Below are 172,904 nucleotides of genomic sequence, written 5' to 3'. Positions count from 1 at the left end.
AGACGCCTTCGCGAGCAAGCCCGCTCCCACAGGGGGCCTGCGTAGCACCGGGATTTCGTGAACACCCGAGAAACCTGTGGGAGTGGGCTTGCTCACGAAGAGGCCGGTACATTCAACATGGATACCACCTGACTGGACGCTTTCGCGAGCAAGCCCGCTCCCACAGGGGGCCTGCGCAGTACCGGGATTTCGTGAACACCCGAGAAACCTGTGGGAGCTGGCTTGCCAGCGATGAGGCCGAATCAGCGCCGCTTCAACGCCTGCTTGTGCGCATACATGGCCTCGTCGGCATCGGCCAGCAGCCGATCCACCGTGTCATGCCGTCGGGAATCGTATTCGATCTGGCCGACGCTGAAGCGAATGTCGTAGCCGCGCTGCAACATTGCATTGCGCTCGTCGAGGATTTCCTTGAGCCGCGCCATGATCGCCGTGGTTTCAACGTGACTGGAGCCGGTCAGCAGCGCCACGAACTCATCACCGCCCAATCGCCCGATCACATCGCTTTCGCGAAAAGCGATGCGCAGCACGTCGGCGAAGGTCTTCAGCGCACTGTCGCCCTCGGCATGGCCGTAGCGATCGTTGATCTGCTTGAAATCATTGAGATCGAAAAACAGCAGCGTCGCCGGTTTGTCCCGGTGTTTGCAGGCGTCCAGCGCATGCTGGGCCAGGGTCTTGAAGCCACGGCGGTTGGACAGCAGCGTCAGCTCATCCATGCTCGCCATCTGCACCGCCATCAATTCCTGCTCGGCCATGCCGGCGAGATCGCGCAACAGGCCGCGCTCTTCGTCGTCGAGTTCGCGCGGCCGGGTGTCGATCAGGCACAGCGTGCCCATTTTGTTGCCATTGGGCACCGTCAGCGGGTAGCCGGCATAGAAACGAATCTTCGGCTCGCCGGTGACCAGCGGATTGTCGTAAAAGCGCTCGTCCTCCTTGGCATCAGCCACCAACAGCAGTTCGTTCTGAAGGATCGCATGACCGCAGAATGACACATCCCTCGGCGTTTCACTGACGCCCAGCCCGACGCAAGACTTGAACCACTGACGATCGCTATCCACCAACGTCACCAAGGCAATCGGCACGTTGAACAGGCGCTTGGCCAGCCGCGTAAGCCGGTCGAAACGCTCCTCCGGCGCCGAATCAAGGACATTCAAGCCGTGCAGCGCTTGAATTCGGGTTGCTTCATTGGCGGGTTTGATCGGGGCCAGCATCACGCACTCCATCAGGGTCAACGACTGCTAGAGTAGCTTGATTCGCCGACGACTCACATACTCAACCGCCCGCCACCGGACATGGGCCACCCGCGTCGGCCCAAAGCTTGAACTGAGCCACAAAAATGTCATGCGGCACCGGCACCGGCGTGCGCCCTGCTCCGGGGTTCCAGCCCCACAGCACCAGTTTGTCGTCGCTGACATGTTTGATCAGCGCGGCGAAATCCCGGTCGCCGTTGCTCGAACGATCCTTGATCATTGCGCACAACTTGTCCGGTGGCAGGCCGATCCACGCCATCTTGTGCGCCGCCGGCGGCAGACTCCAGTGCGGCGCCCCCGGTGGCGCATGCGGGCCATAACTGTCGGGCGGGTTGCTCTCGGCGTGACAGGTGGCGCAGGGCAAACCGGCGGCGCCCTTGCCGTCCATGCCGCGCACCACGTTCATCGCGTGCGGTTTGCCCGCATCGAACTGCAGCGGCGAGTCGCCGGGGATGTGACAGTTCTGGCAGCGCGGGCTCTGGAACACCTTCTGCACCGTACCGAACGCCTTGAGCGCCTCCTGATCATCGGCAAACAGGTCCGAAGCGTAGCCGCCCAGCCCCAGCAACATCATCGTGCCCAACAACAGATGTCGTTTCATCTCACACCCCCGCCAGTTGCAGCGGCAGTTCACGCAACCGTTGCCCGGTCAGCGCATACACGGCGTTGGCCACCGCCGGCGCGGTGGGCGGCACCCCGGCCTCGCCGATACCTCCGGGTTTGTCGCTGCTGGGCACGATATGCACCTCGACCAGCGGCATCTCGTTGAGCCGCAGCACCTGATAGTCGTGATAATTGGATTGCACCACCGCGCCGTCCTTGACCGTCAGTTTGCTGTGCAGCGCCATGCCCAGGCCAAAGGTGATGCACGATTCCATCTGCGCGGCGATGCTCTGCGGGTTGACCGCGATCCCGCAGTCCACCGCACAGACCACGCGGTGCACGCGAATCGCCAGATTGTCCTGCGAGACCTCGGCCACCTGCGCCACATAACTGCCGAACGACTCATGCACCGCCACGCCCAACGCATGGCCCTCCGGCAATGGCGCTGTCCAATTGGCCTTCTCCACCGCCAGATTCAGCACCCCGAGATGCCGCGCATGATCCTTGAGCAAAGTGCGTCGGTATTCGACCGGATCCTTGCTCGCTGCGGCGGCCATTTCATCGATCAGCGACTCCATGACGAACGCGGTGTGGCTGTGCCCCACCGAACGCAGCCACAGCACATTGATCCCGGTCTGCGGTGAATGCAGCTCGACCTGTTGATGGGCCAAGCCTTTGATATACGGGCTGTCGGCCACGCCTTCGACCGACGTCGGGTCGATGCCGTTCTTGACCATGGTCGCTTCCAGCAGAGTGCCGGTCATGATCGATTGACCGACCAGCACATGCTGCCAGCTCAGCGGCAGGCCCTGCCCGTCCAGGCCGATGCGCGCCTGATGCAGGAACATCGAGCGGTAATACCCGCCACGAATGTCATCCTCGCGCGACCACACGGTTTTCACCGGCATCCCGGCAGCCTTCGCCACTTGCACCGCTTCGGCGACAAAGTCCGAGGTCGGATTGGCCCGGCGCCCGAAACCGCCGCCAAGAAACTCGGTGTGAATCTCCACCTGCTCGGGTTTGAGTCCGGTGATCTTGCCGGCGACCATCTGGTCGAGGGTCTGGAATTGCGTGCCGGTCCAGATCTCGCATTTCTCGGCGCTGATTTTCACTGTGCAGTTCAGAGGTTCCATCGGTGCATGCGCCAGATACGGCACGCTGTACTCGACGTCGATTTTCTTCGCCGCCTTGTCGAAGTTGCCTTTCGGATCCCCAGCCTGGCTGGCGGAAGTGCCCGGTGTCGCCGCCAGTTTGCGGAAGCTGTCGAGCAGGCCCTGGCTGCTCAGGTCAGTGTGCGGGCCCATGTCCCAATCGACTTTCAATGCATCACGACCGAGTTTCGCCGCCCAGTAATGATCAGCAATCACCGCCACGCCGGTCGGCACCTGCACCACTTTGTGCACGCCCGGCACCGCCAGCGCCTCGGCGCCTTCGAAGGATTTGACCGTCGCGCCGAACACCGGTGCACGGGCGACCATCGCGGTCATCAAACCGTCGAACTGCACGTCCATGCCGAATTTGGCGCGACCGGTGATTTTCTCCGGAGTATCGAGGCGTTTGGTCGGCTTGCCGATGACCTTCCAGTCTTTGGCCTCCTTGAAGATGATCGACTTGGGATCCGGCACCGGCAGTTGCCCGGCGGCGTCCGCCAGTTCGCCGTAAGTCGCGCGTTTATCGCCGGCGATCACCATGCCCGATTCAGTACGAATAGCTGAAGGCGCCACGTCGAAACGCTTGGCCGCCGCCTCCACCAGCATCTGTCGCGCCGTGGCCCCGGCGAGCCGGTAACGGTCGAACTCCATCCAGGTCGAGGTCGAGCCGCCGGTAATCTGCATCCCGCCAAACGCCGGCATGCCGTAATCGGCTGCCGAGGCCGGCGAGTGTTCGACGCGGATCGTCGACCAGTCGGCGTCCAGCTCTTCGGCGATCAGCATGGTCAGGCCGGTCCAGATGCCCTGGCCCATTTCCGAATGCCCGAGCAACACCGTCACGCTGTTGTCGGCGGCGATGCGCAAAAACGCATTCGGCGCAAAGACCTTGCCTTCATTCTCCGCCGCCATGGCAAACCGATGGGCACCGGGAACCACGAACGCCACCACCAGACCGCCACCCAGCACGGCACTGCCCTTGAGAAATCCGCGACGCGATACAGGACTGTTCATTACCCTTCTCCCAACATGCATCAGCCGATTTCGGACGCGCGCTTAACCGCCGCACGGATCCGTGGATAGGTGCCGCAGCGGCAAATGTTGCCGGAGAGCGCCTGATCGATATCGCTGTCGCTGGGTTTGGGGATTTTCGCCAGCAGCGCGGCGGCAGACATGATCTGCCCCGACTGGCAGTAACCACACTGCACCACATCGAGTTCGGCCCAGGCCTGCTGCACCGGGTGCGAGCCATCGGTCGAAAGGCCTTCGATGGTGAGAATTTTCTGGCCGTGGGCCACGGCGGTGGCGGGCGTGATACAGGCACGCAACGGAGCGCCATCGACGTGTACGGTGCAGGCGCCGCACTGGGCCATGCCACAGCCGAATTTGGTACCGGTCAGGTGCGCAACGTCACGCAGGACCCAGAGCAACGGCATGTCGGCCGGCACATCGAGTTCCTGATCCTTGCCATTGATATTCAAGGTCAGCATCGGGGATTTTCCTCAGACTCACGGTGTTCTGAAGGGGCGTCGCTACGGCCATCGAAGCCTGTGCGCGCCTCGGCTTATCCCTTTCAGCAAAGCCTAATTTGCGCGTGAAGCCAGACGTTGCGACCACCGGTCATGCCTGCCCCCGAAAATGTCGACTTTAATCCTACGGCTGATAACGGCGCTCATCCGAACCATCACGACCGGTCTGCGGCGAGCGCGGTAACCCATCACAATGGTCAGGAGTCGCGAACATGGGATTTGTCACCACCCAAGACGGCGTCGATATTTTCTACAAGGACTGGGGGCCGAAAGACGCCCCGGTGATCCACTTCCACCACGGCTGGCCGCTCAGCTCGGATGACTGGGACGCGCAGATGCTGTTCTTTCTGGCCCAGGGCTTTCGGGTGATTGCCCATGACCGTCGCGGGCACGGACGTTCGAGCCAGGTCTGGGACGGCCACGACATGGACCATTACGCCGACGATGCGCTGGCGGTGGTTCAGCATCTGGGGGTGAAGAACGTGGTGCATGTCGGCCACTCGACCGGCGGCGGCGAGGTCATCCACTACATTGCCCGGCATGGTCAGGACAACGTCGCCAAAGGCGTGCTGATCAGCGCGGTACCGCCGCTGATGGTCAAGACCGAAAGCAATCCCGGTGGCTTGCCGAAATCGGTGTTCGATGACTTGCAAGCGCAGCTGGCGGCCAATCGCGCGCAGTTCTATCGCGATGTTCCCAGCGGGCCGTTCTACGGCTACAACCGCCCCGGGGCCAAGCCTTCCGAGGGGATCATCGGCAACTGGTGGCGTCAGGGCATGATCGGCGGCGCCAAGGCGCATTACGACGGGATCGTCGCGTTCTCGCAGACCGATTTCACCGAAGATTTGAAGAAGGTCACCGTGCCGGTGCTGGTGATGCATGGCGAGGATGATCAGATTGTGCCGTATGCGAACTCGGGGCCTTTGTCGGCGAAATTGCTGCCAAATGGCACGCTGAAGTCGTATCCGGGGTTTCCGCACGGGATGCCGACGACTGAGGCAGCGACGATCAATGCCAATTTGCTGGCCTTTATTCGCGGCTGAGGAGAGTGCCGCCTATCTCCTGTAGGAGCGAGCCTGCTCGCGATGGCGATGTATCAGGCAACAAATGTTCAAGCTTTGCTGACGCTATCGCGAGCAGGCTCACTCCTACAAGGGGACTTGATTGGCCTGAAGTGCACTACTCCTCGGAACGACTCGTACGCTCTCGATCACGTTCGTAGTGGTGAGCCAACGGCAGCGCCGGCAACCATGACTCACGCCGCACAGTCCACAGTTCATAGGTCGGCGTGAACTGGTTCGGCGCGTCCAACGAGCCGACATTCACTTCAATTTCATCCCCCGAACGCGCAAGTACCGGTGAACCACAGCGCGGGCAGAACACTCGCCCTTGATACTCGCCGGTTTTGCCGCTGACGGTCACCGCATTCTCGGGGAATATCGCCGAGGCATGGAACAAAGCGCCGTGGTGTTTGCGGCAATCGAGACAGTGGCAGATGCCGACGCGGTAAGGTTGGCCCGATGCTTCGAAACGCACATCGCCGCACAGGCAACCGCCAGTTAATGGGCTCATGGTGTCTATCCTCTGCCAGACTCTGTTCAGCCTTTGAACATAGCAGGCGCACCAGCGAACGCTCACAATCTGCCTTTTACCGGAGACAGCGCCATGCCTTCACCCGAATCCACCCTTCTGCAGAGCTGGCACGACAACGCCGATGCCTGGATCGAAGTGATCCGCAGCGGTGCCATCGAAAGCCGTCAGCAGGTCACCGATCAGGCGATCCTGCTGGCGATCATGAGCCGTCAACCCGAGCGAGTGCTGGATCTGGGATGCGGTGAAGGCTGGTTGTTGCGGGCGCTGGCGGACCGGGGCATCGATGCGGCGGGTGTCGATGGCGATGCAACGCTGATCGAGGCAGCACGTGAGGCTGGTTCGGCCAAGCTGCATGTTGCCAGTTACGAGGCGCTGGTCGACGCCCGGGTCGATGTCGGCAGTGATTACGATTTGGTCTGCGCCAATTTCTCGCTGCTGCATCAGGACATCATTGCGCTGCTCGCCGCGATGAATGCGTTGCTGGTTCCCGGCGGCTCCTTGATCATCCAGACCCTGCATCCTTGGGCCGTGGCGGCCGGCGATTATCAGGATGGCTGGCGTGAAGAATCCTTCGCCGGGTTCAAGGGCCAGTGGCAGCCGATGCCGTGGTATTTCCGCACGCTGTCGAGTTGGCTGAATGCCTTGGACATGGCGGGGTTCAGACTGGTCGGCCTGCACGAACCGCAGCATCCGCAAAGTGCGGTGCCGCAGTCCCTGTTGATGATTGCCGAGCGGCGCCCCTTGTAGGAGTGAGCCTGCTCGCGATGGCGTAGGCTCAGGCAACACCAACGCCTGTACCGACGCCATCGCGAGCAGGCTCACTCCTACAGGGGTTTGTGTTTGATCGCGAAGACTTGTCGATCTACGGCACCGCCACTCGACCAAGGACTGACTACGCTGATTATCCTGCGTGTCTAACCTGCCGAGGATGACTGCCATGCAACGTTTTCAAAAACTCACACCGTGCCTGTGGTTCGATGATCAGGCCGAAGCCGCTGCGAAGTTCTACTGCTCGGTCTTCGATCATTCGAAAATCACCGGCCTGACCCACTACAGCAAGGTCGGCCAGGAATTTCACGGCAAGCCGGAAGGTGCGGTGATGACCGTCAGTTTCGAACTCGACGGCCAGACCTTCACCGGCCTCAACGGCGGGCCGATGTTCAAGTTCAGTGAAGCCATATCGTTTCAGGTCAATTGCCAGAATCAGGAAGAAGTCGACCACTTCTGGGGCAACCTGTCGGCCGGGGGCCCGGTTGAGGCCCAGCAATGCGGTTGGCTCAAGGACAAGTTCGGGGTGTCGTGGCAGATTGTACCGGTGGCCTTCATGCACATGATGCAAGACCCCGACACCACTAAGTCGCAAAGGGCGATGCAGGCCATGTTCAAGATGAAAAAACTCGACATCGCCGAACTTGAGCGGGCCTTTGCCGGCCAGAGCTAATACACTCCGGTTCTGGCCTGCCGGGAACAATAACGATGAAACACGCCGCCGCCAAAAGCCCTGAAAAAGCGCCACACTTCTGGCGTGACGACGCCCTGCCCTTCATCGAAGCGCGGGCTATCGCCGATGGCCGTGAGGTCTGCTACTCGCGCCATTCCCATGCGCATTTTTCCATCGGTGCGATAACCGCCGGGTGCAGCATTTATGTGCATGAGCAATCGCGCTTCGACGTCGCCGCCGGCACCGTGGTAATGATGAACCCGGGCGATGTGCACGCCTGCAATCCGATCGATGATCAGCCGTGGTCGTATCTGATGTTGTACGTGGAAACGCCGTGGCTGACGGACTTGCAGCATCAGCTGGGGTTCAGTACCGAGCTTGAGTTCCGCCGATTTTCCACCACGCATTTGAATGACGCTCGGCTGTTCCGGGCGCTGCAAGGGTTGTACGCCACACTGGTCGATGAGCAGCAGGATGTACTGCGTAAACAGAGCGCAGCGGTGGAGTTTTTCAGCGACCTGCAGCTGCGCCTGAACCCGGCGGAACAACCGTTGCGCGAGCCGAATTTCAAGCTCGAACGCGCCGCCGATTTCATCCGTGAACACTGCACCGATCTGCTCAGCCTGGAGGACATCTGCACGGCGGCGCAGCTGTCGCCCTCGTACCTGATCCGCGCCTTCAAGCAGCATTACGGCATGACCCCGCACGCGTTCGTGGTCAACCAGCGCATCCAGTTCGCCCGCGAACGCCTGCGCAGCGGCCAGTTGATTGCCGATGTCGCCCTTGAAGCAGGGTTTGCCGATCAAGCGCACTTCCAGCGCGCGTTCAAACAGCATCTGGCCGCGACACCCGGCCAATATCGCGGCTGACAATCAAAATCGACTACGCTCCAGATCAGCGGCCAATCCCGGCCCGGGAGTTTGCTCTGGATGATTCTGATTCTGTTGCCGTCCGCCGATTACGACCCGACTGAAAGCAGCGTGCCGTGGCAGGCGCTGCACAACGCGGGCATCGAAGCCCGTTTTGCCACGCCGCAAGGCCTGCCTGCCTACGCCGATTCACGGTTGGTGAGCGTTGGGTTCGGGCCGCTGAACCCGATGCTGATGACGCGCAAGGCCGACCTGGACAGTTACGCCCAGATGATCGACAGCGCGGCATTTCTTCAACCGCTGGCGTATGCCGATGTCGACCCGTCTCAATTCGACGGTCTGCTGATTCCCGGCGGTCATGCCAAAGGCATGCGCAGCCTGCTGGAGTCCGGACAGGCACGGCAAATCGCCCTGCAGTTTTTCAAGGCACAAAAACCCGTGGCGGCGGTGTGTCATGGCGTGCTGTTACTGGCCCGCACCCTTGACCCTGACACCGGACGTTCGGTGTTGTTCGGGCGCAAGGTCACAGCGTTGCTGGCGACCACCATGGAGTTACCGGCCTGGCTGATGACCTGCGCCTGGCTGGGGCGTTACTTCCGCACTTACCCGCAGACCGTCGAGGCAGAAGTGACTGCCGCACTGTCGCGCCAATCCGACTTTGTACGCGGTCCCCTCATCGCCAGGCGTGATAGCGCAAAAGCGCCGCAAACAGGGTTTGTGGTGCGCGACGGCAATCTGCTGACGGCGCGCTGGCCCGGTGATTGCCATCGCTTCGCCAAAGAATGGGTCGCCATGCTGCAAGCACGATCGGCTGGGTGAATGACACAAGACTTATGGCAACAACAGATAAATCGCACTCGCCGCCAGCAACAAAGCCATGAACCGATTGAACAGGCGCATCCCCGCCGGATTGCCCAGATACCCACGTAAAAACGTCCCGGCATACACCCAGCAACCCACTGACAAATAGCAGATCACCAGATACACCGCCGCAAACTGCCAGACCAGCCGCGCCTCGCCATCGGCGACAAACGCGCCCATCCCTGCCACGCAAGCCAGCCAGGCTTTCGGGTTGAGCCATTGCATCACCGCGCCGTACAACATCGACGGCGCACGCGCTGCCTCGCCGGCATTCAACTGACCGTCATCAGCCGCCAGTTTCCAGGCCATGAACAACAGAAACGCCACCCCGGCCAGTTGCACCACCCGGGTCAGGGACGGCCACAACGTCAGCACTTCATGCAGCCCCAGGCCCATCAGCACCAGCAGCAAAACAAACCCCAACGTCGCCCCCGCCACATGCCGCTGACTGGCCCGGAAGCCGAATTGCGCGCCGGAACTCAACGCCACGATATTCACCGGTCCCGGGGTAATGGACGCCACCAATGCAAACGCCGCCATCGACACAATCAGACTCATCGCACACCTGTTTCAATTCAAGGAACAAGATCGCAACACTAACCAGCGCCACCCTTGGGTGTATTGAACAAAATTACCCCGATTAATCTACAGCATCCTGGAACGGAATATCACCTGCCCATCCCCAACCAACTCTTAACGTTAATCCAACTAACAAATATCCAGATACTTTTGAAAACAGCCTGAAACTCAAAACAGATAAATCACGACGGACAATGTTTTATATTCCCCGGCAACTTCACAAACAGCCACCCCACCGGTGACTGATCGCTGTATTACATCAACCTGGAAACAGAAGAGTTCGATATGGATATTACCCGCAACCTGTTCAGCGCCGCCCCCGCTTCCGCCGATGAGCAAGAGCGCCTGAACATTGCCAAAGCCCTGGAAAACAGACACTTCCTTCTGCAAAACTCCAGCACCAGCGATGATGCCCTGCAACTCGTCACCGAGGTGATTGCAGGTAGCGATTTCGACCATGCACATCACGCCGGCAAACTATTGCTACGCACGGTAATACACCATCCGGAATTCGTCAGCTTCACTGACAAACTGAGCATCGACAAGAACCATTGGTTCATGGTGTTGAGCAATGGCGAAGTTTATGTCGCCCATGAAGAAACAGGTTCTACCGGTACTTACATTCATTACAGCATCATTACCGATCAACTTTATGAAGTCGAAGCGCTGCGCGCCGATGTTGAACTTCTGGCTAATGGCGCCCGGCGTACTGGCGGCATCATTTCTTCCAGCAACAAAATCCCCTTGCGCAACTGGTTGATCTTTCAGGATATCGACCGACCCGAAGACGAAGCCGCCATCGCCAACCTGATCGACTGCCTGAAATTCACCCTGCCGCCCGCGCCGAAGTTCGGCAACTACTGGGGCATCAGCGAAGAAGCCGACGACGCTGCGCTGATTGTCGAACCCGAGCAATACCCGCTGATCCTGCAGCAGGTGCGCAAGCGGATGGCCCATGCTGGCCGGCATGCCGAACCGTTGATCAACTATCTGACAGATGCGCTGCTGGTGAAGAAAAGTGGCGCGCTGGTGATGGAGGATCCGCGCCTGGCGTGGGAACACCTGCTGGAAACGCGTGAAGCCCGGGAGTTTGCGCAAACCTGTCTCGAAGCCCTGCATGGCCCGGACCCGGCACCGGCAATGACCGAAATCACGCGCAGTCGGTTGCTGCTCGCCGCTGTCGTGCTGGATCTGGACATGGGTTCGGAAGAACGGGTCGCGACGCATCGTGGCTTGCGTTACGCGCCGTTGCACGTGCACGAAACCTCGGCCCAGGCCCGTGCTCGGCTGAAACAGCAGTTCGAGCAGATCAACCGTGCCGATCCGTTCGCCGCGCACCTGGCGGTGGAATTGGTGCTGGCGGGCCAGTCCCCGGAGTTCCTGGTGCTGACCCCGCAGACGCTGTTGATCGGTTCGCCCGGTTGGGTATTGTTGCGCAAAGCGGTATTGCTGACGGAACGTATCGCGCCCGGGCTGTCCCTGACACTGTCCTACGCCAAACTGATCAAATTCGCCGCGCTTGCACCGCTCAGCGATGCTCAAAGAACCGTGCATCAGCTCCTCAATCTGCAATGCGTGATGGACTGGGCAGCCATCAACGAAATGCTTCCCGATGAAAACGCGGCACTGACGCCAGAAGGCGTTGCAACAGCAGCGATGAATCACTACAGCGCTTATGCCAAGGAACTGGAAGACGCACTGCACGCCATTACGGCGGCCCCGGTCAGCCGCCGCAAACTGGCAAGACAAACGCTGCTGGACGCCGGCATTGCTAATCAGGGAGAAATGTTCGCTTCACCGCACAACAAGGGTGGTTTGATCCGCGACACGGTGATCAATCTTTACCTCGCCAACCAGCTGCATCGGAAAAACCTCACCAGCAAATCGAGCAAGCGCAATCTGCACGATGTGCATCCCGGCCTGGCGGATCTTGCGCCCGTCAACGGGTTGTACGCCGAGCAGCTCAAACCGCAGCACGAACGCTTCAAGGCGGGTATCAGCACGATGATCCGGCTGGCGTTTTCCAACCTGAGCCTGAGTGAACGGCAAGCGCTGACCCAGGGCGCGTCAACCGTGTATCTGGTGCGCGGCAACCGCAACATTCCCGGTCACAGCGCCGACCACTTCTCCCCGCACGGCGTGGTCATCCTGTGTCGTCACAAATCGAAGCACCATTGCTTCGAGCTGTTCCCGCTACAGGGGCTGTGCCGTACCAGCGAACGTCTGGCCGAGGCTTACTTCAAGGCGTCAGCGTTCAACGAAGACACCGGCAGCTTCGACGAAGCGACCAATGAGGAAACAGGAGTTTTCCCGCGCCTCACCTACCTCGAAAACATCGTGAGCGAGCACAAGGCCTACTTCGAGGGCGCAACGCCTCGGCCAACCGAACAGGCGGACATCAACCGGTTACTGCCGCGCCACCATTGGCAACTTGAAGAATATGCGCAGATTCGCGAGTTCGGCATGCTGCTTGATCGGCTGGGGGAATTTACCGAGCACAACGAGCCTTCCGCCTGGCATGTCTCGCCGATGGACAGTTTTCGCTCCGCCAGGCTCAAGGACATGGCCGACTTCATTGCACAAAAGAACCCGGCCATCACCTATGACGAGTATTACCGGATGGGCTATGACCAGACTGAATACGAAGAGCAGCAGGAGGAGTACGAACGCGTTGCCAACATCATTCTGAATATCTTCATTCCGTTCCGGGGCTGTATCCAGCAACTGACCTCGGATGATCCGGATCAACGCAGCGGGGCGGCTTTCAGCTGTGTCATCGACGCCCTCGCCGTGGCCTTTGTCTTTATCGGGGCGGCCGGGGCCCTGGCCAAAGCCGCGGCCAGCAGCACGCGGCTGTTAAGCCTCAGCCGCGTGGCCGGCAATGTTCTGGTATCGCTGTTCAACCCGCTGGACGGCGTTCCACAACTGCTGGTCGGCACCGGCAAACTGCTGGGTAAAAGTGCGCTGAAGCTCACTCATTACGGCAACACCGTCAGCCGTATCAGTGCTCGTCAACTCCGGCGGCTGACCAGCACCAGCAGCGGCTCTTATGACCTGGTCAAAGCGCTGGGCAAGTCCGGAGCGGCGGCGGAGATTCGCATGACATTACCAACGGTGGCGCACGGGCGAGCGCTGTTTCAGGATGACAGCATTGAAACCGCCAGCCAGGTCCTCAAGCGCCTGCTGGACCAGAACACTGCGCTACCCAAAGGTGCCAGCTACGCGGAGTTGGACCAGCTGTACAAAAATGCACTGGTGAGTACCACACGCAAGCTGCAAAAGACTCAGGAGCTGGAGGCCCTGATCGGCCAGACGGCACTCGATGATCTGTTGACAACGTTCATGACAAAGAACGGCCACGAATACAGCGCCGCGCGCTCAGCCGGCAGCGAATATTCTGATTTGCTGGAGTCGTTCAGCGAGTTGGAGGCGCGTAAGGTTATCTACATGAAAAACCATCAGCAGAATGTGCTGAAACAGGATCTGGGCGCAGCGCCTTACAACGGCGTGGTGCCCGAGTCACGTTACAACCCTAAAGGCTTTACCGATAACGCCCAGCGAGCCGGAGCGTGGATCGTTCATGCTTCGAACTCACCGGGCAACGACCTCGACAGTATCGTAGCCATACTGAGAGAGTACGCCGACAGCAACAAGCCCCTCACTGACCCCGATCTGATCCGCCAGTTACACGTCAGTATCGCGCCGGCGACCGCTGACATCATTCGTGTAGGCACGCACCCTACAAAATATGGCAGCAACATCAGTGGCTTTTCCTTGATGCAGGATCACCTGAAGCTTCTCGACCCCGCCCATGAATACTTCGGCAAGCAAATGTTCGCTACGGTGGCGGGCTTTCATGTGTTCGGTGACGGCAACGGCCGCACGGGTCGCGCCCTGTATGCGATCCACGAGCTGCGACACAACCGTTTCAGTCCGCTGTCAAAAGAATCGATCAGCGCGCTCCATGGCCTCGACGGCGATTTGTAATCCCGACTAGACCTGTGGCCCGGCCGGTATCAACCGACCGGGCTATTTCATCATTCGCCCGCAAGCATCACCGGCACCGTAAACCGAAACTCCGTGCCCTGCCCCGGCTCACTGCTGGCCTCGATCCGCCCGCCATGGGCTTCAACAATTCCTTGGGTGATGTACAAGCCCAGGCCGGTTCCGGTCGGATTGCCTTCCTTCACCGTCCAGTAACGATCAAACACCCGCGCCAGGTTTTCCTTGGGAATGCCTTCGCCAGTGTCACGCACAGTAAACACGATCTCTTTACCGTCAGACTTGGCCAGCACGCCCACCGAGCCTTTGCGCGGGGTGAACTTGATCGCGTTGCCGATCAGGTTCGACAACACCTGAAACAGGCGTTCCGGGTCGGCATGGATTTTCAGGTCGGGATCGGCTTCGAACGAGATGCTGATGTCCTTGTCCAGCGCCAGTGGCCCGAGCAGTGACTGGGTTTCCTCGAACATCTGCCCGACATCCAGGGTCTGCGGCGCAATGGTATAGCGCCCGGCATCGATCTTCGAGGTATCGAGCAAGTCTTCCAGCAGCGTGTTCATCCGCCCGGCTGCCTGCTGCATGGTGTCGATGGCCGTGGAGATGCGCCGCGAAGTGTGCGGCCCATCGGAGCTGAAGGCCTTGTGCAGCATGCCGCAGAGCATCGAAATCACCGTCATCGGATTGCGCAGATCATGCGAAACCACCGCCACCAGCTCATCACGGGCGCGCACCGCTTCCTGCTCGCGGCACACTTGGCGGGCCAGGTCATTTTCCAGTGCCGAACGGCGCAGATCGTTGGCGGCAAACAGATCGCCATGGCTCCATTTGGTGGAGATCCCGGCCATCTCGACTTTCCAGATTTCGAACGAAGTGCGCGGACGCAGACGCAGGCCGGCGTCGGAGTTTTCCAGATCCAGCGGCTTGCGCGGGTCACCGCTCCAGTTGATGTTCTCCTTGACCTCGGGGCGGAACCACAACACGCCGTTGTCCACCGGTTTGGGCAGGCTCATGGCGAGCACGCCGCTGGCCACTGGCTGAAACTGCGCGGCCGGCGGATAGACGCTCGCCAAGTGATGACTGGCGAACACCGGTTCGCCGGTTTCCTGCAACCATTTGTGCAGCGCGCGAATCTCTTCCGGCTCCGGGCAGTTGCCGTAACGGTGCAGCTGTTTGTCTTCGATGATCGCAATACCGCCGGCCCCCGTCAGCGCCATCAGCACCTCGGGTTGCCCGGCCAGTCCGTCAAAGACGTTTTGCGGCGAGTCGACCATTGCCTGATTGAGCAGCGCCAACGCCTCGACTTTCTCCTCGCGCTGGCGGCTGATTTCCAGCGACTCCATCGCACTGATCTGCAGCGACAGCACCTGGCCGATGGTCTGACACGCGCTGCGCAGTTCGTGCGGCACATGCAGCGGCTGACGGTTGCCGCAACTGATCAGGCCCCAGAGCTTGTCGCCCTTGAGCAGGGAAATACTCATCGACGACAGCACGCCCATGTTCTTCATGTACTGGCAGTGAATCGGCGAAACACTGCGCAGGGTGGCGAAACTCAGGTCCAGCGGGGTCTGGGTGTCCGGGCGCAGCTTGGGCACCAGCGGCACTGGCTGGTAATCGGCATTCGGAATGATCCGCAGCCAATTGGTGCGGTACAGCTCGCGCGCCTGCTCGGGGATGTCCGAGGCCGGGAAGAACAGGCCATTGAACACTTCCATCGACGGATCGGACGCCTCGGCGATCACCTGACCGTGACCCTCCTCCTCGAAGCGGTAGATCAGCACCCGGTCGTAACCGGTCATCGCCTGGATTTCCTTGACGCTGATTTCATACAGCGCCTGCAACGTGGTGGCCGCTTGCAGACGCTGGAGCATACGTCCCAGATTGGTTGGATTGCTGGCGACGTTACGCGGCTGGAAATTCTCGACGTGGATTTCCAGTTCCAGAATCAATACGCCCTGATGACGGTGCAGCAGCCCTTCGAACGCAGTGCCGTTGAGGCGAAAATGCAGCGGGCCGGCATCGGCGAACACCGGATGCAGCAACGCTTCGCTAACGGCCGCCGCATGTACCTCACCCAGCAACTTGTGCAGCGGCTGGCCGATCAGTTCCTGCGCCGGACGTGCCAGCAGGGTCTCGACGTTGGCGCTGATCTGAATGATCTCCAGCGCCGGCTCGCTCAGAGTCAGCAGCAAACCGTGGGGCTGGATCGCCCCGGGAAAGCGGATCGGCTCGTCGGCACAGTTGGCCAACAGTTCTTCAAAGGCTTCTTTGTCTTGCGGAGTCATGCCAGTACCTCCCGGCTTTCGAGCCAACGCTCGAAACAGCTGAATGTGGTTTGGGCTGCCGCAACCACGGCCTCACGTTCGCCCGCATCCAGCGACCGACTGCCCAGGTATTCAATGAAATCGCGCCAGCGGCGACCGGTGGCGGCGCCATAAATGTCGAGGAATGCCGCGCCATTGTCGGCATCCAGGCGCAACCTCGAGGCGATCTCGCGGCGCAGGATCTGCCCGCCAAGGGTTGCCCCTTCCAGCACATACAACACCCCCAGGCAGGTCGCGCTGGAGTCGATCACTGGCAACGAATGACACAGCGGCAGACGCGCGATGGTCTCGGCCGTCAGGCCCAGAGCCTGCAAATCATTGAGCAGGGTTTGCGCCTTGAGACGTGGCGCCAGATCGAAATCGACCGGGATCGAGCCGCTGTCGAGTAATGCGCTTTCCAGCGGCAGATAAAAGCCGTAGTAAGCCTGCATCAGACGTTCAAAGGCGTTTGCATCGAGGGAATCGGAGAAAAAAGGAAGACGCTTTTCCAGTGCGACATGCAGCTCGGCAGTACCGGCTCGCAGATCTTGCAGCACCAGTGGCACATAAACTTCACGGGCCTTTGCTTGCATGTAAATCGCTCTTGGTGGGGCCGCTTCGGGGCCATGCGGGGTGCTTGCAACGTTGGACGGATACTACACGGCAAATACCTTTTCTGACCTGGCGCACAGTTTTTTTTCGGACGAAACCATCGCCTTCTGACCTTTCAGAGTTCCGCAAAATCGGAAAAGTTCGACTCGACTAAGGGAGTTATCGAGGCTGTACCGCGACAGCACCGCGTGACTGTACGGGTCAGCGCGCCCGCAGCCTGTGATAAAAAAGCGTATCGCCTCTGGAGCCCAAGCCCATGGACCTCGCCACGCTGTCGCTGTTTCTCCCGGCCTGTTTCGCCCTCAACATGGCCCCCGGCCCGAACAACCTGCTGTCGGTCAGCAATGCCACCCGCTATGGCTATCGCCGGGCCTGCGCGGCCGGCGTCGGGCGGATTATCGCGTTCGCCGGGATGATCGCCCTCGCCGGCGCCGGGTTGTCGGTGGTGCTGCAAACCTCGGAATGGCTGTTCCATGCGATCAAGATCATTGGCGCGGCGTACCTGCTGTACCTCGCCTGGCAACTGTGGCGCGCCAACCCCGAGGCCGAGCAGCAGGTGGCGGGAGCGTCGGTGGGGTTCTGGCGGTTGGCGCGTCAGGAGTTTCTGGTGGCGGCGGGCAATCCGAAAGCAATCCTGCTGTTCACGGCATTCCTGCCGCAATTCGTTGACCCGAGCCGCCCAGTGCCAGCGCAATTCGCCGTGCTCGGCACGCTGTTCCTGCTGCTGGAATGGATCGCCATCGGCGCCTACGCCTGGATGGGCCTGCACATGCGCCGCTGGTTCGCCGAGCCGCGCGGCAAGCGGATCTTCAACCGTTGCTGCGCGGGGCTGTTGTCAGCGGCGGCTTCGGTGCTGTTGATGGCCAAACGAGCGTGAGGCCTAGGCCTCGGACGGCCCCTTGAGTTCGACTTGATTGCCGTCCGGGTCGAAACAATACAGCGACAGACCGTAGCCCTCGGCGCCGAAGCGTCTGGCGGCTTTTTCCACGGTCAGGCCGTGTGCCTGCAAGTGTTGGGTCAGCGCCGGTTCGTCGAAGGGCTCGATACGCAGGCAGAAGTGATCGACGTTGCGTCGTTCGGTACCCGCCGCCGCACCGCCCTTCTTGCCCAGCTCGCCCTGCAGGTCGACAAGATCGATCATCGAGGTCCCGGCGCGCAAATGCACCAGGCCCATTTTCTCGTTGTGCTTGACCACCTCGGCACCGAATACCTGACCGTAGAAATCGATACTGCGTTGCAGATCGGCGACCCGCAGGACGATGTGATCGAGGTGTTGAATGATGAACGGCTGCATGGGTTGGCTCCATCGAATCGGCGACCCGCTGATTGTGGTGCAGAATCGAAAAAATTCACTGTCGATTTTTCGGTGGAGCCATCGAAATCCTGGATTTAAGCTCAGGCCATGAACATACAAACCGCACTGCTGCCGCCCCACGCCGAGATGGTTCGCGCCATGCTCGAACGCGACACCGCCTACGAAGGGGTGTTCTTCACGGCCGTGAAAACCACCGGGATCTTCTGCCGCCCCAGTTGCACGGCGCGCAAGCCGAAACCGGAGAACGTCGAGTTCTTCGCCCATGCCGATGAGTGCCTGTCGGCCGGTTATCGCGCCTGTCTGCGCTGTAAACCGCTGGACGCCGCCGCCATCGCCCCCGACTGGGTGCAGCGCCTGCTGAAAGCCGTCGATGCCGACCCGGAGGTGCGCTGGAGTGATGCACAGTTGCTGGCCGAAGGTATTGAACCGCTGAAACTGCGGCGCTGGTTCAAGCAGCATTTCGGCATGACTTTTCATGCGTGGCTGCGTACCCGCCGACTCGGCATGGCGCTGGGCGGGATTCGCCAAGGCACCTCGATTGACCATGCGGCGTTCGACTCAGGCTACGAATCGCTCAGCGGTTTTCGCGATGCGTTCCAAAAGTCGTTCCACATCACCCCGGGGCGCGCGGCCAACAGTGAGCCGCTGCTGTTCACCCGCCTGACCACGCCGCTGGGGCCGATGATCGCCATGGCCGAACGTCGCGGACTGGTGTTGCTGGAGTTTCTCGATCGCCCGGCGCTGACCCGCGAAGTCGAAGCGTTACAGATCCGCCATGGCTACGTGGTCGCGCCTGGGCACAACGCGCATTTGCAGCTGATCGAAGAGCAGCTCAACGAATATTTTGCCGGGACGCGCACTCTGTTCAGCGTGCCGCTGCACCTGCCCGGCAGCGCGTTCGACCGGCAAGTCTGGGAGCAACTGCTGCACATTCCTTATGGACACACCAGCACCTACGGCACCCTCGCCGCACGTTTGGGCAAACCCGGCGCCAGTCGCGCGGTGGGGCTGGCCAACGGGCACAATCGGCTGGCGATCGTGGTGCCGTGCCATCGAGTGATCGGTGCGGACGGCTCGCTGACCGGCTATGGTGGTGGGCAGCCGCGCAAGGCGTTTCTGTTGCGACTGGAAAACGCTGCGGTGCAGCTCACGCAACCACTGGCTTTCTGAAGATTTGCACCACTCACGAGAAGGGATTTCGATGAACGCGCTCGACACTCGGTTTCACCAGTTACACCAGGATGGCCTGCTGATCCTGACCAACGTCGCCGACGCCACCGGTGCGCGGCTGGTCGAGCAAGCGGGCGGCAAGGCTGTCGCTACCAGCAGCGCGGCGGTCGCGTGGGCGCACGGCTATGCGGATGGCAATACCCTGCCCCTCGAACGGCTGATTTCAACCGTGGAATCCATCGCCCGGGTGATCAAGGTGCCGTTGAGCGTGGACATCGAGGCGGGTTATTCCGATGACCTCGGGCGCGTGGCCGAAGTCATCGACGCGGTGCTCGCTGCCGGTGCGGTCGGGATCAATATCGAGGACGGCAGCGGCGCCCCGGAACTGTTGGTGCGCAAGATCGAAGTGGCACGCGAAGTCGCCCGCAAGCGCGATGTGAAGCTGTTCATCAATGCGCGCACCGACGTCTACCTCAAGAGTCTGGTACCGGCCGAGGATCGCGTCGCCGAAACCCTGCGCCGTTCGGCGTTGTACCAGGCGGCCGGGGCCGATGGCTTGTTTGCTGCCGGCGTGACTGCCGCGTATGAAATCGAGGCAATCTGCAAGGGCACGTCACTGCCGGTGAACGTGCTCGGCTTCGCCTGTCTGCCCTCGCCGACTGAGCTGCAAGCCCTGGGCGTGCGCCGCTTGAGTGCCGGTTCCGGCATCGCCGAATTCCTTTATGGCGCGATGGGTTCGCTGGTGAAGAGCTTCCTCGCCAGTGGCAAGCTCGACACCCACGACCTGAAGGCGCTGACCTACGGCGAAGTCAACGGACTGCTGAAATAGCATGCTGGATCGTTATCAGGCGGCCAGCGAGTTTCTGGCCGCGCTCGACGCGGGCTGGCAGCGACACGTTGCAGCGGTCGGCCCCTGTCTGCATCAACCGCATCCGACGCGTGAGCCTTACGAATCGCTGGTGCGGGCGATTGCCTATCAGCAGCTGCACGCCAAGGCTGGGGATGCGATTGTCGGGCGCCTGGTGGCGTTGTTTCCTGGGCAGACGTTTCCCCGGCCTGAGCAGATTCTCGCGACCAACTTTGATCAGTTGCGCGGCTGCGGCTTTTCGGCGGGCAAGATTGCGACTATTCAGGGCATCGCCCAGGCGACGCTGGACGGCGTGGTGCCGGATTACCCCACCGCGCTGGCGATGGACGACGAGGCGTTGATCGAACGCCTCGTCAACCTGCGCGGGGTTGGCCGCTGGACGGTGGAGATGTTGTTGATCTACAGCCTCGAACGCATGGATATTTTGCCGGCGGATGACTTTGGCGTGCGCGAGGGCTATCGGCGCTTGAAGGGGCTGGAGGTGCAGCCGACGCGCAAGCAGATGATCGAAATCGGCTTGGCGTGGAGTCCGTATCGAACAGTGGCGGCGTGGTATTTGTGGCGTGTGGCCAAGGGATAGACCGCGTTATCGTTCTTCGCGAGCAAGCCCGCTCCCACATTTTGAAATGCGTTCCCCCTGTGGGAGCGGGCTTGCTCGCGAAGGCGTCAGTCGATTCAACCTCAAATCAGAGACCAGACTTCAACCGGCTGAACGCCCGAATCAAAGCCCGATTGAACGCCTTGCCATTGTCATTCTTGCTGTACAGCGAAGCCCGCACCGACTCCGACGGATACGTCCCCGGATCATTTCGGATCGAGGCATCGACCAAAGCATCCGCCGCCGTGATCGCATTGGCGTAATGGATGGTGTCAGTGATCGGCGCGATCACTTCGGGAGTCATCAGGTAATCCATCAACGCCAGCCCGGCCTGCGGATGCGGCGCATCCTTGGGAATGACCATGGCGTCGAACCAGATCAGCGTGCCCTCCTTCGGGATGCGGTAACTGAGCTGGAACGGCTTGCTCGCCGCTTGCGCCTGCCCCGCCGCAATCGCCACGTTGCCGTTCCACGACATCGCCACGCAGGTGTTGCCGTTGGCCAGGTCGCTGATGTTCAGGTCGTTGTCGAAGTAGCGAATGTACGGACGGATCTTCGCCAGTTGCTGCTCGGCGAGCTTCAGGTCATCAAGGTTCTGCCGGTTGATGTCCAGGCCCAGGTACTTCATGACCGCGGCGAACACTTCGTTTGGATCGTTGAGCAGACTCACCCCGCAATCGGCAAATTTAGAGACCACTGCCGGATCGAACAGCATCGCCCAACTGTCCGTCGGCGCCTCCGGCAGACGCTGCTTGATCGCCTGCTCCTGATAACCGACGCCGGTCGTGCCCCAAGCGTAGATTCCAGCAAAGCGGTTGCCCGGATCGAACACCGCCATGTGCTGACGGAACTCTTCACCGACGCCGGAAAAATGCGGCACCCGCGCCTTGTCCAGCGGCTGGATCGCACCGCTCTCGATGGCCCGCGACAGGTGCTGGCCGGCGGTCAGCACCAGGTCATAACCGCTGCGCCCGGTGAGCAGTTTGGTCTCCACGGTTTCCAGCGAATCGAAGTGATCGGCGACCACATGAATACCGGTCTGCGCCTCGAAATTCTTCAGCGTATCCGGGGCCAGATACTCGCCCCAGATGTACAGGTTGACCACCGGTCTGGCGGTATCGGCGGCCTGCACACACAGGGGTGCAAGCACCAGAAGTAACGCTTGAGTCAGTTTGTGCAGGCCCATCATCACACCCCCTTCTTCTGAGGCGCGCCGGCGTATTGCGGCATGGTGATGCACGCGACGTTGCCGCCACCGAGGAGGATTTCCCGGGAGTTTTCGATGCCGACGATCTTGTGCTGCGGGAACAGTTCGGCGAGGGTCGCCAGGGCCACTTGGTCGTTGCGATCACCGAACAGCGGCACCACGATCGAGCTGTTGCCGGCGTAGTAATTGATGTACGACGCGCAGATTTGGGTGCCGGCCTGACGGGTGTGCGTGCTGTCCTGCTGATCGAGGCCTTCGGCTTCTTCGGCAGTCCACTCCAGCACGTCCGGTTGCGGCAGTTTATGCACGATCAACTCGCGACCACGGCTGTCGCGGGTGCTGCGCAGGATGTCGTAGGCCTCCTGATAGATTTCCCACTGCGGATCATCGCGGTTGTCGGTCCATTGCAGCACCACTTCGCCCGGGCGTACGAAGCACGCCAGATCATCGACATGGCCATCGGTCTCGTCGAACTTGCAGCCCCGTGGCAGCCAGATCACCTGCTCGGCGCCGAGGTAATCGGTCAGGCGTCTAGTGACCTCGTCTTTGCCCAGATGCTGGTTGCGATTGCGGTTGAGCAGGCACTGTTCGGTGGTGAGGATGCTGCCCTGGCCGTCACTCTGGATGCCGCCGAGTTCGGCAATCAGCGGTGCGCGGTAACGGTCGAAACGTTCGATTTCGAGGATCTTGCTGGCGATCTGGTCGTCCTTGTCCCACGGGTAATACAGGCCGCCGTCGAGGCCGCCATAAGCATTGAATTCGAAGTCGACGCCACGCACTTCGCCGCTCTGGTCGTTGACCACGAAACACGGACCGCTGTCGCGGAACCAGGTGTCGTTGCAGGTCATCTCGACCACGCGCACCTGCGGTGGCAACTGGCGGCGCGCAGTGGCGAATTGTGCAGCGGAGGCGCACACGGTGACCGGTTCGCTCTGCGCGATGGCGCTGACAATCTGTACCCAGACTTTCTGCGCCGGTTTCGCACCGTTGCGCCACACGTCGGTGCGCTCCGGCCAGCCGAGCCAGCAACCGGATTTGGCTTCGAATTCGCCGGGCAGACGAAAGCCGTCGTGTTTGGGGGTGGAGTCGAGCAAACGTGCCATGGTCAAACCTCGTCTTGGGGTTGGGAATGACCACAGGCTACGGTCGCTGACGGCTGGCCCGCCAACGATGATTATTGCGGAACAGTTGAATTCAACTCATCAATCGGCCAGTTGATCGTTGAACCATTCGAGCATCTGCGCCACCGCCGGACGTTCCAGTCGCACTCGCTCGCAGACCAGCGCGTATTGGCCCAGCGCGGTCATGCTTGACGCGAACGGCCGCACCAGGCGTCCGCTCAGCAAGTCCTCCTGCGCGGTAAGGTTGTCGCCCATCGCCACGCCCTGCCCCTGCGCCGCCGCTTCCAGCGCCAGACCGGCGTGAGCGAAATACAACTGGCGCTGCGGGCGCAGATCTCCGGCATGACTGGTGAGCCAGGCGGTCCAGGTCTTGCCGTCCTGATCGTCGTGCAGCAAGCAATGACGGGCCAGGTCCTTCGGGGATTTCAACGTGCCCTGGTTGAACAGCCCGGGGCTGCACACCGGGAAGAATTGCAGCGCCGGCAACGGCCGCACGAAATAGGCGCTGCTGTCCACCGGGCCGGTGCCGTAGGTGATCGCCAGATCGATGTCTTCGCCGGGGGCACTGGCGTCAATCGGCTGCTCGTAGAGATGCAGGGTGATGTGCGGATAGCGTGCGTAAAAATCGGTGAGGCGGTTCATCAGCCACTTCTGCGCCAGTTCGGCGGTGACTGCCAGGCGCAACACCGCCAGCGAGGACGGATCGCGGAGCTCATCGCAGGCCTCGCCGATCAGTTCGAAGGCCTGTTGCAGGCTCTGCATCAGGCGTCCGGCGGCGATGGTCGGGCGGATCTGCCGGCCTTCGCGGATGAACAGCGAGACGCCGAGTTGTTCTTCGAGCTGACGGATCTGGTGACTGACCGCGCTGTCGGTGACGCACAACTCGGCGGCGGCCCGACCGAAATGCGCGTGGCGGGCGGCGCATTCGAAGGTTCGCAGGGCGGCCAGTGAGGGGAGTCTTCGCATGGGTTGGGGTGCCTTTTTTGGGGACATGCTGACCGGGCCTTGAGCAGGCGTCCAGTGCGACCGAGTTATCGTTCATCGCGAGCAGGCTCACTCCTACATTTGAAATGCATTCCAATTGTAGGAGTGAGCCTGCTCGCGATGGCACCAGAACAAACACTGCAAAATCTTCTAGGCTCAACCGCACCCCCTTCAACCAACCGGAGGCCCATCATGCACCTCGAAGGCTCCTGCCATTGCGGCGCCGTCACCTTCAGTCTGACCAGCGCCCACCCCTACCCTTATCAACGCTGCTACTGCTCGATCTGCCGCAAGACCCAGGGCGGTGGCGGTTACGCGATCAACCTCGGCGGCGATGCGGCCAGTCTGAAAGTCCAGGGTCGCAAGCACATCTCGATCTACCACGCGAAGATGAAGGAAGAAGGCGAAAAACGTGCCCATCGCAGCACAGCCGAGCGGCATTTCTGTTCGCAGTGCGGCAGTGGTTTGTGGCTGTTCAGCCCGGAATGGCCGGAACTGATTCACCCGTTCGCTTCGGCCATCGATACGCCGCTGCCGGTGCCGCCGGAGCACACGCATTTGATGCTCGGGTCGAAGGCGTCCTGGGTCGAGGTGGATGCGAAACCCAAGGACAAGCAGTTTGCGGTGTATCCCGAGGAGTCGATTGCGCAGTGGCATGAGCGGTTGGGGTTGGTCAAATGAGCATAGTTTCGCGCTGTGATTGATGGCCCTATCGCGAGCAGGCTCACTCCTACATTTGCAATGCATTCCCTTGTAGGAGTGAGCCTGCTCGCGATGGGGCCCAACCTGCCAACCCAAATCAGTCCAGATGCGCCCAGGTCATCCGAAACGACGCCCCACCCCAAGCCGATTCCCCGACCTCGACTTGCCCGCCATGGGACTGCGACACCCGCCGCACCAGCGCCAGCCCCAGGCCAAAACCACCGGTTCGCCGATCGCGACTGGCATCCAGCCGCGAGAACGGTTCGAAGATCTTCTCCCGACCTTCCACCGGCACACCCGGACCATCGTCGTTGACCCGCACTTCGTAGTAATCGCCGCTGCGCACCAGCGTCACTTCGACTCGCTGCTCGGCATAACGAATGGCGTTGCGCAGCAGATTGATCACCGCCCGCGCCATGAACCGCGGCTCGATGCGCACGGTGTCGAGTCGGCAGTCACCGATCAGCAACTGCACCCCCGCCGCTTCCGCCTCCAGCGCGACGCTGCCGACCACGCTGTCGAGCCAGTTGGCGGCCTGGATGTTTTCACGCTTGATCACCGTCGCGCCACGTTCGAGGCTGGCGTAGGTCAGCAGCTCGGAGACCATTTCTTCCAGCTCGCCAAGGTCGGCGTACATGTCGGCAATGAGTTCGCGGTTCTGACTGGCGTCCGGCTGTTGCTTGAGTTGGTCGAGTTCGAACGACAATCGCGCAATCGGCGTACGCAGTTCGTGGGACACCGCGTTGGTCAGTTCGCGCTGATTGGCGATCAGGCTCTCGATGCGTGCCGCCATCAGGTTGAAGTGCTCGGCCAGATCGCGAATGTTCGAGCGTTTCGACAGTTGAATGCGCACCGACAGGTCGTTGTCGCCAAAGCGTTCGGCGGCCAGACGCAGTTTTTCCAGATCACGCCAGTGCGGACGCACCCAGAAGAACAGGACGATGCCGATCAGCACTGCGAGCATCGCGTAAGCCACCGCGATGTAGAACGGCATCAGGCTCGGCTCGGGCGGCAGCTTGATGCTGAGCAGTTGCGAGCCACCGTCGATGTTGCTGATGAACTGGGTGTAGTTGTCGCGAATCACCAGCAGGTTCTGCGCCAGTTCGGCCTTTTCCTCAGCGCTGAGCGCCAGTTGATCGGCCTCGACCAGTTTCAGCGACAGACCGTAGTGCGGACGCAACGCTTCCAGTTGTTGCTCACGCGCCGCTCCCTGCTGATCGCGCATGTGTTCGACCAGTGACCACGCCTGACCGCGCACTGCTTCACGGTTGTAGGCCTGCATCTGATTGTCGAGCAACGCGTTAAAGGTGTGCTCGACGGTTTGCAGGGCCAGAACCAGCCCCACCGTCATCACCAGAAACAGCCCGAGGAATAACCGCAGCATTTACAGCTCCCACGCGAACGGATTGAACAGGTAACCCTTGCCCCACACGGTCTTGATGCACACCGGTTCGCGGGGATTGTCTTTGAGTTTGTTGCGCAATTTGCTGATGTACACGTCGACGCTGCGGTTGAGCCCGTCAAAAGCGATACCGCGCATGCGATTGAGGATGTCATCGCGGGACAGGGTCTTGCCGGCAGCGCTGGCCAGCAGCCACAGCAGCTCGAATTCCATGGTGGTCATTTCGATGATCTCGCCGGCCAGACGCACTTCGCGGCAGCTGCGATCGATGCTCAACCGTCCGAATTCCAGCGAGCTGACCACGCCGCTGTCCGGCACCTGGCGCCGCTGCAAGGCGCGCAGCCGAGCAAGCAATACCGGCGGTTTGATCGGTTTGATCACGTAGTCATCGGCGCCGGATTCCAGACCGAGAATGTGGTCGAGATCGTCTTCCTTGGCGGTGAGGATGACAATCGGCGTGTCCGCCACACTGCGAATCTCCCGGCACACGTGCAGCCCGCTCTGCCCCGGCAGCATCAGGTCGAGCACCACCACTTTGGGCTGGAACTCAAGAAACGCGGCCACCGCCAGATCGCCGCGATGCACCGCGCGCACCTCGTAGCCATGCTGCTCGAGAAAGTGCGCAATCAGCGTGGCCAGACGCTCATCGTCTTCGACCAGCAGGACTTTGCCAAAACCCAGGTTATCCATAACAACCGTCTGCCAACCCATGTGTGAAGTGGGCGACAGTATGGCGGCAATCGCCGCCGAGGCGTTGTTTCGGGCAGCAAAAACCGGCCACAGGGGCCGGTTTTCGGTGATATTTCATACTCTTAAGAGTTTTTAACAGTTTGTGTCTCAGGCCGCAGCCGGCACACCACTGTGAAAGCGGAACTCTTCATCCGGCGACTCGATCAGCGCCTGCTCGGCAGCACGGACCTTGTCGATCACCTGAGCGATGTCCTTCGCGTCGCCGTACTGGTAAGCCAGTTTCAGATAACCCTGAAAATGCCGCGCCTCGCTTTTCAACAGGCCGAAATAGAACTTGCCGAGTTCTTCGTCGAGATGCGGCACCAGCGCTTCGAAACGCTCGCAACTGCGCGCTTCGATAAATGCGCCGACCACCAGCGTATCCACCAGTTTCACCGGTTCGTGGCTGCGCACCACTTTGCGCAGACTCGACGCGTAACGCCCGGCGTGCAGTTGGCGCAGCTCGATCTTGCGGCGCTTCATGATGCGCATGACTTGTTCGTGGTGCACCAGTTCTTCCCGGGCCAGACGCGACATCATGTTGATCAGGTCGACGTGGGAATGGTACTTGGCAATCAGGCTCAGCGCGGTACTGGCGGCCTTGAACTCGCAGTTCTTGTGGTCGATCAGCAGGGTTTCCTGATCGGCCAGTGCCGCCTGGACCCAGGCGTCGGGCGTGCGGCAGCCAAGGAATTCGTGGATTTCGGGAAGGATCATGGGGCTCACGGTAAAAGGTGTACGAGCAAAGGCCGCCGATTATACCGGCCTGCCCGCAGACCACCAGTCGCAGGCGTTGATATGCATCAAGTCGCAGGCATATGAGCAGCAACTATAGTTGTGCTACGCCGTGCCTTTTCTTTGCTGGAGACTCCGCTCATGCAAGCCATTCGCAGCATTCTGGTGGTCATCGACCCCGAACATTCGGAAAGCCTGGCGCTCAAGCGCGCCAAGTTGATCGCCGGCGTGACGCAGGCCCATCTGCACCTGCTGGTGTGCGACCGCAAGCACGACCACGCTGCCATGCTCGGTGTACTCAAAGCCGCGCTGATCGCCGATGGCTACAGCGTGACCACCGAACAGGCGTGGAACGAGAGCCTGCACGAAACCATCATCGATGTGCAGCAGGCCGAAGGCTGCGGGCTGGTGGTCAAACAGCACTTCCCCGACAGCGCCCTGAAAAAAGCCCTGCTGACCCCGGCCGACTGGAAACTGCTGCGGCACTGCCCGACCCCGGTACTGCTGGTGAAAACCAGCACACCGTGGAAAGACCGGGTGATTCTGGCGGCCGTCGATGTCGGCAATGCCGATGGCGAGCACCGGCATTTGCACACCACGATCATCGATCACGGCTACGACATCGCGAGCCTCGCCAAGGGGCATCTGCATGTCATCACGGCCCATCCGTCGCCGATGCTGTCCTCGGCGGATCCGGTGTTCCAGCTCAAGTCGACGATCGAGGCGAAATATCGCGAGCAGTGCAAGGCGTTTCAGGCTGAATTCGATGTGGATGACGAGCATCTGCACATCGAGGAAGGCCCGGCGGACGTGCTGATTCCGTTCATGGCGCACAAGCTGCAGGCGGCGGTGACGGTGATCGGCACCGTGGCGCGAACCGGGTTGTCAGGCGCATTGATCGGCAATACCGCCGAAGTGGTGCTGGATGCGCTGGAAAGCGATGTGCTGGTGCTCAAGCCGCAGGAGGTTGAGGATCATCTGGTGGAGTTGGCGGTGAAGCATTAAGCGTTGCGGTGCCTGAAACGGCCTCTTCGCGAGCAAGCCCGCTCCCACAGTGGATTGATGTCGAACACAAAATCCCTGTGGGAGCGGGCTTGCTCGCGAAGCTTTGATCTTCAGGCGCCGAAGGCGTCCCTGAGGAAACCGGGAGCGATGTAGCGCTGATAATGCGCTTCCGACAGCAGGAAGAATTCCCGATCAATGGCATCGCGCAACTCCGGCAGGTTCCAGTCGCGGAACTCCGGCAGCAACACCATCCCGTAGGCTTCCAGATTAATGATCACCCGCGCCCCGCGTGCAATCAGCTGATAGGCCCAGCAATATTCCGACTGATGCGGCACGAAGCGGATCTTGCGCTGTTCCAGCTGTTGGCGCAGGCGCGCCGGATCGAAGATCTCGACCTTGCTCGCCATCACTTGTGACAGCAATTGCTCCAGCCGCAACCACACCGCACGCTTTTCTTCCTCGCCGTAACCATTCCAGTGGATCACTTCGTGGTGGAAACGCTTGCAGCCACGGCACACCAGATCTCCGTAAACAGTGGAGCAGAGGCCGACGCAGGGGGTCTTGATGGTCTGATTGGGCATAAATTGGCAAAACACTGAAACGCGGAACAGGCCGGCATGTTAGCCCTTTGTCGGGCATTGATCACCCCTCAAACGTCAGGGGCAAGCGCTGGCTCGCGGTTTGCCTCGCCCGCGCACAACGCCACCAAAGTCCAATAGAGCGCGACTTACCTTTAAATTTTTTTTGCCGTAGAATCAGCCAGCCTTTTAAGGCGCCAATGTCCGTTAGAAGCTGTTTTCAAAGCGTCACGAGCACAGTCGTTCCTTCAGAGCGGTGTTGGCGAAGGGTTTTTCCAGCGGGGAAAAGCCCAACGCCAACCCTCATCAGCTCCCCGTTCTGCAGGCGTAAAACTTTGAAAGCAGCTTCTGTAAGGAATGGTCGGTAATTCTGGCTAAGCGGCCCACAACGCCGCGCAGCGCATGAGTACGAGCATTTCGCGACGAGCGTCCCGGACACCCATTTGGGACCACTGATGAGGGTAATAACTGTGCTTGAAGCCTACCGCAAACATATCGAAGAGCGTGCAGCCCTGGGTATCGTTCCCCAGCCGCTTAACGCCGAACAAACTGCAGGCCTGGTCGAGCTGCTGAAGAATCCTCCGGCTGGCGAAGAAGCTTTCCTCGTTGACCTGATCACCAATCGCGTACCACCAGGCGTGGACGAAGCCGCTTACGTCAAAGCCGGTTTCCTGTCGGCCCTGGCCAAAGGCGAAGTCACCTCCCCTCTGCTGGACAAGAAGCGCGCTGTAGAACTGCTCGGCACCATGCAGGGCGGCTACAACATCGTGACCCTGGTTGAACTGCTGGACAACGCCGAACTGGCGCCAGTGGCTGCCGAAGAACTCAAGCACACCCTGCTGATGTTCGATGCCTTCCACGACGTGGCTGAAAAAGCCAAGAACGGCAACGTTCACGCCAAAGCCGTGCTGCAATCCTGGGCTGACGGCGAGTGGTTCAAGAAGCGCCCGGTACTGGCCGACAAGATCAGCCTGCGCGTGTTCAAGGTCACCGGCGAAACCAACACCGACGACCTGTCCCCTGCGCCAGACGCCTGGTCGCGTCCTGACATCCCGCTGCACGCCCTGGCCATGCTGAAAATGGCTCGTGACGGCATCGTTCCGGACGAGCAAGGCAAGACCGGCCCGATGAAGCAGATCGAAGAGATGCGCGGCCAAGGCTTCCCGATCGCCTACGTCGGTGACGTGGTCGGTACCGGTTCCTCGCGTAAATCGGCGACCAACTCGGTCCTGTGGTTCTTCGGCGACGACATCCCTTACGTGCCGAACAAGCGCGCTGGCGGTTTCTGCTTCGGCAGCAAAATCGCTCCGATCTTCTACAACACCATGGAAGATGCCGGCGCACTGCCAATCGAGTTCGACGTGTCGAACATGAACATGGGCGACGTGATCGACCTGTACCCGCACGCAGGCAAAGTCTGCAAGCACGGTACCGACGAAGTCATCACCACCTTCGAAATGAAGACCCCTGTGCTGCTGGACGAAGTCCGTGCCGGCGGTCGTATTCCGCTGATCATCGGCCGTGGCCTGACCGAAAAGGCTCGCGCCGAACTGGGTCTGCCAGCATTCGATCTGTTCAAGAAGCCTGAAGCACCGGCTGAAAGCACCAAGGGCTTCACCCTGGCGCAGAAAATGGTCGGCAAGGCTTGCGGTCTGGCAGAAGGCCAAGGCGTTCGTCCTGGCACCTACTGCGAACCGAAGATGACCACCGTGGGCTCTCAGGACACCACCGGTCCAATGACCCGTGACGAACTGAAAGACCTGGCGTGCCTGGGCTTCTCCGCTGACCTGGTGATGCAGTCCTTCTGCCACACCGCGGCGTATCCGAAGCCGATCGACGTGACCACCCACCACACCCTGCCTGACTTCATCATGACCCGCGGCGGCGTTTCCCTGCGTCCGGGCGACGGCATCATCCACTCGTGGCTGAACCGCATGCTGCTGCCGGACACCGTGGGTACCGGTGGTGACTCACACACCCGTTTCCCGATGGGCATCTCGTTCCCGGCCGGTTCCGGTCTGGTCGCGTTCGCCGCTGCCACCGGCGTCATGCCGCTGGACATGCCGGAATCGATCCTGGTGCGCTTCAAAGGCAAAATGAAACCTGGCATCACCCTGCGTGACCTGGTTCATGCCATTCCTTACTTCGCCATCCAGAACGGTCTGCTGACCGTCGAGAAGAAGGGCAAGAAAAACGCCTTCTCCGGCCGCATCCTGGAAATCGAAGGCCTGGAAGGTCTGACCCTGGAACAGGCGTTCGAACTGTCCGACGCCTCGGCCGAACGTTCGGCTGCCGGTTGCACCATCAAGCTGTCGAAAGAGTCGATCACCGAGTACCTGCAGTCCAACATCACCCTGCTGCGCTGGATGATCGGCGAAGGCTACGGCGATGCACGTACCCTGGAACGTCGCGCGCAAGCGATGGAAGCCTGGATCGCCAACCCTGAGCTGATGGAAGCCGATGCCGACGCCGAATACGCCGAAGTCATCGAAATCGATCTGGCCGACATCAACGAGCCGGTACTGTGCGCACCGAACGATCCGGACGACGCCCGTCTGCTGTCCAGCGTTGCTGGCGAGAAGATCGACGAAGTGTTCATCGGTTCGTGCATGACCAACATCGGTCACTTCCGCGCTGCCGGTAAACTGCTGGATCAGGTCAAGGGTCAGCTGCCTACCCGTCTGTGGCTGTCGCCGCCGACCAAGATGGACGCTCACCAACTGACCGAAGAAGGCTACTACGGCATCTACGGCAAGGCCGGCGCGCGCATGGAAATGCCAGGCTGCTCGCTGTGCATGGGTAACCAGGCACGCGTTGAGCCGAACAGCACCGTGGTCTCGACTTCGACCCGTAACTTCCCGAACCGTCTGGGCGACGGCGCGAACGTCTACCTGGCTTCGGCCGAGCTGGCGTCCGTGGCTTCGATCCTGGGTCGCCTGCCGACCGTCGAGGAGTACATGGAATACGCTGGCAAGATCGACAGCATGGCGGCCGATGTCTACCGCTACCTGTCCTTCGACCAGATCGCCGAGTTCCGTGAAGCAGCTGCGAACGCCAAGATCCCGGTCGTTCAAGCCTAACGTTACAAAGCAATAGAAAACGCCGCCCATCGTGAGATGCGCGGCGTTTTTTTATACCTTGGAATACCGGGGGTTAAGTGTTGAGTTTGAGGGCTTGCCGGACCGCGCCATCAACGCTCAGCCCGCTAAGCGTCACGCCATTTGCTTGCACTTCGGGCAACGCCTCCAGCACCGCCAGTGCCTCATGTTTGAGCCGCGCCAGAATCAACCGCTTGCCTTCCTGATGCACCCGCAGGAAAAACTCCTGCATCGCCTCGATGCTGGTGCCGTCCAGGTCCGGGGTTTCCTCCAGACTCAGGATCACCGTGTGCACCGGCGCCTCCGAATGGCGAATCAGGCGCAACGCTGCACCGAGAATCCGCTCGACGTTGGCAAAGAACAACGCCTCACTGGGCCGCACAATCAACACTCCCGGCTCGGTTGTCGCCGTTGGATGACGTTGCAGATCGACAAAATCATGCCCGCCGTCGATCCGCCCGAGCACCTGAATGTCCGCCGCCGACATCTGTTTGAGCATCAGCAGCACGCTGATGGCCACCGACACCAGCAACCCGTCGAGAATGCCCAGTACCAGCACCGCCCCCACCGCGCACAGCACCAGCACCCGATCCCGGCGCCAGACGAAATAGCGCCCCAGCGGCTGCAGACTCAAGCCCCGCGCCAGCGCATGAATCACGATGGCCGCCAGAATCGGCTCCGGCGTCAGAGCGATCCACGGCAGTACCGTCAGCACGATCACCAGTACCACCAGCGCCGCGACCCCACCGGCCCAGCGAGAAGTCGCCCCGGCAGCCTCGTTCGCCGACGTCGCCGAATACCCGGCCCCCGCCGGCATGCCATGGAACAATCCCGACAACAGATTCGAGGCACCCAGCGCCAGCAGATCACGGTTGGAGGTCACACGGTCACCGTGCTTAAGCGCGTAAGAGCTGATCGAACCGTAAGACTCGGCGTACAGAATCATTACCAGCGCGAACCCGACCTCACCCAGCCGCAGCCAGTCGGCAAACGGCAACACCGGCAGGCTCGGCACTTCAAGGCTCAGGTCGATTAAACCGATCATGCTCACGCCATGAGCCGGCAGGTTCAGCCATTGCCCGGCGACAATGCCGATCACCACCACCAGCAAACCACCGGGGACCCGCGGGAAGCGCGAAAACAGTCCCAACAGCAGCAACGCCACCGCTGCGACAGCCGCCGCCGGCCAGTTCCATTGCGGCAGTTGTTCGAGTAATTGCGGGGCGAAGCGCACCAGATTGGCGTCGGTCAGATGCACGCCGACCACGCTGGCGACCTGCTTGAGGATGATGGTCAGGGCCAAGCCGAAGGCAAACCCACGCAGCACCGGCTTGGCGATAAACGACGTGACAGTGCCCAAGCGGAATATTCCGGCCAGCAAGAACAACCCACCGCTGACCAGTACCAGCCCGATGGCCAGCGTAGAACGCAGCTGCGGGTCGCCATTGGCCAGGGTTGCAGTCGCCGCCGCCAACACCGCCGCCGAGGAAGAAGTGGCCGAAACAATCGCAAAACGGCTGGTGCCAAACAGCCCATAACAGAGTAACCCGGCAAACAAGGCGATCACCCCGGCCTGGGGCGCCAGCGCGGCGATGGTGGAATAAGCGACTGCTTCGGGCAACAACAGACCGGCAATCGACAGACCGGCGAGGATGTCCTGCCAGCGATTGGGTGGTTCTACAGGTTGGGGCGCGCTCGACAATCCACTGTCTCCAGACGAAAAAAAAGCCGCTATGCGCATCACGCACAGCGGCCACTGTAGCTGAGTATCTGGAGCTTTGGCTTACGCCGTCAGCGAATAAATCAACGCCGAAATCGCCACCAGACCTACGGCGGTGACAAACACGTTCGACGCCTGACCGCGATAGCGTGCCATTGCCGGGACTTTACGGATCGCGTACATCGGCATCAGGAACAGAATCGCGGCGATCACCGGGCCACCGATGGTCTCGATCATGCCGAGGATGCTCGGGTTCAGGGTCGCGACGATCCAGCACACCACTAGCATGAACGCCGCCACGATGCGATCCAGCGCCTTGGCGCCCGGACGCTTGCCGCTCTTGACGATCAGGCCCTTGAGGCCTTCGCTGGCACCGATGTAGTGGCCGAGGAACGACTTGGAGATTGCCACGAACGCAATCAACGGCGCCGCGAAAGCGATGGTCGGATTGCTGAAGTGGTTGGCCAGGTACGACAGGATCGACAGGTTCTGCGCCTTGGCTTCGGCCAGTTGTTCCGGCGACAGGGTCAGCACGCAACTGAAGACGAAGAACAGCACCATCACCACCATCAGCAGGTGGGCGCGGCAGAGGATCTGCGAGCTGCGCTGGTCAGCGTTGACCCCGTAACGACGCTTCTGGTCCACCGCAAACGCCGAGATGATCGGCGAGTGATTGAACGAGAACACCATCACCGGAATCGCCAGCCACAGCGTGTGCAGCAGCGCCGACGGCGCCGGTACTTGCGAAGCGGTGGTGAGAATGCCGCCATTCCAGTGCGGAATCAGGTACACCGCGAGGAACAGCAACGCAACGATGAACGGGTACACCATCAGGCTCATCGCCTTGACGATCACCTGCTCGCCGCAACGCACCACGGCCAGCAGGCCGAGGATCAGCACGAACGACAGCAGCGCGCGCGGTGGCGGCGTGATGTGCAGTTGATGTTCGAGGAAACTGGCGACCGTGTTGGTCAGACCGACGCTGTAGATCAGCAGGATCGGGAAAATGGCGAAGAAGTACAGCAAGGTGATCAGCGCGCCGGCCTTGATGCCGAAATGCTGCTCGACCACGTCGGTGATGTCCGCGCCTTCGCGACCAGAAAGTACGAAGCGGGTCAGGCCTCTGTGGGCGAAGAAGGTCATCGGGAAGGCCAGCAGCGCGAGGATCACCAGCGGCCAGAAGCCCCCCAGACCGGCGTTGATCGGCAAAAACAGGGTACCGGCGCCAATGGCCGTCCCGAACAGTCCCAACATCCACGTGGTGTCATGGCGATTCCAGCTCGACAGTTCAGCTGGTGCTGCCGCTTCATAGCGTTCGTCGACGCTATTGGCCTGATCATTCATCCGGTCGGATCTCCGCATTCCGGTCACTTGCCACTCGGTCAGGACGCGTCGGAAAAAACCGACAGACATGCTCCGGCCGAAACAGGGGCGCGATTCTCCGCGATAAATGAGCAGAAGCAAAGACTTAGCTGAGGAATGGTTGTACGGAGCAGATCAGCGGGTTGTCGTTTTCGGGAAAAATCCTGTCGGCTACGGATACGCGAGATGTCGTTTTCCGGCTAGTTTCAGCGCCAATTCGAACGACAGGACTTGATCAGATCGATCGAGCCAGGAGAAATCCGAGTGACATGCAAAACAGGCCGAACGCCAACATTCCCCAGATTGGGTACATATCGCCCTTGTTTTTAATACGCATTCTTTCTTCCCACTCATCGTGCTCACGTTCCAGCTCTTCCATTCTGGCTTTGCGGTCATAGGTACTCATGTGGATTTTCCTTTTTGGCTCATTGGTCGGACGGTTGTGGAACGAACAATCAAAACTTGAAGAAAACACCTGCTACTGCGGTGATTGCTGTCACCACCCCAGCTGTTACCGCAAGCGGATATAAATTTGTCTCTCTATTAAGCTTTTTTTCCTCCGCCAAGAGCTTTTTCCTCTCGGCCACAAGCTTTCTTGACTCATTCTCCAGCCTGTCGAGTTCCAGATTTTCAAGATCGTTCTTGAGCATTCGCCTTCCTTGGCTGCTGGCAGTCCCTGAGCCCGGGCTGCTATGTGCCCACATGATTTCGCGTTCATCACCATTCCGATAGCAGATGCATCTGCCAAATTCGTAGGCAAAATCCGCGAAAATTGTAGGCAGCCTCATACAAAAACAGCGGCGAATTCATCACTCCACACTTTCAATTTGGCCGACATGCTCTAGCGTGAGAGGAGTCCCCTGCCCCACGGAGTCTCTGCCCATGCCCCTCGTCCGCGTCGAAATCAAAAAACACGCCGATCCCACCTTCGCCAAACGCATCGGCGAACAGATCTATGCCGCCATGCGCAGCGCCATCAACGTCCCGGAGTACGATAACTTCCAGATCCTCAACGAACACGACGGCGAGCATTTCATCTTCGACCCGCAATATCTGGGCATCCAGCGCACCGATCAGTTGGTGATCATCCAGATCACCCTCAATGAAGGCCGGACCCTGGAGCAGAAAAAAGCCCTGTACCAGGCCATCGCCCAGAACCTGAACACCCATCTGGGCATTCGTCTGGAGGACGTGTTCATCAATCTGGTTGAGGTCAAAAAAGAGAACTGGTCGTTCGGCAACGGCATCGCCCAATACGCCAGTTGACAGCCCGCCACGGGCCCCCGCATCATCGGCCACATGAACGTTTGCGCGCTGCACCTCACCCGTACCACCACGACCGCCACCGGCGGGTCGTGGTGTTTGTGCATGAGGTAAAACCCGCGCAGCAAACCCAAGGCCCCGCCAGCAATGGACGGGGCCTTGTTGTTTCTCCCGTCCGTGCGGCTGCTGTTGCAAACCAGTGAGCCACTCAAGGAGAAACACCATGTCCGCAGCACTGTTGATCATCGATATGCAGGTCGGTCTGTTCCATGGCCCGGAAAAACCCCATGACGGCGAACGCCTCCTCGCCAATATCCAACACCTGATTGTTCTGGCTCGCCAACAACACGTGCCAATCTTCGCCGTGCGCCACACCGGCCCGGAAGGTTCGCCGATTGCTGCGGGCAGCCCATTCTGGCAATTGCTGCCGGCACTGGAGCTGGATGCAGAAGTCGATACCCTCTTCAACAAATCCCGCCCCAATGCTTTCCACGGCACGGACCTGGCGCGCCGACTGGAATCGGCGCAGATCAATGACCTGTATATCGTCGGAATGAAAAGCCAGTTCTGCATCGACAGCACCTGCCGCGCCGCTGCCGACCTCGGTTTCAAACCCGTGCTCGTGGCCGACGCTCACACGTGCATGGACACCCCCGCGCTCGCCGCGCAGGCGATCATCAATCACCACAACGCAACCCTCGGCGCTGCCTTCGCCCGGTTGATCAACAGTGCCGACGTGACGTTCTGACCCGCCGCCCTGCGAATTGACGTCGCTGCACTGTAGTGCGGTTACGTCAATGCAGTATTTGTAACTGCATCGGTGTTCCTACAAGGATGTTTAATGTTGATCCGCGTTCACCGAAGTCAATAACCGACGACTGCCCATAGTTCTGGGCATTGATTTCATCTAACGCCCATCCCGAATTAAATTCATTTCGGGATTTCAGATAACTCCTACAACCTAAACCAGCAAAAACAAATCGAACAAAACGTTACGCAAGGCAAAATAACAACTCTTTGTTACAAGCGAATACTCAGCCATTGAACAATTCACAACTACGGGCCTATATTTTTCTGGCATTGAGTTCAGGGAATCAAAGAACGCAAAGCGAATTACCCGGGCGTAGTGGGAATTTCGACATGGGATCCCGAACGCAATCGTTATGAGTTGTTCCACACCGATACGGGCGAATCAAAATACAACAACGGCGGTGGTGGTTATTTCTTTATTCCCGGGAAGTGTCACGCGACATGCGCAATGAGAATCCGCCTGTACGGATCTACGTTGTTCATGCGCCTTATACCGGAACGGTCCAGACAAAGTCCGCCACCCAACAATAAACCAAGAGTCCACCATGCAAAAAACAATGAAAGCATTGCTGATGTCGACGCTATTGATCTCCTCGGCCTATTGCGCAGGCGTCAGTGCGCAAGCTGTCACCCCGCCGGTCAAGGATGCTGTCGCTACAGCAGACAACGCGATGATGTTGACCGTGTTCCTGAAACACGATCAGTCGCGACCGCTGAGCGAACTCAAGGCCCAGCTCGCGCAACAGGGGTTCTATAAAACCTTTCCCCCGGCCGGGGTGGAAGTGGTGAGCTGGAAAATCATGATGGGCATCGGCCAAGTGGTCACCGTGCGCTTCCCGGCATCGCGCCTGGCCGAAGTCAACCTCGCACTGGAAAACACCGCGTGGGGCAGTTACCGAACCGAGTTCTATCCCACCTACGATTTCAAACCGATTGCCCTGGCCGAACAAACCAAAGCCCAAACAGCGCAATGATCCCGTCAGCACACTGGATAGCCGGTGTGCTGCCGCCCTTGCTTCTTGCGCGAAGCCGTCCAGAATCAGAACACCACAACGCGCATCAGCATGATTGCCAAGCCGCTCCGCATTCAGCACTCTGAACCGAATTTCGCAACCTGCCCCGCCGACGATCACAGGAGCCGCGCAATGCCCGCAACCGTTCTGGTACTGGTTGAAACCATCAATGACTATTTGCCGATTCTCGAGCATCAGGGCTTTCACCTGATCCTCGCCCCCACGCCTGCCGAACGTGCGCAAGCCATCGCCAGCCACGGTAGCCGCATCGATGCGGTATTGACCCGTGGCCCGCTGGGCCTGACCGCCGACGAAATCGCGGCCCTGCCCGCGCTGAAAATCATCACCGTGATCGGCGCCGGATACGAGCATGTCGACCTGCAGGCTGCCAGTGATCGCGGCATCACCGTGACTAACGGTGCCGGGGTCAACGCCTCGTCAGTGGCCGATCACGCGATGGCGATGCTGCTGGCGCTGGTGCGCGACATTCCGCGCTGCGACGCCGCCGTGCGTCGCGGTGAATGGCCGAAGATCATGCGCCCGTCGCTGGCCGGCAAACGCCTGGGGATTCTCGGGCTCGGCGCGGTGGGCATGGCGATCGCCAAGCGCGCGCACCTCGGTTTTGACATGCAGATCAGCTACCACAACCGCCAGGTGCGCAGCGATGTGCCCTACACCTTCTGCTCGACGCCGACCGAACTGGCGCGGGCCTCGGACTTTCTGATCGTCGCCACGCCGGGCGGGATTGGCACTCAGCATCTGGTGACGCGTCCGGTGCTCGACGCGCTCGGGCCTGCGGGATTCATTGTCAATATTGCTCGCGCCAGTGTGATCGCCACCGCCGAGCTGATCACGGCACTGGAACAACGGCGAATCGCCGGCGCCGCGCTGGATGTATTCGACCACGAACCACAAGTACCGGACGCATTGAAAACGCTCGGCAACGTGATACTGACCCCGCATGTCGCCGGTCTGTCGCCGGAGGCCACGCAAGGCACGGTGGAACTGGTGGGGAAAAACCTTACGGCATTCTTCTCGGGGCAACCCGTGCTGACGCCAATTCAGTTACCGCCGAAAACAGGCCATCAACGCGTGCGCTAAAGCACGCCAAGCAACGTCCACAAACGCCGCGATTCAGCGTCGGCGCTGATCAGCTCGCCGAGCAATTCGCTCAATGGTTTATTACCCCACTCGACTCCGCGTCGAATCAGGTACGGCACCGGGCTGTGAGGCTCGGTGCGCGCCAGGTATTCGGCGATCAGCAGCAATTGGCGGTAAGCCTCTTCACGACTGGCCGGCTCGCGTAACACCTGTGCCACCGGCGCCTCGTCGACAACCTGCGCCACGGCGACAGGCGTCTCGAGTGGTGCAGGCGCGGGCGTCGGTTGTTGTGGGTGCATGGCGATGAACTCCTGAACCAGCGTCAGTAGCGCCTCAATGGTTTGCTGCAACGGCCCGAAGCCCGGCCCTTGACCGCCCAGATAAGCATCGCTCCACGCATCGAGACGTTGCAGGTGTTGCAGACTCAACAGCAGACTGCCCTGCGTGCGCAGCCAGAATGCCAGCGGCGTCGCGCGGATTTGCTCACTGAGCCGTTTCTGTTCGTTGCGCGCATTTTCCGCCGAAGTCTTTGCGCCTTTACTGTCATTGGCCTGAACCTGCTGCACTTTCAGGCGACGCCAGACTTCAAGGGTGTAAACCTCGAAATCACTGTTGTTCGCGCCGAACAACGGCACCCGGGTCAGCAAAATTTCACAGTAACGGCGCACCAGCCATTCCAGCGGAATCACCCGCCACGACTGATCGCCGTCCTCGGCCTGCGGGTGCAGGTGCTCGGGAAAACGTTCACACAATCCGGCGATCAGCGCCAGACTGCCGGGCAACCCGTCCAGCGCTTGCAGGTGCAGCCACGCTTCGCCGAGCCAGGCGCTGAGCATCAAATCCTTGCTGCGCTCCAGCAGCAAGCAGGTGGTCAGTTTCTCGACTTCCGGCCAGTTCGCGCGCTTGAGCGTCGATTGCCAGACACCGGTCGGCAGGCTCGCATCGTCTTCGCGGCGCAGATCGCGCAACTGGTCGAACTCGCGTTCATAACGCAGATCGACACCACACGGCGCCTCGGCGCTGATCGGCGCGAGCAACTGGTCGATCAGCTCTGGCAAGGTTGTCAAAGGCAGGCTCACAGATTCTCCTTGGAGGCTTCGAGGGCAGCAGTCGTGTTGGTCATCTGAAAGGGTGAACGCGGTGCGCGGGTAGGCAATGGCGAGATCGACAGCGGCAATTTCGAGCCCTGGCTCATCAGCGACAGGCGCACGAACATCCGCGTGAATTCGCTGGTGACGCTGTCGGTCGCCGCCGTAACCGGCAGGCGCAACGCCAGCGGAAAATCGGTGTAATCCATATTCGGCTGACGCTGCACCGAGAAGTGCGCACGCATCAAGCGCAGCAGCGACCACGGCCCGCCGTACTCCCAACCGGCCTCCATATCACGCACCACCAGGTTCGGTTGCAGCGGATCGTTGACCGGGCGCTCCTTGCCGTTGCGTGCCCAGCGCAGGGTCAGGCGGATCGGTTGGCCGACCATCCAGCGCAGGTTCGGCTGTTCGGCGCCGGGGTAGTTGATCTGCTGATTACCCGCCAGCAAGCCCCAGGCAATCACCTGATCGGCGCCTCTCTCTTCCTCGCGGTCGGTGCGCCAGCGCACGTCGAGTTCCACCCCGAGGATGCCGCTCTTGTCGCGCACGAACAGCGGAGTCAGCCACACGCTGGCCTGCTTCAGGCGGTTGAGAAAGTCTTCGGCGGCCAGGCGCTCCGGGGTCTGGCTCAAGACCAGTCCGGCCTGCGCCACCGGCAGGCGCTTGTCGATGATTTCCAGAAAATGCTGGACCCGTGACGGGTCGGCGTCCTGCGCCTGCACCCCGTTGGCAAACGGGAAGCGGTCGGCCAGGTATTGATTGAAATAGTTGGCCAGTTCATTCCAGGCCGTGGCCGCCTCTTGCTGTTGCAGGAACTGGCAACGCTGCATCGCCGACTGCTGCAACTCCACCGCACGCATCGCCAGCGTGCCACGCCCACCCGCCAGGTTGGCCGTTTGCAGAACCTGCAGGCAGGAACCGGTGTCCATCTCGATGAAATCACGACTGACCAGTTGCTCGATCTGCGCCGGGGAACTCGCCGGGTTGGCGTCCTTGTACTTGAGCAATTCATCGTTGAGCGCGCTGAACTGGGTCACTCGCTCGTAATCCAGCGCCGACAGGTTGCCCTGCTGGGTCATCAGCCACTGCAGGGCCGGCGCGCGACGTTCGGTGATGCCGAGCATGGTGTTGAACTGCTGTTTGAGACTCAGTTTCAGATCCTGCACATCATTGGCACCGTACAGCTGCAGGCCGAGGTTTTTCGAACCGTTCCACTGACTGATTTCGGTACGGCCACCGAACAACGGTTGCGCGGTGATTTCTTCAAGACCGCTGACGATCTGCGCCAGCGCCCGCCGGTTCAATGCGCCTTGCAGACGCGCGGCGAGGTCGCTGCGGTGCACCTCGACAAAGGCTTTTTGCAGGGCGATCGCCTGTTCGGCCTGAACGTTGAATACCGTGTACGGATGAGTCTGGTCGTTGTGATCCTTGAGGCTCAGCCACATCGCCTGGGCGGCGGCAGTTTCGGCCGCTTGCAGCAAGGCATCGCGATACACCGGCGGGATGCGCGGCAGCTCTTCGGCGACATAGCTTTTGTAGCTGGCGAAGTAACTCAACGAGGTATTAAGGTCATCGCCGTCGACGGTCTGACCCTGCATATTGACGTTGTCCTGCGTGGCGCGCATCGCGATCGAAACGAAGTCGCGCCTGAACAGCGCCTGCACGGCGTTGTTGAGTTTCACCACCTGATCCTGCAACGCCAGTTGCCCGCTGCCCTGCTGCACCAGCAGATTGCCGCGAGAACCGACCTGGGCGATCCACTGATCGCGAAAACTCTGCTGCAACTTGCTCGCCTGGGCATCGAGTTGTTGTTCAACGGCAGGCCCGAGCAATGTGCTCTTGCGTACCTTGTCGAGAAAGTCGCGGTAGCCCGGTACCAGTTCCTGGCCCTTGCCGCGACTCCAGGTCGAGTTGGTCAGGGCGATCGCCGCTTGCAGATCATCAATCAGTGCCCGCAGATCTTCCAGCTCGCTCAGGCTGTTGCCGCTGCCCGCCTCCAGTTGCTCCAGATGCAGCTTGAGGTAACCGGCCTTGCTGACAAAGTTGTCGGCGAGGAAATACTGATCGAGCCAGCGCTCCATCAGCCCGGTGAAGTTGCTGACAATCAGCGGCCGCTCGACGCTCAGGTCCAGCGACTGCAGATCACCGCCATCCCCTGCCGCCAGCAGTCGGTTGTAATAAGCGGCATGGGGCAAGGTGGCGGCGTTGAGATTCAGTGACAGCGCGCTGTTGCTCAGTTGCACCAGGTCATCGAGTGGCACTCGCTGGTTGTTCTGCACTTCACCGAACAACTGATTCTGTTGCTCCAGACGCAATGCGCGATCCACCAGATCCGTGGCCTTCTGGTAGTTCTGCCATTGCGCCGGGTCTTCGCTTTCGACGCTGGAGCGCCGATCAGTGCTGCGAATCGCCTTGATTTTCGCCAGCTCCGCCACCAGCAGATCGTGCAGCGGCACCAGCATATGGCGCTGGGTCGAGCGGAACAGTTCCTGTTCGATCCGGCTATCGAAAGAGGAGAACCACGAGGTCGGAAACACCAACGACACGTAGTGCCAGTGCGGCGCTTTTTCCAGCACGCGCCAGAAGCTCTGCACATTGCGCCGGGTCGGCTCGATGCGATGCGCTTCGTCGGTGACGGCGACATAGCTCTTCTGCGCGCCCTGCATCAGCCGCGCCAGTTCGTGGGCATCGCGAACCGAGTCGCGCCAGACCCAGATCATCGCCACCGCCCACAGCACTCCGACCACCAGCGCGACGCCGGCAGTGATCCGTTGCCAGCGCTGACGCAAGCGCAACAGGCGCGGCACACCCTGGGCCAGCCCTCGTTCGCCGACCAGGCGCTGGCGCCACAACTGGCGCACGAACGCACTGCGCTGCAAGCCGCTGTCATCGGCAGAAAATCCGTCGAGCGCATCATCGGACGGCTGATTCGCGCTGAAATACACGCCGCGAAAACACGGCGCCTCACCCTGCGCGTTGCCTTGAAATACCGGCTCCAATACGTTCTGCAGGCCACGGCGCAGGCTTTCCAGACGTTCCGGCAACGCGTACAGGTCCGCGCTCAGGTGCCCGGACAAAGTGCCGATTTCGATCACCGCCTCGGCCAGAGCCCGGTGCAAGCTGTCCAGCGCCTGGTCGCTCCATTGCCCCTGCCAGACCGCATCGCGCGCGTAGGGCGATGACCAGCCCAGGGTGCGATCACGGGCCTCATCCGGCAGTGCACTGATCAGTTCCTGAAACCCGGGCAGTTCTTCAAGACCCGTGACGATCACATACACCGGCACACTCAAACCGAACCGTTGCAGCAGATCGATGAAGCGCCGACGCGCCGCCAGACCGAGTTGGGTGGCCTGCTCCAGGTTGTCCAGACGACTGACCGGCACCGTCCAGATCACCCCGTCCAGCGGACGTTTGCTGCGCAGGCGTAAAATCAGCCCGAGCAGACGCCACCAGCCGCCGCGTTGCAGGTGCATGCCGTCCTCGGGCAAAAACAATGCTTGCGGCACCACCAGCACCGCGCCCTCGGGGTCCGACCACCAGCGGCCGAACCACGCCGGTTTGTCGGTGGGTTGCAGGTGCCATTCGTTGACCAGTTGCGTGCCCTGGATTTCGTCCCCGAGCATCAACAACCACGGCATTTGATAACGATCATGGGTGCCCTGCTCTTGCTCCATGTGCCGCACCGACGCGTAGAAACTGCGGATCGCCGCGCCGCTCTGGGTGCGCAGCCACCACACCGCGACCGCGATGATCACCAGCAGCAACAACAGCGCGACCACCCACGCGACAATCGTCAAAGTGCTCATGAGTCTTGCTCCGGGGCCGCCACTGAATCGCTCATCTGCAGCACCGGCTCCAGTTCCGAACGAATGTCACGCCACAGAAACTGGCCGATCCCGGTCAGCAACAGCACCATCGCCACAATCCCCAGCGCCAGGCGAAAGCCGTCCGGCAACGCCGTGCGTACCGGTAGCTGCAACGGCGGTACCTGCGAGGGTTGTACCAGGCGCTGACTGACATCGGCATAGTCGGCCTCGTCTTGCCAGGCGAAGTTGAACAACGCCAACCGCCACTTCTCCAACTGCGCCTGGCTGTGTTCGCCGCGCAGTCGCCCATGAAAACCGAGGATCAGGCACTGCAGGTAGACGTTGGCCAGATCGCGAGCGGTCGGTTGTTGTTCATCGAGCACTGTTTGAATCGCCGCCGGCAGTTGCTCGCCGGCCTGGCGCGTCGAATACAGACGCGACTCCAGAGGTTTGCTCTGCCAGGCCGATTGCCCCGGCCACGGGCTGAACAACAGGGTTTCATCAACCAGCGCGACAAAGGCATAGACCAGTGCCTTGACTTGCTCAGTGGCGGAATCCCCCACCCGTGAGTACGCCGTGCGCCACAATCGTTGCGAGGCCTGAGTCGAGAGTTCGACCACGGTTTCGACCAGAGCCGCCTCGTCCTCGCGGTCCTTGGGCAACTGGCTCCAGTCCAGCGACCATTGCTGCCACGTCTGCCGAAATGCGCTGCTGAGCGGCGCGTCCTGCAAACTCAGATTTCTCGTTCCGGCCCCGGCAGTCCCTTCCGACATGCTGCGTTCCTTGTGTGATCAGGCACTTTCACTCGTCTGCGCAACAAACAGCACCACCTGCCACGGACTGCTGGTCAACTTCGCTGCTGGCGCGGCGATCATCAGCGGCAGTTGTGAGTCGAACCACGCGCCTTCGGCTGTGACCACAAACAGCCGCGTGTCATCGCCGACGCTGTAGGCCACTTGTTCACTGCGGCTCATGGCCTGGTGGCTCAATCCGCTCATGCGCTGGCGGCTGAGCAAGGCAACGTGCGGCGCCGAGGCGATGATTGCACTGCGCAGCCATTCACTGGCCGCCTGCTCGCTGGCCCCGTTGGGCATGCGCAGGCCAATGACCAGCCGCTGGCTCGGTTGCTCATCGGGCAACTGAATTGAAAAGCTTTGCTCGCCGCGCTCGAACGGCAGGCTGCGATAGCCGGCGCGGATCAGTTCGAGGGTGATTTCCAGCCATTGCAAAACCGCGTCGTAACCGCGCTGCAACTCCAGAAAATCCAGCGGCGCGAACGCCGGCACCCCGGCCAGCGGATCGAGTGCCGACCAGGCGCCGGCCAGTCCGAGTAGCTGCACATACAAACTCTGCGGATGGGCGATGCGACTGTTGAGTGTGCCTTCGACTTCCGGCAGCCGTGCCCACAACGCGGTCAATTGCCGGCGAATCTCCAGCGCATCGTCCTGATTGCCGGCCTGTTGCGCCTGACGCAATCGACCGCCGAGGAACATGCACTTTTCCCGCGCCCGTGCACACAATCCGGCGACGCGCCGGCCCAGCGGCGAATCGGGCAACAGGATCGGAGTCGGCGGGGTATAGGCCAGCGGCAGAAAACCTCCGCCTTCCTTGCGGATTTTCAGCAGCGGCAGGCAGATCGAATCGGCCTTGTTCAATTGCGTGCACAAGCGTGGGTTGGGTCGCCACACGGTGATCGATTCCGGGAACTCGCCACTGGTCAGATCCGGCAGCGCTTCACCGACCACCGATTGCAGGCGTCCCTTCAGCGGCAGCAGTTGCCCGGCGCGCCACAACGGACTGATCGCCAGGTAAACGGTGACGGTGGCATCGTCGGTGGCGTTGATGGCCGGGCCAATATCGAGTTCCAGAATCGGGCCGATACCGGCTTGCAGATCCACCGGCAGACCGTCAGGCATGGTGCCTTGCAACGCCAGCACGCGAACCACCCCGGCGCTCAACGCCGAGGGATCGAACTCCATGCGACTGACGCCCCAGAACCACGGGTTGCACGCTTGCGCCATATGCGCACCGAGGGCTTCGGCACGCAGGCCCTGCAACTGAAAATGCTGCGGCAGCAATTGCATGCCTTCATGCCAGCAGACCGCGTCAGGTAGCAGACTCATACGACTCCCTTCGACCATGCCGCAACCCGGCGGCGAGCGGTGTGTTTCAGTTTTCCTTGCTGACCAGGCTCATCTCGCGGCTGTCGAACTTGAGCCACGCTTCGCGCTGATCGTCGAGCCGCAAGCGGTGCGCTCCGGGTGTGTTATAGCTGGCGAAGACCAAAAGTCCAGCCGCCTTCTTGCCCCCCAGCGGGAAGGTCTGGCGGTCGATGAATTGCCCCGGCACCAGCTCCAGGCCCCACACGCTCATCAGCTGACGATAGTCGCGTTGGTACTGGTCGCGCCCGGCAAACCACTGGCTGGCACTGATGCCCGACAGCTGCTTGAGCAGATCCGGATCGTTGACTGCAACGAAATCCACGGCAATGGGCGTGTCGTCATTGGCCTTGGGCGCGACGTCGAGGGTCAGGCTGTCCAGATCGACTTTCGGCCCGAAAAAAGAACAACCGGCGAGCAGCGCAAACAAAACAACACTCAAAAATCGTCTGCACAAAATGAATTTTCCTTTTCCCGAGACAGTCCAAAAAAGCTTTTCGCTTGCATTTTTATAGACCTGTTCTAGCGTCTTGGGTAGTTCGGTTCCCAGAGCCGAATGAGGAAGGTTTGTCAAAGGAACGACAGGTCATCTGCCACCCTTTCTAACCTACGGTCCAGTAAGGGAAAGCGATGAACGGGCCTCCCCGATGCATTGCGCCCGCCTTCGCATCGGAGTCAGCCACCATGGCAGAAAGTACTCAGCACAAGCTCGACCGGGTCCGCCCGCCCCGAGTGCAAATCACCTACGACGTCGAAATCGGCAACGCCATCGAAAAAAAGGAATTGCCTCTGGTGGTCGGAATTCTGGCTGACCTCTCCGGCAAGCCACTTAAACCATTGGCAAAACTGACTGAACGGCGTTTTACCGAAATCGACCGCGACAACTTCAACGAAGTGCTGGCCTCGATCGGTCCCCGCGCCACCCTGCAGGTCAACAACACCATCACCGGCGACGACAGCAAGCTCAATATCGAGCTGAACTTCAAACACATCGACGACTTCGATCCGGTCAAGGTGGTGGAACAAATCACTCCCCTGCGCCGCCTGTTCGAGGCTCGCCAGCGTCTGCGCGACCTGCTGACCAAACTTGATGGCAATGATGATCTGGACAAGCTGTTGCGCGACGTCATCGCCAACACCGAAGGCTTGCAAGAGATCAAATCGGCCCGCCCAGACACCGCTACCCCGGCCGCTGACGCCGAGGCCCCGGCCGAACCGCAAGCCTGATCATCCATTTAACCGAGGGAGCATCCGTCATGCCCGCCGCCGCCCAGAATCAAGCCAGCGAGAATGCTGCAGCCGAAACCTTATCCCTGCTCGACCGGATCATCGCCGAGGGCCGCATGGCTCACGATGACAGTCAGCAGGATTACGCCCGCGACATGCTCGCGGAGTTCGCCACCCAGGTGCTTGACGAAGGCATGGCCATCGACAAGGACACTGTGGCGATGATCAATGACCGCATCAGCCAGATCGACCAACTGATCAGTGCCCAGCTCAACGAGGTGCTGCACCACACCGACTTTCAGAAACTCGAAGCCTCGTGGCGCGGCCTGCACATGCTGGTGCAGAACACGGAAACCAGCACCCGGCTGAAATTGCGCCTGCTCAACGTCACACAGAAAGAACTGCAGAACGACCTGGAAAAAGCCGTCGAATTCGACCAGAGCGCGCTGTTCAAAAAGATCTATGAAGAGGAATACGGCACCTTCGGTGGCCATCCGTTCAGCCTGCTGGTGGGCGACTACACCTTCGGTCGCCATCCGCAGGACATCGGCCTGCTGGAAAAACTGTCGAACGTCGCCGCTGCCGCGCACGCACCGTTCATTGCCGCTGCCAGCCCTCGCCTGTTCGACATGAACAGCTTCACCGAACTGGCGGTGCCACGTGACCTGTCGAAAGTCTTCGAGAGCCAGGAGTTGATCAAGTGGCGCTCGTTCCGCGAAAGTGAAGACTCGCGCTACGTGTCGCTGGTGCTGCCGCACTTCCTGCTGCGCCTGCCTTACGGCCCGGACACCTCCCCCGTGGAAGGCATCACCTACGTTGAAGACGTCAACGGTACCGACCACAGCAAATACCTGTGGGGTAACGCGGCGTGGGCGCTGTCGCAACGCATCACCGAAGCCTTTGCCAAGTACGGCTGGTGCGCGGCGATCCGTGGTGCTGAAGGCGGCGGCGCGGTCGAGGGCCTGCCGGCGCACACTTTCCGCACCAGTTCCGGCGACCTGTCACTGAAGTGCCCGACCGAAGTTGCAATCACCGACCGCCGCGAAAAAGAACTCAACGACCTCGGTTTCATCGCGCTGTGCCACAAGAAGAACAGCGATGTCGCCGTGTTCTTCGGCGGTCAGACCACCAACAAATCCAAGGTCTACAACACCAACGAGGCCAACGCCAACGCGCGGATCTCGGCGATGTTGCCGTACGTGCTGGCGGCCTCGCGTTTCGCTCACTACCTGAAGGTCATCATGCGCGACAAGGTCGGCAGCTTCATGACCCGCGACAACGTGCAGACCTACCTCAACAACTGGATCGCCGACTACGTGCTGATCAACGACAACGCGCCGCAGGAAATCAAGGCGCAGTACCCGTTGCGTGAAGCGCGGGTGGACGTTACCGAAGTGGCCGGCAAGCCGGGCGCCTACCGGGCGACGGTGTTCCTGCGGCCGCACTTCCAGCTGGAGGAGTTGACTGCATCGATCCGTCTGGTGGCGACCCTGCCGCCACCGGTAGCGGCTTGAAGTTGATGAAACCTCTGTGGCGAGGGAGCTTGTTCCCGCTGGGCTGCGAAGCGGCCCGCTCTTTTTGAGAAGCGAGGCCTGCTACGCAAGCCAGCGGGAGCAAGCTCCCTCGCCACAGGTTCTGAGCTCAGTCTATTTGTGAATTTCTTCAGGAGTTTCAAGCGATGGATGCAATCATTCTCGACCTTGGCGGCGACATCAAAGGTGACAGCCTGCTCGAAGGTTACACGGACAAAATCGAAGTCATGTCCTACAGCCACAACGTGGCCATGCAAGTGACCAACGACGTCAGCAACTCCGAGCGAACCTCGGGCAAACCCCACGTCGGTGAGTTCACCCTGACCAAATTCGTCGATACCTCGACGCCGTCTCTCAACGAATACTGCTGTGCCGGCAAACCGATTCCGGAAGCCAAGATCACCATCGGCCGCAACGCCGCCGAAGGCAGCGGGCAACTGCTGCCGTTCATCATCTACACCCTGACCAACGTAGTGATTTCCAACGTCAGTGTCAGCGGCGGTACCGGGGGCAAACCGGTAGAAACCCTGTCGCTGAACTTCACCAAAATCAAATGGGAACTCACCGCACAGAAAGACGATGGCACCAAGGAAGGCACTGCCGCGTCGACGTGGGACATGGCCGCCAACAAGCTCGTCAGCTAACCCGGCGCCTTGGTCATGGCAGGCACCGGCATGCTCCCGCCGCTGTTCGAACGCCTCGCATCCGGCGAGGCCGACAGCGTGCAGGCGTTCGATCGCCAGGGTTTGCTCGACTCGGTGCATGCCGAGTTGGCGCGCCTGTTCAACACCCGTCGTGGCCCGCGCGCCCTCACCCAGCCACCGAGCGTTATCGACTACGGCATTGCGGATTGGAGCGCCCTGCAACAACAGCGCAGCGATGACCGTCGTCGACTGGCGCGGGAGATCCGCGAAGCCATCAACCATTTCGAGCCGCGCCTGAAACTGGGCGAGGTCCAGGTCAATCCCCTGCCCGACCAGCCGCAACGTTTAAGCATCCGTCTGCTCGGCGAGCTGCGCAGCGGTCTGCAATATTGGCCGGTGGCGTTTGTCATCGAACCTGGCAGCCAAGGGTTGGAGGTGCGCCATGAGCGACTCGATTGACCCGCAACTGCTCGACTACTACCAGCGCGAGCTGACCTGGCTGCGCCATGCCGGCAGCCAGTTTGCCGAGCGTTATCCGAAAGTCGCGCGGCGCCTTGAGCTGTCACCGGGCGAGTGTCCCGACCCGCATGTCGAACGCTTGCTCGAAGGCTTTGCCCTGCTCGCCGCACGTCTGCAACGCAGACTCGACGACGACTATGCAGAGTTCAGTGATGCCTTGCTTGAACAGCTTTATCCATTGGCCGTGCGGCCATTGCCCTCCTGCGCCATCGTGCAGTTCGAGCCGGACCCGAGCAAGGGCAACCTCGACGAGGGCTACCCCCTGCCCCGTGACACCCCATTGTTCGTCACCACCAGCAAGGGTGAGAGCATCCACTTTCGCACCTCGGCCGCCGTGCATTTGTGGCCGATAGAGGTCAGCGAAGCGTTATTGCTCGGCGGCGATGAAGCCCAGGCGCTGACCGGTGTCGTGCAGGCGCGTTCGGCATTGCGCCTGAGCTTGCGTTGCCTGGGCGAGAGTCAATGGACGGAACTGGGCATCGGCCAACTGCGCATTCATCTCACCGCTTCGCCGGTGATCAATGCCTGTCTGTATGACCTGCTCGGTGCTCACGCGGTACAGGTGCTGGCCGGTTCGCCAGGAAGTATTCCGACCCCGGTGAACGGTTTGCCGACGATCGTCGGTTTCAGCGATGAGGAAGTCCTGCTGCCTGACGAGGACGGCGTGCACCCGGGCATGCGCCTGCTGGCGGAGTACTTTGCTTTCCCGGACAAATTTCAGTTCTTCGATCTGCCGTTGAGCGGCGTCGGCAGCGACAGCCAGACGCTGTACCTGTACATCGTTTTCGACCGCGCCCCGGCCAGCCGTCTGCATTTGCAGGCCAGTGATATCGCCCTGGGCTGCGCTCCGGCGATCAACCTGTTCCCGCGGACCTCCGAGCCACTGCGCCCGGACGGCACCCGCAGCGAGTACCGTTTGATTGCCGACAGTCACCGCGAGAACAGCGTCGAGATCCACAGCATTCGCAGCATGCGCGCCAGCTCCGGCAACGGCGTGCAACGGCTGCCAGCGTATTACGGCAGCCAGCATAGCGGTGGCGATCAGCAACGCTACTGGCATGCGCGACGGGTCAGCAGCATGACCCCGAACCGGCTCGGCAGCGACCTTTTGGTGAGTGTGGTCGACACCCGTTTCGACCCGTTGAGCGAACTGCCGGATTACAGCCTCACCGCCGAACTGCTGTGTACCAACCGGCATCTGGCGCAGAGCCTGCCCGCCGGCACACCGCTGGGTTTCGAACGTCCCGGGCCAATCGCCTGGGCACGCCTGCGCAACCCGCCGAGCCCGCAAAGCCTGCCGCGTCTGGACGGTGATTCACGCTGGCGACTGGTGTCGCAACTGACCCTCAATCACTTGTCGCTGGTCGAAGGCCCGCAGGCACTCGACGCCTTGAAAGAAATTCTGCACCTGCACAACCTGCGCGATGAAGCCAGTGCGCTGCGCCAGATCGAGGGCCTGCTGAGCCTGCGTTGCGAACGGGTGATCGGCCATGTCGGCGTCGATGCCTGGCGCGGCTGGCGCAATGGGCTGGAGGTGCAGTTGCAGCTCGATCCGCAGCACTTCGTCGGTAGCAGCGCGGTGTTGTTTTCTGCCGTGCTGGCGCAGTTCTTTTCGGTGTACGCCACGGCCAATCGCTTTGTGCGCACGGTGTTGATGCAGTCCGACAAGGAGATCAAGGCATGGCAACCCCAAGCCGGCATGCCCCTGTCGCTCTGACCCTGAGCCAACGACTGCGCCGCGATCCGCAGGCGTTCGAATTGTTGCAGGCGTTGTTGCTGCTGGAGCGCGAACAACCGCAAGCCGAATCCCTGGGCAGCGGCACCTCGCCCCAGGCCGAAGCGTTGAAATTGCGCGGACCGCTGACACCGCTGTTTCCCACCAGCCAGATCGAAAACCTGCGCGAGGAACCGGGCCAGCCGTTAATCCTCGACACCCCGATGTTCGGCCTCGGCGGCCCCGACGGCCCGCTGCCCTATGCCTATCAGGAGTGGCTGCAACAACGGGCGCGGGCCAAGGATCACGCCCCGGCCGAATTCCTCGATCTGTTCCAGCATCGGCTGCTCAGCCTGCTCTACAAGGTGATGCGCAAGCACCGCATCGCGCTTGGCTTTGTCACACCGGGCGCCTCGCCGGTACAAGCGCAATTGCGCGCCCTTACCGGTCTGTTGCCCAAGGCCTTGCAGGAGCGTCAGGCGGTACCCGATTGTGCAGTGCTGGCCTGCACCGCGTTATTCGCCGATGGCCGGCGCTCGCTGGCCGGGTTCGCAGCGATTGTCCGCGAGCAGTTCGCCATGCCGGTGGAACTCAGTGCCTATGAAGGCGCCTGGCGCGAAATTCCGCCTGCCAGCCGCAGCGTCATCAAGCCAGGTGGGCGCAATCTGCAATTGGGGCGTACGGCGGTAGCAGGCACCCGAGTCTGGGATGAACACGCCGGTATTCGCCTGACCCTCGGGCCGCTGGCCTCAACGCAGGCGAGCCGATTTCTGCCGGACGGCGAAGCGCACCCGGCATTGGCCAGCCTTACGGCGTTGTACTTTGGCCCGGATCTGGACGTGACGCTGGTGCTGCTGGTGCGCGGTGCCGGGCCGCTGAAGCTCGGGCGCCAGGCGCCAGCCCTGCTCAGCTGGAACGGAGGTTTACAGCGTCAGGCCAGCCTTGCCGTGCAGCGCATCGAAACCCGTCTTCGTCAGCTGGAGATCACCTGACATGGAACTCGCCAGCCTGATCGGACGCCTCAACCCGGACAACCGCCGCGCCCTCGAACGTGCCGCGCAACGGTGCTTGCAGCGAGGGCATCACTTTGTCGAGATCGAGCATCTGTTGCTGGAACTGCTCGACATCGAGGGCGGCGATTTTGCGTTTCTGCTGCCACGTTTCGGCCTGGAACGGGATGCGCTGACCGCGGAAATCAATAAGGCGCTGGATCTGTTCAAGGCGGGTAGCACGCGTACGCCGGCGTTGTCGTCGCACACTTTGGGGTTGCTGGAAGACGCGGTGGTGCAGGCCAGTGTGCTGGGCCTCGACAGTATTCGATCCGGGCTGTTGTTGCTGGCGTTGATTGATCGTGACGAGCGCCGCAGTCTGTTGCTCAACAGTGCCTCATCGTTGCTGCGGATTCCCAAGGAAGCGCTGCGGGCCAATCTATTAGAGTGGACGGAGCACTCTCGTGAGCATGTCGGTCCGCGAACCACTTCAACGGGAAGTGCCGCGCCACGGCAGGACTCGGTGCTCGATCAATACACCCAGGATCTGACCGCCGATGCACATGCCGGACGCATCGACCCGATCGTTGGCCGAGACGGCGAGATCCGTCAGTGCATCGACATTCTGCTGCGGCGCCGGCAGAACAACCCGATTCTGGTCGGTGCGCCGGGCGTGGGCAAAACCGCCGTGGTCGAAGGTCTGGCTCTGCGCATCGCTGCCGGCGACGTACCGCCGTCATTGCAGGAAGTCAGTTTGCGCGTGCTCGACCTCGGGCTGTTGCAGGCCGGGGCCGGGGTCAAAGGCGAATTCGAACAGCGTTTGAAAGGCGTGATCGACGCGGTGCGCAGTGCCGACAAACCGATCATCCTGTTCATCGACGAAGCCCACACCCTGATCGGTGCCGGCGGTGCCGAGGGCGGCAGCGATGCGGCCAATCTTTTGAAACCGGCACTGGCTCGCGGCGAGTTGCGCACCCTCGCCGCCACCACGTGGATGGAATATAAAAAATATTTCGAAAAAGACCCCGCCCTCGCCCGCCGCTTTCAACTGGTGCAGGTTGAGGAGCCAGACGAAATTACCGCCGTGGAAATGCTCCGTGGCGTCGCCGCCAAACTCGAACAGCACCACGGCGTGCAGGTGCTCGACGCGGCGATCCATGAAGCAGTGAAACTCTCGCACCGCTACATCTCCGGCCGCCAACTGCCGGACAAAGCCATCAGCGTCCTCGACACCGCCTGCGCCCGGGTCGCCCTCGGCCAGCACGACGTGCCACCGCCGCTGGAAAGCCTGCGCCACCGGCAGAACAGCCTCAAGGACGAAGTCGAACGTTTGCGGCGTGAGCAAGCCACGGGGCTGGATCACCGTGAGCGCATCACCCTGCTGGAAAGCGAATCTGGCGGCAACGTGCAAGCCATTCGCGAACTGGAAACCCGCTGGAGCGAAGAACGCGTAGCGGTGCGCGAACTGCTCGACACCCGCCGCGAACTGCTCGACTTGAGTGAGCGCGCCGACAGCGACAAACCGGATGAAGCCACCGACAGTCGCATCGATCATCTGGCCGCCGAGCTGCTGCGCCTTGAGGCGGGACTGGATGCGATCCGCCAGGACGATCCGCTGGTGCCCGAACAGGTCGACGCGAAAACCGTCGCTGCCGTCATAGCCGGATGGACCGGCATCCCCGTCGGCAAAATGCTCGCCGACGAAGCCCATGCCGTACGCACCCTCGGCCAGCGCATGGGTCAACGGGTGATGGGGCAAAGCACCGCGCTTAACACCATCGCCCAACGCTTGCAGGCTTATCGCGCCGGGCTGACCGATCCGCAAAAACCGGTGGGTGTGTTCCTGTTGGTCGGCCCCACCGGCGTGGGCAAAACCGAAACCGCGTATGCGTTGGCCGACGCACTGTATGGCGGTGAACGCAATCTGATCAGCATCAATCTCTCGGAATACCAGGAAGCCCACACCGTCAGCCAGCTCAAGGGCGCACCGCCTGGCTACGTCGGTTACGGCAGCGGCGGCGTGCTCACCGAAGCCGTGCGGCGCAAACCGTATTCGGTGGTGTTGTTGGATGAAATCGAGAAGGCGCATCCGGATGTGCTGGAAGCGTTTTACAACGTGTTCGACAAAGGCTTGATGGAGGACGGCACCGGTTTGGTGGTGGACTTCAAAAACACCGTGATGCTCGCCACCAGCAATGTCGGCGCTGAACTGTTGCTCGACACTCCCGCGTCACAGATCGGCTCTGAAGCTTTCAACGAAGCGCTGCACAAAGTCCTTTTGCAAGCCTTCCGCCCGGCGTTTCTGGCGCGCATGACGGTGGTTGCGTATCGGCCGCTGGATGAGGCGACGCTGGAAGGTATTGTGCTGGCGAAGCTGGAAAAACTGCGTGGCCGCTACAAGGCGGCGACGGGCAAACAGTTCGAGTTTGATTCGGGAATTGTGAAAGCGGTGCTCGCCAAGTGCAGCGCGGCGGGTGCGCGGGATGTCGAGAATGTGTTGATGACGCAGGTGACGGGGAAGTTGGCGGAGTGGGTGTTGGAGTGATCACTTCGACTCACACGGAACAAGCAATCAAGACCTTTGAAAAACGTGACGTCCATAAAAGGATGATGTGATGCCAAGCGGACACAGAACGGATCTCAACCTCGCGAACGTCAAATCAAAAAAAGACAAAGCGCTGACTTACATCAGGAGCCAGCTTCTGAAGCTCGAAAAACACTTAAGAGCCCGTACTGTTATTTTTCTGGGCGAAAGCCATACCAGTGACATTGATATCGCCATCAATACTTCGCTGGTCGCAACGCCCCCCTTGCTGAGAGACAACGCGACTCGCGTTATCTTCGAACGCTTGCTGGATGAGAAATACGAAGCCGGCACCAGTACGAACGTTGACTGCAAGAAAGAGAAAATCGATCTTGAAGCAACGCCTTTAAAGCGAAGTGAACGCATGGCAGCGATGATCGAAGATGCCTTTGCAAACGATGCGAAGACCCTGGTTTATGTGGTCTGCGGCAGTCGTCACGGACCCGAAATTTTCGCCGCACTCGAAAAAATATGTTCGGCGGACTTTTCATACGTAATCAAGCCATCGGTAACCGACTGAGCTAAACCGGTCATGAATTTGTATTCATGATTCAGAGGATTTTTCTGCGAAAGCCCACGTCTCCGGCATAGAAGAAAGAATGCTTAAGTTTTTTGACCACACGTTTTCGCCGTTATATCGACATCACCAGGAGTTCGATCATGCCCATCAATTTTCAGATTCCAATGAGAAACGCAGCTGAACTGACAACGGGAAACACCACCGGCATCTGCATGGCAATCAGTTGTTTCTGGATTCAGCGCTGCCGACAGTTGGCAGGCGTACCTGGGGCCCCGGATCCAATATTTACGAATTGGCAATACTACGAAACGATGGCAATTGCATTTGAAACGATATTGAGCGATCACACGGCCCAATTCGGTGGCAATGCAACCATTAATTCTCAACAGGCACTCCAAACCAACGCTTTGGGATGGCATGACATGTTCTTCCATCAATTGGGCCTGCCCTCAATGGAGGTCTACTGGGGAACAGCGGAAACAATGGACTACCTGCTGTCCCTCATGGAGGGAGGTGGACAACGCGGATATATCTTTACCGGTTATCGCACTACCAATGTACACGGAGGAGGACTGCAACTGCAGAGTGGGCATACCGTTGCATTTTGGTACTCGACGCCCGGCACGGTAAAAACCTTCATGGACCCAAACTTCGGTCAGTTTACCGTGGCAAGGACAGCACCTTGGTCAGTGGCAATAGAACAACATCTATTGGGGTTCTATCAGCACTTCAACCAATGGGTACTAATCGGCATCGGTTGATCGCGTGCGTGACAATAATTCTGATGCGAATTTGTATCCAACTCGCAAGTTCTCAGAGATCTTCCAATGCCCCGCGCCACCGACAGCAACACAACGCTTTCGTTAACCGCCTCTTCGCTGTCGGCGCTTTACCCTGAGTCGCTGTCCGGCGATGAAGCGCTAAACATGCTTGGTGCGCAGACGTTGCTCGGCCTCAACGACGGCACCGTCCTTACCCTGACCAGCGCCGTCGCCACCCACGTCACCACCACCCTGCACAACGACGCTCAACTGCGCCCGTTCGATGCCTTGGTCGCCGAAATCCGCCAGCTCCCCGCCGACGCCACCGCCGAGCGCTATCAACTCGTATTGCGTCCGTGGCTCTGGTGGCTGACCCTGGCCAGCAACAACCGGGTATTCCAGAACCTCACCACCTCGGACATCGTCACCACGATCTTCAAGGCCCACGGCTTCACCGATTTCAAACTCTCTCTGACCGGCAGCTACCCCCCCCGCGAATACTGCGTGCAGTACGGCGAAACCGATTTCGCCTTCGTCTCTCGCCTGCTGGAAGAGGAAGGCATCTTCTGGTTTTTCACCCACGACGAGGGCAAGCACACGCTGGTGCTGGGCGACAGCAATGACGCCTTCGTACAGATCCCCAACGGCCCGAAAGTCAAGTATCTGGGCCAGCAAATGGGTGAGCGTGAGTTGCATGGCATCCGCTCAGGCCAGGTCTGCCTACAAGCCGTGGCGGGCGTTTACAAGGCAACGGATTACGAATTCACCACGCCGACCACTTCGCTCTTCGGCCAGGCCGAAGCCGTGGCCGGACCGCGTTCGATCTATGAGCATCCCGGCGGCTACAACGCAAAAGCCCGGGGTGATGCGCTGACCAAACAACGGGTCGACGGGCTTCGCAGTGAGGAGAAACGCTTCGTCGGTGAAAGCGATTGTCGTTGGTTGATCCCGGGGCATTGGTTCACTCTCGACGGCCACGAAGACGCGAGCCTGAACATCGATTGGATCGTCACGAGGGTCACCCACGACGCCAGCCACGAAAGCTATCGCAACCGTTTCGAAGCCATCCCCAAAACCACGCCGTTTCGTCCACAACGCAGCACACCGAAACCGCGCATGCATCCGCAGACTGCCATCGTCGTCGGCAAGTCCGGCGAAGAAATCTGGACGGACGAATACGGCCGGATCAAGTTGCAGTTCCCCTGGGATCGCGACGGCAAGAATGACGAAACCAGTTCCTGCTGGGTACGCGTGGTGTTGCCGTGGAGCGGCAAGGGCTTCGGCATGCAGTTCGTGCCGCGTATCGGACAGGAAGTCATCGTGACCTTTATCGACGGTGATCCGGATCGACCACTGGTCACCGGTTGCGTGTACAACGGCGACAACGCCCTGCCCTATGCGCTTCCGGCCAATCAGACACAGTCGGGGATCAAGACTCAATCGTCCAAGGGTGGTGGCGGTTTCAACGAGCTGCGCTTCGAGGACAAGAAGGATGCCGAAGAAGTGTTTCTGCAGGCGCAGAAAGACTTGAAGATCAATGTGCTCAACGACACCACCGCCACCGTCGGCCATGACGAAACCCTCACTGTACAAAACGCCCGCACCCGCACGGTCAAGGATGGCGACGAGACCGTGACGCTGGAAAAAGGCAAACGCAGCGTCACGATTCAGACCGGCAGCGACAGCCTCGATGTGAAGGACAGCCGTACGGTGAAAGTCGGTGCCGATCAAAACCACAGCACCGGCGGCAACTACACCGACAAGGTCACCGGCGACTACAGCCTGACGGTGGACGGCAACCTGACGATCAAGGTCAGCGGCACCCTCACCCTGCAAAGCGGTGGCAGTTTCACCATCAAGAGCGGCGCTGACCTGGCGACCTCGGCCAGCACCTCGATCACGCAAAAGGCCGGCACAGCCATGACCAATCAGGCCGGTACGTCGCTGGACAACAAGGCCGGAACCACGCTGACCAACGACGCCGGGATCAGCTTGACCAACAAGGGCGCCGCCTCGCAGACCGTGGACGGTGGCGGCATGCTGACCATCAAGGGCGGTCTGGTGCAGGTCAACTGACAAGGAGCCGTCATGGCGATCACACCGCTGGATTTGCAGGAGGATGACAAACAGCTCAAGGGCCGCTTGCAGGACGGTCAGCTCGACGGCGCGCTGCAGCTCAAGGATGACGGACGTAAGCAGGCCGATCTGAATTACCACCAGGGTGAACTGCAGGGCATGTCATTGCTCTATCACCCCAACGGCAAGGTCTCGGCGCAGATGCCGTTCGTGCATGACAAGCTGCAAGGGGTCGCGAATTTCTATTCGGCCGAGGGCTGGTTGCAACGCAAGACGACGTATCGGCGCGGGTTATTGCATGGCGAGGCGTTCAACTACTTTCCCGATGGGCAGGTGGCCGAGGCCGAGTTTTACCGCGATGGCGTGCGTGAGGGGCGTTATCAGCGCTTTCACCCGAACGGCAAACCGGCGGCTGAGGCGCGGTATCTGAATGGTCAACTGATGGAGCCGGAAACCGGGTTCGCCGAGGATGGCCGGCCGCTGGGGGCGGATGGCAAGCCGATTTCGCGGGTGCGCTGGTGGTATCAGCGGTGGATGGATCCGCAGCAGGCTTGAGGGTTTTCTTTTTGCCAGGACTGGCCTCTTCGCGAGCAAGCCCGCTCCCACAGTGGCCGGTGGTGTTCACACAATTCCATTCTCAACACAAAACCCTGTGGGAGCGGGCTTGCTCGCGAAGAGGCCGGCACATCCAGCACAAAACTCAAGGAATGAGCATCTGCATCTGCCCCGGCATCGCAATCTTGATCACCCCCGCCCAGTTGCACATCAGGGTGCTGTTGGCATCGATCGCCGGCATCCCGCCGAGCAACAGGGTCGGTGCGCCGCCGGGAATCCACGGTGTGGCCGTTGCCGGAATGCACGGCATCGGCGTCAGCACTCCCAATGCCGCAGCCGTCGCGGCCGCCACCATCGGATTGGCCATGCTCATGCACACACCGAACGGCATGATATTGACCAGCGGGATGTGATCCATGATGTTCGCCGCCGGCATCCCGCCGGTCAGCGTGCGGTTGACCGGCAGCACGTTAAGCACCGCCGGCGCGGCGCCGAAACTGCATTGCAGGGTGGCGCTGGCACAGACTTGCGGGCAGCCCATTTCAAAGCTCCTTGCTGGACACGGCATACCCGCTAAACCTTAGTCGCCCACAGCCCGCCGCGCACATTCCCAAAGGTGATTATCGTGCAACACGCTAACCTATAAGACCGACCCGCGCTTGTGAGCACCCGAGCGCACCATTAGATTAGCCAATGATGTCTGGCCTCCAAAATAAGCAGAAGGGATAAGCATGGCGCTTACTGACCAGTCCACCCGGATCCGCGATGGCGAAGAACTCGATGCCAGCCTGATCGATCCGTACCTCAAGGCGCACATTCCGGGCCTGACCGGCACCCCGCAGATCAGCCAGTTTCCTGGCGGTGCGTCGAACCTGACCTACCTTCTGGAATACCCACAGCAGGAATTCGTCCTGCGCCGGCCGCCGTTCGGGCACAAGGCCAAATCCGCCCACGACATGGGCCGCGAATTCCGCATCCTCAATCAACTGCGCGACGGTTTCCCTTACTGCCCGAAAGCCTACGTGCACTGCACCGACGAGTCGGTGATCGGTGCCGAGTTCTATGTGATGGAGCGGGTCAAGGGCATCATCCTGCGCTCCGACCTGCCGCCGGAACTGGGCCTCGATGCAGCGAAAACCGAAGCACTGTGCAAGAGCTTCATCGACCGTTTCGTTGAGCTGCATCGAGTTGACTACAACGCCTGCGGCCTCGGCGATCTGGGCAAGCCGGAAGGCTACGTCGCCCGCCAGATCAAGGGCTGGAGCGAGCGCTACGAAAAAGCCCTGACCCCGGACGCGCCGCACTGGGAGAAAGTCAAAGCCTGGCTCAACGACAAGATGCCGGCCGACCATCCGACGTCGAGCATCGTCCACAACGACTATCGCTTCGACAACGTGATCCTCGACCCGAACAACCCGATGCAGATCATCGGCGTGCTCGACTGGGAACTGACCACCCTCGGCGATCCGCTGATGGACCTGGGCAACACCCTCGCCTACTGGATTCAGGCTGATGATCCGGCGCCCGTGCAACTGATGCGCCGCCAGCCGAGCCACGCCCCGGGCATGCTGACCCGCCGCGAGTTCGTCGATTACTACGCCGAACGCTCGGGCATCCAGATCGACAATTTCGACTTCTACTACACCTACGGCCTGTTTCGCCTGGCCGGCATCGTGCAGCAGATCTACTACCGCTTCTACCACGGCCAGACCCAGGACAAACGCTTCGCGCAGTTCATTCACATGAACAAACTGCTGGAGCAGATGAGCCTGCAGGTCATTGCGAAATCGAGCCTCTGACGGCCCACACCAAGGAACCTTTATGTCCAAGACTCAGTTGTTCGACCTCGACGGCAAAATCGCATTCGTCTCCGGCGCCAGCCGTGGCATCGGTGAAGCCATCGCCAAACTGTTGGCCCAGCAAGGCGCCCACGTGATCGTCTCGAGCCGCAAGCTCGAAGGCTGCCAGCACGTCGCCGACGCCATCATCGCCGCCGGCGGCAAAGCCACCGCCGTGGCTTGCCATATCGGTGAAATGGAACAGATCAGCCAGGTGTTCGCCGGGATCAAGGAACAGTTCGGCCGCCTCGATATTCTGGTCAACAACGCTGCCACCAACCCGCAGTTCTGCAACGTGCTGGACACCGATCTGGGCGCATTCCAGAAGACCGTCGATGTGAACATTCGCGGCTACTTCTTCATGTCGGTGGAAGCCGGCAAGCTGATGCGCGAAAACGGTGGCGGCAGCATCATCAACGTCGCCTCGATCAACGGGATTTCACCGGGCGTGTTCCAGGGCATCTATTCGGTGACCAAAGCAGCGGTGATCAACATGACCAAGGTCTTCGCCAAGGAATGCGCGCAATTCGGCATCCGCTGCAATGCCCTGTTACCGGGCCTGACCGACACCAAGTTCGCTTCGGCGCTGGTGAAGAACGACGCAATCCTCAAGCAGGCGCTGACGCAGATCCCGCTCAAGCGCGTGGCTGACCCGAGTGAAATGGCTGGTGCGGTGCTGTACCTGGCGAGCGACGCATCAAGCTACACCACCGGGGTTTCGCTGAATGTGGATGGCGGATTCTTGTCCTGATCTCTCTGACAAATGATTAACCCTGTGGGAGCGGGCTTGCTCGCTCCCACAGGGGTTATCTGTAAGACAGTGACGTTGGGTAATTGCCTGACAAAGTGCACCGGCAAGCCCCCCACAGCACTACTGCGTGACACAACGAGTGGTGGTGATATGGCGAGTAACCTGCTCGTCAACGTACATATCGCCAGACACCTGAGTGTTTTCCAGAGTCTGACAGGTACGCACCGGCGGTGGCGGCGGTGCAGCAGGTGGAGGTGGCGGAGGACTGGCACAGCCGCTTAACAGCGCGACAGAGAAAGCCAGCGACAACGGCAGATACACGCGTTTCCCAGGATTATTCATAGGACGACCCGCGATGAATGGAAGAGCCACTTCCGCAATCACGCACGAATACCGCGCATGACGGAAGACCTGACCACTCATTCTTTATAGCCGACCACCCTGTAAGCGCCAGTGAAATGGAGGGGGATAAGGGAATTGGCTGTCGATTTTGCGCGGAGGAAAATCTATGTGGGAGGGGTACATCAACAAGAGTTTTTTTGACTGGAAGGCCGCCATCACTGGCAAGCCAGCTCCCACTGGGGTTGAGTACTCCTGACTGAAATGGGTCAGCTGTCAGGCCGCCTTCGCGAGCAAGCCCGCTCCCACATTTGGACTGAGTGCATTCAGTTTGAGATTGGCCGGCTGTCAGGCCGCCTTCGCTGGCAGGCCAGCTCCCACAGTTGGGCCGGGTGCATCAGCAAGAAATTGGTCGGCTGTCAGGCTGGCTCCTACAATTCAGAGAGCGTACCCCCCATGCGGCGAAGCCGCCCCACTCAACACAATGAGCGTTAGCTCGAGTACCGCTTTTGATTTTGATCTGAGCGCCCGTCGGCAGGCTGAGTGGAGGGATTTATCCGGGGGTGGGAGCGCAGCGACCGTTTGGCGCAGCCAAACACAGCGAGAGGAGGTGCAGCGAAGCAAACCGTAGGCGCTGCCCCCCGGATGAATCCCGGAGCGAAGGAACCCGAGCCTAAGCGAGGGCCGAACGTCAGGGCACAGACCTTTTGGTTACTTTTGGGGCGTTTGCCAAAAGTGACCCGCCGTAAGGGCGGAACCCTAATCAGCAACACCCGCAGCAACGGATATACACCCCAAACAAACCCAACCCCTAAGCCATATCCGGATCCCGAGCCGCCCGCAAAGAATTACTCTCCAACTCATACCGCAACTCATCAATCAACGCCGCCACAGCCTCCGGCGTCCGCAACGCATTGAGCTTCAACCCGCTGATCACCAGATCCACCTGCCCCGAAGCCGGGTGATACAACTTCACCGTCAGCGAATGATCCCCATCTACTGAACACTCGCACGCCAATGGCGAAAAACTCTGTTCGAGGCTGGCGCGCAACTGCGCAAGATTCATCATGGAGCCTGTTCCTTTAGCTGTTTCGAAGGGAGACGATCCCAAGCCAACAGGCTCGTATCGCACCCCAACAGACTAAGAACTGCCCCACCGCATCAGAACCTGCATTTGCACCGCATCGGCTAGTGCATTTGCACCTACCGCTGCCCCTTCGTGCCGCGCTCGCCAGAAAACAGACCACGTTCCCGCGCCCAGACAATCGCCTCGCTGCGGCTGTGCACATCGAGCTTGGAATACACGGTCGCCACATGATTGCGCACGGTATTCGGCGCCAATTTCAGGCGTGCGGCAATCTCCTTGTCGGCCAACCCTTCGCAGATCAGCCCCAGCACGTCACGCTCGCGCGCCGTCAGGTCAGTGAAGGACACGCTCGGCAGTTGCGGCGAGTTGACCTTCTTCACATTGGCCAGTTTTTCGATCAGCGTCCGGCTGAACCACGAAGCGTCTTTCATCACTTCTTCAATCGCCGCCACCAACTCCAATTCCGTGCGCTTGCGCTCGGTGATGTCCATCAGCACCAGCAGATAGCACGGCGTGTCCTGAATATTCACGGTGTCGGCGGACACCGCGCACTCCAGCAGCTCTGCATCCTTCTTGCGCACCCGGACGTCGACCCGATCGATCCGACCGCTTTTCGCCAGGGCAGTCAGCAGCCGGGCCCGCGCGCCATCGTCGTCGATGAAATGCAGTTGGGTCACGGTTTTGCCCACCACCTCATCGCTGTCATAGGCGAGGGTGTCGAGGAAGGCCTGATTGACATCGATCACCTGCTGCTCGTCAGCGCTGCAGATCAGAATCGGCACCGGGGTCAGGCGGAACGCCTTGGCGAAGCGTTCCTCACTCTGACGCAGCGCGACTTCCGCCTTGTGGCGCAGCTCCATGTCGACGAAGGAAAACAGCATGCAATCCTCATCATTGAGCACCAACGGCTGCCCGGCAACGATCACTTGCTTGCTGCCGCCATCGGGCAGGCGCAGTTGCGCCTGCATTTGCGGAATGGTCGCCACATCGCGCAGGCGCTGAATCGCCAGATCCCTTTGCTCGGCCTGCTCGAAAATATCGATTTCATAGGCCGAGGTGCCGATCACCTGGTCGCGGGAATAGCCGGTCATCTCCAGGAACCCCGGATTGACCTTGATGTAGCGCAAATCGCTGAGGCGGCAGATCACCGCCGGCGCCGGGTTGGCATTGAAAGTTTTTTCAAAGCGCTGCTCGGCGTTGGCCCAATCGGTGACGTCGCTCATGATCAGCACCAGCGACTCCGGCTGCCCTTCGCGGTCCGTCAGGATCATGCTGCGCACGTTGTGCACCCATACGTGCTCGGGATCGTCCACGGCAGACACCTCGATCAGCACGTCGTTGAAGGCTTCGCAGCGCGCCGCGCGGCTGATCGGGTAGTGTTCCGGGGGCACCGTATGATTGTTGCGATAGCGCAGGCTGAAACGCTTGGCGTACTCATCGGCATTAGTGCCCAGCTCACCGATCCGGCTGACACCGTGCATGGCCAGCGCCGCCTCGTTGGCCCAGAGGATGCTCTGATCGAGCTCCAACAGAATCACCCCGTCGGACAGCCCGGCAATGATCTGCTGCAACTGGCGACGATTGGTTTCGCGGGTCAGGACTTCCTGGCTCATTGGATCTCCACAGGGAATGCGCGTGTGAAGATTACGACCGCAGGCGTTCGTGATCGTGCCGAACATAAATTCCCGCACCACCACAATCCCCCTGTGGGAGCGGGCTTGCTCGCGAAGGCGGTGTGTCATTCAACTGATTTTTAACTGACACTCCGCCTTCGCGAGCAAGCCCGCTCCCACGGGGGGGGATTAGCGTTGGCCGGAGGTTTCCACCAACTCCCGCAACGTATCGAGAAACAACCTGAGCACCGGCGAAGCATCGTCAGCGCGATAAGTCGCATACAAAGGCACCTCCGGCAGCGCCGGCGTCAGCTTGCGAAACACCAGCCCCGCCGGGGCCAACTGCTCGATCGAGGCCGGCAGCAGCGCCACCCCGAAACCCGCGCGCACCAGGCTGAGCAAGGTCTGCACCTCGATCACCTGCTGGCGGATCTGCGGGGTGAACCCGGCCTGGATGCAGCATTGATAAAGGAAATTGGCGAACCGCGACTGCTTCAGTTCCAGCGCGACAAACGGTTCCTGCGCCAGATCCGCCGGGGCCAGCACCTCGCGAGCGGCCAGCGGATGATCCGCCGGCATCACCACATGGATCGGCTCGTAGATCAGCAACTCATTGCGCAGCAACGGATCGTCATAACCGACGCGAAACACGCAAGCGTCGATACGCTTTTCCTTCAACGCCTTGACCTGTGCCGCCGGAGTCATTTCATGCAGCCGCCAGTTCACCTGCGGATAGCGCTCACGAAACAGGTGCAAGGCCTTGGGCAGCACGCCGACCATCACCGAGCTGATCATGCCGATTTCCAGTTCGCCGAGCTGCCCGCGCCCGGTCTGGCGCGTCAGGTCCAGCGCCCGTTCCAGCTGTTCGAACACCAGCGGCGCCTGTTCCTTGAGCATCTGCCCCGCCGCTGTCAGCTCGACCCGGTGATGGCTGCGCTCGAACAACGGTGTGCCCAGCTCCTCCTCCAGCAGGCGAATCTGCTGGCTCAGCGGCGGCTGGCAGATGTGCAAACGCTCCGCCGCCCGACCGAAATGCAGCTCGTCGGCCAGGGCCATGAAATACCGCAGCAGGCGCAGGTCCATGGCGCCTACCCCAGACTCAGCGGTGTCGAACGCTGGCGCACGCCGGTCAGCGCAAACAAGGCGTTGGCAATCGCGGGTGCCACCGACGGACTGCCCAACTCACCGACGCCACCGGGTTTTCCGGGCTCGCCATCGAGCAACACGATGTCGGTGGCCGGCATGTCCGACATTCGGGTCACGCGGTAGTCGTGGAAATTGCTCTGCACCACCCTGCCCTGTTGGATATCGAGCCGGTCAAACAGTGCATGGCCCAAGCCCCACATCAGTCCGCCGTAGATCTGCTCTTCGACCCCGCCCGGCGACACCGCCAGACCGCAATCGACCACACAGGTCAGCTTCTCGACTTTCGGTTTGCCATCGACCGTCGCGACCCGCGCCACCACCGCGATAAAACTGGTGTAACCCTGATTGGTCGCGATGCCCAACGCAGTGCCGGGCGGTAACGCCTGGCCCCATCCGGCGCGTTCGGCAGCCTGTTTGAGCACCGCCACATGCCGTGGCCGCTCCTGCATGTTGGCCAGACGGAACGCCAGCGGATCCGCGCCTGCCGCATGCGCCAACTCGTCCATGAAGCTCTCGACGGCGAACACGTTGGGGATGAAGCTCACCGAGCGATACCAGCCGCTGGGCACGTGGCTTTCGTGCTTGACCCAGTTCAGCTCCAGGTGCGGCGGACGGTAGGCGAAGTCCCACGCGGTGATCGCTTCGGTGGTGCTGTAATCCATGTGATCCGGGCGTTCGAAATAGCCCGGCTCCCACTGCTCCGGCGAGGCGGGTGATACCGCGTGCAGTTGCAGCGCAGCGAGGTTGCCCAGGGCATCCAACGCGCCTTTGACCCGGTGCAGTGTGGCCGGGTGATTGAACAGTGCGTGCATCTCGTCTTCACGACTGTTGAGCAACTTCACCGGTACTCCGGTTTGCTGCGCCAGATACGCCACCTCGAACAACCAGTATTTGGCTTCCCGCGCACCGAAACTGCCGCCGGATACCAGTTCGTTGATGGAGACTTTGTCCTTGGCGATGCCACACACGGTTTGCGCGGCTTCCAGCGCTGACGACGGCACCTGCACGCCGCCCCAATAGGTGATTGCGTTGTCCTGCACTTGCGCGGTGATGCAGATCGGTTCCAGCGGGTTTTGCACCTTGTACGGCATGCGGTAATCGGCTTCGATCAGCTTCGCCGCGTGCGGCCATTGCGCGCCGACATCGCCATGCGTCATGGCCGTGATGGTCTGGCTTGTCGGATCGGTAATAGCAGCCGCTTGAGCCTTGGCCAGTTCCGCGCTGTCGAACCCGGCCAGTGGCGAATCACTCCACTTGATCTCCAACACTTTACGACCCTGTTGCGCCGCCCAGAACGTGTCGGCCAGCACCGCAACGCCTTCCAGATTACCGCCGAGCACGTCCGGGCGCCCGGGGACTGCAATCACCTTGCGCACGCCCGGCACCTGCAATGCCGCCGCCGAATCCACGCTGACGACTTTCGCCCCGACCACCGGCGCCCTCTGAATTACCGCCACCAGCATCCCCGGCAACTGCACGTCGATGCTGTACTTGAAGCGCCCGCAGACCTTGGCCGCAGCATCGCGCTTGTGCCGCAGTTTGCCGATATATTTGAACTGCGCCGGATCCTTTAGGCTGACGTGGGCCGGTGCCGGCAGACGCGCTGCCACCCCGACCAGGTCGCCGTAGCCGAGGCTGCGCTTGCTGGACAGATGAACCACCCGACCTTCTTCGGTGCTGCAGCTGTCGGGGCTGACTGTCCAGTGCTTCGCCGCAGCGGCGATCAACAACGCCCGCGCTGTGGCCCCGGCCATGCGCAAGCGCTCGTATTCCAGCGAAACACTGGTGCTGCCGCCGGTGGAAAAGACTTTCCAGATCGGGTGAATGTAGGTCTCGAAGAACGGATCTTCCGGGGTGATCACCTGCACGGTCATCGGGTTCACATCCAGCTCCTCGGCCACACACGCAGCCAGTGCGGTTTGCGTGCCGGTGCCGGAATCGTGCTTGTGCACCACCAGTTTCACGGTGCCGTCGGGGAAGATCCGCACCCAGGCGTTGGGCTCGAATTCGGTGGCCGGCGCCGGTTTTTTCGGGTCGCTGGCGGCGCTGCCGGAGGGCATGTACAAGGCAATCGCCAGGCCCGAAGCGACCGTCGCTGCCTGCTTGAGAAACACCCGGCGTGACGGTTCGATCAAGGTCTCGTCGCGCAGGCTCATCACGCCTCCTTCGGCGCATTCGCCGCACGTTTGATCGCTTTGTTGATCCGCCCATAAGTGCCGCAACGGCAGATATTCCCCGACATCGCATTGCGGATCGAATCGTCGGTCACCGCCGCTCCCGTGTTGAGCAGCGCAGCGGCAGACATGATCTGCCCGGATTGACAGTAGCCGCATTGCGGCACATCTTCGGCGACCCAGGCCAGTTGCAGCGGATGACTTTCGCTCGGTGACAGACCTTCGATGGTGGTGATGCTGTGGCCCGCAACGGCGGCCAGCGGCAACTGGCAGGAACGCACCGCGACGCCGTCCAGGTGCACAGTGCAGGCACCGCACAGGCCCATGCCGCAGCCGAATTTGGTGCCGGTGAGTTTCAGTTGATCACGCAGTACCCATAACAAGGGCATGGAGGGGGACGCTTCATCCAGCTCGCGTCGTTCGCCGTTTACCGTGAATGCGATCATTGTCAGGCTCCAAAAGAGCGGCCCGTCTTTGTGCGGGCCTGGTGACCGATTATTGGAAGCCCACGCAACACGCGGCCAGCGACGATTTCTGCCAACCGGTGTAAGCAGGACTAACAACATGTACAAGCGATACCCGTCGGTGCAGTCCATGAGCGCGTTCATCCACGCAGCGCGCAGTGGCAGTTTCTCCAGCGCGGCGCGCAAGCTCGACTTGACGCACAGCGCGATCAGCCAGCAAATCCGCGCGCTCGAAGAATTCATCGGCCAGCCGCTTTTCGTGCGTGAAGGCGGCGGCAGCAACCTGACCGATGCCGGGCAGTTGTTTGCCAGCGTGCTGGCGGACGGTCTGGCGCAAATCGATCGAGCGCTGTCCTCGGTGAAAAACCGCAGCGTGGCGCAGCGCCTGACATTGGACGTCGACAGCGAACTGGCACAGAGCTGGCTCAATCCGCGCCTGCCGGAATTGCTCGACGGACTCCCGGATTACGAGGTGACGCTGCTGTCGATGCCGCGCAGTGATCGCGGCAGCTTCGAGCGGGTCGATCTGGCGTTGCGTTACGGCTATGGCGATTGGGATGACTGCGAGATGACGCAGATCTGCGGCGATCGGGTGTTGGCCGTGGCTTCGCCGGCGCTGCTTGAGCGCTATGGTCTGCAGTTACCGCTGAGCCCGGAGCAGATTCTGCAGTTGCCGCTGTTGGGGTATACGCGAAGGTCGTGGATTCCGTGGCTGGATGCGGCCGGGATGCCGCCGGTAGAGCCAGCGGCGCGGGTGATTTTCGATAATGCGGCGAACCTGACTGCGGCTGCCGAAGCCGGGGTGGGCGCCGGACTGGTACGCGGCTTACTCGCCGCCGATGCGTTGCGCAGTGGGCGGCTGGTGGCGTTGAACGAGGCGCAGATTGCTGCGCATTACAACCTCTACGCGGTATGGCCGCATGGGCAGGCCGAGCGCGTGGCGCCGGTGGTTGAGGTGATCAGGCAGTTGGCTGCGCGTACACAGTCCTGACGCCTTCGCGAGCAAGCCCGCTCCCACATTTCGAGCGCATTCCTCCGCTGAAATGCATTCCCCCTGTGGGAGCGGGCCTGCTCGCGAAGAGGCCCCTTCAGTCACATCACTGTTGAATGACACTCCGCCATCGCGAGCAGGCTCACTCCTACAATTGGAATGTGCCCCCCTGTAGGAGTGAGCCTGCTCGCGATAGCGCCGGTACAGTTTCCACAGAAGTAAAAACCAAAACCATATCGCCCAAGTATCACCAGCGCGCCCAATTAATATTGTACGAACCCCTCCGCCCTTTCCAATACTCGCCCTCAGCAACCACCCACCCGGGCCGGATGCGAACAGGCGAGGGAATGCGCGAGTGCTGCGCATAGAAATGGCCGATAGCCCGGGGCGTGGATGCCGAGAGCCGCAAGGCTCCCTTCCCCGCTATCAGGAGATCGACTTCAATGATCATCGATATCAGCTGCTATCCCACGGATCTCGTGGACCTCGCCTGGAGGCATGACGGTGACCCGTTCACCGGCGAGCGTTTGCTGGAGATGATGGATGGCCCGTACATGGTCAACGGCAAACCTCGCCGGATCGACAAAGCCTTCATCCAGCCGCCGCAGGGCAACACCATCTACACCTGGACCGACGGCGAACTCTCGGGCCGTGAATCCATCGACGCCTACATGGCCTACACCCTGAAAATGGTGCAGACCTACCCGGATCGTTTCATCGGCTGCTTCGTCTACAACCCGCGCTGCGGCGTGGAAAACGGCGTCGAAGCGATCGAGCGCTACGTCAAGCAACACGGCTTCAAGATGGTGCAGATGCAAGCCAACATGCACGCCTACCGGCCTGATCGTGCACTGGACTGGGTGCGCCCGTGCTTCGAGAAATGCGCCGAGCTGGGTATTCCGGTCAAGCTGCACACCGGTGACGGGCCGTACAGCATCCCGTCGGAATGGGTGCCGATGATCAAGGAATTCCCCAACGTGAATTTCATCATGGCCCACTTCGGCGTGCAGACCGGCGGGGTCTACGTGTTCGAACCGATGCAATGGGCGATGGAACTGCCCAACGTCTATTGCGAATCCGGCTGGTGCCTGCAATCGCGGATCGTCGAGTTCGCCAAGGTCCTGCCAACGCACAAGATTCTCTTCGGCACCGACACTCCGCCGAACGAACCGGGCATGTGGCTGCGCCTGCTCGAAGTGTTGTGCCACGAGCCGCCGCAGGGCCTGAACCTCGACGAAGACACCCTCGAGGAGTACCTGGGCAACAACACCGCGCGGATGATCGGCCTCGAGCCAACCGCACCGCCGCGTTCCGTTTCCGAAGCAGAGGCGCAACTCAAGCGCCCCGTCACCACGCAACTGGCCAGGAGCTGAACCGATGATCATCGACACCCATCTGCACCCCACCAACCTGGTCGACGAGGCCTGGCGCCACACCGGCGAACCGTTCACCGGCGAGCGCATGCTCAAGCTGATGGACGGCCCGTACATGATCAACGGCAAACCGCGCCGCATCGACATGGGCTTCATCCAGCCGCCACCGGGCAACACCGGCTATCGCGACGGCAACCGCCGGGGCCGCGAGGGCGTGCGTGACTACATGTCGTACGTCGCCGAACTGTGCGTGAAGTACCCGGATCGCTTCATCGGCAACTTCAACTTCAACCCACGCTGGGGACCGGAAAACGGTGCGGCGGAGCTGGAATTCCACATCAAGGAATACGGTTTCAAGATGCTCAAGCTGCACGCCAACATGCACGGCTATCGCCCGGACCGGGCGCTGGACTGGTTGCGTCCGGCGATGAAAGTCTGCGCCAAGTACAACATCGTGGTGCTGATCCATACGGGCGATGGCCCGTACACCATTCCGACGATGTTCTACCCGATCATCCGCGAGTTCCCGATGGTCAATTTCATCATCGGCCACTTCGGCATCCAGACCGGCGGCAACTACTCGTTCGAGGCGTTCTGGATGGCGATGGACACGCCGAACGTGTACTGCGAATCCGGCTGGTGCTTCCAGTCGCGGATCGTCGAATTCGCCAAGGAACTGCCGCGCAACAAGATCGTGTTCGGCACCGACTCGCCGCCGAACGAACCGGGCATGTGGCTAAGGGAGCTTGAGGTGCTGTGCTCACCGGCACCGCAAGGGCTGGGCATCGATGAAGATCATCTGGAGGACTACCTGGGCAACAACATCGCCCGGTTGTGCGGGATCGAACCGACGCCGCCGCCGAAGGATCTGGCGGAGGCCGATATTCGCCTGACTACCACGTACCTCTAGGTAGACACATTCCAATGTGGGAGCGGGCTTGCTCGCGAAAGCGGTGTGTTATTCAACAATAAATGTGGCTGATCCACCGCATTCGCGAGCAAGCCCGCTCCCACATTTGGGCAGTGTTACGACAGTTACACAGCGACTTTACAGGCACGAAGATGACCCGGCGTTCTCTCGACCGGCAGGCCAACGGCTGCTCGATCGAACGCCCTCTCACCCCTGCGTGCCTGCTTTTTACGAGGTGAAACCATGACCCGTTCGACGCTCGGCGACACGCAGGATTTTCACGTTTTCATCGACGCCTATCGCCGTGAGTACCCGGACGATGTGCTGACCATCACCCAAGCGCTTTCTGCCGATCAGGACGTCACTGCCCTGGTCGATGCCCTCGCCGCACAGGGCCGCGATCCGTTGCTGATCTGCGAAAACGTCGGCGGCCTCAAGGTGCCGGTGGCGACCAATCTGTTCGCCTCCCGCACCCGTATTGCCCGGTTGTTCGGTGTCACCCCGGCGCAATTGCACGAAACTTTCCAGAGCCGCGCCAACCAGCCCATCGCGCCGCGCTACGTGGCAACCGGCCCGGTGCTTGATGAAGTGTTCGAAGGCGAAGCCGTGGATCTGGCGCTGCTGCCGATGCTCAAGCACTTCGACAGCGACCGCGGCCCGTACATCACCAACGCGATCATCATCGCCGAGGACCCGCTGACCGGCATCGCCAACATGAGTTACCACCGCTCGATGCGCCACGCCCGCCAGTCCTTGGCAACCAGCCTGCACTCGCGCGGACACCTGTGGCGGATGCTGCAGACCGCCCGCGAACGCGGTGAAGAATTGCGCGTGGCGATGGTGGTCGGCGCGCATCCGCTGTTCATGCTCGCCGCCGCTGCTCGCTTGCCTTATGGCAGCGATGAACGCGCCGTCGCCGGCGGCTTGTTCGGCGCGCCGCTGGAATTGGTCAAGACCCCGCGTTACGGCATCGGCGTGCCAGCCTATGCCGAGTTTGTCCTCGAAGGCGCCATCGACCCGACGGCCTACGCCGAGGAAGGCCCGTTCGGCGAATTCAGCGGTTACTCCTCGGATCGCTCGACCAACAACGTGCTGCGCGTCGACACCCTGTTACGGCGCAAGGACGCCTGGCTGGTGGACGTGATGGGCGGCCGCTACGCCGAACACCTGACCCTCGCGCGGCTACCGCGCGAAGCGGAAATGAGCGAAAAACTCAAGGCGCGCTTCCCTGCCGTCACCGCCGTGCATTACCCGAATTCCGGCACGCATTTTCATTGCTATGTGGCGCTGGATCAGAGCCGCGACGGCGAAGCGCGGCAGATCATGCTCGCCCTGCTCGGCTGGGACCCGTACCTGAAAAGCGTGATCGCGGTGGACAGCGATATCGACATCACCGACGACAGCCAGGTGTTGTGGGCGCTGGCCACGCATTTCCAGCCGCATCTGGATATTTTCGTGATCGACGGCTTGCCCGGCAGCCCGCTGGATCCGTCGTCCTCGGTCAACGGCACCACTTCGCGCATGGGCCTGGACGCCACCCGTGGCTCGGGCTTCGACGGGATCAAGGCGCAGCTCGATCAGGACGTGCTCGAACGTGCCCGGCAACTGCTCAAAGGGCTGGCATCGTGAACCGCCAGCGGCTGGTGGTTGGCATCAGCGGCGCGTCCGGCTTCATCTACGGCGTGCGCCTGCTGCAATTGCTCGCCGAACTGGACATCGAAAGCCACCTGATCATCAGCCGCGCCGCGCTGCTGACCATGGCCCATGAAACCGACTACAAACTGGCCGAGGTCACCGCACTCGCCAGCCAGTACCACCGCGCCGATGACGTCGCCGCCGGGATCGCCAGTGGCTCGTTTCGCTGCCTGGGCATGGTGGTCGCGCCGTGTTCGATGCGCACGCTGGCGGAGATCGCCACCGGCACTTCGTCCGGGCTGATCGGCCGCGCCGCCGACGTCACCCTCAAGGAACGCCGCACGCTGGTGCTGATGGCCCGCGAAACGCCGCTGACCCTCGCCCACCTGCGCAACATGACCGCCGTCACCGAGATGGGCGGGATCATCGCCCCGCCGGTGCCGGCGTTCTACGCCCGGCCCGAGAGCCTGGCGCAGATGGTCGATCACAGCCTCGGCAGAGTGCTCGACCTGTTTGGCCTCGATGCCGGGGTTGCCACCCGCTGGAAAGAACACCGAGAACCCTGTGGGAGCGGGCTTGCTCGCGAATGCGGTGGGTCATTCAACAATGATGGTGGCTGACACACCGCATTCGCGAGCAAGCCCGCTCCCACCCAGAGCAAATCCGCGTCCATCAAGGAGCTTCATATGAACACCCCCTTCAACGCCCCAACCCCCAATACCAAAATCCCTGTGACCATACTCACCGGCTTCCTCGGTGCCGGCAAAACCACCCTGCTCAACTACATCCTCAAGGAAAACCACGGGCGCAAGATTGCCGTGATCGAAAACGAGTTCGGCGAGGTCGGGATCGATGGCGATCTGGTGCTCAGCTCCGAGACCGAAGAAATCTACGAGATGGTCAACGGCTGCGTGTGCTGTACCGCCGAGGTTCGTGAGGATCTGGTGCGCATCGTCCGCGAGCTGGTGGCGCGGCCGGTGCGTCTCGATCACATCCTGATCGAGACCAGCGGTCTGGCCGATCCGTACCCGGTAGCGCAGAGCTTTTTCATCAATGACCCGATTGCCGAGGAAGTCGAACTCGACGCGATCGTGACCATGGTCGACGCCAAGCACATCGCCCAGCACCTGGAAGATCTGCAACTGGATGGCGTCGATAATCAGGCGGTGGATCAGATCGTCTGCGCCGACCGCATCGTCATCAACAAGGTCGATCTGGTCAGCAGCGACGAGGTGGAAATCCTGCGCGGCAAGATCCGTGGCTTGAACGCCACGGCGGATCTGGTGACCTCCACTCATGCACAGATCGACCTGACGAAAATCCTCGGCATCGGCGCGTTCGAGTGCACGCAGAAGCTCATGGAAATCGGCGCTGAACCTGAGCATCACGACCATGAACACCACCATGAACAAGCCGACCATGAACACGACCCCAGCGTGTCATCGGTGGGCATCGCCGTGGACGGCGCGGTCGACCTGATGGCGTTCCATCGCTGGATCAGCGAGCTGCGCTCCTCGCAGGCCGACAACCTCTATCGGATGAAAGGCGTGCTCGCCGTGGCCAACGAAGACCAGCGCTACGTGCTGCAAGGCGTGCACAGCCTGGTGGAGTTTCGCGCCTCGACCGCGTGGGGCACGGAGCCTCGCTCGAGCAAGATCGTGTTCATCGGCCGCGACCTGGACCGCGCGGCGCTGAATCAGGGCTTTGCCGCCTGCCTGGCAGGCTGAACAAGGCATCGGAGCCGGTGGATGGCGGCTTCGGGCACGAATGACTGATGCCAGATTTTTTGCACAACACAAAACCTGTGGGAGCGGGCTTGCTCGCGAAAGCGGTGGGTCATTGAACAATGATGTCAACTGACACACCGCTTTCGCGAGCAAGCCCGCTCCCACAAGGATTGCGGTGCCTCTAAGACAGCATCAGACGAATACCCCTCTGTACCGAATAACAACAGCTAGAGGTGATTCCCCATGTCGTCAGCCACTCCTTCCTCCACCGTGCACCCCGTCGACCGCGTTCTGCCGGTGCGACAGATGCTCACCCTCGGCCTGCAACACATGGCCGTCTCGTACATCGGCGCCATCGCCGTGCCGTTGATTGTCGCCAGTGCTCTGAAAATGTCCCACGCCGACACCGTGGTGTTGATCAGCACCACGCTGTTCTGCTCCGGCATCGCCACCCTTTTGCAAACCGTCGGCTTCTGGAAATTCGGCGTGCGTCTGCCGATTCTGCAAGGCGTGGCGTTCAGCAGCGTCGGCCCGGTGATTGCCATCGGCAGCAACCCCGACGTGGGGTTTGCCGGGGTTTGCGGGGCGGTGATCGGTGCCGGGATCTTCACCATGCTGATGGCGCCGTTCGTGGGCCGATTGCGGCGGTTTTTCCCGCCGGTGGTCACTGGCTGCATCGTCACGGTGATTGGTTTGCAGCTGTTCCCGATCGCCTATGAATGGGTCGGTGGCGGACGCAACGCGAGCAACTTCGGCGCCCCGGCATTTCTCGCGGTGGCGGTGGTGGTGCTGCTGACCATTCTGCTGGTCAATCGCTATGGCAGTCCGCTGCTGCGCAACATGGCGGTGCTGGTGGGCATGCTGGTCGGCGCCGGTCTGGCTTACGGTCTGGGCATGGGCAATTTCCACAGTGTCGAAGAGGCGCCGTGGCTGACCGTGCCCTATCCGTTCTACTTCGGTTTGCCGACTTTCAGCCTGATCCCCATCGCGACCATGGTGGTGGTGATGATCGTGCAGATGGTCGAGTCGATGGGGCTGTTCGTGGCCATCGGCGACATCGTCGACAAACCGGTAGAAGACAAACAGGTAATCAACGGCCTGCGCGCCAATGGCCTGGCCAGCACCATCGCCGGGATGTTCGCCGCATTCCCGTTCATCGCCTTCATGGAAAACGTCGGTCTGGTGATCCTGACCGGTGTGCGCAGCCGCTGGGTGGTCGCCGTCAGTGGCCTGCTGATGTGTTCGATTGCGCTGGTGCCCAAGGCCGGGGCGATCATCGCTTCGATGCCGACCGCGGCGTTGGGCGGCGCCGGCATTGCGATGTTCGGCGTGGTCGCGGCGGCGGGCATCCAGACCCTGGCCAAGGTCGATTACGAGCGCAATCGCTTCAACGTGCTGATCGTCGGTTTCACCATCGCCGCCGCGCTGGTACCGGTGCTCGCGCCCACCCTGTTCAAACAAATGCCCGAGTGGTCACAGCCGTTCCTGCACAGCAGCGTGGTCATCGCCTGCCTGGTGTCGGTGCTGCTCAACGCGGCGCTCAACGGCGTCAGCGTGCCAGAAACCACACCCGGCAAATCCGCCTCGCACATTCTCTGACTGGAGCCTGCCCATGACTCGACTTCAAAACATCCTGATCAAAAACCCGGTCGCAGTGATGACCGGCCTGCGCGGCCCGCGTGCCCGGGCCGGCGCAGTGGACATTCGTGTGGTCAACGGACGCATCGCCGAAATGGCCGCCGACCTCCAAGCGCAACCCGGCGAGCGAGTCATCGATGCGCGCAACGGCGTGGTCTATCCGGGCTGGATCAACACCCACCATCACCTGTTCCAGAACCTGCTCAAAGCCGTGCCCGAAGGCTTGAATCAGGATCTGCAAGGCTGGCTGGCGAGCGTGCCATATCCACGATTGAACCGCTTCACCCCGCAACTGGCGCGGATCGCCGCCCGTCTGGGCATGGTCGAGTTGCTGCTGTCTGGGGTGACGACGTGCGCCGATCACCACTACCTCTACCACGCCCACGGCAGCACCGAGACCGGGGATTTGCTGTTCGATCTGGCGGACGAATTCGGCCTGCGCTTTGTGTTGTGTCGCGGTGGCGCACTGGAGTCCGCCAGCGCCCACCCGGGCTTCTCGAAAACCGCGCTGCAACCGGAAAGCCTCGAACAAATGGTCGGCGACATCGAACGGCTGAAATCGCTGTATCACCAGGACACCCCGGACGCCCTGCGCCGGGTGGTCGTCGCACCCACCACGCCAACCTTTTCGCTGCCGCCGACCCTGCTGCGCGAACTGGCGCACACCGCGCGCGGTCTCGGTTTGCGTCTGCACACGCATTTGTCGGAAACGCAGAACTATGTGAATTTCTGCCGCGACAAGTACAACTGCCTGCCGGTGGAATTCGTCGCCGAACACGAATGGCTCGGCCCGGACGTCTGGTTTGCCCATGCCGTGCACCTGCAACCCGGCGAAATCCGCATGCTCGCCCAGACCGGCACCGGCATCTCGCACTGCCCGGTGAGTAATGCTCGCCTCGGCAGCGGCGTCGCGCCGGTGCCGCAAATGTACGAGGCCGGCGTGCCGATATCCCTCGGCGTCGACGGCGTGGCGTCCAACGAATCCGGAAGCATGGTCGGCGAAGCCAACACCGCGTGGCTGATCCACCGCGCCGAACAGGGCGCCTCAGCGACCACCGTCGAAGACGTGATCCACTGGGGCACGGCGGGCGGTGCGCAGGTATTGGGATTGGGCGCGGTCGGTACGCTGGAGGTCGGGCAAGCGGCGGATCTGGTGATCTACAGCCTTGATCACCCACGCTTCTTCGGCTTCCACGACAGTGCGGTCGCACCGGTGGTGGCGGGTGAGCCGATCAGCGTGAAATACAGCCTGGTGGGTGGCCGGATCGTGGTCGATAACGGCGTGATTCCGGGGCTGGATATCGAACGGATGCGTGCCGAGGCGTGGGAAGGTGTACAGGCGATGATGAATATCGACGATTGACCCGCAGGCGATGCAAAACCTGTAGGAGTGAGCCTGCTCGCGATAGCGGTGTGTCAGCTGACATTTGCGCTACTGACGCACCACTATCGCGAGCAGGCTCACTCCTACAGTGAACAACGGCGCATTCGCGGACTCGGGGTTTGTCGACTAAGGTTACTCCCTCATCGGATTGAGCCCCTGCCAGCTCCACCGGGCTCTTGATCAAGGAGAGACTGATGACGTCGCGTCGCAACATCGAACAGACTTATCGCACCTGGTCCAGCCCCATCCTGCTGGAGTTGAAAAAGCGCGAACACCAAATGCGGCCGGTCGAGCGTCAGGCACTGGAGAATGTTTTGGTCGAACGAAGGTTGCTGGATGTCGGCAACCCCAACGGCCCCGACCGACGCAAGGGCACAGCGGGCAAGAATGACCGACCCGGTTGATCAGCGCATCAGAGCGGCTTGAGGTTCAGCCCCAGTTTCAGCAGTTCCTTGCGCAGCATCGACGGTTTCACAACAGCCATGCCCGCCTGCCATTGCAGCGGCAACAACCGATCCAGCTTCTGCTGGCTGAGCAGCGGCTCAGCCAGCAAACAACTCTTGCCGTCACGGATGCTGATGACGTTCAGCAACCAGTCATCGCCCTGCCCGACCATCCAGCCGCCGATCTGGTTGCGATGTTTGTGAAGCAACGCATCGGCGTCCCACACCGTCATCTGTGCGAAGACCTGTGGCAGGTTGCTGTCCGGTTTGAAGCGTTTCAGATCCGCCGCCAACGCGGTCTGCAGGTCTGCTTCGATGGCGGCCTGACATTCGAGGAAATACCGCTCGGGCCAGTTTGCCGGCAGATTCGCCCGCTGCATTAATGTCTCATAAGCTTCAATATCCGCCTCAGAGGTCATCTGCCCGGTGAGGTTAAGCGTGTTATCGAGGATTGCCGTGGCCAGCAATTTCGCGCTTTGCTCGCTGATTCGCGAGAGCAGACCCGCAGCTTGCCAACGCTGAAAAACCAGCGTCGCCGCTGCACCAATCGGGCGGATGTCGGCGGCGGAACCCAGTCGCTCTGCCCAGTACGGCTCGTAACCGGGATGATGATCGATGACCTCGACCACTTGGTCGAACACCACCAGCGGGTCGAAGTGGTGATAGTCGGACACATCGACCAACACGAATTCGTCGTTTGCTTGCGGCGTGTAACGCTGAAAAGCAGCGCCCCAACTCAGAACGGTCGGCGACACGCTGCTGTTGGGCTTTGCGCTGCTGACCGCGCGGGCGGGACTGCCTTGCAGGTTGAGCAATTCTGCGTAGGCGATGCAGCAGGTGTAGGCGTCGATGTCCAGATAGGACGCGCCGGAGGTGATGATTTTCATGGGGCGCAAACGTCGCACATTTCCATGACATTGGGGTGACATAAAAAGATCGCAGCCTTCGGCAGCTCCTACAGGTTGAATGCAATCCAACTGTAGGAGCTGCCGCAGGCTGCGATCTTTTGATCTTCAGGCCGCGGCTTTACCAGCAGCCACCATCGCCGAAGCCGCGAGCATCGCCCGCAGCAACACCGCACACCCGGCCGCCAGATCAGCCGGCGCGGCATTCTCGATTTCGTTGTGGCTGATCCCGCCCTCGCACGGTACGAAGATCATTCCCGCCGGGCCGAGTTCGGCGAGGAAGATTGCGTCGTGTCCCGCGCCACTGACGATGTCCATGTGTGACAGGCCCAGGCCTTGCGCCGCACCGCGCACGGCTTCTACGCAGCCTTTTTCGAAGTACAGCGGCGGGAAGTCGGCGGTCGGGGTCAGTTCGTAGGTCAGGCCGTGCTCTTCGCAGGTGGTATCGATGACTTGCTTGACCTCGGCGATCATTGAGTCCAGCCGCTCCGGTTGCAGATGCCGGAAGTCGAGGGTCATGCGCACTTCGCCGGGGATGACGTTGCGCGAGCCGGGATAGGCTTGCAGGCAACCGACGGTGCCGCAGGCATGGGGTTGGTGGCCGAGGGCCGCGCGGTTGACCGCGCCGACGATCACCGAGGCGCCGACCAGGGCGTCCTTGCGCAGGTGCATCGGGGTTGGTCCGGCGTGGGCTTCGACGCCGCGCAGTTTCAGGTCGAACCATTTTTGCCCGAGGGCGCCGAGTACCACGCCGATGGTTTTCTGCTCGTCTTCGAGGATCGGGCCTTGCTCGATGTGAGCCTCGAAATAGGCACCCACCTTGTGCCCGCTGACTTTGCGTGGTCCGGCATAGCCGATGGCATTCAGGGCTTCGCCGACGGTGACGCCATCGGCATCGACCTTGGCCAGGGTTTCTTCGAGGGTGAATTTTTCCGCGAACACCCCGGAGCCCATCATGCACGGGGCGAAGCGCGAGCCTTCTTCGTTGGTCCAGACCACCACTTCCAGCGGTGCTTCGGTCTCCACGCCGAGGTCATTGAGGGTGCGCAGCACTTCGACGCCGGCGAGCACGCCGAAGCAGCCGTCGAACTTGCCGCCGGTGGGCTGGGTGTCGATGTGGCTGCCGGTCATCACCGGCGGCAGGTTCGGATTGCGTCCCGGGCGACGGGCGAAGATATTGCCGACTTCATCCACCGCGACGCTGCACCCGGCGTCCTTGCACCACTGCACGAACAGGTCGCGGGCCTGGCGGTCGAGGTCGGTCAGGGCCAGGCGACAGACCCCGCCCTTGACCGTGGCGCCGAGCTTGGCCAGTTCCATGAGCGAGGCCCAGAGGCGGTCGCGGTTGATGTGCTGATGGGTGGATTGCAGAACGTCTACGGCTGCGTTCATGTTGATCTCCTCAGGCAGTTCTTATGAGTGTCTTCAGGTAATTCTTTGGTGGGTTTGAGGCCGCCTTCGCGAGCAAGCCCGCTCCCACAGGTGAACGCATTCCAAAATGTGGGAGCGGGCTTGCTCGCGAAGGGGCCATCCCTCACACCGAAGATTTCACAACAGACGGGCTGCTTCGCATCGAACACAACCCGTAATAAATGACCCCACCCAGCGCCGAGCCGGTAAACCAGCCATAGCTGTAGAACCAGCTGAACGCATCGCTGCCCAACGACAGCAAGGTCAGCACCACCGGCACGCCAAACGCGGTAAAACCGGCCCAGTTCCACGCCGGATACACGTCGTCGCGATACAGCCCGGCCAGGTCCAGTTGCTGTTTCTTGATGAGGAAATAGTCCACCACCATGATCCCGGCGATCGGCCCGAGCAGGCTCGAATAGCCCAGCAGCCAGTTGGAATACACGGTTTCCAGGCTGACATCGGACACGATCAGGCCCAGCTTTTTCAGCAGCTCGTGAGCCATCAGCGCCAACCCGACGAAGCCGGTGAGCAACACCGCTTTGGTGCGATTGATCACCTTGGGCGCGATGTTCTGGAAATCATTGGTCGGCGAAACGATGTTCGCGGCGGTGTTGGTCGACAGCGTGGCGATGATGATCAGCGCCATGGCTAACGCGACCCACATCGGGCTCTGGATATGGCCGATCAGACTGACCGGATCCGACACGGTGACGCCGACCAGTTTCACCGAAGCGGCGGTCATCACCACACCGAGTGAGGCGAAAAGGAACATGGTCAGCGGCAGGCCGAAAATCTGCCCGAGGATCTGATCCTTCTGGCTTTTGGCGTAGCGGCTGAAGTCGGGAATGTTCAGCGACAGCGTGGCCCAGAAACCCACCATCGCGGTCAGCCCGGCAGCGAAGTAACTGACCACACTGGCGCCTTCCGGGCGTTTCGGTGGAATCGCCAGCAACTCGGTCATCGACACATTGGGCATGGCCCACACCAGCAAACCGATGCCGACTGCCACCAACAACGGCGCAGACAGGGTTTCCAGCCACTTGATCGACTCGGCACCGCGGATCACCACCCACAGGTTCAGCGACCAGAAAATCATGAAACCGATCACCTCCCCGGTTCCGCCGAGGGATTTCCAGCCGTCGAAAATCGAGCCGAGAAACAGGTGAATCGCCAATCCGCCAAACATCGTTTGAATCCCGAACCAGCCGCACGCCACCAGCGCGCGAATCAGACACGGCACGTTGGAGCCAAGCACGCCGAACGACGAGCGCAGCAGCACCGGGAATGGAATGCCGTACTTGGTGCCGGGAAAGGCATTGAGCGTCAACGGGATCAGCACGATGACGTTGGCCAGCAGAATCGCCATCAGCGCTTCACCAACGGTGAGGCCGAAATAGGCGGTGAGCACCCCGCCGAGGGTGTAGGTCGGCACGCACACCGACATGCCGATCCACAGCGCGGTGATGTGCCATTTGTTCCAGGTTCGTTCGCGCACCTTGGTCGGTGCCATGTCGTGGTTGTAACGGGGACTGTCGAGGACGTCGCTGCCGGCTTCGAGTTCGAACAAGCCGTCGCGCTCGGTCACTTGCGATCTGTTCTGTTGCATGGCCGCTCCACTGTTCTTCTGATTATTTTTTTTGCTCATCAGACGGCTGCACACCAAGGTGCGAACCGGACGATGGCCGGAGGAACTGACAACTTTCTTGCACCGGCCAGGGTGTCAGCGGCGGCATCAATAAACGTGCCGGATGCCCCGCTTACGCATCGGGCCGTGGTTCAAACGCATTGCAACTTTCTGATATGTCACGGTTTTAATTATTCACCGGAAGCGTCCTCGAAAACTTGTCTGCACGCTCAGGCTAAACGTCTGCCAAGTTGTTCGAACGGTCAGGACTCAATCTGGTGCACTGCACTTTTTTTCATCACCGGCGCTCAGCCGCAGCTCAACTTCAAGCAGCTGATTTCACATAGGAAATCTTGCTCATATTTCCATCCTGTCAAGTGCGTCAAAATGGTGAACAGCCTCACCATTTTGGTGATTTACGTTTTTTATCGTTATTTTTCATGCAGTTAAAACAGCAATAAGCTTATAAAAAATAATCTTGATCAATTGCAGAACTGCGACTAGCTTCTATTCCTGACATCGCTGACAGGAATACGCCGATCAGCGTTGTACATCAATAAAACATTTAGAACCGGCACAAGTCGGTCATGCCTGCGAGGAACTCGGAATGTCTCTGTTGATCCGTGGCGCCACCGTTGTTACCCATGATGAAAGTTATCGCGCCGACGTCTATTGCGCCGACGGCGTGATCAAAGCCATTGGTCAAAACCTGGATATTCCTGCCGGCGCCGAAGTGCTCGACGGCAGCGGCCAATACCTGATGCCCGGCGGCATCGATCCACACACTCACATGCAACTGCCCTTCATGGGCACCGTGGCCAGCGAAGACTTTTACAGCGGCACTGCGGCGGGTCTGGCCGGGGGCACCACGTCGATCATCGACTTCGTGATTCCCAATCCGCAGCAGTCACTGATGGAAGCGTTTCACCAGTGGCGCGGCTGGGCCGAGAAGTCTGCGTCCGACTATGGCTTCCACGTCGCGATCACCTGGTGGAGCGAACAGGTGCGTGAGGAAATGGCCGAGCTGGTCAGCCATCACGGGATCAACAGCTTCAAGCATTTCATGGCCTACAAGAACGCGATCATGGCCGCCGACGACACGCTGGTGGCGAGTTTCGAGCGCTGTCTGGAACTCGGCGCGGTGCCGACCGTGCATGCGGAAAACGGCGAGCTAGTCTATCACCTGCAACGCAAGTTGATGGCCCAGGGCATCACCGGGCCGGAGGCGCATCCATTGTCGCGGCCATCGCAGGTGGAAGGCGAAGCGGCGAGCCGGGCGATTCGCATCGCTGAAACCATCGGCACGCCGTTGTATCTGGTGCACGTCTCGACCAAGGAAGCGCTGGACGAAATCACCTATGCCCGCAGCAAGGGTCAACCGGTGTACGGCGAAGTGCTGGCCGGGCATTTGCTGCTCGACGACAGCGTCTACCAGCACCCGGACTGGCAGACCGCCGCTGGTTACGTGATGAGCCCGCCGTTCCGCCCGCGCGGGCATCAGGAAGCGCTGTGGCATGGCCTGCAAAGCGGCAATCTGCACACTACCGCCACTGACCACTGCTGCTTCTGCGCCGAGCAAAAAGCCGCCGGGCGCGACGACTTCAGCAAGATCCCCAACGGCACCGCCGGCATCGAAGACCGCATGGCGGTGCTGTGGGATGAAGGGGTCAACAGCGGACGTTTGTCGATGCAGGACTTCGTCGCCCTCACCTCCACCAACACCGCGAAAATCTTCAACCTCTACCCGCGCAAAGGCGCGATCCGCGTCGGCGCCGATGCCGACCTGGTGCTGTGGGATCCGCAAGGCACCCGCACCATCTCCGCCAAGACCCACCATCAGCAGGTGGACTTCAATATCTTCGAAGGCAAGACCGTGCGCGGCGTGCCGAGCCATACCGTCAGCCAGGGCAAAGTGGTCTGGGCCGACGGCGACCTGCGCGCCGAGCGCGGGGCCGGACGGTACATCGAACGGCCGGCGTATCCGGCGGTGTTTGATTTGCTGAGCAAGCGGGCTGAATTACACAAGCCCACAGCGGTTAAACGCTGATCAGATCCCCTGTGGCGAGGGAGCTTGCTCCCGCTGGGTGGCGAAGCCGCCCCAAAACCAGGCAATGCGCTCATCCTGATACCCAGGAGTGAATGGTTTTGGGCCTGCTGCGCAGTCCAGCGGGAGCAAGCTCCCTCGCCACAGGGTATGACGAAAACCACTGCCCGACAGAGGCAGAGAACCTCAATAACCGTGAGGCAAAAAACCGTGATCGAGACCCTGAACCATCTCCCGCATCCGCACGAAAGCGCGGCCGCCCTCGCCGGCCATTTCACTGATCTGGCGCCACCGCTCAACGCCCGGCAGGCGCATCTGGAAGCCTCGCGCTGCCTGTATTGCTACGACGCCCCGTGCGTCAACGCGTGCCCCAGCGAAATCGACATTCCGTCGTTCATCCGCAATATCCATCAGGACAACGTGCCCGGTGCGGCGCAGAAAATTCTTTCGGCGAACATCCTCGGCGGCAGTTGTGCGCGGGTATGCCCCACGGAAATCCTCTGCCAGCAAGCCTGCGTGCGTAACAACGCCCAGGAATGCGCGCCGGTGCTGATCGGCCTGCTACAGCGCTACGCCGTGGACAACACGCACTTCACTGAACACCCGTTTCAGCGCAGCGCCGCTACCGGCAAACGCATCGCCGTGGTCGGCGCCGGGCCGGCGGGGTTGTCCTGCGCCCACCGCAGCGCGATGCACGGGCATGACGTGGTGATTTTCGAAGCCCGGGAGAAGGCTGGCGGCCTTAATGAATACGGGATCGCCAAGTACAAACTGGTCGACGACTACGCGCAGAAGGAGCTGGATTTCCTCCTGCAGATCGGCGGCATCGAAATCCGTCACGGACAGAGGCTCGGCGAGAATCTGACCCTCAGCGAGCTGCATCAGCAGTTCGACGCGGTGTTCCTCGGCCTCGGTCTCAATGCCAGCAAACAGCTCGGCCTGCCCCACGAGGACGCGCCCGGCCTGCTCGCCGCCACCGACTACATCCGTGAACTGCGCCAGGCCGATGACCTGACGCAACTGCCACTGGCCGAGCGCTGCATCGTCCTCGGCGCCGGCAACACCGCGATCGACATGGCCGTGCAAATGGCCCGCCTCGGTGCCCGCGATGTGAATCTGGTGTATCGCCGCGGTGCGGCGGACATGGGCGCCACCGGTCACGAACAAGACATCGCCAAAGCCAATCAGGTGCGCCTGCTGACCTGGGCGCAACCGGAGGAAGTCCTGCTCGACGATCAGGGCCATGTTCGCGGTATGCGTTTCGCTCGTACCGAACTGGTCGACGGTCGCCTGCAAGGCACTGGCGAAACCTTCGAACTGGCCGCCGATGCGATTTTCAAAGCCATCGGCCAGGCCTTCGACAGCAGCGCCCTCGCCGACCCGCTGGCCCGCGAACTCAAGCGTCAAGGCGAACGGATTCAGGTCGATGACCACCTGCGCACCAGCATTCCCGGCGTGTATGCCGGCGGTGACTGCACCAGCCTCGATCAGGACCTCACCGTGCAAGCCGTACAGCATGGCAAACTCGCCGCCGAGGCGATCAACGCGCAACTGATGCTCAACGTGGAGGCTGCGTAAATGGCCGATCTCTCGATAGTCTTCGCCGGCATCAAAGCCCCCAATCCATTCTGGCTGGCCTCCGCGCCGCCGACCGACAAGGCCTACAACGTGGTGCGCGCCTTCGAGGCCGGCTGGGGTGGCGTGGTCTGGAAAACCCTCGGCGAGGACCCGGCAGCGGTCAACGTCTCGTCGCGCTACTCGGCACACTACGGCAACAACCGCGAAGTGCTGGGGATCAACAACATCGAACTGATCACCGACCGCTCGCTGGAGATCAACCTGCGCGAGATCACTCAGGTCAAGAAAGACTGGCCGGATCGCGCGCTGATCGTCTCGCTGATGGTGCCGTGTGTCGAGGAATCGTGGAAACACATCCTGCCGCTGGTGGAAGCCACCGGCGCCGATGGCATCGAGCTGAATTTCGGTTGCCCGCACGGCATGCCCGAGCGCGGCATGGGCGCGGCGGTCGGTCAGGTGCCGGAATACGTCGAGCAGGTCACCCGCTGGTGCAAGACCTATTGCTCGCTGCCGGTGATCGTCAAGCTGACGCCGAACATCACCGACATCCGCGTCGCTGCCCGCGCTGCGCATCGCGGTGGCGCCGATGCGGTGTCGCTGATCAACACCATCAACTCGATCACCAGCGTCGATCTGGAACACATGGTCGCCCTGCCCACCGTCGGCAGCAAAAGCACCCACGGCGGTTATTGCGGTTCGGCGGTCAAGCCGATTGCACTGAACATGGTCGCCGAGATCGCTCGTGATCCGCAGACCCAAGGCCTGCCGATCTGCGGCATTGGCGGCATCGGCAGTTGGCGTGATGCGGCGGAATTCATGGCGCTGGGCAGCGGCGCGGTGCAGGTGTGCACGGCGGCGATGCTGCATGGTTTCCGGATTGTCGAGGAGATGAAGGACGGGCTGTCGCGCTGGATGGACAGTCAGGGCTACGCCAGCATCAGTGAGTTTTCCGGCCGCGCGGTGGGCAATACCACGGACTGGAAGTACCTGGATATCAACTATCAGGTCATCGCCAAGATCGATCAGGAGGCCTGTATTGGTTGCGGGCGCTGCCACATTGCTTGCGAAGACACTTCACACCAGGCGATCAGCAGCCTGAAACAGGCTGACGGCACGCATAAATATGAAGTGATCGATGATGAGTGTGTCGGCTGCAATCTGTGCCAGATCACCTGCCCGGTGGCGGACTGCATCGAGATGGTGCCGATGGAGACGGGCAAGCCGTTTCTGGACTGGAATCATGATCCGCGCAATCCGTACCATGTCTCCCCTTAAGGTCGGCGGCGTCTGAATTGACGCCTTCGCGAGCAAGCCCGCTCCCACATTTGGAATGCATTTCAAAATGTGGGAGCGGGCTTGCTCGCGAAGGGTTCATCAGCTTCAACCCATCAATCAGGGTTCCAACCCGATCCCGCGCAAAATCACACTGGTCACCGTCTGCACCGCCCGCTCGAACTGCATGTCCGACAGCGGTTGATGCTCGTTCAAAATATTCACCTGATGATCGAAGTCGGCATAGTGCTGGGTCGAGGCCCAGATCATGTACAGCAGGCTCGACGGTTCCACCGGCAGAATCCGCTTGTCCTCGACCCACTGGCGGATCTTCGCTTCCTTCATTTTCGCCCACTCATACAGGCTGACATCCAGCGCCTCACCGAGGGTCGGCGCGCCGTGGATGATCTCGTTGGCCCAGACTTTCGAACCATAGGGCCGGCTGCGCGAGTGGTTCATCTTGGCGCGGATGTAACTGCTGAGCACCACCCGCGGGTCATCGAACATCTCAAAGCACAGCGCGTCCTGTTTCCACACCTCCAGCAGGTCGAACAGCACCGCGCTGTACAGTTCGCTTTTGGTCGAGAAGTAGTAATGCAGGTTGGAACGCGGCAGCTGCACTTCGGCGGCGATGTCGGCCATGGCGGTGCCGCCGAAACCTTTTTCGGCGAAGACTTTTTCCGCCGCCAGCAGGATTTTCTCGACGTTACTGCGACGAATCTCGATCTTGTGATTGCCCATGAGGGCTCCCTGACAACGACGTTGTTGAAGACTAGCATCCGCTCTGGTCTGGGGGCGACCGCTGTAAATAAAACTTCGTGCGCAAGTCTGCGGATGGCTAAACTGGCATTTCTTTGTCCTGCCTCAGAGGTATCCGCGATGCTGTTCAAGAATGTCCTGACCACCACTGCCCTGCTCGCTTCGCTGTTCGCCGCATCTTCGGTTTTCGCCCACGCCCACCTGAAAAGTGCAACGCCGGCCGCCGACAGCACCGTCGCCGCACCGGCCGATCTGCGCCTGACTTTCTCCGAAGGTGTCGAAGCCAGTTTCACCAAGGTCAGCCTGACCCACGATGGCGCCCCGGTGGCGATCAAAGCGCTGACCACCGAGAACGAAAAGAAAACCCTGATCGTCACTCCCGCCGCACCACTCGACGCCGGTGAATACAAAGTCGAATGGCACGCGGTGTCGGTCGATACACACAAGAGCGAAGGCGCCTACACATTCAAGGTCGGCCAATAATTCATGAGTGAAGCGCTGGTGCTGTGTCGCTTTGTGCATTTCAGCGCGGTATTGATGGTGTTCGGCGCCTGGCTGTTCCGGCCGCTGCTGCTCAAGGCGCCCGTGCCGACACTGGATCGGCATCTGACACAACTGGCGCGCTGGCTGACGGCGATTGCGCTGTTCAGCGGTGTCACCTGGGCGCTGTTGATCACCGCAAGCATGGCCGGCTCGGCGGCGGCCGCGTTCGACCCGGACACCATTGAAGTAGTGCTCGGCAATACCTTTTTCGGGCAGGTCTGGCGCTGGCATCTGCTGATCAACGCGCTGTTGCTGGCGTTGTTATTTACACCTTGGCGATCGAGCGTGCCGTTACGCCTGGGCTTGAGCGGATTGTTGCTGGCGACGCTGGCACCGGTCGGTCACGGTGCGATGCTCGATGGTCTGAGCGGGCAACTGCTGATTCTCAACCAGATCATTCACCTGACGTGCGTGGCCGCATGGCTCGGCGGGTTGTTGTTGCTGGTGTTGATCCTGCGTCAGCCTGGCGAAGCGATAAGCCGGATCCTGCAACGCTTCAGCGGTGTCGGTTACGCGATCGTTGGGGGGCTGCTGATCACCGGGCTGATCAACGTACGCGTGCTGACCGGCCAATGGTGGCCGACGCCCTTGTTCGCCGGGTTTGCCTTGATTCTGCTGATCAAGGCGTTGCTGGTGGCAGGCATGCTCGCCCTGGCGCTGTTCAACCGCTTGCGGATTGATGATTGTGAACAGCGGATGGGCGCGCTCAAGCGCAGTGTGGTGCTGGAGTGGCTGTTGGGGATCGGTGCGGTTGCCGCCGTGTCGCTACTCGGTACCCTGCCGCCGATGATTGCAACCTGAAAGCGCCGCGACTCCCTTGTAGGAGTGAGCCTGCTCGCGATAGCGGTATATCAGTAAACGCCTCAGTGACTGAGATAACGCTATCGCGAGCAGGCTCACTCCTACAGGGGATCTGTGGAGGTCAATGCGGTTGTGTGTCGCCCGCTGCAGTATCGATGCTGACCACCACCGACATCCCCGGTCGCAGGCGTTCCTCTTCCTGCTGGCCCTCATCAATGGTGATCCGCACCGGCACTCGCTGGGCGATTTTCACGAAGTTGCCGGTGGCATTGTCTGCCTGCAACAACGCGAATTCAGAGCCGGTTGCCGGTGAGATGTGCTGCACATGGCCAGTGAATCTGCGGTGGTTCAGTGCATCGACGGTGAAGCGCACCGGCTGCCCGACCCGCACGTTGTCCATCTGGGTTTCCTTCATGTTGGCGATCACCCATTTCTGGTTCGGCACCAGCGCCATCAACTGCGCCCCGGAGTTGACGTAAGCGCCCAGGCGCACACCGATCTGCCCGAGCTGGCCGTCACGCGGGGCGACGATGCGGGTGTTCGACAAATCGATTCGCGCCAGTTGCACCGCCGCTTCAGCGCTGGCAACTGCCGCTTCCAGCGAGCCGCGATTGACGATCACCGTTTGCAGGTCCTGACGGGCGATTTCCAGGTTGGCCTTGGCCTGCGCCACCGCCGCAATGCCCTGCGCGTTGGCCGCCAGGGCCACGTCCATTTCGCGCTTGGACACCGAACCGTCGCTCACCAGCTCCTTGTTACGGCGCAGATCCGCCTCGCTTTTGCGCAACTGCGCTTCACTGTCGGCCACCACCGCCTGACGCAGCTTGATCGTCGCTTCGGCGCTGTTGCGTTGCTGCACCACATTGGCCAGCGAGGCCTTCTGCACTGCCAGTTGCGCCAGTGCCTGGTCGAGGTGCTGCTGATAAATCCGGTCGTCCAGGCGCACCAGCAAATCGCCGGCCTTCACGTACTGGAAGTCCTGCACCGGCACTTCAAACACGTAACCGCTGAGTTGCGGGCCGATGATCGTCACCTGGCCGCGCACCAAAGCGTTTTCAGTGGTCTCGACCGCGCTGCTGAACGGCGGCAACTGCCAGGCGTACAGCACGATCAGTACGCCGATGATGGCAATCGCGGCAAAGCCCAGCGACGAGATGACCCGCACCCGCAACGAGCGTGGCTCGGTGTTCGGCGAGGACGGCGGCGCCACGCCTTCCGGGGTGGCGGCGATGGCATTGGTGGTTGTGGTGGTCGGTTCGGTCATGAATTGGAGGCACCGCTAGGAGGTACGGAAGGCGCTGGGTCGACGGCTTTGGTGGTGCTCATCAGCCACAGCGCACGAATGGACAGCCAGATCATGGTCAGCACCGCAATCACGGCGATCAGCATGAACACATCGTTATAGGCCAGTACGTTGGCTTCGCGGGTCGCCGCGTTGGACAGACTGCGAATCCCGGCCAGATTGCGCAGGCTCGGGTCGGCCAGCAAGGAGCCATAGGCCGAACCGCCGCTCTGCACGCGGGCAGACACCAGCGGATCGGACAACGTCAGGTGCTCGACCAGGTGACTGGAGTGGAATTTCTCGCGCACGATCTGGAACGTGCCCAACAACGCCGCGCCGAGCAAGCCGCCGAGATTGTTGCAGATCCCGAACAACACCGAAAAACTCACCAGGTTGCGCGGGTTGGTCAGCACGTTGCGCGTGCCGAAAACCATGGTCGGGCCGAGGAAAAACGTGCTGCCGAAGGCCAGCAGGAACTGACTGAAATACAGGTTCGCCGGGCGGGTCAGGTTATTGGAAAAACTGTCCATCACCGAACCGGTCGCCATCAGCGCCAGCGAGATGATCAGCGGCATCAGCAGATGCTTGGGATCGATGGTCAGCGCGCTGGTCGCCAGCCCGGCAACGCTGCCGATCAGCATCACCACGTACAGGCTGTGCAACTGCTCATAACCCATGTTGAGGTTCTGCATGAAACCGACGGCGCCGGTGGACTGCTCCGACGTCACCATGCGAATCAGGGTCACCGCCAGCGCCAGGCGGATCATCGTGCCACTGCCGAGCCAACGGGTCATCAGCATCGGGTTGCTGCGATTGTGCTCGATCGCCAGTCCCGCGAGGATCAGGGCAATCGAGGCCGCCAGCGCATAGCCGATCCAGTTGGCCTCCAGCCACCAATCGATCCGCCCCAGCGACAACACCGCGCAAAGCAGTGCCACGCCGCTGGCGAGAATCGCGAAGGTGAGAAAATCCAGCGGTTCGAAGGTCTTGAAGCGGTCACCGGGCGGCAACTTGAGCAACAGCACGCAGCCCAGCGACAGCAACGCCATGCCCAATTCGAACAGGTACAAGCCGCGCCATTCGGCAATCTGCAGCAAGTCCTCGGAGAACAAGCGCGCCAGCGGCAAGGCCAGTTGTGAGGCGCCGAGCCCGAGCACCAACGCCTTCAGCCGCCACTTGGCCGGAAACGCCTGGATCATGTAATACAGACCCAGCGAACTCAGTGCCGCACCGACCATGCCGTGCGCCGCACGCACCGCGATGGCCGAGCTCAAGTCGTTGACGAACAGGTGGCCGAAGGTCACCAGCGCATACAGCACCAGAAACACTTCGGTGAATGCACGCAGGCCGAACTGCTGACGAAACTTCACCAGCAGCAGGTTCATCGACACGTTGGTCATCACGTAGGCGGCCGGCAGCCAGGCCATCTCCGCCGTAGTCGCGCCCAGCGCGCCTTGCAGGTAAGGCAGGTTGGCGACCACCAGCGAGTTGCCCAGACCACCGGTCACCGCCACCAGCAACCCGACCAGCGCATAGGCCAGGCGCTTGGGGTTGGAGTGCAGCGGCGTCGAGGGGGAACCGGGCAGACTGGGCTTCTCGTGTGGCTGCCAGTTGCGCGGGGCGTATCGATCCATTGAAAGGCCTTGTTTGGGGATGTCTGAGTTTGCCGCAATCAACGACAAAACACACATCCCCTGTAGGAGTGAGCCTGCTCGCGATAGCGCAGTGTCAGTCAGCATCAATGTTGAATACTAAACCGCTATCGCGAGCAGGCTCACTCCTACAGGGTCAAATGTCGGACCGGGAGTTTTGTGTCAGGCGCGCAGCATCATGTAAGCCGCGACCACCAGGCACACACTGGCAAAGCCCACCTGCAACGTCCGCGCCGGAACCCGGGCGCAGAGTTTGCGGCCGATGATCATGCCGACAATGCTGGCGATGATGAACGCCACGCCAAGGCTGTCGATGCGCACTCCGGCATGGAAGGAGCCGATCACGCCAATGGCGGAAATCAGGCTGATCACCATCAACGACGTCGCAACAATGCCGCGCATCTGCACGTCGGTCAGTTGCTTGAACGCCGGGACGATCAGGAAGCCACCGCCGACGCCGAGCAGTCCCGACACCACGCCCGTGACCGCGCCCAATGCCGCCAGTGTCGCGGTGCATTTGGCGGTCCAGTCGAAACGCCCGGTCTCTTCATTCAGCATGCAGTTTTTCTGGCCCCAGCTCGCGTGGCCGTGATCGCTCGGCCATTCGTGCTGACGCTCACGGCGCAGCATGCGCCAAGCGACCATGACCATCAGCAGGCTGAAGAGGATCATCAGAATCTTCTCAGGCAACTGGTGCGCGAAATAAATCCCCACCGGCGAAAAAACCGCACCGAGCGCCGCAATCAGCAGCGCTGCGCGATAGCGCACCAGCCCATGGCGCAAGCCATCAATCGCCCCGACCGCCGCCGCACTGCCGACCGCAAACAACGCGACCGGCGCCGCTTGCGTCATCGTCCAGCCAAGGCCCAGCACCAGCGCCGGCACCGCGAGAATCCCGCCGCCCGCCCCGGTGAGCCCGAGAATCAACCCCATCAACACGCCAAACAGACTTGCCAGCAACATAGGATTTACTCAGTCAACCTTGGACAGACCAGTCAGCCACTCGCGGCCCTTGAGCATGCCGTTCCAGTAGAACCACGGCAGCAGCGTCGCCTTGAGAAACCACGCCGAGCGGCGCGGTACGGTCGCATCGAGCGCGAAGGTCGGCAGCAACTTCCCGCCGTAGCCGAACTCGGCGAGGATCACCTTGCCCTTCTCCACCGTCAGCGGGCAGGAACCGTAGCCGTCGTACTTCAGCGGCATAGGCTTTTGCTTGCGCAGCGCCAAAAGGTTTTCCGCGACCACCACAACCTGCTTGCGCACGGCCGCAGCGGTTTTCGCATTGCTAGTGCCGCAGATGTCGCCAATGGCGAACACTTCCGGGTAGCGCAGATGCTGCAGGCTGTGCGGGTTCACTTCGCACCAGCCGCCAGCGTCGGCCAACAAGCTCTGAGCGATGAAATCCGGCGAGACTTGCGGCGGCACGACATGCAGCAGATCGAAGCTTTTCGCCTGGGTGGTGACGTTGCCGTCAGCGTCCTTGATCTCGAACCACGCGGTTTTCGCCGGGCCGTCGACCTTGACGAGGTTGGCATTGAAGGCCAGTTGCGCGTTGTACTTTTCGATGTACTTCATCAGTGGCGGCACGAAGGTCGCGACACCGAACAGCGCCGCGCCGGCCAGGTTGAATTCGACGTCAATGTTGTTCAGCACGCCGGTTTTGCGCCAGTGATCGCAGGACAGGTACAACGCTTTCTGCGGTGCCCCGGCGCATTTGATCGGCATCGCCGGCTGGGTGAACAGCGCCTTGCCGCCGCGCAGTTTCTGCACCTGATCCCAGGTGTACTGCGAATGCTGATAGCTGTAATTGGAGGTCACGCCATGCTGGCCGAGGCTTTCCTGCAAGCCTTCGATCTTCTCCCAGGCCAGACGCAAGCCGGGACAGACGATCAGGTTTTGGTAGCTGACGCGGCGTTGATCGTTGAGGGTGAGTTGACGTGTGTCGGGATCAATGGCGGTGACTGCCGCTTGAATCCAAGTGGCCTGACGCGGCATCACCTGGCCCATCGGTCGTGCGGTGTCCTTGACGTCATAGGCGCCACCGCCGACCAGCGTCCACGCCGGTTGGTAGTAATGCTGGGCGCTTGGCTCGATCACAGTGATTTTCAGAGTGGGATCACGCTTGAGCAGACTGGCGACGAAGCCGATGCCGGCGGTGCCGCCGCCGATGACCACGATATCTGCACTGATGGATGGGCCCCAGTGTTGATCGTTCATTGCTTGTTCCTTATTGCTGCACGCAAGGATTTCTTGGCCTTCACATAAAATCAATGTGGGAGCGGGCTTGCTCGCGAAAACGGTAGATCATTCAACATTAATGTCGACTGATACGACGCCTTCGCGAGCAAGCCCGCTCCCACAGGGGATGGAGGTGTTAGCTGACATTTATGGATGACCCCAGCTCTTGAGCACCGCCCCGCAATACAGCCCGGAGAGGGTTTTCATCACCTGAATCACTTCAGGACTGGCCAAACCGTAAAAGATGTACTTGCCTTCGCGACGAGTCGCCACCAGGCCTTCATCGCGCAGGATGCCCAGTTGCTGGGACAGCGTCGGCTGGCGCACGCCGGTCATTTTTTCCAGCTCGCCGACGTTGCGCTCGCCCTGAGTCAACTGGCAGAGGATCAACAGGCGATCCTCATTGGCCAGCGCCTTGAGCAGCGTACAGGCCTTGGAGGCGGACGCCCGCAATTGGGCGACTTCACATTCGGTCAGACTGGATTGCATTTGCACGATGCCTTCAACGTCACTTAAGCTGCGAACATTATGTTTTTAGATAAAGTGTTGCAACCCATTTCCCTTGTTCAGGTTCGTGTCCATGCCCGCGCAGATTGAAGCTTTCCTCGACCCCGCCTCCTCGACCTACAGCTATGTGGTCTATGAAGCCGATGGCGGGCAGTGTGCAATCGTCGATCCGGTACTCGATTACGACGGCGCCGCCGGGCGCACCTGCACGGTGCAGGCCGACAAAATCATCGCTTTCGTCCGTGAACACCGCTTGCAGGTGCAATGGCTACTGGAAACCCACGCCCACGCCGATCACCTGTCAGCCGCGCCGTACCTGCGCCGCGAACTCGGCGGCAGGATCGCGATCGGCCAGTCGATCAGCAAAGTGCAGAACGTGTTCAAGGCGCTATTCAATCTGGAACCGGAATTCTGCGTCGACGGCTCGCAGTTCGATCACCTGTTCGCCCCGAACGAGTCGTTCATGATCGGCAACCTCAAGGCCACCGCCCTGCACGTCCCCGGCCACACCCCGGCGGACATGGCCTACCTGATCGATGGCGAACAGATTCTGGTCGGCGACACGCTGTTCATGCCTGACGTCGGCACCGCCCGCTGCGACTTCCCAGGCGGCAACGCGCATCAATTGTTCAATTCGATCCACAAACTGCTGGCCTTCCCCGCCAGCGTAAAACTCTACGTCTGCCACGACTACCCGCCCGAAGGCCGCACCGCGCAATGCCAGACCACCGTCGGTGAGCAGCGCAGGAGCAATATTCATGTGCATGACGGAATCGATGAGGCGGCGTTTGTCGAGATGCGTACCAAGCGCGATGCGGGGCTAGGCATGCCGACACTGTTGCTGCCGGCGATTCAGGTGAATGTACGGGCGGGGAATTTTCCAGCGGCCGAGGATAACGGTGTGGTTTATCTGAAGGTGCCGATCAACAAGCTTTAAAGCAAAAGATCGCAGCCTGCGGCAGCTCCTACAGGAGTATCACTTATGCGTGCCCGGTGTAGGAGCTGCCGCAGGCTGCGATCTTTTGATCTTCAAGACCCCAACGTCAACCCATTCGCCGGCAACGGCAGTGCCGTCTTGTAGCGCACCTGCTTGAGCGCAAAGCTTGAGCGGATGTTCGCCACCCCCGGCACCTTGGTCAGAAAGTCCATCATGAACCGCTCCAACGACTGAATGGTCGGCACCAGCACCCGGATCAGATAGTCCGGGTCGCCGGCCATCAGGTAGCACTCCATCACCTCGGGGCGGTCGGAGATCGCCTCTTCGAAATGCTGCAACGCTTCCTCGACCTGTTTCTCCAGGCTGACGTGAATGAACACGTTCACGTGCAGGCCCAGCAGATCGGCATCCAGCAGCGTCACCTGTTCGCGAATCAGGCCTAATTCTTCCATCGCCTTGACCCGGTTGAAACACGGTGTCGGCGACAGGTTCACCGAGCGCGCGAGGTCGGCGTTGGTGATGCGCGCGTTCTCCTGAAGGCTGTTGAGAATGCCGATGTCGGTACGGTCCAGTTTGCGCATGAGACAAAACCACCTGTTTTTTATGTTTATGCAGATTTTCTATCTGCAAATCGTCTCCAGCGCAACGAAACAGAGAGAAATATTCTTCTTGGCCGGGCCTATGATTGTTGTAGGACAAGATTTCTTTCACCCAAGAATGATTGCCAGCTCACTACAAGAAATTCACAAGATCGAGCGTAGAAGCCATGACCCAAGCGTATGAACCGCTGCGTCTGCACGTCCCTGAACCCTCGGGCCGCCCAGGCTGCAAAACCGACTTCTCCTACCTGCATCTGACCGATGCCGGCACGGTGCGCAAACCTTCCATCGACGTCGAACCTGCCGACACCGCCGACCTGGCGCGTGGGCTGATTCGGGTGCTCGACGATCAGGGCAACGCCCTCGGCCCCTGGGCTGAAAACGTGCCGGTCGAGATCCTGCGCAAGGGCATGCGCGCCATGCTCAAGACGCGGATCTACGACAACCGCATGGTGGTCGCCCAGCGGCAGAAAAAAATGTCGTTCTACATGCAGAGCCTTGGCGAGGAAGCCATCGGCAGCGCCCAGGCCCTGGCCTTGAACATCGACGACATGTGCTTCCCGACCTACCGTCAGCAAAGCATTTTGATGGCCCGCGAAGTACCGCTGGTCGACCTGATCTGCCAACTGCTGTCCAACGAGCGTGATCCGCTCAAGGGCCGGCAGTTGCCGATCATGTACTCGGTTAAGGACGCCGGTTTCTTCACCATCTCCGGCAACCTCGCGACCCAATTCATTCAGGCCGTCGGCTGGGGCATGGCTTCGGCGATCAAAGGCGACACGAAAATCGCCTCGGCGTGGATCGGTGACGGCGCCACCGCCGAATCGGACTTCCACACCGCCCTCACCTTCGCTCACGTTTACCGCGCGCCGGTGATCCTCAACGTGGTCAACAACCAGTGGGCGATCTCGACCTTCCAGGCCATCGCCGGCGGTGAAGCCACCACTTTCGCCGGACGCGGCGTCGGTTGCGGCATCGCCTCACTGCGGGTCGATGGCAACGACTTCTACGCGGTCTACGCCGCTTCCGCCTGGGCTGCCGAGCGCGCCCGGCGCAACCTCGGTCCGACCATGATCGAATGGGTCACCTACCGCGCCGGCCCGCACTCGACCTCCGACGATCCGTCGAAATACCGTCCTGCCGATGACTGGAGCCACTTCCCGCTGGGCGACCCGATTGCCCGCCTGAAGCAACACCTGATCAAGGTCGGCCACTGGTCGGAAGAAGAGCACGCCGCCGTCAGCGCCGAACTCGAAGCCGAAGTGATTGCCGCGCAGAAACAGGCCGAACAGTACGGCACCCTCGCCGGCGGGCAGATTCCAAGCGCCGCGACCATGTTCGAAGACGTCTACAAAGAGATGCCGGAGCACTTGAAGCGCCAGCGTCAGCAGTTGGGGATCTGACATGAACGATCACAACAACAATATTCAGTTGGAAACCGCCATGACCACGACCACCATGACCATGATCCAGGCCCTGCGCTCGGCCATGGATGTGATGCTTGAGCGTGACGACAATGTGGTGGTGTTCGGTCAGGACGTCGGCTACTTCGGCGGCGTGTTCCGTTGCACCGAAGGCCTGCAGACCAAGTACGGCACCTCGCGGGTGTTCGACGCGCCAATCTCCGAAAGCGGCATCGTCGGTGTCGCCGTGGGCATGGGCGCTTACGGCCTGCGTCCGGTGGCCGAGATTCAGTTCGCCGACTACGTCTACCCGGCTTCCGACCAGATCATTTCCGAAGCGGCGCGTCTGCGTTATCGCTCGGCCGGCGAGTTCACCGCGCCGATGACCCTGCGCATGCCCTGCGGCGGCGGGATCTACGGCGGCCAGACCCACAGCCAGAGCATCGAGGCGATGTTCACTCAGGTCTGCGGTCTGCGCACGGTGATGCCATCCAACCCGTATGACGCCAAAGGCCTGCTGATCGCCTCCATCGAAAATTATGACCCGGTGATCTTCCTCGAGCCGAAACGCCTGTACAACGGCCCGTTCGACGGCCACCACGACCGTCCGGTAACCCCGTGGTCGAAACACCCGCAAGCCCAGGTGCCGGACGGTTACTACACCGTGCCGCTGGACGTTGCCGCAATCACCCGTCCGGGCAAGGACGTGACCGTGCTGACCTACGGCACCACCGTGTACGTCTCGCAAGTTGCCGCTGAAGAAAGTGGCGTTGACGCCGAAGTCATCGACCTGCGTAGCCTGTGGCCGCTGGACTTGGAAACCATCGTCAAGTCGGTGAAGAAAACCGGTCGCTGCGTGGTGGTCCACGAAGCCACCCGCACCTGCGGTTTCGGCGCCGAACTGGTGTCGCTGGTGCAAGAGCATTGCTTCCATCACCTGGAAGCGCCAATCGAACGCGTCACCGGTTGGGACACCCCCTACCCGCACGCGCAAGAGTGGGCGTATTTCCCAGGGCCGTCCCGAGTGGGCGCGGCGTTGAAACGGGTCATGGAGGTCTGAATGGGCACGCACGTTATCAAGATGCCGGACATCGGCGAAGGCATCGCAGAAGTAGAACTGTCGCAGTGGCACGTCAAGGTCGGCGACCTGGTGGTTGAAGATCAGGTGCTGGCGGATGTGATGACCGACAAGGCGATGGTCGATATTCCATCGCCGGTACACGGCAAGGTGATTGCGCTCGGCGGTCAGCCGGGTGAAGTGATGGCGGTCGGCAGTGTGCTGATCAGCATCGAAGTAGAAGGTGCCGGCAACTTGAAAGAGTCCGCCGCGCCAGCACCTGTTGCCGCGAAAGAGCCCCCTGTTGCAGCGAAAGTTGAAGCGGTAGTCGAGAGCAAACCTGCTGCCGCTGCTGCACCGCGCCCGGCTCCGGTTTGCCAGGGCCCGATGGTTGCCCGTGAAGCCGATGAACGTCCGCTGGCCTCGCCGGCCGTGCGCAAACATGCGCTGGATCTGGGCATTCAATTGCGTCTGGTACGCGGCACCGGCCCGGCCGGTCGCGTGCTGCACGAAGACCTCGACGCTTATCTGGCCCAGGGTCAAACGAACGCTTCGGCGCCGGCAACTGCCGCGTACGCCCAGCGTCACGATGAGGAGCAGATTCCGGTAATCGGCATGCGCCGCAAGATCGCCCAGCGCATGCAGGACGCCACGCAGCGTGCCGCGCATTTCAGCTACGTCGAGGAAATCGACGTCACCGCGATTGAAGAACTGCGCGCGCACCTCAATGAAAAACACGGCGCCAGCCGTGGCAAGTTGACCCTGCTGCCGTTCCTCGTCCGCGCACTGGTCGTGGCCCTGCGCGACTTCCCGCAGATGAACGCGCGTTATGACGACGAAGCCCAGCTCATCACCCGCCTCGGCGCAGTGCATGTCGGCGTCGCCACGCAAAGCGACGTTGGCCTGATGGTACCGGTCGTGCGTCACGCCGAGGCGCGCAGCCTGTGGGACAGCGCCACAGAAATCTCGCGTCTGGCTAACGCCGCACGCAATGGCAAGGCCAGCCGCGACGAACTGTCCGGCTCGACCATCACCCTGACCAGCCTCGGAGCGCTGGGCGGCATCGTCAGCACGCCAGTGCTGAACCTGCCGGAAGTGGCGATCGTCGGCGTAAACAAAATCGTCGAACGCCCAATGGTCGTCAAAGGCCAGGTGGTGATCCGCAAGATGATGAACCTCTCCAGCTCCTTCGATCACCGCGTGGTCGACGGCATGGACGCGGCGCTCTTCATCCAGGCCATCCGTGGCCTGCTCGAACAACCCGCGACCCTGTTTGTGGAGTGATGCCATGCAAACCTTGAACACCACGCTGCTGATCATCGGCGGCGGCCCCGGCGGTTACGTCACGGCGATCCGCGCCGGACAACTGGGCATTTCGACGATTCTGGTCGAAGGCCAATCGCTGGGCGGCACTTGCCTGAACATCGGCTGCATTCCATCGAAAGCGTTGATTCACGTGGCCGAGCAGTTCCACCAGACCCGCCATCACAGCGAGCATTCGGCGCTGGGCATCAGCGTCTCGGCACCAACCCTCGACATCAGCAAGAGCGTCGAGTGGAAGGACGGCATCGTTGATCGCCTGACCACCGGCGTCGCCGCGTTGCTGAAAAAGAACAAGGTTCAGGTGATCCATGGCTGGGCCAAGGTCGTTGACGGCAAAACCGTCGAGGTCGGCGACACGCGCATCCAGTGCGAGCATCTGGTGCTGGCCACCGGTTCGACCAGCGTCAACCTGCCGATCCTGCCGATCGGCGGGCCGATCATCTCCTCCACCGAAGCACTGGCGCCGAAGTCCATGCCGAAACGCCTGGTGGTGGTGGGCGGCGGTTATATCGGTCTGGAGCTGGGCATTGCTTACCGCAAGCTCGGCGCCGAGGTCAGTGTGGTCGAGGCGCAGGATCGTATCCTGCCGGCCTACGACGCCGAACTGACCCAGCCAGTACACGAAGCACTGAAGCAACTGGGCGTGAAGCTCTATCTCAAGCACAGCGTGCTGGGTTTCGACGGCACCTTGCAGGTGCGTGAGCCGAACGGCGACACCCTCAATCTGGAAACCGATCAGGTGCTGGTGGCGGTTGGTCGCAAACCGAACACTCAAGGCTGGAACCTCGAAGCGCTGAACCTGGACATGAATGGCTCGGCGATCAAGATCGACAGCCGCTGCCAGACCAGCATGCGCAACGTCTACGCCATCGGCGACCTGAGCGGCGAACCGATGCTCGCGCACCGCGCCATGGCTCAGGGCGAAATGGTCGCCGAGCTGATCAGCGGCAAGCACCGCGAATTCAACCCGACCGCCATCGCCGCGGTGTGCTTCACCGACCCGGAACTGGTGGTGGTCGGCCAGACCCCGGACGAAGCCAAGGCTGCGGGGCTGGACTGCATCGTTTCCAGCTTCCCGTTCGCTGCCAATGGCCGGGCGATGACCCTGGAATCGAAAAGCGGCTTCGTGCGCGTGGTCGCGCGTCGCGACAATCATGTGATTGTCGGCTGGCAGGCGGTCGGGGTTGGCGTATCGGAGTTGTCGACCGCGTTCGCGCAAAGCCTGGAAATGGGCGCGCGCCTGGAAGACATCGGCGGCACCATTCATGCGCATCCGACCTTGGGTGAAGCGGTGCAGGAAGCAGCGCTGCGTGCTTTGGGGCATGCACTGCATCTGTAAACGCTGAACCCCTGTGGCGAGGGAGCTTGCTCCCGCTGGGCTGCGAAGCGGCCCCAAACCCAGCCACCCCTGTGCACCTGAAGCACCGCGGTGTCCGGTTTTACCAGTGCTGCGCACTGGAGCGGGAGCAAGCTCCCTCGCCACAAAAGAGGTGAAACATGCAGGAATGAAGGGGGTTTAGTAAGCAAGCTACTATTTTTGCCATCCCTCCATCGTCCGGGCTGCGAAACCGCTCAAGAATGAAGTATTGTTGTGCCCATCCAAAAAAACGTCAGAAGCCTTGAACCGTTTCGACGGTTGTTCAGTGATAGAGGGTGTCATGGGTAACGAAAGCATCATTTGGGACAAGCTGGGTTTTGACTACATCAAGACCGACAAACGCTATCTGTCGTACTTTCGCAATGGCGAGTGGGACAAAGGCACCCTGACCGAAGACAACGTGCTGCACATCAGCGAAGGCTCGACTGCCCTTCACTATGGCCAGCAGTGCTTCGAAGGTCTGAAGGCTTATCGTTGCAAGGACGGCTCGATCAACCTGTTCCGTCCAGACCAGAACGCCGCTCGCATGCAACGCAGCTGCGCTCGCCTGCTGATGCCGCACGTGTCGACCGAGCAGTTCATCGAAGCGTGCAAGGAAGTGGTTCGCGCCAACGAGCGCTTCATCCCGCCATACGGCACCGGCGGCGCGCTGTACCTGCGTCCGTTCGTGATCGGTGTGGGTGACAACATCGGTGTGCGTACCGCGCCGGAGTTCATCTTCTCGGTGTTCGCGATCCCGGTCGGCGCCTACTTCAAGGGCGGCCTGACGCCGCACAACTTCCAGATTTCCAGCTTCGACCGCGCCGCCCCACAAGGCACCGGTGCGGCCAAGGTCGGTGGCAACTACGCCGCCAGCCTGATGCCGGGCTCTCAGGCCAAGAAAGCGCACTTCGCTGACGCCATCTACCTGGATCCGCTGACCCACAAGAAGATCGAGGAAGTCGGTTCCGCCAACTTCTTCGGGATCACCCACGACAACAAGTTCATCACTCCGAACTCGCCATCCGTGCTGCCGGGCATCACCCGCCTGTCGCTGATCGAACTGGCGAAAACTCGTCTGGGCCTGGAAGTGGTGGAAGGCGACGTGCTGATCGACAAGCTGTCGGACTTCAAGGAAGCCGGTGCTTGCGGTACCGCTGCGGTGATCACGCCGATCGGCGGGATCAGCTACAACGACCATCTGCACGTGTTCCACAGCGAAACCGAAGTCGGCCCGGTCACTCAGAAGCTCTACAAAGAGCTCACTGGCGTACAGACCGGCGACATCGAAGCGCCAGCGGGCTGGATCGTCAAGGTTTGATCTGACGGCCGCTGATGCACAAAAGCCCCCATCGAGTGATCGATGGGGGCTTTTTCATGGGCGCTGTTGCTGTAGCCACTCAATGAACACTTTGGTGTGCGCCGACGCTTGCGGGGCAACGCCGTAGTAATAGCGTGGCAGCGGCATGCGCAGATCCGGCAACGGGCAGAGCAGGCGACCACTCGACAAATGTGTGCCGAGCAGTGTGGTCGGACACAGTGCGATGCCCTCTCCCGCCACGGCAGCTTCCAGCACCCGGTGCATGTAATCAAACTGGCGGATCAGCTGAGTGCTGCTCTGGTTCTGGCCAAAATGCATGGCCCAGTGGTGCCAGTCTTCACGCCGCGCCCTGACGGTCAGCAAGGTATGCGCACTGAGGCTGGCGAGATTTGTCAGAGGCAGTCGCTCAATCAATGCCGGCGCCGCGACCATGACCAATTCATCCTCGAACAACGCTTGCGCTTCGAGCGACGGCGCCCAATCGTCACGGCCCCGGCGGATGACAATGTCGAAATCGTCGCGAGCCGGATCCGGCGATTGAGTCTGCGTGACGACCTGGGTGTCGATGTGCGGATGCTGCGCTGAAAAGTCCGCCAAACGAGGTATCAGCCATAACAGGGCGAAGGACGGCCGGACATTGATCCTGATCGTCGGCCGCGCTGCCTGTCGCTTCAACTCGGCAGCCGCGTCGGCAATCTGTGCCAGACCAGCGCTGACTTGCTGATAAAAATGCTCACCCGCCGGCGTCAGCAGCGACTGCCTGATACGCCGTTCAAACAGCAAAACGCCCAAGTGCTCTTCAAGCAGTTTGACGTGGCGGCTGACCGCACTATGGCTGACATGCAGCTCTTCGGCTGCCAGGCTGAAACTTTGATGCCGAGCAGCCACAGCAAAGGCGCGAACGGCGTTGAGCGGGGGAAGTGAATTTTTCATGGGTCTAATTTAGTCACATATGCACTGCATTTAAAGCGTTTGTCAGCGCGTTGTCGCCACGCCAATCTGCCCGCACGCAGACACGCGATTCGACGGAGCAACATCATGCACAGCTACGGACTCTTTGTATTGTTCGCCGCCCTGACCATTTTGAGCCCCGGCCCGGGCGTGGTGCTGACCCTGTCAAACGCCGTGCGCCTGGGCTGGACCGGCGCAGTACCCGGCATTCTGGGCATCGCCTCGGGCGCTTTCGTGGTGGCTGCCCTCAGCGCCACCAGCGTCGGCTTGATCCTCAGCGCCTCGGCCGAGGCGTTTACCGCGCTGAAATACGCCGGGGCTGCGTACCTGTTGTACCTGGGCTTCAAGAGCTGGCGTTCGGATCGTTTCCGTACCCTGCAGCAGGTTCGCCCTTCTCGTCCGGGCTACCGTTTTCTCGAAGCCGCGTCCCTGCAGTTTCTCAATCCGAAAGCGATCTTCTTCTTTCTGGCCGTATTCCCGCAGTTCATCGACACTGAACAGGCTTTTTACCCGCAGTTTTTCAAACTGGTGGCCTCTTACGCGGTGCTGGTGATTCTGGTGCACGGCAGCTATGCCCTGCTCGCCAATGCGGCCAAAGGCTGGTTGTCGAGTCCGAAAGGTTCCTGGCTGGCAGCGAAAGTCTCGGGGGTGGCCTTTGCCGGTTTTGGTCTGTTGATGGCTTCGGCAACCCGCTGAACAACCTGCTCAGGTTCATCCTGTTTCAAGGCAATTCGCTTGCCGCCCCGCGCGGCAATTCCGCTGGCCTGACCATTCTGTTGCTTGCCTGTGCGCGCCTGGGTGATCAATCCGGGAATCAACTCGCCCTCCGGCAGATTCTTCCAGAACCGTACCGGCAAGTGCCCCTGCATGACTTTCTCGTTCAACCGCGCCGGGTTGAAGATGTGGCTGTAGTACGTCAGCCACAACTCGCCGTGCGGGTCATCAATGTTCTGCGCCAGTTGCTGCCATTCCACCGGGCACTGGCGCTGATGGATCAGTCGCTCGCCATCGTAATAAACCCCGTCACGCGGCGTGGCGATCAACCAGCGATGCCGGCCCATGCGTCCGATGAAATGCTCGCTGGCACTGTGCAGGATGTCGTGGGCTGGTTCGTGCCACGCCACATATTGCGGGCCTGGCTGATCCTGCGGGCGTTCGATGAAACGCACGAACGCATGCAAATGGTGGGCTTCGCGCTGCACCTGCTTGATCCGCCGCTGCAACTCGCTGCCGAGTTTGTCGCCGGCCATCATCGCCGTGCGATCGCCATGGCTGACTCGCCACAGCACTTCATACAACAGACTCCAGCGCTGGTCGCCCCGGTAGCGTGCAGCTTGTTCCAGGGTGTCGAGCAATGCACGGGGGATGCGTGCCTGAAACGGCCCCTGCCCCTCCGGCACATGTACGTCACTGGCAAACAGATCGCTCACCCCTTCCGACGCCCAACTCACCAGACTCGGGTCGACTTCATGGCTGAGCAGCCAGCGCGCCTGCTGGCGCCAGGTGTCGAACAGGTCGTCGCAATCGAGATTGATCATCCCCACAACCCCATCTGCTGTGGCTGCGGCCGGTCGCGCAATTGCTGGTAGAGCATTTGGCTGGTGACTTCGGCCTGTTGTGGGTGGTAGTCGCTGGTGATGATGAACGGCTTGGCTTTGGCCAACACACAGCGCATGCGCGCCACGTCCTCATAGCGGATGCGCCGTTGCTGGCGCAATTGCACCAAACGCTCGGTGGTGCGCAGGCCGATGCCGGGAATGCGCGCGATCAGCGCCGGTTCGGCGCGATTCAGATCCAGCGGAAACACTTCGCGATTCTGCAGCGCCCAGGCCAGCTTCGGATCGATATCCAGCGCCAGATTACCCGGGCCTTTGAGCAGCTCATCGGCGCTGTAGCCGTAACTACGCAAGAGGAAGTCGGCCTGATACAAACGATGCTCGCGCATCAGCGGTGGCGCGGCCAATGGCACGCTTTTCGGGCTGTCGGGAATCGGGCTGAATGCCGAATAGTAAACCCGGCGCAGGCGGAAATTGCCGTACAAGGCCTGGGCGCCATGCAGGATCGTGCTGTCGTCGGTGTCATCGGCGCCGACGATCATCTGCGTGCTCTGCCCGGCCGGGGCAAATTTCGCCGAGCGTGGCTCGTTGAGCACGGTCTGCTCGCCGGTGTAGATGGTGTGCATCGCCTGCTTGATCGAGCCGATGTGTTTCTCCGGGGCCAGGGTTTGCAGGCTGGCATCGGTGGGCAGTTCGATATTGACGCTGAGGCGATCGGCGTACCGCCCGGCCTCCTCGATCAATGCCGGATCGGCCTCGGGAATGGTCTTGAGGTGAATGTAGCCGCGAAATTCATGCTCTTCGCGCAGCAGCTTCGCCACGCGCACCAGTTGCTCCATGGTGTAGTCCGCCGAGCGGATGATCCCGGAACTGAGAAACAGCCCGCTGACGCAGTTGCGTCGGTAGAAATCCATGGTCAACGTCACCACTTCCTCGGGGGTGAAGCGCGCACGCGGTACATCGCTGGAGCGGCGGTTGACGCAGTACTGGCAGTCGTAAAGACAGAAGTTGGTCAGGAGAATTTTCAGCAACGATACGCAACGGCCGTCCGGCGTATAGCTGTGGCAGATGCCCATGCCGTCGGTCGAGCCCAACCCGCTCTTGCCCTCGGAGCTGCGCTTGGGCGCACCGCTGCTGGCGCAGGAGGCGTCGTACTTGGCGGCGTCGGCGAGAATGCTGAGCTTGTCGATGAGTTGCATGGCGAAGACTCGATACTGGTTATGCGTACAGTATCGAGTCTATTGGATTGGCACAAGGTGCAAATACAGGATCCTACAAAGGTGCGCGGTTACCTGTAGGAACTGCCGCAGGCTGCGATCTTTTGCTCTGCGCGTCTAATGGCAACTCAAGACCAAACCGCAGGCCCATTTCCTTTCGCCCCGCCACGGTCAGTGCCAGCGCCCGACTGTCCAGATCCTGCGTCACCCACTTGCGCTTCAACGCCATTTGCAACAGCGCCGCCCCCAGTGAACCACCCAGATGCGGCCGGCGCATGCTCCAGTCCAGGCACGGGCAGGCAAACTTGCGGCGCAAGGTACTCAAATCCTGTACCTCAATCCCCAAGCCCGCAAACAACGCCTCGCCACTGTCGCTCAAGCGATAAGCCCGCTCATCGGTTTCCACCAGCCACCCCGCCTCAAGCATACGGTCGTGCAGCAACACCGCGAGCGTCCCGGCCATGTGGTCGTAGCAGGTACGAGCGAATTGCAGGCGATCCGGGGTGTGCGGTTTGAAGATCGGCGCGGCGTTCTGGCCGATCACCATCAACGCTTCCAGCGCCTGGGCCACGCGCTGATCGGCGAGGCTGTAATAGCGATGGCGGCCCTGCACATGCAAGCGCACCAGTGCCAGATCCTTGAGCTTCGTCAGGTGCGCACTGGCGGTGGAGGCGCTGACCTCGGCGACGGCGGCCAATTCCGTGCTGGTGCGGGCGTGGCCGTCCATCAGCGAGCAGAGGATTTTGGTGCGTGCCGGTTCGGCAATAGCGGCGGCCACCTGCGAGACGCCGATGTCTTGATGTTCTGCGTGCATATTTCGCTCCCCGACGAATCGTCGTCGCTGCGAACTGAAGATACTCGCATCACTTTCCCGACGACAAGGCTGTGAACCATGGACCCGATCATCGCTGCGACGCATGCCGATCCCTATCCCTACTACGCCAAACTGCGCGCCGAGGGCGGACTGACTTTTGATCATGGATTGAAACTGTGGGTCGCCAGCAGCGCCCGCGCGGTGAGCGCAGTGCTGACGCATGTCGACTGTCGGGTGCGACCGCTGCAGGAACCGGTGCCCAAGGCGATTGCCTCGGGGATGGCCGGCAAGGTGTTCGGGCAGTTGATGCGGATGAACGATGGCGAACGTCAGCGCTGCCCACGCTCTGCGGTGGAACCGGCGCTGCAGTTGATCGATGACAACCTGGTACGCACGCTGGTGGCGGCGCGATTGATGACGGCGGACGCCGATGGCTTATATAAGGCAATGTTTCGCGGCCCGGTGTGCGTGGTCGCGGCGCTGCTCGGCTTCACCCCGGCGCAGGGCCGGGCGCTCAGTGAGCTGACCGCGGACTTCGTCGCCTGCCTGTCGCCGCTGAGCAATGACCTGCAACTGGCGGCGGCGCATGCGGCGGCGGAGCAATTGCACGGCTATTTCATCGAGTTGCTGGCCGAAGCCGATAGCGATTTGCTCAAGGCTATCGAGCAGCGATTTGCAGGAGACGAAGAAACCCTGATCGCCAACCTGATCGGTCTCTGTTCGCAGACGTTTGAAGCGACTGCCGGGCTGATCGGCAATGCGCTGATTGCGCTGCGACGTCAGCCCGAATTGCGCGACGCTTCAGTGGACGCACTGTTGACCGAGGTTCAGCGCTTCGATCCGCCGGTGCAGAACACTCGGCGCTTTGTCGCGCAGACTTGCGAGATCGATGGCGTGCGGCTTGAGGCCGGCGAGGTGATTCTGGTGCTGCTGGCCTCGGCCAACCGCGATCCTTTGTTGAATGCAGAGCCCGAGCGGTTTCTGCTGGAGCGTCCTGACCGGCGCAGTTTCAGCTTTGGCAGCGGGCGGCATCAGTGTCCGGGACAGACGCTGGCGTTGAGCATTGCCGCTGCGACTGTCAGAGAAATCCTTGATCAGGGTGTGAATCTGCAACAACTGACGTGGCATTACCGCCCATCCCTCAATGGGCGGATTCCACTGTTCAGCGCGGTGCAGCCTTAAGCGTTGCGCAGCTCGATGGTCAGGTGCGACAGCTCATGCACCGGCGCCAGCCGTTCGCGAATAGCCTCCGCCGTCACGCCCGCCGCGGCGACCACACTGACAATCGCCGCCCGCGCCTGCGGGCCGACCTGCCAGACATGCAGATCGCTGATGCGCACATCGTCCGAGGTTTCCAGCAGCTCGCGGATCTCCGCTGCCACCGGTTCGTCGGTGGTGTCGAGCAGCACCGCGGCGCTGTCGCGCATCAGGTTGTAGGCCCATTTCGCGATGACAATCGAGCCGACAATCCCCATCGCCGGATCCAGCCATACCCAACCGAGATAGCGCCCGGCCAGCAACGCGGCAATCGCCAGCACCGAGGTCAGGGCATCGGCCAGTACATGGACGTAGGCCGAGCGCAGGTTGTTGTCGTGATGGTGGTGATGATCGTGGCCGTGCGCGTGATCATGCTGATGGCCATGGTCGTGGCCGTGATGGCCCATCAGCAGGAAGGCGCTGAGGATGTTCACGCCCAGCCCGACGATCGCAATCACGGTCGCTTCGCCAAACGCTACGGTGGTCGGTTCGAACAATCGAAAAATCGATTCGCCGGCAATGCCCAGCGACACCAGCCCCAGCACCATCGCCGAGGCAAAACCGGCCAGATCGCCGACCTTACCGGTGCCGAAACTGTAGCGACGGTTGTTGGCGTTGCGCCGGGCGAAACCATACGCGGCGGCGGCGATGCCCAACGCGCCGGCATGCGTTGCCATGTGAAAACCGTCGGCCAGCAAAGCCATGGAACCGGTGAGGTAACCGGCGGAGATCTCGCCGATCATCATCACAAACGTCAGCGCCACCACCCACAAGGTGCGGCGGGCGTTTTCATCGTGGGATGCGCCGAGAAACTGGTGATCGTGGCTGAAACGGTCAGCGCTTGGGGTCAGGCTCATGATGCTGGTGCTCTATTTGGAATAACGGCGGATGGCTTGCAGCAGATCTTCGGCGCCCTGGGCACGCTGTTCGTCGGTGAGGTCGGGATGCGCCACATGTTCACGGGTGTGGGCCTCGATGAACTGCTCCATCAAACCGTTGACCGCCCCGCGAATTGCCGCCACCAGATGCAAGGTCTTGGCGCAATCGGCATCGCCCTCCAGCGCTTTTTCAACGGCCTGCACCTGCCCGGCAATGCGCCGCACGCGGTTAAGGAGCTCGTCTTTATGTTCATGAATGTGCGACATACCTATACCCCCTACCCCTATGGCGCGCATGTTCGCCGATGGCTTGGGCAATCGCAAGTTCGGTGAGCATTCAAAGGATGAACGGGATGCTGAAGGCGACCTCAATCCCTTTATAGCAGCGAGCCTGCTCCCATGATTGTCCGGTGGTGCGCTCGAGTTCAGCGTCCAACACAAATCCCCCGGTGGGAGCGGGCTTGCTCGCGAAGGCGGTGTGTCTGCTAACAAAGATGCCGGATGTGCCGGCCTCTTCGCGAGCAAGCCCGCTCCCACAATTGTCCGGTGGAGTGCTCAGGTTCATCGCCCATCACAAATCCCCTGAGGGAGCCAGCCTGCTGGCGATGGCAGACTGAAAAACGCAGCATCATTTAGGCATCATCCAGCAGGCTACATCGCCTTGCGCCTTTGCCTACAACTGCGCCAGAATCCGCCGGCTTGTGCGGTTTGGGGGGCATCGGTAACTTGGTTCGCGTCACTGAATGGTCAGTGATCGGGTTTAGTCGCTCGGTTTTATCTCAAACACGCAAGCTGTTATCAGTCAGGCACTTTCACGCCTGCACTCAATGGCAGCTGTGCGCAGGGCGCCTTCGGGTGCGCCGGTAATGTTTGGGTACTGGTCGACTAACCTGCGTACAGCTGCCACCTATTGTTTAGTCGCAAAAGCGTGTCAGCCTCATTGAGGTTGCCCAACAAATGTTCAAAGTAACGCCAAATCCGCCAGAAGCGGACGCAATACCGGACCCGGAATCAACGTCCCCCTACTCCGACCCCAATTCCAGAAAACTCCACGAAGCCGCCGAACGCGCCCTCGATCACTACCTGAAACCGCAAGCCCCGCCCGAGCGCAAACCCAGCCACATTTTTGTCGTCGCCCCGAACATGGACAACGAAGAACTGCTGGCCCACGCCTGCGAATCCATGGCCTCGGCCAGCATCATGCTCAGCGACTTCGCCGGCCTGCTCGACGCGCCCTACCGCAACACCGTGCTCGGCATCCAGCAAGTAGTCATGCTCGGCGAACTCGCCGTCAACCGCGCCCTCGACAACCTCGAGCCCCCGATCAGCAATTGAAAAAGCGTCCCTGTGGCGAGGGAGCTTGCTCCCGCTCGACTGCACAGCAGTCGAAAATCCGGATCCGAACCGGATCGATGGGGCTTGGGGTCGCTTCGCAACCCAGCGGGAGCAAGCTCCCTCGCCACAAGGAAAACGACGCAAAGGAGAATTTCACGTGGCCAATAAACCAGATGCCCACGTCGTCGCCGCATTAGTCGCCATGGGCCTCAACGAACGGGATCGGCACTGGACGCAGAACGCATGCCTGGTGTTGTTTGAAAGCGAGCGAGAAACAATTGTGGCCTCGGCCGTGAACGCTCTAGGGAAACTTGATGGGCTTGAAATGGAGGCTGTGCTGCCAGCGCTACAGCGGGTGAAACGCCGCTTTCCTGCACTGGAACGGACGGTGGCAGAAACGATGGGCGAGATCGCGATGGTTGCCTGATTAACCGCGTCATCGTTCTTCACGAACAGGCGCGCTCCTGCATTGGATCGGCGGTGTACTCGAGTTCCAAGAGCCATCAATCATCTGTCGGAGTGAGCCTGCTCGCGAAGGCGCCCTTTCTGCTAACGAATTTCTAATAACAAAGCCAAGGAAGAGAAACTAATCATGAAACATCACCCACCCGACTCCAGGTGCTTTACAAGCGTCTGGGACGCACTGGAAGACACGCCGCAGGACGCCGCCAACATGCGCCTGCGGGCCAAACTAATGCGCACACTTTGCGAGACGATCCGAGCCTGGGAGCTTCCCCAAAAGGATACCGCCATGCGCTTGGGAATTACTCAGCCACGCCTCAACAATTTAATTAACGGCAAGATCGATAATTTCACTCTGGGTGAATTAGCCAACCTAGCGATGTCCCTAGCCTGATTTTTTTACACTTGTAACAATCGCTAAAGTTTCAGACCCGTCCTACAGCCATCAAAAGCCCCTTGATATAGCGTCCGCATCGTTTTCAGAAGCGATTTAACAAGGACGCTGATGACCAATAAAAAGGATATACCCCGGGTTCAAAACCCACCGGCCGGTGACGGTCACCACATTACCAGCCGCTACATGACAACCAGCGAACTGGCGGAGAGGGAGGCAAGACAGACTGCTTATGACGATATGCTGGCCAGGCAGCAGGCGTATGAGAATCGATTGATCAAACAACCGCTAAAGTATCAGCGTGATGTTAAAGGCTGTGTGTTTACCAAAAGCTGCAAACTCCCTGATGGTGTTATCAATCACACAAGCCCCGCCGGGTTTATACCGGTAGAGAGGCTGGCCGACTTTGGAGAGTTTTCCCTGCTAGGCGGCCGCGAACGAGATGCCGTCGGAAACATACCGCTGAAAAAAATCTACGGCAGCCACTTGCCCAATTCAGCAGGGACGCTTGCTCTTGGTCTGACTGCCGTAGCAAGCATAAGTGGTAGCGCAGTGAGCGGTGCAGCCGTGGCGACGGGAGGTGTTGGCGCTGGAGTACTACTTGGAATAGTCGCACTGCTTTGGCCATCGAGTTTGGGTGACAGTTCTCTGTACACAGAAGAACAACTCAAATCACTCGACAAAGGCCGAACTCGTGTCCGACTGCACGTAGAACAACAGCCAGACGGCACTCTGAAAGGGTACGGATACAACACCCAAACGCGCAGTGATTGGGAGATGATTCCTGTCGTAAAGTTCGTCGAGCAAGGAACCCAACAAGTTGCGGACTTCGGTAATGGGGCAGCACTGATCTGGACTCCCGTTGTTGACCCTTCCAATACCACGGGGATCCCGCCACTGGAAAGCGCGCCGCAAGCGCCACAGATATGGATTTATCCGCCGACAGAACAGGCGGACAAAATCATCGTTAATCCGGTTTATCCACCGGAATATCAGGACTTCATTCTGGTGTTCCCAGCCAATTCAGGCATCAAACCGCTCTATATTGTCCTGGCGCTTGAATTCGACGCGGCCAGTTACCACGGAAAAAAAGATACACCCGTCAAAAGTAAGGGGCCGACTAATGGCCAGGAAGCGCTGGAAAACTCTATTCAGGTAAAACCCACATCGCCGCGCCGCATTGGTGTTGATCCAGATGCAAAGGAGCTAGTTGTCTTTGATCGCACGGGCGGAGATGTCTACCACGGTCACGTACGGGCATGGGATAAACTGCATCAAGATATGAAAAACGCGCTGATCAAAGCAAAAAAAGTAGACAACAGAGGCAATATCCTCGGAGAAAAAAAATGAGCCTCATCTATCAAGACCCATCACTCAGCCATGATGAAGCCATAAGACATCTTGCCAGCGACCTGGACAAGAAAGTCATTTCCGCGCTGGTGTCTATCGGTCTGAATGAAACCGACAGAGCCTGGGCTCAAGACACCTGCCTGAAATATCTCACCCACAAAACCGAAGCGATTGTGGCGTCTGCGGTCACCGCTCTCGGTCATATCGCTCGCCGCCATGGCGAAATGAATACTGAAACCGTCCTGCCCGCGCTCAAAACCGTTCAGAGGAAGTTCCCTGCTCTGAAGGGCATCATTGAGGACACGCTTGACGATATCGACACATTCACCTGACCCGTCAAACGAACACTCAAACTACAGAGATTGGGATGAGGGTCCCCGCCCCTCATCCGGACAGCTTCGACACTTGTTCCTCTCAATCCTCCCGCGTCAAAACCTCCAATAACTCAATCTCGAACAACAGATTCGAATGTGGCGGAATCTTGCCCATCGTCCGCTCGCCATAGCCCAGATGCGCCGGCACCAGCAGTTTGCGCTTGCCGCCCACTTGCATCCCCATCAGCCCCTGATCCCAGCCCTTGATCACCCGGCCCGTGCCAATCACGCACTGGAATGGTTTACCTCGGCTGTGGGAAGAGTCGAACTCGCTGCCGTCTTCCAGCCAGCCGGTGTAGTGGGTGGTGATCAGCGCGCCTTTGACGGCAGCCTTGCCCTCGCCCACCTGGAGATCGATTACCCGCAGTTCATCATTCATGACATTCACTCTATTGTTCAGCTGGCCGCCGTTTTCCCAGAAATGTCGGGTGTTCGCAACTCATTGACGAAAATTGGCGCTGTATCCGAAGTGACTGACAACCCATTAAGATAGCCAACCGCCATTACTTCACGGATCGATTCTTCATGCTGGCAGTTCCCGAATGACTTACCTCTGGATCAGCCTTGCCCTTGGCGTTGTCATGATTGGATTGATCGTCGTCTTGATCTGGCGAGCGCGCGGTTTGCGCAAGCAACTGGACGAATACCGCGAGCTGCTGACCCGCGCCGCCGAACGGCAGAACATCCATCAGGACGGTGACGCCGAGCGTTTCAAACGCAGCCAATATTTTGCGCGGATCGGCACTTGGGACTGGGAAGTCGACACCGATCGGCTGTACTGGTCAGACGCGATCTACGGCATGTTCGGGTTCAAGATCGGCGAGATCACGCCGTCTTATGCGCTGTTCTGCTCCTGCGTGCACCCGGACGACCGCGTCAGAGTGCGCGACGGTGAGTTGCGTTGCCTGGAGACCGGTGAAAACCACGATGAGGAATACCGCGTGGTCTGGCCCGACGGCACGATTCGCTGGCTGCGCGAGACTGGTAATGTGGTGCGCAACGACCACGACGCGGTGATCAAGATGATGGGCGTGGTGCGCGACATTACCGAGGAGAAAGCCTCGGCCAGTTACCTCCAGCACCTCGCCCACTTCGACCCGTTGACCGGTCTGCCCAATCGTCTGGTGCTCGAAGAGCGTTTATCCGAAGCACTGGAACAGGCGCGCCGCAGCCTGACCCGGGTGGCACTGGTGTTTATCGATCTCAACGGTTTCAAGGCGATCAACGACCACTACGGTCATGCCGCCGGCGACCGCGTGCTGATCACCACTGCGACTCGTCTGAAACGCATCCTGCGCGCCACCGACACCGTCGCGCGGATTGGCGGCGACGAATTCGTGGTAATCCTGCAAGGTCTGGCCCCGAGCCTCAACCTGCAGGACGAAGCCCGCAGCATCTGTCAGAAAATTTTCATCGAACTGTCCCCACCGATCAGCATCGGCAACGACCAGCGCCATGTCGGTACCAGCCTTGGGGTCGCGGTGTTTCCGGACCATGCGCCAACCATGGATCGGCTGCTGCACATTGCCGATCTGGCGATGTATGAAGCCAAGCGCAGTGGGAATAATCAGTATCGGTTGGGGGGCGAGAGCCCTGCACGAATGCATGCGCAGGGCCTTTGAGTCCGGTGATTAACGCTCGACAGGCTGCATCTCAACGATGGTGCCGTTAGTGATCATGACCATCACGTACTTATCGTTGATCTGCACCCATTGCGCCTGATCGACCGGGGCTTTCAAGCCTTTCTGTTTCCAGTTTTTCAATGCTTTGTCGCTGCGCTGATAAATGTCTGGTGCCCGGTCGTTGACCTTCAACTCGCGGTCGCTGGTCGGCGACTGGACAGCCTGTTCGCTTGAGGTTTGCGCCGCTTGAACAAGTGGGCTGATCCCGGCAATGCCGGCGACGAGGGCCAGGCTGGCGATTAGGGTTTTGCTGTTCATCGGTGAACCTCCTTCAGATGGGTTTTGCCTGTACTCCGACTGCTGAGTCAGGGAATCATTCCTTGTTTTTTTGCCTGGGCTGGTTGGGGGATTGTAGTTGGCCGGCAGATCGTCATCGCTGGCAAGTCAGCTCCCACCGGGTCCGTGATGAAACAGGATTTGTGATCGACCCGCGAAACCGTGGGAGCGGGCTTGCTCGCGAAGGGGCCGGTACATTCAGCATCTTCATCGCCTGAACAAAAGTCATCGCGAGCAGGCTCACTCCTACAGGTTTGGTGGTGCTAACAAGATTTGTGCTCGACCCCGCTCCCGCAGGGCCTGGTGGTGTTTCAGGGGATTGATCCGCTCTGCACATCAATCCATGCCAACAATGCAATTAACATCCTGTAACACCTGCGCGACCATCCGCCGCAATAACAACCGTGCGCCGCTTCCACGTCGCGCACGTCATAAAAGCGGTGGAGTTCTTTTCTATGACAGCCTCAATCCCACACGGCGGCTCGCGGGCCGGCGCCATTTTCCGGGTGACCTCGGGCAACTTCCTCGAACAGTTCGACTTCTTTCTGTTCGGCTTCTACGCCACGCAGATCGCGGCGGTGTTCTTCCCGGCGAGCAGTGAGTTCGCTTCCCTGATGATGACCTTTGCCGTATTCGGCGCAGGCTTTCTGATGCGTCCGCTGGGGGCGATTGTGCTCGGCGCGTACATCGATGATGTCGGTCGCCGCAAAGGTCTGATCGTCACCCTGTCGATCATGGCCAGCGGTACGATCCTGATCGTGCTGGTGCCCGGATACGAAACCATTGGTCTGTTCGCTCCCGCGCTGGTGTTAATCGGGCGGCTGTTGCAAGGCTTCTCCGCCGGTGCGGAATTGGGCGGTGTTTCGGTGTACTTGTCGGAAATCGCCACCCCTGGCCGCAAGGGCTTTTTCACTGCCTGGCAGTCGGCCAGTCAGCAAGTGGCGATCATCGTCGCGGCAGCCTTGGGCTTCGCCCTGAACGCGTGGATGGCGCCGGATGTGATTGCCGATTGGGGCTGGCGGATTCCGTTTTTCGTCGGCTGCATGATCGTGCCGTTCATCTTCCTGCTACGCCGCAATCTGGCGGAAACCGAAGAGTTCGCCGCGCGCAAACACCGTCCGAGCATGGGCGAAGTGTTCCGCACCCTCGGCCAGAACTGGGTGGTGGTGCTCGGCGGCATGCTAATGGTCGCGCTGACCACCACCGCGTTCTACCTGATCACCGTGTACGCGCCGACCTTCGGTAAAACCGTGCTGCACCTGAGCACTTCCGATGCGCTGCTGGTGACCTTGCTGGTGGGCGTTTCGAACTTCTTCTGGCTGCCGATTGGCGGCATGTTGTCCGACCGTATCGGCCGGCGTCCGGTGTTGATCGCCATGTCGCTGCTGGCCCTGGCCACGACTTATCCGGCGCTGTCGTATCTGGTGCAGGCACCGAGTTTCAGCCACATGCTGCTGTCGCTGTTGTGGCTGTCGTTCATCTACGGCATGTACAACGGCGCGATGATTCCGGCGCTGACCGAGATCATGCCGGTGGAAGTGCGGGTGGCCGGTTTCTCCCTCGCCTACAGCCTGGCGACCGCGATTTTCGGCGGTTTCACCCCGGCGATGTCGACCTTCCTGATCCAGTACACCGGCGACAAGGCAGCGCCGGGTTACTGGATGAGCGTCGGTGCGCTGTGCGCGTTGTGCGCCACGTTGTACCTCTATCGCCGCGCAGGCGGCCGTTTGCAACCGGTTGCCGCATAAGGAGCAATCACCTTGAAAAAACTGATCAATCTCAGCGCCATCGCCCTCTTCGCTTTCAGCGCCCTGGCCCATGCTGAACAGCTGAACGTGATGACGTCGGGCGGCTTCACCGCCGCGTACAAAATCCTCGGCCCGAAATTCGCGGCCGCCACCGGCAACACTCTCGATACCCAGCTCGGTCCGTCGATGGGCAAAGCCCCGGAAGCCATTCCTAATCGCCTCGCCCGCGGTGAGCACGCCGACGTGGTGATCATGGTCGGCTATGCCCTCGATGACCTGATCAAGCAAGGCAAGGTCGACCCGGCCTCGCGGGTCGAACTGGCGGATTCGCGGATCGGTCTGGTGGTGCGTGAAGGCGCGCCGAAGCCGGACATCAGCAACGTCGAAAGCCTGAAGAAAACCCTGCTCGACGCAAAATCGGTGGCCTACTCCGACAGCGCCAGCGGCGTGTACATCGAGAAGGAGCTGTTCAAGAAACTCGGTGTCGAGGATCAACTGAAACCGAAAGCGAAGATGATCCCGAAAATCCCGGTGGGTTCGGTGGTCGCCACGGGCGATTATCAACTGGGCTTCCAGCAGGTCAGCGAATTGCTGCCCGTGCCAGGGGTGAGTTTTGTCGGCAAGATTCCGGAGTCGGTGCAGTCGGTGACCCGCTTCGCCGCCGGCATCCCGGTCGGCGCGCAGCATCCAAAAGAGGCCAAGGCCTTGCTCGACTACCTCGCCGCACCTGCCGCCCAGGCTGACGTGCAAGCCACCGGACTGGATTCGGTCAAGCAGTGATCGTTGGCGGCTGGACTTTCATTTCCACCACCAGCCGTTCCAGCTCCAGTGCTGCCGGGGTCAACGTACGATCCCGGCGCTTGATGATGCCGACACTGCGCATCACCTGCGGATCGGTCAGCGGCACCCGGGTCAGGATCGGATGATCCGGCCCGGGCATCGCCATCAGCGGCACCGCCGCCACCCCTAGCCCCGCCTCCACCAGCCCAATCATCGTCGTCACATGCCGTGTCTCGCAGATGCTCGGGCGTTGCGGCACGACGCCGCTCAAGGCCTGATCGAGCAGAAAACGGTTGCCCGAAGTCTTGTCGAGCGAAATGTAATCCTGCTGATAGAACTCGTCCCAGGTCACGCTGCTGCGTCCGGCCAACGGGTGATCGCGACGACAGGCGACCACGTAGCTTTCCTGCACCAGCGGTTCGAATTCAACTTTGGCCTCCTGGGTCCCCATGAAACTCAAACCGAAATCCGCCTCGCCGTTGACCACTGCGCTGAGCACGTCGTGGGCACTGGAATCGAGGACTTTGACTTTGATACGCGGGAATTGCTGGTGATAGCGGGCGACCACTCGCGGCATGAAGTAGTACGCCGCCGAAGGCACGCAGGCCACGGTGACATGACCGAGCCGGGTCGAAGCCACTTCGCTGATGCCCAGCAACGCCACGTCCAGGTCATCGAGTAAACGCTCGACGCTGGGCATGAAGCCGCGCCCGGCCTGGGTCAGGCTGACCTTGCGCGTGGTACGTTCGAACAGTTTTACACCGAGGGCGTCTTCGAGCTTTTCGATACGTCGGCTCAGGGCCGGTTGAGACAGGCGCACAGTGTCGGCGGCCTTGCGGAAACTGCCCTGTTCGACCACAGCGCGAAAGGCTTGCAGGTCGTTGAGGTCGAAGTTGATGGCCATGGCGGGACTCGGAGAGACTGATTCGCAGAGGCTATCAATGTAACCAATTGATGCGAGTTTTTACACAACCCGTTCCGTCGAAAATTGCCGCTGGATGGCAGCAAGGTTGCGCCGCCGAATCCAGCCGCTGGCCAGACGAATCAACAGCCAGTAAGGGGTAAACAGCATTTTGCTGCGCGTGGTGGCGCAATACACGAACGTTTCGGTGCGCAGCGTACGCATGCCTTGAGGATTTTCGACGACCTGAAAACGCAGCACCAGTTTGGCTACGTGTGGGTCATCCAGAACTTTGAATGCATGAGCGTCAGCGATGTGGCCGGTCTTCAGATCAGGGCGCCAGAAGCGTCCGGCCAGGCCTAGAGACACTTCAGTCGAAGTGCGTTCGAGCAAGGTGAAAGCGTCAAAGCCGAACGGCGCAGTTTCCTGCGGCACTGTTCGGTCGCCAAACGTGCGCAGTATTTTCCCCGGCAGTTCGCGCAGGGACAGCAGCGCATCGACGACGCGGTCATCGCGCATGTTCAGCGCGCAAACTGCGGCGATGATGGCCTCGGGTTGCGCACGAATCGGGCCTGACTCATGGCGCTCGTGAAACTGGAACAGCGGAAGAAACGGCGAAGGATATTCCCATAGCAGATTGTCCTTGCGCCCGATGATGCCCAGTGCGTTGAAAAAGGTGCGGCTCATGACAGCTGTCTCGTTCGATCAGTCGATTTGAACCCGGGCACGGCAACTTTGCGGGTGGATGCGGGCATCGCCGCGAAGCTGCCGTGTATTGCTTTATTCAGGCTTGCAAACGCTCACTGACTGCCTGAGCGTTTTTTTCCGGCACATCGCAAGGCGCCACGGCGACGGTCTGGCGCAGGTCCGCCTTCAACGCGCCCCACGACAACCCGGCACCGAAACCGCACAGCACAACGTGTTCAGCCTGCGGCGTACCCATCGCGGCGTGGCGCGACAACACGATCGGAATCGAGGTGGAGCTGGTGTTGCCAACGCCATCGATGTCGACCGGCATTTTCTCCGGCGCCACACCAATCATCCGCCGCAGGTAGTTGAGCATGAACTCGTTCGCCTGATGCAGCACCAGCAAGTCCAGCGTAGCCGGACTCAACCCCGTGGCATCGAGCAAGGCCTTGACGGTCTGCGGTACCCGGTTCAGGGCAAAGTTCATCACTGCCGTGCCGTCCATCTGCAAGCGCTGGATAGTCGCGCAGACCGGATTGCCCTCCTCTCTGGCGTAGGCAATGTCGGACTGCAGCGCAGTACCGCCGCTGCCGTCGGCGCCGCAGATGAATTCGAATTTGCCTTCACCCGCTTCCAGCAAGGTCACCGAAGCGGCGTCGCCAAACAGCATTTTCACGTGACGGTCGCGCTCGTCGAGGATCCGCGTGGTGACGTCGCCAGTGCACAGCAGGATCTTCTTGCAGGCGCCGGATGAAATCAGCGCACCCGCCTGGACCAGCGCACTGATGTAGCCGGAGCAGCCAGCGGCCACGTTCAGCACCAGACAATGCTGTGGCAGGCCGAGCGCCTGCTGCACCACGAAACCGACACCCGGCACCCAGGAATCCGGGGTTTGGGTCACCACGATCAAACCATCGATCTCCTCTGCCGCAGCATGCCCTTGATCGAGCAGGTTGCGGCACGCGGCGATGATCAGATCGGAGGTGTGCAGGGTTTTGGTTTCGCGGATCGAATGGATGCCGGTGCTCTTGGCGATGCGCTCAACTTCCTTGGCGCCGAACAGTTCGGCGAAGTCCGCCTCGGTCACTCGCCGCTCAGGCAGTGCCGCCGTGACCGCACGGATGGCGACGCCCTCAATGGTCAGCAGGCTCATGCGGCGTCCTTGATTTTCCCGTCGATCAGATCGAACAGATCCTGCACCGTGACCACGCGCTCGATCTCCTCGCCCGACACGCTCACGCGGGCCTGTTCGAACACCATGGCGACGATGCCGATTCGCGCCATCGAGTCCCAGTTCTCGCTGTTTTCCAGCACGGTTTCACCGCGCAGTTCGGCCGGCGAAATGAACAGGATTTCAGCGATGCTTTCGCGCATTTTTACCAGATCAACCATTTGTCATTTCCTTATAACGTGATGAGTAAACCGGTCTCACGACTGGGCGAGAACGCCGGGGTGACGCATTTTCTTGAAACGGCTGGTGTACAGCGGGGTCTCGGCAATGGAGACCACCCTGGGCAGTTGCTCCTGCGCCAGGACACCGCGAACGTGTTGATACAAGCGAACCTTGAACGCCTCCAGCGCCTCCGGCTCGATCAGCGTGAACCGCGCGGCAACGATCTGCCCGAGCAGCGGATTCGGCTGCGCGTAGACGACCACGTCGGAGACGTTTTCCAGGCCCATCAGTACGCTTTCCACGTGCGACGGAAACACCTTCTTGCCGCCGACGTTGATCAGATCGACCGCCCGCCCGGTCACCCGAAAGTAGCCTGCATGTTCCTCGGCCAGATCGTGGGTGATCAGGTAGCCATCGCTCGACAGGTCACCGGCACTGGCCAGGTAGCCGAGCATGTTGGTCGCCCCGCGCACCTGCAAAATGCCGTCGACCACCCGCAGGCTGTAGTTCGGATCGTCGATCTTCATCCACGCGCTGTCACCGTCCTTGCTGCGACATGGCAGCACGCCGATTTCCGACATCCCGTACAACTGCTGCAACTGCACTTGTGGCAGCAGGCTGGCAATGCGCTGGATCGCTTGCGGTGAACTCGGCTCCGAGCCGAAATAAATGCGCTCCAGGCTACGAGTGTCCCACTTCTGGAAGACGCCGGTGACCGTCGCCAGATTGAGCAGCGTCGGCGATACATGCAGGGTCTGCACATTGAACGATTCGATGCAGCGACCGACCTCTTGCGGCGAGCGCTCCTTGGGCAGGATCAACGTGCCGTGGGTAGCCAGCGCCTGCAGAACCGTGACCAGGCCGCCGATGTGATCGAACAGTAAAAACGCCAGAATCGCGCCGCAACGCTCGGCACTCAGGTAGCGCTCGAAGAACGGCGAAATGGCATGCACCACGCCTTTGGCCGGACCTGTCGAACCAGAGGAAAACACGATGAAACCGGCCTGACGACGCGACAGCAGGCCGTCGACGGTCGGCGGCACCCGACTGTTGTCGTGACGGATAACCGCAAACTCCGGCGCCCCGCCGATCACGGAAAACCGTGCCCCCGCAGCGCCCGCCAGATTCGCCAGTTGCTCCTCGTCCTTGGGTACGGAAAGCGCGACCACGTTGTTGTGCAGCCACAGCGCGAACAGCATGCACACGCTGTTGAAGCTGTAGTTGTCGACCAGCAACACACTCGAATCGCGCACGGATTTTGCCGCCAGCTCCTCGCCGTAGGCGGTTATCTGCTGAAGCAACTGATCATAGGTAAAGCGCCCCTCATCGCTGACAATCGCCGCTTGGTTGCCGGCGCTTTGCAGATGAGCCAAAAATTCTTCAACTTGCATACACACCCCGTCGTTCGATCAAACCGCTTGAGCTTGTGCTTGCGCCGCCGACAGCCGATCCATGATGTAGGCGATCAGCGTGCCCAGCGTGGCAAACGGTGTGGCGGTGTCGGGCAGGTCGCTGGTATAGGCCAGACGCACGTCAACGCCCAGCTGGCTGCGCAGCTTTTCCTCGACATCGACGATGATCGAAACCAGGGTCAGGGAGTCGATGCTGCCGTCCACACCATAGAGGCGGCTGTCTTCCCCACGGGACAAATCGATCGGGGTGCTCAACAACAGATCCTGTTGCCGAACGGCTGACTCGGTCAGCGCTTTGACTTGATTGAACATTCCAACATTCCTTTATTGGCTGATGCAGGTCCCTGCGTTCACTACGCTTGGGACAATGGCGGGTGCGCTTTCTGGTGATCGGCCAGCGCCGTGCGCATGTCGACGAAGATTCCGCTCTTGATCCCGTAAGCTTCGGGCGCGTCAATCACCGCCAGGATGTCTTTTGCACGTTGCGCCGGCGACACCATGTAGCCGGGCGCCAGGGCTCGTTGTTGCAGCGACTTGAGGTCGGCGAAGTCAGCGGTGCGCTGGCTGAAACTCACCTGCCGCGACAAACCGGTGTCGACGTTGCACAGGCCGAGTACGGCAAAAAAGATCTCCGGGTTTTCTTCGGCGTAGACGCCGGCCAATGCCGCCAGCGCGGCTTTCGACAGGCTGTACGGCAGCGTGCCCGCGCGAAAGCGCACGCCAGCCATCGAGGCCGACAGCACGCAGGTCGCCGGCCGCTGTGCCGAAGACAACATCAGATCGAGAATGGCCTTGTTGGCCAGCACATTGACGTTGAGCACATGCTGCAATTCGTCCAGGGTGAAGTCACCGCCACGTCCCGGCACGTTGCCGCTGACCCCGGCATTGAGGAAAAACCGCTCGACGCCTTGCTCCAGAACCTCGGCAAAGTTGTCCTTGAACAGCTCGCCCATCTCACTCGGCCGCGAGAGATCGAACGGCCGAAAACGGAAATTCGGATGGTCCATCAGTGCATAGGGCTGACGCCGTGCGGTGCCAAAAACCGTATGGCCGTTTTGCAAATGCAGCTGCGCCAGCGCCTCGCCGATACCGCTGCTCACACCGGTGATGAACACCCGGTGTTTGCCCTTCTCGCGCGAGCCAGCGCCGGGATTGCGCTTGACCGTGTGCATCAGAATTTACCGGCGGAGAAGCCGCCATCTACCGGCATTACGGTGCCAGTGACAAACGAAGAGGCATCACTGAGCAGCCACAGGATCGCGGCAGAGATTTCACCGGGATTGGCGAAGCGCTTCATCGCCGTGACCTGCAACTTGTGCCTGGTGGATTCCGGATTGGCTTTCAGGCGTTCCTCGGAGTTCATGCCGCCCAGCGTCGGGCCCGGGCACACGGCGTTGACGCGAATCGAATGCCGCTCAGGCAAAGCCTCTTCAGCGCACTCAATCGCGCAGACCTGAGTCAGCATGTTCAGCGCAGCCTTGCTGGTGGAATAGGCGCTTTGCCTGGCAACCCCCAGCAGACCGGCGCAGGACGAGACGTTCACGATCGAGCCACCCGCATGCTTCGAGATCAGATTGGTCTCGTGCTTGAGCAGCAGCAGCGGGCCCAGCAGGTTGATCTCCAGCACGCGTTTCCAGTCAGGGAAATCCATGTCGCGGATCGGTGCATGTCTGGAGGTGACGCCGGCATTGTTCACGGCCAGATCGAGTCGGCCGTGTTTGTCATTGATGATGCGGAACAGCTCGATGACCGAGGCTTCGTCGGTGACGTCACTTTTGATGAACGTGCAGTTGTCGCCGAGGCGACTTTGCGCCGTCAGGCCGTCGTCTTCGTTGCGGCCGGTGATGTAGCAGATGCAGCCGGCTTCGATGAGTTTCTGGCTGACATCGAAACCGATCCCGCGTGTGCCCCCGACAACAAGGGCGATCTTGGCGGTGAAGTTCATTTCAGGTTTTCCTCGTAGTGCTGTTGTAGTTGTTCTGGCCGTCGATAGTCAGGATTGACGCAGCAGTAGACGCGCTCGGCCATCGGTTCTTTTTTGTCGCGAAAACAAAAGGCATCGCCTCGACAGCGGTTGACCTGATCCGCTCGCCCCGCCAGTTGCTTGGCGACAAAGTGGTTGTCGGCGAGCATGGCGCGGCCGAAGCCGACAAAATCGGCATCGCCGCTGGCGATGATCTCGTTGGCTTGCGCCACGTCTGCCACCGAGCCGGTAAACCCCAGCGGAATGCGCACGAAGCGTTTCAGATAGCGGCAGCCCTCCCGCGACATGGCCAAGGCTTGTTCGGCGTTCTTGAAAAAGAAGCGGAAGGTCTCGCTGATACCCAGCGAGCAGGTAATCGCTGCGACCCCGCTGGCTTCCAGCGCCGCGACGACGTCACCCAACAGCGCCGCGTGCTGGCCTTCTTCACCGAGGCCGTCGTCCATGCCCAGGCGCACGGTGACGGCCACTTTGTGGTCGGTGGCCTGGCGAATGCCTTCGACAATCGCCAGCAGCAACCTCGCGCGCTTGAGCGGCGTACCGCCCCAGTCGTCCTCGCGTTGATTGGTCTTTGGCGAGAGAAAGCTGCTGATCAAATAGCCGTTGGACGCCTGCAACTGAATCAGCGTGGCGCCGGCCTGTTGCGCGTAACGGGCGGCAGCGCAGAACTGCTCGATGCAGCGCTGAATCTGCGCCTCTGACATCGCCACTGCCCATGCCTGGGGATGGGCACTGAGCACTGTCGGCGAGGCGATACCGCTGGGCGTCAGAATGATCCCTTGCTTCGACGGCAAAGACTGCGGCCCGTAATGCTGCAATTGCACCCCCAGCGGAAAACCACGCTCCCGTGCCGCTTCAAACAGCGGCCGCAGGGCCTGCGCGTGGGCTGCCGAAGTCAGGCGCAGACCGCGGCTGTTGTACCGCGCATCGGCGTCCACGCTGGCGTTGCCGAGAAAACCGAAGCCGGCGCCGCCGTTCATCAAGGCGTGATAAACCGAAAAAAACGCCGGCAGCGGGAAGCCGTGTTCGTCACACAGATCCATGCCGAGCGAAGAAAAATACAGTCGGTTTTTCGCCACTGCATGCGCGCCGAAATGCAGCGCCTGGGTGGCCGCCTGCACGCTTGGGTGTTCTTTGCTCATTGCTTCAGCGCCGCCAGCGCCGGCTCATCGAGGTGAACAAAGCCGCGCTTGATCATGTCGCTGATCACCTGCAGGCCGCTGAAATCAACCTCGGCAAACTCCCACGACGCATGCTCGCCCTGTCCGGCACGACGGATGCTGGCGGTGAAGCTCAGCTTGCCTTCGTAGACGATGTGCAGAGTGACCGGGTCGGGCAGATCCGCCGTGGTCGTTACGCAACCGGTCTTGCCCAGACCCAACAGTTGCACCTGGGCCTTGCGCCCCTGCTGGTCGCTGATCGTGCAGGCCAGCTTCGACGCCTGCAGCGGTGCAAACCAGTCATTGGAGTAGATGAAGATATTGCGGGTCTTTTCGAACAGCGGCATGTCGATCACCGTGGCCTTGGTATCGACCGTGGCGAACAGCATCTGGCGCTGATAGAACGCAACCCGCAGATGGATTTTCTTCGGCGACGTGGCATCGCTCGGGGTCATGTTGTCGACCACCAGTTCGATCGGGTACATCAGCTCGGCGTAGGCGAAAAAGCTCGCGTTCAGCTCATTGACGCTGACGGTGACGGCGCCGCGTGCATGATCGGTGTGATGGTACAAATGGTGATAGACCGCCTGACGCGCCGCTTCGATGAACATCGTCCCCGGCACATGTTCGTGCGCCTTGCGATAGAAGAAGTAGTTGTCGGCGTTATTGATCAAGCGAAACGAACTGGCGCGGCGGATCGGCGCGATCGATTCGCACAGGGCAGCGACGGCAAACTCCAGGTTGTCGATCCTTGCTTCAGCCGATTCCAGTTGCGCGGCGACGATCTGGTAAGGCAGTGCTCGCACCTGGTTCCATTCATCATCGGCACCGACGCCGTCCATCCGGCTCTTCTTCTGCAGCACGGGCGCAATCTCGAAGCGCCGCTGCTGGTTGCCGCCCGCGACGTAATTGCGCACCAACGGGTTATGCCCATTGGCCTCGATCAGTGCTTCGTTCACATACAGCGGCAATGCGTCTGTCGTTGCACAAATCAAAACGTCGTCAGCCGAACCCTTGTGCAGAAGGTCGGGGGAAATGCTGTCGTTATTCATCATGGTCAGCTCATCTCGGTAGTTGTTGTATTTTTTCTTGTGCGGGGCTGGCGCCAGCCTCCGTCAGGAGGCTTCCATCACGTCGCGTTCCTCTTCTGCGCTCAGTTGCCTGGCGATGACGGTGGATGGCTGCCACGACTCGACACCGTGAATGACCGGTTTGTCCGCCAGAATCTGTTCAATGAGTTGTTGCTCGCGCAGACGTGCTGCCGCGATCGAACGCTCCTTGACGTGGCCGTAGCCGCGAATCGAATCCGGCAGGTTCGCCCATGCGACGAACGCCGACAGATTGTCCGAGTTCAGTTTCGGTAACAGGCGTTGCAGGGTTTGCTCGTAGTCACTCAGCAAGCGGCGTTCTTCGCGGCGCTCGGCGGAAAAGCCCAGCGGATCGAACCGGGTGTGACGCAACACTCGGCCCTTGGCCAGCACCTTCAGCAGCGGCAGAATCCAGCCGGAGAAAGCGACCTTTTTCGGCTCGCCGGTGCTTTCCTGCTTCTTGCGCAGCAGCGGCAAGGCAAAGTGGAATTTCAGGCGAATGCCACCGTCGAACCGGGCTTTGAGCGAGTCGGTGAAACTGCGGGTGGTGAGCAGCCGCGCAACTTCGTACTCGTCCTTGTAGGCCATCAACTTGAACAGGTTGCGTGCCACCGCTTCGGTCAGGGCACTCTCATCACCGGCCGCCGGCAGCGCCCGCAGCTGCTCGATAACGTTGCGATAACGCGCCGCATACGCTGCGTTCTGATAGCTCGTCAGGAACTCGCTGCGGTTGTCGATCAGCTGTTCGAGGCTTTCGCGGCGGCTGCGCATGTCGCTGATGTCGCGGATCGCAATCGTCGACACGGCATCCACTGGCTGATCGAGATAAGGCGCGGCAAAGGCCGGGTCCTGCGCCCACAACCGCCCCCAGGCGAAAGCCAGATGGTTGGCAGCGGCGCTGCCGGCCAGATCGATGGCCTTCTGCAGTGCCGGCAGCGACACCGGCACCGTGCCCTTCTGCCAGGCGTAACCGAGCAACAACATGTTGGCCTGCAGCGGGCTGACCAGTGCGTTCGCCAACTGTCCGGCGTCCAGACTGTGGAACTGCTCGGCGCCGACCTTCTCTTTCAAAAACGCTTGTATCGCGTCGGTTTCAATATTCAGTTGCGTGTTGCGCAGCATCGCGCCGGTCTGGGTCAGCGCACTGTTAGCGATGACCACGGTTTTTTTCCGCCGCAGCGTTGCCAGTGCATCGTCTTCGCTGGCCACCACCAGATCGGCCGCGAGCAGCAGGTCGGCGCCGCCGATATCGATGCGGTGCTGGTGCAGCGCATCGGCATGACCGGCCAGACGCACATGGCTCAACACCGCACCGCCCTTCTGCGCGAACCCGGTGAAATCGAGCACGCTGACGGCGCGGCCGTCGAGGTGGGCCGCCATGGCAATGGCCCGCGCCACGGTCACGACGCCGGTACCGCCGACACCGGCCAGAAGCATTTCATACGGCCTGTCGAGCGACCGTGGTGCCTGCGGCAGCGCCAGCGCTTCGGCCCGCGCCAGCACTTCGGCGCTGTCGGCCAGTTTGCGCGGACGTTGCCGCGGCTTGCCGGTCACCGTCACGAAGCTTGGGCAGAACCCCTTGATGCACGACAGATCGGTATTGCACGAGTGCGGATCGATGCGGCGTTTGGCGCCGAACGGTGTTTGCACCGGGATCACCGACAGGCAGTTGGATTTGACCTGGCAATCGCCACAGCCTTCACAGACCGCTTCGTTGATCACCACTTCGGTCTTCACCAACGGCGCCGGCAATTGCTTCTTGCGTCGACGTCCTTCGACCGCGCAGACCTGGTCGAAAATCAGCACGCTGACGCCACGGGTGTCGCGCAACTGCTGCTGCACTTCCTCGAGTTTTTCCCGGTGAAACACTTCGATGCCCTGAGGCAGGCTGTCATGCGCCTGGTAGCGTTGCAGGTCGTCCGCCACCACCACGATTCGCTGGGCGCCTTCGGCCTTGAGCAGCTCGACGGCTTTTTTCACCGTCAGCTTGCCGTCGATAGGCTGGCCGCCGGTCATGGCCACCGCGTCGTTGTAGAGCAGTTTGTAGGTGATGGTCGCGCCGGCTGCGATAGCCTGACGTACCGCGAGGAATCCGGAGTGGAAAAAGGTGCCGTCGCCAATGTTCTGGAAGATGTGCGGGGTCTGCACAAACGGTGCCTGCCCCAGCCAGTCGACCCCTTCCCCGCCCATCTGCACGCTGCCGGTGGTCGAGCGTTCGGGCATGCGTGCGGCCATGGCATGGCAGCCGATACCGAGCCGCGCTTCACTGCCCTTGGGCACTTGGGTCGAGGTGTTGTGCGGGCAACCCGAACACAGATAAGGCGTGCGGCGGATCCAGTCTTCAACCCGCGAAACGCAGGGCGTAAGCCAGAAATCCGGAAGGCTCGGCTCGATACCCAGAGCTGGCAGGCGCTGCTGCAGCAGCGCGGCGATGCGCGACGGGCGCAACTCTTCGTGATCAGAGATCAGCGCTGCGCCGTTTTCGTCGGTCTTGCCGATGATCACCGCACGCTGGTCGTGGGCAGCGTTGTAATACTTCTGCTTGAGCTGCTCTTCGACGATTGCCTGCTTCTCTTCGATGATCAGCACCTTGCCGGCGCGCTGGGTCCAGGCGTCCAGCACCGGCGACAGCGGATAAACCAGGTTGATCTTGAGCAATGCGACGCCGGCATTTTCCAGCTTTTCGAGGGAAATGCCGCATTGCTGCAAGGCCTGGCGCACATCGCCATAGGCCTTGCCGACCGCAGCGATGACCAGTGTCGGTTGTGCCGGCGCGGTGACCGCCGTGTCAATCGGGTTGGCCAGGGCAAAGGCCCGGGCGGCATCGAACTTGAAAGCGGTGCGGCGTTCGATCTGCATGCCCGGCAGATCCGGCCAGCGCCAGTGCAGACCGTCCGTTCCCGGATTGATCTCGGGGCTGACGAATTCGGGCAGCGGCGAGGACTCAACCGAAGTCGTTGCCTCGACCGTCTCGGTGATTGCCTTGAAACCCACCCACAAACCGGACACACGCGACAGCGCCCAGCCCCACAGGCCGCAACGTTCGTAGTCAGCCAGTCCCGCCGGGTGAATCACCGGCAAGCCCCAGGCCATCAGCGTGCGATCGGATTGGTGGGACATCGACGAGGACACGCAACCGTGATCATCGCCGGTTACCACCAGTACCCCGCCGTTGGGCGACGAGCCATAGGAACTGCCGTGTTTGATCGCGTCGCCGGATCGATCGACGCCCGGGCCCTTGCCGTACCACATGCCAAACACGCCGTCATACAGACGCTGCGGATCGGTTTCGACGCGCTGGGTGCCGATCAGGGCCGTTGCCGCCAGATCCTCGTTGATCGCCGGCAGAAAGCGGATGTTCGCGTTTTCCAGAACACTCTTGGCCTTGACCAGCTCGCGGTCCACGCCCCCCAGCGGCGAGCCGCGATAACCACTGACGAATCCCGCGGTGCGAATGCCGTTGGATCGATCAAGGGCAGCCTGGGACAACAGCAATCTCACCAGGGCCTGCTGGCCGCTGAGAAAGATGCGCTCGTTGGGCTGCGCGTGTTCCCGGCAGTACATCGAGCGGCTGTCATAGTTTTCGATCCGCGATAAGGTGGTTTGCGCCTCATCAGCGGCGAGTTTGTCGGGTTGCAGGCGTTGACGTTCTGAATCAATGGAATCCAAGTACACAGTTTCAAATCCTTATGAAAACTTCACATTGAATGTGCTTATTTGCGCACTACAGCAGAGGGTTGCATCAAAACTTTCGACCGCAACACGACGGTGATTCGGGCGATATGAATACCTGATCAGACGCGCAGAAAGACGCACTCGCACGGCTCCTCGACATCTCGGGAACACATCGAGTCATTTCAATCTTTCTTAATAGTCAGCGCAGAACCCGGTACAAATCTTCAATTCCTTATGAAAACTTTACTTTAAACCTACTTGTATTCTCACCAATGCGAGCACAACTCAGCCTCGCCATTTTGCACAGGCGATAGTTATGGAAAACACGCAAACAGTTGTTCACCACAAAATGATTGACTTGAGTTACTGCCCCATCAAATACAAGTAAAAAGTCTCAAATCCTTGTGAAAACCTTACTTTCAACGCACAGACCAGCACGGCCGAATGCGTCACCTGCGGCTTGGAAAACAAGCAATTGCACAGGGGCTTTTCGGCTTTTTGAAAAGGAGATGTTCTCGGCTGAACCCACGAATTCCCGGGGTTCTATCGAATGATTGCCATGATTTTGACGACGTGACAATGACGTCGCGATTTCAGCCGCTGCACGATCCTGAGCTGCTCCCGGGCAAATGCCGGGAACGAGCTGATCGAGCCGAAATCGAAGCGGTTCCGATCCAATGGAATCCAGATACAAAGTTTCATTCCTTATGAAAACTTCACACGACCGTCCTGGTCGCTTTATTACAGCCGTTATAAAACGGCCAACATCTCGGGCAAAAATAGTAGGTTCGGAGCGCTCATCTTGTCAATCGTTGTAACAAACATTTAATGGTAAATCGCAAACTATGAACTATCTGGTTCACGCAATCATCACAGTGCATTGCCAATGGCATGATGCTCCAGGTTTTACATTATCGAATCAGCTGTCTAACTCTTGGATTAGCACACGGTCACTCTTCAATCGATTGCTCAATGCAAAACTTCGTCCATCGCCAGCAATTATCGGTTAGTCACGCAATGGCTCGGCAATATCACGCCCGCGCACTCTAAGACCAAAGTATTACTTTACATAAGCGGATAAAAGGAAAAACGCCTTTGCCCGTGCAACAACTTTCAAGGCGCCTGATGCTCATCGATGCCAAGCCGTTCTAGCGCAAAAAAAGACATTGATTACAGAATCGCTGCCCGACAGTGCTTGTGGTGTGGCAGGAAGTCAGCCTTTATCCTTGTCACCCCCGCCGTATCGCTGTCAGGAGTCAGTCCATGCCCCATGAAGGCAACCTGTTACAAGCCGCTGTCGTGTTTCTCTTCGCAGCCGTGCTCACCGTACCTTTGGCCAAGCGTCTGCAACTGGGCGCGGTGCTCGGTTATCTGTTGGCGGGGGTGATCATTGGCCCGTCGGTGCTCGGCCTGATCGGCAATCCGCAGAGCGTTGCGCATATCTCGGAACTGGGCGTGGTGTTGCTGCTGTTCATCATCGGCCTTGAGCTGTCGCCACGCCGCTTGTGGGTGATGCGCAAGTCGGTATTCGGCGTGGGCCTGGCGCAGGTGCTACTGACGGCGGCCGTGATCGGCGTGCTGGCGTTGTACGTGTTCGGTCAGCCACTGAACAGTGCGATTGTGTTGGGTCTTGGCCTGGCGCTGTCGTCCACGGCTTTCGGCCTGCAAAGCCTGGCCGAGCGCAAGGAACTGACCAGCCCGCATGGGCGGCTGGCGTTTGCGATTCTGCTGTTTCAGGACATCGCCGCGATCCCGTTGATCGCACTGGTGCCGATGCTCGCTGGCGGCGCCCACGAAACCAGCAGCGCGGGAAGCCTCAATCATGGTTTGCAGGTGCTCGGCGGGATCGCCGTGGTGGTGGTCGGCGGACGTTATCTGTTGCGCCCGGTGTTTCGCGTGGTGGCAAAAACCGGTCTGCCGGAGGTGTCTACCGCCACCGCATTGCTGGTGGTGATCGGCACGGCGTGGCTGATGGATCTGGTCGGCGTGTCGATGGCGCTCGGGGCTTTCCTCGCCGGCCTGCTGCTGGCGGATTCGGAATATCGCCATGAACTGGAAGCGCAGATCGAGCCATTCAAGGGCCTGCTGCTCGGGCTGTTTTTCATCAGCGTCGGCATGGGCGCCAATCTCAGTCTGCTGCTCAGCGCACCGATCACCGTGCTGGGCCTGACGCTGCTGCTGATCGGTTTGAAGTTGCCGCTGCTGTTTGTGGTCGGGCGTCTGGCCGGTGGGCTGACCAAGGTCAGTGCGATTCGCCTCGGTATCGTGCTCGCGGCGGGTGGTGAGTTTGCCTTTGTGGTGTTCAAGATCGGGCGCGATCAGGGCCTGTTCGAGCCGCGCCTGTATGACCTGCTGGTGCTGACCATCACCCTGTCGATGGCGTTGACGCCGTTGCTGCTGTTGATCTGTGCGCGACTGGTCAGCCCCAAGGTGCAGCCGGTGGAGGTGCCGGAGAAATTTCGCGAGATCGACACCGAGGCTCCGCGCGTGGTGATCGCCGGCATGGGTCGGATGGGCCAGATCGTGGCGCGGATTCTGCGCGCGCAGAACATCAAGTTCGTGGCGCTGGACACGTCGGTGGAAACCATCGAGCTGTCGCGCAGTTTTGGCGGTGTGCCGGTGTTCTATGGCGACCCGATGCGTCCGGAAATCCTCCATGCGGCGAAGGTCGGCGAGGCGGAGTATTTCGTGATTGCCACGGACGATCCGGAGACCAACATCAAGACGGCCGAGATCGTGCGCAAACTGTATCCGCACATGAAGATCATCGCCCGCGCACGTAACCGTCAGCACGTACACCGCTTGGTCGATGTCGGCGCCGAGCCGATTCGGGAAACCTACTATTCGAGTCTGGAGATGAGCCGCCGCACGCTGGTCGGCCTCGGTCTGACCCAGGCCCAGGCCGATGCGCGGATCAAGCGATTCAAGCACCACGACGAACAGGTGCTGGAAGCCCAGCACGCGGTCTACGACGATGCCGCCAAAGTCCTGCAGACCGCCCAGGAAGCCCGGGCGGAACTGGCGCGGTTGTTCGAGTCGGATCAACTGGAAGAGGAAGCGCGCAAGGCCTGAATTCACCACAATTCCAATTGTAGGAGTGAGCCTGCTCGCGATTGCAATCTATCAGTAGCCATCTCTGTTACTGACACACCGCCATCGCGAGCAGGCTCACTCCTACACAATTGATCGGCAAACTCGACCTCTGTAGGAGCTGCCGAAGGCTGCGATCTTTTGATTTTGATTTTTAAGGTCAAGATCAAAAGATCGCAGCCTGCGGCAGCTCCTACAGGGGATTGGGTCAGGCCAGCTCTAATTCACGCTCTTGCTTGACCGGTGCAGTCTCAAACCGGTCCGCCAGGAACGGTGTGATATCCAGCGGCAGCGCTTCGTGGTTGACCAGTTTGTCCAGCAGCACCCCGGTGATCGCCGAAGTCAGGATGCCGGTGCGGAAGTGTCCGCAGGCATTCAGGTAACCCTCCACCCCACGCATCGGCCCGAGGATCGGCAGCTCATCCGGCGAACCCGGACGCAACCCGGCCCAGGTGCGCTTGAGATTGACGTCCTTGAGTTCCGGCAAGCAACGTACCGCGCCCTGCACCAGTCCGGCGATTTCCGGGTAAGTGGTGGTGACGTCGAAACCTTTGTCTTCGGTGGTGCTGCCGATCAGGATTTCGCCGTTGTCCTTCTGCGCCACGTAGCAGTCGCTGGTGGTCAGGCAGCCGTTGAGGATTTTCGGCATGCGCTCGGTCAGCAGGATCTGGCCCTTGACCGGTTTCACCGGAATCCGCACACCGGTGGCCCACTCGCTCAAATCCGCCGCCCAGGCACCAGCGGCGTTGATCAGGGTCTTGCAGTGGAACACGCCCTCCTCGGCCGTCTGCACGCCAGTCACGCGGGTGCCGTGGTGCAACACTCCGGTGACGTTGGTGTTGACGTAAATGTCGACGCCATTCTGCCGCGCGCCTTCCATGTAGGCATCGGCGAGACGGAACGGGCTGACCTGGTGATCGCAGAGAAACTCCAGCGCACCCCGGGCCTCGTGGCTGACACTCGGTTCGGCTTCGCGCAGCGCCGCTTGGTCGAGCCAGCGCACCTGATCGGCCAGATGCGGAATGCAACTGACGATGTGCTCGGCGTAGAGCCGGTCTTCGTCGTCATAAATGACGAATTTCAGCCCGGTCTTTTCGAACTTGAAATCCATCCCGTGCTTGTCGATCAACTCACGGTGCAGTTGCGGGTACAGCGCGTTGGACTGCAAGGCGAAATCGAAGAACGACTCCGGCAGGATGTGCGGCGTGCTGGCGTCCACCGCCACCGCCGCGCCCTGGGTTTCGCGCTTGCGGTTGGCCGACATCATGCGGAAGAAAATCACCCCGCAGCCCAGCCCCACTGACTCGCCGATGGCCCACAAGCCACCCGCCGAAGCGCGGGTCGCGTTACCCGGACGCTTGGCGTCGATTAGCGCGACCTTGAGACCTTCGCGCTTGGACAATTGATAGGCGCAGGACGCCCCGATCACGCCGCCGCCGGCAATGATCACGTCGTAGAACTTACTCATGGGAAGTGGCCTCCGTGCCGACGGACTGGAACGCGGAAAAAGGAATCGGATCGATCGGGAAGCGCGGGCGCAGCCAGCCGACGTCCTTGCGCCCGGTGGCCTGGCGCAGGCGGTCGCTGCAGTAGCCGACGCACATCCGTCCCTGACAATCGCCCATGCTGACGCGGGTGCGCATTTTCAGGCTGGCGATGTCCTGCACGCCCTGTTCCAGCGCCAGATCGATGTCGGCGCGGGTCGCGTGTTCACAGCGGCAGATCACCGTATCGGCGGCCGGCAAAGCGGTCTGGCCGACGCCGCGTTCGGTGTAGCGGTCGATGGCTGCACGGAAGCGCACGATGGATTTGAGTTTGCCCAGATAACGGTCGCGGCGTACCCGCGCCAGTTCTTCTTCGATCACCCCGCGTTGCAGCAGGATCGAGGTCGCCGCGATCTTGCCGGCGAGCATCGCCGCTTCACCGCCACGAATCCCGCCCATATCACCGGCCAGGTGCACGTGCGGCTCGTTGCTTTGCTGCCAGTTGTTCGAGTTGGCGCGCAGGTAGCCGTCGTCGCTGAAACCGTGATCGAGGCCCATCTGCTGACTGAGTTGCGTGCGCGGGATGAAGCCGTAACCGACCGCCAGGGTCTGGGCTTCGAAGCGCTCGATCTGAGTCAGATCAGGTTCCCAACTGGCCGAATACGGCGCGACAGTGACGCTCTTCAGCTCGCCTTCGCCGTGCGCTTCGACCACGCCCCAGCCGTAGTTCATCGGGATACCGTGCAGCTTCAGATACGCGAGCATGCTCAGGCCGTCGAGGAACAGCTGCGGTTTGTTCAGCAGCGCCAGGCTTTCGCGGGCGATCTTGCCGAAAGCGCAGGCTTCATACACGCCCGCGACCTTGACCCCGGACGCGTGCAACTGCGTCGCCACCAGCGGCAGCAGCGGCCCGGTGCCGGCGATGATCACCGGCCCCTGCGGCTTGACCACGCCACTTTTGATTTGCAACTGCAGGCCGCCGAGCATGATCACCCCCGGCAGGGTCCAGCCGGGGAACGGCACGCTGCGCTCATGGCAACCGGCAGCCAGGAGCAATTGCGGGTACGCGATCTCGTGCAGTTGCTCATCGCCGTCGAGCACCACCAGCGCACGGGTGCCTTCGGCGCCGACCACGCGGTGATTGAGGCGCACATCGATCAGCCCGGATTGCTCCTGGAAATCACCGTGCAGTTTGTTCAGCGCTTCGGAATAGCGCGGCCCCAGATAATCCAGTTGCACGCCGTCACGCAGCGGCCCGCGATAGACCACGCCGCCAAGGCGCGAGGCTTCTTCGAGCAAGGTGCAGCGCACACCGTGGCGAGCCAGTTCAATGGCCGCCGCCATCCCCGCCGGACCACCGCCGACGATCACCGGTTGCAGGCTCATACGACCTCCTGCTCGTTGATGCGGTTGACCTGGGTTTCAATCTGCATGCCGTCGCGCACCACGGTCTGACAGGCGCGGCGCTTGTGGCGACCGTTGATTTTCACCAGGCAGCACTGGCACACGCCCATGCCGCAGTAGGCGCCGCTGATCTGGTTGTGATCGTTGCGTGCGACCTGACGCACGCCGAGGGACTGGATGACGCTGAGGACGGTTTCGCCGATGGCCGCGGTAACCGGTTGGCCGTTGATGTGGACGGTCATATCCGCCTGGGTCAGGGGCTGGATATCGAAGGTGCGTTCTAGGCAGTGCATTACGATGTTCATCCGTGAAAAGGTTCAGGGGTAAGTGTTACGTCAGCTCCTTGCTGCTCTACACCGTGCGGCCCGTTTAATTGTTGGTTCGGGGCGGGCTCGCGGGTACTTCGTCAGCGCAGCAAAGTGCGCGTGAAGCACTGTAGTTCATACCTCAGCAAAGGCCTGGATCATTTACGTTAGGCGAAGTTGCCGGCGCAAATATTGATCCAGGCCAGTGAAAGTGGTCGGATTGTTCAACGATTCAGTTGGAGAAGACAAACTGGCCCTTGATCTTCTTCGACCCCATGAAACCGAGGTCGGGAAACAGCAGGTTTTTCACCCAGGCCACGAAAAACACCATGGCCAGCGTCGTCACCACGCCGATGATCACCGACACCGGGTCTTCGGCGTAATCCTTGAACATCTGTGGCACCTGGCTGATCGACAGCAACGTGTACACGGTGTAGGTCTGCGCCGAGTTGCGATAAAAACCCCAGGCGAACAATAGCGAAATCCCCCCGGCGAGCAATCCGAGGACGATTGCAAAACCGGCGCTGATCGTCAGTCCCAGAAAATAGCCGCCCACCAGCCCGAGCAACGCCTGCGCGTAGATCAGCCCGAGCAGTATTTTGATCTTGCCGGCATGCCGCTCGAGCAATTGCGGATCCGGGCGTGAGCCGATCCAGTAGGCCAGCACCTTGTCCTTGACCACACCACCAGACAACGCCTTGAAGGTCTCGGTTTTCGAGCGCCCTGCCTCCAGCATCTGCATTGCCTGACGTTTGATTTCCTTCTTGTCCAACGTGCTTTTCCTTAAGTAGAGAAATCCCGGGCTGGAGCGTTGCGCTCCAGCCGCCAATTCTCGCCTTGTTGAACCCCGGAAAGCAAAAAGCCGCTTTCACCGTGAAGTGAAAGCGGCCGAGGCATGAACCTCAATAGAGCATCTGGATCAGTGTACGAACAGGGCGATCAGGATGATGATCGGGATCGGCACACCGAGGAAAAACAGTAGTAGAGAGCGCATGGTGATTCTCCTTGTTTAACGAACTGGAGGCAGTGTGGTGGTGGCGGTGTAGGTCTCGACTTCGACGTACTCCACCGCATCCCGACGACGACCGCCGTAAGTGGCGGCGAGGCTGGCGAAGAACGCACCGGCCAACAGCGCGATGAATGTCCACAGCGAAGTCCAGGCAGCGACTTTGGCGGCGGTATCGGCAGCTTGCTGAGCCTTGACCTTGGCATCGGCGATGGCTTTCTGAGTACGGGCATACACGTCATCGACACGTTTCTCGGCGTCGGCCTGACTCAGGTTGGTCCGTTGCGCAACCAGTTGTGCGAGGTAGGTGCGGTCTTCAGGGCTGAGCTGACCATTGGACAGGCTCTGCACGAAGATCCGGGCCACAGCGCCATGGGCGGCGTCATCGCTGACGGACGCCGGACGATCATCGCGGAACAGGCTGTCGATGAAATATCCATACTGATTGCTGTCGGTGTTGGCCGCTGCGGTACCGGCAGCCTGAGTCATCGCGCTTGCTGCCCCACCGGCGACACTGGCACCGGCCTGAACGCCACCGCTGATCACACTGCTGACCGAGCCGATCACCAGCACTGCAGTGACCAATGTGGCAACACACCAGGAGAGGAAGCCATGGGCGGTATCACGGAAATACACTTCATCACCGTGCATGTTGGCCCACTTCACGCGCAGGCGACCGGCGATGTAACCACCGAGACCCGAGGCAATGATTTGCGTCGCCGCCAGCCAGACAATCGTGGAAATCCCCAGGCTCTTGGCGCTGACGCCCTCTCCGGCCCAAGGTGAAACGGCAGAGAATCCCAAACCGAAACCAAGCAGCACCAAAATCATCGACAGTGCTGCGGCCGCCGCTGCGCCCGCGAAAATCGCGCCCCAGGACACGCCTGACACGTTGCTCGACTCTCCTTCGAAGGCAGGATAAAACCCATCAGAGGATCTATTCATTGTTGTAGTGCTCCAGGCATGAAAAATGGTGTTACAACTCGTCATCGGAGGAATTGCAGCGACCGTGCCATTTGCCAACTTTAAATAAATCGTTAGATTTCAATCAGTTAAAAAGAATGAACTTCCTAAGACCATGCAATTTGCAATAACAGGCTAAAAGCAGCGGGTTTTATGCATTGGCACAAAGGGCTGTCATTTGCGCTTGTAGCTTTTGTTTCCGCTGGGTGTCAGGCAATACACTCCGCCACGCGGGCCGGTGCAGAAAGAGCCGCTACCGCAGGTGCAGCCATCGTGACTCTGCAAAAATTGCTGAGGACGTGCCTGGCCCTTGATTCCGAACAGGGCGGCACAGCTTTTCTTCGAGCCGCTGATGGAGCCGTCATTGCACAGGAACAGATCGCCGTCGCAGCGATCGATACCGCCCTTCTTCCCGGAGCACGGCGTATTGGCGGCCAGGGCCGCCGTGCTCAGCAGCACCAGCAACAAACCGGTAGTTGGCATCCAGCCACGGCGAATAAAAGTACGCACTGAACCACTCCTGTTGGAAATTATGGCCAGATGATATCAATGTTCCCGAAAATAATTCCGCAGCCTTGGCAAATGGCGGCTAAAACATGAAAGTTAATTTAAAGCGTTACGGAAAATACTTGGCAAAATGCTGCCATTCCGTTTGAACCGATCAAGGCCTGCTCTATGACTCGTATTTTGACCATCGAAGACGACGCCGTGACTGCCCGTGAAATCGTTGCCGAACTCAGCAGCCACGGCCTGGAAGTGGATTGGGTCGACAATGGCCGCGAAGGCCTGGACCGTGCCGTCAGCGGCAACTACGACCTGATCACCCTCGACCGCATGCTGCCGGAACTCGATGGCCTGGCCATCGTTACCACGCTGCGTACCATGGGCGTGGCAACGCCGATTCTGATGATCAGCGCGCTCTCCGATGTCGATGAACGTGTGCGCGGCTTGCGCGCTGGCGGCGATGACTACCTGACCAAACCGTTCGCCACCGACGAGATGGCCGCGCGCGTAGAGGTGCTGCTGCGCCGCCAGAACAGTGTCGCCACTCAGGCCACCACATTGCAGGTCGCCGACCTCGAACTGGACTTGATCAGCCACGAAGCGCGCCGCGCCGAGCAGGTGCTGACGCTGCTGCCGACCGAGTACAAGCTGCTGGAATTCCTCATGCGCAACAGCGGCCAGATCCTGTCGCGGATGATGATTTTCGAAGAAGTCTGGGGTTATCACTTCGACCCGGGCACCAACCTGATCGACGTACACATCGGTCGTCTGCGCAAGAAGATCGACGCGGCCGGCAATGTCCCGCTGATTCGCACGGTACGGGGCTCGGGTTATGTCATTGCCGAACCCGTCTGACGGCTGGCGTTCCTCCAGCAGCCGCTTGCTGGCGCTGTACAGTTCGCTGTTCGTGGCCTGGAGCGCGATCCTCATGGGGGTCATGTATTTCGAGGTTTCCGGCTACCTCGACAACCTCGCCAAACATTCGCTGATGCAACGTCAGCATCTGTTTTCGCACTTTCGCGGTGAGCAGCTGGAAGAAGCGCTCGCCGCGAGCATGACCTTCGACATCCGCGGCATCGACGCCTACGGCCTGTTCGACGCCCAGGGCGTGTACCTCGGCGGTGCCTTGCAACAGTTGCCCGAAGGCCTGCCGCTGGACGGCAAGATCCACACCCTGGATGACTGCGCCGATTCCGACGACCCGACCCTGCCCGCTGACAGCTGCGACGCGGTGGCGACCCAGACCCGCGACGGTCGCTGGCTGGTGTTGTTGCGCGATAACGGTTCGTTGTTCGCCGTGACGCGGATCATTCTGCACGCGTTGTTCTGGGGTGTTTCGCTGACGATCCTGCCGGGGATTGCCGGTTGGCATCTGCTGCGCCGTCGTCCGATGCGGCGGATTCGGGCGATTCAGGACAGCGCCCAGGCGATTGTGGCCGGCGACCTGACTCACCGCTTGCCGCTGTCCAATCGCCGCGACGAACTGGACATGCTCGCCGCCATCGTCAACGCAATGCTTGATCGCATCGAGCGGCTGATGCATGAAGTCAAAGGCGTGTGCGACAACATCGCCCACGACTTGCGCACCCCGCTGACGCGTTTGCGCGCGCAGTTGTATCGCATGCAGCAACAGGCCGGTGAAGGTTCTCAGGAGGCGGCGCAACTGGATCTGGTGCTGGCCGAGGCGGATACGCTGATGGCGCGGTTTCGCGGATTGCTGCGGATTTCCGAACTCGAAGACCGTCAACGGCGCTCAGGATTTGTCGAGCTCGATCCGGTGCAACTGCTCGAAGAACTGCATGAGTTCTACCTGCCACTGGCCGAGGAAGGCGAACTGCTGTTCGTGCTGAACATGCCGGAAACCCTGCCGCCGTTGAACGGCGACCGGGCGTTGATGTTCGAGGCGCTGGCGAATCTGCTGAGCAACTCGATCAAGTTCACCCCGGCGGGCGGCACGGTAATTTTGCGTGGCGTGAATGATGGCGGGCATACGCGAATCGAGGTCCACGATTCCGGGCCGGGGATTCCCGAGGCCGAGCGTGAGGCGGTATTTCAGCGTTTCTATCGGGCCGAGGGGGGGCAACCGCAGAGTGGTTTTGGCCTTGGTTTGTCGATTGTGGCGGCGATTGTCAGCCTGCATGGCTTCAGTCTTGAGGTCGGAAGCAGTGAGCTGGGGGGCGCGAAGCTGGTGCTGGATTGTCGGCAGAGTTTGATCTCGCAGTCCTGAGAATCACCGCGATGCAATGTAGGAGTGAGCCTGCTCGCGATGCCAGTGAATCAGCCAACATATTTGTTGTATGACTCACCGCTATCGCGAGCAGGCTCACTCCTACAATCCGCTGCCAGAACACAATCCCTCTGTGGGAGCGGGCTTGCTCGCGAAGGCGTCGGGGCAGTCGACATCGTTATTGGATGACCCTCCGCATTCGCGAGCAAGCCCGCTCCCACATTCAGATCTTTGTCAGATCAGGCCGGATAATTGGCCCGCAGCGCCTCAAGGCCTCCCTGATAGATGCCGTTGAACAGCGCCACCACTTCTTCCTCGCTCACGCCCTTGGCGTTGAAGCGTCCCGACCACGTCACCCGGGCGCCCTGCCCCTGGGCTTCGACCTTGATCGTCGCCAGGTAATCAGTCGCCGGAAACGGCGCCTGTTCGATCGAATAGCTGTAGGTCTTTGCGCCGTTATCGAACGCTTGCAGACGCTCGATCACCACGCCGCCATCAGCGGTTTGCAGGGTGCGCACGCGTCCGCCTTCACTCAGTTCACTCTTGGGAATGAACGGCAGCCAGTCCGGCAGCGTGTTGAAGCCGCCAATCAATTGCCAGACCTGATCGGCCGAGGCCGGGATGTCGATCGTTGCTGATGCAGTTGCCATAAATAAAGGTTTCTCCAGAAGAGTTCGGGTTCAGATCGCCATGCTGTCGACGACGCCGCCATCGACCCGCAGGGCCGCGCCCGTGGTGGCCGAGGACAGCGGCGAAGCGATGTAAGTGACCAGATGTGCGACTTCTGCGACATCGGCCACGCGCTGGATGATCGAAGTCGGACGCGCCTTGCGCACAAAGGCGTCGGCCTCATCGCGCAGGCTGCGACCGGACTCGGCAGCGGCGTCCTTGAGCATGTTTTCCAGGCCATCAGTGAAGGTCGGCCCCGGCAGGATCGCATTGACCGTCACGCCAGTGCCAGCCAGACGTTTGGCCAAACCATGGGACACCGCGAGATTGGCGCTTTTGGTCACGCCATAGTTGAGCATGTCGGCCGGGGTTGCCACGCCGGATTCCGAAGACAGGAAGATCACCCGGCCCCAGCCCTGCTCGACCATTGCCGGCACGTAATGCCGCGACAGGCGCACGCCGGAAATCACGTTGACCTCGTAGAAGCGCGTCCACTCGCTGTCCGGCGTGTCGAAGAAATCCACCGCGTCGAAGATCCCGAGGTTGTTCACCAGGATGTCCGCACGGGGTTCGGCGGCGAATAATTTTTCCGCGCCTTCGGCAGTGCCCAGATCGGCAGTCAGACCGCGCAGTTGCGCACCCGGTACCTTCTGCCGAATGCTCGCCAGCGCCTGATCGACCTTGGCCGTTTCGCGCCCGATCACCACCACCGTGGCGCCGGCTTCGGCCAGCGACTGACTGATGCCCAGACCAATGCCACCCGTGCTGCCGCTGACGATGGCCAGTTTTCCACTCAAGTCGATTTTCATGGGTTCACCTCTTCGATGGGCAATACACGGACAAATAGAAGAAATGGATCAGCGTAGACGCGATGTTGGCCGGATGAAGGCGTTGCCGACCAAAGACCGGTCACGGCCGATCCGACGCCTTCGCGAGCAAGCCCGCTCCCGCTGGGGATTGTCGGTGGATGGAGGTTCTCGGGCTGGCCCGGATCAAGGGTGGGAGTGGGCTTGCTCACGAAGGGGCCGGGACATCCGGCATCAATGGTGACTGACCCGACGCCTTCACGGGTTCAGCGGCGTCCTACACTGAAAGGATCAGCCGCTTTTCAAGAGATGACCATGAAAATGTCTGCACAAATGACCGTGGTTGCGGTGCTCGCCACCCTCGCCTACCTGGGCCTTGCGGTGTGGGGCATTGGCGGGCCGGCGGTGTTCTTTTCGCATGGGGCGCTGGTGCTGGTGGCGCTGGCCACGGTGCTGATGGTGGTGGCGTCGCTGTTCACCGATGTGAACATGAGTTCGGGCGAGCGCGAGGACCGCGCCAATCGCTGGGTGCTTCCGGCGTTCGGCGTCATTGGGCTGGTCAGCGGATTTCTCCCGGCGTACTGCGACCGCATCGACTTCTGGACCTTCGGCGCTGAAGGCGTGCGCTGGCTCGGCGCGTTACTGTTTGTCGTCGGTGGTGCGCTGCGGCTGTGGCCGGTGTTTGTGCTGGGGCGGCGGTTCAGCGGGTTGGTGGCGATTCAGCCGGGGCATCGGTTGGTCACTGACGGCATTTACACGCGCCTGCGCAATCCAAGCTATCTGGGTCTGGTGGTCAACGCCGTGGGTTGGGCGCTGGCGTTTCGCTCCAGCGTCGGGTTGATTCTGGCGGCGCTGACGTTGATCCCGCTGATCGCCCGCATCCACTCGGAAGAGGCGCTGCTGCGCGGGCAGTTTGGCGCTGAGTATGAGGCTTACTGCGCGCGTAGCTGGCGGTTGTTGCCGGGGGTTTACTGACGCTATCGCCAACAGGCTGGCTGCGACATCGATCCAGTGTGGGAGCGGGCTTGCTCGCGAAGGCGGTGGATCAGTCGACATCACTTGCAACTGGCAGAGCGCTTTCGCGAGCAAGCCCGCTCCCACAGGGGACTGTGTTGTGTCAGGTTATTTGCAGGTGTAATTGACCGTCGCTGTCGACAGCGATGCTCAGCGGCTCATAACTGTCGAGGGTCGCGTGGCGGGTTTCGAGCGGATGCTGGTGCGTCGTGGTGACGATCATCAATGCCGCCCCGGCAGCTTCAGCGGCCTGAATACCGACGGTGGCGTCTTCGAAAACCAGGCAATCAGCGGGCTCAAGCCCGAGGCGTTGCGCCGCCAGACGATAACCGGCAGGATCCGGCTTGCCGGCCGTCACATCCTCAGCCGTGATCATCACCGCAGGCTGGGGAATCCCCGCCGCCGCCATTCGCCGCAACGCCAGATCCCGGGGTGCCGAGGTCACCATCGCCCAGCGCTCCCTTGGCAAGGCATCGAGAAACGCCACTGCTCCGGGAATCGGCACAATGCCGTCGACATCATCGATTTCTGCCTGGGCGATGAACGCGGCTTGCGCCTCGGCGTCCACACCCGGCAGGTTCAGCCGGCGGACGGTGTCGATGGCGCGGGCACCGTGAATGGTCGGCAGGAAAGTCTCGACATCAACAACTCCGTGGCGCTCAGCCCACGCCGCCCAGACTCGCTCGGCAGCAGCGATGGAATTGAGGACGGTGCCGTCCATGTCGAACAGGAACGCGCCGAACGCGCGATCGAAGACGTTATCGTGAGCAGACAAAAGATCGCATCCTTTGACAAGACTGGGCGGATTGGCCGGGCAATGTAGCATTTTTGCCCGGCGATTCGACCCGCCGCGTCAATGCAGACGCGGCGCCTTGGACTTGAACGCGCTGTCGACACAGTCGAGCAACTGGCCGATGGCCCAGGGCTTTTTGATGAACGCCACCGGATGCTTGACCCCGGAAGTCTCGGGGGTTTCATAACCGGACATGACCATTACCGGTTTGTCCGGCCAGCGCTCGCCGACCAGATTGGCCAGCCCCGCCCCGTTGATTTCACCGGGCATGGTGATATCGGTGAGCAGCAGCGCCACTTCGGGCGCGTGCTTTTCCAGATACAGCTTGGCTGCATCCGCGCTGGTTTGCGGCTCGACCTTGAAACCTTCCTCCTGAAGAATTTCGCAGAGAAACTCCAGAATCAACGGGTCATCCTCAACCACCAGAATCAACCCGTCAGGAAGGTGCGCGCTCGCCGTCGGTGTTGGACTCATGAACTGGCACTCCCTGAATTGCATTAACGATTTAGCGGCTTGTTTCCGCTGCTTATCTGGTATGAGCGGCGCGCCCTGCATAAATTCATTTTTGATACAGGTCTTTTCTTAACAGGCGTTATCCGCCGTTGGCGACGGGCGTCCGCCAGGCGGTTTTTGTGGTTAAAATGCCGGCCCTTTTGCTTGCCGACCGTGACTGATGAACCCTGAAGCCCTCGCCACCCTCCGCGCCCATCTGCTGCCTGCACTGGCGGCCGCACCGAGCGAAACCCGTCGCCTGTTTCATGGGCGCGGGCGTTGCTGGCCGGGGCTGGAGCAGGTGACGGTGGACTGGCTGCAAGGCGTGGTGCTGGTCTCGCTGTTCAAGGAGCCTGCGCCGGAACAGCTCGAAGCGCTCAAGCAATTGCTGCTCGACCTCAGCACCTCGACCGAATGGCAACAGTCCGGCGCCCACACCCTGCTGGTGCAACATCGGTATTTGCCGCAAAGCACCGCCGAATGGTTGCTGGGAGATGAAATCGACGAGATGAGCATCGTCGAGGGCGGCTTGCAGTACCGTGTCGATCTGGGCCGCAAGCAGAACGCCGGGCTGTTTCTCGACATGCGCTACGGGCGTAACTGGGTGCGTGAGCAGGCGGCTGGCAAGCGCGTACTGAACCTGTTCGCCTACACCTGTGGGTTTTCCGTGGCGGCCATCGAAGGCGGCGCCAGCCATGTGGTCAACCTCGACATGTCCCGCGCCGCGCTGAGCCGGGGCCGTGACAATCACCGGTTGAACGGGCATGACCTGAGCAAAGTGAGTTTCCTCGGCCACGACCTGTTCAAGTCATGGGGCAAAGTGATCAACAGTGGCCCGTACGACCTGGTGATCATCGATCCGCCGTCGTTCCAGAAAGGCAGTTTTCTGCTGACCAAGGACTACCAGCGCGTGCTGCGCCGTTTGCCGGAATTGCTCACGGCGCACGGCACGGTGCTGGCGTGCATGAATGATCCGTCGTTTGGTTCGGACTTTTTGATCGATGGCGTGACCCAGGAAGCGCCGAGTCTGCGCTTTGAGCAGCGGCTGGAGAATCCGCCGGAATTTCCGGATATTGATCCGCAGAGCGGGCTCAAAGCCCTGGTCTTCAAACGCCTCGACTGACACATCACAAATCCCCTTTAGGAGTGAGCCTGCTCGCGATAGCGGTGTGTCAGTTGATGAAAATGTTGACTGATCCACCGCTATCGCGAGCAGGCTCACTCCTACAGGGGGGATTTGCAGTGGATCAGGAGGTGTGTGGACGGAGCACCAGTGCAAACAACTCGCCATGCCCGTTCACATTGAGCTTGTGATAAAGATTGCGCCGATGCACCTTCACCGTCTCCGGCGATATGCCCATCTGCTGGGCGATGGCCTTGCTGGAGAAGCCCTGCAGAATCAGCCGCGCAGTATCGACCTCACGGGCGGTCAGGCGCGCATCGAAGCGATCGAGCAGCGTCGCCAGATCCCCCGCCACCGGCTCGGCGCCCGTCCCTTGCGGCGGCAACAGCTGCACGTGTCGACGCATCGCCGCCAGCACCCAGTCGCGCACACACAGCAGACGGCCCTGCTCGCTCAGATCGAAAGCCGTCGAGCGCCCGAGTGACAGGCCAAGCACGCCGCCCTCGATGTTGATCATGAACTGCAACTCGTCCTCACCGACCACCGAGCGAAAATAGCTCTGGTAATACTCGCTGTGCAGAAACTGGTCCGGCGCCACCGAGGCCAGGCTGTGCAGACCGTCGGCGATCCCGGTCGAAGCGGTTTGGTAGAACGGATCGAGCAGGTACATCCCGGCGCTGTAACTGGCCAGTTCTTCCTGCTCGTCGGCGCGGCCCTTGCTGTCGAAGTCGATCAGCAATCGCGGTGCCTGCCCCGCCCTCATCAGCGCCACCAGCGCGTTGTCCAGCGGCACCAGCAACCGCAGCGTGTCGACCAGCGCGCGCCAGAAACCGTCCTGGCCGACGGCGGCAAACACCCGCGCCAGACTTTGATGCACCGGCAACTCCTGCAACAACGCGTCCACGCACTACCCCTTTTGAGTAACCCATGATGGGAATGGGTCAGGCGTGCCCGGCCCGATAGCCTGAGCACTCCCGATCATCACCGGCCTGCCGCAGGCCAGGAGTGCCGCATCATGCGTTGTCGTCGTGGCTATATCAACTTGGGCATCAACCTTGGCCTGCTCGCCTGTATCGGCGGCATCTGCGCCGCCAATGCCGCCGACGCGCCGAGCGTGCACGTCTACAACTGGTACGACTACATCGGTCCGACGACCCTGGCTGACTTCAAGCGCGACAGCGGTATTCAGCCGGTTTACGACACCTTCGACAGCGCCGAAGTGCTCGAAGGCAAACTGCTGACCAGCCGCAGCGGTTACGACGTGGTGGTGGCGAGCAACTTCAGCCTGCCGACGCTGATCAAGGCCGGCGCCCTCGCCCCGCTGCCGCACGATCAACTGCCGGGCTGGAAGAATCTGGACAGCGATCTGCTGAGCAAACTGGCCAACAACGACCCCGGCAATCAATACGCCGTGCCGTATCTGTGGGGCACCAACGGTATCGGCTACAACGTCGACAAAGTGCGCGCCGCACTCGGCGACAAGGCGCCGCTGGATTCGTGGGATCTGGTGTTCAAGGAAGAGAACCTCGCCAAGCTTGGCCAGTGCGGGGTGGCGATGCTCGACTCGCCATCGGAGATGCTCCCGGTGGCCCTGCACTACCTCGGGCTGCCGCCCAACAGCACCAACCCCGAGGACTACCAGAAAGCCGAAGCGCTGCTGCTCAAACTGCGCCCGCACATTGCCTACTTCAACTCGTCGAAATTCATCAGTGACCTGTCCAACGGCAACATTTGTGTGGCGGTGGGCTGGTCCGGGGCGATGCTCGAAGCCAAGACCAACGCCGAGCAGGCGCACAACGGCGTGAAGATCGCCTATAGCCTGCCCAAGGAAGGCGCGCCGGTGTGGTTCGACACGCTGGTGCTGCTCAAGGACGCGCCGAACCGCGCTCAGGGTCTGGCGTTCATCGACTACCTGCTGCGCCCGGAAGTGATCGCGCCGGTCAGTGATCACCTGTCGTACCCCAACGGCAACCGCGCCGCGACGCCACTGGTGGCCGAAGCCACGCGGGATAACCCGGCGGTGTATCCGTCCGCGGCGGCGATGGCCACCTTGTACACCCTGGAACCGCTGCCCAAAGCCACCGAGCGCGTGCGCACGCGGGTGTGGAGCAAGGTCAAGAACGGCCAGTAAACCCAACACATCTCCCCTGTAGGAGTGAGCCTGCTCGCGATGGCGTCTTTGAATTCAACATCTTTGTTGATTGGCTCACCGCAATCGCGAGCAGGCTCACTCCTACAAGGTCCGTGAGTCCTTCAGATTTTTATAGAGAGACAATCCATGAAGCCCCGTACCCGTGACCTCAACATCCGTATCGGCCAACTGCAACCCGGCCCACTCAACGCCATCACCGACGTCCCCGGCGTACGCGTCGGCCACAGCAACGTGCGTGGCCGCAGCGCGGTCGGGCGTGACATCTGCACCGGCGTTACCGTGATCGAGCCGCGTCGCGGTTCGACCAACCAGCAGCCGTGCTTCGCCGGGGTACATGTGCTCAATGGCAATGGTGATGCCACCGGCCTTGAGTGGATTCGCGAGGCCGGGCTGCTGACCAGTCCCATCGCCTTCACTAACACCCACAGCCTCGGCGTGGTGCGCGATGCGTTGATTGCGCTGGATCGCCAGCAACAGCCGGACGACGGCCGTCTCTACTGGAACATGCCGGTGGTGCTGGAAACCTTCGATGGCTTGCTCAATGACATCAATGGTTTTCACGTCAAGCCCGAGCATGTTGCCGAGGCGCTGGATTCAGCGCATGACGGCGCCGTCGAAGAAGGTGCCGTCGGCGGCGGCAGCGGCATGATCTGCCATGAATTCAAGGGCGGCATCGGCAGCGCGTCACGGCGTTTGAGCAGCGCTCAGGGCGGCTGGACGGTGGGCGCGATCGTGCAGGCCAACCACGGCATTCGCAGCGAGTTGCGGGTCGACGGTTATCCGGTGGGCCGCTACATGGAGCAGGTGGATTCGCCGTTCCTGCGTGCTTCGCTGCCGCATCCGGGCATGGGTTCGATCGTGGTCTGCCTGGCCACCGACGCACCGCTGCTGCCGCATCAATGCACGCGTCTCGCGCAACGCGCCAGCCTCGGTCTGGCGCGCAGCGGCGGCGGTAACGAAGACCACAGCGGCGACATTTTCATTGCCTTCGCCACCGGCAACGAGCAGGTGCCACCCGCCGCTTACGAGGGCAAAGGCGCGCCGACCTGCGACGGCTTGCGCATGGTCAACAACGACCACATCAGCGAACTGTTTCTCGCGGCTACCGAGGCGGTCGAAGAATCGATCATCAATGCTCTGCTCGCCAGCGAGAGCACTGAGGGCAACGGACATGCGGTGCCGGGGCTGGATAAGGAAACGCTGCTCGCCGCCCTTGCCAAGGCCGGCTGGCCCGGATCACGCTGACAACACCTGTAGGAGCTGCGGCACGCTGCGATCTTTTGATTTTCTAAAAACAAGATCAAAAGATCGCAGCCTTCGGCAGCTCCTACAGGAGGTGCGGCTCAGGTGAACATCTGGGCGCCGATGTGCCGTGCCGTCTGCAGATGCTCCTGGCGCGACAGTGATCGCCACGGCGTACGTCGATTGCGTGTTATTGCAGGGGAACGAGATTCCGGGGGTGATTGCTGCGCTGGGCAGCACGCCGGAGCTGGAGAAAATCAAACGCGATTACGAGGCGATCTTCCTCGAAAAATGTCGTAGCGTGCTACAACCGCTTGCCGCTGGCGGCGAAATCACTCAGGCCGCTTTGCGCGCCATGCTCGGTGCCGCCGAAGCCCTGTCGAATGCTGCCGCGAGCGCTGAAATCAGTGCCGAGCAAGCGAAGGACGAATTGTTCGCCACCATCATTGCGATGGTGGAACGGGCCGCCGCCCGTGCGACTAGCGGTACTTGAGTCAAAGCCGGCACGTTCCCATGATGAGGGTACGCAGGCGCTTCACTCCTGAGCGCCTGCGTAGGGAACGGGTGTTCTGAACCCCCAATCAAGCCCGTCTCCTTGTTCATGCGCAACTTGAGCCTCGTGGGCTCTACTTCTCCCCATCAAAGAGCTTCGAGGCTCTTTTTTTGTCTGTTTTTTGCGTCTGACTCAGTGCAGCGTCAGGCGCTGGCGGACAAATTCATCGACGTGGCGGGTGGTCTGATCCAGATGCCGGTCACGCTGCTTCTCGGCGTCGAGCATGGCGCGCTTGCCGTTTTTCTGTAGCAGGTAGGTGTGGATCTGCTGCACTTCCAGCGAGCGGTAGATGGGCGTGGTGTCGATGAAACCGCGCAGGCCATTGCTGCGGTAATGCCGGGTGCTCATCAGCACCTGGGTTTCCCGAGCGCCGATCACTTCGAAACCCAGCGCCTCGAAGTACGGCACCTTGCCGACGCTACAGGTCAGTTCGGCATGCGGATAACGCGTCACCATCTCGCCGATCATCGCCCGCGCCACGCCCTGGCGCCGATAGCCTTCGCGCACCGCCATGTAGGCGACGCTGCACGCTTCCCAATCGCCCTGCACCGGCAGGTACAAAAGGAAACCGGTGACCCGCTCCGGATCATCCTCGGCCGTCGCCACCAGCAACTCCACCTCAGTGCCCTTGTCGCCATTCAACGCTTCCAGATACAGATGCACCTCATAGCCGACCGCGTACTGATAGACGTTGTACAGCAGATTGCTCGGGCCGAGACCGACCGCGCTGATGTCGGTCAGATTGTCGACCACCAGTTGCAGAATCTGGCTGTTGACGCTTTCGGGGCATGGGGATTTGTAGTGGGTGATGCGTGGCATGACAGCTGAACTCCGGCGGAAAACCGCGACATCATACCGTGTCCCGACGCCTGCCACCGTCGCAGGAAATACCGAAGCAAGCTGACGGTTGACCTGAAGAAAATTTCATCTGCCAAGGCTCGGATCTTTCGCCGATTTAGCGTCCAATTCTTCAGCTGCGTTCACTTTTTTAACGCAGGCCTTGAGGAGTTCACATGAACGTTTTGCGTTCTCTGTTCAAATGGCGGCAAGCCTTGTTGCTGGTGCCGCTGACCCTGGCAGCGCTGGCCAGCACCCCGGTGTTTGCACAACCCCCGGTTTACATTCAGCAGGCACCGCCGCCGATGCGCATGGAAGTGATGCCCGGCCCGCGCCCCGGTTATGTCTGGGATCAGGGCCATTGGCGCTGGGAAGGACGCGGCTACGTCTGGATGCCCGGTCATTGGCAACCGGTGAGGTATGGCGCGCACTGGCGACCAGGCCACTGGCAGGCGCGCGGGCCTAACTGGTACTGGGTCGAAGGCCACTGGGCCCGTTGAACCCGCTCGGCAACAACAACTCATCTACCGGGAAGACCGCCATGTCGCGAAACCTGAAAACCCTGCTCGTTGCCTCTCTGGTCGCGATCTCCTTGTCCGGCTGCATCGTCGAGCCGGTCCGGCCGCATCGACCGCCACCGCCGGTGGAAGTCGTGCCGGTCATGCCAGCACCCGGCTACCACTGGGTTGCCGGCCACTATCGCTGGGATGGGCGTGAGTGGCGCTGGGCGCCGGGACACTGGCGCGCGTATTGATCGCCAGCGGTGGCGTCACTGCTGTGGCGCCACCACCTTGAACTTGATGTCGATTTCGTTGGAAACAATGGAGTCGGCCCACTCCCCTGCCCCGAGCGCGAAATCATCGCGTTTGAGCACCAGCTCACCGTCGAAAATGCCAATCGCGCTGTCCGGTTTCAGTTGCACCGGCACCTGCACTTGCCGGGTCTTGCCTTTGACGGTGAGCTCGCCGGTGAGCAGGTAGCGGTTTGGTTCGACCTGGGTAAAACCGGTCGACTCGAATACCGCAAAGGGAAATCTTTGAGTGTCGAACCACGCTGGCTTCACCAGCTCGGTGTTGGCATCATCGCTGCCGGCATTGATGCTGCTGAGATCAATGTGCAACGTGGTGCGGGCATGGGCGAGGTCTTCGCTGTTGAACTGCAGCGTCGCTTCGAACTTGCCGAAGGTGCCATAAACCTGCTTGCCCATCTGGTGATAGGTGAAATTGATCTGGCTGGCGGTGGTGTTGACGCGATTGTATTCAGCGGCCTGCGCGCAGGTCATGACGCACAGGCAGGCAAACAATGCCGCAGCGGTGAATCGGGCACGCATGGGATTCTCCGGACAGGGCAAACCTTCAAGGCCTGTTTTGACTTAAGCAAACAACCCACGGTTGCGCCATGTCATCTGTCCGCCGGGCTCACGTGGCCCGGCCTCGCGAATCACTTCAGACCAGCCGCTCGATCTTCTGATGCTGCCAGACCAGTTTGTAATACAGCGTCTGCAACACCAGCATGCCCAGATACGCCACCGGAAACGCCATCCACACCCCCTGCAAACCGTACTGCCCATCCAGCCAGTAAGCCGCCGGTAACTGCACGCCAACCACACAGATAATCGCAATGGCCACCGGCACCAGCACCGTGCCACTGGCACGCATGATCCCGCCGATGATCGCCTGAAAACCAAACACCAGCAGACTCCAGAGCATGATGTGCAGCAAATGTTCAGCCATCACCCGGGTCGAATCCTCGGTCAGGAACAACCCCAGCAGCCAGTGCGACAACAGGTAACCGAGCACGATCAAGCCACCGGTCAGACACACGTTGATCAGCAGCCCGGTGCGCAGGATCGGCCCCATGCGCTGCAGTTGCCCGGCACCGATGGCCTGCGCGCCGAGGATCGACGCGGTGATCGCAATCGACAGCGCCGGAAACTGCACGTAGTTGACGATCTGCGTGACCGCGCCATACGCCGCCGTCGCCTGGGAACCGTGCTGATTCACCAGCGCCAGGATCACCAGCTCCGACAGCGACAGCACAATCATCTGCACCCCGGTCGGCAGACCGATGCGCAGTACCTTGCCCAGAATCGCCCCGTCCAGCCGCAGTGCCGCGAAGAACTCGCGGTCTGGGGCCAGCGGATGGTTCTTGCGAATCAGCCGCCAGGCCAGCCACGCCATCGCCGACAGGTTACCCGCCAGACCAGCGAAGGCGGCGCTCTGGATCCCCAATTGGGGCAAACCGAACCAGCCACGAATCAACGCCGGGGTCAGCGCCAGCCCGACCGAGGTCGACACGATCAGCGCCAACAGCGGTGAAACGGTGTCACTGACCCCGCGCAGCAACTGCGTGAACAGCACAAACACCAGCATCGACGGCAGAATCCACATCATCACGTGCGCATACGCCACCGCATCATCCAGCACATCCGCAGGCGTCCCCAGCCCCTGCAACGCCTGCCGCGCAAACACACTGCCCAGCACCGCCGCGAGCAAGCCGATCAATACCCCCAGCAACAGCGTTGCCCCGGCGATCGCCTTGACCATGTGCGCCTCACGTGCGCCCCACGCCTGACCGATCAACACCCCGGCCCCTGCGCCCAGACCGATCACCAGCGCGATGAAGAAAAAGATGATCGGAAACATCCCCGACACCGCCGCCAACGCCTGAGTGCCGAGCATCTGCCCGATGTAGATGCTGTTGATCGTGCCCGACATCGATTGCAGGAAGTTCGACAGCACCATCGGCGCGAGGAACAGCAGGTAGGTTTGCCAGAGGGGTTTGGTGGTGGCAGGGGTTTGCATTGAGGATCCGTCTCGGGGTGGCAGATGCGATGGATATTACGCTAGATGCGCGGGTTAAAGTCAGTCGACATGACCTCGGCGCAAGGCTTAAATGGCGGCACTCTTATCATTGGATCGCGCCTTGCCATGCCTCTTCTGCGAAATGCTCTGACCTGTTCCGTGCTGGTTGTTTTCAGCCACATCGCTGGTGCCGCCGAAGCCCCCGCTCCCGCCGAAGCGTTGCGCCCCTTGCTGGCAACATTGAACGAACGCCTGAACATCGGCGATCTGGTAGCGCTGACCAAATGGGACAGCGGCAAGCCGATTCAGGACAGCCCGCGCGAAGCCCAGGTCATCGCCAATGCCCGCACCTTGGCGACCGAACACCAGCTAGACCCCGAAGACGTTGCGCAGTTGATCGCGGCGCAAATGGAGGCCAACAAATTGGTGCAGTACGGATTGCTCGCACAATGGCAAACGGCCGGTGTGGCGCCGGACACTCCGCGTCCGGATCTGGCCAGGCAAATTCGTCCGCGCCTGGACGAGTTGCAGACCCGCCTGCTGCGGCAGTACGCCGACTTCGCGCCGTTTCGCCGCGCCCCGAATTGCCCGGCCTTGCTGGCCCAGGCTCGCCAGGGTCTGACCCACGACGCACTGCACGATCTGGCCCTGACCCGCGCCACCGGAGAGCTGTGCATTCGCGCGGAACATCTCTAGAACAGGGGGTCGGGCACACATCGCTGGCGTCGATAGTCACCATCACGTCAATGAAGTTCTCATAAAAACTCCGCGGCGTAACATCCGCTCCATACCAACCCAATACACCCCGGAGCACACGATCATGAAACGCCAAACCATCCTCGGCATCGCTTTCTCGGTTCTCGCAGTTAACGCTTTTGCAGCAACGCCCGCTCACACCCTGGTCGCTGAAGGCGGCTCGGACAAGTTGATTGAAAGCCGTTTGGCTGAAGGTGGTTCTGATCGTTTGCTGGAACGTCGCGTGGCCGAAGGTGGCTCGGATCGTCTGCTGGAACGCCGCGTGGCCGAAGGTGGCTCGGATCGTCTGCTGGAACGCCGCGTGGCCGAAGGTGGCTCGGATCGTCTGCTGGAACGCCGGGTGGCTGAAGGTGGCTCGGATCGTCTGCTGGAACGCCGGGTGGCCGAAGGTGGTGCGGATCGTTTGAACGAGCGCCGCGTCGCCTGAATCGACGCCCCCAGCCCATAAAAAAGCCCGGCCTGATCAGCCGGGCTTTTGCGTTCAACCGCGGTTTACTGCGCGGTTTTCAGCTTGATCACATCACCGGAAATCTTGGTGGTGTAGCCGCTCAGAACCCATGCCCAGAACCAGTTTTCCTGAACTTGGGTATTGATCATCGCATCGCCGCCCTTGGCTTTGATGGCCGCAGTCTGCGCGCGCACGAAGCGGTTGTTCTGTTGGATCGGGATTACGCCGAACAGCATCAGACCGGTGGCGGTAGCTTCACTGTGGCCAATCACGGTGTATTGACTGCTGTCATATTGCTTGGTGTTCATCGGGGTGCCGGTGCAACCTGCCAGAACCACACCGAACAGTGCGGCGGCGACTACTTTGCTCAGATATTTCACTGCAAACTCCATGGGTGTTAGCCCGGGATCCATCTCTCGGGCGGCGCACACTCTACCGGAGGCAGTGGCTTTTTAGTATCAACCCCGACAAGTTTCATGAAGTGTGTCTGACGCATACTCCGTGCAGGCGCTGGCGCCATCGCCCCTGCACAGGGTGGTTGCCATCAGGTATTGGTTTTCAATTTCGTCCACAACCGCGTCGACAACCGCGCAATCGCCGCCGGCAACTCTTCCACGGTGAACAACCGCTGCATCACGTCTTTGGGCGGGTAGATGGCCGGATCCTGCTTCACGTCCGCGTTGAGGTACTGATCAGCCGCCGCATTGGGATTGGCGTAATGAATGCTGTTGCTGATGTTGGCCACCACTTTGGGGTCAAGCAGGTAGTTCATGTACGCGTAACCGTTTTTTTCATGCGGCGCGTTTTTGGGCATGACCACCATGTCGAACCACAGCGTCGTGCCTTCTTTCGGGATCGAGTAGGCGATGTTGATGCCATTCCTGGCGTCCTTCGCGCTGGCCGCGGCCTGGACGATGTCGCCGTTGAAGCCGATCACCGCGCAGACGTTGCCGTTGGCCAGGTCGCTGATGTACTTCGAGGCGTGGAAGTACTGAATGTACGGACGAATCTTCAGCAGCGCCTGTTCGGCTTGTTTGTAATCCGCCGGTTCGTGACTGTGGGCTGGCAAGTGCAGGTAGTTGAGCGTGATCGGCAGCACCTGGGTCGGGTTGTCGATGAACGCCACGCCACACTGGCTCAGCTTCTTGATGTTTTCTTCCTTGAAGAAAAAGTCCCATGACTGCGTGACATCGGTGTTGCCGAAAATCGCCTTGATCTTCTCGACGTTGTAACCGATGCCGGCCGTGCCCCACATGTAGGGATAGCCGTACTGATTGCCGGGATCGTTGACTTCAAGTTTTTGCAGCAGTACCGGGTCGAGGTTCTTCCAGTTCGGCAGCTGCGACCGGTCGAGTTTCTGAATTGCCCCGGCCTTGATCAGTCGCGACAGAAAGTGGTTCGACGGGCTGACCACGTCATAACCGGTGTTGCCGGTCATCAACTTCGATTCCAGCACTTCGTTGCTGTCGTGAATGTCGTAGGTGGTCTTGATCCCGGTGGCCTGGGTGAAGTTGGCCAGAGTGTCCGGGGCGATGTAGCTGTTCCAGTTGGAAATGTTGACGGTTTCGTCGGCCGAAGCGGCCGTGCTGGCCGCGAGCAGGACTGCCAGGGAAAGTGGGTTGATGCGCATGGTCTGTCACCTGTGTTGAGTGGCTTTTGTTGTTGTGCGGTAGGCGAAACTTCAGATTTCTGTTCTGGCCCTGACTGCCTCCACGCGCATGCGAAGCATGGCACCGATGTCGAAAAAAGGTCGCGGCGGCAGCCAGCCGGGGTCGGCCCGTTGCATCACCGATTGCAGCAACGGTGAATCGACGCCGCACGCCAGTTCCGCCAGCAAGCGTCCCCACAGCGTGCCGCGCGCCACACCGGAACCGTTGCAACCGGCGACGGCAAACACGCCCTCTTCCACCTTCTGAAAAAACGCCTGACCGCTGCGGGTCGCGCTCAAGTGGCCGGTCCAGGTGTACTGGATGTCTTGCGCGCCGAGGAACGGAAAGCGTCGTTGCAGACCACGCACATGATGCTCGCGGCGCAGCACCAATTCGCTTTCAGACAAATCGCGCGTGCGGTATTCGGCGGTGTTGCGGATCATCACCCGGCGGTCCGGGGTCAGGCGCACCGTGGCGCCCAGCGGCCGGGTCGACAGCACGCCCCAAGGCTCGACGGCGCCGATCGCCTGAAATTCCTCATCGCTGAGCGGCCGGGTGAGACTGGCGCTGAGTTCCATCGGGAAGGTCGCACTGTCATGAATGCCGACCCGGGGGATGAATGCGTTCAAACACACCAGCACCCGTTTGGCCTCGACGCTGCCACTCACCGCGCTGGCTCGCAGCCGGCCGTGGCTCATGCGCGCCAGACTGCTGATGTCGGTGTGTTCGTAAACGCTGATATTGCCCGGCAGCGCATTGAACAGGCCCTTCACGTATTTGGCCGGTTGCAACAGCGCATTGCCGTTGCCGCACCAGATCCCCGCCGCGTAATGCCGGGTGCCGAGTTTCTGCGCCAGCGCATCGCCCTGGAGAAATTCTGCGCGGGCACCGAGGGCGCGCAAGGTCGCCAGTTTGGCGTCGACATGGCTGAGCTTGGCGGCGTCGCTGACGGCGAAGAAATAACCGTTGTCGCGAAAGTCGCAGTCGATGGCATGTTGCGCGATGGTCTGGCGCACCGCGTCGCTGGCGGCACGGGAAATCGCCGTGTCGATTTCGAACCCGGCAAAGCCTGGCGCGCCGATCAATTCACTGTCGGCCGGATGCTCGTGGGCCACGACAAACCCCGAGTTGCGTGCCGAAGCACCTTGCGCCGCACGCTGGCGGTCAACCACCACGATGCGCGCCTGTGGGTGCATTTGTGCCACGTTGTGCGCGGCGCTGAGGCCGGTAATGCCCCCGCCGATCACCAGCCAGTCGGCTTGTTGCGTACCGCTCAGGCGACCGCGCTGCGGCGAGCTGCCGGCCTGGGCGATCCAGCCACATACGTTTTCCATTGCTGACCTCATTCGACTGTCGTTGCACGGCTTGCCTTTGACCTTCGCTCATGCGTGAATCGCATGGAGAAAGCGTAAAGTTCGCCGCCAGAGCTAAAATCTATAAGGTCTTGGCTGGCCCAACCAACGTTATAAAATCATCGAGCCATTCTGAAAACGCATGGATAAAATCCGCCACGTACCGTCCCTGCAGGCCATGCAGACGCTGGTTGAAGTCGCCCGTTGCGCCAGCTTCACCCAGGCCGCGCAACGGCTGTGCCTGACCCAAAGCGCGGTGAGCCGGCAGATCCAGCAACTGGAAAACCATTTCAACGTTGCGCTGTTCATCAGAACCAGCCGCAGCCTGCGCCTGACCCCGGAAGGCGAACAGGTACTGGCCAGCGCCGTCAGCATTCTCGAGCAATTGAAAGCCCTCGAAGAGCGCCTGGTCCCGCAGCAACGCCCGTTCCGCATTCGTATGCACGTGTCACTGGCGGTGCGCTGGCTGCTGCCCAAACTCAACGACTTCTACCTCAGCCACCCCGAGGTCTCGCTGGCGATAGAAACCGTTGCCACCGAGGTGGTGGAACCGGCCAGTGACAGCGACGCCTACATTCTTTATCTGCCGCAGCCAACGAGTGACGCAGACTGCCTGACGCTGTTTGAGGAAACGCTGGTGCCCGTGTGTTCGCCCAACCTGCCGCAGGCGCCTCGATCAGTCGCGGAGTTGCAGCGCTTTGCGTTGCTGCATCGCTCTGCCGATCGGCAGGCGTGGATCGAATGGCTGGCGGCCAATGGCGGCAAGCCACTGGAAAGTTACCGACACATTCCGTTCAACCTCGATGAGCTGGCACTGGATGCGGCGGCGCGAGGCTTGGGCGTTGCGGTGACGGACATGACGCTCGCGGCAGAGTCCATCGAGCGCGGGGTGTTGGTGGTGCCGTTCGGACCACCGCTGAAAACGGGCGGGATTTACGCGCTGTGCCTGCAACCGGCGGCCGCTTCACATCCGGCGTGCGCGGTGGTCATGCAATGGTTTGCCGCGCAGGCCGAGCAAAACATTTAGTTGGAGAATTGCTGCAGATACGCGAGCAAATTATCGATCTTCTCCTCGTCACTCAGCCCCCAGAAAATCATCCGCGTGCCTGGCACCACGCCCTTTGGATCTTTCAGATACGCAGTCAGCGTGTCGCGATCCCAAGTCTTGCCGGAATTTTTCATCGCGTCGGAATACACGTAATTGGCCGACGTCCCGGCCGGCCGGCCGATGATGCCGTTGAGTTGCGGGCCGAACCCCGGGCGCGCATCCGGGCCGACCTGGTGGCAGCCGCCGCACAGGCGCGGGAAGATCTTTTCGCCGGCTGCCGGATCGCCTGCGGCGCGGGCGGTTGAACTGAACAGAATGGCGGTTGCGGTGAGGGCAAGAAGCAGTGCAACGGTGTTTTTCATCGGGCGATCCAGAACGGTGTGATGCAGTTGAGGCAAGGCTAACACTTTGTGGCGAGGGAGCTTGCTCCCGCTGGGTTGCGTATCGACCCCGGTATGGGCCTGCCATGCAGGCCAGCGGGAGCAAGCTCCCTCGCCACAGTTTTTTTCACAGCAGGTGCTTTTTACAGGTAAGCGCCGATGACCTTTCTGACGGTGATCAATGCCTGACGCAGGACATCCATCGGCACCGACCCCAACGCCAGCCGAATCGCATGCGGCACATGCGCCGATACAGCGAACGGCTCGGCGGTGGTCACCGAAATCTGCTGGTGCATCAACTCCACCACAATCTGATCGGCGCGTACGTCTTCCGGCAGTGGCAGCCACAGGAAATAGGAGGATGGATGGCCGATGCAGGTCAGCCCTTGCAGCAACTCGGCGGCCAGGGTTTGCCGGGCCTTGGCGTCGTCGCGCTTTTGTTGTTCGAGCAGGGTGACGGTGCCGTCGTCGAGCCAGCCGCAAGCCATCGCGGTCATCACGCCGGGGGTGTTCCAGGTGGTGGCGCGAATGATCCGTTCCAGCGCCGGCACCGTCTGCAGCGGCGCAGCAATGAAACCGACGCGCAGCCCAGTGGCAATGTTCTTCGAGAGTCCCGAGACGTACACCGTGCGCTCCGGTGCCAGGTCGACCAGGGTACGCGGTGGGTTTTCCACCAGAAAGGCGTAGGCCGCGTCCTCGATGAGCGTCAGATCATGCCGTCGGGCGAGCGCGACCAATTGCTCGCGCTGCTCGATCGGCGTCACCCAACCCAATGGATTGTGCAGCGTCGGCATGCTGTACACGGCCCGCACCGAGCGGCTTCGACATAGCTTTTCCAGTGCCGCCAAGTCCGGCCCGTGATCACCGGGCGGGATCGCCACCACTTCCAGATGCAGCGCTTCGGCCAGCACCTTGAAGCCGGAATAGGTCAACGCATCCGCTGCAATCACATCGCCGGGCTTGAGCAACGCCATCAGCGTCACCGCCAACCCTTGCTGGGCACCGTTGACGATCAGCACTTGCCCGGCATCGACCTGCACCCCGCGATCCTGCAAATGCCGCGCAATCGAGGCGCGCTCATGCGGGCGCCCGGCGTGGGGCTGATAACGCAGCAAGGCTTCCAGATCACCGGACAGGGCCAGTTGGCGTAACGCCGTGCGCAACAGATCGGCCTGACCGGGCAGCGATGGATAGTTGAAATTGAGGTCGATCATGCCGACCGCCACGTCTTTCTGGTCGATGCCCTGCCCCGGCGACAACGAGGTTTCGCGCACAAACGTCCCGCGCCCGGTTTCGCCGCTGACCAGCCCCATCGCCTCAAGCTCGGCGTACACCCGCGACGCAGTAACCAGTGCCAGGCCTTCGTTGGCCGCCAGTTCCCGGTGGGTGGGCAGTCGCGTTCCGGGCGCCAGACGCCCCGCGCGAATGTCAGCGGCATAGGCGTCAACGAGGGTCTTGTAGCGCGAGCGCGACATGTCGGATGTATCCATGACAATTATTTGATTGTGCTGATTCTCGGCTCCAGGATGGCTCGAAAGCAACCCCACCCTTTGAGCGCGACCTTCTATGGAACGGACTTCGAACCCGGTTAACCCGGCCCTGGAAAAAACCAGCGGCTGGATCAATGGCTTTATCGGCGTGGTGATCTTCAGCGGATCACTCCCGGCCACGCGTCTGGCGGTGCTGGAATTCGATCCGGTGTTTCTCACCGTGGCGCGCGCGGCCATTGCCGGGGTGCTGGCGATGGTTCTGCTGTGGCTGTTTCGCGAACGGCGTCCGGCACGCGATCAGTGGTGGTCGTTGTTGGTTGTGGCGTTGGGTGTGGTGCTGGGTTTTCCACTGCTGACAGCATTGGCGCTGCAACACGTGACGTCGGCGCATTCGATTGTGTTTGTAGGATTGCTGCCACTGGCGACGGCGATTTTTGCCGTGCTGCGCGGCGGCGAGCGCCCGCGACCGGTGTTCTGGGGGTTTTCGATTCTGGGCAGCGCGTTGGTCATCGGCTTTGCTCTGTCACAGGGGCTGACCGCTTCGCCCACCGGCGACCTGCTGATGCTCGCCGCGATTCTGGCCTGTGGCCTGGGTTACGCCGAAGGCGCGAAACTGTCGCGAGTCCTCGGCGGCTGGCAGGTGATTTGCTGGGCGCTGGTGTTGTCACTGCCGGTAATGGCGTTGCTCAGCCTGTACCTGGCGCCCGCCTCGTTCAGCCACATCAGCCTGTCGGCCTGGATGTGCCTGGCCTATGTGGCGCTGTTCAGCATGCTGATCGGCTTTGTGTTCTGGTATCGCGGTCTGGCCCAGGGCGGGATCGCGGCGGTCGGCCAGCTGCAATTGCTGCAGCCGTTTTTCGGTCTGGCACTGGCGGCGACGTTGCTGCATGAACAGGTGAGTGTGGGGATGCTGGCGGTGACGGCAGGCGTCATCCTCTGCGTAGCCGGAGCGAAGAAGTTCGCCCGATAACCCTCAGATGCCAGCCTTCCACTCCCGCGGGCTGAGCCCGGTCTTGCGGCGAAACGCTCGGGCCAGTGCCGAAGGACTTTCATAACCGACCTCTAGCGCGACCAGCGCAATCGGCCGTCCCTCGCGCAAACGCTTCTGCGCCAGACTGATCCGCCAGCTCACCAGATAGTCGGCCGGCGCCTGTCCGACAACGCGGTGAAACTGCTCAGCGAATCCGGCTCTGGACAGGTTGGCGGCAGCCGCCAGGTCAGCCACGCGCCAGGGTTTGGCCGGCTGCTCATGCATCAGGGTCAAGGCGCGAGACAAGCGCGGATCAGCGAGCCCGGCCATCATGCCGGGTTGCTGGACACGGCTGCTGATGAGGTGGCGCAACAACAGGATCACCAGCAATTCAAACAACCGGTCCATCACCGCCACGCGCCCGCAATGACCTTCAAAGGCTTCTCTGAACAGCCACTCCAGAGTGTTGCCCAATTCCGGGATTTCGCTGAGTTTGAGCACCAGATAATCCGGCAGCGCCGTCGCCAGCGCATTGCCGGAGCCACCGTCAAACGTCAGCGTGGCGCACACCAGCTGCGCGCCCATGGCCTCGTCGGCGGACATCCGATGAGTGAAGGGTCTGGGGAAGAAAATCAGTGAAGGTTCGACGATGCGGATCTCGCGTTCATTGCCCGGTCTCAGCAGCAACTCGCCGGCCTGCAACAGATGCACATGCCCCACCGGTTCGTCCTCATGCATGCCGATGCCGCAAAACGTGCCGCTGTGAAAGGTACCGGCGTTCACGCCAAAATGACTGAGCAGCGTGGAAAGGCGATCCATGGACGACTCCCGAAGCATATCTGGACGATCTGTCGCATATCCTCGACGATCTGCTGCCAAAGCACCAGCCGCGCTCAATAACATGACCTCCGTCCCCGGTGCACTTCGCGCCGGACTTCTGGAGAGTCACCATGAGCCGCATCCCTGTAATCAGCCTTGAAAATGCCACCGACGCCAGCCGCCCGACGCTGGAAGGCGTGAAGAAAAAAATCGGCTTCCTGCCCAATGTCTTTACCACCCTGGCCAAAGCCCCGGTGGCCCTGGAAGCCTACGTGCAAGCTTCGACGATTCTCGGCAAGGCGTCGCTGAGCGCCAAGGAAAAAGAAGCGGTGTATCTCGCCACTTCCCAGGTCAACGGCTGCGATTATTGCCTGGCCGCGCACAGCCTGTTTGCCAGCAAGGCCGGGCTCTCGGCGCAGGACATCGGCGCGGCGCGTCAAGGTGAACTGAATGCCTACGCCGCTCTCGCCCAGCAACTGACGCAAAGCCGCGGCCACCTGAGCGACGAGCAGATCGCCGCGGCCCGCGCGGCCGGCATTGACGACAGTAAGCTCATCGAAGTGATTGCCTTGGTCGCCGTACAGTCGCTGACCAACTACCTGAACAACGCAGCCTTGACCGACATCGACTTCCCGGCCATTGATTGAACGCGGAAAAAATGTGGGAGCGGGCTTGCTCGCGAAAGCGCTGGGTCAGTCAACTTGTGTGGTGAATGACACGCTGCCTTCGCGAGCAAGCCCGCTCCCACAGTTGATCAGTGGTGTTCGACGCCGGCGCGTTTCAGCAGCTTCTTGCAGCGCTCGGACAGATGAAACACCTGCAATTCCTTCCCGGCCTTGGCGTAACGCTCACGCAAGGTCTTCAACGCGGCGATCGCCGAATAGTCGACGAAGCTCAAATGCCGGCAATCCAGGGTCACACGGGCCGGGTCATTGGCCGGGTCAAACTGGTTGAGGAACGGCGTGGTCGAGGCGAAAAACAGCGTGCCGTGCAGGCGGTAGAGTTTGCTGCCGTCGGCTTCCAGATGCTCATCGGCGTACAACTCGCGGGCCTGCTGCCACGCGAAGTTCAGCGCGGCGATGATGATCCCGCACAGCACGGCAGTGGCCAGATCGGTGAACACGGTGATTGTGGTCACGGCGATGATCACCAGCACATCGTTAAGCGGCACTTTGTTCAATACCCGCAACGACGCCCAAGCGAAGGTTTGCTGCGAGACCACGAACATCACCCCCACTAGCGCCGCCAGCGGAATGCGCTCAATCAGCGGCGACAGAAACAGGATAAACAACAGAATCAACACACCCGCTACCACACCGGACAAACGCCCGCGCCCGCCGGAGCTGAGGTTGATCACGGTCTGACCGATCATCGCGCAACCGCCCATGCCACCGAACGCGCCGGAGACCACGTTCGCCGCACCCAGGGCGACGCATTCGCGATCCGGGTAACCACGGGTTTCGGTGATTTCGTCGGTGAGGTTCAGGGTCAACAGGGTTTCCAGCAGCCCTACCAACGCCATCAGAATCGCGTATGGGGCGATGATGCGCAGGGTCTCCAGGTTCCACGGGATGTCCGGCAGCGCGAAGGTCGGCAGACCACCGGCGATGTGCGCCATGTCGCCGAGGGTGCGGGTCGGCAGGCCGAACAGGTAGACCAGCAGGCCCACGCCGAGGATCGCCACCAATGCCGGCGGCACCGCGCGGGTCAGGCGCGGCAGAATGTAGACGATGGCCATGGTCAGCAGCACCAGCCCGGTCATCACGTACAGCGGCGTGCCGCTGAGCCAGTGTTCGCCGCTCTTGAAATGCTCCAGTTGCGCCAGTGCAATGATGATCGCCAGGCCGTTGACGAAGCCGAGCATCACCGGGTGCGGCACCATGCGCACCAGTTTGCCCAGGCGCAGCAGCCCGAACGCGATCATGATCAGACCGCCGAGCAACACCGTCGCGAGCAGGTATTGCACGCCGTGCTGCACCACCAGCGCGACGATCACCACCGCCATCGAGCCTGCCGCCCCGGAGACCATCCCCGGCCGCCCGCCGAACAACGCGGTCAGCGTACAAATGATGAAGGCGCCGTACAGGCCCATCAGCGGATTGAGGTGGGCCACCAGCGCAAACGCAATGCATTCGGGCAACAGGGCAAACGAGGTGGTGAGTCCGGCCAGGACATCGGCGCGCAGACGTTGTGGTTTCATGGCTTACCTGACTGGCGGCCGACGAGTGTGGCCGCGGATGTTCGCGAAAATGAGGGGTGCGGATGTTACGGAATAGTTCACAAGCGGGCCAGTGATCGCTGACACGTGTAGCCGTGCGATTTATCCTGACGCGCTTATGCCTCCACCGAGTATGACCATGACTGCATTGCTGACCGCCCGCGACGTTTGCCAGCGCTTGCGCGAGGCTGCGCTGGGTGTGCTGATGTTCAACCGATTAGAGGCGTCCGGTGCTGCCGGAGTGGTTGCGGTCGATATCGAGGGCTGGCGTCTATTGCTGGATGTTGAGGGTGGGCGCTTGCATCATTGTGAACATTGCCGCTGCCCGGATGGCCGCGAATGGCATTTCAATAGCCGTTACGGCACCGACCCGGTGAATCTGCTCAGTACCTGGGAACTGGCGCAGATCGAAAATCTGTTGAAGCCCTGAACACCTCACGGACAAAGTCGATTGCTCAATGATGGCACTCTGCCCATAATTCGCTCCCCTTATTCCTCACGCAAGGAAACGCCGTGAAAAAGTCTCTGTTGTTGATCCCGATGCTGGCAGTGCTGCTGCAAGGTTGTGGCATGACCATGACCCGCTACGAGCCGAGCTTCGAAAACGTTCAAAAGCTCAAGCAGACTCCGCCCCTGCATGCTGTCAGCAATCCGCAGGTGACTGCCGAATCCGGCGAAGGTTCGCTGACAGTTCGAGCCAATCCGGTGCGCTCGCCGTCCGGCAGCATCCCGGCGCACATCCAGGACGCGATCACTGAAGAACTGCGCAAGGCCGGCCTGCTTGATCCGCAAGCTCAGCGTCAGCTGAAAGTGCTGGTGGTGAAGAACAATCTGTCGGCCGGCATGGGCACGGGCGAAGGCCAACTAGCGGCACGCTTCACCCTGCTCAATGGCCAGAATGTGGTCTACGACGCGACCAAGAATGTCAGCAGCCAGTGGAGCAGCAGCTTCTTCGGTTTCATCGCGATTCCGAATGCGGTCAACGCCTATAACCCGATGCTGCGCGATCTGCTGAAGGAACTGTACAGCGATCCACAGTTCATCCAGGCCCTGAAGTAAGGGCAAAAAAAGAGCCGCGATTGCGGCTCTTTTTTTTGGCATCAGGCCCGCGGAGTGCGGGTCTCGAGCGCCGAGTATTTCAGGGTGTTGTTGTCGATCATCTGCTTGAGCAGCGCATTGACCTGACGGGCGAAGGTGTCGTTGACCGCCGCCTTCGGAGTGTTGCCCATCAGTGGAATGAACCAGATACCGATCCAGGTACCGACCGCATCATGGTTGCTCGCGGTGGTCAGGGCCTGGCCTGTGCCGTCGACGGCTTCGAGGCTCATGGTGTACTGATCGGTGCCGTACGCCGGGATCACCATCAGACTGAAACCACTGATGAAGGCCAGCACCATCGAACCGGCATTTGGCGGATGGTTGTACATTTTCAGACGCAGGCTGTAGTCACCCGGTTGCTTCTGGAACTCGTCCAGGGTGACACGACCGAACAGACCCGAATCGGTCAGAATCTTTTGCAGCTCTGGTTTGAGCTGATCTCGCGCTTGCGGCACTTCTACGGCCGAAGTGCTTTTCGGCTCGCCCTGATAGAAGTCGAAGTCCACATACACGTTCGGTTTATTCGCGTAGCTGGCCATCGATGGCAGCTTGACCGGCGCGACTTCGTCTTTGGTGAAACTGGCACAACCACCGAGCGTGAGCACCAGGCCCAGCGCCACGATTTTCCCGAATTGCATGTTGTCTTCCCTATATGAACCGAGCCAAATGATAGCAATGAGCCTCCATTGCGGAGGCGGGGCGGATTCTAGAGAGAGCGGTCGCGTGAGGAAAGGCTGAATCGGAAAATTTACACAGAAATACCCGCTCAGCCCTGCCGCAAATCGAGCACGTAGGTGTAGTAACCGGTATCGCGTACATAACCTAGCGATTCATACAAACCCTGTGCAGTGAAGTTGTCGGTGGCGGTTTCTAGCACCAGCCCCTTGGCGCCAGTCTGCAGCGCAAAGTCCCGCGCCGTGTTCATCAGCAATCTGCCCACTCCACGGCCACGAGCAGCGGGCGCGGTGAACAAATCGCTGAGCAACCAGGTGCGATGGGCATCTATCGAGGAAAACGTCGGATACAGCTGCACGAAACCCAGCGCTTCAACGTTTTCATCCTGCGCGAGGAAAATTGCCGACTCGTTGCCGGCCATGCGTTCGGCGATGAAGGCGCGCGATTGCGCCAGGTTCGAGGGTTGCTGATAGAAACCGCGATAGGCGTCGAACAGTTGTGCCACCGCCTCCAAATCAGCCGCCGTAGCGCGCAGTGCCTTGATCGCCATGCTCCGTCCCCCGTTTTTTGATTATCGAACCAGCATAGCGCTCTCGAACGAGTTAGCTGGCCTCATCGCTATATAGTTTTGTATATTGCGAAACCGAATTCGCCAGTATCCGCCCATGCCATTCATTCTCACCGTGTTCCCATGAGCGCCATTCGCGTACGCAACGAGCAATTGATCCTCGCCGCCGCCAGCGAAGAGTTCGCCGCCAACGGCTTCGACGCCACCCAGACCCGCGACATCGCCGCCCGTGCCGGCGTGCCCAAGGCCAACCTGTATTACTACTTCCAGACCAAGGAAAACCTCTATTCCAAGGTCCTGCTGGGGTTTGTCGAACCGCTGCTGGACGCCTCGGCAGCGCTGCGCGAAAGCGACGATCCGATGATCGGCCTGCGCGCCTACGTCGCCGCGCGCATCCGCATCGCTCGCGAACACCCGGCCATCGCCAAGGTCTTCAGCGGCGAACTGCTACTCGGCGGTCGCCAACTGCCAGACGAGTGCCGCGACCTGCTGCACGCCGAAGCCCGGCGCAACGTCGACTGCCTGCGCAGCTGGATCGAACGCGGCCTCCTGGCCCCGGTAGACCCGGAACACCTGATGCTGTTCATCTGGTCGGCAACCCGCACCTACACCAACATTGGCTGGCAAATGGGCTGCATCACCGGGCGCGCCGTGCCGCAGGATGAGGATTATCAGACGGCGGCGGAGACGATTACGCGGATGGTGCTGGAGGGCGTCGTGGCACCTCGGGCTGGGGAGATTCGTGGGGTTTTGTTTGCGACTTGAGGTGTTAGGGTTGCTGCGCAGCCCGGCGCGAGCAAGCTCGCTCGCCACAGGGGATTTGTGCTGGACATGGAATCCGTGAACACCATCAATCAATGTGGGAGCGGGCTTGCTCGCGAAGGCGTCGGATCAGCCCACACATGCGTCACAGGCCCACCGCTTTCGCGAGCAAGCCCGCTCCCACAGGGGTATTCGCTGGTTTAGAGAATGATCTCGGCTGCAGGTTTGACATCGACCCGGGCCGTGGCGCCGGTCAGGTGCGCCAAGTCCTTGTTGTGTTCGGCGATGATGTCTTCGGCGCTCATGTTGCCGTTGTCGAGGGTGGAATGAGCGTCCGCGGCAAGCACCACGTCGTAGCCCAGTTCATGCGCCTTGCGCACGGTGGCGTTGACGCAGTAGTCGGTTTGCAGGCCGCAGATGAGCAGGCGCTCGAAGTCTTCGCTGGGCAGCAGTTTGCCCAGGTCTGTCTGGTAGAACGAATCCGGGGTGGTTTTGCGTACGCGTAGATCTGGCGCGGCCGTCAGCAGGCCTTCGGCGAGTTGCCAGCCTGCGGCACCAAGGGCCAGCGGACTGTCCTCTTCTTCATGCTGAATCAGCACCACCGGCACGCCGGCCTTGCGCGCGCGGGTACTGAGCTGGTTGATGGTGTCGATCACGCGGTGGATGTCGAAGCACTGGTATTGGCCCGAGCAGAGCGCCTGTTGGACGTCGATGATCAGCAATGCAGTAGTCATGATGGGTCTTCCTTGATCGATCCTCGAAACAGGGGCGGACCTGAAAATCCGCCCCCTTTTTACGCCTTTCAGTAACCCAGTGACAACCCGGTATTGCGCCGTGGATCGTTGGCCCCGTAGAAACGGTTGTTGCCCACCGGTTTACCGCCCAGCGACGGCGCACCGACCAGGATCGCGGCGATGTGGTTGGCATCCTGCGGGCCGGCAAATTTGTGGCCCCAGCTTTCGAGGATTTTCTTCGTGTCGGGACTGGCGGCGTAGTCTTCGAGGTTGGTCTGCTCGGGCATCCATTGCTGGTGGAAGCGCGGCGCGTCGACCGCTTCCTGCAGGCCCATGCCGTAGTCGATGACATTGAGCATGGTCAGCAAGGTCGCCGTGATAATGCGGCTGCCACCCGGCGTACCGACCACCATCACCACTTTGCCGTCCTTGGTGACGATGGTCGGGCTCATCGACGACAGCGGGGTTTTGCCCGGAGCGATGGCATTGGCCTCGCCCTGCACCAGACCGTACATGTTCGGCACGCCGACCTTGGAGGTGAAGTCATCCATCTCGTCGTTGAGGATCACCCCGGTCTTGCTCGCCATCACCCCGGCGCCGAACCAGTCGTTGAGGGTGTAAGTCACCGACACCGCGTTGCCCCACTTGTCGACGATCGAATAGTGCGTGGTGTTGTTGCCTTCATGCGGCGCGACGCCGGGTTTCAGTTCGGCGGAGATCCCGGCCTTCTGCGGCTGGATCGCGTTGCGCAGCTTGGTCGCGTAGTTCTTGTCCAGCAGATGCTCGATCGGATTCTTCACAAAATCCGGGTCACCCAGATAGCTGTTGCGATCGACATAGGCGTGGCGCATCGCTTCGATCTGGTAGTGCATGCCCTGGGCCGAATGGAAGCCCAGATCCTTCATCGGATAGCCTTCAAGAATGTTCATGATCTCGCAGATCACCACGCCGCCGGAGCTTGGCGGTGGCGCCGAGACCACGTGGTAACCACGGTAATCGCATTCAACCGGCGCCAGCTCGCGGGTCTTGTACTTGTCGAGGTCGGCCTGGGTGATGATGCCCTTGTTGGCCTGACTGGACGTGACGATGGCGTCGGCCACCCAGCCTTTATAGAAGCCGTCAGCACCTTTTTCGGAAATGGTGCGCAGGGTTTTCGCCAGATCCTTCTGCACCAGTTTCTGCCCGACCTGCATCGGCTCGCCGTTGTGCAGGAAGATCGACCCGGAATCACGCATGTCCTTTTTGAACACATCGGTGGCGTAGTCCAGCAGATCAACGTCGCCCTGCTCCAGCTCGAAACCGTCTTCAGCCAGTTTGATTGCCGGGGCGATCATTTCCTTGCGCGGTTTAGTGCCGTACTTGCTCAGCGCCAGCTCCATGCCCGACACGGTGCCGGGCACCGCCACGGCGAGGTGACCACGGGTGCTCAGGTCAGGAACGACGTTGCCGTCCTTGTCCAGATACATGTTGGCCGTCGCCGCCAGTGGGGCTTTTTCGCGGAAGTCGAGGAAGGTCTTGCGCCCGTCCGCCAGTTGAATGGTCATGAAACCGCCACCGCCGAGGTTGCCTGCCGCGGGATATACCACCGCCAGCGCATAGCCCACAGCAACCGCCGCATCCACCGCGTTACCGCCGTTTTTCAACACATCGACGCCGACATGGGAGGCCAGGTGCTGGGCGGTGACCACCATGCCGTTCTCGGCGGCAACCGGTGCCACGGAGGCGGCGTGGGCCATGAGGCAGCTCAGTGCCAGTGAAGTCGCAATCAGCGTTTTGGCCAAAGGTTCGTACTTCATGAGTCGATCTCTTTTTTGTTATTGGATGGTGTGCAGAACAGAGGGGAACGCTTTAAAGGCAACCAGCAGTATGGTCGTTATTGCGATTTGCGCCTCCCCGTCCACGCAGTATGCTGGGCGCCGTTGCCGCGCCGATCCGGAGTTTTGCCCATGCCCTACACGTTCATCACCCTGCCCTCACCGATCGGCGAATTGAAGCTGGTTGCGAACGGCTCACGACTGGCGGCCATCCTCTGGGAAAACGACAAACCGGGCCGGGTGCGCCTCGGTCCGATGAGCGAAGCGCCGGACAATCCGCTGCTGCAGCGAACCGCGCAGCAGCTTGAGGAATATTTTGCCGGCACGCGTGATCGCTTCGACCTGGAACTGGATTTTGTCGGCACCGATTTTCAGAAAAAGGTCTGGGCGGCGCTGCTGACGATTCCATTTGGCGAAACCCGCACCTACAGCCAGATCGCCGAGCAGATCGGTAATCCGACAGCCGTGCGCGCGGTGGGAGCGGCGAATGGGCGCAATCCGATTTCGATCGTGGCGCCGTGTCATCGGGTGATTGGCGCGTCGGGGAAGTTGACGGGGTTTGCGGGTGGGCTTGAGGCCAAGGAAAGATTGCTGACGCTGGAGGGAGGTGCCTGGTCTGATGTCGGTAGAACAGGCGACCTGTTTTAACCTGTAAATGCCATTGTGTGGCGAGGGAGCTTGCTCCCGCTCCGTTGCGCAGCACTGGCGAAAACCTGGGGCCGCTGCGCAGCCCAGCGGGAGCAAGCTCCCTCGCCACAATGGATTGGCGTTGAATCAGGTGTGGAACAGATTATTCATCGCCGCATACTGCAGCAGCATGATGGTCTTGGCGTCGCAGATTTCGCCGCGCTGGAACGCCGCCAGTGCTTCGTCGAAACCCCATTCGAGCACTTCCAGTTCTTCGGTTTCCTCTTCCAGTCCGCCACCCTCGCCGACCTTCGACTTCGCGTCGTACTCGGCAATAAAGAAGTGCAGCTTTTCGGTCACCGAGCCAGGGCTCATGTAAGCCTCGAATACCTTCTTCACGTCATGCACGCGGTAGCCGGTTTCCTCTTCGGCCTCATCGCGAATTCGCTGCTCCGGCGCCGCGCCTTCCAGCAACCCCGCTGCCACTTCGATCAACAAGCCGTCGTGGCCGTTGACGAACACCGGCAAGCGGAATTGGCGGGTCAGCACCACGGTGCGCTGTGCGCGGTTGAACAACAGGATCGCCGCACCATTACCACGGTCGTAAACCTCGCGCGTCTGCCGCTGCCAGTCGCCGTTATTGCGCAGATAGTCAAAGGTGATTTTCTGCAACAGGTACCAGTCGTGGGACAACACCTCGGTGTCGACAATGTTGACCCGCTCGGCTGTTTTGATCATGACGCCAGATCCTTGTGCCATCGGAAAACGTCCATAGTCGATTAATCGC

162 protein-coding genes and 4 pseudogenes are annotated in these 172,904 nt (G+C 60.8%); 80 read left to right on the top strand and 86 right to left on the bottom strand.

What is annotated here, in order from left to right; translation table 11 throughout:
• Positions 1-242: 242 nt before the first annotated feature.
• The 4 genes from LCH64_RS26025 to LCH64_RS26010 all read right to left on the bottom strand — a co-directional run bounded on the left by LCH64_RS26025 (position 243) and on the right by LCH64_RS26010 (position 4,488).
• Positions 243-1,208, bottom strand: coding sequence for a sensor domain-containing diguanylate cyclase (locus tag LCH64_RS26025; protein WP_226501721.1), 966 nt, complete (start codon positions 1,206-1,208; stop codon positions 243-245).
• 61 nt (positions 1,209-1,269) lie between these two features.
• Positions 1,270-1,848 carry a hypothetical protein gene (locus LCH64_RS26020; protein ID WP_226501720.1) on the bottom strand — a complete coding sequence of 193 codons (579 nt, stop codon included), beginning with the start codon at positions 1,846-1,848 and terminating at the stop codon, positions 1,270-1,272.
• A gap of 1 nt (position 1,849) precedes the next feature.
• Complete coding sequence (locus tag LCH64_RS26015) at positions 1,850-4,012, bottom strand: xanthine dehydrogenase family protein molybdopterin-binding subunit (RefSeq protein ID WP_226501719.1); 2,163 nt, start codon at positions 4,010-4,012, stop codon at positions 1,850-1,852.
• A gap of 20 nt (positions 4,013-4,032) precedes the next feature.
• Positions 4,033-4,488, bottom strand: coding sequence for a (2Fe-2S)-binding protein (locus LCH64_RS26010; protein WP_226501718.1), 456 nt, complete (start codon positions 4,486-4,488; stop codon positions 4,033-4,035).
• 251 nt (positions 4,489-4,739) lie between these two features.
• Here LCH64_RS26010 and LCH64_RS26005 point away from each other — a divergent pair, with 251 nt between their 5' ends.
• Positions 4,740-5,570, top strand: coding sequence for an alpha/beta hydrolase (locus LCH64_RS26005; RefSeq protein ID WP_226501717.1), 831 nt, complete (start codon positions 4,740-4,742; stop codon positions 5,568-5,570).
• A 136-nt stretch (positions 5,571-5,706) separates the two neighbouring features.
• On the opposite strand, the gene LCH64_RS26000 is transcribed toward LCH64_RS26005, so the two are convergent.
• Positions 5,707-6,099 carry a GFA family protein gene (locus LCH64_RS26000; RefSeq protein ID WP_226501716.1) on the bottom strand — a complete coding sequence of 131 codons (393 nt, stop codon included), beginning with the start codon at positions 6,097-6,099 and terminating at the stop codon, positions 5,707-5,709.
• Positions 6,100-6,192: 93 nt separating this feature from the next.
• On the opposite strand from LCH64_RS26000, the gene LCH64_RS25995 reads away from it, so the two are divergent.
• The 4 genes from LCH64_RS25995 to LCH64_RS25980 all read left to right on the top strand — a co-directional run bounded on the left by LCH64_RS25995 (position 6,193) and on the right by LCH64_RS25980 (position 9,249).
• Positions 6,193-6,867, top strand: a complete 675-nt coding sequence (locus LCH64_RS25995) for a class I SAM-dependent methyltransferase (RefSeq protein WP_226501715.1) — start codon at positions 6,193-6,195, stop codon at positions 6,865-6,867.
• A 190-nt stretch (positions 6,868-7,057) separates the two neighbouring features.
• Entirely contained in the window at positions 7,058-7,561 is a 504-nt protein-coding gene (locus LCH64_RS25990) for a VOC family protein (RefSeq protein ID WP_003224132.1), read from the top strand.
• 35 nt (positions 7,562-7,596) lie between these two features.
• Positions 7,597-8,430: an AraC family transcriptional regulator gene (locus tag LCH64_RS25985; RefSeq protein ID WP_226501714.1), complete on the top strand. Its 834-nt coding sequence runs from the start codon at positions 7,597-7,599 to the stop codon at positions 8,428-8,430.
• Between the two features lie 60 nt (positions 8,431-8,490).
• Entirely contained in the window at positions 8,491-9,249 is a 759-nt protein-coding gene (locus LCH64_RS25980; protein WP_226501713.1) for a type 1 glutamine amidotransferase domain-containing protein, read from the top strand.
• A 12-nt stretch (positions 9,250-9,261) separates the two neighbouring features.
• Here LCH64_RS25980 and LCH64_RS25975 read toward each other — a convergent pair whose 3' ends face one another.
• Positions 9,262-9,849 (bottom strand): LysE family translocator, encoded by a 588-nt coding sequence (locus tag LCH64_RS25975; protein ID WP_226501712.1) that lies wholly within the window; start codon positions 9,847-9,849, stop codon positions 9,262-9,264.
• A gap of 306 nt (positions 9,850-10,155) precedes the next feature.
• Between LCH64_RS25975 and LCH64_RS25970 the strand changes: the two genes are divergently transcribed.
• The gene (locus tag LCH64_RS25970; RefSeq protein WP_226501711.1) at positions 10,156-13,857 is read left to right on the top strand and encodes a hypothetical protein; all 3,702 of its coding nucleotides are present in this window, start codon (positions 10,156-10,158) and stop codon (positions 13,855-13,857) included.
• A 50-nt stretch (positions 13,858-13,907) separates the two neighbouring features.
• On the opposite strand, the gene LCH64_RS25965 is transcribed toward LCH64_RS25970, so the two are convergent.
• Entirely contained in the window at positions 13,908-16,154 is a 2,247-nt protein-coding gene (locus tag LCH64_RS25965; protein ID WP_226501710.1) for an ATP-binding protein, read from the bottom strand.
• The gene (locus LCH64_RS25960) at positions 16,151-16,765 is read right to left on the bottom strand and encodes a biliverdin-producing heme oxygenase (protein ID WP_226501709.1); all 615 of its coding nucleotides are present in this window, start codon (positions 16,763-16,765) and stop codon (positions 16,151-16,153) included. Before LCH64_RS25960 ends, LCH64_RS25965 begins: the two co-directional genes overlap by 4 nt.
• A 275-nt stretch (positions 16,766-17,040) precedes the next feature.
• Here LCH64_RS25960 and LCH64_RS25955 point away from each other — a divergent pair, with 275 nt between their 5' ends.
• Entirely contained in the window at positions 17,041-17,661 is a 621-nt protein-coding gene (locus LCH64_RS25955) for a LysE family translocator (RefSeq protein WP_226501708.1), read from the top strand.
• A gap of 3 nt (positions 17,662-17,664) precedes the next feature.
• On the opposite strand, the gene LCH64_RS25950 is transcribed toward LCH64_RS25955, so the two are convergent.
• On the bottom strand, positions 17,665-18,078 hold the full coding sequence (locus tag LCH64_RS25950; protein WP_226501707.1) for a VOC family protein: 414 nt from the start codon (positions 18,076-18,078) through the stop codon (positions 17,665-17,667).
• A gap of 108 nt (positions 18,079-18,186) precedes the next feature.
• Here LCH64_RS25950 and LCH64_RS25945 point away from each other — a divergent pair, with 108 nt between their 5' ends.
• From LCH64_RS25945 to LCH64_RS25935, 3 genes are read left to right on the top strand one after another with little or no spacing between them, the layout of a single operon-like run.
• On the top strand, positions 18,187-19,269 hold the full coding sequence (locus LCH64_RS25945; protein WP_226501706.1) for a bifunctional transcriptional activator/DNA repair protein Ada: 1,083 nt from the start codon (positions 18,187-18,189) through the stop codon (positions 19,267-19,269).
• Positions 19,270-19,300: 31 nt separating this feature from the next.
• On the top strand, positions 19,301-20,098 hold the full coding sequence (locus tag LCH64_RS25940) for an isocitrate lyase/phosphoenolpyruvate mutase family protein (protein ID WP_003224110.1): 798 nt from the start codon (positions 19,301-19,303) through the stop codon (positions 20,096-20,098).
• 1 nt (position 20,099) lies between these two features.
• Positions 20,100-20,717, top strand: coding sequence for a DNA-3-methyladenine glycosylase (locus tag LCH64_RS25935; RefSeq protein WP_226501705.1), 618 nt, complete (start codon positions 20,100-20,102; stop codon positions 20,715-20,717).
• Between the two features lie 106 nt (positions 20,718-20,823).
• Here the strand turns inward: LCH64_RS25935 and LCH64_RS25930 are convergent, their stop codons facing one another.
• The 3 genes from LCH64_RS25930 to LCH64_RS25920 all read right to left on the bottom strand — a co-directional run bounded on the left by LCH64_RS25930 (position 20,824) and on the right by LCH64_RS25920 (position 24,029).
• Positions 20,824-21,921 carry an extracellular solute-binding protein gene (locus LCH64_RS25930; RefSeq protein WP_226501704.1) on the bottom strand — a complete coding sequence of 366 codons (1,098 nt, stop codon included), beginning with the start codon at positions 21,919-21,921 and terminating at the stop codon, positions 20,824-20,826.
• Between the two features lie 2 nt (positions 21,922-21,923).
• Positions 21,924-23,045, bottom strand: coding sequence for an agmatine deiminase (gene aguA / locus LCH64_RS25925; protein WP_226501703.1), 1,122 nt, complete (start codon positions 23,043-23,045; stop codon positions 21,924-21,926).
• 99 nt (positions 23,046-23,144) lie between these two features.
• Complete coding sequence (locus LCH64_RS25920; protein ID WP_226501702.1) at positions 23,145-24,029, bottom strand: LysR substrate-binding domain-containing protein; 885 nt, start codon at positions 24,027-24,029, stop codon at positions 23,145-23,147.
• Between the two features lie 210 nt (positions 24,030-24,239).
• Here LCH64_RS25920 and LCH64_RS25915 point away from each other — a divergent pair, with 210 nt between their 5' ends.
• Positions 24,240-24,728 (top strand): GFA family protein, encoded by a 489-nt coding sequence (locus LCH64_RS25915; protein ID WP_226501701.1) that lies wholly within the window; start codon positions 24,240-24,242, stop codon positions 24,726-24,728.
• A 118-nt stretch (positions 24,729-24,846) separates the two neighbouring features.
• Here the strand turns inward: LCH64_RS25915 and LCH64_RS25910 are convergent, their stop codons facing one another.
• The 3 genes from LCH64_RS25910 to miaE all read right to left on the bottom strand — a co-directional run bounded on the left by LCH64_RS25910 (position 24,847) and on the right by miaE (position 27,597).
• A complete protein-coding gene (locus LCH64_RS25910; RefSeq protein WP_003224101.1) occupies positions 24,847-26,133 on the bottom strand; it encodes an ATP-binding protein in 1,287 nt (428 codons plus the stop codon).
• A complete protein-coding gene (locus LCH64_RS25905; protein ID WP_045122404.1) occupies positions 26,134-26,841 on the bottom strand; it encodes a response regulator in 708 nt (235 codons plus the stop codon).
• Between the two features lie 147 nt (positions 26,842-26,988).
• Positions 26,989-27,597, bottom strand: coding sequence for a tRNA isopentenyl-2-thiomethyl-A-37 hydroxylase MiaE (gene miaE, locus LCH64_RS25900; RefSeq protein WP_226501700.1), 609 nt, complete (start codon positions 27,595-27,597; stop codon positions 26,989-26,991).
• Positions 27,598-27,756: 159 nt separating this feature from the next.
• Here miaE and LCH64_RS25895 point away from each other — a divergent pair, with 159 nt between their 5' ends.
• Positions 27,757-28,620 (top strand): universal stress protein, encoded by an 864-nt coding sequence (locus tag LCH64_RS25895; protein ID WP_103486529.1) that lies wholly within the window; start codon positions 27,757-27,759, stop codon positions 28,618-28,620.
• Between the two features lie 110 nt (positions 28,621-28,730).
• Here the strand turns inward: LCH64_RS25895 and LCH64_RS25890 are convergent, their stop codons facing one another.
• A complete protein-coding gene (locus LCH64_RS25890; protein WP_226501699.1) occupies positions 28,731-29,201 on the bottom strand; it encodes a DUF1289 domain-containing protein in 471 nt (156 codons plus the stop codon).
• Positions 29,202-29,668: 467 nt separating this feature from the next.
• On the opposite strand from LCH64_RS25890, the gene acnB reads away from it, so the two are divergent.
• Positions 29,669-32,278, top strand: a complete 2,610-nt coding sequence (acnB, locus tag LCH64_RS25885; protein ID WP_225138908.1) for a bifunctional aconitate hydratase 2/2-methylisocitrate dehydratase — start codon at positions 29,669-29,671, stop codon at positions 32,276-32,278.
• Positions 32,279-32,351: 73 nt separating this feature from the next.
• Here the strand turns inward: acnB and LCH64_RS25880 are convergent, their stop codons facing one another.
• The 4 genes from LCH64_RS25880 to LCH64_RS25865 all read right to left on the bottom strand — a co-directional run bounded on the left by LCH64_RS25880 (position 32,352) and on the right by LCH64_RS25865 (position 36,028).
• Complete coding sequence (locus LCH64_RS25880) at positions 32,352-33,998, bottom strand: SulP family inorganic anion transporter (RefSeq protein ID WP_201137926.1); 1,647 nt, start codon at positions 33,996-33,998, stop codon at positions 32,352-32,354.
• An 81-nt stretch (positions 33,999-34,079) separates the two neighbouring features.
• Positions 34,080-35,360 (bottom strand): HAAAP family serine/threonine permease, encoded by a 1,281-nt coding sequence (locus tag LCH64_RS25875; RefSeq protein ID WP_103521732.1) that lies wholly within the window; start codon positions 35,358-35,360, stop codon positions 34,080-34,082.
• A 253-nt stretch (positions 35,361-35,613) separates the two neighbouring features.
• Positions 35,614-35,784 carry a hypothetical protein gene (locus LCH64_RS25870; RefSeq protein WP_186448472.1) on the bottom strand — a complete coding sequence of 57 codons (171 nt, stop codon included), beginning with the start codon at positions 35,782-35,784 and terminating at the stop codon, positions 35,614-35,616.
• A gap of 49 nt (positions 35,785-35,833) precedes the next feature.
• Complete coding sequence (locus tag LCH64_RS25865; RefSeq protein ID WP_003224085.1) at positions 35,834-36,028, bottom strand: hypothetical protein; 195 nt, start codon at positions 36,026-36,028, stop codon at positions 35,834-35,836.
• A gap of 232 nt (positions 36,029-36,260) precedes the next feature.
• On the opposite strand from LCH64_RS25865, the gene LCH64_RS25860 reads away from it, so the two are divergent.
• The 5 genes and pseudogenes from LCH64_RS25860 (at position 36,261) to LCH64_RS25840 (ending at position 39,565) form a co-directional block, all read left to right on the top strand.
• Positions 36,261-36,644 carry a tautomerase family protein gene (locus LCH64_RS25860; RefSeq protein WP_103521733.1) on the top strand — a complete coding sequence of 128 codons (384 nt, stop codon included), beginning with the start codon at positions 36,261-36,263 and terminating at the stop codon, positions 36,642-36,644.
• 220 nt (positions 36,645-36,864) lie between these two features.
• Positions 36,865-37,389, top strand: coding sequence for a cysteine hydrolase family protein (locus tag LCH64_RS25855; protein WP_226501698.1), 525 nt, complete (start codon positions 36,865-36,867; stop codon positions 37,387-37,389).
• A gap of 357 nt (positions 37,390-37,746) precedes the next feature.
• Positions 37,747-37,982 (top strand): annotated as a pseudogene (locus LCH64_RS25850) (DUF4822 domain-containing protein); the annotation flags it as partial.
• 14 nt (positions 37,983-37,996) lie between these two features.
• Positions 37,997-38,425, top strand: coding sequence for a hypothetical protein (locus tag LCH64_RS25845; RefSeq protein ID WP_226501697.1), 429 nt, complete (start codon positions 37,997-37,999; stop codon positions 38,423-38,425).
• 171 nt (positions 38,426-38,596) lie between these two features.
• Positions 38,597-39,565, top strand: a complete 969-nt coding sequence (locus tag LCH64_RS25840; protein ID WP_103484407.1) for a 2-hydroxyacid dehydrogenase — start codon at positions 38,597-38,599, stop codon at positions 39,563-39,565.
• Here the strand turns inward: LCH64_RS25840 and tssA are convergent.
• Genes tssA through LCH64_RS25815 form a run of 5 tightly spaced genes read right to left on the bottom strand, consistent with a single transcriptional unit; the run spans position 39,562 to position 47,078 of the window.
• A complete protein-coding gene (tssA, locus tag LCH64_RS25835) occupies positions 39,562-40,644 on the bottom strand; it encodes a type VI secretion system protein TssA (protein ID WP_226501696.1) in 1,083 nt (360 codons plus the stop codon). The genes LCH64_RS25840 and tssA overlap by 4 nt on opposite strands.
• Positions 40,641-44,462, bottom strand: coding sequence for a type VI secretion protein IcmF/TssM N-terminal domain-containing protein (locus tag LCH64_RS25830; RefSeq protein WP_226501695.1), 3,822 nt, complete (start codon positions 44,460-44,462; stop codon positions 40,641-40,643). Before LCH64_RS25830 ends, tssA begins: the two co-directional genes overlap by 4 nt.
• Complete coding sequence (locus LCH64_RS25825; protein ID WP_103521738.1) at positions 44,459-45,235, bottom strand: DotU/TssL family secretion system protein; 777 nt, start codon at positions 45,233-45,235, stop codon at positions 44,459-44,461. The genes LCH64_RS25830 and LCH64_RS25825 overlap by 4 nt, the downstream gene beginning before the upstream one ends.
• Positions 45,236-45,253: 18 nt before the next feature.
• Positions 45,254-46,585: a type VI secretion system baseplate subunit TssK gene (gene tssK / locus LCH64_RS25820; protein ID WP_226501694.1), complete on the bottom strand. Its 1,332-nt coding sequence runs from the start codon at positions 46,583-46,585 to the stop codon at positions 45,254-45,256.
• A gap of 46 nt (positions 46,586-46,631) precedes the next feature.
• On the bottom strand, positions 46,632-47,078 hold the full coding sequence (locus tag LCH64_RS25815; RefSeq protein WP_003224076.1) for a hypothetical protein: 447 nt from the start codon (positions 47,076-47,078) through the stop codon (positions 46,632-46,634).
• Between the two features lie 227 nt (positions 47,079-47,305).
• Here LCH64_RS25815 and tssB point away from each other — a divergent pair, with 227 nt between their 5' ends.
• The 11 genes from tssB to LCH64_RS25760 all read left to right on the top strand — a co-directional run bounded on the left by tssB (position 47,306) and on the right by LCH64_RS25760 (position 59,742).
• Complete coding sequence (tssB, locus tag LCH64_RS25810; protein ID WP_103521740.1) at positions 47,306-47,848, top strand: type VI secretion system contractile sheath small subunit; 543 nt, start codon at positions 47,306-47,308, stop codon at positions 47,846-47,848.
• Positions 47,849-47,877: 29 nt separating this feature from the next.
• Positions 47,878-49,362, top strand: a complete 1,485-nt coding sequence (gene tssC / locus LCH64_RS25805) for a type VI secretion system contractile sheath large subunit (protein WP_003224074.1) — start codon at positions 47,878-47,880, stop codon at positions 49,360-49,362.
• A 164-nt stretch (positions 49,363-49,526) separates the two neighbouring features.
• Positions 49,527-50,024: an Hcp family type VI secretion system effector gene (locus LCH64_RS25800; RefSeq protein ID WP_003224073.1), complete on the top strand. Its 498-nt coding sequence runs from the start codon at positions 49,527-49,529 to the stop codon at positions 50,022-50,024.
• Positions 50,025-50,039: 15 nt separating this feature from the next.
• On the top strand, positions 50,040-50,483 hold the full coding sequence (tssE, locus tag LCH64_RS25795) for a type VI secretion system baseplate subunit TssE (protein ID WP_045122401.1): 444 nt from the start codon (positions 50,040-50,042) through the stop codon (positions 50,481-50,483).
• The gene (gene tssF, locus LCH64_RS25790; RefSeq protein ID WP_226501693.1) at positions 50,467-52,260 is read left to right on the top strand and encodes a type VI secretion system baseplate subunit TssF; all 1,794 of its coding nucleotides are present in this window, start codon (positions 50,467-50,469) and stop codon (positions 52,258-52,260) included. The genes tssE and tssF overlap by 17 nt, the downstream gene beginning before the upstream one ends.
• Entirely contained in the window at positions 52,224-53,249 is a 1,026-nt protein-coding gene (gene tssG / locus LCH64_RS25785) for a type VI secretion system baseplate subunit TssG (RefSeq protein ID WP_226501692.1), read from the top strand. The genes tssF and tssG overlap by 37 nt, the downstream gene beginning before the upstream one ends.
• Before the next feature lies 1 nt (position 53,250).
• The gene (gene tssH, locus LCH64_RS25780) at positions 53,251-55,791 is read left to right on the top strand and encodes a type VI secretion system ATPase TssH (RefSeq protein ID WP_226501691.1); all 2,541 of its coding nucleotides are present in this window, start codon (positions 53,251-53,253) and stop codon (positions 55,789-55,791) included.
• Between the two features lie 70 nt (positions 55,792-55,861).
• Positions 55,862-56,350: a hypothetical protein gene (locus tag LCH64_RS25775; RefSeq protein ID WP_226501690.1), complete on the top strand. Its 489-nt coding sequence runs from the start codon at positions 55,862-55,864 to the stop codon at positions 56,348-56,350.
• A gap of 140 nt (positions 56,351-56,490) precedes the next feature.
• Positions 56,491-57,111: a hypothetical protein gene (locus tag LCH64_RS25770; RefSeq protein WP_226501689.1), complete on the top strand. Its 621-nt coding sequence runs from the start codon at positions 56,491-56,493 to the stop codon at positions 57,109-57,111.
• 66 nt (positions 57,112-57,177) lie between these two features.
• Positions 57,178-59,187 carry a type VI secretion system tip protein VgrG gene (gene tssI / locus LCH64_RS25765; protein WP_226501688.1) on the top strand — a complete coding sequence of 670 codons (2,010 nt, stop codon included), beginning with the start codon at positions 57,178-57,180 and terminating at the stop codon, positions 59,185-59,187.
• A gap of 12 nt (positions 59,188-59,199) precedes the next feature.
• The gene (locus LCH64_RS25760) at positions 59,200-59,742 is read left to right on the top strand and encodes a toxin-antitoxin system YwqK family antitoxin (RefSeq protein ID WP_226501687.1); all 543 of its coding nucleotides are present in this window, start codon (positions 59,200-59,202) and stop codon (positions 59,740-59,742) included.
• A gap of 145 nt (positions 59,743-59,887) precedes the next feature.
• Here the strand turns inward: LCH64_RS25760 and LCH64_RS25755 are convergent, their stop codons facing one another.
• Complete coding sequence (locus LCH64_RS25755) at positions 59,888-60,283, bottom strand: DUF4280 domain-containing protein (RefSeq protein WP_003224052.1); 396 nt, start codon at positions 60,281-60,283, stop codon at positions 59,888-59,890.
• A 190-nt stretch (positions 60,284-60,473) separates the two neighbouring features.
• On the opposite strand from LCH64_RS25755, the gene LCH64_RS25750 reads away from it, so the two are divergent.
• Complete coding sequence (locus LCH64_RS25750) at positions 60,474-61,541, top strand: phosphotransferase family protein (protein WP_103484642.1); 1,068 nt, start codon at positions 60,474-60,476, stop codon at positions 61,539-61,541.
• A gap of 22 nt (positions 61,542-61,563) precedes the next feature.
• Positions 61,564-62,331: an SDR family oxidoreductase gene (locus LCH64_RS25745; protein WP_007965755.1), complete on the top strand. Its 768-nt coding sequence runs from the start codon at positions 61,564-61,566 to the stop codon at positions 62,329-62,331.
• A 1,150-nt stretch (positions 62,332-63,481) separates the two neighbouring features.
• Here the strand turns inward: LCH64_RS25745 and LCH64_RS25740 are convergent.
• The 5 genes from LCH64_RS25740 to LCH64_RS25720 form a co-directional block, all read right to left on the bottom strand.
• Positions 63,482-63,739 carry a DUF1652 domain-containing protein gene (locus LCH64_RS25740; RefSeq protein ID WP_226501686.1) on the bottom strand — a complete coding sequence of 86 codons (258 nt, stop codon included), beginning with the start codon at positions 63,737-63,739 and terminating at the stop codon, positions 63,482-63,484.
• A 134-nt stretch (positions 63,740-63,873) separates the two neighbouring features.
• Positions 63,874-65,370 (bottom strand): helix-turn-helix transcriptional regulator, encoded by a 1,497-nt coding sequence (locus LCH64_RS25735; protein ID WP_226501685.1) that lies wholly within the window; start codon positions 65,368-65,370, stop codon positions 63,874-63,876.
• A gap of 189 nt (positions 65,371-65,559) precedes the next feature.
• Positions 65,560-66,453, bottom strand: a complete 894-nt coding sequence (locus LCH64_RS25730; RefSeq protein WP_226501684.1) for a LysR substrate-binding domain-containing protein — start codon at positions 66,451-66,453, stop codon at positions 65,560-65,562.
• 5 nt (positions 66,454-66,458) lie between these two features.
• Complete coding sequence (locus LCH64_RS25725) at positions 66,459-68,672, bottom strand: molybdopterin cofactor-binding domain-containing protein (RefSeq protein WP_226501683.1); 2,214 nt, start codon at positions 68,670-68,672, stop codon at positions 66,459-66,461.
• Complete coding sequence (locus tag LCH64_RS25720) at positions 68,672-69,136, bottom strand: (2Fe-2S)-binding protein (protein ID WP_041073291.1); 465 nt, start codon at positions 69,134-69,136, stop codon at positions 68,672-68,674. The genes LCH64_RS25725 and LCH64_RS25720 overlap by 1 nt, the downstream gene beginning before the upstream one ends.
• A gap of 118 nt (positions 69,137-69,254) precedes the next feature.
• Here LCH64_RS25720 and LCH64_RS25715 point away from each other — a divergent pair, with 118 nt between their 5' ends.
• From LCH64_RS25715 to LCH64_RS25675, 9 genes are all read left to right on the top strand, one after another.
• Positions 69,255-70,145 carry a LysR substrate-binding domain-containing protein gene (locus LCH64_RS25715; RefSeq protein ID WP_226501682.1) on the top strand — a complete coding sequence of 297 codons (891 nt, stop codon included), beginning with the start codon at positions 69,255-69,257 and terminating at the stop codon, positions 70,143-70,145.
• A 443-nt stretch (positions 70,146-70,588) separates the two neighbouring features.
• Positions 70,589-71,518, top strand: coding sequence for an amidohydrolase family protein (locus LCH64_RS25710; protein WP_003224039.1), 930 nt, complete (start codon positions 70,589-70,591; stop codon positions 71,516-71,518).
• A gap of 4 nt (positions 71,519-71,522) precedes the next feature.
• Positions 71,523-72,428: an amidohydrolase family protein gene (locus LCH64_RS25705; protein WP_007952854.1), complete on the top strand. Its 906-nt coding sequence runs from the start codon at positions 71,523-71,525 to the stop codon at positions 72,426-72,428.
• A gap of 243 nt (positions 72,429-72,671) precedes the next feature.
• Entirely contained in the window at positions 72,672-74,057 is a 1,386-nt protein-coding gene (locus LCH64_RS25700; protein ID WP_003224035.1) for a UbiD family decarboxylase, read from the top strand.
• Positions 74,054-74,683: a UbiX family flavin prenyltransferase gene (locus tag LCH64_RS25695; protein ID WP_139055948.1), complete on the top strand. Its 630-nt coding sequence runs from the start codon at positions 74,054-74,056 to the stop codon at positions 74,681-74,683. The genes LCH64_RS25700 and LCH64_RS25695 overlap by 4 nt, the downstream gene beginning before the upstream one ends.
• 66 nt (positions 74,684-74,749) lie before the next feature.
• Positions 74,750-75,790: a GTP-binding protein gene (locus LCH64_RS25690; protein ID WP_103519977.1), complete on the top strand. Its 1,041-nt coding sequence runs from the start codon at positions 74,750-74,752 to the stop codon at positions 75,788-75,790.
• A gap of 243 nt (positions 75,791-76,033) precedes the next feature.
• The gene (locus LCH64_RS25685; protein ID WP_003224032.1) at positions 76,034-77,389 is read left to right on the top strand and encodes a nucleobase:cation symporter-2 family protein; all 1,356 of its coding nucleotides are present in this window, start codon (positions 76,034-76,036) and stop codon (positions 77,387-77,389) included.
• Between the two features lie 13 nt (positions 77,390-77,402).
• Positions 77,403-78,791 (top strand): amidohydrolase family protein, encoded by a 1,389-nt coding sequence (locus LCH64_RS25680; protein WP_226501681.1) that lies wholly within the window; start codon positions 77,403-77,405, stop codon positions 78,789-78,791.
• Between the two features lie 215 nt (positions 78,792-79,006).
• Positions 79,007-79,216: a hypothetical protein gene (locus tag LCH64_RS25675; protein ID WP_226501680.1), complete on the top strand. Its 210-nt coding sequence runs from the start codon at positions 79,007-79,009 to the stop codon at positions 79,214-79,216.
• Between the two features lie 8 nt (positions 79,217-79,224).
• Here LCH64_RS25675 and LCH64_RS25670 read toward each other — a convergent pair whose 3' ends face one another.
• The 3 genes from LCH64_RS25670 to LCH64_RS25660 form a co-directional block, all read right to left on the bottom strand.
• Entirely contained in the window at positions 79,225-80,142 is a 918-nt protein-coding gene (locus LCH64_RS25670) for a DHH family phosphoesterase (RefSeq protein ID WP_226501679.1), read from the bottom strand.
• 126 nt (positions 80,143-80,268) lie between these two features.
• A complete protein-coding gene (locus LCH64_RS25665; RefSeq protein WP_226501678.1) occupies positions 80,269-81,552 on the bottom strand; it encodes a Zn-dependent hydrolase in 1,284 nt (427 codons plus the stop codon).
• Between the two features lie 142 nt (positions 81,553-81,694).
• A complete protein-coding gene (locus LCH64_RS25660) occupies positions 81,695-83,179 on the bottom strand; it encodes an NCS1 family nucleobase:cation symporter-1 (RefSeq protein ID WP_226501677.1) in 1,485 nt (494 codons plus the stop codon).
• Positions 83,180-83,804: 625 nt separating this feature from the next.
• Here LCH64_RS25660 and hydA point away from each other — a divergent pair.
• From hydA to preA, 3 genes are all read left to right on the top strand, one after another.
• On the top strand, positions 83,805-85,244 hold the full coding sequence (gene hydA / locus LCH64_RS25655; RefSeq protein WP_226501676.1) for a dihydropyrimidinase: 1,440 nt from the start codon (positions 83,805-83,807) through the stop codon (positions 85,242-85,244).
• 207 nt (positions 85,245-85,451) lie between these two features.
• A complete protein-coding gene (locus LCH64_RS25650; protein ID WP_226501675.1) occupies positions 85,452-86,819 on the top strand; it encodes an NAD(P)-dependent oxidoreductase in 1,368 nt (455 codons plus the stop codon).
• Positions 86,820-88,094, top strand: coding sequence for an NAD-dependent dihydropyrimidine dehydrogenase subunit PreA (preA, locus tag LCH64_RS25645; protein ID WP_226501674.1), 1,275 nt, complete (start codon positions 86,820-86,822; stop codon positions 88,092-88,094). It abuts the gene before it with no gap.
• 117 nt (positions 88,095-88,211) lie between these two features.
• Here the strand turns inward: preA and LCH64_RS25640 are convergent, their stop codons facing one another.
• Positions 88,212-88,832, bottom strand: coding sequence for a TetR/AcrR family transcriptional regulator (locus LCH64_RS25640; protein ID WP_201137950.1), 621 nt, complete (start codon positions 88,830-88,832; stop codon positions 88,212-88,214).
• Positions 88,833-88,970: 138 nt separating this feature from the next.
• On the opposite strand from LCH64_RS25640, the gene copC reads away from it, so the two are divergent.
• Both copC and copD read left to right on the top strand, forming a co-directional pair.
• Complete coding sequence (copC, locus tag LCH64_RS25635; RefSeq protein ID WP_103520729.1) at positions 88,971-89,333, top strand: copper homeostasis periplasmic binding protein CopC; 363 nt, start codon at positions 88,971-88,973, stop codon at positions 89,331-89,333.
• A gap of 3 nt (positions 89,334-89,336) precedes the next feature.
• Positions 89,337-90,194, top strand: a complete 858-nt coding sequence (gene copD, locus LCH64_RS25630; RefSeq protein ID WP_226501673.1) for a copper homeostasis membrane protein CopD — start codon at positions 89,337-89,339, stop codon at positions 90,192-90,194.
• A 121-nt stretch (positions 90,195-90,315) separates the two neighbouring features.
• On the opposite strand, the gene LCH64_RS25625 is transcribed toward copD, so the two are convergent.
• The 5 genes from LCH64_RS25625 to LCH64_RS25605 all read right to left on the bottom strand — a co-directional run bounded on the left by LCH64_RS25625 (position 90,316) and on the right by LCH64_RS25605 (position 95,855).
• Positions 90,316-91,458, bottom strand: a complete 1,143-nt coding sequence (locus LCH64_RS25625) for an HlyD family secretion protein (protein ID WP_226501672.1) — start codon at positions 91,456-91,458, stop codon at positions 90,316-90,318.
• Positions 91,455-93,110 (bottom strand): MFS transporter, encoded by a 1,656-nt coding sequence (locus tag LCH64_RS25620; protein ID WP_226501671.1) that lies wholly within the window; start codon positions 93,108-93,110, stop codon positions 91,455-91,457. Before LCH64_RS25620 ends, LCH64_RS25625 begins: the two co-directional genes overlap by 4 nt.
• A gap of 180 nt (positions 93,111-93,290) precedes the next feature.
• Positions 93,291-94,091, bottom strand: coding sequence for a sulfite exporter TauE/SafE family protein (locus LCH64_RS25615; RefSeq protein WP_226501670.1), 801 nt, complete (start codon positions 94,089-94,091; stop codon positions 93,291-93,293).
• Between the two features lie 9 nt (positions 94,092-94,100).
• Positions 94,101-95,345: an FAD/NAD(P)-binding oxidoreductase gene (locus LCH64_RS25610; RefSeq protein ID WP_226501669.1), complete on the bottom strand. Its 1,245-nt coding sequence runs from the start codon at positions 95,343-95,345 to the stop codon at positions 94,101-94,103.
• Positions 95,346-95,513: 168 nt separating this feature from the next.
• The gene (locus LCH64_RS25605; protein ID WP_103484670.1) at positions 95,514-95,855 is read right to left on the bottom strand and encodes a metalloregulator ArsR/SmtB family transcription factor; all 342 of its coding nucleotides are present in this window, start codon (positions 95,853-95,855) and stop codon (positions 95,514-95,516) included.
• 91 nt (positions 95,856-95,946) lie between these two features.
• On the opposite strand from LCH64_RS25605, the gene LCH64_RS25600 reads away from it, so the two are divergent.
• Positions 95,947-96,810, top strand: coding sequence for an MBL fold metallo-hydrolase (locus LCH64_RS25600; protein ID WP_045122395.1), 864 nt, complete (start codon positions 95,947-95,949; stop codon positions 96,808-96,810).
• Positions 96,811-96,902: 92 nt separating this feature from the next.
• Here the strand turns inward: LCH64_RS25600 and bkdR are convergent, their stop codons facing one another.
• On the bottom strand, positions 96,903-97,391 hold the full coding sequence (bkdR, locus tag LCH64_RS25595) for a Bkd operon transcriptional regulator BkdR (RefSeq protein WP_016985245.1): 489 nt from the start codon (positions 97,389-97,391) through the stop codon (positions 96,903-96,905).
• Positions 97,392-97,576: 185 nt separating this feature from the next.
• On the opposite strand from bkdR, the gene LCH64_RS25590 reads away from it, so the two are divergent.
• From LCH64_RS25590 to LCH64_RS25570, 5 genes are all read left to right on the top strand, one after another.
• Positions 97,577-98,812 (top strand): 3-methyl-2-oxobutanoate dehydrogenase (2-methylpropanoyl-transferring) subunit alpha, encoded by a 1,236-nt coding sequence (locus LCH64_RS25590; RefSeq protein WP_003224001.1) that lies wholly within the window; start codon positions 97,577-97,579, stop codon positions 98,810-98,812.
• Position 98,813: 1 nt separating this feature from the next.
• Complete coding sequence (locus LCH64_RS25585; RefSeq protein ID WP_226501668.1) at positions 98,814-99,872, top strand: alpha-ketoacid dehydrogenase subunit beta; 1,059 nt, start codon at positions 98,814-98,816, stop codon at positions 99,870-99,872.
• Entirely contained in the window at positions 99,873-101,153 is a 1,281-nt protein-coding gene (locus LCH64_RS25580) for a dihydrolipoamide acetyltransferase family protein (protein ID WP_226501667.1), read from the top strand.
• A gap of 4 nt (positions 101,154-101,157) precedes the next feature.
• The gene (gene lpdA, locus LCH64_RS25575) at positions 101,158-102,531 is read left to right on the top strand and encodes a dihydrolipoyl dehydrogenase (protein ID WP_226501666.1); all 1,374 of its coding nucleotides are present in this window, start codon (positions 101,158-101,160) and stop codon (positions 102,529-102,531) included.
• Between the two features lie 319 nt (positions 102,532-102,850).
• The gene (locus LCH64_RS25570; protein ID WP_226501665.1) at positions 102,851-103,870 is read left to right on the top strand and encodes a branched-chain amino acid aminotransferase; all 1,020 of its coding nucleotides are present in this window, start codon (positions 102,851-102,853) and stop codon (positions 103,868-103,870) included.
• Positions 103,871-103,924: 54 nt separating this feature from the next.
• On the opposite strand, the gene LCH64_RS25565 is transcribed toward LCH64_RS25570, so the two are convergent.
• Complete coding sequence (locus LCH64_RS25565; protein WP_226501664.1) at positions 103,925-104,803, bottom strand: LysR substrate-binding domain-containing protein; 879 nt, start codon at positions 104,801-104,803, stop codon at positions 103,925-103,927.
• Between the two features lie 105 nt (positions 104,804-104,908).
• On the opposite strand from LCH64_RS25565, the gene LCH64_RS25560 reads away from it, so the two are divergent.
• Positions 104,909-105,517, top strand: coding sequence for a LysE family translocator (locus LCH64_RS25560; RefSeq protein WP_226501663.1), 609 nt, complete (start codon positions 104,909-104,911; stop codon positions 105,515-105,517).
• A gap of 23 nt (positions 105,518-105,540) precedes the next feature.
• Here the strand turns inward: LCH64_RS25560 and LCH64_RS25555 are convergent.
• From LCH64_RS25555 to LCH64_RS25545, 3 genes and pseudogenes are all read right to left on the bottom strand, one after another.
• A pseudogene (locus tag LCH64_RS25555) lies at positions 105,541-106,359 on the bottom strand (TIGR03915 family putative DNA repair protein); the annotation flags it as partial.
• A complete protein-coding gene (locus LCH64_RS25550) occupies positions 106,356-107,576 on the bottom strand; it encodes a putative DNA modification/repair radical SAM protein (protein WP_003223994.1) in 1,221 nt (406 codons plus the stop codon). The gene LCH64_RS25550 and the pseudogene LCH64_RS25555, both read right to left, overlap by 4 nt.
• A 73-nt stretch (positions 107,577-107,649) precedes the next feature.
• Positions 107,650-108,408, bottom strand: coding sequence for a helix-turn-helix transcriptional regulator (locus LCH64_RS25545; RefSeq protein ID WP_226501662.1), 759 nt, complete (start codon positions 108,406-108,408; stop codon positions 107,650-107,652).
• Between the two features lie 78 nt (positions 108,409-108,486).
• On the opposite strand from LCH64_RS25545, the gene LCH64_RS25540 reads away from it, so the two are divergent.
• Positions 108,487-109,590: a cytochrome P450 gene (locus LCH64_RS25540; RefSeq protein ID WP_226501661.1), complete on the top strand. Its 1,104-nt coding sequence runs from the start codon at positions 108,487-108,489 to the stop codon at positions 109,588-109,590.
• On the opposite strand, the gene dmeF is transcribed toward LCH64_RS25540, so the two are convergent.
• Positions 109,587-110,522 carry a CDF family Co(II)/Ni(II) efflux transporter DmeF gene (dmeF, locus tag LCH64_RS25535; protein WP_226501660.1) on the bottom strand — a complete coding sequence of 312 codons (936 nt, stop codon included), beginning with the start codon at positions 110,520-110,522 and terminating at the stop codon, positions 109,587-109,589. The two genes, LCH64_RS25540 and dmeF, sit on opposite strands and share 4 nt — an antisense overlap.
• A 12-nt stretch (positions 110,523-110,534) precedes the next feature.
• The gene (locus tag LCH64_RS25530; RefSeq protein WP_003223990.1) at positions 110,535-110,810 is read right to left on the bottom strand and encodes a metal/formaldehyde-sensitive transcriptional repressor; all 276 of its coding nucleotides are present in this window, start codon (positions 110,808-110,810) and stop codon (positions 110,535-110,537) included.
• Positions 110,811-111,500: 690 nt separating this feature from the next.
• On the opposite strand from LCH64_RS25530, the gene LCH64_RS25525 reads away from it, so the two are divergent.
• The 5 genes from LCH64_RS25525 to LCH64_RS25505 all read left to right on the top strand — a co-directional run bounded on the left by LCH64_RS25525 (position 111,501) and on the right by LCH64_RS25505 (position 114,416).
• On the top strand, positions 111,501-111,878 hold the full coding sequence (locus tag LCH64_RS25525; protein WP_226501659.1) for a DUF6124 family protein: 378 nt from the start codon (positions 111,501-111,503) through the stop codon (positions 111,876-111,878).
• Positions 111,879-112,035: 157 nt separating this feature from the next.
• A complete protein-coding gene (locus LCH64_RS25520; protein WP_226501658.1) occupies positions 112,036-112,305 on the top strand; it encodes a hypothetical protein in 270 nt (89 codons plus the stop codon).
• A gap of 165 nt (positions 112,306-112,470) precedes the next feature.
• Positions 112,471-112,734 carry a helix-turn-helix transcriptional regulator gene (locus LCH64_RS25515; RefSeq protein WP_226501657.1) on the top strand — a complete coding sequence of 88 codons (264 nt, stop codon included), beginning with the start codon at positions 112,471-112,473 and terminating at the stop codon, positions 112,732-112,734.
• A gap of 111 nt (positions 112,735-112,845) precedes the next feature.
• On the top strand, positions 112,846-114,084 hold the full coding sequence (locus LCH64_RS25510) for an S-type pyocin domain-containing protein (protein ID WP_226501656.1): 1,239 nt from the start codon (positions 112,846-112,848) through the stop codon (positions 114,082-114,084).
• Positions 114,081-114,416, top strand: a complete 336-nt coding sequence (locus LCH64_RS25505) for a hypothetical protein (protein ID WP_226501655.1) — start codon at positions 114,081-114,083, stop codon at positions 114,414-114,416. The genes LCH64_RS25510 and LCH64_RS25505 overlap by 4 nt, the downstream gene beginning before the upstream one ends.
• 82 nt (positions 114,417-114,498) lie before the next feature.
• Here the strand turns inward: LCH64_RS25505 and LCH64_RS25500 are convergent, their stop codons facing one another.
• Positions 114,499-114,837, bottom strand: a complete 339-nt coding sequence (locus LCH64_RS25500; protein WP_226501654.1) for an FKBP-type peptidyl-prolyl cis-trans isomerase — start codon at positions 114,835-114,837, stop codon at positions 114,499-114,501.
• 163 nt (positions 114,838-115,000) lie between these two features.
• On the opposite strand from LCH64_RS25500, the gene LCH64_RS25495 reads away from it, so the two are divergent.
• Entirely contained in the window at positions 115,001-116,080 is a 1,080-nt protein-coding gene (locus LCH64_RS25495; protein WP_226501653.1) for a sensor domain-containing diguanylate cyclase, read from the top strand.
• Positions 116,081-116,089: 9 nt separating this feature from the next.
• Here LCH64_RS25495 and LCH64_RS25490 read toward each other — a convergent pair whose 3' ends face one another.
• Positions 116,090-116,398, bottom strand: a complete 309-nt coding sequence (locus LCH64_RS25490) for an RcnB family protein (RefSeq protein WP_003223974.1) — start codon at positions 116,396-116,398, stop codon at positions 116,090-116,092.
• A 473-nt stretch (positions 116,399-116,871) separates the two neighbouring features.
• On the opposite strand from LCH64_RS25490, the gene LCH64_RS25485 reads away from it, so the two are divergent.
• Entirely contained in the window at positions 116,872-118,164 is a 1,293-nt protein-coding gene (locus LCH64_RS25485; protein ID WP_103520240.1) for an MFS transporter, read from the top strand.
• 12 nt (positions 118,165-118,176) lie between these two features.
• Positions 118,177-118,944 (top strand): substrate-binding domain-containing protein, encoded by a 768-nt coding sequence (locus LCH64_RS25480; protein ID WP_103520241.1) that lies wholly within the window; start codon positions 118,177-118,179, stop codon positions 118,942-118,944.
• On the opposite strand, the gene LCH64_RS25475 is transcribed toward LCH64_RS25480, so the two are convergent.
• From LCH64_RS25475 to LCH64_RS25425, 11 genes are all read right to left on the bottom strand, one after another.
• Positions 118,934-119,848, bottom strand: a complete 915-nt coding sequence (locus LCH64_RS25475) for a LysR family transcriptional regulator (RefSeq protein WP_045122393.1) — start codon at positions 119,846-119,848, stop codon at positions 118,934-118,936. The genes LCH64_RS25480 and LCH64_RS25475 overlap by 11 nt on opposite strands.
• A 60-nt stretch (positions 119,849-119,908) precedes the next feature.
• A complete protein-coding gene (locus LCH64_RS25470) occupies positions 119,909-120,532 on the bottom strand; it encodes a hypothetical protein (RefSeq protein ID WP_226501652.1) in 624 nt (207 codons plus the stop codon).
• 97 nt (positions 120,533-120,629) lie between these two features.
• Positions 120,630-121,685 (bottom strand): ketoacyl-ACP synthase III, encoded by a 1,056-nt coding sequence (locus tag LCH64_RS25465; protein ID WP_226501651.1) that lies wholly within the window; start codon positions 121,683-121,685, stop codon positions 120,630-120,632.
• The gene (locus tag LCH64_RS25460) at positions 121,682-121,924 is read right to left on the bottom strand and encodes an acyl carrier protein (protein WP_226501650.1); all 243 of its coding nucleotides are present in this window, start codon (positions 121,922-121,924) and stop codon (positions 121,682-121,684) included. The genes LCH64_RS25465 and LCH64_RS25460 overlap by 4 nt, the downstream gene beginning before the upstream one ends.
• A gap of 36 nt (positions 121,925-121,960) precedes the next feature.
• Entirely contained in the window at positions 121,961-123,316 is a 1,356-nt protein-coding gene (locus LCH64_RS25455) for a long-chain fatty acid--CoA ligase (RefSeq protein ID WP_226501649.1), read from the bottom strand.
• Between the two features lie 18 nt (positions 123,317-123,334).
• Entirely contained in the window at positions 123,335-123,649 is a 315-nt protein-coding gene (locus LCH64_RS25450; RefSeq protein WP_226501648.1) for a hypothetical protein, read from the bottom strand.
• A 41-nt stretch (positions 123,650-123,690) separates the two neighbouring features.
• Positions 123,691-124,509 (bottom strand): SDR family NAD(P)-dependent oxidoreductase, encoded by an 819-nt coding sequence (locus LCH64_RS25445; protein ID WP_226501647.1) that lies wholly within the window; start codon positions 124,507-124,509, stop codon positions 123,691-123,693.
• On the bottom strand, positions 124,509-125,282 hold the full coding sequence (locus LCH64_RS25440; protein ID WP_003223958.1) for an SDR family NAD(P)-dependent oxidoreductase: 774 nt from the start codon (positions 125,280-125,282) through the stop codon (positions 124,509-124,511). Before LCH64_RS25440 ends, LCH64_RS25445 begins: the two co-directional genes overlap by 1 nt.
• Positions 125,279-126,460: a tRNA-dihydrouridine synthase gene (locus LCH64_RS25435; protein WP_226501646.1), complete on the bottom strand. Its 1,182-nt coding sequence runs from the start codon at positions 126,458-126,460 to the stop codon at positions 125,279-125,281. Before LCH64_RS25435 ends, LCH64_RS25440 begins: the two co-directional genes overlap by 4 nt.
• Positions 126,457-127,533: an AfsA-related hotdog domain-containing protein gene (locus LCH64_RS25430; protein ID WP_226501645.1), complete on the bottom strand. Its 1,077-nt coding sequence runs from the start codon at positions 127,531-127,533 to the stop codon at positions 126,457-126,459. The genes LCH64_RS25435 and LCH64_RS25430 overlap by 4 nt, the downstream gene beginning before the upstream one ends.
• Before the next feature lie 60 nt (positions 127,534-127,593).
• On the bottom strand, positions 127,594-131,241 hold the full coding sequence (locus tag LCH64_RS25425; protein WP_226501644.1) for an indolepyruvate ferredoxin oxidoreductase family protein: 3,648 nt from the start codon (positions 131,239-131,241) through the stop codon (positions 127,594-127,596).
• Between the two features lie 1,263 nt (positions 131,242-132,504).
• Between LCH64_RS25425 and LCH64_RS25420 the strand changes: the two genes are divergently transcribed.
• Positions 132,505-134,313 (top strand): monovalent cation:proton antiporter-2 (CPA2) family protein, encoded by a 1,809-nt coding sequence (locus tag LCH64_RS25420; protein WP_226501643.1) that lies wholly within the window; start codon positions 132,505-132,507, stop codon positions 134,311-134,313.
• 226 nt (positions 134,314-134,539) lie between these two features.
• Here LCH64_RS25420 and hcnC read toward each other — a convergent pair whose 3' ends face one another.
• The 6 genes from hcnC to LCH64_RS25390 form a co-directional block, all read right to left on the bottom strand.
• A complete protein-coding gene (gene hcnC / locus LCH64_RS25415; RefSeq protein ID WP_226501642.1) occupies positions 134,540-135,799 on the bottom strand; it encodes a cyanide-forming glycine dehydrogenase subunit HcnC in 1,260 nt (419 codons plus the stop codon).
• Complete coding sequence (gene hcnB / locus LCH64_RS25410; RefSeq protein WP_103484694.1) at positions 135,792-137,201, bottom strand: cyanide-forming glycine dehydrogenase subunit HcnB; 1,410 nt, start codon at positions 137,199-137,201, stop codon at positions 135,792-135,794. The genes hcnC and hcnB overlap by 8 nt, the downstream gene beginning before the upstream one ends.
• The gene (gene hcnA / locus LCH64_RS25405; RefSeq protein WP_047602019.1) at positions 137,198-137,512 is read right to left on the bottom strand and encodes a cyanide-forming glycine dehydrogenase subunit HcnA; all 315 of its coding nucleotides are present in this window, start codon (positions 137,510-137,512) and stop codon (positions 137,198-137,200) included. Before hcnA ends, hcnB begins: the two co-directional genes overlap by 4 nt.
• Before the next feature lie 244 nt (positions 137,513-137,756).
• On the bottom strand, positions 137,757-138,296 hold the full coding sequence (locus tag LCH64_RS25400) for a hypothetical protein (protein ID WP_226501641.1): 540 nt from the start codon (positions 138,294-138,296) through the stop codon (positions 137,757-137,759).
• A gap of 237 nt (positions 138,297-138,533) precedes the next feature.
• Positions 138,534-139,475, bottom strand: coding sequence for a hypothetical protein (locus LCH64_RS25395; protein WP_003223942.1), 942 nt, complete (start codon positions 139,473-139,475; stop codon positions 138,534-138,536).
• A gap of 192 nt (positions 139,476-139,667) precedes the next feature.
• A complete protein-coding gene (locus LCH64_RS25390; RefSeq protein WP_226501640.1) occupies positions 139,668-140,003 on the bottom strand; it encodes a hypothetical protein in 336 nt (111 codons plus the stop codon).
• A 165-nt stretch (positions 140,004-140,168) separates the two neighbouring features.
• On the opposite strand from LCH64_RS25390, the gene LCH64_RS25385 reads away from it, so the two are divergent.
• Together LCH64_RS25385 and LCH64_RS25380 are read left to right on the top strand one after the other, a co-directional pair.
• A complete protein-coding gene (locus LCH64_RS25385; RefSeq protein WP_003223938.1) occupies positions 140,169-140,852 on the top strand; it encodes a response regulator transcription factor in 684 nt (227 codons plus the stop codon).
• Positions 140,830-142,224: a HAMP domain-containing sensor histidine kinase gene (locus tag LCH64_RS25380; RefSeq protein WP_045122392.1), complete on the top strand. Its 1,395-nt coding sequence runs from the start codon at positions 140,830-140,832 to the stop codon at positions 142,222-142,224. The genes LCH64_RS25385 and LCH64_RS25380 overlap by 23 nt, the downstream gene beginning before the upstream one ends.
• A gap of 239 nt (positions 142,225-142,463) precedes the next feature.
• Here the strand turns inward: LCH64_RS25380 and LCH64_RS25375 are convergent, their stop codons facing one another.
• Both LCH64_RS25375 and LCH64_RS25370 read right to left on the bottom strand, forming a co-directional pair.
• On the bottom strand, positions 142,464-142,874 hold the full coding sequence (locus tag LCH64_RS25375) for an SRPBCC family protein (RefSeq protein WP_103520255.1): 411 nt from the start codon (positions 142,872-142,874) through the stop codon (positions 142,464-142,466).
• Positions 142,875-142,904: 30 nt separating this feature from the next.
• Positions 142,905-143,702 (bottom strand): SDR family oxidoreductase, encoded by a 798-nt coding sequence (locus LCH64_RS25370; protein WP_226501639.1) that lies wholly within the window; start codon positions 143,700-143,702, stop codon positions 142,905-142,907.
• A 312-nt stretch (positions 143,703-144,014) separates the two neighbouring features.
• Here LCH64_RS25370 and LCH64_RS25365 point away from each other — a divergent pair, with 312 nt between their 5' ends.
• Positions 144,015-144,674, top strand: a complete 660-nt coding sequence (locus tag LCH64_RS25365; RefSeq protein ID WP_226501638.1) for an isoprenylcysteine carboxylmethyltransferase family protein — start codon at positions 144,015-144,017, stop codon at positions 144,672-144,674.
• 142 nt (positions 144,675-144,816) lie between these two features.
• Here LCH64_RS25365 and LCH64_RS25360 read toward each other — a convergent pair whose 3' ends face one another.
• Positions 144,817-145,488, bottom strand: a complete 672-nt coding sequence (locus LCH64_RS25360) for an HAD-IA family hydrolase (protein WP_226501637.1) — start codon at positions 145,486-145,488, stop codon at positions 144,817-144,819.
• A 78-nt stretch (positions 145,489-145,566) separates the two neighbouring features.
• Positions 145,567-145,980, bottom strand: a complete 414-nt coding sequence (locus LCH64_RS25355; RefSeq protein WP_003223923.1) for a response regulator — start codon at positions 145,978-145,980, stop codon at positions 145,567-145,569.
• 199 nt (positions 145,981-146,179) lie between these two features.
• Here LCH64_RS25355 and LCH64_RS25350 point away from each other — a divergent pair, with 199 nt between their 5' ends.
• On the top strand, positions 146,180-147,121 hold the full coding sequence (locus LCH64_RS25350; protein ID WP_226501636.1) for a class I SAM-dependent methyltransferase: 942 nt from the start codon (positions 146,180-146,182) through the stop codon (positions 147,119-147,121).
• A 124-nt stretch (positions 147,122-147,245) separates the two neighbouring features.
• Here the strand turns inward: LCH64_RS25350 and LCH64_RS25345 are convergent, their stop codons facing one another.
• Positions 147,246-148,025, bottom strand: coding sequence for a helix-turn-helix transcriptional regulator (locus tag LCH64_RS25345; RefSeq protein ID WP_226501635.1), 780 nt, complete (start codon positions 148,023-148,025; stop codon positions 147,246-147,248).
• 111 nt (positions 148,026-148,136) lie between these two features.
• Between LCH64_RS25345 and LCH64_RS25340 the strand changes: the two genes are divergently transcribed.
• From LCH64_RS25340 to LCH64_RS25330, 3 genes and pseudogenes are all read left to right on the top strand, one after another.
• The gene (locus LCH64_RS25340) at positions 148,137-149,252 is read left to right on the top strand and encodes a polyamine ABC transporter substrate-binding protein (protein ID WP_226501634.1); all 1,116 of its coding nucleotides are present in this window, start codon (positions 148,137-148,139) and stop codon (positions 149,250-149,252) included.
• 147 nt (positions 149,253-149,399) lie between these two features.
• Positions 149,400-150,518 (top strand): P1 family peptidase, encoded by a 1,119-nt coding sequence (locus tag LCH64_RS25335; RefSeq protein ID WP_226501633.1) that lies wholly within the window; start codon positions 149,400-149,402, stop codon positions 150,516-150,518.
• A gap of 151 nt (positions 150,519-150,669) precedes the next feature.
• Positions 150,670-151,008 (top strand): annotated as a pseudogene (locus tag LCH64_RS25330) (TetR/AcrR family transcriptional regulator); the annotation flags it as partial.
• A gap of 192 nt (positions 151,009-151,200) precedes the next feature.
• On the opposite strand, the gene LCH64_RS25325 reads toward LCH64_RS25330, so the two are convergent.
• Positions 151,201-151,887 (bottom strand): GNAT family N-acetyltransferase, encoded by a 687-nt coding sequence (locus LCH64_RS25325; protein WP_226501632.1) that lies wholly within the window; start codon positions 151,885-151,887, stop codon positions 151,201-151,203.
• A 194-nt stretch (positions 151,888-152,081) separates the two neighbouring features.
• Between LCH64_RS25325 and LCH64_RS25320 the strand changes: the two genes are divergently transcribed.
• Together LCH64_RS25320 and LCH64_RS25315 are read left to right on the top strand one after the other, a co-directional pair.
• The gene (locus LCH64_RS25320) at positions 152,082-152,405 is read left to right on the top strand and encodes a YXWGXW repeat-containing protein (RefSeq protein ID WP_097088058.1); all 324 of its coding nucleotides are present in this window, start codon (positions 152,082-152,084) and stop codon (positions 152,403-152,405) included.
• 41 nt (positions 152,406-152,446) lie between these two features.
• A complete protein-coding gene (locus tag LCH64_RS25315; RefSeq protein WP_003223909.1) occupies positions 152,447-152,659 on the top strand; it encodes a YXWGXW repeat-containing protein in 213 nt (70 codons plus the stop codon).
• A 15-nt stretch (positions 152,660-152,674) separates the two neighbouring features.
• Here LCH64_RS25315 and LCH64_RS25310 read toward each other — a convergent pair whose 3' ends face one another.
• Both LCH64_RS25310 and LCH64_RS25305 read right to left on the bottom strand, forming a co-directional pair.
• Positions 152,675-153,235, bottom strand: a complete 561-nt coding sequence (locus LCH64_RS25310; protein WP_226501631.1) for a YceI family protein — start codon at positions 153,233-153,235, stop codon at positions 152,675-152,677.
• A 115-nt stretch (positions 153,236-153,350) separates the two neighbouring features.
• Positions 153,351-154,709, bottom strand: a complete 1,359-nt coding sequence (locus LCH64_RS25305) for an MATE family efflux transporter (protein WP_103484944.1) — start codon at positions 154,707-154,709, stop codon at positions 153,351-153,353.
• A gap of 126 nt (positions 154,710-154,835) precedes the next feature.
• On the opposite strand from LCH64_RS25305, the gene LCH64_RS25300 reads away from it, so the two are divergent.
• Positions 154,836-155,405, top strand: a complete 570-nt coding sequence (locus tag LCH64_RS25300) for a chorismate mutase (RefSeq protein ID WP_201137985.1) — start codon at positions 154,836-154,838, stop codon at positions 155,403-155,405.
• A gap of 124 nt (positions 155,406-155,529) precedes the next feature.
• Positions 155,530-155,889: pseudogene (locus LCH64_RS25295) on the top strand (hypothetical protein); the annotation flags it as partial.
• Between the two features lie 68 nt (positions 155,890-155,957).
• Here LCH64_RS25295 and LCH64_RS25290 read toward each other — a convergent pair.
• The 3 genes from LCH64_RS25290 to LCH64_RS25280 all read right to left on the bottom strand — a co-directional run bounded on the left by LCH64_RS25290 (position 155,958) and on the right by LCH64_RS25280 (position 158,896).
• A complete protein-coding gene (locus LCH64_RS25290; RefSeq protein WP_103486103.1) occupies positions 155,958-156,293 on the bottom strand; it encodes a hypothetical protein in 336 nt (111 codons plus the stop codon).
• A 164-nt stretch (positions 156,294-156,457) separates the two neighbouring features.
• Positions 156,458-157,543: a polyamine ABC transporter substrate-binding protein gene (locus LCH64_RS25285; RefSeq protein WP_226501629.1), complete on the bottom strand. Its 1,086-nt coding sequence runs from the start codon at positions 157,541-157,543 to the stop codon at positions 156,458-156,460.
• A gap of 51 nt (positions 157,544-157,594) precedes the next feature.
• Positions 157,595-158,896, bottom strand: a complete 1,302-nt coding sequence (locus LCH64_RS25280; protein ID WP_226501628.1) for an FAD-binding oxidoreductase — start codon at positions 158,894-158,896, stop codon at positions 157,595-157,597.
• 160 nt (positions 158,897-159,056) lie between these two features.
• Between LCH64_RS25280 and LCH64_RS25275 the strand changes: the two genes are divergently transcribed.
• Positions 159,057-159,941: a LysR substrate-binding domain-containing protein gene (locus tag LCH64_RS25275; protein ID WP_226501627.1), complete on the top strand. Its 885-nt coding sequence runs from the start codon at positions 159,057-159,059 to the stop codon at positions 159,939-159,941.
• Here LCH64_RS25275 and LCH64_RS25270 read toward each other — a convergent pair.
• A complete protein-coding gene (locus LCH64_RS25270; RefSeq protein WP_003223893.1) occupies positions 159,938-160,324 on the bottom strand; it encodes a cytochrome c family protein in 387 nt (128 codons plus the stop codon). The two genes, LCH64_RS25275 and LCH64_RS25270, sit on opposite strands and share 4 nt — an antisense overlap.
• A 161-nt stretch (positions 160,325-160,485) precedes the next feature.
• Complete coding sequence (locus LCH64_RS25265; protein ID WP_226501626.1) at positions 160,486-161,817, bottom strand: PLP-dependent aminotransferase family protein; 1,332 nt, start codon at positions 161,815-161,817, stop codon at positions 160,486-160,488.
• Positions 161,818-161,908: 91 nt separating this feature from the next.
• On the opposite strand from LCH64_RS25265, the gene LCH64_RS25260 reads away from it, so the two are divergent.
• Positions 161,909-162,802 (top strand): DMT family transporter, encoded by an 894-nt coding sequence (locus LCH64_RS25260; RefSeq protein WP_226501625.1) that lies wholly within the window; start codon positions 161,909-161,911, stop codon positions 162,800-162,802.
• Positions 162,803-162,805: 3 nt separating this feature from the next.
• Here the strand turns inward: LCH64_RS25260 and LCH64_RS25255 are convergent, their stop codons facing one another.
• A complete protein-coding gene (locus tag LCH64_RS25255; RefSeq protein ID WP_226501624.1) occupies positions 162,806-163,621 on the bottom strand; it encodes an AraC family transcriptional regulator in 816 nt (271 codons plus the stop codon).
• A 131-nt stretch (positions 163,622-163,752) separates the two neighbouring features.
• Here LCH64_RS25255 and LCH64_RS25250 point away from each other — a divergent pair, with 131 nt between their 5' ends.
• Positions 163,753-164,268, top strand: coding sequence for a carboxymuconolactone decarboxylase family protein (locus LCH64_RS25250; RefSeq protein WP_226501623.1), 516 nt, complete (start codon positions 163,753-163,755; stop codon positions 164,266-164,268).
• Between the two features lie 107 nt (positions 164,269-164,375).
• On the opposite strand, the gene LCH64_RS25245 is transcribed toward LCH64_RS25250, so the two are convergent.
• Positions 164,376-165,821, bottom strand: coding sequence for a SulP family inorganic anion transporter (locus LCH64_RS25245; RefSeq protein ID WP_226501622.1), 1,446 nt, complete (start codon positions 165,819-165,821; stop codon positions 164,376-164,378).
• Positions 165,822-165,978: 157 nt separating this feature from the next.
• Here LCH64_RS25245 and LCH64_RS25240 point away from each other — a divergent pair, with 157 nt between their 5' ends.
• Both LCH64_RS25240 and LCH64_RS25235 read left to right on the top strand, forming a co-directional pair.
• On the top strand, positions 165,979-166,269 hold the full coding sequence (locus tag LCH64_RS25240) for a hypothetical protein (RefSeq protein WP_226501621.1): 291 nt from the start codon (positions 165,979-165,981) through the stop codon (positions 166,267-166,269).
• 83 nt (positions 166,270-166,352) lie between these two features.
• A complete protein-coding gene (locus tag LCH64_RS25235) occupies positions 166,353-166,898 on the top strand; it encodes a hypothetical protein (RefSeq protein ID WP_003223882.1) in 546 nt (181 codons plus the stop codon).
• A 41-nt stretch (positions 166,899-166,939) separates the two neighbouring features.
• Here the strand turns inward: LCH64_RS25235 and LCH64_RS25230 are convergent, their stop codons facing one another.
• On the bottom strand, positions 166,940-167,575 hold the full coding sequence (locus LCH64_RS25230) for a hypothetical protein (RefSeq protein WP_003223880.1): 636 nt from the start codon (positions 167,573-167,575) through the stop codon (positions 166,940-166,942).
• Positions 167,576-167,703: 128 nt separating this feature from the next.
• A complete protein-coding gene (locus LCH64_RS25225; protein WP_226501620.1) occupies positions 167,704-168,162 on the bottom strand; it encodes a GNAT family N-acetyltransferase in 459 nt (152 codons plus the stop codon).
• 141 nt (positions 168,163-168,303) lie between these two features.
• Here LCH64_RS25225 and LCH64_RS25220 point away from each other — a divergent pair, with 141 nt between their 5' ends.
• Positions 168,304-168,945 carry a TetR/AcrR family transcriptional regulator gene (locus tag LCH64_RS25220; RefSeq protein ID WP_226501619.1) on the top strand — a complete coding sequence of 214 codons (642 nt, stop codon included), beginning with the start codon at positions 168,304-168,306 and terminating at the stop codon, positions 168,943-168,945.
• A gap of 197 nt (positions 168,946-169,142) precedes the next feature.
• Here LCH64_RS25220 and LCH64_RS25215 read toward each other — a convergent pair whose 3' ends face one another.
• On the bottom strand, positions 169,143-169,676 hold the full coding sequence (locus LCH64_RS25215) for a cysteine hydrolase family protein (protein WP_226501618.1): 534 nt from the start codon (positions 169,674-169,676) through the stop codon (positions 169,143-169,145).
• A gap of 68 nt (positions 169,677-169,744) precedes the next feature.
• Entirely contained in the window at positions 169,745-171,472 is a 1,728-nt protein-coding gene (gene ggt, locus LCH64_RS25210; protein ID WP_201138119.1) for a gamma-glutamyltransferase, read from the bottom strand.
• 150 nt (positions 171,473-171,622) lie between these two features.
• Between ggt and LCH64_RS25205 the strand changes: the two genes are divergently transcribed.
• Positions 171,623-172,138, top strand: a complete 516-nt coding sequence (locus LCH64_RS25205) for a methylated-DNA--[protein]-cysteine S-methyltransferase (protein ID WP_226501722.1) — start codon at positions 171,623-171,625, stop codon at positions 172,136-172,138.
• 126 nt (positions 172,139-172,264) lie between these two features.
• Here the strand turns inward: LCH64_RS25205 and LCH64_RS25200 are convergent, their stop codons facing one another.
• Entirely contained in the window at positions 172,265-172,855 is a 591-nt protein-coding gene (locus tag LCH64_RS25200; protein WP_103486091.1) for an NUDIX domain-containing protein, read from the bottom strand.
• Positions 172,856-172,904: the final 49 nt, after the last annotated feature.

The sequence above is a fragment of the Pseudomonas sp. MWU16-30322 genome, from assembly GCF_020515535.1.
Classification (GTDB): Bacteria; Pseudomonadota; Gammaproteobacteria; order Pseudomonadales; family Pseudomonadaceae; genus Aquipseudomonas; species Aquipseudomonas fluorescens_H.
This window is presented reverse-complemented; position numbering and strand designations above follow the sequence as displayed.

Excerpts from the sequence above, each read along its gene's own strand:
- LCH64_RS26025 (WP_226501721.1), bottom strand. The coding sequence starts at position 1,208 with ATGCTGGCCCCGATCAAACCCGCCAATGAAGCAACCCGAATTCAAGCG.
- LCH64_RS26020 (WP_226501720.1), bottom strand. The coding sequence starts at position 1,848 with ATGAAACGACATCTGTTGTTGGGCACGATGATGTTGCTGGGGCTGGGC.
- LCH64_RS26015 (WP_226501719.1), bottom strand. The coding sequence starts at position 4,012 with ATGAACAGTCCTGTATCGCGTCGCGGATTTCTCAAGGGCAGTGCCGTG.
- LCH64_RS26010 (WP_226501718.1), bottom strand. The coding sequence starts at position 4,488 with ATGCTGACCTTGAATATCAATGGCAAGGATCAGGAACTCGATGTGCCG.
- LCH64_RS26005 (WP_226501717.1), top strand. The coding sequence starts at position 4,740 with ATGGGATTTGTCACCACCCAAGACGGCGTCGATATTTTCTACAAGGAC.
- LCH64_RS26000 (WP_226501716.1), bottom strand. The coding sequence starts at position 6,099 with ATGAGCCCATTAACTGGCGGTTGCCTGTGCGGCGATGTGCGTTTCGAA.
- LCH64_RS25995 (WP_226501715.1), top strand. The coding sequence starts at position 6,193 with ATGCCTTCACCCGAATCCACCCTTCTGCAGAGCTGGCACGACAACGCC.
- LCH64_RS25990 (WP_003224132.1), top strand. The coding sequence starts at position 7,058 with ATGCAACGTTTTCAAAAACTCACACCGTGCCTGTGGTTCGATGATCAG.
- LCH64_RS25985 (WP_226501714.1), top strand. The coding sequence starts at position 7,597 with ATGAAACACGCCGCCGCCAAAAGCCCTGAAAAAGCGCCACACTTCTGG.
- LCH64_RS25980 (WP_226501713.1), top strand. The coding sequence starts at position 8,491 with ATGATTCTGATTCTGTTGCCGTCCGCCGATTACGACCCGACTGAAAGC.
- LCH64_RS25975 (WP_226501712.1), bottom strand. The coding sequence starts at position 9,849 with ATGAGTCTGATTGTGTCGATGGCGGCGTTTGCATTGGTGGCGTCCATT.
- LCH64_RS25970 (WP_226501711.1), top strand. The coding sequence starts at position 10,156 with ATGGATATTACCCGCAACCTGTTCAGCGCCGCCCCCGCTTCCGCCGAT.
- LCH64_RS25965 (WP_226501710.1), bottom strand. The coding sequence starts at position 16,154 with ATGACTCCGCAAGACAAAGAAGCCTTTGAAGAACTGTTGGCCAACTGT.
- LCH64_RS25960 (WP_226501709.1), bottom strand. The coding sequence starts at position 16,765 with ATGCAAGCAAAGGCCCGTGAAGTTTATGTGCCACTGGTGCTGCAAGAT.
- LCH64_RS25955 (WP_226501708.1), top strand. The coding sequence starts at position 17,041 with ATGGACCTCGCCACGCTGTCGCTGTTTCTCCCGGCCTGTTTCGCCCTC.
- LCH64_RS25950 (WP_226501707.1), bottom strand. The coding sequence starts at position 18,078 with ATGCAGCCGTTCATCATTCAACACCTCGATCACATCGTCCTGCGGGTC.
- LCH64_RS25945 (WP_226501706.1), top strand. The coding sequence starts at position 18,187 with ATGAACATACAAACCGCACTGCTGCCGCCCCACGCCGAGATGGTTCGC.
- LCH64_RS25940 (WP_003224110.1), top strand. The coding sequence starts at position 19,301 with ATGAACGCGCTCGACACTCGGTTTCACCAGTTACACCAGGATGGCCTG.
- LCH64_RS25935 (WP_226501705.1), top strand. The coding sequence starts at position 20,100 with ATGCTGGATCGTTATCAGGCGGCCAGCGAGTTTCTGGCCGCGCTCGAC.
- LCH64_RS25930 (WP_226501704.1), bottom strand. The coding sequence starts at position 21,921 with ATGGGCCTGCACAAACTGACTCAAGCGTTACTTCTGGTGCTTGCACCC.
- aguA (WP_226501703.1), bottom strand. The coding sequence starts at position 23,045 with ATGGCACGTTTGCTCGACTCCACCCCCAAACACGACGGCTTTCGTCTG.
- LCH64_RS25920 (WP_226501702.1), bottom strand. The coding sequence starts at position 24,029 with ATGCGAAGACTCCCCTCACTGGCCGCCCTGCGAACCTTCGAATGCGCC.
- LCH64_RS25915 (WP_226501701.1), top strand. The coding sequence starts at position 24,240 with ATGCACCTCGAAGGCTCCTGCCATTGCGGCGCCGTCACCTTCAGTCTG.
- LCH64_RS25910 (WP_003224101.1), bottom strand. The coding sequence starts at position 26,133 with ATGCTGCGGTTATTCCTCGGGCTGTTTCTGGTGATGACGGTGGGGCTG.
- LCH64_RS25905 (WP_045122404.1), bottom strand. The coding sequence starts at position 26,841 with ATGGATAACCTGGGTTTTGGCAAAGTCCTGCTGGTCGAAGACGATGAG.
- miaE (WP_226501700.1), bottom strand. The coding sequence starts at position 27,597 with ATGATCCTTCCCGAAATCCACGAATTCCTTGGCTGCCGCACGCCCGAC.
- LCH64_RS25895 (WP_103486529.1), top strand. The coding sequence starts at position 27,757 with ATGCAAGCCATTCGCAGCATTCTGGTGGTCATCGACCCCGAACATTCG.
- LCH64_RS25890 (WP_226501699.1), bottom strand. The coding sequence starts at position 29,201 with ATGCCCAATCAGACCATCAAGACCCCCTGCGTCGGCCTCTGCTCCACT.
- LCH64_RS25875 (WP_103521732.1), bottom strand. The coding sequence starts at position 35,360 with ATGAATGATCAGGCCAATAGCGTCGACGAACGCTATGAAGCGGCAGCA.
- LCH64_RS25870 (WP_186448472.1), bottom strand. The coding sequence starts at position 35,784 with ATGAGTACCTATGACCGCAAAGCCAGAATGGAAGAGCTGGAACGTGAG.
- LCH64_RS25865 (WP_003224085.1), bottom strand. The coding sequence starts at position 36,028 with ATGCTCAAGAACGATCTTGAAAATCTGGAACTCGACAGGCTGGAGAAT.
- LCH64_RS25860 (WP_103521733.1), top strand. The coding sequence starts at position 36,261 with ATGCCCCTCGTCCGCGTCGAAATCAAAAAACACGCCGATCCCACCTTC.
- LCH64_RS25855 (WP_226501698.1), top strand. The coding sequence starts at position 36,865 with ATGTCCGCAGCACTGTTGATCATCGATATGCAGGTCGGTCTGTTCCAT.
- LCH64_RS25845 (WP_226501697.1), top strand. The coding sequence starts at position 37,997 with ATGCAAAAAACAATGAAAGCATTGCTGATGTCGACGCTATTGATCTCC.
- LCH64_RS25840 (WP_103484407.1), top strand. The coding sequence starts at position 38,597 with ATGCCCGCAACCGTTCTGGTACTGGTTGAAACCATCAATGACTATTTG.
- LCH64_RS25830 (WP_226501695.1), bottom strand. The coding sequence starts at position 44,462 with ATGAGCACTTTGACGATTGTCGCGTGGGTGGTCGCGCTGTTGTTGCTG.
- LCH64_RS25825 (WP_103521738.1), bottom strand. The coding sequence starts at position 45,235 with ATGTCGGAAGGGACTGCCGGGGCCGGAACGAGAAATCTGAGTTTGCAG.
- tssK (WP_226501694.1), bottom strand. The coding sequence starts at position 46,585 with ATGAGTCTGCTACCTGACGCGGTCTGCTGGCATGAAGGCATGCAATTG.
- tssB (WP_103521740.1), top strand. The coding sequence starts at position 47,306 with ATGGCAGAAAGTACTCAGCACAAGCTCGACCGGGTCCGCCCGCCCCGA.
- tssC (WP_003224074.1), top strand. The coding sequence starts at position 47,878 with ATGCCCGCCGCCGCCCAGAATCAAGCCAGCGAGAATGCTGCAGCCGAA.
- LCH64_RS25800 (WP_003224073.1), top strand. The coding sequence starts at position 49,527 with ATGGATGCAATCATTCTCGACCTTGGCGGCGACATCAAAGGTGACAGC.
- tssE (WP_045122401.1), top strand. The coding sequence starts at position 50,040 with ATGGCAGGCACCGGCATGCTCCCGCCGCTGTTCGAACGCCTCGCATCC.
- tssF (WP_226501693.1), top strand. The coding sequence starts at position 50,467 with ATGAGCGACTCGATTGACCCGCAACTGCTCGACTACTACCAGCGCGAG.
- tssG (WP_226501692.1), top strand. The coding sequence starts at position 52,224 with ATGGCAACCCCAAGCCGGCATGCCCCTGTCGCTCTGACCCTGAGCCAA.
- tssH (WP_226501691.1), top strand. The coding sequence starts at position 53,251 with ATGGAACTCGCCAGCCTGATCGGACGCCTCAACCCGGACAACCGCCGC.
- LCH64_RS25775 (WP_226501690.1), top strand. The coding sequence starts at position 55,862 with ATGCCAAGCGGACACAGAACGGATCTCAACCTCGCGAACGTCAAATCA.
- LCH64_RS25770 (WP_226501689.1), top strand. The coding sequence starts at position 56,491 with ATGCCCATCAATTTTCAGATTCCAATGAGAAACGCAGCTGAACTGACA.
- tssI (WP_226501688.1), top strand. The coding sequence starts at position 57,178 with ATGCCCCGCGCCACCGACAGCAACACAACGCTTTCGTTAACCGCCTCT.
- LCH64_RS25760 (WP_226501687.1), top strand. The coding sequence starts at position 59,200 with ATGGCGATCACACCGCTGGATTTGCAGGAGGATGACAAACAGCTCAAG.
- LCH64_RS25755 (WP_003224052.1), bottom strand. The coding sequence starts at position 60,283 with ATGGGCTGCCCGCAAGTCTGTGCCAGCGCCACCCTGCAATGCAGTTTC.
- LCH64_RS25750 (WP_103484642.1), top strand. The coding sequence starts at position 60,474 with ATGGCGCTTACTGACCAGTCCACCCGGATCCGCGATGGCGAAGAACTC.
- LCH64_RS25745 (WP_007965755.1), top strand. The coding sequence starts at position 61,564 with ATGTCCAAGACTCAGTTGTTCGACCTCGACGGCAAAATCGCATTCGTC.
- LCH64_RS25740 (WP_226501686.1), bottom strand. The coding sequence starts at position 63,739 with ATGATGAATCTTGCGCAGTTGCGCGCCAGCCTCGAACAGAGTTTTTCG.
- LCH64_RS25735 (WP_226501685.1), bottom strand. The coding sequence starts at position 65,370 with ATGAGCCAGGAAGTCCTGACCCGCGAAACCAATCGTCGCCAGTTGCAG.
- LCH64_RS25730 (WP_226501684.1), bottom strand. The coding sequence starts at position 66,453 with ATGGACCTGCGCCTGCTGCGGTATTTCATGGCCCTGGCCGACGAGCTG.
- LCH64_RS25725 (WP_226501683.1), bottom strand. The coding sequence starts at position 68,672 with ATGAGCCTGCGCGACGAGACCTTGATCGAACCGTCACGCCGGGTGTTT.
- LCH64_RS25720 (WP_041073291.1), bottom strand. The coding sequence starts at position 69,136 with ATGATCGCATTCACGGTAAACGGCGAACGACGCGAGCTGGATGAAGCG.
- LCH64_RS25715 (WP_226501682.1), top strand. The coding sequence starts at position 69,255 with ATGTACAAGCGATACCCGTCGGTGCAGTCCATGAGCGCGTTCATCCAC.
- LCH64_RS25710 (WP_003224039.1), top strand. The coding sequence starts at position 70,589 with ATGATCATCGATATCAGCTGCTATCCCACGGATCTCGTGGACCTCGCC.
- LCH64_RS25705 (WP_007952854.1), top strand. The coding sequence starts at position 71,523 with ATGATCATCGACACCCATCTGCACCCCACCAACCTGGTCGACGAGGCC.
- LCH64_RS25700 (WP_003224035.1), top strand. The coding sequence starts at position 72,672 with ATGACCCGTTCGACGCTCGGCGACACGCAGGATTTTCACGTTTTCATC.
- LCH64_RS25690 (WP_103519977.1), top strand. The coding sequence starts at position 74,750 with ATGAACACCCCCTTCAACGCCCCAACCCCCAATACCAAAATCCCTGTG.
- LCH64_RS25685 (WP_003224032.1), top strand. The coding sequence starts at position 76,034 with ATGTCGTCAGCCACTCCTTCCTCCACCGTGCACCCCGTCGACCGCGTT.
- LCH64_RS25680 (WP_226501681.1), top strand. The coding sequence starts at position 77,403 with ATGACTCGACTTCAAAACATCCTGATCAAAAACCCGGTCGCAGTGATG.
- LCH64_RS25675 (WP_226501680.1), top strand. The coding sequence starts at position 79,007 with ATGACGTCGCGTCGCAACATCGAACAGACTTATCGCACCTGGTCCAGC.
- LCH64_RS25670 (WP_226501679.1), bottom strand. The coding sequence starts at position 80,142 with ATGAAAATCATCACCTCCGGCGCGTCCTATCTGGACATCGACGCCTAC.
- LCH64_RS25665 (WP_226501678.1), bottom strand. The coding sequence starts at position 81,552 with ATGAACGCAGCCGTAGACGTTCTGCAATCCACCCATCAGCACATCAAC.
- LCH64_RS25660 (WP_226501677.1), bottom strand. The coding sequence starts at position 83,179 with ATGCAACAGAACAGATCGCAAGTGACCGAGCGCGACGGCTTGTTCGAA.
- hydA (WP_226501676.1), top strand. The coding sequence starts at position 83,805 with ATGTCTCTGTTGATCCGTGGCGCCACCGTTGTTACCCATGATGAAAGT.
- preA (WP_226501674.1), top strand. The coding sequence starts at position 86,820 with ATGGCCGATCTCTCGATAGTCTTCGCCGGCATCAAAGCCCCCAATCCA.
- LCH64_RS25640 (WP_201137950.1), bottom strand. The coding sequence starts at position 88,832 with ATGGGCAATCACAAGATCGAGATTCGTCGCAGTAACGTCGAGAAAATC.
- copC (WP_103520729.1), top strand. The coding sequence starts at position 88,971 with ATGCTGTTCAAGAATGTCCTGACCACCACTGCCCTGCTCGCTTCGCTG.
- copD (WP_226501673.1), top strand. The coding sequence starts at position 89,337 with ATGAGTGAAGCGCTGGTGCTGTGTCGCTTTGTGCATTTCAGCGCGGTA.
- LCH64_RS25625 (WP_226501672.1), bottom strand. The coding sequence starts at position 91,458 with ATGACCGAACCGACCACCACAACCACCAATGCCATCGCCGCCACCCCG.
- LCH64_RS25620 (WP_226501671.1), bottom strand. The coding sequence starts at position 93,110 with ATGGATCGATACGCCCCGCGCAACTGGCAGCCACACGAGAAGCCCAGT.
- LCH64_RS25615 (WP_226501670.1), bottom strand. The coding sequence starts at position 94,091 with ATGTTGCTGGCAAGTCTGTTTGGCGTGTTGATGGGGTTGATTCTCGGG.
- LCH64_RS25610 (WP_226501669.1), bottom strand. The coding sequence starts at position 95,345 with ATGAACGATCAACACTGGGGCCCATCCATCAGTGCAGATATCGTGGTC.
- LCH64_RS25605 (WP_103484670.1), bottom strand. The coding sequence starts at position 95,855 with ATGCAATCCAGTCTGACCGAATGTGAAGTCGCCCAATTGCGGGCGTCC.
- LCH64_RS25600 (WP_045122395.1), top strand. The coding sequence starts at position 95,947 with ATGCCCGCGCAGATTGAAGCTTTCCTCGACCCCGCCTCCTCGACCTAC.
- bkdR (WP_016985245.1), bottom strand. The coding sequence starts at position 97,391 with ATGCGCAAACTGGACCGTACCGACATCGGCATTCTCAACAGCCTTCAG.
- LCH64_RS25590 (WP_003224001.1), top strand. The coding sequence starts at position 97,577 with ATGACCCAAGCGTATGAACCGCTGCGTCTGCACGTCCCTGAACCCTCG.
- LCH64_RS25585 (WP_226501668.1), top strand. The coding sequence starts at position 98,814 with ATGAACGATCACAACAACAATATTCAGTTGGAAACCGCCATGACCACG.
- LCH64_RS25580 (WP_226501667.1), top strand. The coding sequence starts at position 99,873 with ATGGGCACGCACGTTATCAAGATGCCGGACATCGGCGAAGGCATCGCA.
- lpdA (WP_226501666.1), top strand. The coding sequence starts at position 101,158 with ATGCAAACCTTGAACACCACGCTGCTGATCATCGGCGGCGGCCCCGGC.
- LCH64_RS25570 (WP_226501665.1), top strand. The coding sequence starts at position 102,851 with ATGGGTAACGAAAGCATCATTTGGGACAAGCTGGGTTTTGACTACATC.
- LCH64_RS25565 (WP_226501664.1), bottom strand. The coding sequence starts at position 104,803 with ATGAAAAATTCACTTCCCCCGCTCAACGCCGTTCGCGCCTTTGCTGTG.
- LCH64_RS25560 (WP_226501663.1), top strand. The coding sequence starts at position 104,909 with ATGCACAGCTACGGACTCTTTGTATTGTTCGCCGCCCTGACCATTTTG.
- LCH64_RS25550 (WP_003223994.1), bottom strand. The coding sequence starts at position 107,576 with ATGCAACTCATCGACAAGCTCAGCATTCTCGCCGACGCCGCCAAGTAC.
- LCH64_RS25545 (WP_226501662.1), bottom strand. The coding sequence starts at position 108,408 with ATGCACGCAGAACATCAAGACATCGGCGTCTCGCAGGTGGCCGCCGCT.
- LCH64_RS25540 (WP_226501661.1), top strand. The coding sequence starts at position 108,487 with ATGGACCCGATCATCGCTGCGACGCATGCCGATCCCTATCCCTACTAC.
- dmeF (WP_226501660.1), bottom strand. The coding sequence starts at position 110,522 with ATGAGCCTGACCCCAAGCGCTGACCGTTTCAGCCACGATCACCAGTTT.
- LCH64_RS25530 (WP_003223990.1), bottom strand. The coding sequence starts at position 110,810 with ATGTCGCACATTCATGAACATAAAGACGAGCTCCTTAACCGCGTGCGG.
- LCH64_RS25525 (WP_226501659.1), top strand. The coding sequence starts at position 111,501 with ATGTTCAAAGTAACGCCAAATCCGCCAGAAGCGGACGCAATACCGGAC.
- LCH64_RS25515 (WP_226501657.1), top strand. The coding sequence starts at position 112,471 with ATGAAACATCACCCACCCGACTCCAGGTGCTTTACAAGCGTCTGGGAC.
- LCH64_RS25510 (WP_226501656.1), top strand. The coding sequence starts at position 112,846 with ATGACCAATAAAAAGGATATACCCCGGGTTCAAAACCCACCGGCCGGT.
- LCH64_RS25505 (WP_226501655.1), top strand. The coding sequence starts at position 114,081 with ATGAGCCTCATCTATCAAGACCCATCACTCAGCCATGATGAAGCCATA.
- LCH64_RS25500 (WP_226501654.1), bottom strand. The coding sequence starts at position 114,837 with ATGAATGATGAACTGCGGGTAATCGATCTCCAGGTGGGCGAGGGCAAG.
- LCH64_RS25495 (WP_226501653.1), top strand. The coding sequence starts at position 115,001 with ATGACTTACCTCTGGATCAGCCTTGCCCTTGGCGTTGTCATGATTGGA.
- LCH64_RS25490 (WP_003223974.1), bottom strand. The coding sequence starts at position 116,398 with ATGAACAGCAAAACCCTAATCGCCAGCCTGGCCCTCGTCGCCGGCATT.
- LCH64_RS25485 (WP_103520240.1), top strand. The coding sequence starts at position 116,872 with ATGACAGCCTCAATCCCACACGGCGGCTCGCGGGCCGGCGCCATTTTC.
- LCH64_RS25475 (WP_045122393.1), bottom strand. The coding sequence starts at position 119,848 with ATGGCCATCAACTTCGACCTCAACGACCTGCAAGCCTTTCGCGCTGTG.
- LCH64_RS25470 (WP_226501652.1), bottom strand. The coding sequence starts at position 120,532 with ATGAGCCGCACCTTTTTCAACGCACTGGGCATCATCGGGCGCAAGGAC.
- LCH64_RS25465 (WP_226501651.1), bottom strand. The coding sequence starts at position 121,685 with ATGAGCCTGCTGACCATTGAGGGCGTCGCCATCCGTGCGGTCACGGCG.
- LCH64_RS25460 (WP_226501650.1), bottom strand. The coding sequence starts at position 121,924 with ATGGTTGATCTGGTAAAAATGCGCGAAAGCATCGCTGAAATCCTGTTC.
- LCH64_RS25455 (WP_226501649.1), bottom strand. The coding sequence starts at position 123,316 with ATGCAAGTTGAAGAATTTTTGGCTCATCTGCAAAGCGCCGGCAACCAA.
- LCH64_RS25450 (WP_226501648.1), bottom strand. The coding sequence starts at position 123,649 with ATGTTCAATCAAGTCAAAGCGCTGACCGAGTCAGCCGTTCGGCAACAG.
- LCH64_RS25445 (WP_226501647.1), bottom strand. The coding sequence starts at position 124,509 with ATGCACACGGTCAAGCGCAATCCCGGCGCTGGCTCGCGCGAGAAGGGC.
- LCH64_RS25440 (WP_003223958.1), bottom strand. The coding sequence starts at position 125,282 with ATGAACTTCACCGCCAAGATCGCCCTTGTTGTCGGGGGCACACGCGGG.
- LCH64_RS25435 (WP_226501646.1), bottom strand. The coding sequence starts at position 126,460 with ATGAGCAAAGAACACCCAAGCGTGCAGGCGGCCACCCAGGCGCTGCAT.
- LCH64_RS25430 (WP_226501645.1), bottom strand. The coding sequence starts at position 127,533 with ATGATGAATAACGACAGCATTTCCCCCGACCTTCTGCACAAGGGTTCG.
- LCH64_RS25420 (WP_226501643.1), top strand. The coding sequence starts at position 132,505 with ATGCCCCATGAAGGCAACCTGTTACAAGCCGCTGTCGTGTTTCTCTTC.
- hcnC (WP_226501642.1), bottom strand. The coding sequence starts at position 135,799 with ATGAGTAAGTTCTACGACGTGATCATTGCCGGCGGCGGCGTGATCGGG.
- hcnB (WP_103484694.1), bottom strand. The coding sequence starts at position 137,201 with ATGAGCCTGCAACCGGTGATCGTCGGCGGTGGTCCGGCGGGGATGGCG.
- hcnA (WP_047602019.1), bottom strand. The coding sequence starts at position 137,512 with ATGCACTGCCTAGAACGCACCTTCGATATCCAGCCCCTGACCCAGGCG.
- LCH64_RS25395 (WP_003223942.1), bottom strand. The coding sequence starts at position 139,475 with ATGAATAGATCCTCTGATGGGTTTTATCCTGCCTTCGAAGGAGAGTCG.
- LCH64_RS25385 (WP_003223938.1), top strand. The coding sequence starts at position 140,169 with ATGACTCGTATTTTGACCATCGAAGACGACGCCGTGACTGCCCGTGAA.
- LCH64_RS25380 (WP_045122392.1), top strand. The coding sequence starts at position 140,830 with ATGTCATTGCCGAACCCGTCTGACGGCTGGCGTTCCTCCAGCAGCCGC.
- LCH64_RS25375 (WP_103520255.1), bottom strand. The coding sequence starts at position 142,874 with ATGGCAACTGCATCAGCAACGATCGACATCCCGGCCTCGGCCGATCAG.
- LCH64_RS25370 (WP_226501639.1), bottom strand. The coding sequence starts at position 143,702 with ATGAAAATCGACTTGAGTGGAAAACTGGCCATCGTCAGCGGCAGCACG.
- LCH64_RS25365 (WP_226501638.1), top strand. The coding sequence starts at position 144,015 with ATGAAAATGTCTGCACAAATGACCGTGGTTGCGGTGCTCGCCACCCTC.
- LCH64_RS25355 (WP_003223923.1), bottom strand. The coding sequence starts at position 145,980 with ATGAGTCCAACACCGACGGCGAGCGCGCACCTTCCTGACGGGTTGATT.
- LCH64_RS25350 (WP_226501636.1), top strand. The coding sequence starts at position 146,180 with ATGAACCCTGAAGCCCTCGCCACCCTCCGCGCCCATCTGCTGCCTGCA.
- LCH64_RS25340 (WP_226501634.1), top strand. The coding sequence starts at position 148,137 with ATGCGTTGTCGTCGTGGCTATATCAACTTGGGCATCAACCTTGGCCTG.
- LCH64_RS25335 (WP_226501633.1), top strand. The coding sequence starts at position 149,400 with ATGAAGCCCCGTACCCGTGACCTCAACATCCGTATCGGCCAACTGCAA.
- LCH64_RS25325 (WP_226501632.1), bottom strand. The coding sequence starts at position 151,887 with ATGCCACGCATCACCCACTACAAATCCCCATGCCCCGAAAGCGTCAAC.
- LCH64_RS25320 (WP_097088058.1), top strand. The coding sequence starts at position 152,082 with ATGAACGTTTTGCGTTCTCTGTTCAAATGGCGGCAAGCCTTGTTGCTG.
- LCH64_RS25315 (WP_003223909.1), top strand. The coding sequence starts at position 152,447 with ATGTCGCGAAACCTGAAAACCCTGCTCGTTGCCTCTCTGGTCGCGATC.
- LCH64_RS25310 (WP_226501631.1), bottom strand. The coding sequence starts at position 153,235 with ATGCGTGCCCGATTCACCGCTGCGGCATTGTTTGCCTGCCTGTGCGTC.
- LCH64_RS25305 (WP_103484944.1), bottom strand. The coding sequence starts at position 154,709 with ATGCAAACCCCTGCCACCACCAAACCCCTCTGGCAAACCTACCTGCTG.
- LCH64_RS25300 (WP_201137985.1), top strand. The coding sequence starts at position 154,836 with ATGCCTCTTCTGCGAAATGCTCTGACCTGTTCCGTGCTGGTTGTTTTC.
- LCH64_RS25285 (WP_226501629.1), bottom strand. The coding sequence starts at position 157,543 with ATGCGCATCAACCCACTTTCCCTGGCAGTCCTGCTCGCGGCCAGCACG.
- LCH64_RS25280 (WP_226501628.1), bottom strand. The coding sequence starts at position 158,896 with ATGGAAAACGTATGTGGCTGGATCGCCCAGGCCGGCAGCTCGCCGCAG.
- LCH64_RS25275 (WP_226501627.1), top strand. The coding sequence starts at position 159,057 with ATGGATAAAATCCGCCACGTACCGTCCCTGCAGGCCATGCAGACGCTG.
- LCH64_RS25270 (WP_003223893.1), bottom strand. The coding sequence starts at position 160,324 with ATGAAAAACACCGTTGCACTGCTTCTTGCCCTCACCGCAACCGCCATT.
- LCH64_RS25265 (WP_226501626.1), bottom strand. The coding sequence starts at position 161,817 with ATGTCGCGCTCGCGCTACAAGACCCTCGTTGACGCCTATGCCGCTGAC.
- LCH64_RS25260 (WP_226501625.1), top strand. The coding sequence starts at position 161,909 with ATGGAACGGACTTCGAACCCGGTTAACCCGGCCCTGGAAAAAACCAGC.
- LCH64_RS25255 (WP_226501624.1), bottom strand. The coding sequence starts at position 163,621 with ATGGATCGCCTTTCCACGCTGCTCAGTCATTTTGGCGTGAACGCCGGT.
- LCH64_RS25250 (WP_226501623.1), top strand. The coding sequence starts at position 163,753 with ATGAGCCGCATCCCTGTAATCAGCCTTGAAAATGCCACCGACGCCAGC.
- LCH64_RS25245 (WP_226501622.1), bottom strand. The coding sequence starts at position 165,821 with ATGAAACCACAACGTCTGCGCGCCGATGTCCTGGCCGGACTCACCACC.
- LCH64_RS25240 (WP_226501621.1), top strand. The coding sequence starts at position 165,979 with ATGACTGCATTGCTGACCGCCCGCGACGTTTGCCAGCGCTTGCGCGAG.
- LCH64_RS25230 (WP_003223880.1), bottom strand. The coding sequence starts at position 167,575 with ATGCAATTCGGGAAAATCGTGGCGCTGGGCCTGGTGCTCACGCTCGGT.
- LCH64_RS25225 (WP_226501620.1), bottom strand. The coding sequence starts at position 168,162 with ATGGCGATCAAGGCACTGCGCGCTACGGCGGCTGATTTGGAGGCGGTG.
- LCH64_RS25220 (WP_226501619.1), top strand. The coding sequence starts at position 168,304 with ATGAGCGCCATTCGCGTACGCAACGAGCAATTGATCCTCGCCGCCGCC.
- LCH64_RS25215 (WP_226501618.1), bottom strand. The coding sequence starts at position 169,676 with ATGACTACTGCATTGCTGATCATCGACGTCCAACAGGCGCTCTGCTCG.
- ggt (WP_201138119.1), bottom strand. The coding sequence starts at position 171,472 with ATGAAGTACGAACCTTTGGCCAAAACGCTGATTGCGACTTCACTGGCA.
- LCH64_RS25205 (WP_226501722.1), top strand. The coding sequence starts at position 171,623 with ATGCCCTACACGTTCATCACCCTGCCCTCACCGATCGGCGAATTGAAG.
- LCH64_RS25200 (WP_103486091.1), bottom strand. The coding sequence starts at position 172,855 with ATGATCAAAACAGCCGAGCGGGTCAACATTGTCGACACCGAGGTGTTG.